Annotated in this window: 196 protein-coding genes, 10 tRNA genes, 1 other RNA gene, 3 pseudogenes, 1 riboswitch and 2 other annotated features (1 of these 213 only partly in view); of the genes and pseudogenes, 74 read left to right on the top strand and 136 right to left on the bottom strand. The window is 59.2% G+C overall.

The genetic code is table 11. From position 1 onward, the window contains the following. Positions 1–261: pseudogene (locus C4N24_RS15525) on the top strand (macrolide ABC transporter permease/ATP-binding protein MacB); the annotation flags it as partial. Next, a complete protein-coding gene (locus C4N24_RS05030) occupies positions 233–610 on the top strand; it encodes a hypothetical protein (RefSeq protein WP_112090545.1) in 378 nt (125 codons plus the stop codon). The pseudogene C4N24_RS15525 and the gene C4N24_RS05030, both read left to right, overlap by 29 nt. A 90-nt stretch (positions 611–700) precedes the next feature. Here the strand turns inward: C4N24_RS05030 and C4N24_RS05025 are convergent, their stop codons facing one another. Both C4N24_RS05025 and C4N24_RS05020 read right to left on the bottom strand, forming a co-directional pair. Then, complete coding sequence (locus tag C4N24_RS05025; RefSeq protein ID WP_112090544.1) at positions 701–982, bottom strand: DUF6061 family protein; 282 nt, start codon at positions 980–982, stop codon at positions 701–703. Between the two features lie 88 nt (positions 983–1070). Continuing rightward, positions 1071–1385: pseudogene (locus tag C4N24_RS05020) on the bottom strand (toprim domain-containing protein); the annotation flags it as partial. Between the two features lie 84 nt (positions 1386–1469). On the opposite strand from C4N24_RS05020, the gene C4N24_RS05015 reads away from it, so the two are divergent. Then, positions 1470–2195 (top strand): hypothetical protein, encoded by a 726-nt coding sequence (locus tag C4N24_RS05015; RefSeq protein WP_112090542.1) that lies wholly within the window; start codon positions 1470–1472, stop codon positions 2193–2195. A 41-nt stretch (positions 2196–2236) separates the two neighbouring features. Here the strand turns inward: C4N24_RS05015 and C4N24_RS05010 are convergent, their stop codons facing one another. The 8 genes from C4N24_RS05010 to C4N24_RS04975 are packed head-to-tail and all read right to left on the bottom strand — an operon-like array spanning position 2237 to position 9908. Beyond that, positions 2237–2899: a DUF4366 domain-containing protein gene (locus tag C4N24_RS05010; RefSeq protein WP_112090541.1), complete on the bottom strand. Its 663-nt coding sequence runs from the start codon at positions 2897–2899 to the stop codon at positions 2237–2239. After that, the gene (locus C4N24_RS05005) at positions 2889–3179 is read right to left on the bottom strand and encodes a DUF4315 family protein (RefSeq protein WP_112090540.1); all 291 of its coding nucleotides are present in this window, start codon (positions 3177–3179) and stop codon (positions 2889–2891) included. The genes C4N24_RS05010 and C4N24_RS05005 overlap by 11 nt, the downstream gene beginning before the upstream one ends. Next, on the bottom strand, positions 3166–3906 hold the full coding sequence (locus C4N24_RS05000) for a phosphoadenosine phosphosulfate reductase family protein (RefSeq protein WP_112090539.1): 741 nt from the start codon (positions 3904–3906) through the stop codon (positions 3166–3168). The genes C4N24_RS05005 and C4N24_RS05000 overlap by 14 nt, the downstream gene beginning before the upstream one ends. A gap of 15 nt (positions 3907–3921) precedes the next feature. Next, positions 3922–5811: a C40 family peptidase gene (locus tag C4N24_RS04995; RefSeq protein WP_242983185.1), complete on the bottom strand. Its 1890-nt coding sequence runs from the start codon at positions 5809–5811 to the stop codon at positions 3922–3924. After that, the gene (locus C4N24_RS04990) at positions 5808–6833 is read right to left on the bottom strand and encodes a DNA cytosine methyltransferase (RefSeq protein WP_112090538.1); all 1026 of its coding nucleotides are present in this window, start codon (positions 6831–6833) and stop codon (positions 5808–5810) included. The genes C4N24_RS04995 and C4N24_RS04990 overlap by 4 nt, the downstream gene beginning before the upstream one ends. Continuing rightward, the gene (locus tag C4N24_RS04985) at positions 6826–7149 is read right to left on the bottom strand and encodes a hypothetical protein (protein ID WP_112090537.1); all 324 of its coding nucleotides are present in this window, start codon (positions 7147–7149) and stop codon (positions 6826–6828) included. The genes C4N24_RS04990 and C4N24_RS04985 overlap by 8 nt, the downstream gene beginning before the upstream one ends. A 4-nt stretch (positions 7150–7153) precedes the next feature. Then, the gene (locus C4N24_RS04980; protein WP_112090536.1) at positions 7154–9556 is read right to left on the bottom strand and encodes a VirB4-like conjugal transfer ATPase, CD1110 family; all 2403 of its coding nucleotides are present in this window, start codon (positions 9554–9556) and stop codon (positions 7154–7156) included. After that, complete coding sequence (locus C4N24_RS04975; protein ID WP_112090535.1) at positions 9522–9908, bottom strand: PrgI family protein; 387 nt, start codon at positions 9906–9908, stop codon at positions 9522–9524. Before C4N24_RS04975 ends, C4N24_RS04980 begins: the two co-directional genes overlap by 35 nt. 122 nt (positions 9909–10030) lie before the next feature. On the opposite strand from C4N24_RS04975, the gene C4N24_RS04970 reads away from it, so the two are divergent. Continuing rightward, a complete protein-coding gene (locus C4N24_RS04970; RefSeq protein WP_207657268.1) occupies positions 10031–10213 on the top strand; it encodes a YjzC family protein in 183 nt (60 codons plus the stop codon). Positions 10214–10266: 53 nt separating this feature from the next. Here the strand turns inward: C4N24_RS04970 and C4N24_RS15600 are convergent, their stop codons facing one another. The 3 genes and pseudogenes from C4N24_RS15600 to C4N24_RS04940 all read right to left on the bottom strand — a co-directional run bounded on the left by C4N24_RS15600 (position 10267) and on the right by C4N24_RS04940 (position 13112). Further along, positions 10267–11286, bottom strand: coding sequence for a VirB6/TrbL-like conjugal transfer protein, CD1112 family (locus C4N24_RS15600; protein WP_242983184.1), 1020 nt, complete (start codon positions 11284–11286; stop codon positions 10267–10269). Then, positions 11243–12103: pseudogene (locus C4N24_RS04955) on the bottom strand (AAA family ATPase). Before C4N24_RS04955 ends, C4N24_RS15600 begins: the two are co-directional and overlap by 44 nt. Positions 12104–12371: 268 nt before the next feature. Beyond that, on the bottom strand, positions 12372–13112 hold the full coding sequence (locus C4N24_RS04940; RefSeq protein WP_112090532.1) for an alpha/beta fold hydrolase: 741 nt from the start codon (positions 13110–13112) through the stop codon (positions 12372–12374). Between the two features lie 146 nt (positions 13113–13258). Here C4N24_RS04940 and C4N24_RS04935 point away from each other — a divergent pair, with 146 nt between their 5' ends. Then, entirely contained in the window at positions 13259–13942 is a 684-nt protein-coding gene (locus C4N24_RS04935; protein WP_242983183.1) for a sigma-70 family RNA polymerase sigma factor, read from the top strand. Positions 13943–13946: 4 nt separating this feature from the next. Here C4N24_RS04935 and C4N24_RS04930 read toward each other — a convergent pair whose 3' ends face one another. The 7 genes from C4N24_RS04930 to C4N24_RS04895 all read right to left on the bottom strand — a co-directional run bounded on the left by C4N24_RS04930 (position 13947) and on the right by C4N24_RS04895 (position 22571). Continuing rightward, positions 13947–14561: a toprim domain-containing protein gene (locus C4N24_RS04930; RefSeq protein ID WP_112090530.1), complete on the bottom strand. Its 615-nt coding sequence runs from the start codon at positions 14559–14561 to the stop codon at positions 13947–13949. Further along, on the bottom strand, positions 14558–15586 hold the full coding sequence (gene holA, locus C4N24_RS04925) for a DNA polymerase III subunit delta (protein ID WP_112090529.1): 1029 nt from the start codon (positions 15584–15586) through the stop codon (positions 14558–14560). The genes C4N24_RS04930 and holA overlap by 4 nt, the downstream gene beginning before the upstream one ends. A gap of 68 nt (positions 15587–15654) precedes the next feature. After that, a complete protein-coding gene (locus C4N24_RS04920; RefSeq protein WP_242983182.1) occupies positions 15655–17694 on the bottom strand; it encodes a ComEC/Rec2 family competence protein in 2040 nt (679 codons plus the stop codon). Positions 17695–17784: 90 nt separating this feature from the next. Then, on the bottom strand, positions 17785–18324 hold the full coding sequence (locus C4N24_RS04915) for a phosphoribosyltransferase family protein (RefSeq protein WP_005921321.1): 540 nt from the start codon (positions 18322–18324) through the stop codon (positions 17785–17787). A 27-nt stretch (positions 18325–18351) separates the two neighbouring features. Further along, positions 18352–18684 carry a histidine triad nucleotide-binding protein gene (locus C4N24_RS04910; RefSeq protein ID WP_112090527.1) on the bottom strand — a complete coding sequence of 111 codons (333 nt, stop codon included), beginning with the start codon at positions 18682–18684 and terminating at the stop codon, positions 18352–18354. A gap of 80 nt (positions 18685–18764) precedes the next feature. Continuing rightward, entirely contained in the window at positions 18765–21425 is a 2661-nt protein-coding gene (gene alaS / locus C4N24_RS04905) for an alanine--tRNA ligase (protein ID WP_112090526.1), read from the bottom strand. Between the two features lie 426 nt (positions 21426–21851). Beyond that, a complete protein-coding gene (locus tag C4N24_RS04895) occupies positions 21852–22571 on the bottom strand; it encodes a hypothetical protein (protein WP_242983181.1) in 720 nt (239 codons plus the stop codon). A 110-nt stretch (positions 22572–22681) separates the two neighbouring features. On the opposite strand from C4N24_RS04895, the gene C4N24_RS04890 reads away from it, so the two are divergent. Next, positions 22682–23632 (top strand): RluA family pseudouridine synthase, encoded by a 951-nt coding sequence (locus tag C4N24_RS04890; RefSeq protein ID WP_097782507.1) that lies wholly within the window; start codon positions 22682–22684, stop codon positions 23630–23632. A 55-nt stretch (positions 23633–23687) separates the two neighbouring features. Here the strand turns inward: C4N24_RS04890 and C4N24_RS04885 are convergent, their stop codons facing one another. After that, positions 23688–24707 (bottom strand): alpha-hydroxy-acid oxidizing protein, encoded by a 1020-nt coding sequence (locus tag C4N24_RS04885; protein WP_112090524.1) that lies wholly within the window; start codon positions 24705–24707, stop codon positions 23688–23690. Between the two features lie 262 nt (positions 24708–24969). On the opposite strand from C4N24_RS04885, the gene C4N24_RS04880 reads away from it, so the two are divergent. Both C4N24_RS04880 and C4N24_RS04875 read left to right on the top strand, forming a co-directional pair. Then, positions 24970–25061: transfer RNA gene (locus C4N24_RS04880), tRNA-Ser, on the top strand. A gap of 121 nt (positions 25062–25182) precedes the next feature. Then, the gene (locus tag C4N24_RS04875; RefSeq protein WP_112090523.1) at positions 25183–26073 is read left to right on the top strand and encodes a hypothetical protein; all 891 of its coding nucleotides are present in this window, start codon (positions 25183–25185) and stop codon (positions 26071–26073) included. Between the two features lie 71 nt (positions 26074–26144). Here the strand turns inward: C4N24_RS04875 and C4N24_RS04870 are convergent, their stop codons facing one another. Beyond that, positions 26145–26984 carry an RICIN domain-containing protein gene (locus C4N24_RS04870; RefSeq protein WP_112090522.1) on the bottom strand — a complete coding sequence of 280 codons (840 nt, stop codon included), beginning with the start codon at positions 26982–26984 and terminating at the stop codon, positions 26145–26147. Between the two features lie 280 nt (positions 26985–27264). Here C4N24_RS04870 and C4N24_RS04865 point away from each other — a divergent pair, with 280 nt between their 5' ends. The 6 genes from C4N24_RS04865 to C4N24_RS04840 all read left to right on the top strand — a co-directional run bounded on the left by C4N24_RS04865 (position 27265) and on the right by C4N24_RS04840 (position 34921). Further along, complete coding sequence (locus tag C4N24_RS04865; RefSeq protein WP_112090521.1) at positions 27265–28653, top strand: MATE family efflux transporter; 1389 nt, start codon at positions 27265–27267, stop codon at positions 28651–28653. Positions 28654–28775: 122 nt separating this feature from the next. Continuing rightward, positions 28776–30404: a DUF5046 domain-containing protein gene (locus tag C4N24_RS04860; protein WP_112090520.1), complete on the top strand. Its 1629-nt coding sequence runs from the start codon at positions 28776–28778 to the stop codon at positions 30402–30404. Positions 30405–30421: 17 nt separating this feature from the next. Further along, positions 30422–31426 (top strand): substrate-binding domain-containing protein, encoded by a 1005-nt coding sequence (locus C4N24_RS04855; protein ID WP_112090519.1) that lies wholly within the window; start codon positions 30422–30424, stop codon positions 31424–31426. An 87-nt stretch (positions 31427–31513) separates the two neighbouring features. Then, positions 31514–32044, top strand: coding sequence for a transporter (locus C4N24_RS04850; RefSeq protein WP_112090518.1), 531 nt, complete (start codon positions 31514–31516; stop codon positions 32042–32044). A gap of 45 nt (positions 32045–32089) precedes the next feature. Next, entirely contained in the window at positions 32090–34225 is a 2136-nt protein-coding gene (locus tag C4N24_RS04845; RefSeq protein WP_242983180.1) for a peptidoglycan-binding domain-containing protein, read from the top strand. Between the two features lie 3 nt (positions 34226–34228). Further along, entirely contained in the window at positions 34229–34921 is a 693-nt protein-coding gene (locus C4N24_RS04840; protein ID WP_097785850.1) for a peptidoglycan-binding domain-containing protein, read from the top strand. A 59-nt stretch (positions 34922–34980) separates the two neighbouring features. Here C4N24_RS04840 and bilS read toward each other — a convergent pair whose 3' ends face one another. The 4 genes from bilS to C4N24_RS04820 all read right to left on the bottom strand — a co-directional run bounded on the left by bilS (position 34981) and on the right by C4N24_RS04820 (position 37987). After that, positions 34981–35472: a flavodoxin family protein BilS gene (gene bilS / locus C4N24_RS04835; protein WP_112090517.1), complete on the bottom strand. Its 492-nt coding sequence runs from the start codon at positions 35470–35472 to the stop codon at positions 34981–34983. Between the two features lie 81 nt (positions 35473–35553). Beyond that, a complete protein-coding gene (locus C4N24_RS04830; protein ID WP_112090516.1) occupies positions 35554–36516 on the bottom strand; it encodes a D-2-hydroxyacid dehydrogenase in 963 nt (320 codons plus the stop codon). Positions 36517–36544: 28 nt separating this feature from the next. Beyond that, positions 36545–37174 carry a hypothetical protein gene (locus C4N24_RS04825; protein ID WP_112090515.1) on the bottom strand — a complete coding sequence of 210 codons (630 nt, stop codon included), beginning with the start codon at positions 37172–37174 and terminating at the stop codon, positions 36545–36547. 90 nt (positions 37175–37264) lie between these two features. Beyond that, positions 37265–37987 carry an NAD-dependent protein deacylase gene (locus tag C4N24_RS04820; RefSeq protein ID WP_005922053.1) on the bottom strand — a complete coding sequence of 241 codons (723 nt, stop codon included), beginning with the start codon at positions 37985–37987 and terminating at the stop codon, positions 37265–37267. 87 nt (positions 37988–38074) lie between these two features. Here C4N24_RS04820 and C4N24_RS04815 point away from each other — a divergent pair, with 87 nt between their 5' ends. Continuing rightward, a complete protein-coding gene (locus C4N24_RS04815) occupies positions 38075–38545 on the top strand; it encodes a methylated-DNA--[protein]-cysteine S-methyltransferase (RefSeq protein WP_112090514.1) in 471 nt (156 codons plus the stop codon). 155 nt (positions 38546–38700) lie between these two features. Here the strand turns inward: C4N24_RS04815 and C4N24_RS04810 are convergent, their stop codons facing one another. The 11 genes from C4N24_RS04810 to C4N24_RS04755 all read right to left on the bottom strand — a co-directional run bounded on the left by C4N24_RS04810 (position 38701) and on the right by C4N24_RS04755 (position 48253). Continuing rightward, positions 38701–39546, bottom strand: a complete 846-nt coding sequence (locus tag C4N24_RS04810) for a response regulator (RefSeq protein WP_097785844.1) — start codon at positions 39544–39546, stop codon at positions 38701–38703. A 304-nt stretch (positions 39547–39850) separates the two neighbouring features. Then, positions 39851–40051: a PTS ascorbate transporter subunit IIC gene (locus C4N24_RS04805; protein ID WP_112090513.1), complete on the bottom strand. Its 201-nt coding sequence runs from the start codon at positions 40049–40051 to the stop codon at positions 39851–39853. Then, complete coding sequence (locus C4N24_RS04800) at positions 40051–41088, bottom strand: SPFH domain-containing protein (protein WP_112090512.1); 1038 nt, start codon at positions 41086–41088, stop codon at positions 40051–40053. Before C4N24_RS04800 ends, C4N24_RS04805 begins: the two co-directional genes overlap by 1 nt. Before the next feature lie 174 nt (positions 41089–41262). Continuing rightward, positions 41263–41670 carry an ATP synthase F1 subunit epsilon gene (gene atpC / locus C4N24_RS04795; protein ID WP_005922235.1) on the bottom strand — a complete coding sequence of 136 codons (408 nt, stop codon included), beginning with the start codon at positions 41668–41670 and terminating at the stop codon, positions 41263–41265. After that, the gene (atpD, locus tag C4N24_RS04790) at positions 41670–43082 is read right to left on the bottom strand and encodes a F0F1 ATP synthase subunit beta (RefSeq protein ID WP_005922238.1); all 1413 of its coding nucleotides are present in this window, start codon (positions 43080–43082) and stop codon (positions 41670–41672) included. Before atpD ends, atpC begins: the two co-directional genes overlap by 1 nt. A gap of 81 nt (positions 43083–43163) precedes the next feature. After that, the gene (gene atpG / locus C4N24_RS04785; RefSeq protein ID WP_015538222.1) at positions 43164–44042 is read right to left on the bottom strand and encodes an ATP synthase F1 subunit gamma; all 879 of its coding nucleotides are present in this window, start codon (positions 44040–44042) and stop codon (positions 43164–43166) included. After that, positions 44029–45783, bottom strand: a complete 1755-nt coding sequence (atpA, locus tag C4N24_RS04780; RefSeq protein ID WP_005922243.1) for a F0F1 ATP synthase subunit alpha — start codon at positions 45781–45783, stop codon at positions 44029–44031. Before atpA ends, atpG begins: the two co-directional genes overlap by 14 nt. Next, the gene (locus C4N24_RS04775; RefSeq protein WP_005922244.1) at positions 45773–46264 is read right to left on the bottom strand and encodes an ATP synthase F0 subunit B; all 492 of its coding nucleotides are present in this window, start codon (positions 46262–46264) and stop codon (positions 45773–45775) included. The genes atpA and C4N24_RS04775 overlap by 11 nt, the downstream gene beginning before the upstream one ends. A gap of 15 nt (positions 46265–46279) precedes the next feature. After that, the gene (atpE, locus tag C4N24_RS04770; RefSeq protein ID WP_005922245.1) at positions 46280–46507 is read right to left on the bottom strand and encodes an ATP synthase F0 subunit C; all 228 of its coding nucleotides are present in this window, start codon (positions 46505–46507) and stop codon (positions 46280–46282) included. Positions 46508–46548: 41 nt separating this feature from the next. Continuing rightward, complete coding sequence (locus C4N24_RS04765; RefSeq protein ID WP_015538221.1) at positions 46549–47232, bottom strand: F0F1 ATP synthase subunit A; 684 nt, start codon at positions 47230–47232, stop codon at positions 46549–46551. A 556-nt stretch (positions 47233–47788) separates the two neighbouring features. Continuing rightward, a complete protein-coding gene (locus tag C4N24_RS04755) occupies positions 47789–48253 on the bottom strand; it encodes a DUF2798 domain-containing protein (protein ID WP_112090510.1) in 465 nt (154 codons plus the stop codon). A gap of 1071 nt (positions 48254–49324) precedes the next feature. Between C4N24_RS04755 and C4N24_RS04750 the strand changes: the two genes are divergently transcribed. The 4 genes from C4N24_RS04750 to C4N24_RS04735 all read left to right on the top strand — a co-directional run bounded on the left by C4N24_RS04750 (position 49325) and on the right by C4N24_RS04735 (position 50586). After that, entirely contained in the window at positions 49325–49642 is a 318-nt protein-coding gene (locus C4N24_RS04750) for a hypothetical protein (RefSeq protein WP_112090509.1), read from the top strand. Between the two features lie 25 nt (positions 49643–49667). Beyond that, positions 49668–49979, top strand: coding sequence for a hypothetical protein (locus C4N24_RS04745; RefSeq protein ID WP_112090508.1), 312 nt, complete (start codon positions 49668–49670; stop codon positions 49977–49979). A gap of 9 nt (positions 49980–49988) precedes the next feature. Then, positions 49989–50210 (top strand): hypothetical protein, encoded by a 222-nt coding sequence (locus C4N24_RS04740; RefSeq protein WP_112090507.1) that lies wholly within the window; start codon positions 49989–49991, stop codon positions 50208–50210. Between the two features lie 73 nt (positions 50211–50283). After that, positions 50284–50586, top strand: a complete 303-nt coding sequence (locus C4N24_RS04735) for a Dabb family protein (protein WP_112090506.1) — start codon at positions 50284–50286, stop codon at positions 50584–50586. A 111-nt stretch (positions 50587–50697) separates the two neighbouring features. Here C4N24_RS04735 and C4N24_RS04730 read toward each other — a convergent pair whose 3' ends face one another. The 9 genes from C4N24_RS04730 to C4N24_RS04690 all read right to left on the bottom strand — a co-directional run bounded on the left by C4N24_RS04730 (position 50698) and on the right by C4N24_RS04690 (position 60971). Next, positions 50698–50931: a hypothetical protein gene (locus C4N24_RS04730; RefSeq protein ID WP_005922262.1), complete on the bottom strand. Its 234-nt coding sequence runs from the start codon at positions 50929–50931 to the stop codon at positions 50698–50700. Positions 50932–51020: 89 nt separating this feature from the next. Further along, on the bottom strand, positions 51021–51836 hold the full coding sequence (locus C4N24_RS04725; protein WP_112090505.1) for a TatD family hydrolase: 816 nt from the start codon (positions 51834–51836) through the stop codon (positions 51021–51023). Beyond that, positions 51833–52792, bottom strand: coding sequence for a DMT family transporter (locus C4N24_RS04720; RefSeq protein WP_097779975.1), 960 nt, complete (start codon positions 52790–52792; stop codon positions 51833–51835). The genes C4N24_RS04725 and C4N24_RS04720 overlap by 4 nt, the downstream gene beginning before the upstream one ends. A 12-nt stretch (positions 52793–52804) precedes the next feature. Further along, the gene (metG, locus tag C4N24_RS04715; protein ID WP_112090504.1) at positions 52805–54802 is read right to left on the bottom strand and encodes a methionine--tRNA ligase; all 1998 of its coding nucleotides are present in this window, start codon (positions 54800–54802) and stop codon (positions 52805–52807) included. A gap of 497 nt (positions 54803–55299) precedes the next feature. Then, positions 55300–55707: a NusG domain II-containing protein gene (locus C4N24_RS04710; protein WP_112090503.1), complete on the bottom strand. Its 408-nt coding sequence runs from the start codon at positions 55705–55707 to the stop codon at positions 55300–55302. Next, positions 55704–57620, bottom strand: coding sequence for a flavocytochrome c (locus tag C4N24_RS04705; protein ID WP_112090502.1), 1917 nt, complete (start codon positions 57618–57620; stop codon positions 55704–55706). Before C4N24_RS04705 ends, C4N24_RS04710 begins: the two co-directional genes overlap by 4 nt. 109 nt (positions 57621–57729) lie before the next feature. After that, positions 57730–58728 carry a GGGtGRT protein gene (locus tag C4N24_RS04700; RefSeq protein ID WP_005935035.1) on the bottom strand — a complete coding sequence of 333 codons (999 nt, stop codon included), beginning with the start codon at positions 58726–58728 and terminating at the stop codon, positions 57730–57732. A gap of 18 nt (positions 58729–58746) precedes the next feature. Then, positions 58747–59448: an iron-sulfur cluster assembly scaffold protein gene (locus tag C4N24_RS04695; protein WP_015537775.1), complete on the bottom strand. Its 702-nt coding sequence runs from the start codon at positions 59446–59448 to the stop codon at positions 58747–58749. Between the two features lie 329 nt (positions 59449–59777). Beyond that, entirely contained in the window at positions 59778–60971 is a 1194-nt protein-coding gene (locus tag C4N24_RS04690) for an MFS transporter (RefSeq protein ID WP_112090501.1), read from the bottom strand. A gap of 162 nt (positions 60972–61133) precedes the next feature. Between C4N24_RS04690 and hisS the strand changes: the two genes are divergently transcribed. Further along, positions 61134–62375 carry a histidine--tRNA ligase gene (gene hisS / locus C4N24_RS04685; protein ID WP_112090500.1) on the top strand — a complete coding sequence of 414 codons (1242 nt, stop codon included), beginning with the start codon at positions 61134–61136 and terminating at the stop codon, positions 62373–62375. A 142-nt stretch (positions 62376–62517) separates the two neighbouring features. Here the strand turns inward: hisS and C4N24_RS04680 are convergent, their stop codons facing one another. From C4N24_RS04680 to C4N24_RS04655, 6 genes are all read right to left on the bottom strand, one after another. Beyond that, positions 62518–63939 carry a glycine--tRNA ligase gene (locus C4N24_RS04680; protein ID WP_112090499.1) on the bottom strand — a complete coding sequence of 474 codons (1422 nt, stop codon included), beginning with the start codon at positions 63937–63939 and terminating at the stop codon, positions 62518–62520. A gap of 155 nt (positions 63940–64094) precedes the next feature. Beyond that, positions 64095–66299, bottom strand: a complete 2205-nt coding sequence (locus C4N24_RS04675) for an ATP-binding protein (RefSeq protein ID WP_112090498.1) — start codon at positions 66297–66299, stop codon at positions 64095–64097. Continuing rightward, the gene (locus C4N24_RS04670; RefSeq protein ID WP_112090497.1) at positions 66292–67128 is read right to left on the bottom strand and encodes a substrate-binding periplasmic protein; all 837 of its coding nucleotides are present in this window, start codon (positions 67126–67128) and stop codon (positions 66292–66294) included. The genes C4N24_RS04675 and C4N24_RS04670 overlap by 8 nt, the downstream gene beginning before the upstream one ends. A 177-nt stretch (positions 67129–67305) precedes the next feature. Then, the gene (gene rlmH / locus C4N24_RS04665) at positions 67306–67791 is read right to left on the bottom strand and encodes a 23S rRNA (pseudouridine(1915)-N(3))-methyltransferase RlmH (protein WP_112090496.1); all 486 of its coding nucleotides are present in this window, start codon (positions 67789–67791) and stop codon (positions 67306–67308) included. A gap of 265 nt (positions 67792–68056) precedes the next feature. Next, complete coding sequence (locus C4N24_RS04660; protein WP_112090495.1) at positions 68057–70306, bottom strand: DNA gyrase subunit A; 2250 nt, start codon at positions 70304–70306, stop codon at positions 68057–68059. Between the two features lie 200 nt (positions 70307–70506). Beyond that, entirely contained in the window at positions 70507–72498 is a 1992-nt protein-coding gene (locus C4N24_RS04655; RefSeq protein ID WP_112090494.1) for a DNA gyrase/topoisomerase IV subunit B, read from the bottom strand. Positions 72499–72833: 335 nt separating this feature from the next. Here C4N24_RS04655 and C4N24_RS04650 point away from each other — a divergent pair. The 5 genes from C4N24_RS04650 to C4N24_RS04630 all read left to right on the top strand — a co-directional run bounded on the left by C4N24_RS04650 (position 72834) and on the right by C4N24_RS04630 (position 73459). Beyond that, positions 72834–72909 (top strand) — tRNA-Phe (locus C4N24_RS04650). A gap of 31 nt (positions 72910–72940) precedes the next feature. Further along, a tRNA-Gly gene (locus tag C4N24_RS04645) sits at positions 72941–73016 on the top strand. A gap of 29 nt (positions 73017–73045) precedes the next feature. Next, positions 73046–73119, top strand: a tRNA-Asp gene (locus C4N24_RS04640). Positions 73120–73280: 161 nt separating this feature from the next. Beyond that, a tRNA-Gly gene (locus C4N24_RS04635) sits at positions 73281–73356 on the top strand. Positions 73357–73384: 28 nt separating this feature from the next. Further along, positions 73385–73459, top strand: a tRNA-Cys gene (locus tag C4N24_RS04630). 283 nt (positions 73460–73742) lie between these two features. On the opposite strand, the gene C4N24_RS04625 is transcribed toward C4N24_RS04630, so the two are convergent. Continuing rightward, positions 73743–74225 carry a GNAT family N-acetyltransferase gene (locus C4N24_RS04625; RefSeq protein WP_112090493.1) on the bottom strand — a complete coding sequence of 161 codons (483 nt, stop codon included), beginning with the start codon at positions 74223–74225 and terminating at the stop codon, positions 73743–73745. Between the two features lie 126 nt (positions 74226–74351). Between C4N24_RS04625 and recG the strand changes: the two genes are divergently transcribed. Beyond that, the gene (recG, locus tag C4N24_RS04620) at positions 74352–76412 is read left to right on the top strand and encodes an ATP-dependent DNA helicase RecG (RefSeq protein WP_112090492.1); all 2061 of its coding nucleotides are present in this window, start codon (positions 74352–74354) and stop codon (positions 76410–76412) included. 43 nt (positions 76413–76455) lie between these two features. Here the strand turns inward: recG and C4N24_RS04615 are convergent, their stop codons facing one another. The 3 genes from C4N24_RS04615 to C4N24_RS04605 are packed head-to-tail and all read right to left on the bottom strand — an operon-like array spanning position 76456 to position 79319. Next, positions 76456–77568 carry an acyltransferase gene (locus C4N24_RS04615; RefSeq protein ID WP_112090491.1) on the bottom strand — a complete coding sequence of 371 codons (1113 nt, stop codon included), beginning with the start codon at positions 77566–77568 and terminating at the stop codon, positions 76456–76458. A 15-nt stretch (positions 77569–77583) separates the two neighbouring features. Continuing rightward, entirely contained in the window at positions 77584–78618 is a 1035-nt protein-coding gene (locus C4N24_RS04610) for a glycosyltransferase (RefSeq protein ID WP_112090490.1), read from the bottom strand. A gap of 11 nt (positions 78619–78629) precedes the next feature. Continuing rightward, on the bottom strand, positions 78630–79319 hold the full coding sequence (locus C4N24_RS04605; protein WP_112090489.1) for a metallophosphoesterase: 690 nt from the start codon (positions 79317–79319) through the stop codon (positions 78630–78632). A gap of 180 nt (positions 79320–79499) precedes the next feature. Between C4N24_RS04605 and C4N24_RS04600 the strand changes: the two genes are divergently transcribed. Further along, on the top strand, positions 79500–80843 hold the full coding sequence (locus C4N24_RS04600; RefSeq protein ID WP_112090488.1) for a D-alanyl-D-alanine carboxypeptidase family protein: 1344 nt from the start codon (positions 79500–79502) through the stop codon (positions 80841–80843). 47 nt (positions 80844–80890) lie between these two features. Here the strand turns inward: C4N24_RS04600 and C4N24_RS04595 are convergent. Then, positions 80891–80964, bottom strand: a tRNA-Gln gene (locus tag C4N24_RS04595). A 408-nt stretch (positions 80965–81372) separates the two neighbouring features. Between C4N24_RS04595 and C4N24_RS15755 the strand changes: the two genes are divergently transcribed. The 8 genes from C4N24_RS15755 to C4N24_RS04555 all read left to right on the top strand — a co-directional run bounded on the left by C4N24_RS15755 (position 81373) and on the right by C4N24_RS04555 (position 92618). Continuing rightward, positions 81373–81831 carry an InlB B-repeat-containing protein gene (locus C4N24_RS15755; protein ID WP_112090487.1) on the top strand — a complete coding sequence of 153 codons (459 nt, stop codon included), beginning with the start codon at positions 81373–81375 and terminating at the stop codon, positions 81829–81831. Positions 81832–81878: 47 nt separating this feature from the next. Further along, positions 81879–82112, top strand: coding sequence for a hypothetical protein (locus tag C4N24_RS04585; RefSeq protein WP_242983179.1), 234 nt, complete (start codon positions 81879–81881; stop codon positions 82110–82112). Positions 82113–82536: 424 nt separating this feature from the next. Further along, a complete protein-coding gene (locus C4N24_RS04580) occupies positions 82537–83022 on the top strand; it encodes a hypothetical protein (RefSeq protein ID WP_112090486.1) in 486 nt (161 codons plus the stop codon). Then, positions 83019–83609, top strand: coding sequence for a signal peptidase I (gene lepB, locus C4N24_RS04575; protein ID WP_112090485.1), 591 nt, complete (start codon positions 83019–83021; stop codon positions 83607–83609). Before C4N24_RS04580 ends, lepB begins: the two co-directional genes overlap by 4 nt. A 24-nt stretch (positions 83610–83633) precedes the next feature. After that, a complete protein-coding gene (locus C4N24_RS04570; RefSeq protein ID WP_112090484.1) occupies positions 83634–89216 on the top strand; it encodes a SpaA isopeptide-forming pilin-related protein in 5583 nt (1860 codons plus the stop codon). 153 nt (positions 89217–89369) lie between these two features. Beyond that, positions 89370–90884 carry an isopeptide-forming domain-containing fimbrial protein gene (locus C4N24_RS04565; RefSeq protein WP_207657267.1) on the top strand — a complete coding sequence of 505 codons (1515 nt, stop codon included), beginning with the start codon at positions 89370–89372 and terminating at the stop codon, positions 90882–90884. An 80-nt stretch (positions 90885–90964) separates the two neighbouring features. Further along, on the top strand, positions 90965–91810 hold the full coding sequence (locus C4N24_RS04560; protein ID WP_112090483.1) for a class C sortase: 846 nt from the start codon (positions 90965–90967) through the stop codon (positions 91808–91810). Then, complete coding sequence (locus tag C4N24_RS04555; protein WP_112090482.1) at positions 91797–92618, top strand: SpaA isopeptide-forming pilin-related protein; 822 nt, start codon at positions 91797–91799, stop codon at positions 92616–92618. Before C4N24_RS04560 ends, C4N24_RS04555 begins: the two co-directional genes overlap by 14 nt. A 486-nt stretch (positions 92619–93104) precedes the next feature. Here C4N24_RS04555 and C4N24_RS04550 read toward each other — a convergent pair whose 3' ends face one another. The 3 genes from C4N24_RS04550 to C4N24_RS04540 all read right to left on the bottom strand — a co-directional run bounded on the left by C4N24_RS04550 (position 93105) and on the right by C4N24_RS04540 (position 96704). Next, on the bottom strand, positions 93105–95246 hold the full coding sequence (locus tag C4N24_RS04550) for a polyribonucleotide nucleotidyltransferase (protein WP_112090481.1): 2142 nt from the start codon (positions 95244–95246) through the stop codon (positions 93105–93107). 210 nt (positions 95247–95456) lie between these two features. Then, entirely contained in the window at positions 95457–95711 is a 255-nt protein-coding gene (gene rpsO / locus C4N24_RS04545) for a 30S ribosomal protein S15 (RefSeq protein WP_005925047.1), read from the bottom strand. A 156-nt stretch (positions 95712–95867) separates the two neighbouring features. Beyond that, positions 95868–96704, bottom strand: a complete 837-nt coding sequence (locus tag C4N24_RS04540; RefSeq protein ID WP_112090480.1) for a CPBP family intramembrane glutamic endopeptidase — start codon at positions 96702–96704, stop codon at positions 95868–95870. Between the two features lie 265 nt (positions 96705–96969). Between C4N24_RS04540 and secA the strand changes: the two genes are divergently transcribed. Next, positions 96970–99810: a preprotein translocase subunit SecA gene (gene secA / locus C4N24_RS04535; protein WP_112090479.1), complete on the top strand. Its 2841-nt coding sequence runs from the start codon at positions 96970–96972 to the stop codon at positions 99808–99810. Positions 99811–99882: 72 nt separating this feature from the next. Continuing rightward, a complete protein-coding gene (locus tag C4N24_RS04530; RefSeq protein WP_112090478.1) occupies positions 99883–101100 on the top strand; it encodes a M20 metallopeptidase family protein in 1218 nt (405 codons plus the stop codon). 49 nt (positions 101101–101149) lie between these two features. Here the strand turns inward: C4N24_RS04530 and C4N24_RS04525 are convergent, their stop codons facing one another. The 4 genes from C4N24_RS04525 to C4N24_RS04510 all read right to left on the bottom strand — a co-directional run bounded on the left by C4N24_RS04525 (position 101150) and on the right by C4N24_RS04510 (position 106074). After that, the gene (locus tag C4N24_RS04525) at positions 101150–102064 is read right to left on the bottom strand and encodes a CinA family protein (RefSeq protein ID WP_112090477.1); all 915 of its coding nucleotides are present in this window, start codon (positions 102062–102064) and stop codon (positions 101150–101152) included. 33 nt (positions 102065–102097) lie between these two features. After that, positions 102098–103417, bottom strand: a complete 1320-nt coding sequence (locus tag C4N24_RS04520; RefSeq protein ID WP_112090550.1) for a competence/damage-inducible protein A — start codon at positions 103415–103417, stop codon at positions 102098–102100. Between the two features lie 7 nt (positions 103418–103424). After that, positions 103425–104624, bottom strand: coding sequence for a tRNA uracil 4-sulfurtransferase ThiI (gene thiI / locus C4N24_RS04515; protein ID WP_112090476.1), 1200 nt, complete (start codon positions 104622–104624; stop codon positions 103425–103427). 298 nt (positions 104625–104922) lie between these two features. Continuing rightward, a complete protein-coding gene (locus C4N24_RS04510) occupies positions 104923–106074 on the bottom strand; it encodes a cysteine desulfurase family protein (RefSeq protein ID WP_112090475.1) in 1152 nt (383 codons plus the stop codon). A gap of 158 nt (positions 106075–106232) precedes the next feature. Next, a riboswitch (ZMP/ZTP riboswitch) is annotated at positions 106233–106319 on the top strand. A 51-nt stretch (positions 106320–106370) separates the two neighbouring features. Between C4N24_RS04510 and C4N24_RS04505 the strand changes: the two genes are divergently transcribed. Next, positions 106371–108032 carry a formate--tetrahydrofolate ligase gene (locus C4N24_RS04505; protein ID WP_181573049.1) on the top strand — a complete coding sequence of 554 codons (1662 nt, stop codon included), beginning with the start codon at positions 106371–106373 and terminating at the stop codon, positions 108030–108032. Between the two features lie 62 nt (positions 108033–108094). On the opposite strand, the gene C4N24_RS04500 is transcribed toward C4N24_RS04505, so the two are convergent. Further along, positions 108095–108994 (bottom strand): GDSL-type esterase/lipase family protein, encoded by a 900-nt coding sequence (locus tag C4N24_RS04500; protein WP_112090473.1) that lies wholly within the window; start codon positions 108992–108994, stop codon positions 108095–108097. Between the two features lie 221 nt (positions 108995–109215). Here C4N24_RS04500 and C4N24_RS04495 point away from each other — a divergent pair, with 221 nt between their 5' ends. Continuing rightward, positions 109216–109503 carry a hypothetical protein gene (locus C4N24_RS04495; RefSeq protein ID WP_005928286.1) on the top strand — a complete coding sequence of 96 codons (288 nt, stop codon included), beginning with the start codon at positions 109216–109218 and terminating at the stop codon, positions 109501–109503. Between the two features lie 245 nt (positions 109504–109748). On the opposite strand, the gene C4N24_RS04485 is transcribed toward C4N24_RS04495, so the two are convergent. From C4N24_RS04485 to C4N24_RS04365, 25 genes are all read right to left on the bottom strand, one after another. Further along, entirely contained in the window at positions 109749–110324 is a 576-nt protein-coding gene (locus tag C4N24_RS04485) for a CD1247 N-terminal domain-containing protein (RefSeq protein WP_112090471.1), read from the bottom strand. A gap of 73 nt (positions 110325–110397) precedes the next feature. Then, on the bottom strand, positions 110398–110955 hold the full coding sequence (gene efp / locus C4N24_RS04480) for an elongation factor P (protein ID WP_005928281.1): 558 nt from the start codon (positions 110953–110955) through the stop codon (positions 110398–110400). A gap of 119 nt (positions 110956–111074) precedes the next feature. Then, the gene (locus C4N24_RS04475) at positions 111075–111944 is read right to left on the bottom strand and encodes a TIM barrel protein (RefSeq protein WP_112090470.1); all 870 of its coding nucleotides are present in this window, start codon (positions 111942–111944) and stop codon (positions 111075–111077) included. Beyond that, positions 111941–112444: a YqeG family HAD IIIA-type phosphatase gene (locus C4N24_RS04470; RefSeq protein ID WP_005928274.1), complete on the bottom strand. Its 504-nt coding sequence runs from the start codon at positions 112442–112444 to the stop codon at positions 111941–111943. Before C4N24_RS04470 ends, C4N24_RS04475 begins: the two co-directional genes overlap by 4 nt. A gap of 136 nt (positions 112445–112580) precedes the next feature. Next, the gene (gene rpsU / locus C4N24_RS04465; protein ID WP_005928271.1) at positions 112581–112757 is read right to left on the bottom strand and encodes a 30S ribosomal protein S21; all 177 of its coding nucleotides are present in this window, start codon (positions 112755–112757) and stop codon (positions 112581–112583) included. 221 nt (positions 112758–112978) lie between these two features. Then, positions 112979–115528, bottom strand: coding sequence for a leucine--tRNA ligase (gene leuS / locus C4N24_RS04460; RefSeq protein ID WP_097782370.1), 2550 nt, complete (start codon positions 115526–115528; stop codon positions 112979–112981). Positions 115529–115726: 198 nt separating this feature from the next. Continuing rightward, positions 115727–116110 (bottom strand): ribosome silencing factor, encoded by a 384-nt coding sequence (rsfS, locus tag C4N24_RS04455; RefSeq protein WP_015536738.1) that lies wholly within the window; start codon positions 116108–116110, stop codon positions 115727–115729. 60 nt (positions 116111–116170) lie between these two features. Next, a complete protein-coding gene (locus C4N24_RS04450) occupies positions 116171–117544 on the bottom strand; it encodes an LCP family protein (protein ID WP_242963085.1) in 1374 nt (457 codons plus the stop codon). A gap of 146 nt (positions 117545–117690) precedes the next feature. After that, a complete protein-coding gene (gene yqeK / locus C4N24_RS04445; protein WP_112090469.1) occupies positions 117691–118269 on the bottom strand; it encodes a bis(5'-nucleosyl)-tetraphosphatase (symmetrical) YqeK in 579 nt (192 codons plus the stop codon). Beyond that, a complete protein-coding gene (gene nadD, locus C4N24_RS04440; protein WP_112090468.1) occupies positions 118270–118908 on the bottom strand; it encodes a nicotinate (nicotinamide) nucleotide adenylyltransferase in 639 nt (212 codons plus the stop codon). A gap of 1 nt (position 118909) precedes the next feature. Beyond that, positions 118910–119206, bottom strand: a complete 297-nt coding sequence (locus tag C4N24_RS04435) for a YhbY family RNA-binding protein (protein ID WP_097778714.1) — start codon at positions 119204–119206, stop codon at positions 118910–118912. 233 nt (positions 119207–119439) lie between these two features. After that, the gene (gene rdgB, locus C4N24_RS04430) at positions 119440–120132 is read right to left on the bottom strand and encodes an RdgB/HAM1 family non-canonical purine NTP pyrophosphatase (RefSeq protein ID WP_242983178.1); all 693 of its coding nucleotides are present in this window, start codon (positions 120130–120132) and stop codon (positions 119440–119442) included. A gap of 13 nt (positions 120133–120145) precedes the next feature. After that, positions 120146–121084, bottom strand: a complete 939-nt coding sequence (gene ftsY, locus C4N24_RS04425) for a signal recognition particle-docking protein FtsY (protein ID WP_112090467.1) — start codon at positions 121082–121084, stop codon at positions 120146–120148. Positions 121085–121119: 35 nt separating this feature from the next. Beyond that, positions 121120–124677: a chromosome segregation protein SMC gene (smc, locus tag C4N24_RS04420; RefSeq protein WP_112090466.1), complete on the bottom strand. Its 3558-nt coding sequence runs from the start codon at positions 124675–124677 to the stop codon at positions 121120–121122. After that, the gene (rnc, locus tag C4N24_RS04415; RefSeq protein WP_055185866.1) at positions 124678–125352 is read right to left on the bottom strand and encodes a ribonuclease III; all 675 of its coding nucleotides are present in this window, start codon (positions 125350–125352) and stop codon (positions 124678–124680) included. Between the two features lie 18 nt (positions 125353–125370). Continuing rightward, the gene (gene plsX / locus C4N24_RS04410; RefSeq protein ID WP_112090465.1) at positions 125371–126387 is read right to left on the bottom strand and encodes a phosphate acyltransferase PlsX; all 1017 of its coding nucleotides are present in this window, start codon (positions 126385–126387) and stop codon (positions 125371–125373) included. Positions 126388–126416: 29 nt separating this feature from the next. Then, the gene (trmFO, locus tag C4N24_RS04405) at positions 126417–127793 is read right to left on the bottom strand and encodes a methylenetetrahydrofolate--tRNA-(uracil(54)-C(5))-methyltransferase (FADH(2)-oxidizing) TrmFO (RefSeq protein ID WP_112090464.1); all 1377 of its coding nucleotides are present in this window, start codon (positions 127791–127793) and stop codon (positions 126417–126419) included. A gap of 291 nt (positions 127794–128084) precedes the next feature. After that, positions 128085–130169 carry a type I DNA topoisomerase gene (topA, locus tag C4N24_RS04400; protein WP_112090463.1) on the bottom strand — a complete coding sequence of 695 codons (2085 nt, stop codon included), beginning with the start codon at positions 130167–130169 and terminating at the stop codon, positions 128085–128087. Between the two features lie 112 nt (positions 130170–130281). After that, positions 130282–131409 (bottom strand): DNA-processing protein DprA, encoded by a 1128-nt coding sequence (dprA, locus tag C4N24_RS04395; RefSeq protein ID WP_112090462.1) that lies wholly within the window; start codon positions 131407–131409, stop codon positions 130282–130284. After that, positions 131406–132188 (bottom strand): TrmH family RNA methyltransferase, encoded by a 783-nt coding sequence (locus tag C4N24_RS04390; RefSeq protein WP_112090461.1) that lies wholly within the window; start codon positions 132186–132188, stop codon positions 131406–131408. Before C4N24_RS04390 ends, dprA begins: the two co-directional genes overlap by 4 nt. A gap of 277 nt (positions 132189–132465) precedes the next feature. Then, on the bottom strand, positions 132466–132816 hold the full coding sequence (rplT, locus tag C4N24_RS04385) for a 50S ribosomal protein L20 (protein ID WP_005935552.1): 351 nt from the start codon (positions 132814–132816) through the stop codon (positions 132466–132468). A gap of 55 nt (positions 132817–132871) precedes the next feature. Further along, positions 132872–133075 carry a 50S ribosomal protein L35 gene (rpmI, locus tag C4N24_RS04380; RefSeq protein ID WP_005928215.1) on the bottom strand — a complete coding sequence of 68 codons (204 nt, stop codon included), beginning with the start codon at positions 133073–133075 and terminating at the stop codon, positions 132872–132874. An 18-nt stretch (positions 133076–133093) separates the two neighbouring features. After that, positions 133094–133672 carry a translation initiation factor IF-3 gene (infC, locus tag C4N24_RS04375; RefSeq protein WP_055185860.1) on the bottom strand — a complete coding sequence of 193 codons (579 nt, stop codon included), beginning with the start codon at positions 133670–133672 and terminating at the stop codon, positions 133094–133096. 308 nt (positions 133673–133980) lie between these two features. Then, entirely contained in the window at positions 133981–137667 is a 3687-nt protein-coding gene (locus tag C4N24_RS04370; RefSeq protein ID WP_112090460.1) for a UvrD-helicase domain-containing protein, read from the bottom strand. Further along, positions 137664–141026 carry a PD-(D/E)XK nuclease family protein gene (locus C4N24_RS04365; RefSeq protein WP_112090459.1) on the bottom strand — a complete coding sequence of 1121 codons (3363 nt, stop codon included), beginning with the start codon at positions 141024–141026 and terminating at the stop codon, positions 137664–137666. The genes C4N24_RS04370 and C4N24_RS04365 overlap by 4 nt, the downstream gene beginning before the upstream one ends. A gap of 138 nt (positions 141027–141164) precedes the next feature. Here C4N24_RS04365 and ruvX point away from each other — a divergent pair, with 138 nt between their 5' ends. Then, entirely contained in the window at positions 141165–141596 is a 432-nt protein-coding gene (ruvX, locus tag C4N24_RS04360; RefSeq protein ID WP_015536729.1) for a Holliday junction resolvase RuvX, read from the top strand. Between the two features lie 48 nt (positions 141597–141644). Here the strand turns inward: ruvX and C4N24_RS04355 are convergent, their stop codons facing one another. Further along, on the bottom strand, positions 141645–142367 hold the full coding sequence (locus C4N24_RS04355) for a peptidylprolyl isomerase (protein WP_112090458.1): 723 nt from the start codon (positions 142365–142367) through the stop codon (positions 141645–141647). Positions 142368–142614: 247 nt separating this feature from the next. Between C4N24_RS04355 and C4N24_RS04350 the strand changes: the two genes are divergently transcribed. The 3 genes from C4N24_RS04350 to C4N24_RS04340 all read left to right on the top strand — a co-directional run bounded on the left by C4N24_RS04350 (position 142615) and on the right by C4N24_RS04340 (position 143897). Next, the gene (locus C4N24_RS04350) at positions 142615–142929 is read left to right on the top strand and encodes a DUF1292 domain-containing protein (protein WP_005928201.1); all 315 of its coding nucleotides are present in this window, start codon (positions 142615–142617) and stop codon (positions 142927–142929) included. 26 nt (positions 142930–142955) lie between these two features. After that, positions 142956–143160: non-coding RNA, 6S RNA (gene ssrS, locus C4N24_RS04345), on the top strand. Between the two features lie 92 nt (positions 143161–143252). After that, a complete protein-coding gene (locus tag C4N24_RS04340; protein ID WP_112090457.1) occupies positions 143253–143897 on the top strand; it encodes an AhpC/TSA family protein in 645 nt (214 codons plus the stop codon). Positions 143898–144024: 127 nt separating this feature from the next. Here the strand turns inward: C4N24_RS04340 and C4N24_RS04335 are convergent, their stop codons facing one another. Genes C4N24_RS04335 through C4N24_RS04320 form a run of 4 tightly spaced genes read right to left on the bottom strand, consistent with a single transcriptional unit; the run spans position 144025 to position 146847 of the window. Continuing rightward, on the bottom strand, positions 144025–144228 hold the full coding sequence (locus tag C4N24_RS04335) for a DUF378 domain-containing protein (RefSeq protein WP_112090456.1): 204 nt from the start codon (positions 144226–144228) through the stop codon (positions 144025–144027). A gap of 58 nt (positions 144229–144286) precedes the next feature. Next, positions 144287–145171, bottom strand: a complete 885-nt coding sequence (gene ispE / locus C4N24_RS04330; RefSeq protein ID WP_112090455.1) for a 4-(cytidine 5'-diphospho)-2-C-methyl-D-erythritol kinase — start codon at positions 145169–145171, stop codon at positions 144287–144289. A gap of 12 nt (positions 145172–145183) precedes the next feature. Continuing rightward, complete coding sequence (locus C4N24_RS04325; protein ID WP_097784963.1) at positions 145184–146368, bottom strand: pyridoxal phosphate-dependent aminotransferase; 1185 nt, start codon at positions 146366–146368, stop codon at positions 145184–145186. Continuing rightward, a complete protein-coding gene (locus C4N24_RS04320) occupies positions 146368–146847 on the bottom strand; it encodes an Lrp/AsnC family transcriptional regulator (protein WP_015536725.1) in 480 nt (159 codons plus the stop codon). The genes C4N24_RS04325 and C4N24_RS04320 overlap by 1 nt, the downstream gene beginning before the upstream one ends. Positions 146848–147085: 238 nt before the next feature. Here C4N24_RS04320 and C4N24_RS04310 point away from each other — a divergent pair, with 238 nt between their 5' ends. From C4N24_RS04310 to C4N24_RS04270, 9 genes are all read left to right on the top strand, one after another. Continuing rightward, a complete protein-coding gene (locus tag C4N24_RS04310) occupies positions 147086–147355 on the top strand; it encodes an ACT domain-containing protein (protein ID WP_005928182.1) in 270 nt (89 codons plus the stop codon). A 30-nt stretch (positions 147356–147385) separates the two neighbouring features. Continuing rightward, positions 147386–148747: a PFL family protein gene (locus C4N24_RS04305; RefSeq protein WP_044960914.1), complete on the top strand. Its 1362-nt coding sequence runs from the start codon at positions 147386–147388 to the stop codon at positions 148745–148747. Positions 148748–148863: 116 nt separating this feature from the next. Then, the gene (locus C4N24_RS04300; protein WP_112090453.1) at positions 148864–149499 is read left to right on the top strand and encodes a stage II sporulation protein R; all 636 of its coding nucleotides are present in this window, start codon (positions 148864–148866) and stop codon (positions 149497–149499) included. A 49-nt stretch (positions 149500–149548) separates the two neighbouring features. Continuing rightward, the gene (locus C4N24_RS04295; protein WP_112090452.1) at positions 149549–150019 is read left to right on the top strand and encodes a peptidoglycan-binding domain-containing protein; all 471 of its coding nucleotides are present in this window, start codon (positions 149549–149551) and stop codon (positions 150017–150019) included. Between the two features lie 296 nt (positions 150020–150315). Next, complete coding sequence (locus C4N24_RS04290) at positions 150316–151458, top strand: exonuclease SbcCD subunit D (RefSeq protein WP_112090451.1); 1143 nt, start codon at positions 150316–150318, stop codon at positions 151456–151458. Continuing rightward, positions 151455–154259 carry an AAA family ATPase gene (locus C4N24_RS04285; RefSeq protein ID WP_112090450.1) on the top strand — a complete coding sequence of 935 codons (2805 nt, stop codon included), beginning with the start codon at positions 151455–151457 and terminating at the stop codon, positions 154257–154259. The genes C4N24_RS04290 and C4N24_RS04285 overlap by 4 nt, the downstream gene beginning before the upstream one ends. A 41-nt stretch (positions 154260–154300) precedes the next feature. Continuing rightward, positions 154301–154702, top strand: a complete 402-nt coding sequence (locus C4N24_RS04280) for a hypothetical protein (RefSeq protein WP_112090449.1) — start codon at positions 154301–154303, stop codon at positions 154700–154702. A 101-nt stretch (positions 154703–154803) separates the two neighbouring features. Continuing rightward, complete coding sequence (locus tag C4N24_RS04275) at positions 154804–155025, top strand: YdbC family protein (RefSeq protein ID WP_112090448.1); 222 nt, start codon at positions 154804–154806, stop codon at positions 155023–155025. After that, the gene (locus C4N24_RS04270) at positions 155022–155609 is read left to right on the top strand and encodes a hydrolase (RefSeq protein ID WP_112090447.1); all 588 of its coding nucleotides are present in this window, start codon (positions 155022–155024) and stop codon (positions 155607–155609) included. Before C4N24_RS04275 ends, C4N24_RS04270 begins: the two co-directional genes overlap by 4 nt. A gap of 43 nt (positions 155610–155652) precedes the next feature. Here C4N24_RS04270 and C4N24_RS04265 read toward each other — a convergent pair whose 3' ends face one another. From C4N24_RS04265 to C4N24_RS04245, 5 genes are all read right to left on the bottom strand, one after another. Further along, positions 155653–158016 (bottom strand): diguanylate cyclase, encoded by a 2364-nt coding sequence (locus C4N24_RS04265; RefSeq protein ID WP_112090446.1) that lies wholly within the window; start codon positions 158014–158016, stop codon positions 155653–155655. A gap of 450 nt (positions 158017–158466) precedes the next feature. Further along, positions 158467–159024, bottom strand: coding sequence for a hypothetical protein (locus C4N24_RS04260; RefSeq protein WP_112090445.1), 558 nt, complete (start codon positions 159022–159024; stop codon positions 158467–158469). A 79-nt stretch (positions 159025–159103) separates the two neighbouring features. After that, entirely contained in the window at positions 159104–160279 is a 1176-nt protein-coding gene (gene ftsZ, locus C4N24_RS04255; protein ID WP_112090444.1) for a cell division protein FtsZ, read from the bottom strand. Between the two features lie 86 nt (positions 160280–160365). Continuing rightward, positions 160366–161697, bottom strand: coding sequence for a UDP-N-acetylglucosamine 1-carboxyvinyltransferase (locus C4N24_RS04250; protein ID WP_112090443.1), 1332 nt, complete (start codon positions 161695–161697; stop codon positions 160366–160368). 179 nt (positions 161698–161876) lie between these two features. Further along, complete coding sequence (locus C4N24_RS04245) at positions 161877–162959, bottom strand: FtsW/RodA/SpoVE family cell cycle protein (protein ID WP_112090549.1); 1083 nt, start codon at positions 162957–162959, stop codon at positions 161877–161879. Positions 162960–163108: 149 nt separating this feature from the next. Between C4N24_RS04245 and C4N24_RS04240 the strand changes: the two genes are divergently transcribed. Further along, entirely contained in the window at positions 163109–164992 is a 1884-nt protein-coding gene (locus C4N24_RS04240) for a peptidoglycan D,D-transpeptidase FtsI family protein (protein WP_112090442.1), read from the top strand. Positions 164993–165532: 540 nt separating this feature from the next. On the opposite strand, the gene C4N24_RS04230 is transcribed toward C4N24_RS04240, so the two are convergent. Continuing rightward, positions 165533–166126: a xanthine phosphoribosyltransferase gene (locus C4N24_RS04230; protein WP_005920489.1), complete on the bottom strand. Its 594-nt coding sequence runs from the start codon at positions 166124–166126 to the stop codon at positions 165533–165535. 365 nt (positions 166127–166491) lie between these two features. Between C4N24_RS04230 and C4N24_RS04225 the strand changes: the two genes are divergently transcribed. Next, positions 166492–167361 (top strand): patatin-like phospholipase family protein, encoded by an 870-nt coding sequence (locus C4N24_RS04225; protein ID WP_112090440.1) that lies wholly within the window; start codon positions 166492–166494, stop codon positions 167359–167361. Positions 167362–167593: 232 nt separating this feature from the next. On the opposite strand, the gene rplL is transcribed toward C4N24_RS04225, so the two are convergent. The 7 genes from rplL to rpmG all read right to left on the bottom strand — a co-directional run bounded on the left by rplL (position 167594) and on the right by rpmG (position 171141). Beyond that, a complete protein-coding gene (gene rplL / locus C4N24_RS04220; protein ID WP_005920491.1) occupies positions 167594–167968 on the bottom strand; it encodes a 50S ribosomal protein L7/L12 in 375 nt (124 codons plus the stop codon). 70 nt (positions 167969–168038) lie between these two features. Next, positions 168039–168554, bottom strand: a complete 516-nt coding sequence (gene rplJ / locus C4N24_RS04215; protein ID WP_112090439.1) for a 50S ribosomal protein L10 — start codon at positions 168552–168554, stop codon at positions 168039–168041. A 274-nt stretch (positions 168555–168828) separates the two neighbouring features. Then, positions 168829–169521, bottom strand: coding sequence for a 50S ribosomal protein L1 (rplA, locus tag C4N24_RS04210; RefSeq protein WP_005920494.1), 693 nt, complete (start codon positions 169519–169521; stop codon positions 168829–168831). A 57-nt stretch (positions 169522–169578) separates the two neighbouring features. After that, the gene (rplK, locus tag C4N24_RS04205) at positions 169579–170004 is read right to left on the bottom strand and encodes a 50S ribosomal protein L11 (protein WP_005920496.1); all 426 of its coding nucleotides are present in this window, start codon (positions 170002–170004) and stop codon (positions 169579–169581) included. Between the two features lie 136 nt (positions 170005–170140). After that, complete coding sequence (gene nusG, locus C4N24_RS04200) at positions 170141–170692, bottom strand: transcription termination/antitermination protein NusG (protein WP_005920497.1); 552 nt, start codon at positions 170690–170692, stop codon at positions 170141–170143. A 30-nt stretch (positions 170693–170722) separates the two neighbouring features. Beyond that, positions 170723–170974 carry a preprotein translocase subunit SecE gene (gene secE / locus C4N24_RS04195; RefSeq protein ID WP_005920499.1) on the bottom strand — a complete coding sequence of 84 codons (252 nt, stop codon included), beginning with the start codon at positions 170972–170974 and terminating at the stop codon, positions 170723–170725. A 17-nt stretch (positions 170975–170991) separates the two neighbouring features. Further along, complete coding sequence (rpmG, locus tag C4N24_RS04190; RefSeq protein ID WP_005920501.1) at positions 170992–171141, bottom strand: 50S ribosomal protein L33; 150 nt, start codon at positions 171139–171141, stop codon at positions 170992–170994. Between the two features lie 309 nt (positions 171142–171450). Between rpmG and C4N24_RS04185 the strand changes: the two genes are divergently transcribed. The 5 genes from C4N24_RS04185 to dusB all read left to right on the top strand — a co-directional run bounded on the left by C4N24_RS04185 (position 171451) and on the right by dusB (position 176957). Continuing rightward, complete coding sequence (locus C4N24_RS04185) at positions 171451–172545, top strand: D-alanine--D-alanine ligase family protein (RefSeq protein WP_055187012.1); 1095 nt, start codon at positions 171451–171453, stop codon at positions 172543–172545. Beyond that, positions 172538–173362: a glutamate racemase gene (gene murI / locus C4N24_RS04180; protein ID WP_055187013.1), complete on the top strand. Its 825-nt coding sequence runs from the start codon at positions 172538–172540 to the stop codon at positions 173360–173362. The genes C4N24_RS04185 and murI overlap by 8 nt, the downstream gene beginning before the upstream one ends. Positions 173363–173376: 14 nt before the next feature. After that, positions 173377–173853, top strand: a complete 477-nt coding sequence (locus C4N24_RS04175) for a DUF1934 domain-containing protein (protein ID WP_236131825.1) — start codon at positions 173377–173379, stop codon at positions 173851–173853. A gap of 35 nt (positions 173854–173888) precedes the next feature. Next, positions 173889–175703 (top strand): arginine--tRNA ligase, encoded by a 1815-nt coding sequence (argS, locus tag C4N24_RS04170; protein WP_112090437.1) that lies wholly within the window; start codon positions 173889–173891, stop codon positions 175701–175703. A gap of 234 nt (positions 175704–175937) precedes the next feature. After that, positions 175938–176957 (top strand): tRNA dihydrouridine synthase DusB, encoded by a 1020-nt coding sequence (gene dusB / locus C4N24_RS04165; RefSeq protein ID WP_112090436.1) that lies wholly within the window; start codon positions 175938–175940, stop codon positions 176955–176957. Between the two features lie 265 nt (positions 176958–177222). Here the strand turns inward: dusB and asnB are convergent, their stop codons facing one another. Together asnB and C4N24_RS04155 are read right to left on the bottom strand one after the other, a co-directional pair. Next, entirely contained in the window at positions 177223–178809 is a 1587-nt protein-coding gene (asnB, locus tag C4N24_RS04160; protein WP_207657266.1) for an asparagine synthase B, read from the bottom strand. 62 nt (positions 178810–178871) lie between these two features. Next, positions 178872–179135: a binding site (T-box leader), on the bottom strand. A gap of 13 nt (positions 179136–179148) precedes the next feature. Further along, the gene (locus C4N24_RS04155) at positions 179149–179634 is read right to left on the bottom strand and encodes a Fur family transcriptional regulator (protein WP_112090434.1); all 486 of its coding nucleotides are present in this window, start codon (positions 179632–179634) and stop codon (positions 179149–179151) included. A 376-nt stretch (positions 179635–180010) separates the two neighbouring features. Here C4N24_RS04155 and C4N24_RS04150 point away from each other — a divergent pair, with 376 nt between their 5' ends. Next, positions 180011–180670, top strand: a complete 660-nt coding sequence (locus C4N24_RS04150) for a GntR family transcriptional regulator (protein ID WP_097783214.1) — start codon at positions 180011–180013, stop codon at positions 180668–180670. Positions 180671–180723: 53 nt separating this feature from the next. On the opposite strand, the gene C4N24_RS04145 is transcribed toward C4N24_RS04150, so the two are convergent. The 4 genes from C4N24_RS04145 to C4N24_RS04130 form a co-directional block, all read right to left on the bottom strand. Further along, on the bottom strand, positions 180724–181536 hold the full coding sequence (locus tag C4N24_RS04145) for an ABC transporter ATP-binding protein (RefSeq protein WP_305146330.1): 813 nt from the start codon (positions 181534–181536) through the stop codon (positions 180724–180726). A 7-nt stretch (positions 181537–181543) separates the two neighbouring features. Beyond that, entirely contained in the window at positions 181544–182488 is a 945-nt protein-coding gene (locus tag C4N24_RS04140; protein WP_112090432.1) for an ABC transporter permease, read from the bottom strand. Between the two features lie 305 nt (positions 182489–182793). Next, on the bottom strand, positions 182794–183894 hold the full coding sequence (locus C4N24_RS04135) for an ABC transporter substrate-binding protein (protein ID WP_112090431.1): 1101 nt from the start codon (positions 183892–183894) through the stop codon (positions 182794–182796). Between the two features lie 426 nt (positions 183895–184320). Then, positions 184321–186723, bottom strand: coding sequence for a YfhO family protein (locus tag C4N24_RS04130; protein WP_112090430.1), 2403 nt, complete (start codon positions 186721–186723; stop codon positions 184321–184323). A 138-nt stretch (positions 186724–186861) separates the two neighbouring features. Between C4N24_RS04130 and yfbR the strand changes: the two genes are divergently transcribed. Continuing rightward, the gene (gene yfbR, locus C4N24_RS04125) at positions 186862–187449 is read left to right on the top strand and encodes a 5'-deoxynucleotidase (RefSeq protein WP_112090429.1); all 588 of its coding nucleotides are present in this window, start codon (positions 186862–186864) and stop codon (positions 187447–187449) included. Positions 187450–187564: 115 nt separating this feature from the next. Here yfbR and leuB read toward each other — a convergent pair whose 3' ends face one another. The 4 genes from leuB to C4N24_RS04100 all read right to left on the bottom strand — a co-directional run bounded on the left by leuB (position 187565) and on the right by C4N24_RS04100 (position 192522). Next, complete coding sequence (leuB, locus tag C4N24_RS04120; protein WP_112090428.1) at positions 187565–188638, bottom strand: 3-isopropylmalate dehydrogenase; 1074 nt, start codon at positions 188636–188638, stop codon at positions 187565–187567. Between the two features lie 287 nt (positions 188639–188925). Next, a complete protein-coding gene (leuD, locus tag C4N24_RS04110; RefSeq protein ID WP_015536899.1) occupies positions 188926–189408 on the bottom strand; it encodes a 3-isopropylmalate dehydratase small subunit in 483 nt (160 codons plus the stop codon). An 18-nt stretch (positions 189409–189426) separates the two neighbouring features. Further along, positions 189427–190686, bottom strand: coding sequence for a 3-isopropylmalate dehydratase large subunit (gene leuC / locus C4N24_RS04105; RefSeq protein ID WP_112090427.1), 1260 nt, complete (start codon positions 190684–190686; stop codon positions 189427–189429). Between the two features lie 183 nt (positions 190687–190869). Continuing rightward, positions 190870–192522, bottom strand: a complete 1653-nt coding sequence (locus tag C4N24_RS04100; protein WP_112090426.1) for a 2-isopropylmalate synthase — start codon at positions 192520–192522, stop codon at positions 190870–190872. A 215-nt stretch (positions 192523–192737) separates the two neighbouring features. Next, positions 192738–193004: a binding site (T-box leader), on the bottom strand. A gap of 250 nt (positions 193005–193254) precedes the next feature. Between C4N24_RS04100 and ftsH the strand changes: the two genes are divergently transcribed. After that, positions 193255–195105 (top strand): ATP-dependent zinc metalloprotease FtsH, encoded by a 1851-nt coding sequence (gene ftsH, locus C4N24_RS04090; protein WP_112090424.1) that lies wholly within the window; start codon positions 193255–193257, stop codon positions 195103–195105. A 173-nt stretch (positions 195106–195278) separates the two neighbouring features. Beyond that, positions 195279–195893, top strand: coding sequence for a transcriptional regulator, IclR family protein (locus tag C4N24_RS04085; protein ID WP_112090423.1), 615 nt, complete (start codon positions 195279–195281; stop codon positions 195891–195893). Between the two features lie 176 nt (positions 195894–196069). On the opposite strand, the gene C4N24_RS04080 is transcribed toward C4N24_RS04085, so the two are convergent. The 6 genes from C4N24_RS04080 to C4N24_RS04055 all read right to left on the bottom strand — a co-directional run bounded on the left by C4N24_RS04080 (position 196070) and on the right by C4N24_RS04055 (position 206990). After that, on the bottom strand, positions 196070–197359 hold the full coding sequence (locus tag C4N24_RS04080) for an O-acetylhomoserine aminocarboxypropyltransferase/cysteine synthase family protein (protein WP_015536893.1): 1290 nt from the start codon (positions 197357–197359) through the stop codon (positions 196070–196072). A 676-nt stretch (positions 197360–198035) separates the two neighbouring features. Beyond that, positions 198036–201314: an ABC transporter permease gene (locus C4N24_RS04075; protein ID WP_112090422.1), complete on the bottom strand. Its 3279-nt coding sequence runs from the start codon at positions 201312–201314 to the stop codon at positions 198036–198038. Beyond that, complete coding sequence (locus C4N24_RS04070; RefSeq protein ID WP_112090421.1) at positions 201308–202012, bottom strand: ABC transporter ATP-binding protein; 705 nt, start codon at positions 202010–202012, stop codon at positions 201308–201310. The genes C4N24_RS04075 and C4N24_RS04070 overlap by 7 nt, the downstream gene beginning before the upstream one ends. A gap of 196 nt (positions 202013–202208) precedes the next feature. Then, complete coding sequence (locus tag C4N24_RS04065) at positions 202209–204116, bottom strand: alpha/beta hydrolase family esterase (protein ID WP_112090420.1); 1908 nt, start codon at positions 204114–204116, stop codon at positions 202209–202211. Between the two features lie 335 nt (positions 204117–204451). After that, positions 204452–205594 carry a ribose-phosphate pyrophosphokinase gene (locus C4N24_RS04060; RefSeq protein WP_097782688.1) on the bottom strand — a complete coding sequence of 381 codons (1143 nt, stop codon included), beginning with the start codon at positions 205592–205594 and terminating at the stop codon, positions 204452–204454. 295 nt (positions 205595–205889) lie between these two features. After that, positions 205890–206990, bottom strand: coding sequence for a response regulator (locus C4N24_RS04055; RefSeq protein ID WP_181573048.1), 1101 nt, complete (start codon positions 206988–206990; stop codon positions 205890–205892). Between the two features lie 299 nt (positions 206991–207289). On the opposite strand from C4N24_RS04055, the gene C4N24_RS04050 reads away from it, so the two are divergent. Next, positions 207290–207373 (top strand) — tRNA-Leu (locus C4N24_RS04050). A 551-nt stretch (positions 207374–207924) separates the two neighbouring features. Continuing rightward, positions 207925–208215 carry a DUF6465 family protein gene (locus C4N24_RS04045; RefSeq protein ID WP_112090418.1) on the top strand — a complete coding sequence of 97 codons (291 nt, stop codon included), beginning with the start codon at positions 207925–207927 and terminating at the stop codon, positions 208213–208215. Positions 208216–208342: 127 nt separating this feature from the next. Here the strand turns inward: C4N24_RS04045 and C4N24_RS04040 are convergent, their stop codons facing one another. Both C4N24_RS04040 and C4N24_RS04035 read right to left on the bottom strand, forming a co-directional pair. Next, positions 208343–209008: a metallophosphoesterase family protein gene (locus tag C4N24_RS04040; RefSeq protein ID WP_112090417.1), complete on the bottom strand. Its 666-nt coding sequence runs from the start codon at positions 209006–209008 to the stop codon at positions 208343–208345. Between the two features lie 21 nt (positions 209009–209029). Next, positions 209030–210961 carry a BMP family ABC transporter substrate-binding protein gene (locus C4N24_RS04035; protein WP_112090416.1) on the bottom strand — a complete coding sequence of 644 codons (1932 nt, stop codon included), beginning with the start codon at positions 210959–210961 and terminating at the stop codon, positions 209030–209032. Between the two features lie 179 nt (positions 210962–211140). On the opposite strand from C4N24_RS04035, the gene C4N24_RS04030 reads away from it, so the two are divergent. The 4 genes from C4N24_RS04030 (at position 211141) to C4N24_RS04015 (ending at position 212595) form a co-directional block, all read left to right on the top strand. Beyond that, positions 211141–211704: a DUF1643 domain-containing protein gene (locus C4N24_RS04030; RefSeq protein ID WP_112090415.1), complete on the top strand. Its 564-nt coding sequence runs from the start codon at positions 211141–211143 to the stop codon at positions 211702–211704. Between the two features lie 28 nt (positions 211705–211732). Continuing rightward, on the top strand, positions 211733–212269 hold the full coding sequence (locus C4N24_RS04025) for a phosphatase PAP2 family protein (RefSeq protein ID WP_112090414.1): 537 nt from the start codon (positions 211733–211735) through the stop codon (positions 212267–212269). A gap of 167 nt (positions 212270–212436) precedes the next feature. Next, positions 212437–212510: transfer RNA gene (locus C4N24_RS04020), tRNA-Arg, on the top strand. Between the two features lie 8 nt (positions 212511–212518). Beyond that, a tRNA-His gene (locus C4N24_RS04015) sits at positions 212519–212595 on the top strand. A 444-nt stretch (positions 212596–213039) separates the two neighbouring features. Here C4N24_RS04015 and C4N24_RS04010 read toward each other — a convergent pair. From C4N24_RS04010 to C4N24_RS03965, 10 genes are all read right to left on the bottom strand, one after another. Then, positions 213040–214383, bottom strand: coding sequence for a cell envelope biogenesis protein TolA (locus C4N24_RS04010; protein ID WP_112090413.1), 1344 nt, complete (start codon positions 214381–214383; stop codon positions 213040–213042). A gap of 18 nt (positions 214384–214401) precedes the next feature. Then, complete coding sequence (locus tag C4N24_RS04005) at positions 214402–214587, bottom strand: hypothetical protein (protein WP_112090412.1); 186 nt, start codon at positions 214585–214587, stop codon at positions 214402–214404. After that, complete coding sequence (locus C4N24_RS04000; RefSeq protein ID WP_112090411.1) at positions 214575–216455, bottom strand: hypothetical protein; 1881 nt, start codon at positions 216453–216455, stop codon at positions 214575–214577. The genes C4N24_RS04005 and C4N24_RS04000 overlap by 13 nt, the downstream gene beginning before the upstream one ends. A gap of 12 nt (positions 216456–216467) precedes the next feature. After that, positions 216468–216851, bottom strand: a complete 384-nt coding sequence (locus tag C4N24_RS03995) for a hypothetical protein (protein WP_112090410.1) — start codon at positions 216849–216851, stop codon at positions 216468–216470. A gap of 75 nt (positions 216852–216926) precedes the next feature. Next, entirely contained in the window at positions 216927–217139 is a 213-nt protein-coding gene (locus C4N24_RS03990) for a hypothetical protein (RefSeq protein WP_005927203.1), read from the bottom strand. 10 nt (positions 217140–217149) lie between these two features. Beyond that, positions 217150–218148 (bottom strand): N4-gp56 family major capsid protein, encoded by a 999-nt coding sequence (locus C4N24_RS03985; protein WP_015536641.1) that lies wholly within the window; start codon positions 218146–218148, stop codon positions 217150–217152. 23 nt (positions 218149–218171) lie between these two features. After that, positions 218172–219098 carry a ribosomal-processing cysteine protease Prp gene (locus C4N24_RS03980; protein ID WP_112090409.1) on the bottom strand — a complete coding sequence of 309 codons (927 nt, stop codon included), beginning with the start codon at positions 219096–219098 and terminating at the stop codon, positions 218172–218174. A gap of 1 nt (position 219099) precedes the next feature. After that, positions 219100–220884 carry a portal protein gene (locus C4N24_RS03975; protein ID WP_112090408.1) on the bottom strand — a complete coding sequence of 595 codons (1785 nt, stop codon included), beginning with the start codon at positions 220882–220884 and terminating at the stop codon, positions 219100–219102. A 24-nt stretch (positions 220885–220908) separates the two neighbouring features. Next, on the bottom strand, positions 220909–222354 hold the full coding sequence (locus C4N24_RS03970) for a terminase large subunit domain-containing protein (RefSeq protein WP_112090407.1): 1446 nt from the start codon (positions 222352–222354) through the stop codon (positions 220909–220911). Continuing rightward, entirely contained in the window at positions 222351–222638 is a 288-nt protein-coding gene (locus tag C4N24_RS03965) for a chemotaxis protein (protein WP_112090406.1), read from the bottom strand. The genes C4N24_RS03970 and C4N24_RS03965 overlap by 4 nt, the downstream gene beginning before the upstream one ends. 735 nt (positions 222639–223373) lie before the next feature. On the opposite strand from C4N24_RS03965, the gene C4N24_RS03960 reads away from it, so the two are divergent. The 5 genes from C4N24_RS03960 to C4N24_RS03940 form a co-directional block, all read left to right on the top strand. After that, positions 223374–224426, top strand: coding sequence for a substrate-binding domain-containing protein (locus C4N24_RS03960; RefSeq protein ID WP_112090405.1), 1053 nt, complete (start codon positions 223374–223376; stop codon positions 224424–224426). A 155-nt stretch (positions 224427–224581) separates the two neighbouring features. Continuing rightward, positions 224582–226123 carry a sugar ABC transporter ATP-binding protein gene (locus tag C4N24_RS03955; RefSeq protein ID WP_112090404.1) on the top strand — a complete coding sequence of 514 codons (1542 nt, stop codon included), beginning with the start codon at positions 224582–224584 and terminating at the stop codon, positions 226121–226123. Positions 226124–226141: 18 nt separating this feature from the next. Further along, entirely contained in the window at positions 226142–227140 is a 999-nt protein-coding gene (locus tag C4N24_RS03950; protein ID WP_097778562.1) for an ABC transporter permease subunit, read from the top strand. A gap of 113 nt (positions 227141–227253) precedes the next feature. Then, the gene (locus tag C4N24_RS03945; RefSeq protein WP_055185601.1) at positions 227254–227565 is read left to right on the top strand and encodes a hypothetical protein; all 312 of its coding nucleotides are present in this window, start codon (positions 227254–227256) and stop codon (positions 227563–227565) included. A gap of 48 nt (positions 227566–227613) precedes the next feature. Beyond that, a protein-coding gene (locus C4N24_RS03940; RefSeq protein ID WP_112090403.1) for an insulinase family protein crosses the window boundary here: on the top strand, positions 227614–228215 show its 5' portion. The gene runs 2152 nt beyond the window's last position; 602 of the gene's 2754 nt are visible here — the first part of the coding sequence; the start codon lies at positions 227614–227616; its stop codon lies beyond the right edge, outside the window.

The following is a 228215-nucleotide window of genomic DNA, read 5'->3' as shown; positions in this document are numbered from 1 at the left end:
CGTGTGGCGATCGCTCGTGCGCTCATCGCAAAGCCCCGCATCGTTTTTGCAGACGAGCCTACCGGAAATCTGGATACACGGACGGGTGAGGATACGATGCGGCTGCTGATGGAATGCGCTGCGGAGTTTGGACAAACGCTTATCGTTGTTACCCACAACCCGGAAATTGCGCAGAAGGCGCAGCAAGTCATTCGGATCGAGGATGGGCAGATTCTGAGAGGAGAACTGCAACATGAAAAAGGGAATTTGGATACGCAATAAAATCATCCCCTACTACTTAAAAGGAGCAAAGTTTGCATTGGCCATGTTGCTAACTGAAAAAACATTGTCGGCATCCCAGATTGCAACAGCTATTTCGGAAAAAGGAATAAAATGTGACCGAAAAGAACTTGGAAAGATGCTGGCAAGTCTGGAACGGATGGGTGTAGTCACCTTAACAGATGGAGCTTATTCGTGTAGCACCAAGAAACTGAAAAACTGTCCGGTTGCATATTCTGAGGATCAGCTGATCGATTTAATTGGCATGACGCAGGGCACCGTAAACGGCAAAGCTTTTTATAGTGCAACACCGCCAATGAGCGTTAGCTCTCGTGGAAATAGTGGCGTATAATAAAGGATACTGGAGTATAGCTATAGCCCTCTATTTGCGAGAACTGCAAGTAGAGGGCTGATGGTTTGTTTGGAATATTTTAATTAAAGGTCAATCTTCTAATCTGCCATGGTCACAGCCGAGCGAGAGATAATGCTCAATCTCACTACCCAGCACAAGCTGGGCATACTCCAAGGGCTTGTTGTAGAGTAGCCAATCTAGCTCTGCTCGCTGCGTAGGGGTGTTGCCGTATTCGTCCTCAACGGCGATACAGTCGATGGAAAGAATAGTTCCATCATTAAATTGGGCTTCCAGCCGGTTGGTGTTCATGTTGTAGCGGCAGGAAAGCACTTTTTGAGGGGGATTATGGTCAGAATTCTGATTTCGTTTCATTTGAATTACTCCTTTAATGATCATAAAATTTAATTTTCAACGAGATGAGGTCTCTTTTTTCTTTCTCTTAAGTCACCTAACCGCACTACCCTGCATCACAGGCGTTGACCAGTTCCGCCACATCGGGGCGTTCCATCAGGGAACGGAGAATGCAGAACTGGGCGGCCTTTTCCTCGGACACCACATAGCGGAAGGGGTTGGGCAGGATGGGAAGGTCCTCATACCGCCACTTCTTGTAGCGGTCATCGTAGACGGCCGCATCTGCCAGCCCCACCAGATGCCCGATGCACCAGGAAATGAGCCAGCCGCCGCCCTCAAAATAGCCATCGGCCCTGGATGCGACACCCAGAGCCGACGCGATACTCTTTGCTACACTCGGTTTTTCACAGCTTACAAGTTTCATAGTTTAACTCCTGTATTAAGTAGTGAATTGCTATTAGTAAGAGGAAGGGGTATAATTAAAAAAATCTGTTTAGGAGTATCACAAATGACATTTACTAATTGGACTCTTGCTATAGGCACAGAAGATGACCAAAAATATATGCGTCCATTATTTGAGTTCCTTCTGCTGCAATTCGTTGAAATTTTTGGTGAAACAATATTGGGCGCTGAACAATGCATAGCCTATAATGATTCAACAGCCCCTTGCCCGATGCTTATTACCAATCGCACTCCCATTCAACTCCGGACATGTTCAAAATCTCTCCGGTATTGGGCACAGTATATTTACCAGACATCTCACGAACTAACACACTATGTTATTCGTCAGTATAAAGAAGATAAAGACGCCATTGTCCGATGGTTTGAAGAAACTCTCTGCGAAGCAATGTCGTTATATATTTTAAAATCATCTAGCTTGCGGTGGCATGAGTGTGCGCTGTCACACATCAATTCAAACTATGGCACATCTCTGATGGATTATTTTAAGAGCACCTACGATGAAACTGGTCCTAGTTCGCTTAAGGCGTGTCGTTCACTTGATGATTTGAAAAATGTTGAAAGTACCTGCCAGACGCAAAGGATTTCTCGCACTATCGAAAGAAATTATCTGGTTGATGCATTTTGTGAGCATCCTGAAAGTATTTCTGCCTTTGTCTATTATCCGCTGTATATGCGCGGGGATCTTCAGATTGATTTTGAAAAATGGAAAGAGAGCGATTCGACGCCTTTGGTCTCTAAGTTGGAATCTATACAACCTAATCTTGCATCATAATTGGGTGCCTCCAATACGAGGCACCCAATTATTTTACCGCTTTAGGTTTTCGTGTTTTGTGAATTATCATCCTCGTTTTCGTATTCCTCGTCCTCGAACTCATAGTCGTCCGGGTCGGCGCTGACCTTTGCGCCCTGCCTGGGCTTGATGAACTTGATGTAGGCGAAGGCTCCGCCGCCGCCCAGGGCCGCCAGAAGCAGGATCAGCACCAGGGCGCCGCCGCTGCCGGACTCTTTCTCCGGCTCCGGTTCGGGCTCCGGCTCCACCTCCGGCGCTTTTCCGGCGCACTCGCTCATATTCACCGCACCGGCCTGGCATTTTTTGCCGCAGGTACAGACCGCAGGGGGTTCCTTCGTCTGCCCATCCTCCAGTAGCGCCATCAGGTCGGCTTCATCCACCTGGTTCAAGAAGTGAACGGCGGTCTCCTTGTCCTCGTTTGCCCGGTCGATCAGGATGTAAAAATAGTTGCCCGCTTTCGTGGTCACGGTGATAAGCTGCTTGTCGCCGTAATAGTCGTCCACCAGCGTGGCGTTGCCCTCCGGGGTAAGGGGCTGACCCTCCGGCTCCATGCTCCCGGTGGCGGGTTCCCCGGTGTAGTAGTCGCCATCCCCGCCGCCCGCAAATGCGGTGACGGAGAAGGCGGTCATGCACAGGACCACCGCCGTCAGGGACGCCAAAAGGCGGAAAACTCTGTTACGCTTCATCTTCGCCGTCCTCCATTCCTTCCATATCCGCATCGTCGGGGTCCGGCGCCGCCTCCGCCTCCATCATCCCGTCGGGCAGGGTGATCAAGCCGCTGGCGTAGGCCTTCAGGAAGGCGGTCAGCTCCTTGTTGTCCATGCACACCGCCTTGACCATGCGGACGATCTCCAGGTTTTCTTCCTCGGTGAGCTGCGCCTCCAGCTCCCGAAGTCGCTTCTGCTGGGCGGAGATCTTCTCCTTCGTCTTTTCGATGTCTTTGCGAATCTTCTCAACCGTTGCCATGTGTGCAAAACTCCTTTCCAAATCGTTCTCTCCAGGAATAGTTTCGCCCCAGGCCCTTGACCGTTTTCAGGTTTTTCCGGGCGTTGTCCTCCAGCGCCAGGGCGCGGCGGAACAAATCGGGATGCTGCTCCCGCAGGGCGGTGATCTCGTCGGGTTTCATGCTGGGGCAGAAAAAACAGGACGATTTTCCCGGCTGGGGCAGCCCTGCCGCCTCGATCTGCCGGATGCAATCGTCCCGCGTCCATCCCCATTCCATCAGGGGATACCACTTGCTGTATTTTCGGTCGGCCAGGTCTCCCAGCAGCACCTTGTCGCTGCGGTAGCCCTCGCCTGCGTCGTAGCCGATGAACTTGACCACCCGTTTGCCCGCCGCCCACGCCTTTTGACACGGCGGGTAATGGCTGCAGAACTTTTCCTGCGGCCCGATCTTGTGTTTTAGGGAACACCGCTTGAAGCCGTAGGCGATGGACGGAAGGCTGCAACTTTGCAGACATTCATCCTCCAGCGTCAGCCGTTTCCCGTCACAGGTGGTCTTATACACTCTGGTAATGGGAGGCATCCCGTGGTCCTTCAGCCAGCGGTTCATCACATCCAGATAGGCGTAGGTGTGGGGATGCTCTGCCCCCGTATCCGCAAAGAGAATCAGGTTCACCGGGATACGGCGCTGGTGCAGCCCGATCAAAAGAGCGGTGCTGTTGGCGCCGCCCCCATAGGAAACCATATTGATGCTTCATCACCTCCATCAGTTGTACGGCGGTCTGCCGTATGCGTAGAAATGGGACCGCCAGTAGCTCGTGTTCAGGTTGGAATACTGGATGGGGTCGCCGCAATGCAGCATCATCCCGTCGCCCACATAGATGCCCATATGGGACACACCGCTGGTGTCATAGGTTCCCACGAAGAACACCAGATCGCCGGGCTGGGGATCGGATACCGGGGCGGAAATGTTGTAGAGCCCCTGGGCGCCCAACCGCCCGGTGTTGCACAGGCCGCTGTTGGTCAGCACATAACTGACGAAGCCGCTGCAATCGAAAGAAGTGCTGGGGCTGCTGCCACCCCACACATAGGGATAGCCCAGATACTTTTCCGCCTCGGTGATAAGGGTGTTGAACCGCTCGTCCGTCAGGTATTCAGCGGGAATCTCCCAGGCGGTGGGCGGGTTGTCGATGTACTTGTTCACATACCCAGAGGACGGGAACAGGTCGGGGCGATTGCCCAGAGTGGACATATAGGTGGCATACAAGGAAAGCTGTTCCTCGCCCATCATGTAGACCGGCACATGGGAGAGGTCGAAGTTTTCCAGTGTGACGGTGCAAATGGTCCAGGTATAGGGCACCCGAACCGTATAGGTGTTGCCCTCGCTGTCTGTCCTTGTTTCCGTCCGATAGCGGGTCTCCGTGGTCACGGTTTCGGTGAGAATGTATTGCTTGTCAAAGAGGGTTTGAAGGTTCCCCTGTACCTGGTCGATGGTGAACGCCCCTTCATGAAGTGCCGACAGAATGGAGACCAGCACATAGGGGTCATGTTCGATCTCGTCCAGGTCGAAGTGATACTCGTCATAGTCGTGGGTGGCCTCGTAGGTATCCAGGTATTCCCGCAATTCGTTCTCTTTGGCGCAGTAGGCTTCTTCCGCCGCCAGCATATCGGAGTCCTCGGACAGATAGGAGGACGCCATGATGTTGGACACCCCGCCGCCGAACATGGAGGAACAGGATTGCAGGGAGCCCAGCAGCATCACCAGCAGAAGGCCGATGCCGCCCACGATCAGCGCGCCCTTCCAATGCCGTTTCAGGAAAAGGGCGGTGCGCTTGGACTCCTGGGCGGTTTTCTTGGATGCCTTTGCCGTAGCCTCCGCTGTTTTTCCGGCCTGGGCGGTCTTGCCCGCCGCCCGGTATGCCGCTGCATATTGCTTTTGCAGTTTCCGTTTCTGCCACAGGCGGGAGATGGGATTGGATGCAAGCTGGGGGTTATCCGCCACGGCTTTCCGATAGTAGAAATCCGCATTGGCCTTGACTGCCGCCTGTTTCGCTTTTGCCGAGTCCCGCCAGGGTTTCAGCTTGCGTTCCGCCCGCCAGTTCTGGACACGGCGGTTTCCGTAGCCCACAGCCTTCTCAAAGCTGCGTTCCCCCAGGTGGCCCGACTGGACGCCGGAATTTTCCTGCTCCACCTCCCGGACCTTGCCGTGGATGGCGGCGCCTGCCTCTTGAATGGGGCGGGACAGCGGATTGGCATGCTGGGGGGATGGCGGTTTGGACGGAACAGCAACCTTTGCCGCGTCCAACCGGTCCGCCGCCTTGTCCGACTTGCGGATGGCTCCTTGCAGCTCCGGTTTGGCCTGGTCTGCCTCGGAAAACTGCAATCGGGAGGATGGACGGCCCGCTGCCGCCTCGCCCTCCCGATAAGCCCTGCGCCGTTTCCGGCGTTGCTTCTTTTCCGATCTTCGTTCATGGTGCAACTCCACACGATCCACCGCTTTTCCAGCGGCGCCCGCCGTGTCGCTGGATACGGAATGGTCCTGCTCCGGCGCCCGGTCAGAGGGATAGGTCGTCTCGCCCGTAACCAGATTGACGGATACCGCCCCGTCACGGGTCATCTTCTGCGCCTCCTTTTCGGGGGCTTTCCATTCTTTCAAGGTGCGTCACCTCCTATTCCATAAGGGCAGATGTTGACACATGCCCCGGTTTCGATCATGGCGATGTACTGGAAAATGGGATAGGCCTGGGGCGGGCAGACCGCGTTCCCCAAGGTTTTCAGCCGCAGCGCTCGGTTGTCGGTATCCTCGGTCATGCGGGGGACTCCTTCGGGCTCGGCACGCCATAGGATGCGTCCGTCCATTTCGTGGGGAATCCCATAAGCCATTCCACCCAGTCCGGGTTCAGCGCCGCTTTCTCGGAAAGGGGCTGCTCCTGCCGAATCACCTGAGCCGACAGGTTGGAGGACGGGGATTTGTCCCGGAAGACCGCGGGTTTCAGGGTGGTACGGTAGCCCTCCGACGCTGCCGGGGTCAGGTAGAACACCGCCGCCGACAGGGACAGACTCCAGATCGAACCGTCCTTGTTCCGCTTGCGGAGTATCCCCCCCTCCGACAGGAACACATCCAGGCTGGCAGCATCCCGCCCCGTGGATTTGTCGGAGGCAAGGGGCGTGGGAAACATCAGCCGCAACGATAAAAGTTCGCTGGCGCTCATGCCATGCGCCGACGCCGCAAGCCGGAAATACGAATGGGAGAACAGCGTATCCCGCTTTTGCCAGGTCAAAAATCGTTTTGTCGAGCCCCATATTGATGAATCCAGCAACATTTTCCCCAAGCACCCAACGGGGCCGCAGTTCGGCAATAACGCGGCACATTTCCGGCCACAGGTAGCGTTCATCCGCAAAGCCCCGCCGCTTTCCTGCGGTGGAGAAGGGCTGGCACGGGAATCCGCCGGAGAGGATGGTGATAGTTTCAAGTCCTGTTTTCTCAAAAAACGCCTCCTTCGTGAATGTGGTGATGTCCCGGAACTTCGGCACATCCGGCCAATGCTTTTGCAGGATGGAATAGGGGTAATCCGCCCACTCGCATTGACAGACCGTTTCAAAGCCCGCCGCCTCTGCCGCAAGGTCCAGCCCGCCGATGCCGGAAAACAGGCTGACATGGGTGAGGCGGTCAGGCATGGGGCTGGTCCTCGTCGTCCTCACAGTCCACATAGAAGGCGTCCAGCTCGCACAGCTCCAGGGCCTTCAGCCGGGCAAGGTCGGCCTTGTCGCCGAACACCAGGTAGCGGCCGGGGATGCTCCAGCGGTCAAACATCTGGTCGGCGATCTCACCATACCGCCGGGCGGTGTCAATCAGGTTCTCCATGTCCTGGCGGTCCTTGGTCTTCCCGGCAAGGAAAGCCAGCTGGTGCAGAAGCCCATAGAGATGGACTTCCTCGTCGATGTGGGCCTCGTAGGTCTTTTCCTCAATGACATACAGCTTTTCCTGTCCCATTTCCTTATCCCATCCTTTCCTCATGTTCCATCTCGCTGGGCTTGGTGGTAAGCAATTTATAGAGCTCGGTATCCTTCGTGAAGTCATCCGCAAAAGGCAGGATGACATTGTTGAAGAACAGCAGCCCGTGGCCCGGCTCGGAATTGGTCACATAGGCAAGCTGTTCAGAAGAAATGTTCAGCCGCTCCGCCAGTATCTTCCGGTCGCCTGCCGCCTGGTTGAGCATATAGATGAAGTCGCTGTTTTCCAGAATGTTTTCGATCTCCGGGGAGGAAATCAGGTCTTTGGGGTTCTGGGTCGCCCCGGTGGGGATACCGCCCCATTTTCTGAACCGTTTCCAAATCTCGGCGCTGTACGCCGCAGTCTGTTCCTCCTTCAGCAGAAGGTGGAACTCGTCCACGAAGTACCAGGTAAACCGGCCAATGGCTCGGTTGATGGTAACGGTGTTCCACACCGCGTCCTGAACAATGAGCATCCCGGGCTTTTTCAGGTTCTTGCCCAGGCCCTTGATGTCAAAGCAGACAAGACGGTTGGAGATGTCCACAGTGGTGCGGTGGTTGAAGAAGTTCAGCGAACCGTTTACATACAGGTCCAACGCCTGGGCCACCCGGTCGGCCTCCGGGATGTGCTGGGACAGCAGGGCGTTCATCAGGTCGCCCAAAATCAGCATATTCTCTGGCCGGGGATTGGCAAAGTAAGGCTGGTAGATCATCTGCACCGCCCGGTCGATAACCGTTTTCTCGATGGCCTCCAGCCCCGTCTTGCTGCCCATGATGAGCTCACAGAAGGACAGCACGAAGTCGCTTTTCAGCGCCAGCGGGTTTTCTTCCTCGGAGTAGTTGAGGTTGATGTCTAGGGGGTTCACATAGTCGGTGCTGGACGGGGACAGCCGGATTACCTGACCGCTCAGCCGCTTCACCAGGGGCGAATACTCGTCCTCCGGGTCGCAGATGATGACGTTGTCCTGGGTCATCAGCATGATAAAGGTGATCTCCCGTTTGCAGCTCATGGATTTTCCGCTGCCGGGCGTGCCGAATACAAGGCCGTTGGGACAGCGGGATTGCTTGCGGTCCAGCAGAATCATGTTGTTGGAGATGGCATTGAGGCCATAGTACATGGCGTCGCCGCCCATGAACACCTCCTGGGTGACAAAGGGGACGAACACCGCCAGGGCCGAAGTGGTCAGGCTCCGTTCGATCTTGATGCGCTTGAGCCCCAGGGGCAAAGAGGACATCAGCCCGTCCTCCTGCTGGAAATCCAGACGGGTCAGAAAGCAGTTGTAGGTCTGGGCGACGCTGGCCGCCTGGGATACGGCAATCTCCAGCTTTTGCCGGGTCTCCGCCGTGTGCAGCACCAGGAAGGTCATGTTGAACATTCTCTCGTTGCGGGATTGCAGGTCGGTGAGAAGATTCTTCGCCGCACCGCCGTAGGTGGAGAGGTCCGAAGGAAGGATGTCCATATCGTAGCCGCTGCGTACCGCCCGTTTCTGCTCCTGTATCTTCATGGCGTCCAGGTCGGTAATCTTCCGCTTGACCATTTTGATGGCCTCGTTCTGGTTGATGCCCCGGATGTGCATGGTCACCATGATATTCCCGTCCGCCTCCATGAAGTCGGTGAGGATGCGGTCGTGCATCTCCGGCGCCAGGATTTGCAGAAAGGACACCGCCCCGTACCGCCTGCCGATGCGGAAGGTGCGGGTCTCCCCGAAGTGGAAGGAGGACGGCGAAATGAAGTCCTTCACCGAAAGGCCGCTGGCCGGGAGCCAGTCCCATTCAAAGGCGAACTGCCCACCCTCCGGGTGGAGGATGTTGTAAAGCAGCTCCAGCCGTTCCTTTCCGTCCAGCACATGAGCGGCCGCCCCCATGACCTTGAAGCGGTTGAGGGTGTCGGTCTCAATGCGGGCAAACCGCGCCCGGGCCGCAGGGAGGTTCTCCGCCTCGATGGTCAGGGTCACATACCTGGTTTTCACATAGCCGTTGTTGCCCCGCTTGTACTGCATCCGCAGGATATCCACCGCCTCGTCCCGGATGGGGTCCAGGTCGTTGCCCTGTCTGCGGATACCAAACATTTCATCGGCGGCGCTGCCTCCGCTGTGGCTGTCCAAAGTGACCTGGACGCCAATAGTGGGATCGTAGCCGTTATAAAAGTCGCAAAGGCTTTCAAAGATGCTCCGCTGATCCTCCGGCCCAGCCAGGCGGTAATTCACATCCTCAAAGGCGATGGTCTTGGAGAAGGTGCCGCCCTCCAGCCTGCACAGGCCGTCGGGAAACATATTCTGAAACGGGATGCTGTCCTGCACCGTATGGTTTTTCCCGTCGCCCTTCGCCTGCCGGATCACCGCCTCGATCTGCTTGCGCTCGGCACGGGTGATCTTACGCTTTGCCGGTTTTTCTGCCTTTTCTCGCAATCTGCTTCACCTCCTGTTCTAGCTCAGATTGCCGCACCAGGGCGGAATAGAGATTGTTGGTCTGGTAGATACGTACCTTCGGCCGGATGAATTTGTTCTGAATCAGATGACCCAGGAACACCTCCAGCGGCTGCCCGTTCTTCTCGTACATGGCGAACGGGAAAAAGGGCAACATCACCAGAATCATGCAAAGCGCCGCCGTGGTGGTCCCCAGGCTCGCCTTTGCCAAAAAGAAAAGCGGCACGCCTACCAGTGCCGCCGCTCCGAAACAGATCACTTGTCGTTTGGTCAGCCCGAACAGGACCTTGCTCTGTATCCGGCTCAGGTCCTTCGGGATCGTTACATAAGCCAATGTTTGCGCCTCCAATCACAATATATTGTGGTTTGTCCTATTGACAATTTCAAAATTTAGTATTACACTGATTTAGCACTCGCATTCATAAAGTACTAAATCGCCAAGAAAGGAGGATGTCTATGGGACTGAAACCCGGTCAGAAGGCGCCTGCCTCCGGTCAGTACGGCGTTGTTGGTCCTCGCGGCGGTAAAATCAACCATGAAGTTACCGTCGTGAAGGGTGAGCCAATGCCTCCGACCAAGAAACCTGGTCAGACTTATGTGATGAATGACCCCACGAAAAACAAGTCTGGCCGTCCCTAAAACTGAATACTTCTAACCAGCTGAGCCATCTCGTAAGAGGTGGCTTTGCTCATTTAGTGGGCACCGAACAGAGATTTTGCCAGGCTACCGGTCTTGAACAGGGTGTAGCACAGCAGGACCGTATACCCCATGCACCCCCAGATGGCCGCGGATATGTTGTCGCCGGATGTGGAGATGCCCTCCACCAGCACCGCATAGATGCCCATGCAGATCATAATGAGGAATGCTTGGAAGCCCAGGGCCAGCAGGGAGCGAAGGTAGTTCTGCCCCGTGGAGCCCCACTCCCGGTTGACCATCGTGGCAAAGGGGATGGGGCCTATGGAGGTCACCAGATACACCTCGATCATTCTGCCGTAGATCACCAGGAAGATACAGATGGAAAGTATCTGCGTACACAGCCCCACGAACACGCTCTGGAACCATAGCCCCAGCAGGGCGCCCACACTCCAGTCGGCAAGCTGAGTTTCCAGATCGCCCACCACGCCGGAAATGTCGATATCCAGCAGTTCCGGGATAAGGTTGGTCAAGCGGATGAAACGGCGAATAGTATCTTTACTTACCCCAGCATCATCGCCAACTTTTTCGACGGACAACTTCTGCGCAACTTGCGTAGAAGTCAAATCTGACCTAGCACCTTGATTTTTTATTGCGTCCAGCTTCATTTTGTAGGCAAAAGCCCTCTCACTGGGCAGGATGTGTTCACGTTGGAGATTGCTGTCCACCATCAATATCACAGTACCATCGTCCGACATCTGCCGGACAATGACCGGCAGGGTATCCAGCCCGGCAAGTTTAGCTGCATACTGGCGGCGGTGCCCGGAGATGATCTCATATCCGCCTTCCGGGCGGGGCCTTGCAATCAGCGGAGCCAGTACGCCGTACTGTGCCACGCTTTCCACCGTACGCTGCATAGCCTCATCGTCCAGCACCTTGAATGGATGCTCCTTGAAGGGAAACAGCTCCTCGATGGGAATCTGCTGCACTTGCTCCCGTTTTTGTTCCTGCCGGGATTCTTCGGTGGAAAACATCTCATCGAGACCTTTCAGCGCCAAGTTTGCGTTGCTTTTCGGCATCGGCCAGCACCTCCCTCGTCAAAGATTGATAGGCCGCTGCCACCTTGCCTTTGGGGTCATGGGCAAAGATGCTCCTGCCCCCGCGCTGATTTCCGCCGCACGGACAGAGTGCGGAATGGGCTGCTCAAACACCCGGATTTTGCTGCCGTACACCTGCCGAATCAGTGCATCGATTTCCCTGCCGTAATTGGTGCGGCTGTCCGTCATGGTCATCAGGATACCCTCGATTTTCAGCTTCGGGTTGATTTGCCGGCGCACTTTCTGAATGGTCTGCAGCAGCTGCTCCAGTCCCTTTGCCGAAAGGTACTGCGCCTGCACCGGAATCAGAGTGGTATCCGCTGCGGCCAGTGCATTGATGGCGGTATCTCCACAGGAGATAATTATAAATTCGCACATAGTGCGTACCGCTAGCCATAGAAGCGGAGCGACTACGGTCAGCATTCCCAAAGACGGCGTACAATCCAGCAGGATATAATCGTATTCCCGCCGGGCGCTGTCCAACACCTGTTTGAGCATCTTTTCCCGGCTCATACTGTTGACAAGGGCCACTTCCAGCCCTGCCAGTTCGATGTTAGCCGGAATCAGGTCAACGCCTTCCGCATGGTGCAGGATGCCCTCATCGGGCGGGATGCACTGGTCGTTCATGGCTTTTGCCATCAGGGCAGAAAGCGTAACAGGCAGTTCATCGGGCTGCTGCCAGCCCATGCTGATGGCAATGTCTGCGCAGCCCAGTGCATCCATCACTTCCTGCACAGGAAAAATGATATACACTCTCCCCCTGCCCGTCTAACCATCCGTTTTTAGCGGATAGTCCCATGCGGTCCAGCAAGATGCTGTACAGGGTCTTTGCATCGGTGTTCAGTCAACTAGCGCGGGAAATCATTGGTCACTTTGCATCTGTTGAAAATGCACAAATTTTAAAGCAATATATTGTGCTGCCAAAAGCAGCGGCAAAAGATGAGATATTTTTCGGTTTCACTTGGCGCTTTTGTCTTTTTTCAGATTTCAGCGTATAAAAAGCGGACAACCGTTTTGGGGTTGTCCGCAGAAGGATGTATTGTTTTCGTCACTCGATAAATGGGAATTTAACGAACTAATCTCTTTACTCTTTCAACATAATCATCTGCATGATTTATGCTAATATCTCCGTGATAATATCCTTGTAATACTTCAAGTTCACTATTTGGTATTAAATGAACAATTTTAGTTGCTGATTTTTTCATAATAGGTCTTTCTTTACTTCCAACTAATACGAGGGTCTTTGCTTTAGTATGCGATAAAGTGTTTTTTACTTCATAATTAGAATTCGACTTCATAAAAGCAATTAAATTATCTTTTGTAATTTTACAAGTATCTTCATAATATAGAGCAAACAAGCTTTTTTTAAGTTTTAAACTTTTAAATTGTAGTTTTGAAAACCACTTTTTACTTATCAAACAATATGATAAATTAAATATTGGCTCTATCATTTTATAGGTAAAGTCCATTGGCATTACCAAAGCACTTTCAATAATAGCGCATTCACATATATTAGGATTTTTAGATAATATTTCCAATAAAATTTGTCCGCCTAATGATAACCCTCCAATTAGTTTTACTTTTCCATTATAATTTTTATTTATAAAATTTATTATTTCTAGAGCATTGCTTTCAATAGAAGTAAAATTTGTATCACTTCCTGAATGTCCATCTAATATAGGAATAACTATGTGAAATTCATTTTCAAGCAAGGATATTTCATCTATATAATTCCACCAAGAAAGACCTCCACCGTGTAATAAAATTACAATATCATTATTCTTTGAGCCATATTCTTTATATTCCATCTTACACCTCTAAATTCCGAGTTATCCCCCTCAATATACCACGCTTTTTTCCTGCGGAAAAGATACCGCGCACAAAAGGCTTCTCCGGCAACTATCCGCGCCCCGGCTCATACAATCTAACAACTATGTACCGGGAGGGATATCGTGTGCTGCTGACCTTACTGCAATTTTTCGCCACAAAATTTCTGTTTCTGGCGCTCCATCTGGAAAGCGGCTGCTTTCCGCGTCCGCTCACAGCCCGGGAAGAAGCCGCCGCTTTCAGCGCCCTGCGCGCCGGGGACGCCGCCGCCCGGGAAAAGCTGATCCGGCACAATCTGCGGCTGGTGGCGCACATCGTAAAAAAATATTACGCCCTGCCGGGCGATCAGGAGGATCTTGTTTCCATCGGCACCATCGGGCTGATGAAAGCGGTAGATACCTTTGATGCCACACGCAAGGCGCGTTTTTCCACTTATGCAAGCCGCTGCATTGAAAACGAGATCCGTATGCAGTTCCGGCGGGAGCGCAAGAACGGGCAGACCGTCTCCCTGCAGGAAGCTTTGGAGGCAGACGGAGACTCGGCTCTGACCTTAGCAGACGTGATACAGGACGGCTTTTGCATGGAGGACAGCTGTGAGCGGCAGGAGGATGTCCGGCGGCTGCGGCAGCTGCTGGACACTCTGCCCGCCCGGGAGCGGCAGATCTTACTGCTGCGGTACGGGCTGGCCGGACAGCCACCCCTGACCCAGCTGGAGACCGCCGGGCTGCTGGGCATCAGCCGCAGCTACGTTTCCCGGCTGGAGACCCACGCGCTGGAACTGCTGCGGCAGGCGTGGGGTAAAAACGGCTAGGTTTTTACTCCTGTAAAATTTTCAACTGCAACTCGTCCAGTTGTTCAAAAGTATATAGGCGGTTAAAGGCCTCCACCAGTTCCTTTTTGGAAAGGCGCAGCGGCAGGCCCAGCGCGTTCAAGAGTCTGGCCTTGCGCTCGGCGCTGCCGGGCTTGCCGGAAAGCCCCCACTCGTACAGATCGGTGTAGGTGATCTGCCGCCCTGCCGGGCGCACCGGCGCGGCACCGGCTTCCGCACCCAAGGCGTCCAGCAGAGCCTGCCGCACAAGGGCATCGTCCACGCCCTCTACCCCCAGCAAGCCCTCCTTGCCGGGCTGCGCCTTGCGTTTTTCCTTGCCGTGGATGGCGGGCACATAGGCCTGCACCACGTTCTGCGCACCCACCATGTTGGTGATGTAATTGCGGATGCGGAAGCCTGCCGCGTCCGAATCCGTGAGTAAGATCAGGCCGTTTTTCTGCGCCAGCGCCCGGAACAGCTGCTGGCGCTGTTTGTCTTTATAAATGCCAAAACCATCCGTCAGCAGGATCATGGCATCGGTCAGGTGCGCCAGACGGACGGCGTCGTATTTGCCCTCCACGATCAGCACGCGGTCGGTATGGATCATCTCGTTTTGCATCATCTTCCGCTCCCCGCCAGCGCCAGACGGCACAGTGCTGTTTCCAGCAGTGTCTGCGCCGCCACAGGCTGGCTTTTCAGGCTCTGATCCAGCTCCAGCAGCACCTGCAAGCAGGCTTCCAGCTGGGGCAGGGTGTAGTGGGCGGCAGTCTCTGCCGAGCGCTTCAGCCGGTAGTCGCTGCCCTTATAGCCAAAATCCTTGTGCACCGCACTGTAATTTTTCCGCTTTGCCGCCCCAAGCTTTACCCGGTACAGATCCACATAACTGCCGATCATGGCGGCTGTAATGGCGATAGGCTCCTGCTGCAGCCGCAGCAGGGTCTGCAGCTTTTTGCAGGCTCCGGTGGCGTTTTTGGCGGTGATCATGCGGATCATCTCGAACACGTCTGCATCAAGGCTTACCGTGCCCATCTCTGCCACCATGGAGGCGCTCACGGTCTGGTAGCCGGACAGGGCACAGAGCTTGTCCACCTCGTTTTCCAGCAGAAACGGGTCCTCGCCGCAGCGCTCCAGCAATGCGGTGGCTGCGCCGTCCGGCAGGGCTGTGCCCTGCGCCTTTGCGCGCTCCATCATCAAATTTTTCAGTTCAAAGGGGCGGGGCTTTGCCAGTTCTTCCGTGTAGCCAATGGCCTTGCACTGGGCTTGCAGCTTTTGCGCCTGCTTGCCCAGCTTGAGCTTGCTGCGCTCCAGCGGGAACACACTGCCCAGCACTGCCACAGCGTTTTCCAAGCTGGAAAGGGTGCTGCACAGCTCATCCAAGTCCTTGCTGCCGTAGGCAGCGGGGTCTATTTCCGGCAGCACCACCACGCGCCGGGTACCGAAAAATGAGATGGTGCCCGCCGCCATGATGAGCTGTTCCAGCTCCGGGGCAGCGCCGTCCAGTATAGTGGCGTCCTCGTCGCTGTCTGCCGACAGCACCCGCACCGCCGCCGCTACCGCCTGCCGCACCAGATACCGCTCGCTGGAATAAAAATAGTAGACCGGGCAGCCCTTGTCGGCCAGCTGCCGGAGTTTTGCTTCCGTGGCCATGCAAATGCCCCTTTCCTGTTATAAAATGCTCTTTGTATTGTACCACACTCGGCCCGGATTGCAAAGCGCTACCCTAGCCTTTCGCCGCCGGTGCGGCGCAGGCTGAGGGAGGCGGTGTACTGCGTTTCCGGTGCCATCCAGCTGTAACGGCGCAGCGCCAGCAGTTTTTGGTACCGCACCGTCTCCGGCTTTTTCGGCGTAGCGATCAGCCACTCCGTTTGCAGCGGCTGCGCCAGCTCTGCCCTGCCGCTTAAAGTTACAAACTGCCGGTTGCCGATGCTCAGCCGTACCAGACACCCTTCCCGGGTGCGCAGCAGCTCCACCGCCGCCGGAGTGCAGCGCAGTTTGCGTGCTGTGTTCACCGGCAGACGCTCTGCCCGGATGCCCTGCTGTGCGGGCAGGGTGCAGGCGGTTTTTGCATTCATGCGCAGGTCTGCCACCAGTTCCACGGTGCGCACGCCCCGCCGCGCCAGCTGGTTTTCCACCGCACGCTGGGCGGCGCTGCCGCCCCGGAACAGCACCACTGCCCGGTCGTTCTGGGCAACCACTACCGCAGGTGCCTGTGCACTGCCCACAAGGTCGATGTGCACCACGTCCCGGCTGAGGGCGTTGCCCAGCCCGATGCCCACCGCTGCTGCCAGCAGGATGCCCGGCAGAGCCACCCGCAGACGCACCCGCCAGCGGAAAGCCAGCACCCCAAGCCCGCACAGCAGCAGACAGACCAGCGCCGCGTAGGCGGTATCAAAGTAGATGGACGCCCCGGGCTTTGTGCAGAGCCAGACCGCCCAGCCGTTCAATAGGCCGGTGAGCAGGTCTGCCGCCCGGGAGAGCGCCCCGTGCACCGGTGCCAGCCACGGCACCAGCCCCGCAAAAGCCACTGCCAGCCCCAGCAAAAGCAGCGGCTGCACCATCCACAGCACCGCAATGCTGGAGACCATCGCCCACGCACTGACGCTCAGGCCCCGCAGCACCAGCACCGGGAAGGTAGCCGCCGAGGCGCAGGCAGCAATACAGGCGCTCTCTGCAAGACCCTGCAAACGCTCCGGCAGCCTGTTGAACCACGGGCGCCTGACCGGCTTTTGCAGATTCTCCCCGGCTTTGATCCAAAAGCGTCTGTCGTGGGCATCCCGCATCCGGCGGATGCAGGCAGAACCCGCCACCGTGCCCGCCACTGCTGCAAAGGAAAGCTCAAAACCGATATCCCACACCGCATAGCTGTTGACGGCGGTCATCAGGATGCCTGCCGCCGCCAGCGAGGTGAGAGTATCCGCCGGGCCCCATACCCACACACCCAAGGCGCTGACCCACACCGCCACGGCGGCGCGGCGCACCGAGGGTGTAAAGCCAGTCACACCCATCAGCACCAGCGCCAGCAGACTTTTCCAGACCGTGCGCCGTCTGCGGCGGCGGTAGCTCTGCTCCCAGCGATAGGGCAGCAGCACGCTCAGGATATCCCCGCACAGGATGGAAACGTGCATTCCGCTGACCACCAGCACATGGGAAAGCCCCGCGCCCCGGTAGGCGCTGCGCAGCTGCGCCGAAAGCCCGCTGCGGTCGCCCACCGTCATGGCAGCCAGCACGCCGCCGGTGTCCCGGTGCATCTCCCGGCGCAGGCTCTCGCTCAGTTTTTGCTGCAAGCGGTGGGTGCGGGCACGGAAACTGCCGCTCTCGCCCAGCACGGTAAGCTGCGGCTTTTCTGCCAACGGCTCTGCCTGCAGCGCGATGCCGTCCGCGTACTGCGCCATCCGTTCTTCCATGTCCGGTTGTTGCAGCGTGAACCAGCCCTGCACCCGCTGCCCTGCCGCGCAGGCGGGTAGCTCTGCACAGGCTATGCGGAAGCCCGCACGTCTGCCGTTCACACTTTCCACCCACAGGGTCGCGTCCACGGTGTCCGAAAAATAGGTGCTGTCCGCGCGCTCCACCTCGGCAGTCAGCAGCACGGTGCGCCCGGCGTAATTTGCCCGGGCACGCTCCAGCCGGGCGTTTGTAGTGTACACCGCGCAAAGCCCTGCCAGTGCACCCAACAGCAGGCAGACCGCCAGCTTGCGGCTGCGGCGTGGGATGCAAAGCAGCAGCAAAAAGGCAACAAAAAATGCCGCAAACGGCATAAAAAACTCCGTTTGCGGCAAAAAAGTCCACAGGAAACTAAGGCCCATCATTCCGGCGCAGAACGCGCAGAGCGGGCGGCGCATCCCGGCTTAGTGGAAGAACAGGGGCAGCGGCTCAAGGAAGATGATATCCTTGCGCTCGGAAGCATCGCCCTCGGCCAGAACAGCGGCCTGACCCACGATGGTGCACTGGGTCTTTTCAGCCAGCGCGTCCAGCGCCTTCAGAGAGCCGCCGGTGGAGATGACATCGTCCACCACCAGCACCCGCTTGCCGTTCATCTTTTCCAGCTCTTTGCGGTCGATGACCAGCTTCTGCTTACCGGCAGTGGTAATGGACTGGTCCTCCACCACAACGGGGTCCGGCATATACAGCTTGACACCCTTACGGGCGCAGATATAGGGCTTGCCGCTCTGGCGGCTCATCTCGTGTGCCAGCGGGATGCCCTTGGCCTCGGCGGTGAGCAGGATATCAAAATCCGGGCACTTCTTCAGCAGCTCCGCAGCGGCGGCCACGGTCAGCTCGGCATCACCCAGCATGATGAAAGCGGCAATGTCCATGTGGTCGTTCACCTTGCAGATGGTCAGCTCACGGGTCAGGCCTGCAACGTGCAGGGTATAAGTTTCAGCCATAATCAAAATCTCCCTTTCGTGTTGGAATCAGACAGGCAGTTTTTCGCCGCCCAGAACATGGAAATGCAGATGCTTCACGGTCTGGCCTGCGTCCTCGCCCACGTTGGAGATGATGCGGTAGCCGTTTTCCAGCCCCTGCTCCTTGGCCAGCTTTGCGATAACGGTAAAGATGTGACCCAGCAGAGCGGCATCCTCTTCAGTCAGCACAGCGGCAGAGGAGATGTGCTTGCGGGGGACCACAAGGAAATGCACCTTTGCCTGCGGGTTGATGTCGTAGAATGCCACCACCTGGTCATCCTCGTACAGCTTTTTAGAGGGGATCTTGCCCTCTGCGATCATGCAAAACAGACAATCTTCCATGGGGGAACACTCCTTCCTGCTTCTACAAAAGCCCGCCGCCCCGGCGCGCATCCGGCACCGGGCGGGGACATGGATCCTTTTTAGCCCAGAGCCTTCTTGACGATGGCGCTCACAGCAGCCAGTGCTTCATCGATCTTGGTCTCGTCCTTCAGACCTGCCATTGCAAAGTCCGGCTTGCCGCCGCCCTTGCCGCCTGCGATAGCGGACAGCTCCTTGACCAGCACACCGGCTTTGAGACCCTTTTCCTGTGCCAGCTTATTCACGGTAACGGCCATGGTGATCTTATCCTCGGCCTTGCCCACCAGAACAGCCACCACGGGGTTCACGGCCTTGTCGCGGATGCTGTCGCACATACCGCGCAGGGTGTCGCCGGTGGTACCGGTAAAGTATGCAGAAGCGATCTTCACGCCGTCTGCTTCCTCGGCATTGTCGAACAGGCTGTCCACCTTGGAAGCGGCGATCTTTGCCTTCATCTCCTCCAGCTCGCGGCTCATGGCCTTGTTCTCGGCCATCACAGCCTCGGCACGGGCGGGCAGAGAAGCCACGTTGTTGGCCTTGAGGGTGTTCGCCACATCATGCAGCATAGCTTCCTGCAGGTTTGCACGGATCAGCAGGTTGCGGCCGGTGACAGCCTCGATACGGCGGATGCCGGCAGCCACAGAGGACTCGCTGACGATCTTGAAGCCGCCAATCTGGGCGGTGTTCTTGACATGGGTGCCGCCGCAGAACTCGGTAGACCAGCCCTCGATGTCCACCACGCGGACCACCTTACCGTACTTTTCGCCAAACAGAGCCATTGCGCCCAGCTTCTTGGCTTCCTCCACCGGCATCTCCTGCACGGTGACGTTCATGGAGTCAAAGATCTTATCGTTGACGATCTTCTGCACCCGTGCCAGTTCCTCGGGGGTCACGGCGCTGAAGTGGGTAAAGTCGAAGTGGGTGATGGAGGCATCCTGATAGGAACCAGCCTGATGCACATGGTCGCCCAGCACCTCACGCAGGGCAGCCTGCAGCAGGTGGGTAGCGGTGTGGTTGCGGGCAATGGCCATGCGGTAGCCCTTGTCCACCTGTGCGGTCAGCACATCGCCCACCTTCACAATGCCGCTTTCCAGCACGCAGGTGTGAACGTAGTAGCCCTTGGGGGTCTTTTTCACATCCAGCACGCGCAGGCTGCACTCGGTGCCGTTCAGCACGCCGTGGTCTGCAGCCTGACCGCCCATCTCAGCGTAGAAGGGGGTCTTATCCAGCACCACCAGCACGCCGTCCTTTGCCTCCTCGTCGGTGGCAATGGCATCGGTCAGGGTCTCTTCATCGCTCAGCGCCACAACGGTGCCCTTGTCGGTCAGGGTGTCGTAGCCGGTAAAGACGGTGGGCTCAGCTTCCAGTGCGCCGAACAGATCCTCGCTCCAGCCGGAGATGTTCTTCTTCAGACGCTCGGCGCGGGCGCGCTCCTTCTGCTTCTTCATCTCTGCATGGAAGCCGTCCTCGTCGATCTCCAGACCCTGCTCGGCGGCGATCTCCTTGGTCAGATCCAGCGGGAAGCCGAAGGTATCGTTCAGCTTGAAGGCGTCCATGCCGCTCAGCAGCTTCTGGTGTGCCTTCTCCAGACGGTCGATCATGTTGTTCAGGATGTTCATGCCGGCATCGATGGTGCGGGCAAAGTTTGCTTCCTCGGTGCCGATGACCTTCTTGATATAGGCGTCATGCTCGCGCAGCTCGGGGTAAGCGGACTCGCTGGACTGGATGACAGTCTCCACCAGATCCACGAGGAAGGGGTGGTCGATACCCAGCATCCGGCCGTGGCGGGCAGCGCGGCGCAGCAGACGGCGCAGCACATAGCCGCGGCCCTCGTTGGAGGGCAGGATGCCGTCAGACACCATAAAGGTGCAGCTGCGGATATGGTCGGTGATGACGCGGATGGAGATATCGGTCTTGGGGTCCTGCTTGTAGGTCTTGCCTGCAATGTGCTCCACATGGTGCAGCACGCTCTGCACGGTATCCACCTCGAACAGGTTGCCCACGTTCTGCATCACGCAGGCCAGACGCTCCAAGCCCATGCCGGTATCAATGTTGGGGCGTGCCAGACGCTCGTAGTGGCCCTTGCCGTCGGCATCGAACTGGCTGAACACGAGGTTCCAGATCTCCATATAGCGGTCACAGTCGCAGCCCACGCCGCAGGTCGGCTTGCCGCAGCCGTACTCGGGGCCGCGGTCAAAGTAGATCTCGGAGCAGGGGCCGCACGGGCCGGAGCCGTGCTCCCAGAAGTTGTCCTCCTTGCCCAGACGCACCATGTGGTCCGGGGCAATGCCAACCTTCTTGGTCCAGATATCGTAGGCCTCGTCGTCCTCCTCGTACACAGAGATGTGCAGACGGTCCTTGGGAATCGCCATCCACTCATCGCTGGTCAGGAACTCCCAAGCCCAAGGAATGACCTCGTCCTTGAAGTAATCCTGGAAGGAGAAGTTACCCAGCATCTCAAAGAAGGTGCCATGGCGGGCAGTGATGCCCACGCGCTCGATATCCGGGGTGCGGATGCACTTCTGGCAGGTGGTCACGCGATGACGGGGCGGCTCTTCCTGTGCCAGAAACCACTTCTTCATGGGAGCCATGCCGCTGTTGATCAGCAGCAGGCTGGGGTCGTTCTTGGGTACCAGGGGGAAGCTGTCCAGACGCAGATGACCCTTGCTTTCAAAGAAGCTCAGGTACTTTTCGCGCAGTTCATTCAAACCGGTCCATTGCATAGATCTTTCTCTCCTCAATCGTTTTTGGCGCTCAGGCGCCGTTTTTATGCTGTTATGGCAGAGGGGCGGCACGGAGAAAAAACAAAAAACAGCCCTCATCCCAAAAGGGACGAAGGCTGCTTGTGCATCAAACTCCGTGGTACCACCCAAATTGCAAAGGATCACTTGTCCCCTGCCGCTTTCGGCGCATTAACGCTGCGCAGCGTCCGGTTTACATTCGCCGGAAGCTCCGGGGTGGCGCGAAATGATCCCGACCGGAGCACCTTACAGCCATGGGCACTCTCTCTGGACGGTGGTGTGTGCATTTCTGACCCCATCATTGCCATCTGTCATAATTTTACATTCCGCAAAGCAGACACAACGCCCCTTTGCGTACAGCTAAATTATAGCATACGCAAAACGTTTGTCAACGGTTTTGAGCAAAATTTACGGTACCCAGATGCGGTCTGCACGGGTTATCTCGCCGTTTTGGATGGTCACGGTCGTGTTTCCTGCATTCCACCCATAAGCATCTTCTTCATTGCTCATTGCATCACAAACCGCCCGATCTCCCTTTACGATCACTGGGTCGGCTTCAAAGTCTGCTGCACCGTCCGATAGTTCGATATCGTCTGCCATAACAAGTTGCTTAACCACTCCAACTTCATAATAAGCGGGAAAATCATCCCATGTCAGAGTCCGGTAGTGGTCATCCTCTTTGCATAAGTCAATACCACCTTCTTCTATTCCACCGTTGATGGTCACATAGTTGTTTTCTCTCTCAACGCTTTCCACTGTTAGGGCTGTAATTTCCTCTGTCCCGTTTAGATGTGTTATAATGGTATCTCCTTCGCTCAATGCTTCAATATCTGCGGCTGTGTACCGGTCATAGTCGTATACAACAGCATTGTTGATGGTATTCTTGCGTTCACCGACCCATACTTTATCGCTTTCAAAGCTGATGTGATAAGTGCCATCCGAAAGTGGGTCACTCAGTAAAACACCTTGCATTGGGTGTACTTCCGTTTTTTGCGCCTCCGAAGATGTCGTGCTTGCCGCGGAAGCCGCTGTGCTTCCAGCCGTGGAACTGGACGCCCCACAGCCCACCATTGTTATTCCAATAGCCAAAAGCACAGTAAGTGTCACTATTTTATGGTTCCATCTCATACGAAAACCTTCTTTCTCTTGCTTGACGGAACGTTTCCGTTCCGCTACAATAAAAACGAATCAACAACCCATTCTATTGCAACTGATTTTAAGATAGAGAGGAATTTCCCGTGAAAATTTTAAAAGTAAAATGTCTTGCCCCCACCCGGCTGGACAATTATCTGACCCAGCAGTACCCCGCCCTGACCCCCGGGCGTCTGAACAAGGCGCTGCGGGAGAACAAGATCAAGCTGAACGGCAAAAAGCAGCCGCTTTCCACCCGCGTGATGGCGGGCGATGAGATCAAGCTGTTCATTCTGGACGACGTGCTAGACGCCGACCGCCGGGTGGAAGGCCCCGCGTGGAAGAACGCCCGCACCCCGGCACAGGTTGTGTACGACTGCCCGCAGATCCTGATCGTGAACAAGCCCGCCGGCGTTGCGGTGGACGGCCCGGAGGACGATACTCTGCTGAACCGCGCGCTGCTGTACCTGAACAAGCAGGGCGAGTACAAAGAGAACGACCTGTACACCCCCGCCTTGTGCCACCGGCTGGACACCGGCACCAGCGGCCTTGTGATCATTGCCAAGACCCCGGAGGCTGAGGAGCTGTTCCTTTCTGCCATCAAGAACCGCGAGGTGCAAAAGACCTACCTCTGCGTCACCTTTGGCCGTCCCATGCCGCCGGACGCCACCTTGGGCGGCTATCTGCTGAAGGACGCTGACCGCGGCATCGTGAAGATCGTGGAGGACAAGCAGCCCGGTGCCAAGGAGGTGGAGACCCGGTACGAGACCATCGCCGTCTCCGGCCGTCTGGCCCTGCTGAAGGTGCAGCTGATCACCGGCCGCACCCACCAGATCCGCGCCCACATGGCAAGCATCGGCTGCCCCATCCTTGGCGACAGCAAGTACGGCAACAACAGCGCCAACCGGGAGCTGAAGCTGAAGTATCAGGCGCTGTGCGCATGGGAACTGACCATGCCCCGCTTCACCCAGCCGGACTTTGCCTTCCTCAGCGGCAAGACCTTCCACGCCCCGAAGCCGTGGTATTACCAGCAGGTGCTGGATGGCACTTTGAAGTAACAAAAAAGGAGATGTCCTGCCGGGCATCTCCTTTTTGTTACTTATAATAGAAACCTCAGACCCGCACCATGTCCGGAGTGATCTCGGCCAGCGTATGGGCACCGCACATCTGCATGGTGTCGGCCAGCTCTCCAGCCAGCTTATCGATGTAGCACTTTACGCCCTCTGCGCCGCCGCCGTAGACAGCAGTCACGAAGGGGCGGCAGATCAAAACGCCGTCTGCTCCCAGCGCCAGCGCCTTGAACACATCCACACCGGTGCGGATACCTCCGTCCACCAGCACCTTCACGCCGGTGCCCTTGAGGGCTGCGGCGATCTCCGGCAGCACCTCGGCGGTGGCAGGGCACTGGTCCAGCACACGGCCGCCGTGGTTGGACACCACGATAGCAGCGGCACCGGCCTGCTTTGCCTTCAGTGCGCCCTTAACGGTCATCACACCCTTGACGATGAAGGGACGCTCTGCCAGCTGCACGATCTCGGCCAGTTCCTCCACGCTCTTGCTGCCGGCGGGCGGGGTCATGTTCTTCAGGAAAGGCAGACCCGCTGCATCCACGTCCATGGCCACGGCAAAACAGCCGCTGGCCTTGGCCTGTGCCATTTTCTCGCGGATAGTGTCGATGTTCCACGGCTTGATGGTGGGCACACCGCAGCCACCCGCAGCGCCGATGGCGCGAGTTGCCATCTCCATCACGGTGGGGTTGGTGCCGTCGCCGGTAAAGGCCGCAATGCCGTTTTCGGCACAGGCGCGCACCAGCACATCGTTATAGGTCATGTCGGTGTAGGTATCGGAGTAGTGCAGGTTCACTGCGCCCACAGGGCCTGCAAAGAAGGGATAGCGGAAGCTTTTGCCGAACAGCTCCAGCGTAGTGTCCGGTGCACCGCCGGGGCACAGGGTATCCATGTTCACCCGGATATCGGCCCACTTATTATAATTGCGGATCGCGGTATCGCCCACGCCCTTGGCACCCGGGCCGGGGATCTGGTTTTTACAGGCCACGCCGTTGCACACCGGGCAGGCCTTGCAGTATTGACCAATGCAGGTACGGGCATTGGCAAGCACTTCAGGATAAGTCATAAAAGCATCCTCCTTATATTTCCCGCCGCTGCGGCACAAAATGACCCGCCGCAGCGCTCTTTGCCCTCAATATAGACCTATTTTAAAGGTGCGTCAAGGGCTTTATGTGCTTTCCGTCCATGCGGCAGAACGTCTTTTCGCGTTTTTTCGTCTTTTTTAAAAAAGTCTGATTTTTTTCAAAAAAATCCTTGACAAAAAGCCTGCTTTCAGGTATTATAGTGGAGCGCCAAGGGCACCCGCCCAAAGGCAGAACAAAAGATGTGGAAAGATGGCTGAGTTGGTCTAAGGCGCACGACTGGAAATCGTGTAACGTGTCAAAAGCGTTCTGGGGTTCGAATCCCCATCTTTCCGCCAGAAACCTGAAACAGAAATGTTTCAGGTTTTTTGTTTTGTCCGCAGTTTGCGGCGCTTGACATTTGCGGGCAGTTCCGTTATGCTGAAACAAATACGTTTTACCGGAAGGAGAGGTTTTTCCATGGCATCTTCCCACAAAAAGCGCACCGGTCTGCGGGCGGCGCTGATCGTTCTGCTGTGTCTGGTTTTGGTGTGCGCGGTGGCTGCGGCAGTGCTGTACAGCTTCGTCAGCCGCAAAATCAAGGCATTCCAGAGCGGTGCCAGCTTTGCGCTGGACTACACCATCACCTCCACCGAGGCCGAGCCCCCTGCTCTTTACGCCCTGCTGGACAAGTTCGGCGGCACCACCGGCAGTCTGACCGGCCAGTACACCCCCCGGGCGGTGCAGCTGGCGCTGTACCCAACGGGCACCAGCACCGTCAACGATGCCCCTCTGACCCGGATGTACATCAGCGAGGAAGAGACCCTGTACGACGCCGGACAGCTGTACAACAAGCTGCGCAGCACGGTTGTAGCCGAGTATCCACTGGCAAGCCTGCTGCTGCCGGGCTGGTCGCTGGGCAGCTATATCTCTCAGGACCAGCTGGCTACCCTGCTGGGGGTAGACCCCGCCGCCACCGCACTGCAGCAGGTGAACGACTTTCAGCTGGATCTCAAACAGCTCAAAACCGTTCAGCCCGCCAACGCCAAGGAAGGCTACCTCTACCTTCAGCTGCCGAACCTCACTGCCGGGGAGGGCGCGCCGCAGCTGATTCTGGGCATTGAAAAGCAGGGTCTGCTCAAGACCCTGTCCCCCAAGGTGCACATCCTGCTGGACGTGCCCGCCCACCACATCCATGCAGAGCTGACCGGCACGGTGACTGCCGCCCAGACCGTGGTGACCGCTCCCACCTCCCGGATGCAGGACTCTGACGTGGAAAGCCTTGTGCAGCTGCGCAAGACCATCGAAAGCATCGTGCAGTTCGTGCAGACCGCCGCCCAGAGCGATGATGCTGCCGCCCCTGCTGCATAAAAAAGCTTCTATAAACGCAAAAAAATCGGACAGACTGCGGTCTGTCCGATTTTTTTGCGTTTTATGATCTCTTACTTCTTTACGGTCTTTTTGCAGGGTGCACGTTTTGCCTTGGGCTTTGCGGCGGCGGGGGCAGTCTTAGCTTCCGCAGCAGATGCAGCCTTAGTTGTAGGAGCAGTAGTCTCAGCCTTGGTCTCCACAACGGGCGCAGCCTTCACCTCTGCGGCGGGGGCAGCAGGCTCAGCCTTTGCCTTAGCAGCCTTCTTCACGGCGGGCTTTTCTGCCTTGACCGGCTCTGCGGCCTTTGCAGCGGACTTCTCCTCCACCTTCTTGGTGGTGCGGGGCTTGCGGGCTGCGGGCTTTTTGGCGGGAGCGGCTTCCTTGACCGGTGCTGCCGTAGTCTCAGCAGCGGGTGCGGGTGCTTCCTCGACCTTAGCAGCACGCTTTACGCGGTCCTTTACCTCAGAGATGACCCACAGCTGGTCACCACCGCCGGGCACTTCCTGCCAGATCTGCAGCACAGCGCCCACCGCGGCACCGATGCCTACGGTGTCCACGCACTTGCCGCCTGCCCAAGAAGAACGCAGACGCACGGTTCCCTCCGGGGTGTGCTCTACCTTCCACATCTGGGACGTGCCGCCCACGTCCTCCCACAGATGCAGCCATGTACCGTTGGCAGTGCCGGTCATGGTCAGATCCAGCAGCTTGCCGGAAGCACGGTTGCGGATGCGGTACACGCCATCGCCCTCGCGGACAAAGCTCCACTCCTGTTCGGGCTTGTGGTCATACTTGCCCAGACGGACAGTGCCGCCGTCCTTGCTGCCTTCCACTGCCTGAATGACGTTGCCGGTGTGAGCGGCAATGGTATAAAAGCGGTCGGCTTCGATCACAGTTTGTGCTACGGATTTCATGTACAAATCCCTCCCAATCATAAAATGCACAGATTTTTCCAATTCCTTCTTATAAAGAATACCACATATCGTGATTTTTCACAAGCAATTCGACAATTCTTTAGCATTTTATATAGAAAGCACCCTGTTTTCACCTGCTTTTTCGCCCCTTCGCAGGGGAGAAAGGGCCGTTTTTCTCCCTCTCGACATTTTGCCGCAACTGCGTTATACTGTTTTTACAAAGCTTATCTGCCGCTCTGGAAGGGGCGGCTTTCTCGTTTTTGAAGGAGGATATTTGCCCATGACCCAGCAGGACCGCACTGCGGTGCAGTATCACAAAATGACCGAGACCCCTATCCCCCGGCTGATCCTCAGTCTGGCCGCGCCCACCATTTTAAGTATGCTGATCACCAGCATCTACAATCTGGCCGATACCTTTTTTGTGGGGCGCATCTCCACCAGCGCTTCCGGTGCGGTGGGCGTCGTTTCCAGCCTGATGGCTATCATACAGGCGCTGGGCTTTATGCTGGGGCACGGCTCCGGCACCATCATCAGCCGCCGCCTGGGCAGTCAGGATACCCACGCCGCCACCCGTTTTGCTTCCACCAGCTTTTTTACGGCGCTGGCCTTTGGCGTAGTGCTGGCGGTGGCCGGCCTTGCCACCCTGCCGGACTTTATGATGCTGCTGGGCAGCACCGAGACCATTCTGCCCCACGCCTGCGCCTACGCCCGCCCCATCCTGCTTGCCGCACCGCTGATGATTTCCAGTCTGGTGATGAACAACATTCTGCGGTATGAGGGCAAGGCGAACCTTGCCATGGTCGGGCTGGTCACTGGCGGGCTGCTGAACATTGCGCTGGACCCGCTGTTCATGTTCGGGCTTGGGCTGGGCACTGCCGGTGCCGGCATTGCCACCGCCCTCAGTCAGACCATCAGCTTTGGCATTCTGCTGTATATGTTCCTGCGGGGTAAAACGGTCAGCCAGTTCCGGCTTTCTGCCGTCACCCGGGAGCCGCGCGAGTTTTTGCAGATCCTTGCAGGCGGCGCGCCCAGCTTTGGCCGTCAGGGTCTGAACAGCATCGGCGGGATGCTGCTGAACATTGCCGCCCGCAGCTACGGCGACGCCGCCGTGGCGGGCATGAGCATCGTGTCCCGTATTTTTATGTTCATCCTCTCGGTGGCCATCGGCGTGGGACAGGGCTTGCAGCCGGTGGCGTCCTTCAACTACGGTGCCCGCAAGTACCGCCGGGTACGGCAGGCCGCCGTCTTTACCCTGAAAGCCGCCTTTGCGCTGCTGGTGGTGCTGATCGCGGTGTGCTGGTGGAACGATGAATCTTTGATCCGTCTGTTCCGGGACGACCCGGAAGTCACCGCCGTGGCGCTGCCTGCCTTCCGCTACCAGTGCTTTGCCGTCCTTTTGCAGCCGGTGATCGTAGTGGCCAACATGACCTTCCAGAGCGTTGGCAAGGCCGGGCGCGCCACCTTTCTGGCCTGTTGCCGACAGGGCGTGTGCTTTATCCCGCTGATCCTTGTACTTCCCCGGGTGCTGGGTCTTGTGGGTGTGGAGCTCTGCCAGCCCATTGCGGATGCGCTCACCTTCTTCATCTCGCTGCCCTTTTTGCTGGCCTTTCTGCGGCAGCTGGAGCAGATGGACAAGGCAGAAGCGTCCCATGCCCCGGCGCAGCTGTAATGCAATTGTAACCATTTTTAGCCGCATTTTTCTGCAAGCTCTGCAATGAAAAATGCGGCTGTTTCGTATTCTGAGTGAACGGAAAAATTTTCCTCCCTGTTTTTTGCAAAGGAGTGGTTTTTATGAAGCGTGTTGTCTTGCGTATCGGCTGCGGGGCGGTCTGCGCAGCCCTTGCCCTTACCTTGGGCTGCGGCTGTGCCCTGCTGCCGCCCGCCACCGGCGTGCCGGGCGCTGCAAGCTCTGCCGTTTCCGTGCCCACGGACGACAGCGGCAAGCCCCTGTACGACCCCGCCGTGCTGAACGATGACCGTCTGCGGGTATTGTACTGCTATGACCGCGCGGGGAGCAGCACCACCATCCTGTGCGGCAGCACCCCGCTGCATCAGGCTGCCCGCAGCGAGAACGTCTCGCTGGTGGAGGACAGTGCCACCGGCATCGCGGACTACTGGCTGCGCAGCTGGTCCGACCCCACCGGCCGGGGCGGACGCCGCACCGCCCTGTACGACAAGACCGGCACTGAGGTGATGTCCTTTGAGGGCGAGCAGAACGCTACCCTGCAAAACGGCCTGCTGGTGCTGCAGGAGAGCCGCCTTGTCGATGGCGGCTACGTCCCGGAGTCCGGCTACGGCACCTGTCAGGTCATCGACCTTGCCACCGGCGCAGCGCTGCCGGTGCCGGAGGGCGCATACAGCTGCACCCTATGCGGCGATAAGCTGGTGTTCAGCTGCTACGCCCGCCCGGAAGGGCTGGACGATTACGACTGGGATATGGATTACCAACAGAACCGCTGGGTAGTTGTGCAGGAAAAGGACGGCACCCCCGTCTACCGCGCCGATGCCGCCTCGGCATACCGCCTTTTCTACGACAGCGATACCCTGAGCGACTGGGTGGAGCTGGACGTTGCCACCGGAGCCGAGACCACCGACCAGATTTTGTATAACACCCAGACCGGCGAGCAGTACACGGGCTTTTTGCAGGTCTACCCGGGCGGTCTTGCCAGCTTTTCCACCGGCGATGGCCGGTACGAACTGCGGGATATGACCACAGAGGACCGCGGACTGATTGCCGTCTTTGACGAGCAGCCCAGCCAATATTTCCCGGGCTATGTGGTAACATGGCACAGCGGCGAGGATCATGGCTACGAGCTCTATGATCTGGAAACCGGCACCAAGACCCCGCTATACGATGTGAACACCACCGATAACACCATAGCCGTCTACGCGCTGGACGGCAGCCTGCGGGTGTACAGCAAGGACAACGGCAAGCTGCTGACCGACACCACCGTAGAGCCGGTGGAGCACCAGCAGCGGGTACGGATGAGCAACTACGGCAGCGGCTACGTCTGGCTGAAATTGCAGGACAACGACCGCTACGAGACCACCGCCACCCGGCTGTACGGCCCGCAGGGGCTTGTCAGCGACCTGACCGCCCTGCAGGGCAAATACAGTTACGTCAACTACCTGACCACCGACCCCGACGGCAGACCCATGTTCTACGGCAGCCGCAGCGCTGTGGGCAGCGCCTACGGCAACGTATGCGATGTGCTGGACGCAGACGGCAAGGTAGTATTACAGGGGCTTGCCAGCTGCGCCGGGTACTATTCTAACAGCCTGAACGCCCTGCCCGACCATGTGTTTGCTGCACAACGGGGCTTCTATGTGGGCTGGATGGACACAAGCGGCAACTGGCTGTACTGCCAGAGTATTTTCTCGTCTGCCACTGCGGACGATGAACCGAGTTACGGCTATTGAGTTAGGAGGGCTTTCTTATGAAAAACGCTAAAATTTCCCGCCGCAGCTTTCTGCTGGGGCTGGCTGCCTGCTCCGCTGCCGGGGTACTGACCGCCTGCAAGGGCACGGATGCGCCCTCCGGCAGCACCGCCTCCTCTGTGGTAGAACAGCCTGCATCCTCTGCTGCTTCCTCTGCTGTGCAGCAGGCAGCGCCGTTTTTGACCGTGGAGGATTTTCCCCCGCTGGACGGCAGCACCGCCTGCATCCCGCTGATGGCGCAGATGCTGGCCGATACCACCGGTATGGACTTGGAAGAAGCCCGCAGCAGCATCACGGTGAGCACCACCGCCTACGCATGGGAAAACTTTGGCTTGTACGACACCACCACCCGGATGCTGGTGGTATACGAAGCGCCGGACTATGTAAAGGAAGAGCTGCAAGAGGCCAACGTGGAGCTGGAGCAGAAGCCCATTGGAGTGGACGCGCTGGTGTTCATCGTCAACGAGGACAACCCCGTGCAGGCGCTTACCCAGCAGCAGCTGCGGGACATCTACGCCGGAAAGATCACCAACTGGAAAGACGTAGGCGGCAAGGATCAGGAAATCGTTGCCTTCCAGCGCGGCGAGGACTCCGGCAGCCAGACCCTGTTCAAAAAACTGCTCATTCAGGGCGGTGAGCTGATGACCCCGCCCTCTGAGCTGGCTCCCGCCGCCATGGGTGAGCTGGTGGACAGCATTGCCGATTACAACAACAGTGCCAACGCCATCGGCTTCTCGGTGTATTATTACATCGACCAGATGTACTCCAAACCCGGGCTGCGGCTGCTGGCGGTGGACGATGTAGCCCCCAGCAACGACACCCTTGCCGACGGCAGCTACCCCCTGTGCAACGATTTCTACGCCGTCATCCACCCGGATGCTGCTGCCGACAGCCCGGAGCGCCGTCTGTACGACTGGCTGGACACCGACGCCGGGCAGGACTGCATCAAAAAGTCCGGCTATGTGGCCGTCGGCCCGCAGACCACCGTCACCATCGTGGATTGAAATTGACAGACCTTCTCTCGTCTGCTACAATAAAGGCAGGATTTTGTCGATCTTTATGCAGCAGAATGCCGAAAGGAAGGTCTTACTATGGAACATCCCTCTCACCCGGTAGAAAGCCACTGGCGCACTTCCCTGCGCAACCGCATTATTCAGGCTTCCAGTCTGCTGGAGGTGCTGTTGTCCGGGCTGGTGCTGATCGGTCTGCTGCTCAGCGTTGTGCCCCTCATCCGCTGGATGCCCGGCCTGCTGTTCGATGGCAACGAAGCAGAGATCCGCACCTTTCTGGAGCGCAGTCTGGATATTGTGATCGGCATCGAGTTCATCAAGATGCTGGCTAAGCACAGCCCCGGCAGCAGCCTTGAGGTGCTGCTTTACGCCATTGCACGCCATCTGGTGGTGGGGCACGATTCCGCCGTGGAGAACCTGCTCAGCGTTGGCGCGATCGCACTGATTTTCATCGTGCGCAAGTTCTTTTTTGTCCCTGCCTTCGGTGCGCACCTGCCGGACGGTCACCCCGCGCCGGATCTTACCCCTGCCCAGAGCGGCATCCCCGCCGACTGGTTCCGTCGGCGGCATTCCGAAGCAAAGCCCGAGGAAGAGCCCGAAACGGAAGCGTAAGCGTTTCATCAGCTCCCCAAAAAAGCGGCTGCTGCACAGCATTTTGTGCAGCAGCCGCTTTTTATACGCCGCAAAATACACGATGCAGCATTTATTTCGTCCGTTGGTTTATGGTGTTCCCCGTGGCCGGAGCAGGCACTGCGGGCAAACATTCACTGCCAGATCTCGCTGGCGCTGAACCGTATCTACACCGAGTGGTACCCCAGCAAGGGCTATACCTTCAACATCACCAACTCCACCAGCTACGACCAGTACTACGTCCATGGGCGCACTGTGTTCGAGGTGATGGTGCGCATCACGGACGATATCTTCAACACCTACCTGCGCAAAAGCGGCACGGTGAACCCTTATTATTCCGAGTATTGCGATGGCAAGTCGGTCACCTGCCCGGGGCTCAAGCAGTGGGGTACGGTGACGCTGGCCAACAACGGGCGCAGCGCTTTGCAGATCTTGCGCTATTACTACGGCAGCAGCATCGAGATCGTGCGCACCAAAAACATCCGCTCCATCCCGCAGAGCTACCCCGGCACACCACTGCGGCAGGGCAGCCGCGGCGCGGCGGTGTTCACCCTGCAAAGGCAGCTGAACCGCATTACCAAGGACTATCCCTTCCTTGGAAAGCTGACGGTAGACGGCGTATTCGGTAGCCGGATGGCCGCCACGGTGCGGGCGTTCCAGAAGCAGTTCAACCTGACCGCCGACGGCGTAGTGGGGCGGCAGACATGGTACAAGATCAGCTATATCTATGTATCGGTAAAAGATCTCGCCGAGCTGACCAGCGAGGGCGAGACTTCCACCGGCACCCTGTCCAACGGCACATGGAACGGTACGGTGCTGAGCACCGGTGCTTCCGGCAGCGCGGTGGAGCAGGTACAGTTCTGGCTGAACACGCTGGCGCAGTACGACAGCGCCATCCCCGCCGTAAAGGTAGACGGCGTATACGGCACTGCCACCGCCAATGCGGTGCGTGCTTTCCAGCGCAAATACGGCCTTACCGTAGACGGCATAGTGGGGCAGACCACTTGGAAGGAGCTGTACGACGAGTTTTTGAGCATCCAGTCCGACAACGGCACCCCCAACGCCTACCCCGGCACGCCGCTGCGGGAGGGGTCTGCCGGGCAGAATGTGCGGCTGGTGCAGTTCTGGCTGAAGATCGCCCGCACGGTATACACAAGCCTTGAAAGCGTGACCGTGGACGGAAAATTCGGCGCGGGCACGGCATCGGCGGTGCGGCGGTTCCAGCGCTACTTCGGGCTGACGGCAGACGGCGTGGTGGGGCAAACCACATGGCAAAAGCTGTACGAGGTGTACAACGATATCGCCAACCGGCTGCTCTCCTCTTCCCTGCGCCCCGGCGAGTACCCGGGCGTGCTGCGCACCGGCTCTGCCGGCACGGCGGTGCGGGAACTGCAATTTTACCTCTACCTCATGAGCGCCTACGAAAGCAGCATCCCGCCGGTAAGCATTGACGGAAAGTTTGGCACGGATACCGAGCGGGCGGTGCGGGCGTACCAGCGGTTTGCGGGGCTTACCGTGGACGGCGTGGTGGGGCGCACCACATGGAACTCTCTCTATGGCCGCGCCAGCCAGCTGCGCTCCTCCGGCCCGGTGGTCACCTTAAAGCGTTTGCCCTACCCCGGCACCCCGCTGACGGTGGGCAGCAGCGGTGATACCGTGCTGTACTACAATCTGCTTTTGCAGCGCATCGCCTATTATTTTTCCAGCGTGGAAGCTCCGCCCCTTACTGACCGTTATACCGATGAGACTGCCGCCGCCACCCGCAGCGCCCAGCAGCTGCTGGGGCTGGAGCAGACCGGCATTGCCGATGCCGACACATGGACGGCGGTGGAAGCGCTGAGCTTGCAGCTGGCTGCTCACGCCCCGAACCCCGATAGAGACACGCCACCCGGCACCGCTTACCCGGGGCGCGCCATCGCCGAGGGCAGCGCCGGGCAGGAGGTGGGGCAGGTGGAGCGCTGGCTCAACCGCCGGGCACAGCTTTCCTGCGGCGAGGACTATGTGGCCGACAACAACCGCTTTGGCGCGGCAGACGCCGCCGCGGTGCGGGCTGTCCAGCAGCAGGCGGGGCTGCAGCCGGTAAACGGCATCGTGTACCGGGAAACATGGCACGCTCTGCAAGCCCAGTGCACCGACCCCTGCGGCTGCGAGAAGGAGGAATGAGGGATGGCACGCCTTTTGATCTATGACGCCTACGAAAACAAGGTGTACACCTACGCAAACCTGAACGAGAACGACCCCATGCCTTACAGCACCCTGACCACCCTGCGGCTGCGGGAGTTCCGGGGCAAATCGTCCAGCCCTACCCTGTGGACCACCATTGCCGCCATGGAAGCGTGGAACCTGACCCGCCGCAAATACGGCAGGGGCATCCCGGTGGGGTACGCTTTCCGCCGCATCTGGGAGGGCGGTCACGGCACCCGCAGCCAGCACTACGCGGGGGTAGCGTTCGATGTGGGGCAAAGCCTTGACCAGCGCCAGCGCACCGCAATTTACAACGCCGCCCGCGCTACCGGCGCGTGGGGCTATGTGGAGCCGCTGAGCCAGACCCCCACATGGGTGCACTTTGACCGCCGCTACGGCACCCCGGCCTGCAGCGGCACCACCGCCGGTTACCCCACCCTGCGCCGGGGCAGCCGGGGCTGCTATGTCATGGTTTTGCAGGACGCACTTTCCACCCTTGGCTACCAGACCGGCAGCCGCATCGACGGTATCTTTGGTGCCCGCACCGAGCAGGCTCTGCGCGGCTACCAGAAGCGCACCAGTCTGCGGGTGGACGGCGTGTGCGGCTGCGACAGCTGGAAAAAGATCTCCACCGCCGTCATCGGCATCGGGCGCACCAAAACCACCATCGACTAGCGTTTGTCCCATACAGAAAAAGCGGCCGCACAAAACCATGTGCGGTCGCTCTTTTTTACTCACTTTACAGCCTGTTTCAGCTGCTTGAGATCTGCGGCATCCGGGTGGGAGAGCGCCTTATCGAAGTTTTCGATCAGGGCGTCCAGATTGGGGATGTGCAAAGGCTTTGCCTTCATGGCCTCGTACCGCTGCCGGACGGACACCGGCATTTTGCCCTGACACATAAAGCTGCCGATGACGGTATTGCTGCCGTCCAGCGCCTTCCGGGTGGCGGCAAGGATCTTTTCAAAGTAGGGCGCACTGCCGCCAAAGCCTGCCGTGCCAAACAGGAATACCCGCTTGCCGCGCAGCTGTTTCAAAAAATCCAGCGTGTCGGCGTCGGCCTTGCCCTTGTCCGTCCAAAAGCCCACATATAGGGTATCTGCTGCCAGCGCGGCAGTGTCCGGTGCGCCGAAATAGCAGCAGTCTGCCTGCGGCAGCTGCTCCTGCAGGGTCTGTGCCAGCAGTGCGGTGTTGCCGGTTTTGCTGCTGAATACGATAGCGTAACTCATTTTTACCTCCCTCAGAGCAGCGGCAAAGCTGCCGGCTGCTCTTGTGCATACGTTATTTTACGGCAGTTTCTTCTGCCAAAATCAAGAGTTGACGATATTCTCGCCCTTACCGGCCAGAAAGCTGCGCAGGTTGCCGGTGGTAATATCCATCAGCCGCTGCAAGGCTTCCTTGGTGGTCCATGCAATGTGCGGGGTGAGCACCGCGCCCGGCAGGCCGCGCAGGCGGCTTTGGGGCGGCAGCGGCTCGGTGGCAAAGGCGTCTGCGCCGTAAAAGGCAAGCTTGCCGCTTTCCAGTGCATCGGCTACGGCTTCCTCGTCCACCAGTGCGCCCCGGGCAGTGTTCAGCAGAATGGCACCGGGCTTCATTTGGGCAAGGGCTTCCCGGCTGACCAACCCGCGGGTTTCCGGGGTGGCCGGGCAGTGCAGGCTGAGCACATCGCTGCGGGTAAGCAGGGTGTCAAAGTCCACGAACTCCACCCCGTCGGCGGCGTACTCCGGGCGCACCGTGCGGGTGCACACCAGCACCTCCATGCCAAAGGCCTTTGCAATGCGTGCGGTCTGACGGCCGATGCTGCCGTAGCCGTAGATGCCAAAGGTCTTGCCCAGCAGCTCCACCTGCGGCAGCAGACCGTACTCTGCCGGGATGCCCAGCTGCCAGTACCCGGCCTTTACCGCCCGGTCGTACCGCTGGGCGCACTGGCAGATGGCCAGCAGCAGGCTGAAGGTCATCTGCGCCACGCTGTAAGTAGAATAGCCCGGCACGTTGGCCACTGCCACCCCATGGCGGCGGCAGGCTTCAAGGTCGATATTATCTGTGCCGGTGGCGATGATGCCCACCCATTTAAGGTTCGGGCACTGTGCCAATACTGCTTCGTCAATGCGGCATTTGTTGATGAGCACCAGCTCTGCATCCCCGATGCGGGGCGCAATGTCGGCGTAGTCGGTGTGCACATAGCTGGTGGTGTCCGGCACCAGTGCCTTTACCCCGGACCAGTCCAAGTCTCCTTCTTCCATCACATAGCTTTCAAGGATCACTGCCTTCATAGCTTTCTCATTCCCTCTCTGGTTTACGTTATTCCGTTTCTTTCAGCGGATAAAGCGCCAGCGCAAGGCTGCCGCCGTAGGGGCGGCTGTCCAGCGCGGCATAGCCTTTTGCCAGCAGCAATGCCAGCTGTACCCTATCTTCCAGCGGCACCCACACCGGCGCAGTGCGGGCGGGCACGCAGCCGGTGCGCAGCAAAAAACAGGGCGCAAGGCTTTCCAGCGGGCGCAGCGCCCGCAGCCCGAAGCCCTGCCGGAAATACAGCGGCAACAGCGCTGCCGCCGTTTCGGTGCACTCCACCACTGCCCATGCCGTGCCCTTGCGGCGCAGCCGGTCTGCCCGGGCGGCGGCAATTTCCACCAGCCGGGCGGGCAGCTCTGTACCGGTACTCACCGGCGGTGTAAGCAGACAACCGCCTTCCAGCTGCCTACGTCCCAGCCAGCTGCGCAGTGCCGCTGCGGCGGCAGTATCGGCGGCGAGGGGCAGCACCAGCAGCGCCGCCCCGGCTGTGCCCCACGCCTCGCCTACGGTCAGCATCCGCAGCACCTCGGAGCAGGGACGGTAAAACCCCGCCCCGCCGCAGCGCACCAATGTAAAAAATTCCTCGGCGGAAAGCCGCCGTACCTGCCGCTGACGCGGCAGGTCGCATACCTGGATCATTTGCAGTTCCTCCGTTCTGTTGTTCTGTCAAACAGCATACGGAAAACTGCGTGCGAACCGGCGCGAAACAGCGCGCCTGAAGCGCAAAAATCAGTCCAGCGAGATGTCCTCGCTCAGCACCTGCCCGATGGGCTTTGCAATGCACAAGTCGGCGGATGCATCAGCCCCGGTGGGCTGCATATTGATGACCACCAGGTTATCGCCCCGGAAGTACCGGATGAGCCCGGCGGCGGGATACACCACCAGACTGGTACCGCCGATGATAAGGGTATCGGCATGGCGGATGGCATCCACCGCGCCGGACAGCACCTCCTCGTCCAAGCCCTCCTCGTAGAGCACCACGTCCGGCTTTACGATACCGCCGCACTCGGTGCAGCGGGGCACGCCGGTGCTGTTTGCGATAAAATCCACATCGTAGAACTTGCCGCAGCGGGTGCAGTAGTTGCGCAGGGTGCTGCCGTGCAGTTCGTACACGGTTTTGCTGCCCGCCGCCTGATGCAGACCGTCAATGTTCTGGGTGACCACCGCCCGCAGCTTGCCCTGCTGCTCCAGCTTTGCCAGCCGCAGATGGGCGGCATTGGGCTTTGCACCCTTTACAATCAGCTTATCGCGGTAAAAACGGTAGAACTCCTCCGGGTTTTCCTCCCAGAAGGTATGGCTGAGGATGGTTTCGGGCGGGTAGTCGTATTTCTGGTGGTACAGCCCGTCCACGCTGCGGAAATCCGGGATGCCACTTTCTGTAGAAACACCCGCGCCGCCGAAAAAGACAATGCTGCTGCTTTTTGCAATGATGTCTTCCAGTGCCTTGACCATAGTTGAAACGCCCCTTTCCTCACGGAAGCTTTTGTGTTAAGATAGTACCAGTATAGCACATTCTTGCAGGAAAGGAAGAGGCCGGTTTTGAACGTCTGGTACATCAACAGCATCCTTGGAGCCATCTGCTTGGAGGAGGAGAACGACGCGCTGTGCGGGGTACATTTCTGCCCGGACGGTGCGCCGGAGCTGGAACCGCTGCCCCGCAGGGTGGTGGAAACGCCCCTGTTACAGGAGGCCGAGGAGCAGCTGAACGAATATTTTGCCGGGGTGCGCCGGGAGTTCGACCTGCCGCTGGCGGCAAAAGGCACGGCCTTTCAGCAGGCGGTATGGGCGCAGCTGCGCAAAATTCCCTACGGGGAGGTACGCACCTACGGACAGCTGGCGGCGGCGCTGGGCAACCCCAAGGCAAGCCGCGCCGTAGGCAGCGCCTGCCACCGCAACCCGCTGTGCATCGTGGTGCCCTGCCACCGGGTCATTGGCGCAGATGGCAGCCTGACCGGCTACGCCGAGGGGCTGGATATCAAGGAATATCTGCTGGAACTGGAAAGGTTTTGAAAAATTTATTTCGGGATGACGGAACGCCTGCGGGCGTTCCGTTATCCCATTTTCACAGAAAGAGACGCATATTTTCCCGGCCTGCAAGTTATAAAGTCAGTCAAAAAAGGCTGCTGCGCAACAATGCACAGCAGCCTTTGGTGTTTTATGCAGTTTTAAAAGCCCGTGGGCGGGACGTAATAGCTTGGGATAGACCCGCTTTTGGGCGTAGCTGCGGCCTGCTGGCGCAGCGCCGAACGGGTGACCTCTGCCCAAGAATACTGGGTCATATACTCGCCCCGGTAGGAATTGAACGCCGAGCGGTCTCCCCGCAGGAAATTATAATAATCGCAGTCCACCTTGCTGGTATCCAGCGCCAATGTGCTGCGGCCGCGTACCAGCAGCCCGTTGACCCCTGCATCCTCCAGCGTATGGCTGAGGTCGAAGATCAAATTGCGCAGGTGGCTGTGCAGCGAAGCGGTATCGGGCTTATCCTCCCACAGGACAGCCAGCATCTCGCCGTTGGTGCAGGTGGCACCGTTGCGGTCCACAAGGTAAGCCAGCAGCTCCTTGCTCTTGCTGCGCTTGAAGGAGAGCGGACGTCCGCCCACAAAGATCTCGAAGTTGCCGAAGCACTGGATCTTGATGCCCACAGGCGCCGTTTCCGGCGGGTAGCGCAGATTTTCCAGCACATTGCGCACATCGGACTCGTTGGCGGGCTTGAGCAGAAAGCCGCTGACAAAGATCTGCAATGCTTCCAGCGCATACTCCGGGTGCTCGGTGACCACGATGAGGTTGCAGCGGGGTTGCAGCTTCTGGATCATACGGGCAAGGGCAAGGCCGTTCATCCCCGGCATTTCCAAGTTCAGAAAGGCTGCATCCATCGGTCCCTGCCGCATCCACGTCAAAGCATCGTCGGTCGTCATGGCACTGATATAGTCACAGTCCGGCGCGACCCGGCACAGGATGCGGATCAGCGAATTGATCGCAAGCTGACCGTCATCCACGACCAGTATTTTCATAGCTTCACCCCCTGTCTGCTTACGTAAAGCATTTCCCCGCTGTTAGTTTAGCACGCCGCAAACTTTTAGGCAAGTTATTTTCTGGAAAAATCCAAAAAAGAAGCGTTTTCGCCAAAATTCCAGTTCATCGATTGCTTTTTCGACGAAATACCGGAGCATTATGCAACAAATTGGTATATCAATTCTCTCTTCGTTTGTCCTCTCTGCTCCTTGGAAAGCGCAGCTTTCTCATAACAAACAAAAGGCCGCTGCACCGGTCTTGTGCAGCAGCCTGTTTTAATAATTTGCGTTTGTCACGGGTGCTTCAATGGAGATCCAGTTCCGGCGGGACGTCCAACTGGTCTGAGATATATTTCCCGTTCTTTTTGCGCTGACGCACACACTCGGTAAGCAGATATTCGATCTGTCCGTTCACCGAGCGGAAGTCATCCTCTGCCCAAGCGGCAAGGGCATCGTAGAGTTTGGCGTTCAGGCGCAGGGGCACCTGTTTTTTCGGCTCGGCCATCAGTACAGGCTGCCGCTGTTCACGATGGGCTGGGCATCCCGGTTGCCGCACAGCACCACCAGCAGATTGGACACCATTGCCGCCTTGCGTTCATCGTCCAGCTCCACTACCTTGTTCTCGTTCAGACGATCCAGCGCCATTTCCACCATGCCCACAGCGCCGTCCACGATCATCTTGCGGGCGTCAATGATGGCACTGGCCTGCTGGCGCTGCAGCATGACCGCTGCGATTTCCGGCGCATAGGCCAGATAGGTAATGCGGGCCTCCACTACCTCGATGCCTGCCTCGGCCACATTCTTCTGGATCTCGTCCCGGATGCGGGCAGCCACCACCTCAGAGGAGCCGCGCAGACTGCCCTCGTCGGCTACGCCGTCGCCGGTGGTGTCCACGTTGGGAGAAACATCATAGGGGTACACCCGCACCACGTTGCGCAGGGCGCTGTCGCATTGCAGGGAGAGATATTCCTTGTAGTTATCCACATTGAACACAGCCTTGGCGGTATCGGTCACGCGCCAGATGACCGCAATGCCGATCTCCACCGGGTTGCCCAGACAATCGTTGATCTTCTGGCGGGAGTTGTTCAGGGTCATCATCTTGAGCGAGATCTTCTTGCTCATGGACTCGATGCTCATCTGAGCATTCTGGCCGTTATTGCCAAACAGCGCAGCCACGCTGTTTTCCTTGCTGTTCACGTCTCCGCTCTGGCTCAGGCGGGTACCGGCGGCGGGGTTGACGGCGGTACAGAAGGGGTTTACCCAGTAAAAGCCCTGTCCCTTCAGGGTGCCGATGTAATCACCAAACAGGGTGAGTACCAGCGCCTCCTGCGGCTTTAACACTTTAAGGCCACAGAACAGGAAAATGCCCGCAATCCAATACGCAATGGACAAAATCAGCAGCGGCACGCCCAGAAGCATCCGGTCTGCATTCAGCAGGGTGATGCTGTAAATGAACAGGGCGATGGATGCCACATAGCCCAGCAAGGTGAGCAGCAGCATGGCCATACCGTTTTTGCGGGTATTCAAAATTTTCTCTTCCATAACAAGTCCCTCCTTATCAGGGTCGGAAGCATTTCTTTCTGATATCAAAATCATATCACTTTAAAAAGAAGCTGTCAAGTGCTTCCAACAAAAAAATCCCCGCCTGCCCGGGCACTGCTGCCACGGGCAAACGGGGGATTTTTTCCTATCCTATAAGGTAAAAGGGATACTGCCTTAGCGCTTATACTTTGCAGCGGTCTGCAAACGCTGCATGGCACGATCCAGTGCGATCTTGCTCTGGTAATACTCGTGCATACTCTGCTTATGCTGCAAGCGTTCCTCGGCGCGGATGCGGGCGGCTTCGGCACGATTCTTGTCGATGTCCTCCGGGTTCTCGGCGCTGTCCACCAGCACCATCACATAGGCGGGGGTCACCTCGGCAATGCCGTCACCCACCAGCACATCCCGGGCTTTGCCGTCCACCACAAAGTGGAGGATGCCCATGTGCAGCGCCACCAGCACCGGGTTATGCCCGGCCTGTACGCCGTAGATGCCATCGCTGATGGGCAGGGTCAGATCCTCGCAGTCCCCCTGATAGAACTCGCCGCTGGACGCTGTGATGCTCAGCATGAACTTGTTCATCAGACGGCACCGCCCTTTTCCTCAGCCAGCTTCTTTTCTGCCTTTTCGCGCGCTTCCTCCAGCGTACCTACGTTGAAGAATGCCCACTCCGGCAGGTCATCGGCCTTGCCGTCCACAATGGCGGCAAAGCTGCGCACGGTATCCTTCAGGGGCACATACTTGCCCTTGAGGCCGGTAAAGTTCTCGGCCACAGCAAAGGGCTGGGACAGGAACTTCTGCAGCTTGCGGGCGCGCATGACGGTCAGCTTGTCGTTTTCGTCCAGCTCATCCATGCCCAGAATGGCAATGATGTCCTGCAGCTCCTGATAGCGCTGCAGAATGGACTGCACCTTGCGGGCCACGCGGTAGTGCTCCTCGCCCACGATGTCTGCTTCCAGAATGCGGGAGGTGGAAGCCAGCGGGTCCACAGCCGGGTAGATGCCCTGCTCCACGATCTTACGGGACAGCACGGTGGTGGCGTCCAGATGGGCAAAAGTGGTGGCAGGGGCGGGGTCGGTCAGGTCGTCGGCAGGCACATAGACGGCCTGCACCGAGGTGATGGAGCCGTCCTTGGTGGAGGTGATGCGCTCCTGCAGAGCGCCCAGCTCGTTGGCCAGCGTGGGCTGGTAGCCCACGGCAGAGGGCATACGGCCCATCAGGGCAGAGACCTCACTGCCGGCCTGCACGAAACGGAAGATGTTATCAATGAACAGCAGCACGTCCTTGTGGGTTTCCTCACGGAAGTACTCTGCCATGGTCAGGCCGGTCTCGGCCACGCGCATACGGGCTCCCGGGGGCTCGTTCATCTGGCCAAAGACCAGTGCGGTCTTGTCCAGCACGCCGGAGGCGTTCATTTCGCCCCACAGGTCGCAGCCCTCGCGGGAGCGCTCGCCTACGCCGGTGAAGATGGAGTAGCCGCCGTGCTCGGTGGCCACGTTATGGATCAGTTCCTGGATCAGCACGGTCTTGCCCACACCGGCACCGCCGAACAGGCCGATCTTGCCGCCCTTTGCGTAAGGTGCCAGCAGGTCGATGACCTTGATGCCGGTCTCCAGAATCTCAGTTGCGGGCTTCTGCTCTGCAAAGCCGGGTGCCTTGCGGTGGATGGGCCAGTGCGGCAGCTCGTCCACAGCACCCTTGCCGTCAATGGGGCGGCCCAGCGGGTCGAACATACGGCCCAGTGTGCCCTCGCCCACAGGGGCGGTCAGGCCGTGGCCGGTAGCTTCCACCGGCATTCCCTTGCCCAGACCCTCGCTGGCAGAAAGCATGATGCAGCGCACCGTGGTCTCGTTGACGTGCTGCGTCACCTCCATGGTGCGCTCGGTGCCCTCTGCGGTCACGGTAAGCGCCTCCTGCAGGGCAGGCAGCCTGCCGGCGGTGAACTGCACATCCACCACGGGGCCTGCTACGCGAATAATAGTTCCCTGTATCATTTGGATTGCCTCTTGTCAAATCTTGTTTATCCAACGAACCCTCTTAGCCATCGCTGCGCGATGCCAGAGAAAGTTCCTTTATTATGTCCGATCCTGCACGGCAGCCGCGCCGCCGATGATCTCGGTGATCTCCTGTGTAATGGAGCCCTGACGGGTGCGGTTGTATTCCAGCTGCAGATCCCGGATCATGTCATTGGCGCTCTTGGTAGCAGAATCCATGGCGGTCATGCGGGCGCTCTGCTCGGCGCAGAAGCTCTCGGTCATGGCACCAAAGATCATGCCGTGCATATAGATGGGTGCGATCTGCTCGAACACCGTCCATGCGTCCGGCACCAGTTCCACCTCGCCCTTGGGGTCGCCCAGACCCTTGGGAGCAGGCTGCAAAAACCGCCGATCCAGCGGCAGCAGACGCTCCATGACAGGCTCGCTGGTAAGGGCGTTCTGGATCTTGGTGTAAACGATGTAGATCTCGTCCAGCTTGCCGGACTTGAAGTCATCAATGGCGTCCACCGTGATGTCGCGGGCACGCTGCAGGGTAGGTGCGGTAGCGCTGTAACGGAACTCCTCCACAAGGCGGGGGTCCCGGTGGCGCAGAGCGCGGTAGCCCACCTGACCGATGACATAAAAGCGGTCGTTGGGGTCTGCGTGCTCCCGCAAAAACTTGAGCAGGTTCTGGTTATAAGCACCTGCCATGCCCTTATCGGCAGTAAGCACCAGATACGCCCGCCGGGGGTTTTCCAGATTCCGCTCGTGGAAGAAGGGGTGCTCCGGCTCCTCCGGCAGATGCGGCACAACACGGGAGATGGTATCCCGCATACGGTTAAAGTAAGGGGACACATTCTGGTAGTTCTGCCGTGCCTTGCGCAGCTTGGACGAAGAGATCAGGTACATGGCATTGGTGATCTTCATGGTATCCTGAATGCTCTCGATGCGCTCCTTCAGCAGCTTACTGGACGACATGGTCATTGCCTCCCGCATAAGCTTTCCAAGCGTTCAGGATGGCGTCCACCCGGTCGGGCTCCAGCTTGCCGTCGGCATCGATCTTCTGCATGGTGCCGGAGACGTCTGCACGGAACTGCCGCACAAAGGCAGCGGTCTTTTCCCGCTGCTCTGCGGTGGGCAGAGTGTCCAGCAGGCCATGAGAGGCCAGCACCAGAATGACCACCTGCTCGGCATCAGACTTGGGCTGGCACAGCGGCTGCTTGAGCATTTCCATCAGTGCCTTGCCGTGCTCCAGCTGGCGGCGGGTCTCAGCGTCCAGATCGGAGCTGAACTGTGCAAAGGATTCCATCTCCTTATACTGCGCCAGCTCGATACGCAGGTTTGCGTTGGCCTTTTTCATAGCCTTGGTCTGGGCAGCGCCACCCACACGGGAAACCGACAGACCCACGTTGACAGCCGGGCGGTTGCCGGCGTTGAACAGGGCGCTCTCCAGGAAGATCTGACCATCGGTGATGGAGATGACGTTGGTGGGGATGTAAGCCGAAACATCGCCGGCCTGCGTCTCTACGATGGGCAGTGCGGTGATAGAGCCGCCGCCCAGATCATCCCGCATACGGCAGGAGCGCTCCAGCAGACGGGAGTGCAGATAGAACACATCGCCGGGGTAAGCTTCACGACCCGGAGAGCGGCGCAGCAGCAGCGAGATGGCACGGTAGGCCACCGCGTGCTTGGACAGGTCATCGTAAACGATGAGCACGCTCTTGCCCTTGGCCATGAAGTACTCGGCCAGTGCAGTGCCTGCATAGGGGGCAATGTACTGCAGCGGGGCAGAATCCGACGCAGTAGCTGCCACGATGGTGGTATAGCTCATAGCGCCATGCTTTTTCAGATCCTCTGCCACGCGGGCGATGGAGGAAGCCTTCTGACCGATGGCAACATAGATGCACAGCACATCCTTGTCCTTCTGGTTCAGGATGGCATCAGTGGCAATAGAAGTCTTACCGGTCTGGCGGTCGCCGATGATCAGCTCACGCTGACCGCGGCCGATGGGGAACATAGAGTCGATGGCCAGAATACCGGTGTGCAGCGGGGTGTCCACGCTCTGGCGCTCCAGAATACTGGGTGCCTGCTTCTCAATGGGGTTGTAGCCCTCGGCCTCGATGGGGCCTTTGCCGTCGATGGGCTCGCCCAGCGGGCTGATGACACGCCCCAGAAAAGCATCACCCACCGGGATACCGGCGCGCTTGCCGCTGCGGGTGACCATGGTGCCCACACCAACAGTCTCGGCACCATCGAACAGCATAACGCCCAGCTGCTCGGGCTCCACGCTTTCCACCATGCCCTTGGCACCGTTTTCAAAGGTGACGATCTCGCCGTACACAGCGCGGTTCATGCCGTCAATGTGCACGATGCCATCGGCAGAGGAGATGACCACGCCGCCCTCTGCAGAGGTCTCGGCGGGCTTGTAGTCCTCGATGCGGGTCTTGAGGGTAGCCAGCGAGGGCTTGCCCTCCATCATTTTGTCCAGCTGATGACGGCCGGAATTGTCGAACACGCGGTCGCCCACCTGCAGGACATAGCCGGAAAGCAGGCTCTCGTCCACGGTGATGTTCAGGATGACTTCCGTGGCGTCATACAGCTTTTTGATCTCCGACTTGATGCGGTCCAGATCTTTTTCGCGGAGTTTATGGGCGCAGCGCAGGCTGGCCTTGACGATGCGGTTATCCGCAAAAAATTCACGACTGAATTCAGTTGCCATTGCCTGCACCTGCTTTCTGCAGCAGATCGTCCAGCAGCTGATCATCATCCTGGGCGGTCAAATTATGTTTCAAAAGCTTTTCGCACATGGAGCGTGCCAGTGCCGTAGCCTGTGCATCTGCTTCCCGCAGCTTGTTCTGGCGCTCGATCTCCACAGCAGCCTTACCGGCAGCCACGATCTCGTCGGCCTGCTTCTGCGCATCGGCCAGCAGCTGCTGCTTCTCCACCTCGGCCTGCTTTTCGTAGGCTTCGCGGCGGGCTGCGGCTTCGTTGTCCACATTACGCAGCTTGTCCTGCGCAGTCGTAAGTGCTGCGGCGGCCTCGGTCTTGGAGGTCTGTGCCGCTGCAATGTCTGCCTCGATCGTCTTCTGGCGCTGATCCAGCACGTTCTGGATGGGCTTGAACAAAAACTTGCGCAGCAGCACATACAGGATCAGGACATCCACCACGGTCCACAGCAGGTTCAAATCCAACTTCAGCATTCGTCCACGCCTCCGTTACTGGCCCAGGAACAGGATGATCAGCAGTGCAACGACGAAGCCGAAAATTGCGGTACCTTCTGCCAGAGCAGCGCCCAGCAGCAGGTTCGTCTGGATCTTACCGGAAGCTTCCGGCTGGCGGGAGATAGCCTCCGTTGCCTTACCCGTTGCAATACCAATGCCAATACCGCCGCCAATGCCGGTCAGCGCTGCAATGCCAGCGCCCAGAGCTACCAAACCACTCATAGTTCTATCTCCTTTGTAATTACAGTTTTAAAATTTGTTGTTTATTCCTCGCCGCCGATGCTCTCTTTCATGAACAGTGCGGTCAGGAACACGAAAACATAGGTCTGGATCAGACCATCGAACAGGTCAAAATACAAGCTGAACACCGCCGGGACGAACACCGGCACCACCAGCTTGAGCAGTTCCATAATAACGAACGCGCCCAGCACGTTGCCGAACAGTCGCATACACAGACTGGTGGGGCGAATGGCGATCTCGAGGATGTTCATAGGGGTCATGATGGGGGTAGGGGCTGCAAGGCTCTTGAGAAAGCCCGCGCCGCCCCGGGCGCGAACGCCTGCATACTCGATGAGCACGATGCTCATCAGCGCCAGCGCAGCGGTCACGTCCAGATCCTTTGTGGGGGGCTTTACGCCGAACACACCGATCACGTTGGAGCAGGCAATGTACAGCGCCACGGTCATCAGGTAGGGCACATAGCGGCTGCCCTCCTTGCCCAGCAACCCTTCAAAGAAGTTTTTGCCAAGGGAGTACAGCGCTTCCAGTGCTGCCTGACGCTTGCTGATGTGATCCACCTTCAGGTTGCGGGTAAGCAGGATGGAGCCCACCACCAGCAGCAACATGATCACCCAGCTGATGACCACCGATTCCGGGATCTGCAGCGAGCCGACCTTGACATACTCCACGGTAAGCTCTTCCATCAGAGCCTGCGTCAATTTATTCATTTGCTTTTCCTCCTTCCTGCAGGGATAGGGGCTTGCGGGCGGGAGCCGGGTCTGCGGCAGTCCCACGGTCAAGGATCTGCCGCACACCTTTGCTCCGCGCCCCTTCACACCTTCTTATCGCGCGAAGAAAAGACTGTGCACCGTGAAAAAAGCAAGGAAGGCGCTGCCTGAATGCTGTCTGCGCCCTCCCCTTTCTTTGTCGGTTTCGTCTTTTTTCGTTGTGTATAATAGTACGATTGCACAAAATTGGCAAGGGTATTTGTGCACATTCTACATTTTACCCGGTAGCATTGCACCGACAAAACAAAACTGTTGTACAGGGTGCACAATTGCAAGTTAAAAAAGCATATAATCTGTACAACTTTCTTGGATCTTTCCAGTGCTTTGCAGGCGCATTCTGCCGGTTTTTGGAAATATTTCCGCAAAAATAGCCGTACCGTATAGCTTTTATATATCAGGTATATAAAAAACGTATAGGTATCTTCCCCGGTATGTTTGGGCAGCATCTTATGTATATTCCTTATACATATTTATTATAGAATCGCAGGCAACCACCTTACGCGGTCTGCTTTTCCCCGTGGCGGAACACCAGCCGGAAGATGGCACGGGCAAGCGGGCCGCAGTATAGCATCTGCCAGCACAGCGCCATGGGCATATTGCAGCCCCAAGTATGTACCCACATCCCAAAGCTCGGCTCTTTGAACAGCAGCGTTGCGACCAGGCTCATCACCGGGCACATGATGCACACGATCATCAGCGAGATGGCGTAGGTGATGAACTGCGGGCGGTCTGTGGGGCGCATAAACAGGAATGCCAGCTTTGTGGCCAGCTTTTCCACCACAAAAAATTCCAGCACAAAGGCCACCGGCACCATGATCGGCATTTCGTGCAGAGCCATAACAAAAGTAGCATTGGTCACGCCGTTTGTGTTCAACGCCACATTGTAGACGATCATGCCATAGACCATGATAGCGGCCATGACAATGGTAAAGAAGATGCGTTCCGGTAAAGTTTTAGGCATTTTGATTGATTCTCCGTTTCTTTTTTATGCAAATTTTTGCCGCAAAAAAGCCGCCCCGCGAAACTTTCATCTCGCGGGGCGGCGGCGACTACCATTCATTGACGCTATTTTAGCACAAATAGAACTGGTGCATAATACCTTGCGGGCACTTTCTCCCCTTTTGTGAAAAATCCTTCACGAACGGCCCGGAACTTCTGGGCAATTTTTCCGCACCGCTGCAGGTTTTAACATTGCACAAAAACAAAATCTTTTCTTTGTGCGGTCTGCCAATAGACAAAACGTGCATCTTCCTGTATAATTAAGCCAGAAACCAGAGAAGTACAGCAGAAGCTCAAAAGAGAGTTACTCCCGCTGACTTTAAGAAGAAAGGAGCGAAGACCGATGGTTGATATGGAACCCGCACAGCAGGGACAGGCTGTCGGGGTTCGCTGAGAAGCAAAATAGAGGCTCACCACAAACGGGATGTTTCCCCCGTATAAAAACACAAAAACAGAGCCGGTCTTGAGCATCAATAATGCGATAACACGACAACCTGTCGATTCAATTCTTCCCCAGAGCGTTCAGATAGATCCGCTGGAGATGATTCTTATGAAAGTATCAATGATCCGGAGAACCTTATTTGAATAGCTGAAAAGGAGTTCTACCAATGTACTAAGTAAGACGCTTCCCTTGCAAATCTAACTCGAAAGAATGTGGTAATATGAAATTCATCCTCATGAACCGTTTGCCGCAGTCCAACAGTTGAGAAAAGGGTCAGTCCAATGTACAGTTGATTTTCATCCCCTTGTAAAGCACCTAAATTCTGAAGAAACGTTTCTAAGGAGAGTCACCCTATGAAACCCGTATTCCGAAAATGAGGTCACCAAGGAGAAGAGGCTTATGACTCCGAAGAAGTAAGTATCCAGCCGGACGAGGGCTTGCAACCGCCTCGTCCGGCTGGTTTTATTTTATGTTGTTTCAACAAATAGTTGATGCGCAATTTATGCAAAATTTGCGCAGGAAGGTTGAATAGCGTCCTTGTGTTTTCGTCCCCCTATGTTATAATATGGTAAAAGATGGGAGGTGCATTTTATGCAGCTGGCGTTTGGCTGGTACAACATTATCGAGCTTTTGTTCTGCCTTGTGGCACTGTGGATGGGCATCCGCGACTTGCAGGGCAAAGACCCGCTGATCCACACCTTTTTCAACCAATATGACCGCGACCCGGAATACCGCGCCATGTGGCAGAAGAAAAACGGCGTGTGGGAGATCTTCAACGCAATGGTTCTTGCTTCTTCGCAGTTTCTGGGCAACTTCCCTACCCTGAGCAACGGGGTACGCACCATTACAGTCATCGTTGATGTGATCTACCTGATCCTGTATGAAATCTGGGAGCACAGCGCGGATTGAGCCGCCGGGAGGCAAGTACAACTATATGAACCTGAACCTTTCCACTTCAGCCTGGCTGAACGCAGCACTGGGCGTATTGTTTTTATACCGCGGCATCCGGGACCTTTACAATGGCACCGGCACTGGCTGGAGCAGTGAGGACGAAAAGAACCACTTCCACAGACCCTTCGGCATCCTGTCGCTCCTTTGCGGTGCACTCTATCTGGTCAACATTTTTCTACCTAGAGTAGAGCCGCTACGCTCTATTTTGATGGTGGCGGCGCTCGTGTTCAGTGCTGCTCTGCTGATCTCACATCTGTGCTATACCCTGAGCAGGGACGACAAAAACAAAAAGTGAGGGTTTTCCATGGAAGTCATCTTATCGATCTTGGTCGCGCTTTTCGGCATCGGGTTCGGTATTTTTATGGCGCTGCAGCCGGAGGATGCCATTGCCTTGCGTTCCCGTGGGCGGTATACGCAGGTGCCCGAACCTACGGAGGAGTACATCCGGCTGACCCGGTTGGAGGGCATCGTAGTTTCAGTGCTCTGTGCTGTGCTTTTGGTGGTGCTGCTGTTCGCGCCCACATAAGACTTTCCTGTTTCCTCTTGCGGATTCTTTCTCGCCCTGTTACAATGAGAAAAAACGCAGGAGGTTTTTTGTTATGGTCAAGCACGTTATTCTCTGGCAGCTGAAGGACGAGCTGTCCGCCGAGGAAAAATCCGCCGTCAAGGCTGGCATCAAAGAGGGGCTGGAAAACCTTTCCGGCAAGATTCCGGGGCTTGTGGACATCCATGTCAACATTGATGCGCTCCCCTCCTCCAACGCCGACCTGATGCTGGATACCACCTTTGAGAGCGCCGAGGCGCTCAAGGGCTACTCCACCCACCCGGCGCATGTGGCAGTGGCAAACAGCAAGGTGCGCCCCTACTACAAAAACCGCGTCTGTCTGGACTACGAGGTTTAATACGGGACGTCTGCGGACGCTCCGGTATGCTATTTTATGGGATGAACTTACGCAAAAAGGGTCATTGCACGGTTTGTGCAATGACCCTTTTACTATCAGGCAATACTGAACTTACTGAACGAACTCCACGGTGTACTCAAAGCCGTACTCTTCCTGCAGCTTCTTGACCTCGGGCTCGCAGTCCTCGATGAAGGTGGGAGCGTAAACAGAAGCGCCGTTGTGTGCCTTCTTGTAGTCCTCCACGATCTGCTGCAGCTTTGCCCAGCCCTCGTTGGCCTTGTTCTGGTCGATGCTGTCAGGGAAGTTGATGATGAACTCGCGGTGTTTGGGAATGCGTGCCTTCATAATAGTGATCTCCTTATTCTTATCGGTTTAAAAATATCAGCTTTTTATTCAGAAGCGGAGCGCTTTGCCCCGCGACCTGCGGAAAACAGTTACAGCCCGAACACCCGGCGGGCGTTTGCGGCGGTGGTGCGGAACACCTCTTCCGGCTCCAGCGCCTTGCGCTGGGCGATGTATGCACCCACATAGCGGATGAGGGAGCTGTCGCAGCGGGTGCCGCGCACCGGCTCCGGTGCCATGTAGGGGCAGTCGGTCTCCAGCACGATGGCGTCCAGCGGCAGGGCTTCGATGGCCTTGGCTGCGCGCTTGGCACCATTGAAGGTGCAGGCACCGCCAAAGCCGATATACAGCCCCTGCGCCGCCAGCTGCACAGCATCCTCGGCGCTGCCGGAATAGCAGTGTACGATGCCCTTGGGACGGTACTTTTTGAGCAGCGCGTAGACGTCTGCGTGCGCCTGCCGGTCGTGCACGATGATGGGCTTATCCAGTTCCAGCGCCAGCCGGATCTCGGCTTCAAACAGCGCCAGCTGGGCGTCCTTGGGCACAGGCCAGTGGTAGTCCAGCCCGCACTCCCCTACCGCCACCACCTTGGGGTCGTTGTAGTAGGGCATCAGCGCCTGCATCTCAGCAGCCCAATCGCCGCCGTACACCGACACCGTGGGCGCGGGGCCGTCCTCGCCGCAATCGGCAGCGGGCAGCAGGCTTTCCGGGTGGATGCCAATGGCTGCCACCACCCACGGGTAGCGGTGTGCCAGCTCCAGCACCCGGGGCGCATCCCCGGAGTGGGTGGCCTGCTCGCACACACCTACCACACCTTTGCCGGGCAGGCTGTCTAGCAGAGCAAAGCGGTCGGCGTCAAAGGCGCGGGAACTGTAATGAGCGTGGGTGTCAAAAATAGGTCCGGTCATACCTTCTCCTTTTGGGCAGGGGCTTTATTCACCAGCCAGATGCCCACGCACACGAACACCAGCGCCGCCAGATACTGCCAGCGGAACAGCGGCTCGCCGTTGAGCACGGCGCTCAGCAGCACGTTGACCACCGGGTTGACAAAACCAAAGATGGCGATGCGGCTGACCGGGTTGTTTTTCATCAGCAGTGCCCACAGGATATAGCCTGCACCGCAGATGAAGGCCAGATACAGCATGACCACCGCAGCCAGAGCGCTTTGCACATGGAGACGCCCGCCCATAACGGTACCCAGCACAAACAGCGCCAACCCGCCCACAAACAGGTTCAGAAAGCAGACGGCAAAGCTGTCGGCCTTTTTGGTGACCGACTTGTTCCACGGGCCGGACAGAGTGAAGATGACGGTCGCCGCCATCATGCAGAACACGCCCCAGCCGCTGCCGCTGCCGTGGTTGCCAAGGGTGCCGATGAGCACACCCGCAAAGCCCACAGCACAGCCCAGCGTTTTTGCCGGGGTCATGCGGTCCGCATTGCCATAAATAAAGTGGGCAAAGATGACGCCCAGAAAGCTCTGGGTGCTGTTCAGAATGCCGCCAAACGCGCCGGTGAGCATGGCCACGGCGATATAGTAGAACGCATACTGCGCCGTGGTCTGCCACAGACCCAGCGCGCAGCACTCGGCTGCCACCCTGCCCCGGGGCAGGCGGGGTGCTTTTCCCTGCAGCAGGATGCTGCCCAGCAGCACCAGCACGCTGCCCAGCATGAACCGCACCCCTGCAAAGCAGAAGATGGAGGCCGTGTTGCCGGAGTCGATGGAGAACAGGCGGTAGCCCAGCTTGATGAACGGAAAGGCCGAGCCCCACAGGACATTGCAGAAAATAGCCAGCAGCACGGCACACACCGGCGTACCGAAGATCTTATCCAGCTTTGCCGCACGGACGGCTGTATTATCAGACATGGTGCTCCTCACTTAATGGATGCGGCTGCCCACGGGGGTATCGTCGCCGTAGAAGGCAATGGAGCAGCCACCGTCGGCGGTGTCGGCAGCAAAGATCATGCCCTCGCTGACGTACTTGCCCTTGAGCATGGGACGGGGTGCCAGATTGCACACGATGCCCAGCTTTTTGCCAATGAGATCCTCCGGCTTAAACCACTTGGCAATGCCGGACAGGATGCAGCGCTCCCGCTCACCGTCAAAGACGGTGAGGTGCAGCAGCTTCTTGCTCTCCTTCAGGTTCTCGCAGGCGCGCACCTCAGCCACACGCAGTTCCACCTTGCAGAAGGTGTCAAAGTCGATCTCTTCCTCGTGGGTAAAGTCCACGGTGCTCTCCTCTGCGGGGGCGGCAGCCTTCTTCTCGGCTTCCTCCTTGGCCTTGTTGGCAGCAGCGGCAGCGGCCTTGCGCTTCTCGTCCTCTTCTTTCAGGTGGGCGATCTCCTTAGCCACGTCAATGCGGGGGAACAGTGCCTCGCCCTTGTGCACGGTGTAGGTCTGCTGTGCGCCGTAGGTGGTCTTGGTCAGATCCAGTGCGGAAGCATCCAGACCCAGCTGCTCCATCATCTTGGGGGCGGTGGTGGGCAGGTAGGCGTTCAGCAGGATGCCGCACACGCGCAGTGCCTCGCACAGGTGGTACAGCACGCTCTCCAGACGCTGCTTGTTGGCTTCGTCCTTTGCCAGTGCCCAGGGTGCGGTCTCATCGATATACTTGTTGGCGCGCTGGATGACCGCAAAGATCTCCATCAGCGCCTGCGGGATGGTCAGGTCATCCATATCGGCAGTGACCTTGGCGGTCAGCGCGCTGACCATGGTCTCCAGCTCGGTGTCGATGGCCTCGGTACCGGCCACGTTATGCACAGTGCCGCCGAAGTACTTTTCGCACATGGCCACGGTACGGCTGAGCAGGTTGCCCAAGTCGTTGGCCAGATCGCTGTTGATGCGGTTGATCAGTGCCTCGTTGGTGAACATACCGTCGTTGCCGAAGGGAATCTCGCGCAGCAGGAAGTAGCGGATGGCGTCCACGCCGTAGCGGTCGCACAGGATGACGGGATCCACCACGTTGCCCACAGACTTGGACATCTTGCCGCCGTTCATCAGCAGCCAACCGTGGCCGAACACCCGCTTAGGCAGGGGCAGATCCAGTGCCATCAGCATGGCAGGCCACAAGATGGTGTGGAAGCGCAGGATTTCCTTGCCCACCATGTGCAGGTCGGCCGGCCAGAACTTATCGTAATCATGATAAGTCTCGTTGCCGTAGCCCAGTGCGGAGATATAGTTGCTCAGAGCATCGACCCAGACGTACATGGTGTGCTTGGGGTCGAAGGGCACGGGGATGCCCCACTTGACCGAGGTACGGGATACGCAGGTGTCCTGCAGGCCCTGCTTGATAAAGGCGATCATCTCATTCTTGCGGCTCTCGGGCTGGATGAACTGGGGGTTCTCCTCATAGAGCTTCAGCAGGCGGTCAGCGTACTTACTGGTCTTGAAGAAGTAGGCCTCCTCGTGGGCATCGTAGACCTCGCGGCCGCAGTCCGGGCACTTGCCGTCCACCAACTGGCTGTCGGTCCAGAAGCTCTCACAGGGCTTGCAGTAGTGGCCGATGTACTCGCCCTTGTAGATATCGCCCTGCTCGTACAGCTTGGTGAAGATCTTCTGGCAGCTTTCCATGTGGTAGTCGTCGGTGGTACGGATAAAGCGATCGTAGCTGACGTCCAGCAGCTTCCACAGATCCTTGACGGTAGCAACGATCTTGTCCACATACTCCTTGGGGGTGACGCCGGCATCGGCGGCCTTATCCTGGATCTTCTGGCCGTGCTCATCGGTGCCGGTCAGGAACATGACGTCGTAGCCCTGCATCCGCTTAAAGCGGGCCAGCGCATCGCAGGCCACGGTGGTGTAGCTGTGGCCGATATGCAGCTTATCGCTGGGGTAATAGATAGGGGTGGTGATATAAAATGTTTTGTGTTCGCTCATGGGGTTCTATCTTCCTTTCTTTTGGTTCTGCAAGCAAAAAGCGCTCCCGCCCTGCCGGGTATAACCGGACAAGGACGAGAGCGCTGAACCTTCGTGGTACCACCTTGCTTCGCTGTGCCCTTGCGGACGCAGCCTTTAGCCGGCAAAAACCGGCCTTTGCGCGGTAACGGGCGCACCCCGTCGCAGGCTCATTGTTCACCTGCGCAGCTCCAAGACCATCTTCGGCACCGCGCGGCCTGCCCGGTTCCATCCTTCGGGCTTTCTGTCAGGCGCAGACGGTGCGTACTCTTCTCTTCACAGCCAATTTGACACAATTTTCAGTGTTGCTTCTATCATACGCAAAAAGTGCGGGTTTGTCAACAAAAAGATGCAGAATCGCGCAGGCAAAGCATCGTCTGCCCGCATTTTGGTGCGCGGGCAACACCTGTTTCCGTAAAACAAAATGGATGTCTCCCCTTTGTATTCAGGGAGACATCCATCATGGAAGCCTGATCACTTCATTTTGAATCTGCGTCTGCGGTGGGCTCTACCACCACATACACGCCTGCGGGCACACAGGCGGCCCATGCGCCGTCCTTATCCAGCCAGCCGAATTGCTCACAGACATGGTCCGGGCACTGACTGTCCAAAAACGCGATGACACCATCCTTCACCTGCAGGTGCACAACGTAGTCTCCTACCTCGTACAGATAATCGTGATCCTGCGCAAGGGTCAAAGTCTCGGTAACGCCGTCACCGAAATCTACAACGGCCTGCAGGCCGCTGCCCTTGGCGGGATGCTGCGCCCGCACCGCAAGAAAAACACCTGCGGCCAGCGCCAGCACCACCAGTGCAAAGATCACATTTTTCTTCCACGCGCTGCCCTTGGGGGCGGCGGTGTCAGAGTTTTTTTGCTTTATGCTCATGCAGCATACTTGCTGGCAGCTGCACCGGCAATGCGGCCAAAGACGGTAAAGTCGGCCACAGCGTTGCCGCCCAGACGGTTTGCACCGTGCACACCGCCGGTCACCTCACCTGCCGCGAACAGGCCGGGGATCACAGAACCGTCAGCCTTCAGCACCTCGGTGTTGGTGTTGATCTTCAGGCCGCCCATGGTGTGGTGCACACCTGCGGTGACCTTGATGGCGTAGTAGGGAGCAGTATCCAGAGCCTTTGCAAAGCTGGTACGGCCAAAGTCGGGATCGTTCTTGGCCTCAACGTAGCCGTTCCAGGTCTTCATGGTCTCGGCAAAAGCAGCCTCGTCCACGCCCATAGCCTTTGCCAGTTCCTCGTAGGTCTGGCCGGTCACGGTGTAGCCCTTCTTGATGTAGCCCTGAATGACGCTGGAAGCATCGACCATAGCCTGATCCACCACCAGCCAGCTGTAGCTGCCGGTCTGAGCGATCTCGGCAGCGGAAACCACGTCACGGGTGCCCACTTCGTCGATAAAGCGCTTGCCCTCGGCATTGATCAGCACAGCGCCGTCGCCGCGCAGACCCTCGGTGATCAGAGCGGCGGTGTTAGCCTCCACGGTGGGGTGGATCTGGATCTGATCCATGTCCACAGTGTCAGCGCCCACAGCGGTAGCCATCTCAATGCCCTGACCCTGTGCGCCTGCGGCGTTGGTGGTCATAAAGCCCTTCAGCTCGGGCTTGTACTCGGTGACCATGTCCAGATTTGCGCCGAAGCCGCCGGTGGTCAGCACCACAGACTTGGCATTCACGGTGATGGTCTCACCGGTGGAGCCGGTAGCCTTCACGCCCACAACGGCACCGTTTGCATCGGTCAGCAGCTCGGTAGCGGTGGTGTTCAGCAGGGTCTGCACGCCGGCCTTGTCGCAGTTCTCCTGCAGCAGGGGGATCATGTAGGAGCCCACAGAAAGGGTCTTGCCCTCAGCATCCACGGGGCGGTGGATACGCTTGACGGATGCGCCGCCGAAGCTGGAAACGCTGTGCAGGGTGATGCCGTGCTCGTCCAGCCAGTCGATGGCGTCAGCGCTGTTAGAGCACAGAGTCTCCACCAGAGCGGGGTCGTTGATGCCCTTGCCGCCGATCATGGTGTCCAGCTCCATCAGCTCCACAGAGTCGAAGTAGCCCTTGGGGTCTGCCTGATAAGCTGCCCACTGCTCAGAGACGGTCTTAGCCAGAGCGGTGATGGTAGCGTTGTCAGCGTACTTTTCAGCAGCGGTCTTCAGGGTCTTTTCCACGCCTGCGGACTCGCCGAACTCGTTCTCGTCCTGATACACGGTGTCACCAGCGTTCATGCCGCCGGTAGCGCGCACAGAGTTGCCGCCCACCATGGGCTGGCTCTCCAGAATGACCACGCTCTTGCCCTCGGCAGCAGCTGTGATGGCAGCAGTCATACCTGCACCGCCTGCACCCACGATGGCAATGTCTGCGTCAATGGTGGAGTCCTCGGCCTTGTTCTCCTCAGCCTTGACCTCGGTCTTGTAGTCGTCAGCGTTCAGGCCGGCTGCGACCAGAGCGGCAGCAGCAGCTTCCTTGATGGCGTCAGAGGTGATGGTTGCGGTGGCCACACCGTCCACGGCAATGCTGCCGCTCTCGGCAATCGCGCCGGGCAGCTGCTCCAGAGCCATAGTGCCGATGCCGGGGGTCTCGTCCTTGCCCTCGGCGGTGCAGCCGGTGATCTTGCCATCGGTCAAAGTCAGAGTGACGGTAACATCGCCGCCCATACCCTTGGCGGTGCCGGTGAACTCGCCGGACACGCCTGCGGTGGAGGAGGCAGGCTTGCTGCCGCAGCCGTAGCCCAGCAGGCTGACGCTTACAACAGCCGCCATGGCCAGCGCAGCCACGCTCTTGCGGATCTGATTCTTTTTCATTGTTTCATCCTTCTTATTTTGGGTTGCTTGTGTTCGGATATCTATCAGCAAAAAAGGGGGAGCTGCTCATTCGGAGAGCAGCTTCCCCTCGCTGAAACTTAGGAAAAGATTAGGCGTTAGCCTGAGCTGCAGCAACAGCGCAGGCAACGGTAGCGCCGACCATGGGGTTGTTGCCCATGCCGATCAGACCCATCATCTCAACGTGTGCGGGCACAGAAGAGGAGCCTGCGAACTGAGCATCGCCGTGCACGCGGCCCAGAGAGTCGGTCAGGCCGTAGCTTGCGGGGCCTGCAGCCACGTTATCGGGGTGCAGGGTACGGCCGGTGCCGCCGCCGGAAGCAACGGAGAAGTACTTCTTGCCGTTCTCGATAGCCCACTTCTTGTAGGTACCGGCAACCAGATGCTGGAAGCGGACGGGGTTGGTGGAGTTGCCGGTGATGGAGCACTGCACGTCCTCCTTCTTCATGATGGCAACGCCTTCCATAACGTCGTTAGCGCCGTAGCACTTAACGGCTGCGCGCTCACCCTCGGAGAAGGGGATCTCCTTGACCACAGTCAGGGTCTGGGTGGGGATGTCGTACTCGGTCTGCACATAGGTGAAGCCGTTGATACGGGAAATGATGTAAGCTGCGTCCTTGCCCAGACCGTTCAGGATGACGCGCAGGGGGGTCTTGCGGACCTTGTTTGCGGTGCGGGCGATGCCGATAGCACCCTCAGCAGCAGCAAAGGACTCGTGGCCTGCCAGGAAAGCGAAGCAGGTGGTGTCCTCGCTCAGCAGACGAGCGCCCAGGTTGCCGTGACCCAGACCGACCTGACGCTGCTCAGCAACAGAGCCGGGGATGGTGAAAGCTTCCAGACCCTCACCGATAGCAGCTGCGCACTCGGCAGCGTCGGTCAGGCCGCGCTTCACAGCGATAGCGGTGCCCAAAGTGTAAGCCCAGACAGCGTTATCAAAGCAGATGGGCTGCACGCCGCGGACGATCTTGTCGCAGTCGATGCCCTTAGCGAGGAGCATCTCGTTGCAAGCGTCCAGAGACTCCAGACCGTTAGCCTTCAGGCATGCCTCGATTTTAGGCATACGGCGATCCATAGATTCAAAAGTTGCCATTGAGTTGTTCCTCCTCTCTTATTCCTCACGCGGGTCGATGTACTTCACAGCGCCCTGCTCCTTGCTGAAGCGGCCGTAAGTACCCACGTTCTTCTCGTAAGCCTCGTTGGGGGTCTTGCCGTGACGGATATCCTCCATCATCTTGCCCAGCTTGACGAACTGATAGCCGATGACCTCATCGTTAGCGTCCACTGCCAGCTTGTTGATGTAGCCCTCGGTCAGCTCCAGATAGCGCACGCCCTTCTCCTTGGTGGAGAAAATGGTGCCGGTCATGGAGCGCAGACCCTTGCCCAAATCATCCAGACCTGCGCCGATGGGCAGACCGTCCTCAGAGAAAGCGGTCTGGCTGCGGCCGTAGACGATCTGCAGGAACAGCTCGCGCATAGCCACGTTGATGGCGTCGCACACCAGGTCGGTGTTCAGAGCTTCCAGAATGGTCTTGCCGGGCAGGATCTCGCCTGCCATAGCAGCAGAGTGGGTCATGCCGGAGCAGCCGATGGTCTCCACCAGAGCCTCTTCGATGACGCCGTTCTTGATGTTCAGGGACAGCTTGCAGGTGCCCTGCTGGGGTGCACACCAGCCCACACCATGGGTGTAGCCGCTGATGTCCTTGATCTCATAGGCCTTGACCCATGCACCCTCTTCGGGGATGGGAGCCGGACCATGCTTAGGACCTTTGGTGATCGGGCACATATTCTGTACTTGCTGCGAATAGGTCATAATCATACTCTCCTTTTGACAAATGTCGCTTTGGCAGCATAAAACCGCCGCCGCGCCCTGCCGGCACAGCTGCTGCTCCATACTGCTTGCATCCGAACCGGGTGCGCTGCTCTCTTTCAGCGCCTGCACCGGTACTACCACGCATGGTTTTATTATAGAGAAAACGGACGAATTTTGCAAGTCATTTCCTGCAAAAAGTACAGCCGGGTTTTACGGTCATCCATCGCTAACTGTCATTTCCACCGCTTTATACAAAACAATCGTCAAGTTTTTGTCAATTCTGCCGTAAGCACCGGCAAACTTTTTGCAGCCTTTACTTTTTGCGCGTTTCAGCGCGGGTCTTTCTGCACCGGATGCAGCGCCCAGATGGCCGCAAAGCCCGCCGCCGCACCGGCCATAGCAAGCAGGTGCCGCCCGTTTTCCAGCGCCAGCAGATTGGCTGCAAAGGGGAACGCAAGGCTGCCCACGCTCTGCCCCAAGGCCAGAAAGCCGTAGTTCACCCCCGCATGGGGCAGACCGAACAGGTCGGTGGAAAGGGCAGGCAGCACCGCCGCCAACGCCGAGTAGCAGAAGGTGAGCCCGGCGTAGCACACCACCACCCACCAGCCTTGCGCTGCCCAGAACGCCGCCGACAGCGCAAGCGAAGCTGCAAACAGTCCAAGGTCGGTGGCGCGGCGGCCAATGTGGTCGCTGAGCATGGGCATCAGCATCCGTCCCGCAGCGCTGCCCACGCTGCCCAGTACGATGCTCCACAGCGCAGCAGTCTCGTCCAACCCGCGCTCCATGCCCAGCTTTAGGATGATGGGGCTGAACAGCAGCACCGCCGGTGTTGAAAAGCACACCGCGCCCGCACACAGCCAGTACTGCTTTGTGCGCAGCATCTGCCCCGGGGAAAGGTCGAGGGTGTTTTTGCCGCTTGGCTGCTGCTTTTTCTGCGGTGGGTCGCTGAGTACCGCACTGCCCGCAAGGCACACCGGCAGGGTGAGCGCCCCCAGCGCCCAGAACGCACCCCGGATGCCCTGCACCGGGCCAAAGCCCCGCAGCGCCGCCCGGACGAACAGGGTAAGGAACGCGCCGGAAAGTCCCACTGCACCGCCGATGACCCCGGTCGCCAGTCCCTTGCGCCCTGCGTACCACTTTTGGGCGCAGGACTGGATAGAGGGGTACAAAAAGGCCGTGCCCAGCCCCGCCGGGATGCTGAAAGCCAGAAAGAACCCCCACCCTGCCCTGCCCGGCAGAAAGGCCGCTGCAAAAAAGCCGCCGCAGAGCAGGGCTGTGCCCCACAACGCCGCGCAGCGCGGACCCTTTTTATCCTGTAAAAAGCCGCCCAGCACACACCCCACCCCAAAGGCGGCGATGAGCAGGGCAAAGGCGTAGCCCGCCCCCTGCTCCGAAAGGCCGTATTCCTCCATGACCGGCTTCTGAAAGACGCCCCACGCCGCCGGTAAGCCGGTAAGCACCTGAATGGCTGCCCCCGCAGCCAGAATGCTCCACGGGTGTTTTGCTGCAAACTGCTGTTTCATACCTTCACCTCAAAGATTTGTGCAATTTGCGATAGTGTGCCCATTTGGATTGACAATCCGGCATTATCCTTTATAATGGTAAAGTACTGAGTTAAAAACGCTCCCGCCCCTTTTCAGGCATCGAGGGCGGGTACAATTTACAGATAGAGAGGAATTACTGTTATGAAAACACAGGCTTTGAAGGGTATGCGGGATCTGCTGCCCGCCGAACAGACCCTGCGCGACTACATTCAGGGCAAGATTCTGGAGACCTACCGCTCTGCCGGTTTCGAGCGTATCTCCACCCCCATGCTGGAGGATATGGAAAATCTGGACAAGTCCGAGGGCGGCGACAACCTGAACCTGATCTTCAAGGTGCTCAAGCGCGGCGACAAGCTGACCGCTGCCCTGAACACCGGTGACCCCAAGCAGCTGTCCGACATGGGTCTGCGCTACGACCTCACCCTGCCGCTGAGCCGCTACTACGCTGCCAACAAGGATAAGCTGCCCAGCCCCTTCAAGGTCATCCAGACCGACCGGGTGTTCCGCGCCGAGCGCCCGCAGAAGGGCCGTCTGCGTGAGTTTGTACAGTGTGATATCGACATTCTGGGCGATGCTTCCCCCAACGCCGAGGTGGAGCTGATCGATGTGACCACCCGCGCCTTGCTGAACATCGGCTTTACCGGCTTTACCGTCAACATCAACGACCGCCGCATCCTGCGCGGGATGCTGGAGAGCATGGGCTTTGCCGCCGACACGCTGGACTCCGTCTGCATCACCTTTGACAAGATGGACAAGATCGGTGCCGAGGGCGTGAAGGCTGAGCTGACCGAGAAGCAGCTGCCGGAAAGCGCCATCCACGCACTGGCAGACTTCATTGCCGCCGGGGACGTGACGCTGGACGCCGTAGCTGCCCGCTGCGCCGACCCCGCCATCGCCGATGACCTGAAGTATGTGCTGGCCACCGCCAACACGCTGGCTGCAGGCCGTTATCAGGTAGCCTACTGCCCCAGTCTGGTACGCGGTCAGGGCTACTACACCGGCATGGTGTTCGAGGTGACCTGCCCGCAGTTCAGCGGTGCTGTGGCCGGCGGTGGACGCTACGACAACATGGTGGGCAAGTTCCTTGGCGTGCAGGTGCCCGCCGTGGGCTTCTCCATCGGCTTCGAGCGGGTGTGCGGCATTCTGCTGGAGCAGGGCTACCAGATCCCCGGCGCAAAGCAGAAGATCGCCCTGCTGTACGGCAAGGACACCGACTTCCCTGCCGTGCTGCGCAAGGCTGCCGCGCTACGCGAGCAGTACAACGTCACCGTACTGCCGCAGGGCAAAAAGCTGGGCAAGCAGCTGGGTCAGCTGGAAGCCGCAGGCTTTGCAGGCGCAGCCTTTATGGACAAGGACGAGGTAAAGATCTTCGCCCAGCAGTAAGCTGCCCGCCTGACGATTTTTAATTTTGTGGCTCAGAAACGTCTGCGGATGTTTCCGGGCCACTTTTTTCAGGCGTCACAACGCAAAAAAGCAGCCCCGCCGGTGCTCCGGCGGGGCTGCTTTTTGCGTAACAGTGTATTTTTTAGAACTCGATCTTGCTCTCGATGTAGCTCTTCAGCTCGCTGATGGGCATACGCACCTGCTCCATGGTGTCGCGGTCACGGACGGTGACGCAGTTGTCGGCAGCAATGCCCTTGGCCTCGTCGCCCACAGTGTCAAAGTCCACAGTGACGCAGAACGGAGTGCCGATCTCGTCCTCGCGGCGGTAACGCTTGCCGATAGAACCGGTATCGTCGTAATCCACCATGAAGTACTTGCTCAGCTCGTTGCGGATCTCCATGGCCTTCTCGCCCAATTTCTTGCTCAGGGGCAGCACGGCGCACTTGTAGGGAGCCAGAGCAGGATGCAGACGCAGCACGGTGCGGACATCCTCCTTGCCCTTGCTGTCGGTCAGGTGCTCCTCGTCGTAGGCCTCGCACAGGAAGGCCAGCGCCACGCGGTCGCAGCCCAGAGAAGGCTCGATGACGTAGGGGATGTAGTGCTCGTTGGTCTCGCTGTCGAAGTACTCCAGACTCTTGCCGGAAGCCTCCTGATGGCGGGTCAGGTCGTAGTTGGTACGGTCTGCAATGCCCCACAGCTCGCCCCAGTCGGTGAACGGGAAGGCATACTCGATATCAGTGGTAGCACGGCTGTAGAAGGCCAGCTCTGCAGGCTCGTGGTCACGCAGGCGCAGGTGCTCCTTCTTGATGCCAAGGCTCAGCAGCCAGTTCTCGCAGTAGTCCTTCCAGTAAGCGAACCAGTCCAGATCGGTGCCGGGCTTGCAGAAGAACTCACACTCCATCTGCTCGAATTCGCGGGTGCGGAAGGTGAAGTTGCCCGGGGTGATCTCGTTGCGGAAGGCCTTGCCCACCTGACACACACCGAAGGGCAGCTTGCGGCGGGTGGTGCGCTGGATGTTGGCAAAGTTGACAAAGATGCCCTGTGCGGTCTCGGGACGCAGATAGCAGGTGGAAGAGCTATCCTCGGTCACACCGATAGCGGTCTTGAACATCAGGTTGAACTTGCGGATGGGGGTAAAATCGTGCTTGCCGCACACGGGGCAGACGATATCCTCGTGCTCTGCGATGAAAGCGTCCATCTCGTCAAAGCTCATGGCATCCACATTCACCTCGGGGTGCTCTTCCCCGATCAGCTTGTCGGCGCGGTGGCGTGCCTTGCAGGCGCGGCAGTCCAGCAGGGGGTCCGAGAAGCTGGACACATGGCCGGTGGTCACCCATGTCTGGGGGTTCATGATGATGGCAGCATCCAAACCCACGTTATAGGGGCTTTCCTGCACAAACTTTTTCAGCCATGCCTTTTTGACGTTGTTCTTGAACTCCACACCAAGGGGGCCGTAGTCCCAGCTGTTGGCCAGACCGCCGTAGATCTCGGAACCGGGGAACACATAACCACGGTTCTTGCAGAGATTGACGATCATGTCAAGGGTCTTTTCGCTCTGTTCCATTGTAGTACATCCTTTCCGTCCGCGGCTGGTTTGCCGTGTCGTATCGTGTTGTGTTCCGGCGGCTTTCCCCACCGCCGGGCGTGCTTGCGGCTTGCGCAAGCACAGTATATTTACTGTACCATGTTTTGCCCCGCTTGTAAAGCCCGGCAAACAGTTCAGCCGCGCTCTGTCAGGTATTTTACCAGCAGGCGGTACAGGGCATCCGGGTCGATTGGTTTAGGCAGGTGCTCGTTCATGCCGGATTCCAGCGCCTTGCGGCGGTCCTCTGTAAAGGCGTTTGCCGTCATGGCAAAAATGGGGATGGTCTTTGCGTCCGGGCGGTCCATGGCGCGGATAGCGCGGGTAGCCTCGTGGCCGTCCCGCACCGGCATCATCACGTCCATCAGGATGGCGTCAAAGCCGCCCACCGGCGAGGCTGCAAAGGCTTCCACCGCCTGCTGTCCGTCGGCGGCTTTGGTCACCTTTATGCCCACCTCGTTCAGCAAAAACTCCATGATCTCCATGTTCAGGGCGTTGTCCTCGGCCAGCAGCACCCGCTGTCCCTGCAGCACGGCAAGGTCTGTCTGCTGCTGCTCCGGCTCTGCGGCTTCGGTGCTGTCGATGACAAAGGGCAGGGTGATGGTGTAGGTGGTGCCCACGCCCTGCCGGCTTTCCACCCCGATGGTGCCGCCCATTTTATCCACAAGGCTTTTGGTAATGGACATTCCAAGGCCGGTGCCGCCGTATACCGAACGCGCCCCGGCATTCTCCTGCGTGAAGGGTTCGAACATCCGCTTCTGGAACTCTTCGCTCATGCCGATGCCGGTGTCCGCGCAGACAAAGCAGATCTGCACCTTGTCCCCGGTGCAGCTCAACTCAAAGCAGTCCAGCATCACACGACCCTTGTCCCGGTTATACTTGATGGCGTTGCTGAGCACATTCATCAGCAGCCGCTTGACGTGCAGCGGGCTGCCCACCAGCCGGGGATGCGGCAGCTTTCCGTATTCCCGGTGCAGCACGATGCCGCGCTCTGCCGCCTGTTTTTCCAGCACGTCCGTGATCTCGTGCATCAGCTCGGGCAGATCAAAGGGCACGCTTTCCAGCACCACCTCGCCGGACTCCAGCTTGCCCATGTCCAGCACCTCGTTCACCAGCTCCAGCAGCAGGGTGGATGCCTCCCAGATCTTTTTGCGGCAGTCGGCCTGCCGTGCCATATCCTCCGGGCAGCGGTCACCGATCTCCACCATGCCCCGGATGCCGTTGATGGGGGTGCGGATATCGTGGCTCATGCGCTGCAAAAACTCGGTCTTGGCAAGGTTTGCGCTCTCCGCCTTCAGCGCAGCCGCCTTGAGGGTCTTTTGGTACTCCTGCTCCTGGCGCAGCTGCTGCTCCCGGTAGCGCTGGTCGGTCTTGCCGCGCAGCAATTGCAGCAAAAACAGGAGAACCATGTAGGTAAAGGCAGCCATGCTCACATTGCGCATGGTGGAAACATATACTTCTCGCTCCGGGCGGTAGACATAGATGTAAAAACTGCGCCCCTGCCCCACGATGCCGTAAGCGTACTGCTGCCCGGTGGTGCTGTGCACATGGATCATGCCGCCGTCGGTGCTGCGCGCTTTTAAGGCAGAAAGGGTGGGGTTATCGTCCACGGTGGTATCCAGCAAAGAGGTGTCGTTGCTGGCCACGATGCGGTCGCCCCGGGTCACCACGATGGTGCCGTCCACGGCGGGGTTATAGCCCTGCACGCAGTTCTGGTAGGAAAGGTTGTAATTGCGTACATATTCTGCCGTGGTGCGGTAGTACACCACAAGCACCCCGTCCCCGTCCTTCCGGGCGCAGGCTGCGGTGTCTACATAGGAGCCATCCTCATTTTCCGACCGCCCGGCGTAGACCTGCTCCGGGTGGTCGGCCACCTTCAGCACGATAGAACCGGCCAGCTGCGCTTCCATCTGTTCCCGGACCTGCAGGTCAGCCGTCCGGCCATCCTGTGAGGCTGCGCACAAAATTTTGCCCTCTGTTGAAAGCACCAGTGCGCCGCTGAGGGTATAGTCCCGCAGATATTCCACCATAGCGGCATCGTCCAGTACCCGCGCGGGGTCATCCTGCCGGTCGTGCGCGATCTCTCTGCACAGATGCTGGGCGTTTTCCATCATCCGCATCAGGCTTTTGGTCTCCGTGGCAAGGTTCAGGTTGTCGTAACCGGTGCACTGCTCCTTAACATAGCTGATGGTATCCTCAAACTGCTTTTCTGCATTTTGCAGGTCGCTGTGCGCCGAGACCCCCAGCACGCCGCCCAGCAGCAACAGTCCCGCAAGTGCACACACCATGATGAACTGCTTCCGGTTGAAAATACTCTGGCTCTTTTCCATTCCGTCATGCATGGGTACTGTCCTCCAGTCCATCCAGATAGTGCTCGGGGTCGTCCAGATAGCGGCTCACGATCTGCCGGACGGTGCCATCTGTCAGCATCTCCTGAAAAACCTCCGTCAGCTGCTGCGGCAGGTCATCGCCGCGCTCTTTGGCAAAGGCAACGCCCAGCCGCGCCGTCATCAACGGCTCGTCCAGAATGCGGTATTCAACGCTGTAATCCTTCATGAACTGCCGGATGGCGCTTTCGTGGGCGGCTAAGGCGTCCGCGTAGCCTTTGAGCAGGGTGGTGTAGAGCAGATCCCGGTTCTGCAGGGAATACAGCCTGCGCAGCCGGGGCAGACCATTCTGCTCCGCATTCAAAAACAGTTCCTCCGGCTTTGTGGTGGACTGCACCGCCACCACCTTACCGGCCAGATCCTGCAGGGTGCGGATGTCGCTATCGGAGCGCACCGCCACCACCTGACGGCTGTGCAGATACGGCCCTGCCCATTGGTATTCTTCCTCGCGGCCATCCATGGAAAAGCTGCCCCAGATGCAGTCGATGGTGTCGTTTTCCACCAGTTCCTTCTTCTTTTCCCAGTCGATGGTCACAAATTTTGCCCGGTAGCCCAGCCGCCCGAACGCCTCGGTGGCCAGTTCCACGTCAATGCCGGTGGGCGCACCGTCCGTGCCCATATAGTTGAAGGGCGGGTAGTTATCGCTGCCCACCACAATGACCGGCATTGCAGCCGTATAGTCATCCGTTTTTTCGGTACGCCCGCAGCTGCAAAGCAGCGCCACGCACATCGCCAGCGTCAGCAAACAGGCCGCCAGCCGCAGTCCTCTTCTGTGTTTTTTCATGGTTCTTCCATCCTGTGTTTTTTGCTGCTTTTTGTAATAGAATGCTCCACGCTATCAGTATAATAAAAACTGTTCCAAAAGAAAAGAAGAAAATTACTTTTCCGGCAGATTCTACACTTTTCCGCAAAAAGGGCTCCCGGAGCGCCTGCGAACGCTCCGGGAGCCGAAAAAGCCATTTTACTTGTGGTACTTCATGCCCGCATTGATGGTGCAGGCGCGGTAGATCTGCTCCGTGAGCACCAGTCGCGCCAGCTGATGGGGCATGGTGATGCGCCCCATGCTGAACTTGAGGGCAGCGGCCTTTTTCACCTCTTCGGACAGGCCATGGGACGAGCCGATAACAAAGGCCACGTCCCCTGCCCCGCTGCCGGCACGCTGTGCCAGAAACTGCGCCAGCTCGTCGGAGGAGATCTGTTTGCCCTCGATGCACATGGCTACAATGGCAGCCCCCTTGCGCACATTGGAAAGGATGGCTTTTCCCTCCTTATCCAACGCCTTTTTTACCACCGCGTCCGAGGCGTTTTTCTCCTCGATCTTTTCCTCCGGCAGTTCAATGATGCGAAAGGCGGCAAAAGCCGCCAGACGCTTCTGGTACTCTGCCACGCCCTCGGCAAAATATTTGGCGTTCAGCTTGCCCACACAGATCAGGTCGATATTTTGCATAACAGCTTCCTCTTTTCAGGCTTAAACGATTTAAACTTGTCTCCGCTTCGCTCTGACAATAACAGCGGAAAATTTTTTATAATTTGTAACTCCGAAACGACTGCGGTCGTTTCGGAGTTACTTTTTCATGGGAGAGGACTTTTCGGAAAGGCGGCGGGGAGTTTCCTGCGCAAATTCCGGCGAAGTGGGGCCCCGGTGCGCAGCACTGGGGCGGAACAGGGGGTTCCGGACTCATTTGCGAAGGAAAGCTCTCCGCCGCCTGCCATCACAGCAGGCTCATCTGCTCGCCCTCGTCCTCGGCGCGGATCAGCGCACCGGTGGCGGGCAGGCTGCGCACGCGGTAGCGGTGGGGATTTGCCAGCTCCAAGGTATCTGCCGGCACCACCGAGGCGATGGTCTGGTTCTTTTTCAGGGTGACCACTGCCACGCCCTGACTGTCGCGGGTGGTCTTGGCGGCGATTTGCGCCGTGCCCACCAGCAGCATCCGGCTGGCGCTGGTGCGGATGGCAAGTTCGGTCTCCTCCGGCAGGTAGAGCATCAAGGCAAGCGGTTCCTTATCGCTGTAAGCCTTCAGCAGCTTGCGGCGGTTCTGCTTGGTGGCGTAGGAGCTGAGGGGGATCTTTGCGCACTTACCGCTGGCAAAGAAGAACAGCATAAAACCGCTGTAATCGCCGGTAATGACCATGCTCAGCACGTTTTCGCCCTCGTCCATGCCCAGCCGTCCCGGGATGAAGATGCCCATCTGCGCTACCTTGCCGTCCTCCAATTCTGCCAGACGCACCTTGTACACCTGCTGCTTGTCGGTGAAGAACAGCGCTTCTACGTTGTTTCGGGTCTCCAGCTGCTGGATGATCTCGTCACCCTCCTTCAGCTTGTGCGCACCGGCGGTGCGCAGGCTCTGGGGCGGGATCTTTTTAAAGTAGCCCTCCCGGGTAAAGAACACGGTCACCGGGTAGTCCGGCACAGCTTCTTCCTCGGCGGCAGCGTCCTCCTCGGGCAGGTCGTACAAGATCTCACTGCAGCGGGGCTTGCCGTATTTTTTCGCTACATCGTTCAGTTCATTGATGATGATGCGGCGGATGCGGGCAGGTTTTGCCAGCACATCGTTCAGGTCGGCAATATCCTTTTCCAGCTGCTCGATCTCACCGGTGCGCTTGAGGATGTATTCCCGGTTCAAATGGCGCAGTTTGATTTCTGCCACATAGTCTGCCTGCACTTCATCAATGCCAAAGCCGATCATCAGGTTGGGCACCACCTCGGTCTCCTCCTCGGTAGTGCGGATGATGCGGATGGCCTTGTCGATATCCAGCAAAATGGCGGCAAGACCCTGCAGCAGGTGCAGCCGCTTTTCCTTGCCGTGCAGATCATAGTAGGTGCGGCGGCGCACGCACTCAACGCGGAAGGCCGTCCACTCCTTCAAAATCTCCCGCACGCCCATGACCCGGGGCTGACCGGACACCAGAATGTTGAAGTTGCAGCTGAAGCTGTCCTCCAGCGGGGTGGCCTTGAACAGCTTTGCCATCAGCTTGTCGGCATCCACGCCGCGCTTGAGATCCAGCGTCAGCTTCAGGCCGTTCAGGTCGGTCTCATCGCGCATATCGCTGATCTCCTTGACCTTGCCGGTCTTGACCAGCTCTGCGATCTTGTCCATGATGGCTTCCACCGTGGTGGTGGGCGGGATCTGGGTGACCTCGATCATATTTTCGCCCGGCACTGCATTGTAGCGGGCGCGCACCTTTACGCTGCCGCGGCCGTTCTCGTAAATTTCACGCATCTGCGCTTCATCATACAAAATCTGGCCGCCGCCCACAAAGTCCGGGGCGGGCATGGTGGTGCCGATATCGTGGTGCTCGTCCTTCATCAGCGCCACGGTGGTGGCGCACAGCTCTGCCAGATTGAAGGAACAGATATTGCAGGCCATGCCCACCGCGATGCCCAGCGTATTGTTTGCCAGAATGGTGGGGAAAGTGACCGGCAGCAGGGTGGGTTCGGTGGTGGTGCTGTCGTAGTTGGGCACAAAGTCCACGGTTTCTTTGTCGATATCCCGGAACAGCTCCTCGCACACGCCTTCCAGCTTTGCTTCGGTGTAACGGGCAGCAGCGCAGGACATATCGCGGCTGTACGCCTTGCCAAAGTTGCCCTTGCTGTCCACAAAGGGCACCAGCAGGCTCTCGTTGCCGCGGCCCATGCGCACCATAGTGTCGTAGATGGCGGCATCGCCGTGGGGGTTCAGGTGCATGGTGCTGCCCACGATGTTGGCGGACTTTGTGCGTGCGCCCTTGAGCAGACCCATCTCGTACATGGTGTACAGCAGCTTGCGGTGCGCCGGCTTGAAGCCGTCGATCTCCGGCAGCGCGCGGCTGACGATGACGCTCATGGCATAGGGCATATAGTTGGTTTCCAGCGTGCGGGTAATGGGATCTTCCAGCACACTGCCTGCATTTAAAATTTCAACGCCGTCGCCCAGCTGCGGGCGCACCGGCTTTAAGGTTTTCTTGGTCGATTTTTTTGCCATTACAGTTCCTCTTGTTTATTACGCCTGTTCTTTTTCGGCAAACAAGCTCGCCCTCTCAGCCTCGCTTTGCTCGGCAGCTCCCCCAAAGGGGGAGCCCTTGGCAGTCCACGCAAAGTTCATCTTTTTGCCAAGGCCTCTCCCTTTGGGAGAGGTGGATGCGAACAAAGTGAGCAGACGGAGAGGGCGAGGCCGTCGATCTCTCAGCTCACGTCCAGATCATCCAGATACTCTGCGCCGTGCTGAGCGATATGCTCCTTGCGGCCTGCCAGATTGTCGCCCAGCAGGATATCGAACACCTGCGCGGTCTGCATCACATCGGTGGGCATTACTTTGATAAGACGGCGGCTTTCCGGGTTCATGGTGGTCAGCCACATCATCTCGGGGTCGTTCTCGCCCAAGCCTTTGGAGCGCTGGATGGTGTATTTTTTGTCCCCGATCTTTTCCAGAAAAGCGGCCTTTTCCGGCTCGGTATAAGCAAAATAAGTGCGGTCCTTCGTGGTGATCTCGTACAAAGGCGACTCCGCGATATACACATAGCCCTTATTGATCAGGGTGGGGGTAAGGCGGTAGAGCATGGTCAGCACAAGGGTGCGGATCTGGTAGCCGTCCACATCGGCATCGGTACAGATGACGATCTTGTTGAACCGCAGGTTTTCGAGGTTAAAGGTAGCCAGTTCCTTGTTGTGCTTGCCGCCCAGCTCCACGCCGCAGCCCATCACCTTGATCAGGTCTACGATGACGTCCGACTTGAAGATGCGGGCATAATCCGCCTTCAGGCAGTTCAAAATCTTGCCGCGGATAGGCATGATGGCCTGATATTCACTGTCCCGGCTGGACTTGACCGCGCCCATAGCCGAGTCGCCCTCCACGATATACAGCTCGCGGCGGGCGGCGTCCCGGGTGCGGCAGTCCACAAACTTCTGCACGCGGTTGGCTAAGTCGATTTGCGTAGAGAGCGTCTTTTTGATGCTCTGACGCGTTTTTTCCGCGTGCTCGCGGCTCTGCTTGTTCACCAGCACCTGCTGGCAGATCTTCTGGGCTTCCTCCGGCTTTTCCAGAAAATACACTTCCAGATAATGCTTGAGGAAGTCGGTCATGGCCTGCGAGACAAATTTATTGGTGATGGCCTTTTTTGTCTGGTTCTCGTAGCTGGTGCGGGTGGAAAAGCTGGAGGATACATACACCAGACAGTCCTGCACGTCCTGAAAGCTGATGGCGCTCTCGCCCTTTTTGTACAGATTCTTTTCCTTCAGGTACTTGTTGATCTGGTAGACAAAGGCGGTGCGCACCGCGTGTTCCGGGCTGCCGCCGTGCTCCAGCCACGAGGAGTTGTGGTAGTATTCCAGCAGCTGTACCTTATTAGAGAAGCAAAAAGCCGCACCCATGCGCACCTTGTAGTCCGGCTGATCCTCGCGGTCGCGGCCCACGGCCTCGCTCTCGCAGCTGAACACCGGGGTCAGGGTGTCCTCCCCTGCTACTTCTGCCACATAGTCCGCAATGCCGTTCTGGTAGCACCAGCTCTCGTGCCACGGCTTGCCGGTGGCGGGGTCTTTTTCCTTTTCATCGGTAAAGTTGAGGGTAAGCCCGGCGTTGACCACAGCCTGACGGCGCAGCACATCCTTATAGTAGCTGCCGGGCACATCGATATCGGTAAACACCTCATCGTCCGGCTTCCAGTGGATGATACTGCCGGTGCGGCGTCCCTTGTAGGGCTCCTTTTGCAGGCCGCCTACGTTCTCGCCCTTTTTAAAGTCCAGATGGTAGTGGTAACTGTCGCGGTAGATGTCGGCTGTCATCCACGCCGATGCATACTGGGTAGCGCACAGACCCAGACCGTTCAGGCCAAGGCTGAACTCGTAGTTATCCTCGCCCTCGCCGTACTTGCCGCCCGCGTACATCTCGCAGAACAGCAGCTCCCAGTTGAAGCGACCTTCGCCGTTGTTCCAGTCCACGGGCATACCGCGGCCAAAATCCTCCACGATGACGCTGCCGTCCTTGCAGCGGGTCACGTTGATGGTATCGCCGTGGCCGTCGCGGGCTTCATCAATGGAGTTGGACACGATCTCAAAGATCGAGTGGGCACAGCCCTCCACGCCGTCCGAGCCAAAGATGACCGCCGGGCGCTTGCGCACACGGTCGGCACCCTTTAACGAGGTAATGCTCTCGTTGCCATATTCCTGTTTTTTTGCCATGCTGCTCCTCCCGTCCCGCCGCAGCTGTGCTGGGCAGGCCGTTCTGTAATCAAAGCAAGCGCCTGCCCTTGCTATTATATAAGAAATATAATAGCATCTCTGCGGACATAAGCGCCTGTGTTCTTTTCTTTTATTAAACCATAGGTTGTAAAACTTGTCAAATGTTCTTTCTATCTTTCCCGCGCAGCGCTCCGGTACGAAAACCGCGAAAAAAGTCGTTCTTATTTTGTGCGCAGGGACGCTGGAAAACAAAAACTTTTCAATTTTTTCAAAAAAGTTTGCATTTACCCCTTTACAAAATCGAAATTTCAGGTATAATAATCATCGTCCGGTGCGCCTCTGTAGCTCAGTCGGTAGAGCAGGGGACTGAAAATCCCCGTGTCATTGGTTCGATTCCGATCGGAGGCACCAGCAAAGGAAACCCATTCGGGTTTCCCAATATGCGGCCGTAGCTCATCTGGTAGAGCGCCACCTTGCCAAGGTGGAGGTAGCGAGTTCGAGCCTCGTCGGCCGCTCCATTAAGGAGCAGCAACAGTTGCTCCGGTATGGCCCGGTAGCTCAGTTGGTTAGAGCACCAGCCTGTCACGCTGGGGGTCGTCGGTTCGAGCCCGATCCGGGTCGCTTCGTCGAAAGTCCTGCTGTTCATCGTGCAGTCTTGCAAGCAAGACTGCTGTGATGAACGCCAGACTTTCTCCTCTTCCCCACAAAACTTTGCTTCGCAAATTTTTGCGGGGACCCCGTTAAAAAGAACGGGAGGGTGCAGGGATAAATGCACCGAATATGCGGCCGTAGCTCATCTGGTAGAGCGCCACCTTGCCAAGGTGGAGGTAGCGAGTTCGAGCCTCGTCGGCCGCTCCATTGGAGTGGTATTCATCACTCCCTATATGGTGACGTGGCCAAGTGGTAAGGCAAGGGTCTGCAAAACCCTCATCCACCAGTTCAAATCTGGTCGTCACCTCCAAAAGATTCCCGGAAGCTTCGGCTTCCGGGATTTTTTGTTTTTCACTGTCCCCTGCCGGCGTCCTCGCCTTCTCAGTCAGCTGCGGTGACTGATTCCCCTTTTTGTCGCTACGCGACATCTTCCCCCGGCCGGGGGAAGTCTTTCCTCAAAGGGAGAGCCTCTGGCGAAACCGGTCACTTTGCGGTTAAACCAAAAAGTCTGCCGCAGCACCCCCTCCCGTGAAAATGCAATGCCGGAGCGTCCGCAGACGCTCCGGCATTGCTATAATAAAAGTAACGCTACCTCAGAACCGCAGCCGCATCTGATACCACACCACCCCGCCGTGGGTGGAAGCGGAAACACCCTCGTTCACAAAGCCGAACTTTGCGTAATAGCGCAAAAGCTTCTCCTTGCAGGTCAGCACCAGCCCCTTGCGCCCCTGTGCGCGGGCATCTGCGATAGCTCTTTGCAGCAGCAGCCCGGCATAGCCACGGCGGCGGCAGCCCGGGAGGGTGTTCACCCCAAAGATCATCTGCCATGCGCCGTTTTCATCATGCAGGGCGGCGTCCGCGTACATCTCATCGGTCAGGTCGGGCGTGTCGGTGCAAAAGCCGTCCACAAAGGCCACCAGTTTCCCATGCTCAAACAACAGCCAGAAATGACTGGCATAGTGTGCCAGCCGTCCGGCAAATTCCTCGGCCGTGGCAGCCTCTGCTGCCGGAAAACAGGCTGCCTCCACGGCGGCAATAGCGTGCAGATCCTCTGTAGTTGCGTTGCGTATCTCCATGGTATCTCCCCCTTCTCTTTTTTCTATTCAGTGTACCACAGCTGCCGCGCAAAGGCAAAGTGTTTGCATCTGTTCTCCGTCCGTGTTACAATGGCTATACTACGCTTGGAAGGGAGTTGAAACGCCATGCCCACCGAAAACCGCACCACCTTAACGCCGGACACCCCGGTGCGCTACCTGAAAGGGGTGGGTCCCAAGACCGCAGAACGGTTCGAGAAGCTGGGCATCGTAACGCTGGCAGATCTGCTGTGCCACTACCCCCGGCGGTATATCGACTTTTCCAAGCCCTACTCCATCGCAGAAGCCCCCGCCGACACCGAATGTGTGGTGAAGGCCGAGGTATTCGCAAAGCCCGGCGGACGCATCCTGCCAGGCGGGCGGCGGATGGAGCGCATCACCGCCGGGGACGCTGTAGCCAGTCTGGAGATCACATGGTTCAATAACCCCTACGCCACCCAGAAATTGCAGCTGGGGCAGGAATACTATTTTCAGGGCATCGTCACCGGCGGAATGCTGCGCCGTCAGATGGTCAACCCGCAGGTGCGCACCGCCGAGCAGATACAAGCCGCGCCCTTTGAAGCCGTTTACCCCCAGACGGAGGGGCTTACCAGCAGCGCCATCTCCCGCTGCATCCGGCAGCTTTTGCCCCATGCAGAGCTGCTGCCAGATCCGCTGCCGCCGGAGATGCTGCAAAAATACCGTCTGCTCCCCAAGGCCGAAGCGGTGTGCGCCATCCACTGCCCTGCCACCGAGGAGCAGGCTGCAGCGGCGCGGCGGCGGCTCATTTACGAGGAATTGCTGGTGCTGCAATTGGGTATCGGGCGGATGCGCAGCCGTGGCGCTGCGGCCACCGGCGCACCCATGCGCCGCGCCGACCCAGCTCCTTTCTGGCAGAGTCTGCCCTTTGCCCCCACCGGGGCGCAGCGCCGCGCAGTGGAGGAAATTTTAAACGATATGGCGGGCGATACCGCCATGAACCGCCTGTTGCAGGGCGATGTGGGCAGCGGCAAAACGCTGGTAGCTGCTGCCGCCATCTGGGCGTGCATCCGGGCGGGGTATCAGGCTGCGCTGCTGGCCCCTACCGAAATTCTGGCCGCGCAGCACGCCGAGGGGCTCAACCGGCTGCTTGCCCCCTTCGGGATGCGGGTCGCCCTGCTGACCGGCGGCATGAAAGCCGCTGCCCGCCGCACCACGCTGGCCGCTATCCGCAGTGACGAAGCCGACCTTGTGGTGGGCACCCACGCCCTGATGAGCGAAGGGGTGGAGTTTGCCCGGCTGGGTCTGGCGGTCATTGACGAGCAGCACCGCTTTGGGGTGCGTCAGCGCGGCGCGCTGGCCGAAAAGGCCGCAAACCCGCACCTGCTGGTCATGAGCGCCACCCCCATCCCCCGCACGCTGGGGCTTTTGATCTACGGTGATTTGGACATCTCCATTCTGGACGAGCTGCCCCCCGGACGCACCCCGGTCAAGACCCGGTGCATCACCGGCAAGCGGCGGCAGGACTTGTACCGCTTTCTGGACAGCGAGATCGACAAAGGGCGGCAGGTGTATCTGGTCTGCCCCGCCATCGAGGATGTGCCGGACGGCGGGCTGAACGCCGTCAAGACCTACTACGAGGACATTGCCAAGGCGCTGCTGCCCGACCGCCGGGTGGGGCTGATGCACGGCAAGCTGAAACCCAAGGAAAAAGCCGCCGTCATGGAGGATTTCAAGGCCGGGCGGCTGGATGCATTGGTGTCCACCACCGTCATTGAGGTGGGCGTGGACGTGCCCAACGCCAGCGTGATGGTGATCGAAAACGCCGAGCGCTACGGTCTGAGTGCCCTGCACCAGCTGCGCGGCCGTGTAGGACGCGGTGCCGCCGAGAGCTGGTGCTTTCTTGTCAGCGACAACACCAGCGAAGCCGTGCAGAAGCGGCTGAAATTCCTCTGTTCCACCACCGATGGCTTTGCCGTGGCGCAGTACGACTTGGAGACCCGCGGCCCCGGCGACTTTTTCGGCAGCCGCCAGCACGGCCTGCCCACCTTACAGATCGCCGATTTGATGAACGACACCCGCACCCTGCACGCCGCCCAGAGCGAAGCCGCCGCCCTGCTGGCCGCCGACCCGCTGCTGGAAAGCCCTGCGCACGCTTTGCTGGCTGCGCAGGTGCAGCAGATGTTCGACAAGGCCGGGCCGATGAACTAAAAAAGCGCTGTCACACGAAAAACTCGTGCGACAGCGCTTTTCTTTACGTTTCCTTGCTCCCGACAATCCTTTGCAGGATGCGGGCGGTCAGCGCGTCCACCTTTTCCTCCAGTGCGGACAGACGCAGCAGGCGGTAGAGCCGCTGATACACGGCATCCACCGCGTAGCCCGCAGCGGCAACCAGCAGCACCGCACCGGTCAGGTAAGCCAGTGAGGGCAGCAGTGCCCCGCCGAACCGGGGCAGGTCGACCAGCTGCCACAGCAGCGCCCGGGTAAAATCGCTGTCGTGCAGCAGATACACCCCAAAGGACAGCGGTGCCAGCCGAAAGACCCAGCGCCGCCAGTAGTCTGAGCGGATACGGATATTCTGGAACAGCAGAAATATCGCTGCCGAAGCGATAACCGTAGCCAGTGCCTGATAGCCGTTGACGGTATTTACAAAGCCGTTTAGGTGCAGAGCGTTTTCCACCCGCAGTGCCAGCATCCGGTTGAAAAGCCCCGCCGCCGAAGCCGCCAGATACGCCACTAGGCACAGCCCGCTGGACACGGTCACCCGGTATTTGCGGAAATAGGCAGCCATAAAATACAAGGTATAGAACCAGATAAAGCTGTATCCGTTATTCACAAAGGTCGCATCCGTTGCCCAGTAGAACAGCGTGCCCCACACGCTTTGCAGCAACAGCGCCACCAGCAGCAGTGTTTTGTACTGCCGCCTGTCAAGGCTTTGCACCACCGCGTTCAGCACCGGCACCGAGAGGTACATCAGAAAATAAGCCGAGGCGAACCAGTAGCCGTTGGAGGTAAGAGGTAAAAGTGCCCGGAGCAGTGCAACAGCCGAAAGTGGGACCGCCCCCGCTTTCACCGCAACACAGAAAGTTAGCATGGAATAAAACCACACCTGTGCCCCAATGCGGAACAGCCGCCCGGCATGAACAGGCCCCTTGCGCTCCGACAGGTAATAGCCGGAAAGCATTACAAAACAGTTGGTGGATACACGCGCCAGAATAAACAGCAGCCAGTATATCCAGAATGCCGCTGTCCCCTGCGGTGCCGCACTGCCCAGCCCGCCGTGCCCGATGCCGTGCATCAGCACGATCATCACCATACTGAGGATACGCATCGTCTCAAAGCCGCTGTGCCGTTTCTGCTCTTCCATACCCCGTTTTCCCCCTTATCTCTCCCCTGTTTCCAGCTGCCGCAAGGCCTGCCGCACCTGCTGCTCCGGCCGCAGCCATGCTTGATAGTACGCCGCATTGTGCTGCGCCATAGCCAAGATCGCCGCCGGGTCTGTCAGCAGCTGCCGCAGCTGCGTCTCACACTCCGCCGGGGAGGTATACATTTTATAGTTTTTGCCTTCTTCAAAGCCGCCCGGCAGGGTGTACCGCAGCGGCTCGGTGACGATAGCGCGCCCCGCCGCCACATACTCGGCCAGCTTCCAGCCGGTAGAGCCGTGCAGTCCGGTAGAAGCTACACAAATTTCCGTGTGCTGCATCCGGTGCAGATACGCCCGCTTGCCGGTCAGCTTGTCCGGCACGATCAGCTCCGGGCACAGCTGCCGGGCACAGGCGTTGTCGGATACGCCGCCGGTGAACTGCTCCGGGAAGGCGCTTTGCAGCCGGTGCAGCAGCTCAATGCGGTCGGCGTTCACCTGCCGCCACTCTGCCTGCAGTTCCGGGTATTGCTGCACCGCCGGCTCCTCCGGGTCCCACAGACGGGTCAGAAAGAGGATGCGCGGCTTTTTGCGCACCCGGGTCAGGCAGGCTTCAAAGTCCTGCGGGTAGCAGCGGGTGGAAAGCGCCCACTGCTTCAGGCGGCTCTTTGCGCTGCGCTCCGCTTCCAGCGGCGAGCCCGGGCAGGTAACGTAGTAGTTCAGCCCCAATGGCCGCAGCTTTGCGGGAATACCGCCCGGGAACTGCCGGTTCTTCTCCGCCGAAAAGCTGCGTTTGAACACCACATCTGCCCGGCGGAACAGCGCCAGCACCGCCGCAGGGTCGTTGTAGAAGTAGCCGTCCATCAGGTCAAACACCACCGTGCGGCCGTCAATTTCCGTTTCCAGCAGCGCCTCCCGTGCAATGGGACTGCCCTGCCGCTCGTCCTGTACCCGCAAAGTCAGTTCCCCGCGCTTTGCCAGCAGGGTAAAGCCCGCCAGAATGCCGCTGACGTGCGCCGCACCCTCCCGGGTGGCAAGTTTTACCGCAACTTCCATACTCCCTCCTGTCAGCGGAACAGCCTGGTGCGCCGCTCGCCCATAGGGATGACATCACAGAACACACACCGGCTCTTGGTGGAAAGCTGCACATCCTTGTGGTAGCAGCCGAAAAACCATTTTTCGTAGGTCAGCTTGAGCAATATTTCGTCCAGAAACAGGTGCAGACGGTTGCTCGCGCCAAGGGCAAGGGCGGTAAAATCCAAAAATCTGCTTGGTGCATCGTGGGTCAGCACATAATCTACCTTGTAGTCTATTTTCTCTAAGTTGCGGCGGCAGGTGTCGTACTCCTCGTCACTGGGCATCTCCTGCTTCCACCAGTTCACGCCCGGCTCCCGGTCGTCCTTATCCTGACTTTCCGCGCCGCCGAAGCAGAGATAGGTCTTGCCCTCCAGCTCCAGCACGCTGCCCCGGCACACATGGTACACGTTGCCGCCAAGGCTCTGCACCCTGCCGCCGAACAGCTCGGTCTCCGGGTACTGTGCCAGCAGGTCGTAGTTTTCGTGGCTGCCGTCCAGAAACAGCACCGTGTAAGGGCGCTTGCGCAGCCAGTCCAGCCGCTTGCGCTCTGCGGCGCTGCCGTCCCATACAAAGCCAAAATCCCCCAGCACCACCACGGTGTCCTTTTTGCCCAGCCAGCGCAGTTTGCCCTGCTTGAAGCGCTGGATATCGCCGTGGGTGTCCCCTGTAAGATATACCATTCCTGCCCTCCCTGCCGGAGCGAAAGAACGGTGTAAAACACCGCAAGGCTCTTGTAACACCCCGGCAAACCTGTTATTATTATAGAACACAGCACTTTTGCTGCAAAATTGATCCTCCGGCGCGCTGCACCGCGCAGCCTTATTTAGTATATTTTATCGCTTTTTAAAGGAATTGTCCACATGAAACGTATTTTTGCACTGGTTCTCTCGCTTGTATTTCTGCTCAGCTGCCTTGTGCTGCCCGCCGGGGCCATGTTCGACCCCAGCCCGGTGTATCAGGTGCAGGCTGCAAGCGCCTACATCGTGAACACCGATACCAACATCATCGTCTACGATAAAGACAGCACGAAGCAGGTGTCTGCCGGCGGTCTGACCAAATATATGACCCTTGCCGTGCTGCTGACCAACTACGCCGACCAGCTGGACAACACCTTCCAGATGCCCTTTGCCATCTCGGACTATGTTTATAATACCAATAACGCAGATATGCGCTCCAACGAGACTTTCACCTACCGCGAAGCCATGTACGCCATGCTTACCCGCAACGCCAACGAGGCCGCCATGGGTGTGGCATACGCCCTTTCCGGCGGCGATCTGGACGGCTGGGTGGCGCAGATGAACACCTTATCCAAGCGCATCGGCACCACCGCCAGCAGCTGGACGGACGCCTGCGGCATCGACAGCGGCAACACTACCTGCGCGGTGGATATGTACCTGATTCTGCGCTACCTGATGAGCTTTGACGCCTTTGTAGAGGTGTCCGGTGCGCCCAGCTTTACCATGCCCGCCAAGGAGAAGCACCGCTCCTCCTCGGTGCTGGTCAGCCAGAATGCCGCACTGAGCAAAGCCAGCGGCGGCAGCTACTACCGCAGCGCCATGCAGGGCGGTATGTGCAATGTGACCGCCTTTAAAAATGATACCGGCACCCAGAGCTATGTTTCGTGGGGCAACAAGGACGGTGCCACCTATATCTTCTGCGTGATGGACAGCCCCGACAGCTGCGATACCCTTGGCTACGCCAACCGCCGCCCTGCCCTGTTCGAGACAGTCAAACTGATGGACTGGGTGTTCGACAGCTTTTCCATTCAGGCTGCGCTGGACACCGACCTGACCATTGCGGAGATCCCGGTAAAGTATTCTTCCGACACCGACACCTTGCAGCTGTACCCCAACGACAGCATGATGACCCTGCTGCCCTCCACCAGCGACGGCACCGTCACCCAGAAATACTTCCACCTGCCGGACTATATCTGCGCCCCCATCCAGCAGGGCGATGTGGTGGGCACGGTGGAGCTGAAGCTGGCGGGCGAGACCATCGGCGTGGTGGATCTGATCGCCGGGCAGGACGTAGCCCGCAACCCGCTGCTGTTCGGGGTGGACAAGGTGAAGGAGTTCTTCACCAGCCTGTACCTGAAGGTGGTGCTGGTGCTCAGCCTGATCGCCGCCCTGATCTACGGGCTGTGGCTGCTGTGTGCCAACTGGAACCGCCGCAAGCCCACTAAAAAGATCCACCGCCGCTATTGAACAGACGCAAAAATGCCCCGGCAGCCGCAAAGGCCGCCGGGGCATTCTGGTTGCGCCAGCAGGAGTCGAACCTACGATGGGGGAGTCAAAGTCCCCTGCCTTACCGCTTGGCGATGGCGCATCATGCAGCTAAGTATAGCATATTTTCTGCCGTTCCACAAGAGGGACGCTGCATTTTTGCAGCCTTTTCCCCGCAGTACCCAGAGCGTTTGCGGCGTTTTTTGTCATTTTTTGGGCTTTTAGACGCTGTTTTTATGCTTTCCATTTCCTGCCATGTTTTTACGAAAGACAAGTTTTAAAGGATGCAATTTTCAAAAAATGCGGTCTATCTGGGCATAAAATTCATCTTGCAAGGGTAAAAATCATTTTTTCATAATTTTTATTATTTTTTCAGCCAAAAGCTGTATTTTTTGTTGCGGTTCTGGTACACTGGATGTGATAAATATAGATTGAAGAAACTTCTCCGCTGTCCGGGCTGCGCCCGGGTGGGGCAGGGTCTCCATCTTTGTAAAGGAAAGCGAGGGATCTCATGAAAAAATTCCTGAAAACGCTGGTGGTCGGGATCTGCCTGTTCACCCTGCTGTGCTGTGCGCTGCCGGCTGCGTTTGCTGCCGGCAACACTTCAGGGAGCAAAAAGGAACAGAACGTGTACGCCATTGGTATGGATGCCCAAGGCGGCATCTGCTCTACTGTGGTAACCTACACGAACCTGTCCGGCAAACTGGAGAGCACGCCCGAGCAGCCTACCATGACGGGCTACACCTTTGACGGCTGGTACACCGAGCCGGTAGGCGGCAGCAAGGTGACCACTTCCACCGTGTTCACCTCCGACGCTACCATCTACGCGCACTGGATCGCCAAGGCCGGTGCTTCCACCGTGCCGCAGCCCGCCACCCAGCCCGCCGCGATTCAGTGGCAGAAGTATGTAGGGCCCGCACTGGTAGCCGGTGCCCTGCTTACCACCCTGCTGGTCTCCACCATGTTCTGAACAACGTTGTAAAACGCATTGATACCAATGAAGAAAGGGATCTTACCATGACTACTTCTACCATGAAACTGCCCGCCAGCTACGCCGTGATCGACGCCGAGGAGATGACCTATCTGGACGGCGGTGCAAGCAGCGCCTACCAGTCCTTCCTGGACGTTGGCAAGGTGTTCAACTACATCGCCCGCATCTTCTCCGGTACAAGCTCCATCATCAACAACGTCAACGTCATCTACCAGTCCTTTGTCTCGCTGAACAGCCTGCTGACCAGCTTTGGCAAGTAAAAGGCTGACCCCAAAGTCTGCATACGGGAGCCGCGCTTTTTTTCGAAAAAGTGCGGCTCCCGTTTTTTCGTGCGCGCAGCAGTTCAGTACAGTAGTGTACAAAACTTCACATCTCAAAATTATGAACAAACTTTTTAAGTTTTTGGGGTCTTTCAGTCGTTTTTGGGGAAAAATACACACAAAATATAAAAAAATGCGATATTTTTTCGGCGTTATCTCTTGATTTTGTGTCTGTTTTGTTATATTGTTGTTACATGGGATGTGGTAAAATAAGGTAGCTTGTAAAGGAGCGCTTCCGCACCCTTTACACCCCGCAAATCCTATGGCGGCAAGCGCATTTTAAGCCGTTTTCGTTAAGTATTTTCGTAGTTTACGAAAACCTTTTCGTTGGCTTGTACTTTATAGTTTGGGAGTTTGGACATACATGGCAGATCGTGAACTGCGGCGGATGCACCGCGCTGAACTGATAGAGATTATTTATGCATTGAAGCAGAGCGAGGATCAGCTCAAGGCGCAGAACGCCGCGCTTACCGCGCAGCTGCAGGACCGGCAGCTCCGGCTGGAAAAGGCCGGCTCCATCGCGCAGGCTGCGCTGGAGCTGAACAACGTGTTCGCCGCCGCGCAGGCCGCCGCCGATGACTATCTGCACTCGGTGCAGGCCAACCTTGCAGACACCGACGCCGCCGCTGCCAACACCCTTTCGCAGGCGCGCAGCGAGGCCAAACGCATTCTGGAGCAGGCACAGGCAGACGCCGACAGCCTGAAGGCGCAGACCCGGCAGGAATGCAGCGCCATGGTAGAGCAGGCCGAGCAGGAGGTGCAGCAGCGCTGGCAGACATTTGACCGCAAGGCCAACGCGCTGCTGGACCAGTACCGCAGCGCCGACAGCCAGCCTTCGGAGGAAACATGAAAAAACGCGATATCCGGTTTGCTTCCATCCCCTCCACCGAGGAAGTGGCCGCAGAACGTGAACGTCTTGCGTACCAGAACCGCTACCAGCGGGTGCTGCGCAGTACGGTCTATATATTGGTGGTGGTGGCCGCAGCGGCCGTGCTGCTGGCTACGCTGTTTTTACCGGTGCTTCAGGTCTCCGGCGACAGCATGAACCCTACATTAAAGGATAAGGACATTATTCTGCTGGTAAAATCCAACCACATTGAAAACGGTGAGTTATGCGGCTTTTACTGGCAGAACAAGCTTTTGCTCAAGCGCATCATCGGGCAGCCCGGTGATGTGATCGATATGGACGTGAACGGCGTGGTCTCGGTAAACGGCGAGGTGCTGGACGAGCCCTATGTGGACGCGCTGACCGTGGGCGAATGCGACATCCGGTTCCCCTATCAGGTGCCGGAAAACCGCTACTTCGTGCTGGGCGACCACCGCTCCACATCCATCGACAGCCGCAGCAGCGTGATAGGCTGCGTGGAAAAAAGTCAGATCATTGGCAGGGTGTTTTTAAGGGTATGGCCCCTGTCCAGTTTCTCGTTGATCCATTGAGCCCGGGAGGAGGTACTCTAAGTTATGAACGACATCCTTAAAACCTACAAGGAGCAGTTCCGCGAAAACCGGCACACGCTGCGGCGCTACACCGCATTTGTGCTGGCGCTTGCCATGATCACCACCCTGTTCGTCAACTGGCAGCTGCACGGCGTTGGCATCTCTATGACCGCGCAGTACCAGTGCGGCGAGGTGGAGCACGCCCACACGGCGGATTGCTACGACAAGGTGCTGATCTGCGGCTACACGGAAGGCCAGCTTGAAAATGCGGACGAAGTTGCCGCTGCCGAAGCTGCCGCCGCCAGTGCTGCCCAGAGCAGCGCCGAGGAAGAGATCATGCCGCTGGAGCTGGAGCCGCAGATCGAGTTTGTGCCCCACGAGCACACCGATGACTGCTATACCGAAGTGCAGACCCTGACCTGCATGGAGGAAGAGCACGTCCACGATGATGACTGCTACGACCCCGAGGACGGCACCCTGATCTGTGAAAAATTTGAGCATACCCACGATGAAAGCTGCTACACCACCGAGTACGAGCTGACCTGCGGCCTGGAAGAGGGCGAGCTTGTGGAGCAGGTGGTAGAGCCCACCCAGAGCGCCGAGCTGGTGGCCATGGCGGTGGCAGAGCCTGTGGCGCTGGAGCCGGTGGTGGACACTGTGGAGCCCATCTACCACCACCATACCGACGCCTGCTACGAGGAAGTGCTGGTGTGCCCCCTGCCGGAGCATCACCACACCGTAAGCTGCCTGAGCGATACCTCTGCCGACCTTGAGACCCCCGAGGAGTGGCAGGCCGCCAACGCCGATGCCGTGATCACCGGCGAGTGGAACGAGGATCTGCTCAGCGTGGCAAAGACCCAGTTGGGCTACGAGCAGAGCGAGAAAAACTTCGAGATCGACCCGGCGGACGGCGTGACCCTGCGCTACTACTCCCGCTACGGTCAGTCCTATGGCAATGCCTACGGCGAGTGGGACGTGATGTTCCTTGCCTACTGCCTGAAGTACGCCGAGATTCCCCAAAGCGCCATCCCGCAGGAGGCCAGCGTGCTTGCCCTGCGCAGCTCCATGAGCGGCATGGACTGGCTGCTGGAAGAGGACGGCAGCGCCGCCCAGCCCGGCGACATCGTTATTTATAATAAGTACGTCACCCGCACCGTGGCTGTGGACAGCAGCGCCGACAGTGCAGAGCCGGATCTGGACGACCTGTTCAGCGTGGATACAGAGTTTGAAAACAGCGCAGAGCTTGAGGACTCCGGCGTTTCTGCGCTGGATGCAGCCCCCAGTGCTGACGACAGCACCGGCGCACAGGATACCGCAGCCACCTCCGGCACGCAGGACACTGTGCTTACCCCCGAGCCCGTTGACCCGCAGCCGGAGCAGCCCGCCGAAAAGCCGGTGGACAGCGCTGACACCGCTGCACCCAGCACCGTGACCTCTGTGTCCGGCGCGGACACCCTTGCCCCCAGCGTGGTATCCCCCGCTGCTGAGCCGCAGACCACCACCGTGACCGACGCTTTGCCCGTGGAGACCGTGGGCATCGTGAGCAGTGTTGACAAGGATGCCGACACGCTGACCGTTATTTCCGGCGACGTGGACGGCAAGGTGGCTGAGGTAACACTGTTCAACACCGAGGTCGTGGGTGTGGTGGATGTTGCCGCTGCTCAGTACGCCGACACATACGGCGGCCAGCTGCCCACCATCTCCACCAGCCGCCCGAACCGTGCGCCCGCATTGGCGGCGGGAGCATCGGCTGATCTGAGTGATGACTGGATCACCAAAATCATTGCTACCGTCGATGGCACTTCGCATACAGTAAAAGATAAAGATGATTCCACTGCTTTCCCCGACCTTACGGTCAAGAATGGCGGAAGTGTTAATCTTACCTATCACTTCACGATTCCTCATGATAGCAGCCTGCCTACGGGCACTACAACGCTGACTTACCAGCTGCCGGCCGGCTTTAAACTGGATACTGCTATTACTAATGTTGAAATGCAGGATAACTCCTTTAATAAAATCGGCACGATAACAGTTGATACGGACGGCAAGGTCACCCTTACCTTTGATAAAACTCTGGACCGCAAGCAGACCACCGGTCACTTCTATGTTGACTGCAAGGTCGACAAGAATACTGCCACCAGCCAAGAGGAAATCACTTTCCCCGGCACTGGCACTACTATCAAGTTCCAGAAAGAAACCGACCTTACTGTGGGAAAAACGGGTGTGCATAGTGGCCGGACGGAGGACGGCAAATACAAAATGCACTACACCGTCACAGCCAGTTCTGATAATGGCAGCGGCAAACCCATTGTGCTGAGTGACTATCTGAATCTGGGCAGTTCCTTTAAGAATGCAAGCTATGAAAAAAATACTGTCACAGTCAAAAAAGTAACACAAACCGGAGAACAACCGCTAACCAAAGATACGGATTTCATCGTTCAGGACGACACCAGCAGCGGTTTAGGCAGCGATGGCGTTGCTGATGGAAACCCGGGCATCAAGATCACTGCTACAGACGGTGTTTCTGGTCTGCCCGAACTGGGCAAGAATGAGAGCTATGTCCTTGAATACGATGTAGTTGTAGATCATGACGGCTTGAATGCTGAAAACCTGTCCAACCGCGCCTATGCCAATGGCGAAAAGGGTAACTGCGATATCTATTTCCAAAATGAGCTGAACAAGAACGGCCGTTATGACCCTGATACGGGCGAGATTACATGGGAAATCAAAATCAAACCCAACGGTGCGTCCATATACAACTTTGTGCTCAAGGATACCCTGCCTACCGGCCACACGATGACCGGTTACTTCAAGGTTTCCGGCGGCTCCTCTGGTACGATCTTGGAAGAAACCAATAAATTTAAGGACGCTACCGAATTCACCTATAAGTTCGATGACGCAAAGTTCAATACCAGTAATCCCGATTATGAGTATACCGTCACCTACAAGACCAAAGCTCCGGCAGACTTCACGATCGGCAACAGCGTTACCAATAGCGCTTCTTTGGAGCTGGATGGTCACAAAAAGTGGGAGACTTCCGGCGAAGCTACCTACGATGACCGTGATCAGATCCATGAGAAGAAAGCGCTGGACGATACCACCCTCAAAAAAGACGATGCCGTCAATAATGTCTTCAAGATGCATTGGAGTCTGAAGGTCACTCCACCCATTGTTTGGGGCGAAAAAGACGGTGTGCGGGATAACCGCCTTGAGATCAAGGACTACATCGATGATCCTTGGGTTTCTTCTGGCAAGAATGAAAGCAACGATCACTATGCTATCCTGAAAGACCTGCAGGCAGAGATCATAGATAGCCTTGTTGTTACGCTTCAAAGTGGTAAAGAAATCCAGTATAAAGATCTCGCAAGCAATGGTCTGCGGCTTGAGGTACGGTACTATACCGGCAGAAACGTTGACACAAATACCAAGCTCGGTCATACGTTAAGAACCGATAACTCCAGCACTGAAACTGTTCCGGCTGAGTACGCAGATAAGAAGATCAAGTCCTTCAAATTGGTGTTCCATAAGGTGAGCTTTGACAACAGGGATCCGGTAGAATCTGTTGAAATCAGAAAGTACACCACACTGGGCGATGCCAGCGGACTTGGCGCAGGACAGACCATCTACTTCAAGAACGAATCCAAACGCAGTTCCGATCAGTACGAGTACACCATCCCGGGCAACTCTACCAAAGAACTGATCAAGATGTCCTCTGGTACTGAGCCTGCCCGCAACGGAGCCGGTGACTTTAAGACCGGCAGCACTACCGTCTACTCGGGCAACGGCGCAGATGGCGAGACCTATATCTACTACCAGCTCAAACTGGTCACGCATAACACCGCCGTCAGCTTCCCCATTAGCGTTACCGATAAGCTGCCCGACTACGTGACCTATGTTCCCGATTCGGCTTATCTGGTAGCTGCACGCGGCACTGACAGTCAAATTTATGAACACCACACTTCAGCTCAGTTCCAATTCCCTGCGGGTGAAGGAGGATATCAACCCAGCGTTGATCTGAGCAGCAGCGATCTTTTCGAATGCACCTTGGATGATACAACAAATACGCTTACTTTTAAATTAAAAGACAGGCTTCAATATCTCCACTATCCAAGCGCAAGTGAAATCAACGCTTTCTACATCCGCTATGCGGTCAAGGTGGATAAGAGCAACTGGATACCGAGCCTTACTACCCAGCACAAGGTGTTCTCCAACTTCGCAAAGTGGGAGGGCGTAGGCGATTCCAAAACTGATACTACAGTGGAATACAACACTGCCCTGCTGAAAAAGAGTGCTGATTACAACAAGAGTGGCAATAAGGTCAACTACTCCATTATTATCAACCCCGACAAGCTGAAGCTTGGCGATGCCGAAATGATCAAACTGACCGACACAATGGTCATCAATGGTGCTTCTACAGATAGCGCAGCGCTGGTTGAATCTACGGTCAAGCTGTATTCTTATAATGCAGCCACCGGCCAAAAGGGTACAGAGCTTCCCTCCGATTCCTATCGGGTGGACTATGCAGAAACCAGCAGCAATCCGCACACCTACACTCTTACCGTTGAAGTGCCGAACGGCTTTGCGTATGTGCTGGAATACCAGTATGCAAATACCAGCAATACCGATTATTCCATGGAAAATAAGGCTCAGCTTTCCTCCTACGTCACCAAAACTATTACAACTCAGGTTCAGCATAATAGTGCAGGCGGCAGTGCTCACACAGACAGTCTGACCATCCACAAGGTGGATAGTCAGAACTCCGTCAAAGCCTTGCCCGGCGCAGAGTTCAAGCTGTGTTGGTTTGATCCTTCTGATGGCCAGTATAAGGACATTCAGACCGAAACGACCGATGATCATGGCAATATCGAACTGACCTTCTCTGAAGCTCCCGGTTTAAAACCCGGCACTGATTCGAACGGTAAGATCATCCGTCCTTACAATTATCTCTACAAGCTGGTGGAAACCAAGGCGCCCGATGGCTACGCACTGGACGAAACGCCCTACTACTTCATCTGGACAACGGATTCGGCCAGTGCCGCAACCGCATACAGTAATGCAGTAGGCGACAAAGCCAGCATGATTGGTGTTGACACAAACAAGATCAACTACTATTACCACAACGAAAGCATTACCCTGCGTGTAAAGAACACAAGCAATCGCCTTACCATCCAGAAGCTGTGGTACGACAAGGACGGCAACGCCATTGACGAAACCACCAAGCTGCCAGATCACATTACAGTGGAGCTTTACAGGCGTACCGACACGAACAGTGTAGGCGAGTATGTAGACACCTACACGCTTAACGCTGGTAATGGCTGGAAGTGCTCCTACGATGTTCCTCTTGCATACCTTGAATGCTACTTCTATGTGAAGGAGACCTCCACCGGCGCGAACTATGATGTGATCTACACCAACAACAATGTAAAGGGCACCGGCACCATCCTTGTGACCAACAAGGAAAAGGAAAACGCCGACTACGAACTCCCCTCTACCGGCGGGTCCGGTACACTCCCGTACACAGCCGTGGGCGGCACAATGATGCTGTCTGCGCTGGCATATAGCTTTATCCACCGCAAGCGCAGACGCGAAGGGAGGGCAGATGACTAAACTGCACTTCCCTGCCGGACGCCCGGAGCTTAAACCCCGCCCGCCCAGCGCAAAGTTTACGCGATAATCCGAACAAGACCACACCCCTACCCCCCCCCCCTGCACAAAATGCAGGGGGCGGCAAGGGGCAGAAAAAAAAAAGGGGCTTTTTCCATGAAAAAAGCAATGAAGAAACTCATGGCTGCGCTGCTGGCAGTTGCTATGGTTTGCGCCATGGCGATCCCGGCGTTTGCAGATGGCAGCAGCTCTACCAGCACTGCTGCTGTTACCCGGTACACGATCACCGCACCTAAAAACGGTCACACCTACGAGATCTACCAGATCTTTACCGGTGATTATGATGCATCCCAACCGTCCATGCTCGCCAACATCAAGTGGGGCAAAAACGGCACTGGTACGGCTGGTGATGCTGTTGAGCAGACTGTTCTGGACGCACTTTCCAAGGTTGCTTCCTACACAAGCGACAATGATAAGCTTACCGTTATCGAAAAATATATTGATTTGAGCACCGCTCCTCTAGTGACTATTACAAATGGCGGTACTGCTAATGATGTTGTTGGCGGTTACTACCTGATCAAGGACCAGGATGGTACTGTGCCTTCCTCTGAGACTTATACTCCTTACATCGTTTCCGTTGTTTGCGATATTACCATCAAGCCGAAGAGCAATGAGGTTCCTAAATTTACCAAAAAGCTGAAGGACACCAACGATACTACCGGCGCTATTTCCGGCTGGCAGGATTCTGCCGACTATGATATCGGCGATGACATCCCCTTCCGCCTGCAGGGCACTGTTTCCAAGGACTTTGATTCCTATAAGACGTATTACTACGCTTTCCACGATGTGGAAGAAAAGGGTCTGACCTTTGACCCCAGCTCTGTGAAAGTTTTTGTTGGCGATGAAGAGACCGGTACTAAGATTGATGCTAGCAATTATACTGTCGATACCAGCCCGGCCGATGGCTGCACCTTTGAGATCGTATTTGATGATCTGAAAAAAGTTTCCGGTGTTACTGCTAATTCTATCATTACCGTTACCTACAAGTCTCAGCTGAACGGGAACGCTGTTCTGGGCGAACACGGCAACGTCAACAAGGCACAGTTGGAGTACTCCAACAACCCGCGCGGTGACGGCAAGGGCGAAACTCCTTGGGATAACGTCATCGTCTTTACCTATAAGGTGGTTGTGAACAAGATCGATCAGGCTGGTGATCCTCTGGAAGGTGCACAGTTCACTCTGACCAAAAAGACCAAGAACGGCACGGATGTTGTCAAGACTATGGACGTTAACACTACCTTGACTCAGTTTACGCTGTCCGGTCTGGATGACGGCGAGTACACGCTGACCGAGACTGTAACCCCCGCCCACTATAACACCATCAGCCCCATCACCTTTACTGTCACCGCTGATCATAAAATTGATTGGGATTCTATTTCCACTCGTGATAATGTTCTGACCTCTTTGAGCGGCGAGAAGAAGGTTGGCGAAATCACCTTTAATGTTGATAAAAAAGCTGGCACTCTGACTACAGATGTCGTCAATAATATCGGCACTACCCTGCCCGGCACCGGCGGCATCGGCACCACCATCTTCTACGTGATCGGCGGCGGCCTGATGGTTGCTGCAGCCATCCTGCTCATCACCAAAAAGCGCATGGAGAACCGCTAACTTCTCCTTTTCCCCTGCACAGAGCGGGGCTGTAAAGCCCCCTGCTCTGGTCCTGAAACTATAACGTTAGGGAGTAGCCCATGAAAAAGAACAAAAGCACCATTATATTGATCCTCGTCTTTTTCGTGGGTCTATCCGTGATGTTATACCCCACCATCAGCGATTACGTCAACCAGCGCAACCAGTCCCGCGCGGTGGCAAGCTACGCGCAGGACGTGGACAACATGACCGATGCGGATTACAGCGGATACTTTGACGCCGCCGATGCCTTTAACGCACAGGTAGCCGCCAACGAGTACGCGCTCTACCGCCCGGATCAGCTTACTGGCTACGCCGACACGCTGGATATTACCGGCACGGGCATTATGGGTTACATCACCATCTCCAAAATAGGCGTGGAGCTGCCCATCTACCACGGCACCAGCGACAGCGTATTGCAGATCGCCGCAGGCCATTTGGAGGGCACCAGCCTGCCGGTGGGCGGCGCGTCCACCCACGCGGTCATCTCGGCGCACCGCGGCCTGCCCAGCGCAAAGCTGTTTACCAACCTTGACCAGCTGGAAGTGGGCGATACCTTTACCATCACCGTGCTGGACCGGGTGCTCACCTACGAGGTGGACAAAATTTCCATCGTGCTGCCCACCGAGACCGACGAGCTGAAGATCGCCGAAGGCAAGGATTACGTCACCCTGATGACCTGCACCCCCTACGGCATCAACACCCACCGCCTGCTGGTACGCGGTCACCGCGTGGAGACCCCGGATCAGTACAAGCACATCCGTGTTACTGCCGAAGCGCTCAAGATAGAGCCTATCATCGTTGCGCCCGTCATGGCGCTGCCCATGCTGCTGATCCTGCTGATCGGTATGCTGCTTTCCACACGCAAACGCAAGAAAACAAGAGGTGAAGAACATGAAAAGCATTGATCTGCGTCATCGTCTGGCAGCTGTGCTGCTGGCTGTGTGCCTTGTGGTATGCTGCGCCCTGCCGGCGTTTGCCACCAGTGCCAGCCTTGTGTCCGGGCGGCTGGGCTCGCTCCACGTCCGTCTGTACGACACCCACAACGATGTGCCCCTGCGCGGCGGCGAGCTGACCTTGTATCAGGTTGCCGCCGTCAAGCGCACCGGCGGCAGCCTGTCCTACGCCTATACCGGCGATTTTACGGGCTGCGGCGTGCCGCTGGGCGATCTTTCCGACAGCACGCTGGCTGACCAACTGGCAAAGTATCTGCCCACCGTGCCCGCCGTTGCCGCCCAGCAGAACGTTGACGAGGAAGGCTACGCCGACTTTACCAAGCTGCCGCAGGGGCTGTATCTGGTCATGCAGACCGAGGCTTCCCACGGCTACGAAGCCATCAAGCCCTTCCTTGTGTCCATTCCCCTGCCGGATGGCGACAGCTGGATCTACGATGTGGACGCCACCCCCAAGGTAGGCGCTACCATCCCGGATACGCCGGAGACCCCGCCGGACACCCCCGATCTTCCGGAGCAGCCGGACACCCCGGATACGCCGGTGAGCCCCGGCACACCGGATAACCCGGTAAGTCCCGGCAACCCGGACAATCCCGTAAGCCCCGAGAACCCGGATAACCCGGTCTCCCCTTCCAACCCGGATAAGCCTGTTCTGCCCCAGACCGGTCAGCTGAACTGGCCTGTGCCGGTGCTGGCCTGCAGCGGTGTGCTGCTGTTTGCCGTCGGCTGGGTGCTGAACCGTCAGGGCAAAAAGGAACACTGAACCCTACTCCCTTCCAGCACGGCGCGCCGTGCCCTCTCCCCCGCAAGGGGGAGTTTTTTTGTACCCTCTTCCCTGCCGGGCACGGCACGATTTAAAATGCGCTCCGCGTTGCTCTGCGCATCATCAGCGGAAATATATTTTTAAATTTGCAATGCTGGAAAATCTGCGGATTTTCCAGCATTGCCTTTTCACGGGAGGGGGTGTTGCCGCAAGGCTGTACCACAGCACAAAGCGAGCTCGCCCTCTCAGGCGCTAACGCGCCAGCTCCCCCAAAGGGGGAGCCCTTGGCAAAACCAGAAACTTTACCGTACTGCCAAGGCCTCTCCCTTTGGGAGAGGTGGCATCGCGCAGCGATGACGGAGAGGGCGAGCCCGTTCCCGGCATGGCTGGCAAACCCGCAGGGTTTGACTGAGGGAGTTCTCCACGCAAAAGAGCCGCTGTACAAAAAGTACAGCGGCTCTTGATTTATGCAGTCCGTATTATGTTTTACTGCTGCTGGGCAGCCTTTTTGGCTTCCAGTGCCAGAATGGCATCGCGGCGGCTCAGGTTGATGCGGCCCTGCTGGTCGATGTCGGTCACCTTGACCACGATGGCATCGCCCACGGCAACCACGTCCTCTACCCGCTCCACGCGCTTGGTGTCCAGCTTGGAGATATGCACAAGGCCTTCCTTGCCCGGAGCGATTTCCACAAAGGCACCAAAGTTCATCAGGCGGGTCACCTTGCCCTTGTAGATGGCACCGATCTCGGGGTCCTCCACAATGGTCTTGATGGTAAAGATGGCGCGCTTTGCGTCCTCCTGATCCACGGCGGAGACGAACACATGGCCATCCTCCTGCACGTCGATCTTGCAGTTGCAGGTGGCGCAGATGTCCTGAATGACCTTGCCGCCCTTACCGATGACGTCCTTGATCTTGTCGGTGGGGATCATCATGCTGAACATCTTGGGTGCCCAGCGGCTCAGCTCCTGACGGGGCTGGGCGATCACGGGCTTGATGATCTCGTCCAGAATATACAGCCGACCCTTGCGGCACTTCTCGAAGGCCTCGGCAATGATGTCGTAGGTCAGGCCGTCGATCTTGATGTCCATCTGGATGGCGGTAATGCCCTTGCGGGTGCCACCGACCTTAAAGTCCATATCGCCGTGGAAGTCCTCCACGCCCTGAATGTCCAGCATGGTCATCCAGCGCTCGCCCTCGGTGATCAGGCCGCAGGAAATGCCCGCAACCGGAGCCTTGATGGGCACGCCTGCGTCCATCAGTGCCAGCGTAGAGCCGCAGATGGAAGCCTGAGAGGTGGAGCCGTTAGAGCTGAGCACCTCGGACACGCAGCGGATGGTGTAGGGGAACTCCTCCAGAGAGGGCAGCACCGGCACCAGAGCACGCTCGGCCAGTGCACCGTGACCGATCTCGCGGCGGCCGGGGCTGCGCGGTGCGCGTGCCTCGCCCACGGAATACGGCGGGAAGTTATAGTGGTGGATATAGCGCTTGGTCTGCTCGTCGGTCAGATCGTCCATCAGCTGGTTGTCCTTGGTGCCGCCCAGCGTGCAGGTGGTAAGCACCTGCGTCTGGCCACGGGTGAACATACCGGAGCCGTGCACGCGGGGCAGAATGCCCACCTCTGCGGCCAGCGGGCGGATCTCGTTGATGCCGCGGCCGTCCACGCGCTTGCCCTCATCCAGCAGCCAGCGGCGCACCACAAACTTCTGCATCTTGTAGCTTACCAGATCCAGATCGGCAGCGGACAGGTCGGGGTATTCCTCGGCGATCTTGTCCATGATGGGCAGCAGGGCTGCGTCACGCACGTTCTTGTCGTCGGTGTCCATAGCGGCCTTGAAGTCGTCCAAGTACTTATTCTGGATGGCGTGGAACACGTCCATGTCCAGACCCACAACCTGGAAGTCGATCTTCGGCTTGCCGCGCTCGGCCACGATCTTGTTGATGAACTCGATGATCTTCTTGATCTCAACGTGTGCGGTCTTGATGGCGGTCAGCATAGTGTCCTCGTCCACCTCGTTGGCGCCGGCCTCGATCATCACGATCTTGTCCATGGTGGCGGCAACGGTCAGAGCAAGGTCGCTCACCTTGCGCTGCTCCTGCGTGGGGTTCAGCACGATCTCGCCGTCAACCAAGCCCACCTGCACGCCGCCGATGGGGCCGTTCCACGGGATATCGGACACGGCGGTCACCAGAGAAGCGCCGATCATGCCGGCGATCTCGGGGCTGCAATCTGGGTCAAGGCTCATGACGGTCATGGTGATGCACACGTCGTTGCGCATCTCCTTGGGGAACAGCGGGCGCATGGGGCGGTCCACCACGCGGCTGGTCAGGATGGCGCGCTCGCCGGGGCGGCCCTCACGGCGCATAAAGCTGCCGGGAATGCGGCCTGCGGCGTAGAGCTTTTCCTCGTACTCCACGTTCAGCGGGAAGAAATCCACGCCCTCGCGGGGCTTGGGGCTCATGACCACGTTGCACATCACGCAGGTCTCGCCGTAGCGGATCAGTGCGCTGGCATTGGACAGGCCACACATCTTGCCCATTTCAACCTTGAACGGGCGGCCGGCCAGCATGGTTTCGTAGACCTTGAAGTTGTCAAAGGTCTCTTTGCGGGAACCAAATTCGATTGCCATTGTTTCTGCCTCCTTGTTTTTCGGATCGTTCTATCCAAAAAGCCGTGGCGTGCGCATTATAGCAATAAATCCAGCGTCCCTGCCCGCAGGCACGGGCGTTCGATTTACTGCTGCAATACGCTGCCACCGCTATTTTGTGCGCATGGGATACATGGAGCTATACATAAAGCAAAGGGCAGGTACCATTGCGGTACCTGCCCTCCGTTAAAATTACTTACGCAGACCCAGAGTTGCGATCAGAGCACGGTAACGCTCGATGTCCTTCTTCTGGAGATAAGCCAGCAGATTGCGGCGACGGCCAACCATCTTCAGCAGACCGCGGCGGCTGTGGTGATCGTTAGGGTTCTTCTTCAGGTGCTCGTTCAGCTCGTTGATGTGAGCGGTCAGCAGAGCGACCTGAACCTCGGGGGAGCCAGTGTCCTTCTCGGTCAGAGCGACTTTGGCCATAACTTCCTGCTTATTCATAATACAGTACCTCTTTCAAGTAATTTATCTGCCTATGGCACAGCGGCGGGAAACGGTTCTCCCAAAAGCGGGCATACTCCCAGCCCCGTACCACGGTAACAGATACAGTATACCAGATTGCACAGCAGATTGCAAGAAGATTTTTGTCCGTAAGCCTTAATTTTTTACAATGCCGCCCCAGTACAGCTGCACCTCCGGCAGCTTCTTTTTGCGCAGCAGAAACACGGTAGGGATCAGGTACACCGCCACCGACAGCAGCCGCGAAGCATCGTAGCCGCTTACGCTCTCGGCCACGCTGGTGGTGCCGTACAACCCGCCGATGAGCATGGCGGCAATGTCCATGGCGCTGTGCAGGAACACCGTCACCCACAAATTGCCGGTGCGGAAGTAGATGGCGGCCAGCATCACGCCCAGCGAAGCCGCAAACACGCACTGCATCAGCACGCCAAAAGGTGCCGAGCCGAGCAGGTTGCTCAGGTGCGCCGCGCCGAACAGCACGCCGGACACAAGGCAGGCTTTCCACACCCCGGCGCGGGCGGTGCCGTAGCGCTCCAGCAGGGTCTGGGCAATGATGCCCCGGAACACCAGCTCCTCGGCCACGCCCACAAGGATCATGTTCAGCAAAAAGGTCAGGATGCGGGGCAGCGGCAGCAGCGGCGTGTCCGGGCGGCCAAAGGCCAGCGTCCCAAAGGCCGTGTACCCGATGAAGAACAGCGGGTACATCCCCACCAGCAGCCCGTTCAGAAAGCCGCAGCCGCGCCGGCGCAGCAGATCCAGCCTGCCGGTGCGGGTCAGCAGCAAAAGTGCCACCGCCAGCCCGACAGCTTCCTGCACAGAGCCAAACAGATAGCCGTCCATGGTGTCAAAGTCCGCGCCTGCCGCTGCCAGCACGATAGTAGCCAGCAGGCTGAACACGACCATGCTGCCAAGGAACAGCACCTCGGACAGGATACAATAAAGAATGGGGTGCGCGGTGCGCAGCCGTTTGAGCATAAGTACAGCCCTCCCTATCAATGATAGCCCTATTCTACCACGATTCCCCCAAAAGCGATAGGGCGAAAATAAAGCGTACTGCCGGGGTATCGGGGAACTGTGAACGGCCTGCAGCATCTTTTTACAGAAAGTTCATGTAAAAGCGGGCTAAAATAGCCTTGCAGGTTTGACGTGTCTGCCGCTTTGGTGTATCATATACTTGTATTGTTATGCGCGATCCCGGGCGCATCACAGCCCGATTTTTAAGATTTATGAGGTGTGACCTATGTCCCTTGTTGAAAAACTTTTTGGCAGCTTCTCTGACCGGGAGCTGAAAAAGGTAAATCCCATCACCAAACAGGTGCTGGCGCTGGAGCCCAAGTATCAGGCCATGTCCGATGCCGATTTGCAGGCGCAGACTGCCGCCTTTAAGCAGCAGCTGGCCGAGGGCAAAACGCTGGATGACATCCTGCCGGATGCCTTTGCCGTCTGCCGCGAAGCCGCATGGCGCGTGCTGGGCATGAAGCATTTCCCCGTGCAGGTGACCGGCGGCATTGCCCTGCACCGCGGCGATATTGCCGAGATGCAGACCGGTGAGGGCAAGACCCTTGTGGCTACCCTGCCCGCCTACCTGAACGCCCTGACCGGCGAAGGGGTGCACATCGTTACCGTCAACGACTATCTGGCCAAGCGCGACAGCGAGTGGATGGGCAAGCTCTACCGCTGGCTGGGGCTGACCGTCGGTCTGATCGTGCAGGGCATGGACGGCGACGCCCGCCGGGCCGCCTACAACGCCGATATCACCTACGGCACCAACAACGAGTTCGGCTTTGACTACCTGCGCGACAACATGGTGACCTATAAGGCCAACATGGTGCAGCGCGGCCACGCCTACGCCATCGTGGACGAGGTGGACTCCATCCTGATCGATGAGGCCCGCACTCCTCTGATCATCTCCGGCCGCGGCGAGGATTCTTCCAGCCTGTACACACAGGTGGACCGCTTTGTGCGCACCCTGCACAAGAGCGTGGTGGTGGAACTGGAGGATAAGGTCTCCACCGACGAACAGGCCGATGGTGATTACGTTGTGGACGAAAAGCACAAGACCTGCACCCTGACCGCTACCGGCATCAAAAAGGCTGAAGCCTATTTTAAGGTAGAGAACCTTGCCGCCGCCGAGAACATGACCCTTGCCCACCACATTGATCAGGCTATCAAGGCCTACGGCGTGATGCAGCGGGACATTGACTATGTGGTCAAGGACGGTCAGGTCATCATCGTGGACGAGTTCACCGGACGTTTGATGATCGGCCGCCGGTACAACGAGGGTCTGCATCAGGCCATCGAAGCCAAGGAGGGCGTGAAGATCGCCGCCGAGAGCAAGACGCTGGCCACCATCACCTTCCAGAACTACTTCCGTATGTACAAAAAGCTGTCCGGTATGACCGGTACTGCCCGCACCGAAGCCACCGAGTTCACCGAGATCTACGGCCTGAACATCGTCAGTGTGCCCACCAACCGCCCGGTGCAGCGCAAGGACTACCCGGACGCCATCTACAAGACCGTGGAGGGCAAATACCGCGCCGTCATCGAGCAGGTGATGGAGTGCCACAAAAACGGTCAGCCCGTGCTGGTGGGTACTGTCAGCGTGGAAAAGAGCGAAACGCTCGCCAAAATGCTGCAGCGCCACACCCGGGATTTCAACGTGCTGAACGCCAAGAACCACGAGCGTGAAGCCGAGATCGTAGCGCAGGCCGGTAAAAAGGGTGCCATCACCATCGCCACCAACATGGCAGGCCGCGGTACCGATATCATGCTGGGCGGCAACGCCGAGTTCATGGCAAAGGCCCAGATGCGCAAGGAGCACTTCTGCGAGAACCTGCTCAGCCCCGAGACCCCGCAGGACGCCGACCCGGCAGCCGTGGAGCTGCTGCTGACCGAAGCCAACGGCCACGGCGAGACCACCGATGCCAACATTCTGGCGGCACGTCAGCGTTTTGACCAGCTGTACGCCCAGTACAAGCCCGCCATCGACGCCGAAGCCGACGAGGTGCGCGCCGCAGGCGGCCTGTTCATCATCGGTACCGAGCGCCACGAGAGCCGCCGTATCGACAACCAGCTGCGCGGCCGTGCCGGCCGTCAGGGCGACCCGGGCGCTTCCCGCTTCTACCTGAGCCTTGAGGACGACCTGATGCGCCTGTTCGGCGGCGACCGGGTGTCCGGCCTGATGAACACCCTGAAGATCGACGAGGACACCCCCATCGAGAACCGCATGATCACCAATACGCTGGAAAGCGCCCAGAAGAAGCTGGAGGGCCGCAACTTCGAGATCCGTAAAAACGTGCTGAAGTACGATGATGTGATGAACCAGCAGCGCGAGATCATCTACGGGCAGCGCCGCAAGGTGCTGGACGGCGAGGACATCAGCACCGAGATGCACAAGATGCTGCGGGAGAACATTGATTCCAGCTGCGCCCAGTTCCTTTCCGGCGATGTGAAGGACGAGTGGGATTTTGGTGCGCTGCGCCGCCACTATCAGGGCTGGCTGACCACCGATGCCGACTTCCACTACACTGTGGCGGACTTTGACAACCTCTCCCAGCAGGGCATTGCCGATATGCTGTACGACCGCGGGATGCAGATCCTGCAAGCCAAGGAAGTGCGCTACGGAGCACCCGTTATGCGCGAGCTGGAGCGCATCTGCCTGCTCAAGTGCGTAGACCGCCAGTGGATGGACCACATCGACAACATGGACCAGCTGCGGCAGGGCATCGCGCTGCGCGGCTACGGCCAGAAGGACCCGGTGGTGGAATACCGCATCGAGGGCTTTGATATGTTCGACCAGATGGTGGATTCCATCCGGGAGTCCAGCGTCAAGATGCTGCTGACCATCGAACTGCGCGCCGCCGGTTCCGCTCCCAAGCGGGAGCAGGTGGCAAAACCCACCGGCGAAGGCTTTGTGCCCGGCAACGGTGCACCCGGCGTCAAGGGCAGCCCCAAGGGTCAGCCGGTGCGTGTGGTCAAGATTGGCCGCAACGACCCCTGCCCCTGCGGCAGCGGCCTGAAGTTCAAAAAGTGCACCTGCGCCCAGTATCACCCCAATGGCAATAACGGCGGGGAAGAATAACTGTAAGGCAAAGCCCTCCCTGCCGTGGCCGAGAGGGTTTTCCGCATAAATTCAGAGGGAGTTGATTTTACAATGATCGCACCGGAAAAACTGTTGGAAGCCGCCAAGGCGCTGGAGCCCCAGCTGCAGGAGTGGCGGCGCACGCTGCACCGTCACCCGGAGGTGGGCTTTGACCTGCCCCAGACCAAGGCACTGGTCAAAAAGGCGCTGACCGAGATGGGCTACACCCCGCAGGACTGCGGCAAGTGCGGCGTGGTGGCGCTTGCAGGGGGCAAGCGCCCCGGCAAGGTGATCCTGCTGCGGGGCGATATGGACGCTTTGCCCCTGCAGGAGGAATCCGGCGAGGAATTCTCTTCTGAGCTGCCCGGCAAGATGCACGGCTGCGGCCACGATATGCACACCGCCATGGTGCTGGGTGCGGCCAAGCTGCTCAAGGAGCACGAGGACGAGATCGAAGGCACGGTAAAGCTGGAGTTCCAGCCCGCAGAGGAGATCTTTCAGGGCTCGCTGGATATGATAAACAGCGGCCTGCTGGAAAATCCCAAAGTGGACGCAGCGGTCATGTTCCATGTGCTGGCCGGGATGCCCCTGCCCGCCGGTATGGTGCTGGTGCCGGGCGGCGGCATCACCATGGCCAGCTGCGAGCAGTACCACATCGTTGTGCACGGCAAGGGCGGGCATGGCTCCATGCCCAACGCCTGCATCGACCCCATCACCGCAGCGGCGCACATCCACATTGCCCTGCAGGAGATCAACAGCCGCGAGCTGGACCCCGCCGGGTTCGGTGTATTCACCACCGGCCGGTTCGAGGCCGGCAAGGCTTCCAACGTCATCCCGGATACTGCCGATATGTGGGGTACTATCCGCACCGTAGACCCGGAGCAGAAGGTCAGCGCCCTTATCCACCAGCGCATGACCGAAATTGCGCAGGGCGTGGCCACCGCCTACCGCTGCACCGCCGAGGTGGAGTTCAGCGATTACTGCCCCTGCATGGTAGTAGACACCCCGCTGGCAGGCAATGCCCTGACCTATATGACCGAGCTGCTGGGTAAGGGCGCTATGGACATGACCCCGCTCACCGGCGGCAAACCCGGCGGCGGCAGTGAGGATTTTGCCTTTGTCAGCCATGAAGTGCCCACCGTGAGTATGTTCTTAGCCGCAGGCAACGCCAAGGAGGGCTACACCTACGGCCAGCACCACCCCAAAGTGCGCTTTGACGACAGCATCCTGTACCGCGGCACAGCAGCCTACACCTATATGGCGCTGCGCTGGCTGGCAGATCACCAGTAAACAGCAAAAGTGCCGGAAACGACCTTGATCGTTTCCGGCACTTTTTTTGTTATATCAGCCTTGCCCCGGCGTGGGGCAGGCTTTCTGCACCAAGGCTTTGCAGCTTTTGGGGTAGGGCGGCAAGGTCGCCGCCGGTATAGTACCAGCCCGCAGCCAGTGCTGCCAGTGCCAGCAGCAAAAGCACTGCCAGCGCCTTGCCCAACCTGCGGCGCTTCGGGCGCGGCGGCACGAGCGGTACAGCCGTGAGGGCGGCAGGCATCAGAGCTGTATCCGGTACTGCTTTACCGTAGGGCTGCCAGCTTGTGCCCCCTGCCTGCGGCAGACCGCAGGCAGCGCGGCGCAGCATATCCAGCAGCCACAGCCCGGGGTTCTCATCCGGCGATACGCACCGCAGCCAGCAGCCCTTTTTGCCGCCCACCAGCAACAGCCGACTGTGGGGCAGTTCCACACAGCCCACCGCCAGCGCGGCACCGGTCAGCCGCTGCATGGCCTGCACCCGCGCCAGTGTGCGGGCAGGCTCTGCCTGCGGTGCTTTGCGCATCTTGCGGCTGAGTCGGGCGTTGCGTGCGGCATTGGCATAGCTCATAGCACCAAAATCGAACACTTTTTCTGCGTCGGGAAGATTTTCCAGCCGGGTCTCCAGCAGCGCCCCGGCGGCAGCATCGCTGCACACCAGCAGCTTGCGGTGCTGTTCCAGTGCCTGCACTGCGGCGGCGGCAAGGGTCTGCTCTCCTTCCCCGTACAGCGCCGGGGCAAAGCTTGTCCGCAGCAGCTGTACCGCCCGGTGCAGCTGCTGCGGGGTGCTGCTTTGCAGCGCCACCAGTGTTTCCGCGCCCCGGGTGCGGCAGTGCACCGTGCCCTGCCAAGTGTCCGGCAGGGCTGCCACAGCCTTTTGCACGGTCTGCTCCGGTGCACCGAACAGCCGCAGCACGCAGCCTGCCGGGCGCTCTTCCTTATTTGTCATGACGCATCCCCCCTGCGGCCGCAGGGGCCGCTCTCACTCTGCCCGCAGGGTCTCGTCCAAGGCGGTCAGGGCGGCGGGGTCATGCTGTGCGCTTTCGGCCAGCACCTGCGTACCGGCCGGGGTCTTGCCCTGTGCCAGACGCAGCGCCAGTTCCAGCGCAGTCTGTGCGGCGCGGGCGCGGATGAGCGCACGGTCCGGGCGGGAGACGAACAGTTTTTTCACATACACCTTGTCTCCCCGGGCAGCACCCAGATACACCGTGCCCACAGGCCGGACGGCATCGCCGCCGCCGGGGCCCGCCAGACCGGTAACGCTGACCGCGATATCCGCACCGGCGGCTTTTGCCGCGCCCAGCGCCATCTGCGCCGCCACGGGAGCCGACACCACATTATATTGCGCAATGACCGCCGGGTCCACCCCGACAAGCTTCGCCTTGGCCTGCTCCCAGTAGGTCACAAAGCCGTAGCCAAACACCTCGCTTGCGCCGGACACACTGGTCAGGCGCTGGGCGATCATGCCGCCGGTGCAGCTTTCGGCGGTGGCAATGGTCAGGCCGTTGGCCTGCAGCGTGTGCACCACCGTCTCTTCTAACCCGGCGACATCCTCATCATACACCGCATCACCCAGCAGATCATAGAACTTTTTGGCGTAGGCGCGGCACATCGTCTGCGCCTCGGCGTCATTCTGCGCCCGGGCGGTGATGCGGATCTCGCACTCGCCGGTCTTGCAGTAGATGGCGGCGGTTGGGTTCTGGTTTTCCAGCAGCGCACGCACCCGGTATTCCAGATTGCTCTCGCCGCCCAGCACCCGTAGCGTCAGGCTGTGCAGGGCACAACTCTGCCGCGCCAGCAGCAGCGGGCGCACACTTTCCTCCCACATGGCCTTCATCTCATGGGGAACACCGGGCATCAGCACGGCACAGTGACCGTCCTGCTCGAACCATGCGCCCGGCGCGGTGCCGTGGTGGTTGACCACCTTATGCCCGTGCACCGGCACCATGGCCTGCTTGCGGTTGTTGGGGGTGGTCTCGCGCCCGGTGCGGGTAAAGAAGTCCACGATCTTCTGCCACTCGTCCGGGTCAAAGGTAAGGGTGTCGCCAAAGCAGGCGGCCACCGTCTCCTTGGTCAGGTCGTCTGCCGTGGGGCCCAGCCCGCCGGTGAACACCAGCAGATCGCACCGCTGTTTTGCTTCGTTGACAAAATCCGCCAGACGGCCATGGTTATCGCCGATGGTGCTCTGCCGCCGGACGGTGATGCCCAGCGCGGCCAGCTCCCGGCTGAGGTACTGGGCATTGGTGTTAAGAATATTGCCGAGCAGCAGCTCGGTACCCACACTGATGATCTCTGCTGTCATGGACAAATCAACCCTCGAATTCTACCTGATCGGTGATGCGCACCCGGATGCGCTCGGTCTGCTCTGCGGCTTCGGCTTCCAGCGCGGCAAGGCCGGGCATGGCGGCTTCGGCGGCAAGGATCTCCTCCAGCTCGGGGCGGATCTTCGGGTGCGGCGGGGTGAAGATGGTGCAGCAGTCCTCGTAGGGCAGGATGCTGGTCTCAAAGGTATTGATATGGCGGGAGGTCTCGATGATCTCGGTCTTGTCCATACCGATGAGCGGGCGCAGGATGGGCAGATCCTGTGCGGCATCGGTGCACTGCAAAGCCTTGACGGTCTGGCTTGCCACCTGTGCCAGACTTTCGCCGGTGACCAACGCTTCGCACCCCTGCTTTTTGGCGATCACGTTTGCAATGCGCATCATGCTGCGGCGCATCAGCACCGTGAACAGCACATCCGGGGCGTTGTCCCGAATGTATTCCTGCGGCTTGGTGTAGGGCACCACGAACAGGTTGGCACTGCCGGTATACACGGTGATAAGCTGCGCCAGAGCCTTTACCTTCAGTTTTGCGCGCTCAGAAGTATACGGAGGGGACGCAAAATGGATGTGATCCAGTGCCAGACCGCGCTTTGCCATACGATAGGCTGCCACCGGACTGTCGATGCCGCCGGAGAGCATATTCAGAGCACGGCCGCTGGTGCCCACGGGCAGACCGCCCTCACCCGGTATTTTCGGGCCGTGAATATACGCACCGTAATCACGAATCTCCACAATGACCTTAAACTGCGGGTTATGCACATCCACCTTCAGGTAGTTGTGCTTACCCAGCAGGTAAGCACCCAGCTCCCGCATCAGCTCCGGGCTGGTCATGGGGTAGGTCTTATCGGCGCGCCGGGCTTCTACCTTGAAGGTGCGGATGCCGTGCAGCGCACTGCCCAGATAGTCCTCGGCGGTCTGGCAAATGGTATCGAAATCCTTTTCGCACACCACGGCGCGGCTGAGCGCGGCAAGGCCGAACACCTTGCTGACCCGCCCAAAGGCAAGGTCCATATCCACGTCCTCTTCCTCGGGCTCCATATAAAAGGTGGACTGGGTGCAGTACACCTTGAACTTGCCCACCGTCTTAAGGCGGTAGCGCAGGATCTTCATCATGGCTGCTTCGAACTGGTTGCGGTTGAGGCCTTTCAGGGACATCTCGCCCTGATAGCCCATAATAATTTCCTTCATAAATGTTGCATCTCCTGATGTGGGATTTATAATGGCCTCCGCTTTCGCTCTGGCCATATTCAGCGGATGAATTATTTTTATTTGTGAATGGAAAATGACTGCGGTCATTTTCCATTCACTCTTTCACAAATCGGGGTCGTGCAGGTAAGCTGCATCTTCCCATAGAACGGCTGACAGTTTCTCTGAGGACCGTCCGCTGGGGTGGGACCCTGTTGCCCGCAGGGCAATAGGGCGGGCGATGGAATGGCCCGATTCGTGTCCGAAGAGAAAGCTGTCAGCCGTTCTGCGGCTTCAGTTTTTACTTTCTGATCTTCTGCAAATGCTTCATGCCGTCCTCGAAGCGGTTGAGGAAGGCATCCACATCCTCCGGGGTGTTATCGGCACAGAAGGACACCCGGATGGCAGTGTCGATGGCAAGCGGGTCGCGCCCCATGGCCGCCAGCGTGTGGCTGGGCTGACCGCGCCCGCAGGCACTGGCCGAGGAAACGTAGATCTGCTCCTCGGCCAGAAAAGCCAGCATGGTCTCGCTCTTGATGCACATCTCGCTGAAGTTCAGCACCTCGGGCACAGCGTTCTCCGGGCTGTTGATGACCACCTCCGGGAAGGCTTTCAGCCCCTCCCGCAGCTGCCGGTTCAGCGCACGCATGGCGGTGTCCCGGCTCTTCATGGTCTTTGCCAGGCGGGTGGCCGCTGCGGCCAGACCCATGGCGTAGGGCAGGTTTTCAGTGCCGGGGCGCATCTGCCGCTCCTGCTCGCCGCCCAGATAAGGCGGCTGGAAGGCCTGCACCAGCCGGTCGGAAAGGTAGAGCGCACCAATGCCCTTGGGGGCATGGATCTTGTGGCCGCTTACCGAGAGTGTATCGATGTTGTCCAGTTTGATGGGCACACGCATCCACGCCTGCACCGCGTCCACATGGACGATGGTGCGGCTGTTGCGGCGCTTCACCTCGGCGGCAAGGCGCTCCACATCGTTGCGGGTGCCGATCTCGTTGTTCACCATCATGCAGGCCACAAGGATGGTGTTTTTGTCCACCCGCTCCAGCATGGCGGCAATGTCCAGCGTGCCGTCTGCCCGGGGGGCTACCACGGTAACGTCGTAGCCCTGCTTTGCCAGCCGCTCCAGCGGACGCTGCACACTGGGGTGCTCGAAGCCGGACACCACGATGCCCTTGCCAAAGGTGCGGGTCTGCACCGCGCCCAGCAGCGCCAGATTGTTGCTCTCGCTGCCGCAGGAGGTAAAATACAGCTCCCGGCTTTTGCAGCCCAGCGTGCGCGCTACGGCGGCGCGGGCGGCATTCAAAGCCTCCTCACTGCGCGCGCCCGGGCCGTATAAGCTGGAAGGGTTTGCCCAGTGCTCCCGCATGGCCTTGTTTATGACGTCCGCCACCTCCGGCGCTACGATGGTGGTGGCCGCGTTGTCCAGATAATGTAACTGAGGGTTTTGCAGCATAAACGGATTTCCTGCTTTCTGTCGTTGTTTTCATAATAACCCAGAATAAGTATAGCACAAACCCTTGGATAACGCAAAAAATTTTATGCATTTATGGGTGATTTTTGTAACTGTACCTCCTTGACAAACACCCCGGTGGTGTGCTATCTTTACAGCATAGACCGCATCCCTGCTGACGGAACCTTGTGGAGCACCACAGTGCAGGGGTGCTGGGGATGTCAATGCCGACCGTCTGGGCAGCCTTGCGCAATTGCTGCGCAAAGCTGTCCTTTTTTGCTATCAAGGAGGATGTCTGTATGAAGACCGATATCGAGATCGCGCAGGAAGCCAAAATGAAGCCTATTACCCAGATCGCAGCTCAGCTGGGCCTGGAGGACGAAAGTGTGATCCCCTATGGCCGCTATAAGGCCAAGATCGACCACCGGCTGATCCACAACGCCAAAAAGCAGGGCAAGCTGATCCTTGTCACTGCCATCAGCCCCACCCCTGCCGGTGAAGGCAAAACCACCACCAGCGTAGGTCTGGCCGATGCCATGAACGCACTGGGCAAAAAGACCATGCTCTGCCTGCGCGAGCCCAGCCTTGGCCCCGTGTTCGGCGTGAAGGGCGGCGCTGCCGGCGGCGGTTACGCACAGGTGGTGCCCATGGAGGATATCAACCTGCACTTTACCGGCGACCTGCACGCCATTGGCACCGCCAACAACCTGCTGGCTGCCATGATCGACAACAGCATCCAGCAGGGCAACCCGCTGAACATCGACCCTCGCCGCATCACCTGGAAGCGCTGCATGGACATGAATGACCGTCAGCTGCGGTTCATCGTGGACGGTCTGGGCGGCAAGGTGAATGGCACCCCCCGCGAGGACGGCTTTGACATCACCGTGGCCAGTGAGGTCATGGCCATCTTCTGCCTTGCCACCAGCATCTCCGATTTGAAGGAGCGGCTGTCCCGCATCGTATGCGCCTATACCTACGACGGCAAGCCGGTGACTGCCGGTGAGATCGGCGCAGCCGGTGCCATGACCGCCCTGCTGAAGGACGCACTGGATCCGAACCTTGTGCAGACGCTGGAGAATAACCCCGCCATCATCCACGGCGGCCCCTTTGCCAACATTGCCCACGGCTGCAACAGCGTGCTGGCCACCAAGCTCAGCCTTTCGCTGGCAGACTACACCATCACCGAAGCCGGTTTCGGTGCCGATCTGGGCGCGGAGAAATTCTTGGATATCAAGTGCCGCTATGCCGGTATTGCCCCCTCTGCCTGTGTGCTGGTGGCTACCGTACGCGCTCTCAAGAGCCACGGCGGCGTAGCCAAGGCAGACCTGAACCAGCCCAACCTCGAAGCTGTCAAGGCCGGTGCTTCCAACCTGATCCGTCACATCGACAACCTGAAGAACGGCTTCGGTCTGCCGGTAGTGGTTGCCATCAACGCCTTCCCCACCGATACCGCCGAGGAGCAGGCTTATGTTGAGCAGGTCTGCGCCGAGCAGGGCGTGCCCTGCGTGCTAAGCGAGGTGTTCGCCAAGGGCGGCGAGGGCGGCAAGGCACTGGCTGAGAAGGTGCTGGAGATCCTGGAGGATCGTCCCATCCAGTACACCTACCCGCTGGAGATGCCCCTGAAGGACAAGATCAACGCCATTGCCACCAAGATCTACCGCGCCGATGGCGTGAACTACAGCGCCGCCGCCAGCAAGACGCTGGCCGAGCTGACCGAGATGGGCTACGGCGACCTGCCCGTCTGCATTGCCAAGACCCAGTACAGCTTTAGCGACAACGCCAAGCTGACCGGTGCGCCCACCGGCTTTACCATGGAGGTGCGCGAGGTGCGTCTGGCAGCCGGTGCAGGCTTCGTGGTCGTCATCTGCGGCAACATCATGACCATGCCCGGTCTGCCCAAAAAGCCCGCCGCCGTGAACATCGACGTAGACGCCGATGGCAAAATCACCGGCCTGTTCTGATAAAAAATCCTAATAAAACACAAAAGGCGCTGTCCGCAAGGACAGCGCCTTTTACGTTCTTTTTACTCCATGGTGTGGCTGCAAAGGTAGTCCACCCATGCGGCATAGCCCTCCGGCTTGATGTGGTAACCGTCCGGCTGGGCGTAGCTTTCGATCAGGTCGCCGTTTTCGTCTGCCAGCACCTCCCACAGGTTGAGGAAATAGCAGTCCTTTTCCAGCGCAATGGCAGCCAGCTCGTTGTTGATGCGGCACAGGCGGTCACGGTTCAGCCCTGCGTGGTTTTCCTGTGCGCTCACCTCCGGCCTTACCGGCGTGATGGACTGCACATAAATTTTTGCATCCGGCAGCGCCTGACTGATCATGTCCAGCATCAGACGGTAGTAGGTCAGGAAACTGGTGTAATCGGTGTCCCGTCCCAGCACATTGCTGCCCAGCAGCACATAGACGGCCTTGGGCTGCTGGGCGGTCAAAGCGTCCAGCGGGATCTCTGTCACGCCGTCTGCCCGCTTACAGCTGGTGCCGTTGACAAAGGCGTTGGGGCCTACCCCCTTATAAGCGCAGAACTGCGCCCCGGGCAGACCGGTATCGTAGATCTGCAAGCCCTGTGTCAGGCTGTCGCCCACAAAACTGACCTGCGCAAACCAGCTTTTTTCCACCGGAGCGCTGGCCGGCAGCGCCGCCATGCGGAAGTCCAGCGCGGTCTCGGTGCTTCCCTCCAGCGTCTGCACCCGGAGCTGCCGCGCCAACGGGTAGTTGACCGTGTTCCATGTATTATCCGTGGTCACCTGCCGCAGAATGGTGTTCTGGCTCAGGGCGGTATCCACGCGCTCCCGGTGCAGCACCTTCCACAGAATGCCGATAGCGCTCAGCAGCGCCACCAGCGCCAGAAGGGCGACGATGATAAATACCCTGCGCCAGCGCCGGTGCAGGATGCGCCGCCGGTATTCCTGATAATCTGCCATTGTCGTTCCCTCACTTCCGGCCCGGAATGCGGGCTGTTCTATTTATAGTATAGCATAACTGCACCCAACAGCAAACCCCATTTGCCAAAAATGTGCTGCCGGTTTTGCACGGTACGGGGCTGTTTTGGTGCAAAACTGACAGAGCACTGCCGCAAACGCTTGCATCCCATAGGCAGAATGTGTTATACTAAGATGAATCAAACGACAGGGAGGCTTTCACGATGGCATATACACCGAAACTGACTTATAAAGGCAAGCCCCTCGTCCGCAAGGACAACGAGCTGTATTACGGCAGCATGACCGACCCCTATGTGCTGTATCTGCAGATCCTGACCACCACCCCGGTGGGCGAGCAGCAGGTAGCCGACAAGGTACACCTGATGCTGCTTTCTACCGATACCACCAAGGCACCGCAGGAGCGCGTAGCGCGCCAGACCACCAAGCACGGCTTGTACAACGCGCTGGATATTGGCGGCATCTGGCTGCAGAAGGCCAACGAGACCCGCTGAATCAAATTAAAATGAACAATGCCGGACAGTCTGCGGACTGCCCGGCATTGCGTTTTTACAGGGACAATTTGGAATGGCCTCCGCGTGCGCTTTGGCCATATTCATAGGAATTTCTTTTTTGATTACAATTTTGGAAAATCTGCGGATTTTCCAAAATTGCCTTTTCACGAGCGGGGTCGTAAAGGAAAACAGCAGCAAAAAGCGCTATTTTCTGGATCCCATTTTCACAGGAATAAGAGAAAATCTTACTCCTCGGTCACCTCAAAGTCCAGCGGCTCGCCGCAGTTGGGGCACTTGGGTGCGCCGTCCAGCAGCTCATCCTCCTCAAATACGGCGGTCTTTCCGCAGGCGGGGCAGGTCACCTCGTACTGCACAGGGGCGTCCTTAGCTTCGTCCTCCTCGCCTTCCAGCGCGACCTCAAAGGTCACACCGCAGTGGGCGCAGTTGGCTTCGCCTGCATCCAGATCATCCTCGCTGACGTAGACAGTCTCGCCGCAGGCGGGGCAGGCTACCTCGTAGAAGGGCTCGCTGGCGATGTCGTCATCTCCCGCATCCTCATCCTCGTCGGCTGCGTCGTCGTCCTCGTCCTCGGCATCCTCGTCCTCGTACAGGTCGGCTTCCAGATCCTCCAGCTCCTCGCTCAGATCGTTGATCTGGTCGTAGGCGTGGGTCAGATCCTCGTCCATGGCGGCAATGGCATCGGCCATCTCGCCCAGCAGAGCGGCCATGGCCTTGATGATCTTACCCTCTTTGGTGCTCTCATCCACGCCCAGACCGTCCACTAAGCCCTGCAGGTAGGCTGCTTTCTTGTTCAGTTCCATCTGAAATGCCCTCCTTGTTTGTAATACAAAAACCGGGCAAACGGTTGCCCGCTGCCCGGTATGCGACAAATGATCAGACGCGCTCCATATACTCGCCGGTGCGGGTATCGATGCGGATGTGATCGCCCTCGTTGATGAACAGAGGCACACGAATCTCGGCGCCGGTCTCAACGGTAGCGGGCTTCAGGGTGTTGGTAGCAGTGTTGCCCTTGACACCCGGCTCGGTCTGGGTGACTTCCAGCTCGATGAAGTTGGGGATCTCGACGCTGAACACCTTGCCCTTGTAGCTCAGCAGCTTGCACAGCTCGTTCTCCTTGCAGAACTTGAAGTTATCGGGCACGTCGGCTGCGTTGACGGGGATGTCATCGTAGGTCTCGTTGTCCATGAAGTGGTACAGATCGCCGTCCTCGTAGCTGTAAGTCACGTCCTTACGCTCGATGAAAGCCTGCGGGAACTTTGCGGTGGGGTTGTAGCTGGTCTCGACCACAGAGCCGGTGATGACGTTCTTGGTCTTGGTGCGGACAAAGGCAGCGCCCTTGCCGGGCTTGACGTGCTGGAACTCAACGACCTGAAGAACCTGGCCGTCCTGCTCAAAGGTCACGCCATTGCGAAACTCGCCTGCAGAAATCATAGGAATTCCTCCATAAATTTAATCTCAGATGCTTAACGCATATCTCTATTTATTTTACCCAATCTGCCCCTGTTTGGCAAGGGGTTTGGGCAAAAAAGACGATAAAAACACAAAATCTTTTACGCATTCCGCGCTGCGCGGTACATTTGCTGCATCGTCTGCGCGTCCTCGGCCTGTGTGCCCGCACTCTCGCAGATGACCACCGGGGTCAGCTGGCGCTGTGCCAGCAGCTCCATCAGGGGCTGGGGCTCCGGGCCGAACTGGGTATCGGCAAAGGTCCAGTGGCGCTTTTCGCCGCCCGCCGAGTATTCAATGCGGGAAAAGTGCACATGGAACTGCCGGGCGCGGTCATCGCCCAGCACCTCGGCCATGCGGTCCAGAATGGCGGCATAGTCCGCCTTGGTCTGGATGCCGCCCAGCGTGCGGGCGTTCAGGTGGCCGAAGTCGATGCAGGGGGTGATGCGGCTGTCCACGCCGCACAGCGCCAGCACCTCGTCCAGCGTGCCCAACTGCCCTACCTTGCCCATGGTCTCCGGGCACAGGGTCATATCCTCAAAGCCAGCCTCGTCCAGCGCAGCCACGGCGCGGCGCATGGTATCCAGCGCCTTTTCCAGCGCCGCCTCCCGGCTCTGCTTGCCGCAGCTGCCGGAGTGGAAGATGATGCGTCTGCCGCCCAGCGCCCGGCACACCGCCGCGCTTTGCAGCAGGTACTGGATGCTGTTCAGCCGCTTGTCCTCTTCCAGACTGGACATACTGATATAATAAGGTGCATGGACGCTGAACAGGATGTCCCGCTCTGCGGCAAGGGCAGCCATGCGGGCGGCCTTATCCAGCCCCAGACGCACCCCGCGCCCGCACTGGTACTCAAAGGCGTTCAGCCCCATTTTGGCGGTGTACTCCGGCACGTCCAAGCTGCTTTTGTAGCCTTGGGCGGCAAAGCTGTCGCTGGTGCCTGCAGTGCCGAACCGGATGTTCCAAGCTTCACTCATAGGGTCTTACCTCCCCGGTCGTAGTACTTCTGCCAGTGTTTCTTTTCCCACTTGCGCTTGAGGATGACCTGTGCGCCCAAGTCCGGCCCGCGGGGGATGACCATCAGCCCGGGGATGCCGTACAGCGCCGCCACCATGCGGTCGGCGTAGAGCTGGTCGCCCACCATGGCCATCTGGCGGTGCTTCACGCCCATGCGGTGCTGCGCCACCATCAGCGCAAAGGGCAGGGGTTTGGCTGCGCGGTACAAGTAGGCAAGCCCCAGCTTTTCAGCAAAGGGGCGCACCCGCTTTTCTGCACCGTTGGAAACGATGGTCAGCTTTACCCCGGCTTTGCGCATGGCGGCAAGCCACGCGGCCACCTCCTCCGGCAGCTCCTGACTGCGGTCTGCGGTCAGGGTGTTGTCGATATCCAGCACCAGAGCCGTGATGCCCTTAGCGGCAAGCCATTCCGGCGTGATATGGGTAACGTCCTTAAAAACATATTCGGGGGTAATGAGCATAAATAGACCCTCTCAGTCTGCCCTGCGCAAAGCAGCTTTAAAATGAAAATAGGGGAACCTGCATAAACAGGCTCCCCTACATCGGCGTTAGCAACGCGTTTAAAATCTAAAGCAACGTGCGATTCCAAGCAAGTGATTACTTGAACTTGCGCTTGCGGGCTGCTTCGGACTTCTTCTTGCGCTTAACAGACGGCTTCTCGTAAGCCTCGCGCTTACGAACCTCTGCGAGCACACCGCTGCGAGCAGTGCTGCGCTTGAAGCGACGCAGTGCGCTTTCCAGCGACTCGCCCTCTTTAACACGAATTTCCGACATCTTATTCCCTCCCTTGGACCGTGAGGCAGGAATTTCGTTGTTACATGGTAACTAACAGTAGACAGTATAGCGCATTTTATCCGGTTCGTCAACCTTTTTTTGAAAGTTTTTACTCAAAACTTTTGAAAGATTTTTGAACAGACGCTGCCGGGTGTTTCCTGCGCTAAATCCGCCTCTGCGGGTGATGATATGTTCACGCTTATTCAGCGGAGCAGCAAAACTCAGCCCTTGGCAGCCAGATTGACCAGACGGCCCTTGACGTAGATTTCCTTGACCAGCTGCTTGCCTTCCAGCGCAGCAGCCACAGCGGGGTCTGCCTTGGCGGCGGCAATGGCGTCCTCGGCGGTGATGTCTGCGGGCACCTTCAGGCGTGCCTTCACCTTGCCGTTCACCTGCACGGCGATCTCCACAGCAGCTTCCACGCACTTGGCTTCCTCGTAGGCAGGCCACGGATAGTAGGCCAGCTGCTCATCGTGGCTGTGACCCAGCTTCTCCCACAGCTCCTCGGTCATGTGGGGAGCGAAGGGGTTCAGCAGCTGCACCAGCGTCTCAAACTCGGCCTTGGTGGCGCCGCCGTTGTCGTACAGGGCGTTGACCAGCGTCATCAGCTGGGCAATGGCGGTGTTCATCTTCAGACCCTCAATATCTGCGCTGACCTTCTTGATGGTCTGGTGCATCAGGGTCTCCATGGCGGGGCGGTAGCCCTCGCCCTCCACCAGCTTGTCGCTCAGTGCCCACACGCGGTCAAGGAAGCGGTTGCAGCCCGCAATGGCAGAGGTCTGCCACGGTGCAGCCTGCTCAAAGTCGCCCATGAACATCTCGTACAGACGCATGGTGTCGGCACCGTACTGATCCACCACCTCGTCGGGGTTGATGACGTTGCCAAGGCTCTTGGACATCTTCACGATGGGATGGCGCGCCATCTCGCCGTACTTCTCTTCCAGTGCCTTCTCGGCGGCCTTCTGGCTGCCGTACTCCTTGAGCAGCTTCTCCTGCTCCTCAGCGGGCAGGTTGACAAAGCTGTGGGGGTTCAGGCCAAGGATCATGCCGTGGGCGGTACGCTTCTGGTAGGGCTCCGCCGTGGGCACCACACCGATATCGTACAGGAACTTATGCCAGAAGCGGCTGTACAGCAGATGCAGGGTGGTGTGCTCCATGCCGCCGTTGTACCAGTCCACCGGAGACCAGTATTCCAGCGCTTCCTTGGAGGCCAGAGCATCCTTGCAGTGGGGGTCCATATAGCGCAGGAAGTACCAGGAGGAACCGGCCCACTGGGGCATGGTGTCGGTCTCGCGGGTAGCGGGGCCGCCGCAGCAGGGGCAGGTGGTCTTGACCCAGTCCTTGTGGCGTGCCAGCGGGGATTCGCCGTCCGGGCCCGGCTCAAAGTCGGTGATGTCCGGCAAAGTCAGCGGCAGGCTGCTCTCGGGCAGGGGCTGCCAGCCGCACTTGTCGCAGTGCACCATGGGGATGGGCTCGCCCCAGTAACGCTGACGGCTGAACACCCAGTCGCGCAGCTTGTAGTTGACCTTATCGCGGCCCTTGCCGTTCTCCTCCAGCCAAGTGATCATCTTCTTTTTGGCATCGACCACGGACAGGCCGTTCAGGAAGCCGGAGTTGACCAGCGTACCGGTAGCCACATCGGTAAAGGCAGCCTCGTCCAGATTGGACGGGGTGCTGCCCTTGACCACCTCGATGATGGGCAGGCCAAACTTCTTGGCAAACTCCCAGTCGCGGGTATCGTGGGCGGGCACAGCCATGATGGCACCGGTGCCGTAGGTGGACAGAACGTAGTCGGAGATGAAGATGGGGATCTCGGTCTCGTTGACCGGGTTGATGCCCATCACACCGTCCAGCTGCACGCCGGTCTTTTCCTTGTTCAGCTCGCTGCGCTCAAAGTCGCTCTTGCGGGCAGCTTCGGCCTGATAAGCCTTGACGGCATCGGCGTTCTTGATGATGCCCTTTTCCAGCCATGTCTTGAGCAGGGCGTGCTCCGGGGAGATGACCATGTAGGTAGCACCGAACAGGGTATCGCAGCGGGTGGTGTACACGGTCAGGGTGTCCCCGGCGGTGGTGCCGAAGTTCACTTCTGCACCGTGGCTGCGGCCGATCCAGTTCTTCTGCTGGGTGGCCACGCGCTCGATGTAATCCAGGCCGTCCAAGCCGTCGATCAGCTTATCGGCATAAGCGGTGATCTTGAGCATCCACTGGCTCTTGACGCGGTGCACCACCTCGCTGCCGCAGCGCTCGCACACGCCGTTGACAACTTCCTCGTTTGCCAGCACGCACTTGCAGCCGGTACACCAGTTGACGTTCATTTCCTTCTTGTAAGCCAGACCGTGCTTGTACAGCTGCAGGAAGATCCACTGGGTCCACTTGTAGTACTCGGGGTCGGTGGTGTTGATCTCGCGATCCCAGTCAAAGGAGAAGCCCAGCGCCTTGAGCTGGCTGCGGAAATGGTCCACATTGCTCTTGGTGACGATGGCGGGGTGGATGTGGTTCTTCATGGCGAAGTTCTCGGTGGGCAGACCGAAGGCATCCCAGCCCATGGGGTACAGCACATTGTAGCCGTTTTTACGGCGCTTGCGGCTTACCACGTCCAGCGCGGTGTAGCTGCGGGGATGGCCGACGTGCAGGCCCGCACCCGAAGGATACGGGAACTCCACAAGGGCATAGAACTTGGGTTTTTTGTGGTCGATCTCAACATGGAAGGTCTTTTCGTCCTCCCACACCTTCTGCCACTTGGCTTCAACAGCCTTGTAATCATACTTCATGTTTGTAATCAGCTCCAGACTTTAACCAAAATACCGTTGCTTGGGGGCGTATGCTTTTAAGGTACTTCCGGTACAAACCCTCTCAGTCAGGGCATTCTCCCTGCCAGCTCCCCCGAGGGGGGAGCTTTTCTGCCAACTTTCCCTATTGCGCCGCAATAACGGAGCGGGTCCTGCCAGAAGCAAACCTTTTTGCCTTAATTATTCAATGCTGCTATCCGGGGTCAGGTACTCCGAGATGTCCACCGGCTCGCCGTCTGCCCACAGGTGCTCCAGATCATAGTAAGCGCGGCTGTTGGGCACAAAGACGTGCACGATGACGTTGGAGTAATCCAGCAGCACCCAGTTCTTGGTGTCGTGACCCTCGGTGCTGTAGGGTTCCAGACCCTTCTGCGAAAGCTCGTACTCCACCTCGTCTGCCAGAGACGCCACCTGTGTGGTGGAGGTACCGGAGGCGATGACGAAATAATCGGTCAGGACGGTCAGGCTTTCCACCTTGAGCACCCGCACATCCTGTGCCTTCTTCTTGTCCAAAATCTTGGCGATCTCAATGGCAAGCGCCTTGCTGTCGTTGAAATTATCCATGTGTTTCTCCCTTCTGTCGGAACATCCCCGCACCCGGTGTGCAGGGCATTGTTTTTGTTGTTACTGTCCGGTGCCCGCTGCCTGACCATCGGTGGTCACAGCGCCGGAAAGGTCGGTATCGCCGCTGAGGATGGCGTCGTCGGATTCCTTATCGATGCGTCCCATATACTGCACGTTGGCATCGGTGGATGCGCTGCCGTGGGGCCACTGGTCGGTGACCATGTGCAGCTCGCTTACCTCCACCGGGCCGGTGTAGGTGCAGAAATACTGGTTGAGCAGGTTTGCGATGGAACCGGCATCCGGCACCACGCAGGAGTAGCCGGCAAAGGAGTCGGTCTTGCCCACGTTGGGCACGCCCATGAACACCGGCGTCTGCGCCAGAATGATATTGGAGCTGTCGATCTTGAGGAAGGACGCCAGCAGCTTTGCGATGGTGGTGATATCCATATCCGTGTGGATATAGTCCTTGAATATCAGCGGCAGCTGGTTCAGGATATCGGTAATGCCCATAGCGCGGGCGCGCTTGAACAGACCTGCGTAGAAGTAGCGCTGCATATTCAAGCGGTCGATATCAGAGTTTGCGTAGCCGTCACCGTGGCGGCAGCGCACAAAGAACTCCGCCGAAGCACCGTCCAGATTGCGGTAGCCTTTCAGCAGCTTGCTGCCGCCGTAGGACATATCCCGGGGGATATACACCTCGATGCCGCCGAAGTTATCCACCATTTCCACCAGCGCCTGCATATCGATGGTAACATAGTAGTCGATGGGCAGGTGGTACTGGTCGTAAATGACATCTGCCAGCGCGGCAATGCTGCCGCCGTTGGAAAGCGCCACCGAGTTGATCTGGTAGTTGGAAACGGCATAGGTCTTGCCGTTGGAAAGGGTAAGCTTGCGGTTCTGGGTGGTCACCAGCGTGTTGCGGGGGATCTGCAGCATCCGCAGCGCACCGCCCTTGATATCAAACTGGCAGTACAGGATCATATCCGTCATGCCGTCGTTGGAGCTGGTGTCGCTGTAAGAGCGTCCCTCTTCAAAGTCGATGCCGCAGACCAGAATGTTGACCACATCGCCCTTGTACTCCTCGGCGGTCTGGATCTCCTCCACGATGGAGGGGGCACTTTCTGCCGGGCGGATGCTGTCCTCCACCTTGTTCACAAGGCTCACACCGTACACCACCACACCGGAGATCACGGCAATCACGCCCATCACGATGGCAAAGGGCAGCCACAACGGGGTCTTTTTCTTTTTTTTGCGGCGGCGCGGTGCATCGTCCCCGCCCAGATCGGGCTGTGCTGCATAGCGGGGCGGCGCGGCGTGCTGCGCCCCGGCAGTGCTGCGGGTGTTCTGCTCCGGGGCAGCCTGCGGGGCACGCGCCGCCTGATCCGGGCGGCTGAGCGAGCGGTCTGTATTGATATGGCGTGGCGTCTGGCTCATGCTTTTATATCCTCCAGCTTTTCACTGCTCTGCAGAGTTTTTTACCTGCAGACCTGTCATATCCTTCAGTATAGCATGGTACGGCAAAATCTGCAATTGTTTTATCCGGGGATGGCCGAAACCATTTTTAATCGGTGCCCGGCTTTTCACCCTTCATTCTGCCCGCTGTGCGCTAAGATATCCTCGTAGGCGGCCTTGCTCTCGGGGTCTAGGGGCTTGCCCTCGGACAGCACAAAGCCGTTGGTCTGCTTGAGCGCCGCCAGCATGGCCGCGTCCAAATCCTTCATTTCCAGCTTGCGCAGCTTTTCCACCCCGGGCCAGTCCCGTTCGGCACTGGTCATATCGGCCAGATACAAGATCTTGTCCAGCTGGGTCATGCCCGCCTTGCCTGCGGTATGGCAGGCGATGGCGCTGAGCACGGCTTCGTCTGTGACGCCCCACTCCGTACGCGCCAGAATGGCGGCGCAGATGCCGTGCCATACCGGCGTGGGGCGTGCTTCGCCGCCCTGCGCATACTGCGGGTATGCCTGCATGATAGCGCGCATCTCGTCCTTGGGCAATTCCTTGGCGGCATCGTGCAAAAGCGCCGCCAGTGCGGCCTGCTCCGGGTCGGTGCCGTAGTGCTTGGCCAGTTTGACGGCCATTTTTTTCACGTTGATGGTATGCTCGTAGCGCTTATCGCTCAAGCGGCCGCGCACAAGTTCCTTTGCCTGTTTCAGCTCCATTTATCTGCTACTTCCTTCTGTGTTCCGGTATAGTCCCTCCCGCCGGATGACGGTGCGCACCGCTTCCGGCAGTTCGGCTTCGCATTCCTCTCCGGCGGCAAGCCGGGCCCGCAGCTGGCTGCTGGCCATAGGCAGCGCCTGCACGGGGGCAAACAGGATGCGTCCGCCCGACGGGTCCAGCTGCTTTGCCTTTGCGTGCAGCGCCGGGGCATCGCCGATATCCCGGCTGGTGACCACCACCCGCGCAATGCGCAGGATATCCTGCCAGCGGTGCCAGCCCTCAAAGCTGAGCAGCATATCGCTGCCAATAGCAAGATACAGTATAGCGCCGGGGTTTTCCCGCGCCAGCATTTCCAGCGTGAGCACGGTATAATTGCGGCTGCCCGCTGCGGCCTGCGCCACCTCCCAGCCGCTTACTTCCAGCGGCGGCATACCCGGCTCCTGCGCCAGTGCCGCAAAGCACCGGCACATTTCCAGCCGCAGCGCACCGGAGGCATTTGTCCCCTCCTTAAAGGGGGAAGTACCTGCCGGCATCACCACGATCTTATCCGGGCGCACGCGGTCTGCCGCTGCACGCAGGTTATTCAGGTGGCCGTTATGGGGCGGGTCAAAGCTGCCGCCATAGAGAAGGATCTTCATCTTACTTCAGCAGGGCAGCGTAGGCGCTGTCCTTTTTCTTCTGCAGATACAGCACGAACTTGGAGCCGATGACCTGCACGCAGTCTGCGCCGGTGGCCTCTGCCAGCTTGGTAGCGGCCTCACGGGCGTTGTACATACTGTTTTCCAGCACCTTGAGCTTGATGAGTTCCCGAGCGTCCAGACAGTCCTTCACGCCCTGGATCAGGGTCTCGTCGATCTCGCCCTTACCCACGATGTAAACGGGGTCCATGGTATTTGCCTTGCCGCGCAGAATGGCGCGCTGTTTGCTTGTCAGCATAGTTTTTCTCCTTTATTTTGAGGTTGATATTTCGGATTTTTCAATTTTACTTTTTCACGGGATGGGGCGTATCTGTCAGCGACCTCGCCCTCTCAGGCGCTTTCGCGCCAGCTCTCCCAAAGGGAGAGCCTCTGGCGAGGAGATAAAGTTTGTGGTTTTGCCAAGGCCTCTCCCTTTGGGAGAGGTGCCGAACAAGGTGAGGCGGAGAGGGCGAGCCATCTTCGGACTTACGATCATTTCAGCTTGATCTCTACTTTTCCAGACACCTGTGCGATAACGCCTTCTTCCGTGACTGCACTCAGAAAGCTGGGCAGCTGCTTTTCCAGCGCTGCCAGCGCGTTGCCGCGGTGGCTGATGGCGTCCTTTTCGTCCGGGGTCAGCTGGGCGTAGCTGCGGTTCTCGGTGTTGGGACGCTTGTCCGTTTTGCCCACACCGCAGTCTGCGGGGATGAACAGCGGGTCGTAGCCAAAGCCGTAGTCGCCGCACAGCCGCGTAAAGGCAATGCTGCCCGGGCACTCGCCCATGCAGGTCAGGTGCCGGCCGTCCGGCAGGATGAAGCACACTGCCGAGACGAACTTTGCGCCCCGCTGCCCGGCAGGCACCGCCTGCATGGCAGCCAAAAGCTTATCGTTGTTGGCTTCATCGTCGCCGTGGTGGCCGCAGTAGCGGGCGCTGTACACGCCGGGTGCGCCGTCCAGCGCATCCACACACAGGCCGGAGTCATCGGCGATGGTGGGCAGGCCGCTGGCCTTGCAGATGGTCTCGGCCTTGATGAGAGCGTTTTCCTCAAAGGTGGTGCCGGTCTCCTCCGGCTCGATGGTGATGCCCAGCTCTTTCTGGCTGACCACCTCATGTCCCTGCGCTTCCAGAATGCGGCGCAGCTCGCGGAGCTTACCGGCGTTGCCGGTGGCTGCACAAATTTTCATTTTCCGCGCCCCCTTAGTGCTTCCATTCCCGGGGGAGCAGCTCTTCCACAAAGCCCTCCGGGGTAAAGGGCAGCAGGTCATCGATGCCCTCGCCCACGCCGATAAAGCGCACCGGCAGGCCCAGACGCTGCTTGACCGCCACAACGCAGCCGCCCTTGGCGGTGCCGTCCAGCTTGGTCAGGATGATGCCGGTGGCATCTGCAGCCTTGCAGAACTCCTTGGCCTGACTGATGGCGTTCTGCCCGGTGATGGCATCCAGCACCAGCAGAGTCTCAAGGCTGGCTTCCGGGCTTGCCTTTTTGACGCTGCGGCTGATCTTGGAAAGCTCTGCCATCAGGTTTGATTTGTTGTGCAGACGGCCTGCGGTGTCCGCAATGACCATATCATAGCCGCGTGCAGTAGCAGACTTGACCGTATCAAAGATGACGGCGGCGGGGTCTGCGCCCTCGCCCGCGCTGACGATGGGCACACCGGCGCGGCTTGCCCAGATCTCCAGCTGCTCGCTGGCAGCAGCGCGGAAGGTGTCGCCGGCAGCCAGCATGACCCGCTTGCCCTGCCGGGTGTAGTAATCAGCCAGCTTTGCAATGCTGGTAGTCTTGCCCACGCCGTTGACGCCGATGACCAGAATGACGGCGGGCTTGCCGTCCAGCGCCATCTCAGCTTCCGGGGTCATCTCCTCGGCAATGATGTCGCGCAGGGCATCTGCGGCCTGTTCGCCGGTTTTCAGCCCCTTGTCGCGCACACGGTCGCGGAGCTTGTCCACCAGATGCACCGCTACCTCGCCGCCTACGTCGGCAAGGATCAGCTTTTCTTCCAGATCATCGTACATCTCATCGTCGATGACGCTGCCGGTCAGGGTATTCATGATGCTGCCCCAGAAGCCGGTGCGGGTCTTTTCCAGACCCGTTTTCATTTTATCTTTTTCTTTTTTTCCAAATCCGAAGAACGCCATAGTGGTCCTCCTATCTATTTTCTGTTTATTTTATATCAGGAAACCAGCGTTGCGTCAACCTGTTCCAGATCCAGCTTGAGCAGTTTGGACACGCCGTCCTCCTGCATGGTAACGCCATACAGCACGTTGGCGGCCTCCATGGTGCCGCGGCGGTGGGTGATGACGATGAACTGGGTCTTGTCGCTGATGCGGCGCAGATACTGGGCAAACCGCACCACGTTGGCATCGTCCAAGGCGGCTTCGATCTCGTCCAGAATGCAGAAGGGCGCGGGGTTCACCGCCAGAATGGCAAAGTAGATGCTGATAGCCACCAGCGCCTGCTCGCCGCCGGAAAGGGCTTCCAGATTTTTGATCACCTTGCCCGGCGGGGCTACCCGGATGCCGATGCCGCAGGCCAGCACATCGCTTTCGTCCTCCAGCACAAGGCTGGCTTCGCCGCCGCCGAACAGCTCGGTGAATACGCGGCTGAAGTTTTCGTTGATGGCGCGGAAGCTGTCGGTAAAGATCTCCCGCATCTGGGCGGAAAGCTTTGCGATCATGCGGCTCAGCTCGTTGCGGCTCTCCTCCACGTCGGTCACCTGACGGGACAGCTCATCGTAACGGGCTTTGACCTCCTTGTATTCCTCGATGGCGCTCACGTTCACGCTGCCAAGGGCGCGGATCTTGCCGCGCAGGTCAGCCACCTGTGCCCGCAGAGCGGTCAGGCTGTCGAACTCCACGCACAGCTCCTCGGCCTGACTGACCGAGAGCTGGTACTCGTCCCACAGCTTTGCCACGGTCTGGTCGTACTCGGTCTCGGCAGCAGCCTTGCGCTCGGCAAGGCGTGCCATCTCCCGGCCCATCTCCTCGCGGCTGTCGGAGGCGGTGCGGGCTTTTGCCAGTGCTTCCGTTTCCTTCTGCTGGCAGACAAGCCGCTTTTCGGTAGCTTCGCGGATGGCCTGCTCCTTTTGGGTAATGGCAGTCTGGCTGTCGGTCTTGGCCTTGCGGATGGCGGCGATCTCGGTGCGGCAGGCTTCGCTGCGGGCAGCAAGGGCGGCAAGGCTTTCTTCCAGCGCGGTGCGGCGGGCAGCGGCGTCCTTGGCACGCTGTTCCAGCGCAGCAATCTGGCTGTAAGCCAGTTCCGCGTCCTTGCGGCGGGTCACCTGTTCCAGCCGCTTGGCGCTGAGCGCCTGTGCCAGCTGGTTCTGCTGGGTCAGAAAACTGTCGCTGCCCTGCGCGATGCGGCTCAGTTCGGCAGTCAGCTGCTCGATCTGCGCCGTCAGCTCTGCCTGCTGCAAGGCAGCGGTATCCGCCTTGGTGCGGCTGTCGTTCAAGGCAGCCTGCAAGGCGTCCATCTGCTGCTGCGCATTCTGCACGGCAGTTTCCAACTGGGCAGCGGCGGCTTCCAGCCGCTTCTGCTCGGCTTCTGCACGCACGCGGTCGTTGGCAGCGGTGATCTGCTCGCTGGCGGTGGCGGTCAGCTCTGCCTGCAAGGCATCTGCCTGTTCTTTGCACTGGTCGGTCTTTTCCTGTGCGGCAATGCAGTCCTTTTGCAGCTTCGCCGCCTTCAGGCGCAGCTCCTCCATCTCCTGCTTGCGGGTGAACAGACCGGCGCTGCGCTGCACGCTGCCGCCGGTAAAGCTGCCACCTGCATTGATCACCTGTCCGTCCATGGTGACCACCTTGTTGTGGTAACCGTTGTCCCGCGCCACACGGGAGGCTTCGTTGATATCCTCCACCACGATGATGCGCCCCAGCAGGTTCGAGACGATATTCTCGTACCGGGGGTCGGCCTGCACCAGTGCAGAGGCCAGCCGTGCCGTGCCGGACAGCCGTCCTCGGAACGCGCCGGGCTGCACGGTATCCAGCGGCAGAAAGGTGGCGCGGCCTGCATGGTCGTTGCGCAGCAGGGCGATAGCGGCTTTCGCGGCGGCTTCGTTTTCCACTACGATGTTCTGCAGCGCGCCGCCCAGCGCGGTCTCGATGGCAACCTCGCACCCGGACTCCACTTTCAGGATGGTGGACACCGGCCCCAGAACGCCCCGCAGGCGGCGGGCTCCGGCGGCGCGCATGACCGCACGCACCGAGTTCTGGTAGCCATCCATGTTCTTTTCCAGCTCCCGCAGCACCGAAAGGCGCTGCCGGGCGGCATCCAGTTCCCTGCCCAGCCGCTGCTCGGCGGCATCGGCTTCGTCCAGCGCGGCCTTGCGGCTGCGCAGCTTGAGCTCCAGACCGGAGCGGATGTTGCCCAGCTGCTTTTCGTTTTCCTCCAGCGTCTGGCGGTACTTTACGGTATCAGCCAGATCCTGCTTGGTCTCTTCCAGCTGTGCGGCGGCATCCCGGGCGCTCTGTTCCAGCGCGGGCAGACGCTGCCGGGCGGTATCTCCGGCGGCTTCGGCGGCTGCCTGTGCCACCTGTGCTTCGGTGCGCTTTGCAGTGCAGTCGGCAAGCTCTGTCCGCAGACTGTCCTTGCGGGCACCGCTGGCGGTACTGGCATCTGCCAGCCGGGCAAGCTCGGTGTTCAGCGCTTCGATCTCTGCCGCAAGCTTTTCGCCCGCCGCCTCCATGGTCTTTGCCACGGCACGGTGGCGCTGCAACGCGGCATCCGCTTCGGCAGTATCCTGCTGCCCGGCGGCGATCTCCTGCTGCAGGGAAGCCGCACTCTCGTCGTTGCGCAGAATATCGTTTTCCAGCACGGCGATGCGGCTTTCGGAGCCGCTGATCTGCTGGGTGATGCTGCGGATATCCCCATTCAGGCGCTCGACGGCAACCGTCAGCTGCTGTGCCTGCATACGGATCTCCTCAGCCTCCTGTTCGGCGGCCTTGGTCTCCCGGTCAAAACGCTCGTAGTCGGTCTGGGCGGTCTCGTAGTCCCGCACCTGCTGGCGCACGGCTTCCCGGGCACGGTGCACCCCGTCGGTCCACAGAGTCACTTCCAGCGTTTTGCGCTGGGCGCTCAGTTCCAGAAACTTCTGTGCCTTGGCGCTTTCTTTTTCCAGCGGGCCAACCCGGCTTTCCAGCTCGCCAAGGATATCCCGCAGGCGCTCCAGATTCTCGCCCGCCGCAGCCAGACGGCGCTCGGCTTCGGTCTTGCGGTAGCGGTACTTGGCAATGCCGCAGGCTTCCTCAAAGATCTCGCGGCGCTCACTGCTTTTTGCTGCCACGATCTCCGCAATGCGTCCCTGCCCGATGACCGAATAGCCGTCCCTGCCGATGCCGGTATCCAGCAGCAGCTCGTACACGTCCCGCAGACGGCATACCTGCCCGTTGATGGTGTACTCGCTGTCGCCGGAGCGGTAATATTTGCGGCCGATGGTCACCTCGTCCGCGTCCACATCCAGCGTGTGGGCGGTGTTGTCCAGCGTCAGCCGCACCTGCGCAAAGCCCATAGGGCTGCGCTTGCGGGTGCCGCCGAAGATGACGTCCTCCATCTTGCCGGCAGCGCGCAGCTGGCGGGAGCTGGTCTCGCCCAGCACCCAGCGCACTGCGTCCGAAAGGTTGGACTTGCCGGAGCCGTTGGGCCCCACCACGCCGGTAACGCCGGTATCAAAGCTGATCTTTACTTTATCGGGAAAACTTTTAAAGCCCTGGATCTCCAGTTCCTTGAATACCATTTACTTTTCCTTTATCACGCCCAGCAGCTTGAGCGCTTCCTTGGCGGCGCACTGCTCGGCGGCCTTTTTGCTGCGTCCCTCGCCCCGCGCCACACGGTCGGAGTTAAAGCGCACCGCCACCACAAAGTGCTTGTCGTGATCCGGGCCGGACTCGCTTTCTACCACATAGCTCAGGCGCTCTTCCGGGTTCTGCTGCACGATCTCCTGCAAACGGGTCTTGTAGTCCGCTTCGGCGTGCTTGCCCTCGGTGATGAAGGGCAGAATGAACTTGCGCGCTACCTCCATGCCGCCGTCCAGATACAAGGCGGCAATAACGGCCTCGAAGGCGTCCGACACCACGCTGGGGCGGGTGCGGCCGCCGCAGCGCTCCTCGCCGCGGCCAAGGCGCAGATACTCGCCAAGGTCGATCTCCTGTGCGAACTGGAACAGCGCACCCTCGCTGACAAGGCTGGCGCGGATGCGGGTCAGATCGCCCTCCGGGCGGTCGGCGTAGGCGTGGAACAGGTAGTCTGCGGATACGATCTGCAATACGCTGTCGCCCAGAAACTCCAGCCGCTCGTTATGCTTGACCGGGGTGCGGCTCTCGTTGGCGTAGCTGGTGTGGGTAAGCGCGGTCTCCAGCAGCTCCGGATTTTTGAATTTGTAACCGATGATAGTTTCCAACTGATGGCTCATGGTCGTTTTTACTCCCTTTTATTCCTCAGTTTTCTGTGCTGCGGCCAGCTCGTCCAGTGCGGACTGCATGGTGCCGCACAGATCGTTCTCCACGCAGATCTTTGCCTGCCGGATGGCGTTTTTGATGCCCTTTGCCTTGGAGGAGCCGTGTGCCTTGATGACCGGCTGCTTTGCGCCAAGGAAGGGTGCGCCGCCGTATTCCTCGCTGTCCATCTGGTGCTTCAGGTCAGTAACGCCGCCCTTGAGCAGCAGATACGCCAGCTTGCCGCCAAGGTTTGCGAGGAACATTTGTTTTAACATTCCCAGCAGCATCTTAGCCACGCCCTCGGTCAGCTTGAGGATGACATTGCCGGTAAAGCCGTCGCAGACCACCACGTCCACCTCGCCGTTGGGCACATCCCGGGGCTCGATATTGCCCACAAAGCGGATGCCCGGGGTAGTCTTGAGCAGCTGGTGGGCGTCCCGCAGCACGGGGGTGCCCTTGCTCTCCTCGGCGCCGTTGTTGGCAAGCGCCACGCTGGGGCTCTTGCGGCCCTCCACCTTGTTCACATAGCAGCTGCCCATGACCGCAAAAGCGGCCAGCATCTCCGGGCGGCACTCCACGTTGGCACCGCAGTCCAGCAGCAGATAAGCCTGCTGCTTTGCGGGCACCATGGTAGCCAGTGCCGGGCGCTTGACGCCCCGCAGAGTGCGCACGATAAGGCTTGCGCCAACGTGCAGCGCACCGGTGCTGCCGGCAGAGACAAAGGCATCGCCTTTGCCCTCCTTGAGCAGGTTCAGACCCACCACGATGGAGGAATCCTTCTTCTGGCGGATGGCGCGGGCGGGTTCGTCGCACATCTCGATGGTCTCGGTGCAGTTTACCAGCTCAATGCCGTCCAGCGGAATGTTGTGCTCGGCGGCGGTCTTGCGCACCAGCGCCTCGTTACCCACGCCGATCAGCTGCACGCCGTACTCCTTGACGGCCTGTGCAGCGCCTTCCAGAACAGCCAGCGGGGCGTTGTCGCCGCCCATCATGTCCACAATGATCTTCATACCTGTTTTCTCCTTTCAGGTGGTTTGCCTTACAGAGCAGTTTCCTCCAGCCAGTGCTGGAAGCTGGCAACAGCGCGCTCGGCCTGTGCCATGTAACGCAGCCGCTTGTCCCGGGGACGGGTCTCGGCGGGCAGCGGCGGCAGAATGCCCATGTTTGCGCCCATGGGCTGGAAGTTCTTGTTCTCGGTGGTCAGATACTGCACCAGCGCGCCGCACATGGTATCGGCGGGCGGCGGGGGCAGCTGTTTGCCCTCCAGGCGGGCGTAGAGATTGCGTGCTGCCAGCAGACCGCAGGCGGCGCTTTCCATATAGCCCTCAAAACCGGTGATCTGCCCGGCAAAAAACACGTTGGGGTGCGCTTTCAGGCACAGTTGGGCGCTGAGCACCCGGGGCGCATCCAGAAAGGTGTTGCGGTGCATCACGCCGTAGCGCACAAACTCCGCATTTTCCAGCCCGGGGATCATGCTGAACACCCGCTTCTGCTCACCCCACTTGAGGTTTGTCTGGAAGCCCACGATGTTATACAGGGTGCGCTCCTTATTTTCTGCGCGCAGCTGCACGTTTGCCCAAGGACGGTGGCCGGTGTTCGGGTCTACCAGACCCACCGGACGCAGCGGGCCGAACCGCATGGTGTCGGCACCCCGGGCAGCCATGATCTCAATGGGCATACAGCCCTCGTACACGGTGACGGTATCGGCCTTTTTGCCGTGGGCGTCCGGGTCTGGCTTTGCGCTCTGCTCGGCACCGGTGTCAAAATCGTGCAAAGGGGCACGCTCCGCAGCAGCAAGCGCGGCGTGGAAAGCCTCGTACTCTGCCTTGTTGAAGGGGCAGTTCAGGTAGTCGGCTTCGCCCCGGTCGTAGCGGGAAGCGGCAAACACCTTGCCGTAGTCCAGACTTTCGGCGGTGACGATGGGCGCAACGGCATCATAGAAGTGCAGCCGCTCGTCCCCGGTCAGGCGTCCGATCTCATCGGCCAGTGCACCGTCGGTCAGGGGGCCGGTGGCCACCAGAATGGGAGCGCTCTCGTTGATGGTTTCCACCTGTTCCCGATGGACGGTGATATTTTCACACTGCTCCACCATGCGGGTAACGGCGGCGCTGAAGGCATCGCGATCCACCGCCAGCGCACCGCCGGCAGCCACGCGGGTCTCCTCGGCGGCGGTCAGCAGCCGGCTGCCCATGCGGCGCATCTCTTCCTTCAGCAGACCGGAGGCAGAGTCCAGCCGCTCAGCCTTCAGGCTGTTGGAGCAGATCAGCTCCGCAAAGCCCTCACTTTTGTGGGCGGGAGAAAAGTGGACGGGCTTCTGCTCGTACAGCTCTACCTGCACGCCCTTGCCCGCCAGCCAGAGAGCCGCTTCGCAGCCCGCCAGACCCGCGCCCAGAATGGTTACTTTGTATTCGTTCATTTAGTCTTTCCTTTGGGTTTTAGAAAATCGTCGAATTTATGTTGCAGTTTTGCTCTAGCAGGCTCGCCCTCTCCGTCTGCTCACTTTGTTCGCATCCACCTCTCCCAAAGGGAGAGGCCTTGGCAAAGAGATGAACTTTGCGTGGATTGCCAAGGGCTCCCACTTTGAGGGCCGACGTCCCCCGGCCGGGGGAAGATGTCGCGCAGCGACAAAAGGGGGAATCTGGCAAAGCCGACAGGCTTTGACTGAGAGGGCGAGGATGCTGACCATGTGCGTCATCCTCGGTTTTTGTCAGTCCTTTTTGGGCACCGGCATCTCAAAGCCGCAGCCCTCCTTGGCACAGTACAGCTTGCCGCCCTTGCGGAACAGGGTGCTGCCGCACTTTTCGCACTTGGTAGCCACCGGCATATCCCATGTCATAAAATCGCAGTCCGGGTAACGCTCGCAGCCGTAGTAGATACGCCCCTTGGAGCTCTTGCGTTCCAGCAGACGTCCCTTGCCGCACTTGGGGCAGATGCCGCCGGTATCCTTGACAAGGCGCTTGGTGCCCCGGCACTCCGGGAAGCCGCTGCAAGCGAGGAACTTGCCGTACTTGCCCACCTTGATGACCATAGGGCGTCCGCACAGATCGCACACCTCGCTGGAGGGCTCGTCCGGCACCTTGACCTTTTTGCCCTCCATGTTCTTTTCAGCCTGTTCCAAACTGGCTTCAAAGCCCTGATAGAAGTCATCCACGGTCTTGCGCCAGTCGGCCTTGCCGCTTTCCACCTTATCCAGATTCTTCTCCATCTGGGCGGAGAAATCCACGTCCACGATGTGAGGGAACTGTTCCAGCATCAACCCGTCCACAGCCCGGCCCAGCAGGGTGGGCTTGAGCTTTTTCTGGTCGCGCTCCACATAGCCGCGGTCGATGATGGTGGTAATGATGGGCGCATAGGTGGAGGGACGGCCGATGCCGTTTTCTTCCAGCGCCTTGATGAGGGTAGCTTCGGTATAGCGGGCGGGCGGCTGGGTGAACTTCTGCTCGCTCTTCAACTCCCGCAGCTTGAGCACCTGTCCCTGCTCCAGCGGGGGGAGGTTCGTTTCCTTCTTTTCCTTTTCGTCGGTGGCTTCCTCGTACAGGGCGGTAAAGCCGTCAAAGGTCACGGTGTAGCCGCTGGCCTTGAAGTGGTAATCCGCCGCGCTGACGGTGACCGACACGGTGTCCTGCTGGCAGTCTGCCATCTGGCTGGCCATAAAGCGGCTCCAGATCATGCGGTACAGCTTTGCGGTGTCGCCGCTGATGCTCTTGTCCACCTCGTCCGGGGTCAGGGAGGGCACAGAGGGACGGATGGCTTCGTGGGCGTCCTGTGCTGCCGTGGCGCTCTTGGTCTTCCATGTGCGCTTATAGGGGCAGATATATGCCTCGCCGTAAGCACCGGCGATATACTCCTTGGCGGCGGCCACAGCCTCGTCCGAGATACGCAGACTGTCGGTACGCATATAGGTGATCAGACCCATCATGCCGTGCCCGGCAATGTCCACGCCTTCGTACAACGTCTGGGCGGCACGCATAGTGCGGGTGGCCGTAAAGCCCAAGCGGCGGGATGCCTCCTGCTGCAGGGTACTGGTGATAAAGGCCGGGGTGGGCTGCTTTGCGCGCTTGCCGCGCTTGAGCTCGCTCACCACATAGCTTGCGCCCTCCAAACCCTTCTCGATGGCGCGTGCTTCAGTCTCGCTTTTGGGCAGCAGCTTTTTGCCGTTGGCGTCCGTGGCAAGGCGTGCCACAAAACTCTTGTGCCCGGCACCTAAGGTGGCGTCCACGTTCCAGTATTCATCGGGCTTGAAGTTTTCGATCTCCTTTTCCCGGTCGTCGATCAGCCGCACCGCCACGCTCTGCACACGGCCTGCGGACAGACCGCGGCGCACCTTGCGCCACAGAAACGGACTGAGCTTGTAGCCCACCAGACGATCCAGCACGCGGCGTGCCTGCTGGGCGTTGAACAGATCTTCATCAATGGCACGGGGATGGGACATACCCTCCTTCACGCCTTTTTTGGTGATCTCGTCAAAGGTGACGCGGTTGGGCTCGTGGGGGTCCAGCCCCAGAATGTTTGCCAGATGCCAGCTGATGGCTTCGCCCTCGCGGTCCGGGTCGGTCGCCAGCAGCACGCCGTCGGCGTGTTTGGCCTTGCTCTTCAGCTCTTTGATGAGCTTTTCCTTGCCCTTGATGCTGATGTATTGCGGGGTATAGCCATGCTCCACATCGATGCCCAGCTGAGATGCGGGCAGATCGCGGATATGGCCCATGCTGGCGGTGACCTCGTAGTCATCGCCCAGATATTTGCCGATGGTTTTCGCCTTTGCAGGCGACTCCACGATAACCAGTTTCGCCATTTCTTCTTTTCTCCTCTATCTGCAACGTGCGCCCAAAGGGATGCACGGTCATTTGCTCATATTATTGTACCACAGCTGTTGTGTGCTTTACCAGCGGAAATATTCCACAATTTTACCGCAGCACATACCGCTGCCCGGGCTGCTTGTACACCCGGCCGGTGAGTTCCAGCTTCATCAGGGTGCCCAGCAGTGCGGACATGGGCAGGCCGGTGCTCACGCACAGCTCCTCGATACCCACAGGCTTTGGTCCGATGCCCGCCAGCACTCGGCGCTCGGTATCGCTCAGGGGTGCAGGCTGCTTTGCAGCCGCCGGTGCTGCCTGCCGGGTGTGCAGGCCCAGCGCCGCCAGCAGGTCGGCGGCACCGGCCACGGCCCGGGCGCGTCCGTCCCGCAGCAGGCCGTTTGTGCCCGCCGAGTTGGGGGAGTAGATGCTGCCCGGCACCGCGTACACCGGCTTGCCGTAGCGCTCGGCGTGGGCAACGGTGGACATGGTGCCGCTTTTTTCCCGCGCTTCCACCACCAGTACCGCCGAGGAAAGCGCCGCGATAAGCCGGTTGCGCTGCAAAAAGCAGGTAGGACCAATATATTCACTGTATGGCGGGTACTCGCTGATGACGCAGCCCTTTTGCTCGATCTTCTGCCGCAGAGCGGCATTGGCTGCCGGATAGGTACGGTCGATGGGTACGCCCATCACCGCGATGGTGGGGCAGTCGTTCATCACCGCCGCCCGGTGTCCGGCGCTGTCCAGCCCATCGGCCAGACCGCTGACGATAATGGCTCCGTTTTTTGCCAGTTCCCCGCCGATATCCGCCGCCGCGTTCAGGCCGTATTCCGTGGGCTTGCGGCTGCCCACGATGCCTACCGCCCCGGGCTCGTTGAGCCAGCGGGGGTCGCCGGTGCAGTAGAGCACCAGCGGCATATCCGGGATGCGGGAAAACGCCAGCGGGTAGTCCGGGTCGTCAAAAGGCAGAATGCGCACCCGCAGGGCATCGCACTGCATCACCAGCGTGTGGAAGCTTTCTGCATCCAGCTGTGCTGCCCGCTTAAAGGCCGTATCCCCTGCCGCCTGCCGGAACTCCTCGGTCTCCTGCGCTTCCCACGCCTCCTGTGCGCCGCCAAAGGCGTCCAGCACCTTTCCGGCGTGGAGACTGGCAGGCCCCAGCACCTGCGACAGCCACAGCCAGCACAGCAGCGGGTCGGGTGCAGGCTCCGGCGGGAACAGGCTGGTCTGCCCGGTCACAAGCTCTCCTCCCGGAAGTGCCACAGCAGGATGCTGCCCGCGATGCCGGCGTTCAGGCTTTCCACCCGGTCGGTCATGGGGATGCGCACCGTGCTGTTACAGGCGGCGATGGTCTCATCGGTCAGGCCCTGCCCCTCGCTGCCGATGACCACGCAGACGCCGCCGGGATACCCGGCCTTTGCCGCGCTGAGCGGCTGGGACTGGTACAGCGCCGCCGCAAGGCAGGTGATGCCTTTTTCCCGCAGCAGGGCAATGGCCTGCGGCATGGCACCGGTCTCAATGACCGGGATGCGCACCGCCGCGCCCATGGAAGCGCGCAGGGTCTTGGGGGCGTAGACGCCGGCGCAGCCCTCGCTGAGGATGACGCCGTCAAAGCCAAAGGCGGCAGCGCTGCGCAGCAAGGTACCCACGTTGCCGGGGTCCTGCACCCGTTCCAGCGCCAGATACCGCCCGCCGGGGCGCACCTCTTCCAAGGTGTGCACCGGGGTGCGGAACACCCCGAACACACCCTGATGGGTGCCCACGTCTGCCAGCTTGTCCGCCACATGATCCTCTACCAGATAATGCTCGCCCGGCAAAGCGGCAAGCTCCGGGCACTTTTCCAGCGCATTTTCGGTATAAAACAGGGTCTCCAGCTCTGCGCCCCGGCAAAGCTCCGGGCACAGCTTGCGCCCTTCGGCCAGAAAGCGCCCCTCGGTGCGGCGGAATGCTGCGCTGGAAGCAAGGCGGCAGGCATATTTTACTTTTGCGTTTTCCCGGCTGGTGATCTTTTCGTCCATGCGTTCCTCCTGAACAGGTGTGTCTGCTTTTGCTTTATCGCAAGTCAAGAAATCAATGCGGTATCCAAACAGCATATTTGCGATATGCAATTCAACGCTGTTGCCGTCGCATTATAAAGTTGAATTGCTATGGATACAATAGAAAAAGGGCAGCGTCTGCCGCAGGTTTCTGCGGCAGGGCGCTGCCCCGTTGCCTTGTTTCCCTGGCCGCAAAAAATGCCCGGATACAAAACGGACGCCCGCGTATACGCGCGGGCGTCACGATGCAAGGTCTTTATCAGGCGTTCTTCACGGTCTCGACCAGAGCGGCAAAGCTCTGAGGATCGTTGATGGCCATCTCGGACAGCATCTTGCGGTTCAGCTCGATGCCTGCCTTCTTCAGGCCAGCCATAAAGGTGGAGTAGTTCATACCCAGAGGACGAACTGCGTTGTTGATGCGGCAGATCCACAGGTTGCGGAACTGACGCTTCTTCATGCGGCGGCCAGCCAGAGCGTAGTTGCCGCTCTTCATGACCTGCTGCTTGGCCATCTTAAAGTGCTTGCTCTTGCAGCCGTAGAAGCCCTTGGCCAGCTTCAGCATCTTCTTACGACGTTTGTGGGTCATGGTTGCGCCTTTGATACGTGCCATTTTTTATATCTCCTTTAGTATCTCGTAGAAAGTTTTGTGTACCTGCGGCTCGCTCTTAGGCGTAGGGCAGCATGCTCTTGATGGTAGCAGCGTTGGTCTTATCAACGTAGCTGGGCTGACGGTAGCCACGGGTCAGCTTGGTGGTCTTCTTGGTCAGGATGTGGCTGCGGAATGCATGACCGCGCTTGATCTTGCCGTTCTTGGTCAGCTTAAAGCGCTTCTTAGCGCCGGAGTGCGTCTTCAGTTTCATCTTAGCCATTTTAGTTTCCTCCTAAAATTAGTCCTTATTGGGTTTCGGGATCAGCAGAATGGACATCGTGCGGCCCTCGAGCACGGGCGGCTTATCGGTGGATGCCTGAGGCAGCGCCTCGGCAAACCGCTTCAGCACGTCTGCGCCCAAAGCACTGTGCGCCATTTCGCGGCCGCGGAAACGGATCGAAACCTTTACCTTGTGTCCGGCTGCCAGAAACTTGGCAGTCTGGTTGAGCTTGGTGTTGAAGTCGTTGGTGTCAATATTGAGCGAAAGGCGGGTCTCCTTGACCTCGACAACCTTCTGGTTCTTCTTGGCTTCCTTCTCCTTCTTCTGCTGTTCAAAACGGTATTTGCCGTAGTCCAGCACCTTGCACACAGGCGGCACAGCCTGCGGTGCGATCTTTACCAGATCGAGCCCGGCTTCTTCTGCAGCGCGCATGGCCACCTGAATGGACACAACGCCCTTCTGCTCGCCGTCAGCACCGATCAGGCGAACCTCACGATCACGGATCTGGCCGTTGATCTCCAGTTCCTTCGACTTTCCAGCGGTAGCGATAATGAATGCACCTCCAAACAAAATCCATAGTGTTGCAATATTTGGCATAGAAAACGCGGCCGCCCATATTCTGGACAGCCGCGCGAAATTTCACACAAAGCCGCAGCATTCTCAAAGGAATAAGCTGCTGTTTCGGGTATAGCCCGGGGACGTTTTCCCGCAAGGCGAGCGCGGCACAGGCCGTAGCTGCTTTCTTTACTCGGCTATTTTACCACGCTTCACCTGCCCTGTCAAGCACTTTTTATGCGCTGCCCGGAAAAATTATGACTTTTCGGCCAACGGGACGCACAAGCTGCCATTTTACCCCTTCCGTCATCGCCTGCGCGTGAAACGAGCAGACTGAAGTGGTATTCCCCTTATGCTTCGATCAGCTTGCCCAGCGCAAAGGAGTAGATGCCCTTATAGGTCACCTTTTTAGGCGCAAAGCGCTTTTCGATGGCAATGGCGTAAAGGTTCAGCTGGGCGCGGTAGGCGCGCAGGAAATCGCTCTCGGCTTTGCGGCGGTCGGTCTTGTAGTCCAGCAGTTCCAGATGATCCGGGTACACCAGCACAAGGTCGGCGATGCCCTGCACCAGCACCTGCGCGTCTGCGGCAGCAGGCAGCGCTTCGTGCCCCTGCGCCGCCAGTACCGCACCGGCGGGCAGCGCCGTGATGAAGGGCAGTTCCCGCAGCACCTGCCCGGCGGCGCAGATTTTTGCAAAAGCCTCGCTTTCCACAAAGCGGCGGATGCACACCGCGTCCAGCTTTTCCGCGATCTCCGGGGCGGTCAGCTGCACCGCCACCTGACGATCCCGCTCTGCCGGGATGGCTTCGTCCAGCGTGCCCGCAGCCTTGGCCGCAGCCAGCCGGGCAAAGTCTGCGTGCTCCAGAAAAGCGTGCAGAGCCGTGCCCATCTCGGCGGCGGTCAGACCGTCCTTGGAAAGGAAGCCCGGGCGCTCCAGCGTGGTCTGTTCGGCCTTGTGCACGATGCTGGTCACGCTGACCTTGGCGGGCACCTGTGCAAGCGCTGCCGCCGGGTACTGCCACGCAAAGCCCTGCCGCAGCCTCTCCACCAGTGCCGGGTCGGTCTCCGGTGCTTCGTCCGGCGTGGCTGCATCCGGTTCCTCGGACAGCTGCACGGCATCGTCACACACCTCGATATCCATCACGCTTTCAGTCTGTACAAACAGCAGCTCCCGGTTGCCGGAAAGCTGCCGCAGCACCCCGCCGTCCGGGTGCACCAGCAGCGCCGCCCGCAGCCAGTCGGCAAAGCTGTTGGCCTGCTGGTGCAGCGTAGCCCCCGCCCCGGCAGCCAGAAAAGCCGCTGCCTTGGCAAAGGGCTTTGCAGTCTTACCGCTGCTCAGGGGCACAGTGAGGATGAGCTTATCCTGTGCGCGAGTGAGCGCCACATACAAAAGGCGCATCTGCTCGCTGCGCAGTTCCTTGGCATGGACAGCAGCCAGCGCGGTGTAGGCTGCGGTCTTGTAAGCGCCCTCGCCGTTTTCCGGGCGCAGCCGCAGCCCCGCGCCGAAAGTGCGGTGCACCAGCACCGGCTGACGGATATCCGAAGCGTTGAACTTGCGGGCTGTATCCCCCACGAACACCACCGGGAACTGCAAGCCCTTGGAGCGGTGGATGGTCATAATGGACACGCACCCCGAGTGCACCCCGCTGGGCACGGTGTCCTGTCCGGTGCTGCCTGCCTGTGCGGCGGCATCAATAGCGCGCACCAGCGCCGAGATACCGCCTGTACCGGAAGTAGCACAGAAGGAGGCAAAGCGGCGGGCATCCTCCCGGCGGCGGGCACCGTTTTCCAAAACGCCCAGCGCCGCCAGATAGCCGGTGGAAGCAAAAATTTCTTCCAGCAGCTGCTCTGCCGGAGCGCTGCGCGCCATCTGCCGCAGGGCGGTGAGGTGAGCGTAGAAATCCTTCACCTTCTCGGTAAAGGGATCGTCTGCCGGGTCCTCCAGCGCCAGCAGCAGCGCGCCGTACAGGCTGATGCGGGCGGGCTTTTTGTCCGGCTCGGCCTGCACCTGACGGCTGCGGGCGCGCAGCCGCACAAGGTCGTCCTCGGTAAAGCCGAACATGGGGCCCAGCATGGCGGCGGCCAGATAGATGTCCTGCGAGGGGTCGTCGATGACCTTGAGCAGGGCGATGAGGGGACGGATGTGGGGTGCAAGCATCAGGTTCTCCCGGGCGTCGGCGTATACCGGGATGCCCCGGGCAGTCAGCGCCTCCACATACACCGGGAAATCCGTGCGCGCCGCCAGCAGCACGCAGCAGTCCTCGTACCGCACCGGGCGGGTGGTGCTGCCCTCCCGCACCGGTTCCCCGGCAGAAACCAGCTGCTCGATACGTTCCGCGATCCATCTCGCATCGGTTTCCGTCTCATCGTCCGGCAAAAACTGCACCTCCACGCTGCCCTGATATTCCCCGGGCGCACCGCAGACCAGACGCTGCCCGTTGCCGTAGGCGGTATCGCCCAGCTCCGGGGTCATGAGCTGCTCAAAGAGGTAGTTGATGCCCGCCACCACCTGCGGTGCGGAGCGGAAGTTTGCATCCAGCGCCAGCAGAGCGTCCGTGCCCGGGGTGCCCTCCGGCGGGCGGGGACGGGCTTTTGCGCCCGGCAGCAGCGGCCAGCTGTCCAGCTTTTGCCGGAAGATACCCGGCTCTGCCTGCCGGAAGCGGTAGATGCTCTGCTTTAAGTCGCCCACAAGGAAAAGGTTATCTCCCGCCGGGGCGGCAAGGCAGCGGTAAAGCGCATCCTGCAAGGCGTTCGTGTCCTGATATTCGTCCACCATCACGGCGGCGTAGTCCTGACGGATGTTCTCACACAAGGGGGTGGGCGTGCCCTCCGGGGTGCGCAGCAGCCGCAGGGCAAGGTGCTCAAAATCGCTGAATTCCAGCAGCTTGCGCTCCCGTTTTCTGGCTGTGAACCGGGCATCGAAGTCCCGCACGGCGGCAAACAGCGCCCGCAGCCGGGGCAGGGTGATCTGCCGGTCGGTCTCGGCTTCGGCTTCGGAACAGCAGATGAGCTGGGTCATCTGCTCAAACAGAGCGGCGGCTTCGTCTGAGCGGGTCTTGATCTCCGCCTTGTGGTCGCCGCCCAGACGCTTTTTCATGCCCTTCAGGCCGGGGGCTTCCTCCATGCCCAGCACATAGGGGGTGAGCAGGTCGTATAGCGGGTCCCACTGTCCGGCAGCTGCCAGCTGCTCTGCCTGCGCAAAGAGGGCGGCGGCTTTTTCCAGCCTTGTACCGGCTTCCTCGTATTTTTCTGCCACCGCAAGCTGTGCCTTTGCCCGGGCGGAAGGAGTCTTTTTTTCCTCAGCAGCTGCCTGCTCCTGTGCAAAATCCGCCCGGCAGTCGGCCAGTGCTGCCGTCAGCAGTTCCCGCGCAGCCTTGGCGCAGCGGGCAGCTTCGGCCAGCAGCAGGTCGTGCCAACAGGTGGCGGCAAAGCCGTTCTCCTGCTCGTAAGGGGCAAGAAACTCATCCAGCTTGCGGTCGTAATCCGGCAGTGCCCGCAGAAAATCGTAGATCTGCAAAATGGCATCGCCCGCCGGTTTATCCGTGCGTCCTTTGCCGTACAGGTCTGCAAAGGCGCAGAAATCCGGGTCGCGGTAGGCGTTTTCCAGCGTTTCGGCCAGTGCCGCCCCCCGCAGCAGCTGCACGGTACCGGGGTCTGCCGGGGCAAAATCCGGCGGGATATCCAGCGCCTGAAAGTGCTTGTGCAGCAGGTTCAGGCAAAAAGCATCAATGGTGCAGATGGGCGCGCGCTGCAATAGCATCCGCTGGCGGCGCAGCATGGCATTGCCGGGCTGCAGCTGGCTGCGGTGCAGCAGCGCCTGCCCGATGCGGGCGCGCAGCTCTGCCGCCGCCGCGTTGGTAAAGGTGACGATGAGCAGCCGGTCGGCGTTTACCGGGTGCTCCGGGTCGGTGATCAGCTGCACCGCCCGCTCGGTCAGCACGGCGGTCTTGCCGCTGCCTGCGGCTGCGCTTACCAGCAGCGCACCGCCCCGGTCGGCAATGGCAGCCTGCTGCGCCGGGGTCCATTTGGGTCCGCTCACAGCTGTTCCTCCTTTTCTTCGGGTTCTTCCTCGGGTTCAAAGGGCTTTGCAGGGGCTTCCAGCGCACGCTCGTGCACCCCGGTCTCGTGGCAGCAGATAAAGCTGTAATCGCACCAAGTACAGGGGCTTTTGCTGCTGCTCACCACCAGCGGCTCGGCGTCGATCTGCCCGCCGTAAAGCTGCTCGCCCATCTGGGTGACAAGGTCGTCCAGATGCAGCTGGATACGGCTGAGCTTGGCACTGTCGGCTCGTTTCTCCTTCTGGTAGGGGCTGGGTGCGCCGTTGCGGTAGCCAAAGGGCAGGTACTTGCCTGTTTCGTCCGCGTCCATGGCGTCAAAGATCTTCTGCTCGTCCCGCACAAGGCCGTCCAGCTGGTACTCCACTGCCCGGGCGGCCTGCCCGCGGGGCAGGGTCTGGGGGGCGGGGTCGGCCAGCAGATACAAAACGCCCGCCGGCTGTGCGCCGGTAAAGCGCCCGCCCGCATCCCGGGTCAGGCTGAACAAATACAGCAGCATCTGGCAGTCCAGCCCGCAGTAGACCTCCTTCAAGTCCAGCTTTTTGCTGCCGGTCTTGTAGTCCACCACCCGCACCCAGCGGGTGCCGTCATCCTCGATCCACTCGTCCGCGCGGTCCACCGTACCCACCAGCTGCACCGTGCGCCCATCTGACAGGCGGTACACCTGCCCGGGCACGGCATCCTCACCTCGGCCTATTTTCAGCTCACAGGCCACGGGCTTGAATTGGGACTGGTTCTGCTCGTCCCGCAGATAGCACAACAGGCTGGTCATGCTCTTTTTCAGCCGGGAGAGCAGATAGGCAAAGCGTGCAGTATCCTCCGGCAGATAACGCCGCGCATACTCATCCACCAGCGCGGCGGCAAGGTCCGCCATGGCGGTGTCGTCCAGTTCCAAAAAAGGGCGCAGCCCGGCGCAGGGATTGTCCGCCCCGGGGTGGGGATCCAGTGCCATCTGCAGCACCCAGTGCATCAGGGTGCCGCTCTGGTCAGCCGAAAGCTCCGCACGGCGGCGGGGCTTGAGCCCCAGCACATACTGCAAAAAGTAGCCGTAGCGGCAGGTATAGTATTTTTCCAGCTGGCTGGGCGAGATGTGCAGCCGCCTGCCCAGCAGCATTTCCAGCGTGGGCAGATCCTGCACCTGCCGGGGCGGGTCCTGCTCCATGCGCTGTAACAGTGCCAGCCCCCGGGGTGCCTGTACCCCTTCGCCGGGGCTGCGCAGCGCCTTGGTCAGGCTGGCGCGTTCCAGTTCGGTCATCGGCCAGCCGCCGCCCAGCACGTCCAGACCGTCTGCGGGAGTGGCGGCAAGGTCAATGAGTTCCAGCTGCGGTGCGGCGGGCTGCAACGCCTCCACGATGGGCTCCAGCGCGGCGCACAGGGTCTGCCCCTGTCCTTTCGGCCAGCTCATCCACAGCCCCTTTGCCGGGGCGGTGAGGGCTTTGTAAAAACAGACCTGCTCACGCACCACCCGGTTCTCAAAGCAGTCCGGCAGGTCGATCTGTTTTGCCATCAGCAGATCGCGGTCGGCATGGGTCAGCAGGCCGCTCTCTGCGGGAGTACAGGGAAATTCGCCCTCTGCCAGCCCCAGCACAAATACATAATCCGGTGCATCCAGACGCATTTTGCCGGCACTTGCCAGCACCACCGCGTCCAAGGTCTGCGGGATGTGCCCAAGGTCAGAGGAGCGCAGCAGCAGGCTGAAAAGATCCTCGTACTCCGGCACGGTGATGCCCTGACTGCCCAGCAGCCGCGCCATCTCGTCCAGCAGCTGCATCACCACGTTCCACTCGCGGGCGGCTTCCTCTGCCGCCGGGATGCCCCGGGCAGTGCGGATATCCTCCACCTGCGCAGCCTGCTGTCCCTCTGCGCCCAGCTCCTTCAGGCAGAAATACAGCGCCCGGCTGATCTGCTCGGCGTTGGCGCTGCGCACCTTGCCGCGCAGGGTATCCACCGCCGTCACCAGCTTTTTGCGGGCGTTCTCGGCACGGGTCAGGTTCTGGGTGTCCTCCTCAGTCAGTTCGGCATCGCCGAAGCCCCGGGGGCTTTTGGTAAATTCTGCCCGCCACGCCGCAGCATTGGGCGACCACGTGTAGGCGTAGTTTTCCAGTGCACAGACTTCCGGCTCAGTCAGGTCGCACAGGCCGGTCTTTGCCAGTACGGTCAGCTGCTCGGTCATGTCCGCGCCCCGCAGCAGTGCCAGCAGCGCCCGCACCGCCGTGGCGGGGGCGCTGAACTCCGGGGTGGTGGGCTCGTCGCAGTACAGAGGGATCTCTGCCATGCGGAACTCGTACCGCACCGCAGCCCGGTACAGACTGATATCGCGGCAGACCACCGCGATCTTTCCGCAGCGCACGCCCTGCCGCATCAGGCGGCGGATGGCGGCAGCAGCGCAGCGGGCTTCCTCCTCCCGGCTGGCGGCGGCAAACAGCCGCAGCTCCGGGGCGCTTTCCGGCGGGGTGCAGCTGCCGGTCTCCAGCAGCTCGGTCAAGGCGGCAAGCCCCGGCGCATCCTTATGGCGCAGGTCCCGCCGCAGCAGTTCCGGCGCGGCCACCTGTGCGCCGTTTTTGCGCGCCAGCTGGCGCAGCTGCGCCGCCACCTGCTTTGCACCGGAGAACAGTTCCAAGTCCCCGGGCTGCATGGGTGCGCCGTCCTCACACAGCGCCACCGTCACGGCGGGCAGCGCGGCCAGCATGGCACCCATCAGCCGCTTTTTGGGCGCGTTGAAGGTGTCGAACTCGTCAATGAACACCTCGCGCTCGCGCAAAAAGTCCGGCAGTTCATCCCGGGCAAGCGCAGCTTCCAGACGGTCGGCAGCCAGCTCCAGACGGTCGGCGGGATCCATGCCGGTGCCCGCCAGCAGGCTTTCGTAGCCCTGAAAAATGAGTGCCAGTTCGCCCAGCTTTGCGCTCTCGGAGCCGCAGTCCCGGGCAAGCTCCTGCAATTGCTGCCCGGAAAGCCCGGCACTTTTCAGCTCGTCGATGGTCTCGGCAGCCATCTGGCAAAAGGCCGCGCTGCGCCGGTGGCGGTAGTAGTAGTGCACGTTATCCTGCAATTCCTCCAGCGCACGGCGCACCAGCACCGCCCGCCCGGCATCGGTCAGGGTCTGCACCGCCGCGCCGCCAAGAGCCGCAAGGATATGCTCGGCCAGACTGGTAAAGGAATAGCTTTCCACCATGCCGGAAAGGGCATCTCCAAGCTCCCGGTAGATGCGCGCTTCGGTGCTGGAAGTAAACTGCTCCGGCACCAGCAGGATGCTGCGCTTTCCCGCCTCGGCGCGGGCACGGATGCGGGCATACAGCAGGGTGGTCTTGCCGCTGCCGGAAGCGCCCAGAACCAGTTTCAGCATTTCGGTTTCCTCCCGCTCGTTGATTTTTGCCTTTATTGTAACACGAAACCGGTGATAAAACCACAGCTTTTCTTTGCAATCCCCTGCCAGCTGTGGTACACTGAAAAAAACAGCCTGCACACCGGAAAGGGACTTTATATGAAGATTTTAGCCGTTGACTACGGGGACAGCCGCACCGGCCTTGCCACCTGCGACCGCACCGAATTTCTTACCACCGCCATCACGCCCCAGATCACTTTAAAAGCCCGCAATAAGGTAGCCGCCCGGGTATGCGAGGTGGCCAAGGAGATCGAAGCCGAGATGATTTTGATCGGTCTGCCGCTGAATATGGACGGTACCGAGGGCGAACGCGCCGCCAAGAGCCGCAAGCTGGCAAAGACCGTAGAGCTTTGGAGCGGCCTGCCGGTGCGGATGTGGGACGAGCGCCAGACCACCTGCGCCGCCGCCGACCTTCTGGACGAAAGCGGCACCTACGGCAGCCGCCGCAAGGAGATTCTGGATTCGGTCAGTGCCACAGTGATTTTAGAGGACTACCTTGCATGGCGCAAGGAGCACCCCGGGGAGATATAAAAATGATGCCTGTGCTCACGCACAGGCATCATTTTTTGACTTTACTATTTATCCCTGATAGGTCTCGATGCTCACGCTGTTGATGGTGATATCGGCGGTGGGCTTCTGGTTTTCGTCCACGGCGGTCTGGGCGATGGTGTCCACGATGTCCATGCCCTCGTACACCTGCCCGAACACGGTATCGGTGTAGTCCAGATAAGGCGCACCGCCCGCCGTCTGGTAAGCGGATACCACCTCGGCGCGGTAACCGGCAGCATTCATCTGATCCACCAGTTCCTGCGTTATCGACTGCTCTCCCGGCAGCGATTCCACCACGTAGAACACGCTGGCGCACTCGCCGGAGGCGTCCACGCCCATGCACAGCGCCCCGGCGTAGTGGTGCAGGCTGTCCGATGTCTCCACCGGGTAGCGGCTGCCCTTCCAGATGGTAGAGCCCTTGCCGTCTGCGCCCTGCCCGGCTTCCACCACGAACTGATTCTCCACCCGGCTTACGGTAAGGCCGTTGTAGTAGCCCTGCTGCACAAGGCCGATAAAGTTATCGCAGGCCTGCGGAGCCTTTTCCGGGAAGAGCACCGCCCGGAAAACACCCGCCGAGGTATCGAACACCGCAACCGTGTCCCCTGCTGCCGGGTGGGTGAACTGCAGCTCGGCGGATTCCACCGCCGGGCGGCTGATGCTCTGGACTTTGCTGCCGTTTTCCTGCGGCCGCAGCGTGCAGCCGGTAAGCAGCAGCACCGCCGCAAAACAGACTGCCCCGAATTTTTTCAACATATTCCCGCTCCCTGTTCCATATACTGTACTGCACGCTGCACGGTGCAGCGCAAAAGATTCAACCAGTAGTATACCATATTCTGCGCGGCAGTGCGAGAGGAAAATGCGTGAAAATTTATCCAATGATTTCTGTGCGAAAAAGCATCTTGACGAACTGCACAAAACACGCTACACTATAAGCAGACCAAGCGGGGTGCAGCCCGCAGCATCAACTGCTTTTTGTGATAAAGCAATACAGGAGCGTATTATGTCTGACGAGATCAAGAACCCTAATACTGAGGAAGAATATCAGCCCGACCTGATGACCCTTGAGGACGAGGACGGCAACGAGGTCACCTTTGAGGTGATCGACGCGCTGGACCACAAGGGTGTGCATTATCTGGCTGTTGTGGAATACGCCGAAAACGAAGAAGACCTGAACGAGGACGCCCAGCTGGTGATCCTGAGTGTCGGGGAGGACGATGAAGGCGAATATCTGGACGTTGTAGAGGATGACGAGGTGCTGATGGAAGTCAGCAAGCTGTTCGAGCAGCGTCTGAGCGAGGACTACGATATCGAGTAAGTCCTTTGACGGATTGACCCGTGCAAGACTTCCTGCCCGGCTCGATTTGTTGCGGTTTGTATGATCCTACTAATCATTCAACGGGAGCCCGGAGTTCTCCGGTGGATTGCAGACCTCCCCGCCATGGGTCGACCATGGAGGCTCGATGAGGAAGCGTGATTCCGGAGACAGGGCACCCACCTGTCCGTAAGGGTAGGTTTGATTGACCGCAGACGACCGGGCGGGATCTTTATAGTAATCCAATCCACCGCTTGTGCCCCTGCAAACACAGGGCACGGCTGTGGATTTTTTTATCACCACTTGAAAGGATGTGCAATTGCGGCATGAGTTCTGAGCATCTGGTTGGTACTTCCATTCCCCGGTTCACCTTTGACACCCCCACCACCCCGGGCAACGATTTTTACGCCCTGTGTGCGGGCACCGAGCCCCTGTGCATGATCTTTCTGCCCGGGTTCGACCACCCGGTCACCCGGGAATACCTGACCCGCTACTTAAAGACCCTGCCGCGGCTGCGGGGTGTGCGGCTGGCGTGTGTGGTGCGCTCAGCGCCCCGCGCGGTGGCCGAGGCTACACAGGGGAAGGAGTTTCCCTTTCCCATCATCTGCGATGCGCCGGGTGTGCTGTACAGCTATCTGGGGGTGGAGCAGGCGCGCGGGCTTTTGAGCTGGAGCTTTTCTGCCCAGCGCATCTACAAAAGTGCCCGGGATGCTGGCTATCATTACGACCGCAATGCCCCGCAGATCCTGCCCATGACCCTGATCGTAGGGCACGAGGGAAAAATTTTATTCACCCACTCCGGCCGCAGCCAGACCGACCTGCCGGAGGACTGCGTTGCCATCCGGGAGCTCGCTCGCGAGGTGGTGCACACCAAGGCCGCCGACCAGCGCCGCACAAGCCATCACTGCTCGGACGAAACGCTGACCCTGCCCGACCTTATCGGCTGGGATGATGTGGATAACGACAAGTAATCCACGCAGAAAACGTTTTTTATTTTCAGGTCTGGAAAATCCAAGGATTTTCCAGACCTGCTTTTTTACCGGAAGCGCTGCAATGCGCAAACGGCTGCCGCACGCAAAAGTGCAGCAGCCGTTTTTGTTATTCTTCCGGTTCCTCGCTGAACAGATTCGGAATGCAGCCAAGAGCAGCCAAGCCCACCAGCGCAAACACGATGCGGGACCACACCGAGGTGCTGCCGCCCAGCAGCCAGCCCACAAGGTCGAACTGGAACAAGCCCACAAGCCCCCAGTTCACACCGCCCACGATGAGCAGCAGCAGGCAGATTTTGTAAAAGGTCTGCACTAAAAAGACCTCCTTCCTTTGGGGTCAGTATGCCCTGCGGGAAGGAGGTTTATGCTTTTTAGCGGATCACCCGGGCACCGCCGCGGTCGGGCTGCGCCACATACACCTGCGGCCACTGCCGCTTTGCCGCCGCTGCGGCGGCTCTGGCGGCAGCTTCGTCCCGGAACACGCCGAACACTGCCGCGCCGCTGCCGGTCATCAGCGCGGTGACAGCGCCGTGCGCCCGGAGCAGAGCCTTGATTGCTTCGTTATCCTTTGCGCCGCTGCACTCTTCCAGCGCATTGCCGGCGGCAGCACATACGGCGTCCAGATCTCCGGCGCGGATGGCTGCTTCCTGCGCTTCACAGTCCGGGTGGGTGCTGCTGCCCACGGTATCGTAGGCGGCAAAGGCCTCCGGGGTGGACACGCCGTAGTCCGGCATCACCACCGTGAACCAGCAGTCCGGCACGGGCGGCAGCGCCTTGATCACATCGCCCACACCCTGCACCCGGCAGGTGCCGCCCATCAGGGCAAAGGGCACGTCCGCACCAATGCCCGCGCCCAGCGCACACAGCTCGCTCATGGAAAGCTTTGCGCCGTACAAGGCGTTCAGTCCCACCAGCACGGCGGCGGCGTCCGCGCTGCCGCCGGCCATACCAGCCCGCACCGGGGTGTTTTTGTGGATGATGATATCCACCCCCGCCAGCAGCCCGGTGTAGTGAAAAAACGCCAGCGCTGCCTTGATGGCGGTGTTTTTATCGTTGGGCTGCACAGGGCTGCCCGGCAGCTGCAGGCTGAGCCCGGCGCTGCGGCGCAGCACCACACGCTCGTATAGAGTGATGGTCTGCATAGTCATATCCAGCGCATGGTAGCCGTTTGGCAGCAGCCCTACCACGTCCAGTGCCAGATTGAGCTTGGCCGGGGCCAGCACCGTCACTGCATTTCTCCGCTCTCGCCGTTCCATCTGTGTTCCTCCTCAGTTGCCGTGGTAAATGTTGTTTTCCACCAGAAATTCCCGGATGCGCTTCAGCGCTTCGGTCAGGTGCTCCACGCTGTACGCGTAGGAAACGCGGCAGTAGCCCTCACCGGAAGCGCCAAAGGCATCGCCGGGGATGATGGCAACGTGCTTTTGCTCCAAAAGCTTTGTGCAGAACTCCTGACTGCTCATGCCAGTGCTCTTGATGCAGGGGAAGGCGTAGAATGCACCCCGGGGCTCAAAGCAGGTCAAGCCCATGTCGTTGAAACTGCGCACCACCAAGCGGCGGCGCATATTGTACTCGTCCCGCATCCGGTCGATCTCGCCGTCACACTCCTTCAGGGCGGTGATGGCGGCGTACTGGCTGGTGGTGGGAGCGCTCATGATGGCGCTCTGGTGGATCTTGGTCATGATTTTAATGACCGCCTCCGGGCCGCAGGCGTAGCCCAGCCGCCAGCCGGTCATGGCGTAGCTCTTGGAAAAGCCGTTCACCACGATGGTGCGCTCTGCCATGCCGGGCAGGGTGGCAATGGAAACGTGCGGCCGCAGGCCGTAGTTCAGCTCGGCGTAGATCTCGTCGGACAGCACCATGATATCGGTGCCGCGCAGCACCTCGGCCACCGCTTCCAGATCTTCCCGCTCCATCACCGCACCGGTGGGGTTGTTGGGGAAGGGCATGATGACCAGCTTGGTCTTGGGGGTGATGGCAGCCTTCAGCGCATCGGCACGCAGACGGAACTCGTCCTCCTGACGGCAGGCAACGTGCACCGGCACGCCGCCGGACAGGGTGGTAATGGGCTCGTAGCACACAAAGCAGGGCTCCGGGATGATCACCTCGTCCCCGGGCTTGACCAGCGTGCGGATGCACATATCAATGGCTTCGCTGCCGCCTACGGTCACTAAGATCTGCCGCATGGGGTCGTAGCGCAGACCCATGCGCCGCTCCAGATACCGGCTGATCTCGGCGCGCAGCTCCTTTAAGCCGGCGTTGGAGGTATAGCGGGTGCGGCCGTGCTCAAGGCTGTCGATGCCGGCTTCGCGCACAGCCCATGGGGTCTTGAAGTCCGGCTCGCCCACGCCAAGGCTGATGCACTCGGGCATTTCGGCAGCCAGATCGAAAAATTTGCGGATGCCGGAGGGGCGCATGGCCTTGGCGGCAGGCGCGATCAGTTTATCATAATCCATCACAGCACCGTGCACTCTCTTTCATCAATTTCTTCATCCTGATACAGCCGCCCCTCTTTTTTGTAGGTGCGCAGCACAAAATGGGTGGCGGTGGACAGCACATCGTCCAGCGGCGAGAGCCGCTTTGCCACAAACAGGGCGATCTCCTGGAAGGTCTGACCCTTGATCACCAGCTGCAGGTCGTACCCGCCGCTCATCAGCAGCACGCTCTCCACCTCGTCAAAGGCGGCAATGGTGGCAGCGATCTCGTCAAAGCCGCGGCTCTTTTTGGGGCTGACGTTCAGCTCGATGACCGCCTCCACGCGGTTCACCTTGGCCTTTTCCCAGTCCACAAGGGTCTTGTAGCCCTTGATGATGCCCTGTGCCCGGGCAAGGTCCATCATCGCCGCCACCTCGGCGGGGGATTTGTTCAGCATGGTGGCAATGTCCTCCACGGGCAGCCGGGCGTTGTTTTCCAGAATCTTCAAAAGCTGTTCCATTGTCATATACTCCTTATCAACCCTCTACACGGAAATCCACGGGAAATTATGTATAAGTATAGCACAAGCCCCGGCAGATTGCACTTGATTTTTATATAGAATGTCTTTTACCCCTGTATTCTGCTCTTTTTTACAAAAAGTGTGTTCAAAATTTGCTAAATCTGCTATACTGGAAGGGTAAGCGTGTGCCGGGTCTTTGGCGGCACCAATCACTATAAGGAAAACGAGGGTGGAAACCATGAAAGCTTTCATTACCGTCATTGGACACGATACCGTGGGCGTTGTCGCAAAGGTGGCCGGTCTGTGCACCGAGTTGAACATCAATATCGAGGATGTGACCCAGAGCATCCTGCAGGGGATGTTTGCCATGATCATGCTGGTGGACCTTTCCAACTGCAATGTTGACCACGACCAGCTGCACAAGCGCACCGATGCGCTTGCCGCCGAGATGGGGATGCAGATCAACGTGACCCGTCAGGAAGTTTTTGACGCCATGCACACCATCTGAGCCGGAAAGGAGCCCGCAACCGCTATGAGTATGTTTAACACCGGGGATATCCTGGAGACCATCGAGATGTTCACGCAGGACAATCTGGACGTGCGCACCGTGACCATGGGCATCAGCCTGCTGGACTGCATCGACCCGGACCCCAAAAAGGCCTGCGAGAACATCTACAACAAGATCACCACCAAGGCTGCGAATCTTGTCTCCACCGTGGAGCACATCAGCGCCGAGTACGGTATTCCCATTATCAACAAGCGCATCAGCGTCACCCCTATTGCCATGCTGCTGGGTGCCTGCCCGGAGGCAGACCCCGTGGACTTTGCAAAAACGCTGGACGCCGCCGGCAAAAAGGTGGGCGTCAACTTTGTGGGCGGTTACAGCGCACTGGTGCACAAGGGCTTTTCTGCCGGTGACCGCCGCCTGATCGAGTCCATCCCACGCGCACTGGCCGAGACCGACATCGTGTGCAGCTCGGTGAACATCGGCGCCACCAAGGCCGGTCTGAACATGGACGCCATCAAGCTGATGGGCGAAGCCGTGAAGAAGGCCAGCGAGCTGACCGCCGACCGTCAGTGCATCGGCGCTGCCAAGCTGGTGGTGTTCTGCAACGCACCGGAGGATAACCCCTTCATGGCCGGTGCTTTCCACGGCCCCGGCGAGCCGGACTGCGAGATCCATGTGGGCGTTTCCGGCCCGGGTGCTGTGCGTGCCGCGCTGGCACGCCTGCCCAAGGATGCCCCCATCGACGAGGTGGCAGAACTGGTCAAGCGCACCGCCTTCAAGATCACCCGCGTAGGTCAGCTGGTGGCAAACCTTGCCTCCAAGGCACTGGGCGTGCCCGCCGGTATCATCGACCTTTCGCTGGCTCCCACTCCGGCCATCGGCGACAGCGTGGCCAACATTCTGGAGGAGATGGGTCTGGAGACTTGCGGCTGCTGCGGCACCACCGCCTGCCTTGCCCTGCTGAACGATGCCGTGAAGAAGGGCGGCGTGATGGCCTCCAACCACGTTGGCGGCCTGTCCGGTGCCTTTATCCCGGTCAGCGAGGATGCCGGTATGATCCACGCTGCCGAGATCGGCTGCCTGACCATTGAAAAGCTGGAAGCCATGACCGCCGTCTGCTCTGTGGGCATCGATATGGTCATCATCCCCGGCGACACCACCCCTGCCGTCATCAGTGCTCTGATCGCGGACGAAGCCGCAATCGGCATGGTGAACAGCAAGACCACCGCCGTGCGCGTGATCCCCGCCATCGGCCGCAAGGCCGGTGAGGTGCTGGACTTCGGCGGTCTGCTGGGCTACGGTCCCATCATGCCGGTGAACAGCCACGACCCCTCGGTGTTCATCAACCGCGGCGGCCGCCTGCCCGCTCCCATGCAGTCGTTGAAGAACTGATACGAACCCTCTCAGTCATTGCCCAGCAATGACTGAGAGGGTTTATTTTTCTGTATAATTCCGCCGCAGCAGACCCATCCTCTGGTTATCATTTCCAGAAGAAGGGTCTGTTTTTTATGGTTCGCTGGTTTTCAAAACCGCTTTCTGTCCGGCAGATGCGGCTGCTGTGCGCCAGCTTGCTGGCGGGCTTTGTGCTGTGCGGCGCTTTGCAGGGGCTGTACTGGGGGCGCACCCAGCTGGATGCCGGGGCAGCGCTGTGCGCCGACACCCTGCGGCTGCACATCCGGGCAGCCAGCGATGCCGTGGCTGACCAGAGCGCCAAGCTCCGGGTGCGGGACGCGGTGCTTTCCGTGATGCAGCAGTGCCCGGCGCAAAGTGCACCGGAGGCGCGGGCGTGGGTTGCAGGGCAGCTTTTGCAGTTTCAGCTGGCGGCGCAGCGGGCGCTGGCCGCGCAGGGCATCCGCGCCCCGGTGCGGGTGTATCTCGTGAATATGTACTTTCCCGCCCGGCGCTACCCCACCGGTCAGCTGCCTGCCGGGCGGTACGATGCGGTGCGCATCGACATCGGCAGCGGCGGCGGGCGCAACTGGTGGTGTGTGCTGTACCCGGGGCTGTGCAGCTTTGCGCAGGGCGGCTACGCCCTGCCTGCGGAAAACGATCTTGTCTGCGGGCAGTACATTCTGCGGTTCCGGCTGGTGGACTGGGCGCACCGGCTGACCGCCCGGCGGCAGACGGTGCTGCTGGCGGGGTGACGCCGCATCCCGCCGGAGCATAGCATGGAGGGAAAGGAGGGATCCCTCTATGGCGATTCCCGGTTATTATTCCCTGCTCCAGCGCGGCTCCTCCGGGCCGGACGTGGCACTTGTACAGACGTGGCTCAACGGCGTACGCGATGAGTGCACATGGTACGATGCGCTGAAGGCGGACGGTAAATTCGGCGTCGGCACCCAGCGTGCCGTGCAGGAGTTCCAGTTGAAGAACAAGATGAACATGGACGGCAAAGTGGGGCAGAACACATGGAACGTGCTCTACACCCGCTACACCGCAAAGCACGGGCTGAAGGTTCCATATCCCGGCATCGTGCTGCACACCGGCGCTTCCGGCGGTACGGTGCGTCTGGTGCAGCAAAAGCTCAACTCTCTGGGCGAGCGGCTGAAGGATGACGGAAAATACGGTGCAGCCACCGCTGCCGCCGTGCAGCGGTTCCAGCGGCGCAACGGTCTGACGGCAGACGGCAGCGTGGGCTACGCCACTTGGGAAAAGATGTTCTGATTGCTTGGCAAGGTCAGCGTCCTCGCCCTCTCAGTCATCGCTACGCGATGCCAGCTCCCCCAAAGTGGGAGCCCTTGGCAATCCACGCAAAGTTCATCTCTTTGCCAAGGCCTCTCCCTTTGGGAGAGGTGGATGCGAACGCAGTGAGCAGACGGAGAGGGCGAGCCCGCTAAAGGCAAGAGCACCTGCATTGTTTCCAGACATTGCAGGTGCTTTTTCTGTTTTGCGCCGTTGCGCCCGCAGCGGCGGCTGCGTTATAATAGGGCAAAGCGTTTTTTGAAAGGCGGTGTTCCTGTTTGCGTTTTCTGCATTTGTCCGACCTGCATCTGGGCAAGCGGGTGTGCGAGTTTTCCATGCTGGAAGATCAGCGGTATATTCTGGAACAAATTCTAGCCCTGCTAGATGAGACCCCTGTGGACGGCGTGCTGCTGGCAGGCGACCTTTACGACAAGCCCGTTCCCCCTGCCGAAGCGGTGCGGCTGCTGGACTGGTTTTTAACCCAGCTGGCAGCGCGGAAGCTGCCGGTGTTCGCCATCAGCGGCAACCACGATTCTGCCGACCGGGTGGCCTTTGGCTCTGCCCTGCTGGCCGACAGCCGGGTCTACGTCAGCCCGGTGTTCACCGGTGCGCCGCAGCCCATCCCCCTGCAGGATGCCCACGGCACGGTGGATGTGTACTTACTGCCCTTTTTGAAGCCCGCCATGGTGCGGCACGTCTGGCCGGACGAGCCTATTGAAAGCTACAATGATGCCCTTGCCTGTGTGCTGCGGCACTGCACCCCGGACCCCGGCCACCGCAGCGTGCTGGTGGCGCACCAGTTCGTGGCGGGTGCTGCCGCCTGCGAGAGCGAGGAGCCCTCGGTGGGCGGGGTGGACAGCGTGGACGCCGCCCTGTTTGATGCCTTTGACTATGTGGCGCTGGGGCATCTGCACAGCCCGCAGAAGGTGGGGCGGGAGGCCTTGCGCTACTGCGGCACGCCGCTGAAATATTCCTTCTCGGAGGCGGGGCAGCACAAAAGCGCCACCTTTGTGGAGCTGGGCGTAAAGAGCGAGGTGCACATCACCACCGCGCCCCTGACCCCCCGGCACGACCTGCGCGGGCTGCGGGGCAGCTACATGGAACTGACCGACCGCAGCCGCTACGAGGGCACCGCCGTGGACGATTACCTGCACATCACCCTGACCGACGAGCAGGATGTGCCGGATGCGCTGGCGCGGCTGCGGGTCATCTACCCCAACCTGATGCAGCTGGACTACGATAACCAGCGCACCCGCCAGCAGCAGGAGATCAGCGCCCCGGAGCGCACCGAGAGCATTTCCCCGCTGGAGCATCTGGCAGCCTTCTACCAGCTGCAGAATAACCAGCCCCTGACCGCCGAGCAGACGGCGTTCTGCCAAGCGCTGATCGAGGAGATCTGGAAGGAGGGCGACACTGTATGAGACCGCTGCGACTGACCCTTTCGGCCTTTGGCCCCTATGCCGCCCAGACTACCCTTGACCTTGAAAAGCTGGGCAAAGGCGGGCTGTACCTCATTACCGGCGACACCGGTGCGGGCAAGACCACCCTTTTTGACGCCATCACCTATGCGCTGTACGATCATTCCAGCAGCGGCATCCGGGAGGGCTCCATGCTGCGCTGCAAGTACGCGGATGACAAAACCCCCACCTTTGTGGAGCTGGAATTTGAGGTGCACGGCGTGCGCTACATGGTGCGCCGCAACCCGGAGTACCAGCGCCCCAAGGCCCGGGGCGAGGGCATGACCACCGAAAAGGCGGATGCCACCCTGACCTACCCGGACGACCGCCCGCCGGTGACCAAGGCAAAGGACGTGACCGCCGCCGTGCAGGAGATCATTGGGCTGGACTACAACCAGTTTTCCCAGATCGTGCTCATCGCGCAGGGGCAGTTCACAAAGCTGCTCAACGCTTCTACGGAGGAGCGCAGCCGCATCTTCCGCAAGCTGTTCCGCACCCAGCGCTATGCCCAACTGCAGGAGCGTTTGCAGGCAGAAGCCGCCGCGCTGAACCAGCAGCGCACCGCCCAGAACGCCAAGCTGGACAGCCTGCTGGGCGGGCTGCAATTTGCTCCAGACGACCCGGATGCCGAAGCGCTGCGCGTCCTGTGCGCCCAGACCGTGCCGGAAACGGCGCTTACTTTACTGGACGCCCTGACCGCACGGCAGGCGGCAGCGCTGGAAGAAGCCGGCACCGCCCTGCAAACCACCGAAGCACAGCTGGACACGGTGCAGCGGCAGCTGGGTGCAGCCGCACAGGCACAGCGGCTGGCGCAGCAGCTGACCGCCCGGCAGGCAGAGCTTGCCGCCGCAAGGCCCGCACTGGACGCCGCCCGCGCCGAAGCCGACCGCCACGCCGGGGACGCTGCGCAGCTGGATGCCCTCACCGCGCAGGTGACGCAGGCGCAGAGCGCCCTTGCGGCCTATGACGCGCTGGACGCCCTCTGCCGCCAGCAGACCGAAGCGCGGGACGCCGCCCGGCTGGCGGCAGCACAGGCGCACAAGCGGCGCACCCAGCTGGACAGCCTGAACGCTGCCCTTGCCGCCGCTGAGACTGAACTTTCCGCACTGGCAGACGCGGACACCCGGCTGCTGGCGCTGCAAACCCGCAGCACCCAGCTGGCACAGCGCGGCGAAGCGCTGGCAAAGCTGGAACAGCGCCTTGCGGAATGCCAGCATCAGGCCAAACGCGCCCACAAGGCGCAGGAGAGCTACCGCGCCGCTGCCGCCGCACAGGATGAAGCCCGCACCCGGCAGAATACGCTGGAACGGGCATTCTTGGACGCACAGGCCGGACTGCTGGCCGAGAGCCTGACCGAGGGCGCACCCTGCCCGGTGTGCGGCAGTACCCATCACCCTGCCCGCGCCCTGCTGCCCCATACCGCGCCCACGCAGGCGCAGGTGGAAGCTGCACGGCAGGCTGCTGCCGCGGCTGACCGGCAGGCACAGACTGCCAGCGCTGCCGCCCAGAGCGCCCTTGCCGCTGCCAACGAAGCAAAAATCTCTCTCCGGCGGGACGCCGAGACCCTGCTGCCGGAGCGCTTTACCGCCCCGGAGGGCACGGTGCCCCTCACCTTTGCCCTGATGACCAACGTTCTGGCCGAGGAAACCGCCGCTTTGCAGACGGCACAGGCCGACTGCGCCACACAGTGCCGACAGGCCGAAGCTGACTGCCGCCGCAAGGCGCAGCTGGAAGCTGACCGGCAAAACAAGACCCGCCAGCGCCCGGCGCTGGAACAGGCCGCTGCCGAAGCTGACCGCAGCGCCGCCGCCCAGAATGCCAGCGCAGACGCATTGGAAGGGCAGATCGCAGAGCGGCGCGCCGCCCTGCCCTACCCCCGGCGCGCGGACGCGCAGGCGGCACTGGACAAGCTGGAAGCCGACCGCAGTGCCCTGCGCACCGGCATGGACACGGCACAGCGCCGCCTGAAGCAGGCCGAGCAGGCCGTTGCCGCCGCCGAGGCCGCTGTGGAGGCACTGACCGCACAGCAAACCGCCGCCCAAAAGGAGCTGCCCGCCCGCAGCGCCGAGGAACTTACCGCACAGCAGACCGCGCTGACCGCCGCGCGGGAGACTTTGCGCAGCCGGGAAAAGCAGCTTTCGGCACAATTGCTGCCCAACCGCAAAACGGCGGCGCAGTACCGCGCTGCCGCCGAAGCGCGGCAGACGCTGGAAAGCCGGTGGCAGTGGGTCAGCGCGCTGGCTGCCACAGCGGGCGGCACTTTGACCAGCAAGCAAAAGATCAAACTGGAAGCCTACATCCAGATGAACTATCTGGACCGCATTCTGCGCTACGCCAACACCCGGCTGATGCAGATGACCGCCGGGCAGTACGAGCTGGAGCGCATCGGTGCAGAGAACCAGCGCAGCCAGTCCGGGCTGGACCTTGGCGTTATCGACCACTACAACGGCACCCGCCGCAGCGTAAAGACCCTTTCCGGCGGCGAGAGCTTCAAGGCTTCGCTGGCGCTGGCGCTTGGCCTTTCGGACGAGGTACAGAGCAGCGCCGGGGGCATCCGGCTGGATACTTTGTTCCTGGACGAGGGCTTCGGCTCGCTGGACGAGGAATCGCTGGAGCTTGCCATCCGGGTGCTTTCCGGCCTGACCGAGGGCGACCGGCTGGTGGGCATCATCTCCCATGTGGGGGCGCTGAAGGACCGCATCGACCGGCAGGTGGTGGTGCACAAAGCCCGCACCGGCGGCTCCACCGTAGAGCTGCGGGTGTAAAACGCTTCTGGCGGGGCACACTAGGGGCGGAGGTGATTTTGATGAACTCTCTGGAGCCCTTCATCCGACACGAACTGGAAAACCAGCCCGGCACCGCTGCCGCCCCGCAGGCAAACAGCACCCGCAATGCCCCGCCGCTGGGCAGTATGCCCCTGCAGCCCCCGGCTGCGCCGGACGCACCCGGCACCCAGCTGCCCCCGCCGGAACTGCCGCAGCCGGAAAAGCCCGGCGTCCCCATGACAGACGGCACCCCCGTGGCCTGCCGCCAGAAAAACGCCGCCGCCTTTCTGGCCGGGGACGTGCAGACCAGCGTGATGGCGCACTACGCGCCCGGGCTGTTCAGTACAAAGCAAAAGCTGCACAGCCGTCACCCTGCCCCGGACGAGAACACCGCCGCCGTTTTGGAGCTGGTGGAATGGCGCGAGGATGCCCCTTACGGTTGAGCGTAACAAAAATTTTTTAAAATATTTCAGTTTACCTGTTGAAATCTCGCCGCACTTCCCTTATTATGGTAGCATACAAACATAAAGGCAGGTTTTGCAATATGGCAGAGATCAAATACGAAGTTGTCCAGCGTGTAGCCGTGCTGAGCCAGCGCCCCCGCAGCTGGGAGCGTCAGCTGAACCTTATCAGCTGGAACGACGGCGAGCCCAAGTACGACATCCGCGACTGGTCCCCGGACGGCACCCGCATGGGCAAGGGTATCTCCCTGAGCCACGACGAGCTGGCCATCCTCAAGGGCATTCTGGAGGATATGGAGCTGTGAGCGGGGGCGACCGCGCAGAGTTTCTGGACATCTGGCAGCAGCACGTCACCCGTCCGGGCAGCGAAAAGCTGCTGGACTGGCTGGACAAAAAGACGGATTTTTTCACCGCACCGGCATCCACCCGTTTTCACGGGGCCTGTGAGGGCGGGCTGTGTATGCACAGCCTGAACGTCTACCATGCGCTGCACGACAGCTTTTTTACCGAGGGTGAAAGCGAGGAGAGCTACGCCATCTGTGCCCTGCTGCACGATCTGTGCAAGGCCAACTACTACAAGCTGGGCACCCGCAACGTGAAGAATGAAGCCACCGGACAGTGGGAGAAAGCGCCTTTTTACAGTGTGGACGACCTTTTCCCCTACGGTCACGGCGAAAAGAGCGTGTTCCTCATCGAGCGGTTCATGAAGCTGAAGGTGGAAGAAGCAGTTGCCATCCGCTGGCACATGGGCGGCTTTGATGATGCTGCCCGGGGCGGCTGCTTTGCCATCTCGGAAGCCTACGACAAGTACCCGCTGGCGGTCAAGCTGCACATCGCAGACCTGCAGGCTACCTACCTGATGGAGCATCGCACCAGTAATATGCGCTAGAGAACAAAAAAGCGTTGCACAGTGTTTTGTGCAACGCTTTTTGTTATCCGTTTTCTTTATTGCGGTACATCCGGACGTCCGCCTGACGGATGGCTTCGGTCAGGGGCTGCACGTCGCATACCCCGCCAATGCTTACCGAAAGCCGGAGCTCCGGGTGGCTGGGCACCCGTGCCGCCTGCACAGCGTTCTGCACCCGCCGGATAACGCTTTCTACGCCGTCAGGGCAGTTCTGGGGCATCAGCAGCAAAAATTCATCGCCGCCGTAGCGGATCAGGATATCGGTCTGGCGCAGGCAGTTCTGCATGGCTTCCGCCACCGTTTTCAGTGCTTCATCTCCCACCAGATGCCCAAAGCTGTCGTTGACCGCCTTGAACTGATCCACGTCGATCATCGCCACGCCGCCGCTCATCTCGCCGCTGGCAAGGAACTTATCAAAATAGCGGCGGGTGTAGGCCCCGGTCAGAGGGTCTACGAAGGCGCTGCGCTCCATTCCGTCGCAGCGGTCCAGCAGCAGCCGGTGGCCGCCCATGTCCAGCCAGCGGCCGTCCGTCAGCCGGGTGACCATTTCCAGCATACAGCCCCTGCCGCCTACCTCGATGTACTTGGAGATGACAAAGTAGGCTTCCTCGTCCTTGAACTCGATCTTATTCAGGATGGTCTTGCGGGCGTATGCTTTGGCCGAGATGCAGTTCTCGCACCGGGTATCCCGGTTCCATACCATGTGGCAGTGGCCGGGCTTTTCAGTCAGGATGCCGTCACTGTCCAGCGTAAGCACCTTGCGGTGCCCCGGGTCTACCAGACGCACCACGTCAAAGATGCCCTGCAGCCGCCGCAGGAAGTGGGCAGGGTCCTCTTCCGGGTCAAGTGCGGTCAGCAGTTCGGCCTGATGCTCCACGCGGTGCTGCTCGTCGGTGAGCTGACCCAGCACGTTCACGCAGCGGCGCACCCCGGCACCGCTCCAGATAGTATGCAGCGCCATCCGGTGCAGGTGCGGCTTCCCATCCCGCTGCACCATGACCGGCAGCACCACGTCCGGCGCTTCCGGCGTGGCGCGGCTTATGGCCTTGGAAAGCTTGCGCCGATCCTGCTCGTTCAAAAAGCCAAGTCCCCTGCCCTGTGCAAAATCCGTTACCGTTTTTTGCTGCATCGGCTCGGCGTGGTAGTCATACACCGTCACGCTGCCAGCCAGCAGGTCGTAGTCGAACCGGATGCCGCCGCACTGGGCGGCGTAGAAATCCGTGCGTTCCTTTTCCTGTTCCAGCAGCAGCTGGGAGTGGTTCTCCCGGGGCAGCGCCTCCCGGTGCAGGATCTCCTCGGAAAGGCGGTGGCTCTCCTGCCGGAAGCCCCGGTCCCACTCCGAGAGGTTCAGCTCGGCACGCAGCTGCTCCGAGGACTCCTGCAGGCAATCCAGCAGCAGCGGGTTGAAGGCACCGCACTCGCCGTTCAATATCATGCGCAGCGCGGTGTCGTGGTCGTAAGCGTGCTTATAGCAGCGCTCGCTGGTCAGGGCGTCGTACACGTCTGCCAGCGCCACCACCTGCGCCGCAATAGGGATCTCGTCCCCTTTCAGCCGGTCGGGGTAGCCATTGCCGTCCCAGCGCTCGTGGTGCCAGCGGCAGATAGCGTGCGCCACCTGCAAAAGCGGCTCGTCCTGCGCAATAGCCTGTCCCAGATCCTGCAGCATCTGCGCACCCGCCACAGTATGGTTCTTGATGATGGCAAACTCTTCGGCGGTCAGGCGTCCGGGCTTGTTCAGGATCTCCTCCGGGATGACGATCTTGCCGATATCATGCAGCGCCGAGGCCGTGCTGATGCGGGCGATATCGCTTTCGTCCAGCTGATAGCGGTCGGTCTTTTGCACCAGCCGGTGCAAAAGCAGGTCGGTCAGGGTACGGATGTGCAGGACATGAAGCCCGCTTTCGCTGTTGCGGAACTCCACCACATGGCTCAGGATGCTGATCATCAGCACGCTGTTGTGCTCTTTTTCGTACACCTGATCAGTGACAAGGCGGGTGAGCCGCTTTTGCTTAGCGTACAGCATGAGAACATTCTTCACCCGGCGCAGCACCATGATCCGCTCGAAGGGACGGCGGATATAATCCGTTACGCCCAGATCGTAGGCGCGCTCGATGTTGGCGGTGTCCTCTGTCGCCGAAATGACGATGACCGGGATCTCGTCCAGCCATGCGTGGTACTTCATCACCCGCAGCACGTCAAAGCCGTCCATGCCCGGCATCATCAGATCCAGCAGCAGCAGAGAGATATCCGTGCGCTGCCGCATCAGCTCCACTGCCGCTGCGCCGTCCTCGGCTTCCAGATAGTCATAGCCATCGCCCAGTATCTCCTTGAGCAGGGCACGGTTGATCTCGGAATCATCCGTGATCAGGATCTTCGGTTTCTCGTTCATGGCCATGTCTCTCCTTTTGCGGTGCATCCTTCTGCCCCGGCTTTGTTCCGGGTACGCTGCTTGCACTGACCGGATGCAGCGGACTTACGCCCGGCATCCGCTTTTTTTACATTCATTTATACTTTACTGGATTTTACAGCAAAATGCAAGGCTGCGTGCAACATTTCTGCCATTTTCCGGTATTTTCTGCAAACGTTCTCATTCCCGGCTGTATAAATGCAATCCAATTTTTACAGTACCCTTTGCAAACGTTGTTCGAAAGCAAGCCGTTTGTCGTTACAGCCCTTCCTGTGAAAATGCGGTTGCCGCGCTCCGCAGAGCGCGGCAACCGCGAAATATAAACCTTATTTCCGCTGATGATGCGCAAAGCAAAGCGGAGCGCATTTTAAATCGTTCCACTCTGAAAGAAAAAGGACTGCTGCGCAAAACACGCAACAGTCCTTTCTAGGTTCACTCTTGGGGCATCATGGCATCGAACCAACCCATCAGCTCCGCGGCCATCTGCTCCAGCCGAGTCTCCGGCTGCCATGCAGACTGTGCTGGCTCCGGGGGCAGTGCCTGTTCCGGGGCGCAGAGCAGTGCTTCCGTTTCCGGCGCAGGCTGTTCCTCCACCGCTTCGCACTGCGGCACAGTCTCGGGGATTGTGTCCGGCTGTGCGGGTGTTTCCGGGGCAGTCTGCTGTATGGCTGCAAGGGCAGCTTCGGCTCTGCGGCAGGCGGCTTCAGCCTTTTCTGCCCGGGCGTTGGCCAGCTCCAGCTGCTCCCATGCCTGCTCGCAGGCGGTCTCCAGCTCTGCATTATCGTGCTTGAGGGCAAGCAGAGTGCGCTCAAAGGCGAACATCCGGGTCTGATACCGGCGCACCTCGGCGCGTGCCGCAGCCAGCTTGCGGCTCAGCTGCTCTGCCTGCGCCCGAGCGCTTTCCGCCTGAGCTGCGGCAGATGCCTGTACAGTGACCTGCCGGGCAAATTGTCCGCGCAAGGCACCGGTCTCCCGCTCTGTCTGCACCATGATGCCCTCCCATGCACACCTTACATGGAACCGGCGCTGACCGCATGGGCGCAGCTGCCAGCCCCATTGTAGCCTGTAATTACTTTCGCTTGTTCAGGATGGCCAGCAGCTCGTCGTAGTAACGGTTGTCGCTGCTTTCCTCCTCCACGGCCTTCTTTTCAGCCGGAGCAGCAGCCGGGGCGGTATTGCCTGCCGGGGCTGCGGCTGCACCGGTGTCGCTGCTGAACACCGCAGACGGCACAGACTGTGCACCGCCCATGGCGTTGTTGATGCTGTTGCGCAGGTCGCTGGCGCTCTTGTTGTCGAAACCGGTGGCCACAACGGTCACGCGCATCTCATCGGACAGGTTCTCATCAAATGCAGTACCCCAGATGATGTTTGCATCGGGATGTGCGCTCTGGGTGATAAGACCTGCGGCGGTCTCCACGTCCTCCAGACCGATGTCCGGGCTGGAAGTGATGTTGATGATAACGCCGTGTGCACCGGCAATGCTGGTCTCCAGCAGCGGGCTGGAGATTGCAGCCTTGGCGGCGTTCTCGGCCTTGCCGGCACCCTTGGCGCTGCCCACGCCCATGTGGGCGTAGCCGGCATCCTTCATGATGGAGCGCACGTCGGCAAAGTCCAGATTGATGAAGGCGGGCACATTGATCAGGGCAGAGATGGACTCAACGCCCTGACGCAGCACGTTATCGGCGGCCTGGAAGGCGTTCATCAGGGTGATCTTTTCCTGGCTGATCATCTTCAGGCGCTCGTTGGGGATGACGATCAGGCTGTCAACGTGCATCAACAGGTTGGCAATGCCCTGCTCGGCCAGACCCATCTTGCGCTTGCCCTCAAAGGAGAAGGGCTTGGTAACGATGCCAACAGTCAGGATGCCCAAGTCGTGTGCCACCTCGGCCACAACGGGTGCTGCACCGGTGCCGGTGCCGCCGCCCATACCGGCGGTGATAAAGACCATCTGGGAGCCCTTGAGGGCATTGGCGATCTCGTCCTTGCTTTCTTCAGCGGCGCGCTGGCCGATCTCCGGGTCTGCACCCGCACCGCGTCCCTTGGTCAGCTTGGAACCCAGCTGCACCTTGACCGAGGCATGGTTCTTGGCCAGTGCCTGCTGGTCGGTATTCATGGCGATGAACTCCACGCCCTGCAGGCCGTCGCTCACCATGCGGTTCACGGCGTTGCCGCCGCCGCCGCCTACACCGATCACTTTGATCGTCGTAACGTTTTCGTCCAGTTCTTCGTCGAGCATCAATGCCATAACTTTGTCCTCCATCGGATTTTTATGTGGAACTGCGCAAATGCCGCACAGAAATTATCATACGATATTTATATAACTGTATCGTATCATTTTTTTGCACCGATTGCAAGACAAAATTGCTTTTTCGTGGGTGTTTTTTTCGCAAGCCCACTCCGGGCGGGTATTTCCTGCCAAATCTGTGCGCCCAGCCCCGCCAAAAGCCGGTCAAGCTCCGCATAGCCGCGCCGGACAAGCTCCACCCCGTCAAGGCGGCTGCTGCCCCGGGCAGCCAGCGCTGCAACCACCAGCGCCGCCCCGCCCCGCAGGTCCGGTGCGGTCAGCTTTGCCCCGTGCAGCGCCCCGGCAGGCTGCACATACAACGTGCGCTCTGCCACCCGGACGTTAGCCCCCAGCGCCGCAAAGCCCCCGGCACAGGCAAAACGGTTTTCAAACACCCTGTCCTGCAGGCTGCTTTCGCCCTGTGCGCAGAGCATCACCGCCGCCAGCAGCGGGGCGGCGTCCGTGGCAAGACCGGGATAGGGTGCGGTGTGCACATTTCCCGCGCCGCGCAGCGCCCCGAACCGTGAAATGGCGGCAGCATCGTGTGCCCGCTCTACGGTGCAGCCCATTTGTTCCAGAATTTCCAGCAGCGGCGCATACAGCCCGGGCGCACAGCCTGCCAGCTCCACCCGCCCTCCGGCTGCCGCCGCCGCACAGGCCAGCGTAGAGGCGATGATGCGGTCTGCCATCGGCGCAAAGGTGCAGCCCGCAAGGCAGCGCCTTCCCTGCACCCGGATGGTGTCGGTGCCCGCACCCTCCACGCAGCCGCCGCAGGCGTTGAGGAAGGCGGCAAGATCCACGATCTCCGGTTCCTTTGCGGCACCATGCAGCACGGTCTGCCCCTGCGCCGTAGCAGCGGCCAGCAGCAGCGTTTCGGTTGCGCCCACGCTGGGGAAAGCTAGACAGATCTCCGCGCCCCGCAGCCCCGCCGGGGCGTAAAGCGTAAGCTGTCCGGGCGCTGCGGGCAGCTGCCGCACGCCCATCTGCGCCAGCCCCTGCAAATGCAGATCGATGGGCCTTGCCCCGATGCGGCAGCCCCCGGGCAGTACAGTGTTCACCCGCCCCAGCCGCGCCAGCAGCGGGGCGCAGAACAGGATAGACGCCCGCATCCGGCCTGCGGCCTCCGGTGCAAGGTCGGTGCGCATGGGCTGCCCCTGCACCGCCAGCGCTGCGCCCTGCCAGCCTGCTGTGCAGCCCACGCCCCGCAGCAGGGCAAGACAGTCCTCCACGTCGGTCAGGCGCGGCACATTTTGCAGCCGCACCGGCCCGCTGCACAGCAGTGCTGCTGCCAGCAACGGCAGCACACTGTTTTTGGCCGCAGGCACTTCCACCCTGCCCTGCAAAGGCCGTCCGCCCGTAATGATCCAATCCCCAGCCATGCCAAGACCCCCGTTCTGCAAAAGATACCCCATGGTATGCAAAACGAGGGTCTTTGGTCAAAGAAATGCACCGGAAACGGCTTTCCCGCTGTCTGCGGGATTTGTCCGGTCATTTGTCCGCTTTTTTCGGCTTTCCTGCACCGATATTTCCCCTTTACGGCTGGAAATGCCGGTCTATATCAGCTTTCGCCCCGGGAGACGGAGAGCACGATGCCCATCTCGCCCAGAAGCATCATCAGGCTGGTGCCGCCGGAGGAGAAAAAGGGCAGGCTGATGCCGGTGTTTGGGATGGTGTTAGTAACTACCGCAATATTCAGCACCGCCTGCAGCGCCACCTGCACCACAAAACCCACCACCAGCAGTGCCCCGAAGCGGTCCGGCGCGTGCGCCGCCAGCGTGATGCCCCGCCACAGCAGCGCACTGAACAGCAGAATGACCGCACACGCGCCCAGAAAGCCCAGTTCCTCGCAGAGGATGGAAAAGATGAAGTCGTTCTGCGGCTCGGGCACGAACAGATGTTTCTGACGGCTGTTGCCCAGCCCCAGCCCTGCCGCCCCGCCGGAGCCGATGGCATATAGGCTCTGGATGGTCTGGTGTCCATCGCCCAGCGGGTCGGCAAAGGGGTCGAGCCAAGAGTTGAGCCGGTCGGCGGCATAGGGCACCAGCTCCGGCATGAGCACGATGGCTGTGCCAATGGCGGCAGCGCCGCCCGCCCCCGCCAGCATGAACCACCGCAGCCCGGTGCCGCCCACGAACATGAGCACCGCGCCGATACTCAAGATCAGCACCGTGCCGGAAAGGTGGGGTTCCAGCAGCATGAGTACCGCCACCACCCCCAGCACCAGCGCAAAGGGTACTACCCCCACCGCAAAGCTGCCCATGCGGTCGTGGTTCAGGGCGATGATATGGGCAAATACCAGCACCACCGCAAATTTGGCGATCTCGCTGGGCTGTAATGTGCCCAGCCCCGGCAGCACCAGCCAGCGCTTACAGCCGTTATACTCCGGCATGAACAGCACCGCCGTCAGCAGCACCAGCGAGAGCGCCAGCAGCGGCCACGCCAGTTTGTGATAGATGTGGTAGTCCACCCGGCTGGCCATCCACATCGCCGCCAGACCCATGGCGGCGTACAGCAGCTGCGGCCGCACATAGGCAAAGGCGTCCTGCCGCCGGTACAGTGCCACCGCGCTGCTGGCGCTGCACAGCATCACCAGCCCAAAGGCTACCAGCGTGAGCACCAGCACCAGAAAGGGCAGGTCCATGGGCGGCAGCGGCCGCAGCAGCCCTTTGCGGGCAGCAGTTCTGTGCAATCCCGGTCACCTCCGTTTCTGTTATTGTACGCGGGTGCGGGGGCGGTTAGTCATACACGCTGCTGCCGGGCGCATAAACTGCCCGCAAAGGGGGTGCTGCCATGCGCGGCTCAAAACCCACGGACGCCCTGCGCACTTTACCGGAGCGGGCGTTCCGTCTGCGGGCACGGCTCATTGCGGTGGGGCTGTGCGCCGTCTGCTTTGCAGGGCTCATTGGGCGGTTGTTCTGGCTGCAATTATGCACCGGCGGCTGGTACACCCAGCGGGCGCTGGGACAGCAGCTGCGGGACACCGTTGTGCCCGCTGACCGGGGCAAAATATACAGCGCCGATGGTGCGCTGCTTGCCGCCAACAGCAGCTGCTGGACCCTGCGCGCCAGCCCCCGGGAGATGCCGGAGGAGAAGCTTGCCCTCGCTGCCAAAGGGCTTGCGGAGATACTGGAATTGGACGAAACAAAACTGCTGGAAAAGTTCAGCGACCGGCGCTCCAACGATTGCCTTCTGCGTTACCGGGTGGAGCGGGAAACCGCCGATGCAGTGCGGGATTTCTGCGCGGCGAACGGCATTACCGGCGTGCGCATCAATCAGGATTCCAAACGCTGGTACCCACAGGGGGAGCTGCTGGCCTCGGTGCTTGGGTTTACCAATGTGGACAACGCCGGGGTCAGCGGGCTGGAGCTGAAATATAACGACACCCTTACCGGGCAGAATGGGGTGGTGCTGACTGCGGTGAATGCTTGGGGCTACACGCTGGCGCAGAGCTACGAGACGGAACTTACGCCCGTGGAGGGCAGCGGGCTGCGGCTGACCATCGATGCAAATATTCAACATTACCTTGAAAATGCGTTGAATTATGCGGTGCAGGAGCATCATGTGGCCGCCCGCAGCGTGGGCATCGTGATGGAGGTGAACACCGGGGCAGTACTGGCCATGGCCACCACCCCGGCCTACGACCCCAACCAGCCCCGGGTGATTGCCAACAAGGCCGCGCGCGCCGCCGTGGACGCTCTTTCCGGTAAAGAACGCGCCGCTGCTTTGCAGCTGGCGCAGCAGACCCAGTGGCGCAACAAGGCGGTGAGCGACTTATACGAGCCGGGCAGTGTGTTCAAACTCATCACTTGTGCGGCGGCGCTGGATGCCGGTGCCATCACCCGGCACTCCACCTTTTACTGCGGAGACTCCATCTCAGTGGCGGGCACGCGGTTCCACTGCGCCAACCACAAACGCCACGGCAGCCAGACCGTGACCCAAGCGCTGGAAAACTCCTGCAATCAGAGCTTCATCCAGATCGGGGCGCGGCTGGGCAAGCAGGCTTTCTGCGATTATTTTGCCGCTTTCGGCCTACGGGAGCCCACCGGCATCGACCTGCCCGCCGAGCCGAAAAAGAGCCTGTACTACACCGCCGACCGCATGGGGCCGGTAGAGCTGGCGTCCTGTGCCTTCGGGCAGAGCAGCAAAATTTCCTATCTGGAAATGGCTGCTGCCGTCTGCGCGGTGGTAAACGGCGGGCGTCTGATGCAGCCGTATCTGGTATCGGACATCCTTGCGCCGGACGGCAGCGTTTTGCAGCACAATGCCCCGGTGTGCAAGCGGCAGGTGATCCAGCCCGCCACCTCCGCCGCCATGCGGGAGATGATGGAGGCGGTGGTGCTGTACGGCGGCGGACGCAACGCACAGATCGCGGGCTACCGGGTGGGCGGCAAAAGCGGCACCAGCCAGAAGCTGGACAGCGCCGACGAGAAAGCCCGCATCGCCAGCTTTGTGGCAGTAGCGCCCATTGATGATCCGCAGTTTTTGTGTCTGGTCTGTCTGGATGAGCCACACAGCTGGACCACCGCCGGCGGCAGTCTTTCAGCACCGGTCTGCGCCGAAGTGCTGGAGCAGACGCTGGTGTACAAGGGCGTCCCCCGGGCAGCGGACACCGGCAGCGCAGACGCGCAAGCCGCTGCCCTGCCCGCCGATGGGGACAGCTTTGATGGGGCGTGACGATTTGGAATGCGCGCCGCGTTCGCTTTGCGCATAAACAGCGGAAGAATGATTTTTAATTTGCAATTCTGGAAAATCTGCGGATTTTCCAGAATTGCCTTTTCACGGGAGGGGGCGTGGCGGGAAACGGTAGTTGCAGCGCCGCTTTCTGCGAAAGCGCGGCGCTGCGGGCGAGCGCTTGCTCCCCCTCGGGGGAGCTGTCGCGCAGCGACTGAGGGGCTATAAATGGAGAAGCGAAAAAAGCGTTAAAGCGATAGCGCCGACTGGCGCAGCGCTAGCTTTTTTGTGCTTCGACTTCTGTTTTAGGATTGTCAAGGGCGAGCAACCCTTGGCGACGGGTTGCGGGGTGGGTGGAGTCCAGAGGTAGGGAGGGGGGACTCGGAACACCCCTCCCTGCCTCTGGCCCAGCGGAGCGTCTTTGCACGCTTGCGGCAAGCAGATACCTTTACCCGCAGCGCCGCTGCAAATGCTGCTATTCAGCCGCAAAAAAATAACGGAACGTCCGCAGACATTCCGTTACGCTGAGATGTATAATGATTTTTAGTTCTGGTTCGGCTGGGGGCGGAAAGTGATCTCGCCGGTGGTGCTGTCCATGGCGTCCACGATGGCAAGGCTTTCCAGCTGGATGCCCTTGCTGCGGATCAGCTCGCCGCCCTGCTGGAAGCCCTTTTCCACGGCGATGCCGATGCCCTCTACGGTGGCACCGGCTTCCTCGGCCAGTTCCAGCAGACCCATCAGGGCGCAGCCGTTGGCCAGAAAATCGTCGATGATCAGCACATGATCCTCCGGGGTGAGGAACTTTTTAGAGACGATGACGTTGTAGATCTTTTTGTGGGTGAAGGACTGGATCTGAGTCTTGTAATTATCGTAGTCCAGATTGATGCTCATGGATTTTTTTGCAAACACCACCGGCACGTTCAGCTCGCTGGCCACCACAGCCGCAATGCCGATGCCGCTGGCTTCGATGGTGAGCACCTTGTTGATGGGCTTGCCCGCAAACAGGCGCTTCCACTCCCGTGCCATCTCGCGGAACAGCGGGATGTCCATCTGGTGGTTGATAAAGCTGTCCACCTTGAGCACGTTGCCTTCGCGCACAATGCCGTCCTTGCGGATACGATCTTCCAGCATCTTCATAAAGTATATCCTCCAACCCTTGCAGGTGCGTTTTCTGTCTCCGGCTCGCCCGCCGCGAAAAGCGCCCGCCTGTTTTCCATTCCCGGGCGCGCGCCACACGCGCCCATGATATAATGTTTCACCTAGTATACCGGAAGCATCCCGCTTTGACAAGGGGTTTTCTTGCCAAAATTCGTAAAAATACGGCACCAAACCTCTTCGTTTTTTCTAAAAGTATGACCTTGTCCAAAAATACCGAAACTTCGCGAGGTTGTCAGGTCATTTTTGGCTTATCCTCCCTTGTTCTTTCGCGGTTTTCGAGTATACTATTCTTGTAGGAGAAGGGTAATATCCGGGATTTTTGACCGGACGAGGAGGAAAATGGTATGAAAACAGGACTTGTGCTGGAAGGCGGCGCCATGCGTGGAATGTTCACCGCTGGCGTACTGGATGTGCTGATGGAGCATAACATCCAGTTGGACGGTGCCATTGGTGTGTCGGCGGGGGCAGTGTTCGGCTGCAACTACAAGTCGCACCAGATCGGGCGCACCATCCGCTACAACACGGAATACTGCAATGACAAGCGCTACGCCGGCTTTGGCAATCTGCTGCGCACCGGCAACCTGTACAGCGAGCAGTTTTGCTACCATACCGTGCCGGAAAAGCTGGACCCCTTTGATACCAAGGCTTTCCGGGAGAACCCCATGGACTTTTTTGTGGTGTGCACCGACGTGCGTACCGGCGAGCCCATCTACCACAAGTGCCGCACCGGCGACGCCGAGGATATCCGGTGGATGCAGGCATCGGCATCCATGCCGCTGGCGGCAAAGATCGTAAAAATCGGCCACTATCAGCTGCTGGACGGCGGTGTGGCCGATTCCATTCCCGTGCGCTTTTTCGAGTCCATCGGCTACAAGCGCAATCTGATCATCCTGACCCAGCCCAAGGGTTTTGTAAAGCAGAAAAACAAGATGCTGCCCCTTATCCGGGCAAGGTATGTGCGCTATCCCGCTTTTGTGGAGGCCGTGGCAGACCGGCACCAGCGCTACAATGAGACGCTGGCCTATATTTCCATGCTGGAGCAGTCCGGCCGGGCCTTCGTCATTCGCCCGCCCATCCCGCTGGAAATTCCCTCTATGGAGCGCGACCCCGCCCAGCTGCGCCGCGTTTACGAGACCGGCCGTGCCGTGGCACAGATCCAGATCGACAAGATTGCAACCTATGTGGAGGAGTGCAAGGCTGCACCGGAAGAATAACACGAAAGGCTGCTGCACAGGTTTGTGCGGCAGCCTTTTTTGATAAGAGAACGATCGGGAATGTGCTCCGCTTTGCTTTGGGCATATTCAGCGGAAAAATATTTTTATTGAGCAATCCCGGAAAGTCTGCGGACTTTCCGGGATTGCATTTTCACGAGATAAAAAAGAGGCCTGCACCTTGCGGTGCAGACCTCTTGATGTTCAAGAAAGAACGGTAAGAGAAGGGGTTAAATTACTTAACCTCAACCTTAGCGCCAGCCTCTTCCAGCTTCTTCTTGATGTCGTCAGCCTCAGCCTGGGAGACCTTCTCCTTGACAGCCTTGGGAGCGCCATCAACGATAGCCTTAGCCTCCTTCAGGCCCAGACCGGTGATCTCCTTAACAACCTTGATGACCTGCATCTTGGTAGCGCCAGCCTCAGCCAGGATGACGTCGAACTCGGTCTTCTCTTCCTCAGCGGCAGCAGCAGCGCCAGCAGCAGCGGGAGCAGCAGCAGCAACAGCAGAAACACCGAACTCCTCGCAGTAGGTGTCGATCAGTTCCTTCAGCTCCAGAACGGTCAGGCCCTTGACGGACTCGATGATGGCAGTAATCTTCTCAGAAGCCATGGTAATAACCCTCCAATATCAATGGTTTTAGTTTGTTTCAGTTTTTTGTTAAGCGGCGGTCACGCAGCCATTAGGCAGCGGGCTCCTCCTGCTTGTCGGCATAAGCCTGCATTGCAACGGCCAGACCAGACAGGGTGCTGGTGAGGGCGCCTGCAAACATGGACAGCATACCTTCGCGGTTGGGCAGCTTTGCGATGGCGTTGGTCTCGGCGGCGTTCATAGCCTTGCCTTCCATGAAGCCAGCCTTCACGACGAACTTCTTGGACTTATCGCCATCCTGATACTTGCACAGGATGCGGGCAGCAGCCATGGGATCCTCTTCGTGAGCAAAAGCGACAGCGGTGTCGCCCTTGAAGTTCTCAGCCAGACCCTCCAGAGCGGTACCCTTAACTGCCAGACGCAGCATGGTGTTCTTCACGACCATGTAATCAACGCCTGCCTCACGCAGCTCCTTACGGAGCTTGGTGTCGTTCTCGACGTTAATGCCGCCGTAAGCGACGACGCAGCCGGAAACCGCACTCTCAAACTTTGCCTTCAGATCAGCGACGTAAGCCTGCTTTTCAGAAAGAATCTTTGCACTGGGCATTCGGTTTCACCTCGTTTCAAAAACTTGTATCAAAAGCCGGAGCAATGAAAAAAGCCTCTCTCCCGCGCACTGCGCCGAGAGAGAGGCATAAAGCAACTTTACGCACGTTTCTCGGCAGGCGGTCAAACTTTACACTGGACTCCAGCGCCTGCTGTCTTAAAAACAGCATGATTATAATACCGCAAACGTGCGGCGTTGTCAAGTACTTTTTTCAATTTCCGACAAAATTTTTCTGCCATTCCGCAGAACGGCAGAAAAACATCAGAAATTCAAATTAGACACCGTACTTCAGGGTGTTCAGACGGATGCCAGGGCCCATGGTGGTGGCGATGGTAGCGCTCTTAAAGTAGGTACCCTTTGCTGCAGCGGGCTTTGCCTTGGCAATAGCCTCCATCACAGTGTCCAGGTTGGTGTACAGCTTCTCTGCACCGAAAGAAGCCTTGCCCACGGGCACATGGATGATGTTCTGCTTGTCCAGACGGTACTCGATCTTACCAGCCTTAGCCTCGCTGACAGCCTTGCCCAGATCGGGAGCCACAGTGCCGGCCTTGGGGTTGGGCATCAGGCCACGGGGGCCCAGAACCTTACCCAGACGACCAACGCGGCCCATCATATCGGGGGTAGTCACGACGACGTCAAAATCCATGAAGCCGCCGGCGATCTTTGCGATCAGCTCGTCATCGCCAACGATATCAGCGCCAGCAGCCTCGGCAGCAGCAGCTGCGGGGCCCTTAGCAATAGCGCAGACGCGGACGGTCTTGCCGGTGCCGTTGGGCAGAACGACAGCGCCGCGGACCTGCTGGTCAGCGTGACGGCCATCAACGCCCAGACGGACGTGCAGCTCGACAGTCTCGTCGAACTTGGCGGAAGCGGTCTTGCAAGCCAGCTCCAGAGCCTCGTTCACATCGTATGCCTTAGTAGAATCGACCAGCTTTGCAGCGTCGACATAGTGCTTGCCATGTTTCATTGTATATCCTCCTGTGTGGTCATGCGGGCAGTGTTATGCCCTCCCACTGTTTATGTCTCAGCCCTCGACGGTGACGCCCATGGAACGGCAGGTGCCGCGAACCATGCTGCAGGCAGCTTCCAGAGAAGCAGCGTTCAGGTCGGGCATCTTGGTCTTGGCGATCTCCTCCACCTGAGCGGCGGTCAGAGAAGCAACCTTTTCCTTGTTGGGCTTGCCGGAAGCGGTGTTGATGCCAGCGGCCTTCTTGATCAGAACAGCTGCCGGAGGAGTCTTGGTGATGAAGCTGAAGGAGCGGTCAGCGTACACGGTGATGACGACGGGGATCACATAACCCATCTGGTTCTTGGTACGCTCGTTGAACTCCTTGGTGAACGCCATGATGTTGACGCCCTTCTGACCCAGAGCAGGGCCAACAGGGGGAGCCGGAGTCGCCTTGCCGGCCTCGATCTGCAGCTTAATGTAGCCAGTAACTTTCTGTGCCATGATAAATGCACCTCCAAAAATCTGTGGTGAGTTGCGGCGCAGTGTCTCTGCGCCTCCCACGAGCGCGTGCACGCTGCACACGCTCTATAAGAACCGCACTGCGGTCTTACCTTGGTAAACGGAACTTGCCGGTTGGTTACGGCAGCTCGACCTGACCGATCTCCACCTCTGCGGGGGTCTCGCGGCCGAACATATTGACCTTGAGCTTCACCTTGAAGTTCTCGGTATCAATGGCCTCCACAAGGCCCATAAAGCCTTCCAGAGGACCGGCGGTGATCTGCACGGTATCGCCGACAGCAAAATCGACGCTCAGCGGTGCAGCCTTCTCCACGCCCATCTTCTCCACTTCCTCAGCGGTCAGCGGAACAGGCTTGGAGGCGGGGCCGACGAAGCCGGTGCAGCCGCGCGTATTGCGCACGACATACCAAGTATCGTCGTTCATCACCATTTTGACCAGAACGTAGCCGGGGAACAACTTGTGCTCCACCATTTTCTGCTTACCGTTCTTGTCGATCTCAGGAACCATCTCGACGGGAACCTTGATATCGCAGATCAGCTCCTGCAGGTGGCGGTTCTCCACCATGGTCTGCAGGTCGTTAGCGACCTTGTTCTCGTAACCGGAATAGGTATGCACAACATACCAAAGAGCCTCAGTGGACTCATCTACCAGCTTGGTTGATTCTTCCATTTTGGTTGACCCTCCGTTTCAAGATGATTCTCAGGCGCCGATGATCAGGCCCAGAATACCACCAAAGATGGCATCCAGCAGGATCATCACAACCGCTGCGATCGCGACGGTCACAAGCACGACGATGGTGTTGGTCTTGACGTCCTGCTTGGACGGCCAGACCACCTTCTTCAGCTCGCTCTTGGTATCGCGGAAGAACTTTGCGACCCGTGCGCAGAAGCCCTTCACAGCGGCTTTAGCTTTGGCCACAAAGCCCGGCTTTTTCTCGGTTTTGTCTGCCATTATGCTCCGCCTTTCTTTTACTTGGTTTCGCGATGAACGGTGTGCTTCTTGCAGAAACGGCAATACTTCTTCATCTCGAGACGATCGGGGTTGTTCTTCTTGTTCTTCGTGGTGTTGTAGTTGCGCTGCTTGCACTCGGTGCAGGCCAGAGTGATTTTAACGGTCATTTGTTGACACCTCCATTATAACGGTTGTTTTGAACCTCCCTCGGGTGCGGGTGGCAGCTGTAAAAACAGGCGCACTTAATAACCCCGCAAAAGAGGTGATATCATTGTACCACGCGTTTTTCAATCCGTCAAGCAGAAAAAAGCGATTTTGAGAAACTTTTTTTGCAGCCTGTGTCTTTTTGTCCCAAAGCGGCTTTTTTGCATTCTGCTTGCATCGCGGGCGTAGATATTGTATAATGAATCGAAACGGCATTTTACCGGTTTGAAGCCGCCCCTTTACCGGGGCTTTATAAATAGGAGTGAGATATCATGCAGTCTGCAAATAAAATGTGCGTGGCGCTGTTGTTTGGCGGTATGTCCAGCGAACATGAGGTCAGCTGTGTCTCTGTGGGCAACTTTGTCCGCAATATCGACCGCAGCAAATACGAGGTGCTCACCGTGGGCATCACCAAGGAGGGCCGCTGGCTCTACACCGAAGCCACGGCAGAGCAGATGGCCGACGGCAGCTGGGAAGAGCTGCCCGGCAATATGCCCTGCGTGATCAGCCCGGACCGCGCCGACCACGGCATGATCCTGTTCACCCCGGACGGCCGGGTGGAAAAGATGCACCTTGACGTGGTGATCCCGGTGCTCCACGGCCTGTGGGGCGAGGACGGCACCGTGCAGGGCCTGCTGGAGCTGGCAGGCATCGCCTATGTGGGCTGCGGCGTGCTGGCAAGCTCCGTGTGCATGGACAAAGCTGTGGCCAACGCCCTGTTTGAAGCCAACGGTGTGCCCCACACCAAGTGGGTAGCCGCCAACCGCTGGGAGATCGAGAAGGATCTGGAGGGCGTTTGCGCCGGTGTAGAACAAAAACTGGGCTGGCCGGTATTCGTCAAGCCCGCCAACGCAGGCTCCAGTGTGGGCATCTCCAAGGTGTCCAGTCAGGAGGAGCTGAAGGCTGCCATCGCCCTTGCGCTGGAAAACGACCGCAAGGTGGTATTTGAAGCCTTTGTGGACGGACAGGAAGTGGAGTGCGCCGTCATCGGCTCTGATCCCGCTGTTGCCACCCGTCCCGGTGAGATCCTTGCCGGTGCAGAGTTCTACACCTATGATGATAAGTACAAGAACGGCGTGAGCCAGACCGTCATCCCGGCACATCTGCCGGAAGCCAAGCTGGACGAGGTAAAGACCTACGCCGCCATGGCCTACACCGCACTGAACTGCGAAGGTCTGGCACGGTGCGATTTCTTTGTGGAAAAGAACACCGGCCGGGTGCTCATCAACGAGATCAACACCTTCCCCGGCTTTACCGCTATCAGTATGTACCCCAAGCTCATGGAGCACGAGGGTCTGCCGGTGCCGCAGCTCATCGACCGCCTGATCGCACTGGCGGTGGAAAGGACGGAAAAGCAGCATGGATAATCGCCCCATCGGTGTGTTCGACAGCGGTCTGGGCGGTCTGACCGGTGTGCGGGAGCTGCGCAAGCGCCTGCCCCATGAGGATATCATCTACTTCGGCGATACCGGCCGGGTGCCCTACGGCAGCCGCAGCCCGGAGACCATTCTGCAGTACGCCCGGCAGGACGTGGCCTTTCTGCTTTCCAAAAACGTCAAGTGCATCATGGCGGCCTGCGGTACGGTGAGCAGCACCTACCCGGCTGCGGAAGCAGCCCAGCTGCCGGTGCCCTACCTTGGCGTAGTGGACGCCGCCGCCCGGGAAGCAGCCTTTGTCACCCGCAACCGCCGCATCGGCGTCATTGGCACAGCCGCCACCATCCGCTCCCGCAGCTACGAAAAGCTACTGCGGCAGCTGGTGCCCGGGGTGGAGATCACTGCCCGCCCCTGCCCGCTGTTCGTACCGCTGGTGGAGGCCGGGTATGTGGATCACAGCGAAGCCGGAAAGCAGCAGATCACAAAGCTCGTCATTGCCCAGTACCTGACCGAGGTGCGCGAAGCCGGGGTGGATACCCTGATCTTGGGCTGCACCCACTACCCGCTGCTGAAAAGCATGATCGGGGAGTTTATGGGGCCGGGCGTCACGCTGGTGGACCCCGCCATGACCGCCGCCCACCATCTGGAGCGGATGCTTGCCGAGCGCGGACTGCGCGCCAGCCACGAGAACGGGCAGGCGCACTTTTACGTCAGCGATGTGCCGGACAGCTTTGTGCAGACGGCAGACCTGTTCCTGGGCGAGTACAAGGGCGGCCCGGTGGAGCAGATCGCCATTGATAAATATTGATAAGGAAAAACAACGTGAGCAAGCCACTGAAGGAAGACTATATCATCCGCATCAAAAGCCGCATTGAGCAGCGGCTGGACGAACCGGCTGCGGAGGAAGAAAAAGAAGAATTTGTGGAGCTGATGACCCGGGGCAGCTTTGTGCTGAAGGGCGGCAGCTACTATGTGACCTACCGCGAGACCGAGACCACCGGCTACGAAGGCTGCACCACCACCCTGAAGATCGCCGCAGACGGCAGCCGGGTGGCGATGCTGCGGTTCGGCAAAGGCGGCGGGGCAGGCACCCAGCTTCTGATCGAAAAAGGCCGCCGCAACCTGTGCCACTACGAGACCGGCTTCGGCTCCATGACCTTGGGCGTGACCGCGGACGAGATCGACTGTCAGCTGACCGAAAAGGGCGGCACCGCCCGGTTTGCCTACCTGCTGGATGCCGACAGCGCCGAGCTGGTAAGCCGCAACCGTCTGGAAGTTACCGTGACCCATGTGAATTGATGAAGTTCCCTGAGACTGTGAAAGGAATCCGACCCATGACTGATTTTGAAAAGACCTACCAGAACTACAACCCCCGGCAGGCTGCGCTGGACGAGGCACGCGCTCTGCTGACCGCAGCCGCCAAGGCTGCCATGGCAGACGGCACCCTGCCCGCGGCAGAGCTGCCCGCCTTTATCGTGGAGATCCCCGCCGACGTAAAAAACGGCGACATCGCCTCTAACCTCGCCATGGCCGGTGCCCGCACCTGGCGCAAGGCTCCCAAGATGATCGCAGACGCCCTGCTGGCACATTTGCCCTCCATCGAAAACAGTGTGTTCTCCAAGGTGGAGGTTGCCGGTCCCGGCTTCATCAACCTGTTCCTAGCCCAGAGCTTCTGGGCAGGCGTGGTGCTGGGTGCCTGCGCCAACAAGGAGTATGGCCGCACCGACCACGGCAAGGGCGCAAAGTACAACGTGGAGTTCGTTTCCGCCAACCCCACCGGCCCCATGCACATGGGCAACGCCCGCGGCGGCGCACTGGGCGACTGTCTGGCCGCTGTGCTGGACTGGTCCGGCTACGATGTGACCCGCGAGTTCTATATCAACGATGCCGGCAACCAGATCCAGAAGTTCGGCAAAAGTCTGGCGGTGCGCTACCTGCAGCAGTTCTGCGGCGAGGATGCCTATCCCCTGCCCAAGGAGTGCTATCAGGGCGGCGATATCAAGGTGCTGGCCGGTGAGTTCGCTGAGCTGAACGGCGACAAGTACGTTGCCGCCTGCTCCGGGCTGAGCGAGGAAGCTCTGTTTGAGAGCGAGGCCTTTGCCGCTTTGAAGGACGCACTGGTGGCCTACGCCCTGCCCAAGAACATCGCTGCCCTGAAGCGTGACCTCGGCAAGTACCGCATCGACTACGACGTGTGGTTCCATGAGAGCACCCTGCACGAGTCCGGCGCAGTTCTGGCTGTGGTGGACAAGCTGCTGGAACTGGGTGCCTGCTACAAGGCCGAGGACGGCGCCATCATGTACCGCAGCGCCCAGTACGCTGCCAAGTATGGCACCGTGAACAAGAAAAAGACCGAGGACGGCACCGAGGAAGAAGCCAAGGACGAGGTGCTCGTCCGCGCCAACGGCATCCCCACCTACTTTGCCGCCGATATCGCCTACCACTACAACAAGCTGGCCACTCGCGGCTTTGCCAAGGCCATTGATGTGTGGGGCGCAGACCACCACGGCCATGTGGCACGCATGAAGGGCGCGATGGACGCCATCGGCCTGAACGGCGAGGATCTGGACGTTGTGCTGATGCAGATGGTCAACCTGATGCGGGACGGTCAGCCTGTTCGTATGTCCAAGCGCACCGGCAACGCCATCACCCTGACCGACCTGCTGGAAGAGGTGCCCATCGACAGCGCACGCTTCCTGTTCAATATGCACGACGCAGGCAGCGGCATCGACTTTGATCTGGATCAGGCCGTCAAGACCGACAACGATAACCCCGTATACTATGTGCAGTACGCCCACGCCCGCATCTGCTCCATCCTGAAGAAGATGGAGAGCGAGGGTGTGCAGTTTGCCGGTGCAGAGAACATTGATGCCACCCTGCTCACCGAGCCTTCCGAGATGGATCTGATCCGTATGCTGGCAGCCTTCCCGCAGGAGATCGTGATGGCTGCTGAGAAATATGACCCCAGCCGCATCAACCGCTTTGTCATCGATCTGGCCAGCGCCTTCCACCGCTTCTACGGCAACTGCCGCATTCAGGGCGCAGACCCTGCCGTGCAGCAGGCACGTCTGGCCCTGTGCATCGGCGTGAAGAACGCCATCTTCAACGTGCTCACCATGTTCAAGATCAATGTGCCTGAGAAGATGTAACATAAAACCACAGGGGCTGTTGCACAGCATTTGGCGCAACAGCCCCTTTTTACGGTATATAGCAGGAAAGCAGCTGCCGCTTCCGTCACGACCCCTCCCGTGAAAATGCGTTTGGAGCGCTCCGCAGAGCGCGACAAACGCGAAATTAAAAATAATTTTTTCCGCTGAATATGCCCAAAGTGAAACGGAGGGCATTCCAAATCGTCTACCCCAAAACAGATACAAGGAGAACCCATGGAACCTTTGAAGATCGGCAATATCACCCTGCCCCACCGGGCGGTGTTCGGCCCTATGGCGGGCTTTACGGATGCCCCCTGCCGCCGCCTGATGGCACAGCACGGCGCGGGCTTTACGGTCAGCGAGATGGTGTCCAGCCGGGCGCTGGTGTACGGCGACCATAAGACCGTCAGTCTGCTGAAAGCAGAGCCCAACGGCGCACCCTATGGGGTGCAGATCTTTGGCGAGGTGCCGGAGATCATGGGCGAAGCCACCGCCGCCATCGAGCAGTACGAATTTGACTTTGTGGACATCAACATGGGCTGTCCTGCCCCTAAGATCGTTTCCGGCGGGGCGGGCAGCAAGCTGATGCTGGACCCCGACCGCTGCGGGCGCATCGTGGAGCAGGTAGTGGCGCACACCAAGCGCCCGGTCACCGTAAAAATGCGCAAGGGCTGGGATGCCGACCATATCACCGCCGTGGAATGCGCCAAAGCCTGCGAGCAGGCGGGCGCGGCGCTGGTGGCGGTGCACGCCCGCACCCGGGAGCAGATGTACACCCCGGGCATCGACCCGGAGATCATCGCCCGGGTAAAGGATGCGGTAAAAGTGCCGGTGCTGGGCAACGGCGATATCCACTGCGCCGAGGACGCGCTGCGCATGGTGCGCCAGACGCACTGCGACGGCGTGATGATCGCCCGGGGCGCACTTGGCGACCCGTGGCTTTTTGAGCGGGTGAACGCCGCGCTGGAGGGCCTGCCCGCCCCCAAGGAGCCGAACCTGCAGGCACGGATGAACGCGCTGCGCCGTCAGGTGGAGGAAATGGTGGAGCAGAAGGGCGAGTTTGTGGCCATGCCGCAGGCACGCGCCCAGACCATGCACTACATGAAGGGGCTGAAGGGCGCAGCCGCCCTGCGCCGCTACTGCTGCACCCTGACCCACTTGGAGGACTTGGACGAGCTGATCGCCGCCGTATTTGAAGAGCAGCGCAAGGCCGGGCTGGACCCCGATGATGTGCGGGAAGTACCGTTCCCGTAAGCCCACAGGCTGAACAACGATTTATAATTCCGGAATACCGGAGCGTCTGCGGACGCTCCGGTATTCCATTTTCACGGGAGGAGTCGTGATGGCAAACGGCAGTTGCCGCGCTCGTTTCCTGCGGAAACAGTCGCGCTGCGGGGCAGATTTTTGTTGCTCTCAGCAGGCTGAACCCTCTCGCGAAAAAGTAAACCGGAAAAATCCGCAGATCTTCCCGGTTTACAAAAGATAGAATATTTCTTCCGCTGTATAAAACGGTCTGGCGTTACACGCCGGAAGCACCATAGTTTGCCAGCACGCGGGCAGAGGGGTCGTTAACGTTGCAGCCCGGCCATGCCTTGTTGGGCATCCAGAAGCCCACGATGGTGCGGCTCTGGTCGTGGTAGTACTTTTCAAAAATTTCGCGGTAGAACAAGCTCTCCTTGGTAAAGGGCATACAATGTGCCGAGTAGTTTGCCCGGCGCATCTGGAACTCCTCGTCGGTGTACAGGCTCTCGGCGTACTCCTTGATGTCGTCCACCATGCTGTGGCCTACGGCGTCCGAGAAAGCGGCCTTTTCGCGCCACAGGATCTCCGGCGGCAGCCAGTCGCCCTCAAAGGCTTTGCGCAGCAGGTACTTGCCCTTGCCGTAGCGGTTCAGCTTCTTTTCCGGGTCGATGGCCATGACGTAGCGCACAAAATCCAAGTCGCCAAAGGGCACGCGCGCCTCGATGCTGTTGGAGGAGATGCAGCGGTCTGCCCGCAGCACATCGTACATATACAGCTCACGGATGCGCTTCTGGCTCTCCTGCTGGAAGGCATCGGCGGTGGGGGCGTAGTCGGTGTATTTGTAGCCAAACAGCTCGTCCGAGATCTCGCCGGTCAGCAGCACACGCACATCGGTCTGCTCATGGATGGCCTTGCACAGCAGGTACATTCCCATGCTGGCGCGGATAGTGGTGATATCCCATGTGCCCAGTAGGCGGATGACTTCTTCCAAGCTGCTGAGCACCATCTCGCGGTTGATGATGATCTCGTGGTGCTCGCTGCCCAGATAGTCCGCAGTCTGGCGGGCGTATTTCAGGTCGATGGCATCGGTGTCCATGCCGATGGCAAAGGTGCGGATGGGCTTACCCAGCTTCTTGGCGGCAATGGAGCACACCAAGGAGGAGTCGAGCCCGCCGGAGAGCAGAAAGCCCACGGGTGCATCGGCATCCAGCCGCTTTTCCACACCAGCGATCAGCTTCTCGCGGATGTTCTGCAGGATGGTGGGCATATCGTCCTGCATGGGGGCGGGCACATCGGCAATGTCCTCGTAGCGTACAAAGCGGCCGTCGCAGTAGTAGCTGCCGATGGGGAAGGGACGGATGTCATCGCACCAGCCGATGAGGTTGCGCATCTCGGAGGAGAAGGCGATCTTGTGGCTGGACTTGGAGTAGCCGTAGAACAGCGGACGGATGCCGATGGGGTCGCGGGCGGCGATAAGCCGATCCTTGCGGGAATCGTACATGATCAGCGCAAACTCCGCGTCCATGTGGCGGAACATATCCAGCCCGTACTCGTAGTACAGCGGCAGCAGGATCTCGCAGTCGCAGTCGGAGCAGAACTTGTAGCCCCGGCGCTTTAAGATCTCCTTTTCGAACCGGAAGCCGTACAGCTCGCCGTTGCACACCACGCAGTCAGCGCCCCGGTAAAAGGGCTGCATCCCCTCCGGGGTCAGTCCCATGATGGCAAGCCGCCCAAAGCCCATCAGGCCGTAGGGACCCTCCACCACTCGCTGGTCGTCCGGCCCGCGGTCCACGGTGCGCAGCAGATACTCTTTGAATTTTTCGGCGGGCAAATCATGCCCCGTATAACCCATAACACAACACATACTTCTTACCCCTCTTGTAAAAACGATAAAAATAAAAATACGGCAGCACATTCATCCCATAGTCCTAGGACGAATATGCTGCCGTATCCGTGGTGCCACCTAAATTACCGGCATACGCAATACGCCGGTCACTTTTGTGCGCTCTCCCCGTTGAAAGCACTGCCGCGATAACGAGCGGCGCACGTCTGCCCCTACTGCTGCACACCACAGGTTCAGGGAGCGGCTCACGGGTGTTCTTCGGGCTTCGTTTTCTGCGCGGTTTCCAGCATCCCGCACTCTCTGTAAGAAAAGGGTGAAACCTTACTTTTCCCGGTCAACGCTTTTATTGTCTGCATTGTATCACGGGTTTTTGTCTGTGTCAACACAGCAGGCGCATTTTTTTGCAGACTGTTCTTCTGCTGCGGACGGTGCCGCGTTCTGCGCGCAATGACGGCACAGCCCGTACAGCACGCTGCCCTCGCATTGCAGGGTAAAACCGTGCTCTGCCATCAGGTGGGCGCGCACCTCGTCCATAAAATGGCAGTCCAGATGATAGATGCGTCCGCACTGCACGCACTTGAGGTGCAGGTGCTCCCGGCAGTGGCGACCCTCGTCCACATACTGGAACACTGCCCGTTCGCCCTTGTCGGCCACATATTTCATAATGCGCTGCTCGCCCGCAAGCTTATCCAGATAGCGGTACACGGTGGTGGGATTGGGGCTTGCGCCCTGCTCCTCCAGATGCTCCAGAATGTTGGAAGCGCTTACTGCGTGCTGGCGGTTGTTGATGAGGTAATCCAAGATGAGCTGCCGGGTGCGGGTGTTGTAGCCATCGCTTCGTGCCATGAGAGATACGGTCCTTTCCGGTGTAGATGTGTTGTTTTTCAGCCCTATTGTAGCACAGTTTGCGCTTGGATGCAAAAGAAGAGGGCAAAAAGTCGGTCTGTTTGGCGACAAGCACAAAAAGCATTGTAAAAAGTAGCAAAACCGGGGCGTAATCTTTGTATAAAACGGAAAACACGCCAAAGTTAAGCGAAAAGTCTTGTAAAAAACGCCCTAATGTGAAATAATATACTAGATAAAGTGGTTGGATTGCAGCCGGGATACAAGCTGGCTGAACATGAAGAAGAAGCGAACTGGCAGCGGTGGGTTTGCGCTGCCGGTTCGGACGTTTTGGAACGTTTTTGGAGAAGAAGACAAAGAAGAATAGGAGAATGTGCTTATGAAAGAGCAGGACGCACAGGCAAAGCTTAGCCTGAAGCTGCAGGCGTACCAGTACCTCAAAACCAAGATCCTGAACTGCGAATACCGCCCCAACGAGTTTCTGAACGAGCAGAAGCTCTGCGCCGAGATGGGCAACATCAGCCGCACCCCTATGCGGGATGCGCTGGGGCGTCTGGAGCAGGAGGGGCTGATCACCATTCTGCCCAAAAAGGGGCTGATGGTCTCCGGCATCACCGAAGAGGACGTGCACAGTATGTTTGAAATGCGTCTGCTGGTGGAGCCATACGCTCTGCGTACTTACGGCAATGCCATCCCCCGCGAGCAGCTGGAAGCCTATGCCGAGCTGATGCACCACAGCGAGCGCATCGAGGACTTCTGCGAGTCGGACGACGATTTCCACGAGCTGCTGATGAGCACCCTGCCCAACAAGTATCTGCGCTCTGCCTACGACCGTATCACCGGCCTGAACACCCGTTTCCGCATCATGACCGGCAAGGTAAGCATGATCAATCAGGAGCAGACCTGCGAGGAGCATCTGCAGATTCTGGACGCTGCCCTGTCTGACAACTGGGACGGTGCAGCCATGGCGCTGCAGCACCATCTGGAGCTGGCCCGCGATAAGGCCGAGGGCGTCATCAAGGTCATTCGCCTGTGGTAAAGAAATAAAAGTAAAAAGGTCTGCTGCACCGGTATGATGCAGCAGGCCTTTTCTTATTTCTCCACCTTGCTCAGCAGGATACGGTCGTTATCAAGGTTTTTGCCCGCGTTCTCGCGGAACTTTTCCAGCAGGTCGTCCACGGTCATCTTGCTGCGCGCGGCGCCCTTTACGTCAAACACGATGCGCCCAGCGTCCATCATCAGGGTGCGGTTGCCCAGTTCCAGCGCCTGATGCATATTGTGGGTCACCATCAGGCAGGTGATCTTTTTCTCGGCCACGATGCTCTTGGTCAGCGCCAGCACCTTTTCGGCGGTGGCAGGGTCCAGCGCAGCGGTGTGCTCGTCCAGCAGCAGCAGCTTGGGGGTGACAAGGGTAGCCATGAGCAGGGTAAGCGCCTGCCGCTGTCCGCCGGAGAGCAGCCCCACCGGCTGCTTCATGCGGTCCTCCAGACCCATGTCCAGCAAAGCAAGCTTTTCGCGGAAGAGCGCCTTGTCCTTGCGGGAGATGCGGGAGAAGATGGCGTTGGGCGCAGTGCCTGCCCGCAGGTAAGCCAGCGCCAGATTTTCCTCGATGGTCATGTTGGGCGCGGTGCCCTTGAGCGGGTCCTGGAACAGATGCCCGATGACCTTGCTGCGCTGGTGCTCCGGCGCAAAGGTGATGTCCTGCCCGCCCAGCAGAATGCTGCCCTCGTCGGCGATAAAGCCGCCGGTAATGGCATTGAACAGGGTGGATTTGCCCGCGCCGTTGGAGCCCACAATAGTGGCAAAATCTCCGGCTTCCATCTGCAGGCTCACTCCGGCAAGCGCCACCTTTTCGTTGACGGTGCCGGGGTTAAAGGTCTTGTGCAGGTCGTTCAGCTGCAGCATTTCCATGTTACTGTCCCTCCCTGTTGGTCACGGTGCGGCGGGCACGGGCGGCGTGCCGGCGCTTTTCAAAGGCGAAGTGCTCCCGGATGGCGGGCATGGAGATGGCCACTGCCACAATGATGGCAGAAACCAGCTTCATGGCCGCGGCGGGCACGTTGAACCGCAGCGCCACGGCCACGATAAAGCGGTACAAACAGCTGCCGAACACCACGCCAAGGATGCGGCGCAGCATGGTGCGCTTGCCCACCAGCGTCTCGCCGATGATGAGGGAAGCCAGTGCAATGGTCACCATACCGGTGCCCACATTGATATCGCAGCTTTTCTGGTACTGTGCCAGCAGCCCGCCGGACAGCGCACACAGCGCACCGGACACGCACAGACCCACCGTGATGGTAAAGGCAGGGTTGATGCTGGAAGCCCGCACCATGGCGGCGTTATCGCCGGTAGCACGGATGGAAAGACCCAGCCGCGTGCCCAGAAAGCCCAGCATCGCCGCGCAGGCTACAGCAATGATGCCTGCCGCCAGTGCCAGCTTGTACCAGCTGCCCAGAAAGCCCAGCGAAGTTTTTGCCATGGAGAAGATGGTAGGGGTCTTGACCAGCGACATGGTGGAGGAGAAGCCCATCACTGCCAGATTGATGGTGTATAGGCCGGTGTTGACAATGATACCGGCCATAATGCTTTCCACCCCGAGCCTTGTCTGCAAAAAGGCGGTGACAAAGCCGGAGCACACCCCCGCAGCCATGGCTGCCGCCAGTGCAAGGATGGGGTGACCGGTCAGCGCCACCTGACAGGCCACGGCGCAGCCCAGCGTAAAGCAGCCGTCGGTGGAAAGGTCGGCAATATTCAGGATGGAGTAGCTCAGAAACAGTGCCAACGCCACCAGTCCGTAGATGCAGCCCAGCTCCAGCGCTGTCTGCAAAACGTTGAGGGAAAAAATACTCGCCAGCATGGTGTATGCTCCTTTTATGTTTTTTTGAATCCCCTTTTCACGGGAGGGGTCGTAAAGGTAAACGGGCTCGCCCTCTCAGTCAAATCCTACGGATTTGCCAGCTCCCCCAAAGTGGGAGCCCTTGGCAGTCCACGCAAAGTTCATCTCTTTGCCAAGGCCTCTCCCTTTGGGAGAGGTGGCACCGCAGGTGACGGAGAGGGCGAGGATGCTGCCCTTGCGCAGCAGAACCTTTCCCCCAGAACTGCCAAAAGCTCTCCCTTGCGGGAGAGCCGGAAAAGCCGTCAGGCTTTGACAGAGCGGGGCGTTCAGGAGAAGTTCTCGGCGGTGGTCACCTCGCAGATCTCGGTGCAGTAGGGCTTGAAGGCTTCCTTCAGGGTAGCCAGATCCAGACCCAGCGCTTCGGCGGTCTCGGTGTTGATGGTGACGATGCCGTTATCAAAGGTCTGGTAGGGCAGGTCTGCGGGGGTCTTGCCATCGCACAGCAGCTGGCTGACCATATCGGCGGTGGCTTCGCCCAGCTGGACGTAGTCCACGCCGTAGCCCACCAGTGCGCCGTTCAGCGCAAAGCTGTCGGCACCGGTGTAGTGCTGCACACCGGCCTCGATGAAGCTCTCATAGATGGAAAGCTCGGCGGTCATGATGGTGTTGTCGGTGGGGGTGAACACGGCCTTGACCCCAGCGGCGACCAGTGCTTCGGCAGCCATCTGCACCTCGGCGGTGGTGGTGCCGTTCTTTTCCACCACCTTGATGCCGTTCTTCTCGCAGAAGGCCTTGGCGTCCGCAATGGCCTGCGTGGAGGAATCCTGACTCAGGTCGTACAACAGACCGATGGTATCAATGCCGGGGTTTGCCGCCACGATCAGGTTCATGATGGCGTCGGTGTTCAGGGCATCGGAGGTGCCGGTGATGTTCTCCTCCCCGTCAAACCCGGCGGCGGCGGGGTCAGTCACGGCAGAGTAGACCACCGGGATGTCGGTGTCCTCCACAGCGGCCAGCATGGTAGCGGCGGTGGGGGTGGCCACAGCCACGATCACGTCCACGCCGTCAGCCACAAGGTCTGCACCGATCTGGTTCAGGTTGGACTGGTCGGCCTGTGCGTTGGCATAGTAATCGGCGTAGTCAAAGGCGACACCCTTCTCCTTGCCGATGGCGTCCAGACGGCTCTCCACAGATTCTACGATTTGGTTGAGGGAGGCGTGGTCCACATAGTTGACGATGCCCACCTTGAAGGTCTCGCCAGCGGCGGCAGTACTGCCGGAAGCAGCTGCAGAGGAGGAGACCGCTGCACTGGAGGCGGTGCTGGAAGCAGCACTGCCGCAGCCGGTCAGTGCCATGGCAGAAACAGCAGAAGCGGCCAGAGCGGCCTTCAGGAAGCTGCGGCGGGAGATCATGTTCAGGTTTTTCATAGTGGTAACTCCTTTCCCGGAGCGGGCGGCAAATCAAAAGACCCGCTCCCTTTGCGGGACGGGTCTTAAAACAAAACAACCCTGTCCCTGTGTGTTATCCACAAGGACAGGATCGGTAAATTACGATTCTGCGGTGCCACCTTGCTTGCTCTGCATCCAATACAGCAGAGCCACTCACGGAGAGCCAACACTCCCCTGTCCTATAACGGAGACTTCCGTCCAAAGCTACTAGGGCTTCTGCCCGTTTGCCCGGCCCTCGGCGGCCCACGAATCTCTGCCCCGCTTTCGCCCGTTTGCACTGTCCGGGCTCACTGCAGATGCGCTGTGCAGGTTCTCTTCCGCCTCATCGGTTTGATTGCATTATACACTTTATCTTCGTAAAGTCAAGAGGAAATTTAAAATTTTTATTTTTCTGCCCGGTCAAAGTCATTCTTCTGCCGGGGTGCCGGTGCTGCGGCGCTTGCGGCGCACAAAGCAGGCAACGTACACCACCCACACCGGAATTGCCACGGCGGTGACCACCCGGCTGGCGGAAAGCCCGGCGGCCTGATACACAAAGTCGATGCTGCTTGCACCCGCCGGGCAGAGCACTGCCATCAGTCCCTCGTCCACCTGAAGGATATCGGCCTTTTCGCCGTTGACGTAGGCGGTAAAGCCGTCGTCGTAGGGCACGGAGAAAAAGACGAGGTTTGCCTTGTCCAGCGTAATCTCGGCATGGAAACCGGCATTATTCATCTGGAACACCGAGCAGCTGTGGGCGCGGCGGTCGGCGCAGTCCTGCGTGTAGCTGTCGTAGTGCAGGTCATCCAGCATGGCGTCCGGCAGCTCGGTCAGGTACTGGCCGTACTGCGCCACATCCTCGTCCTCCAGCACCAGCGCCCGCATCAGCAGGTTGGAGCGCAGGGCCTTGACCGAAGCTTCGTAGGTAGCTTTGGTCACATAGTAGTCGTAGGTAAAGCCCATGGGCACATAGTTGTCGTTGTGGTACAGCGCGTAGCCGTCCACATCGGCAAGGTAGGTCCAGCCCGCGTCTGCTTCGTCCTCAAAGCTCTCGCGCTTTTCCGGAGTGGTGATGAGGTACTCCACGCTCAAAAGGCCGCGCAACGCGTAGTTTGCGATCTCCGGCTCGCTGCGCACGTCCCGTTTGACCCCCAGACCCGGGTAGAAGCTGAGGATGCTGGGGGCAGCCGTGCTGCCGAAGTATTGCAGGCAGCTTTTATCCAGCCACATCCCAATGTTGTCGTGGATCTTGTAGGTGTCTATCCGGTAGTCGCCCTCCGGCAGGTCGTTTTTCAACAGCAAGGCGTTGGTGTCCTGCTCCACAAGGTCGCTGTCGGTGTACCACTGCCCGAACTTGCCGATGCCGATGTGTACCATGGTAAACACGCAGGCAAATACCAGCACCGCCGCCGTCATGCGCTGGGCAAAGCGGCTGTCCTGCCGCCACTTGCTGCAAAGAACGCGGTACAGCATAAGCCCCAGCAGTCCGAAGCCCAGCACGACAAAGAACTGTCCCGGGTTTTTCAGCACGCCCAGCGACCATGTCTCGGTGGTATCGTCCCGCACGGGCACCACCGCAAAAACAAGCGTAGCCAGCATGATCCAGCCGATGCCCCGGGCGGGTGCATCCAGATCAACGTCCGGGTCCTCCAGCGCGTTCACGGTCATGGCAGCAAGGATGAGGGTGGGCATATAGTACCAGCGGGCGTAGTAGCTGGAATTCAGAGCATAGAAGGCACTGTTCAGCACCGGCACCAGTGCGCATACGGCGCATACCGCCACGATGCGCTTTTTGCTGTCTGCCTTCCGGCTGCGCCAGTAGGCCATGGCACCGGCCAGACTGCACAGCGGCAGATAGGCCGTCATGCTCGTCCACTTGATGACGCCCTCCGACCAGACCGAGGTAAGATAAGGGGAGTCCGGCGGTAGGATCCAGCTGAGCAGGATGGCCAGATACTGCTGCACCTTGGAGTAGGTCAGGAAGCCCCACCCGGAGGAAAGGTCGATGGTGCGCGGGTTCTGCAGCAGACTGAGCACCGCCGGGAACAGCAGCAGACAGCCCATGGCTACGCCCAGCACGCTTTCCCACAACAGATGGCCGAACTTGCGCCCGGTCAGCCGGAAGTCCCGCGCCGAAAGCTTGCACACAAAGTAGATGCACAAAAAGAGCACCTGTCCCACAAAGAAGAAGTAGTTATTGAGCAGGTTCACCGCCACCCAGAAGGCGAACAGGCCGTGACGATCCTCATAAATGGCTTCGTCCAGCGCCCAGAGCAGGTATGGAAACAGCGCCACCACATCCACAAAGTGGTTGAAGAACACGTTGTACACCGCAAAGCCGGAAAGCGCGTACAGGCAGGCACCCAGCACGGCGTAATTTGCGTTTTTAACGTAGCGACGCAGGTACAGGTACGCGCCGCCGCCCGCCACGCCGAACTTGAACACCAGCAGCGGTACCATCATATAGGGCAGCCAGCTTTGCGGCAGCAGCACCGACAGCCAGAAAAACGGCGAGCCGTACAGGTAGAAGGAGTAGGCGTTCATCACCCCGCTGCCAAGGTCAGTCGCCCACGAAAAGGTATTGCGCGGCGCACCGGCAAAGGCGCTGTCCGGGTAGCCCGCGCCCTTGACGAAGCCGTTCATATACCGGTAAAAGCTGATCTGCTGGCTGTTGAAATCGCCGGCATAGTGGAAAAAACCACCGTCAAGGAGGTAGAAGGGTAAAAAGAAGATGGCCGCCGTCAGGGCGCACAGCCCCGCCGCCTGCCAGAATTTTTTATGGCTCTGCCCGATTGGTGTGAGCAGCCGTGGCTTTATAAACTTTTCCATAGCGTTCCTCTTTCTCCGCGCACCGGCGCGGAAGTGGATTTGATGACACCTTGTAGTATAGCACGGCGGCGTACAAGAAAAAAGGGCTTGACAACCAAGCGCCCGGCGGGTATGGTGAAGAAAAGGAGGCGTATTGTTATGCTGTATCCCTTCAGCGCCTTACTGGCGCGCATGAAGTACATTACCCGGTGGAGCCTGATGCATTCCACCCGGGCGGAATCCCTCAGCGAGCATACCTGCGACACCGCGCTGCTGGCGCACCTGCTGTGCCTGATTGCCAAACACTACACCGGCACGCCCTGCCGCCCCGAGGTGGTGGCGGTGGCGGCGCTGTACCACGACGCACCGGAGATCATTACCGGGGATATGCCCACGCCGGTCAAGTACCACTCCGCGGCGCTGCGGGACGCCTACAAGGCGCTGGAGACCGAGAGCGTGCGTTCCATGGCAGCCCTGCTGCCCGCAGAACTGGCCGCAGAATTGACCCCCTGCATGGACGGCAGCGCCCTGACGGCAGAGGAGCACCGGCTGCTCAAAGCCGCCGACCGGCTGAGTGCGCTGATCAAATGCACCGAGGAGCAGCGCAGCGGCAACCACGAATTTGACGCCGCACTCACGCAGCAGCGCACTGCGCTGCAGGCCATGCACTGCCCGGAAGCCGACTGGTTTCTGGAGCACTGCCTGCCCTGCTACACCCAGAATCTGGACGAGCTGACGAAGCCATAAAAAGCAATGCCGGACAGCCTGTTGGCTGTCCGGCATTGCTCTGATAAAAATATGTTTTCCGCTATCTATGCGCAAAGCGAAGCGGAGCGCATTTCAAATCGTCCCGCGCTGCGGCTTAAAGCTCTGCCAGAATGGCATCGCCCATGGCAGTGCAGCCAAGGCAGGTGCAGCCGTCGCTCATATTGTCGGCAGTGCGCAGACCCTTGTCCAGCACACGGCTCACGGCGTTCTCAATGGCATCGGCTTCTGCTGCCATGCCAAAGGAGTACCGCAGCATCATGGCGGCAGAAAGGATACAGGCGGTGGGGTTTACGATGTCCTTGCCCGCAATGTCCGGAGCAGAGCCGTGGATGGGCTCGTACAGACCCCGGGTGCCGTCACCAAGGCTGGAGGACGGGATCATGCCGATAGAGCCGGTGATCATGGAAGCTTCGTCCGACAGGATATCGCCGAACATATTCTCGGTAACGATGACGTCAAACTGGGCGGGGTTCTTCACGATCTGCATGGCGCAGTTGTCCACGAACATCTCGCTGTACTCCACGTCCGGGTACTCGGCCTGCAGCCGGTGCATCACGGTGCGCCACAGACGGCTGGTGTCCAGCACGTTGGCCTTGTCCACGCAGCACAGCTTTTTGCGGCGCTTGCGGGCGGTCTCAAAGCCGATGCGGCCAATGCGCTCGATCTCGTGCTCTGCATAGGGCATGGTATCCACGGCCTGCTTTTCGCCGTTTTCCAGCGTGTGGGTCTCGTGATTGCCGAAGTACACGCCGCCGATCAGTTCCCGCACGATGATAAAATCAATGCCCTGTGCCACGATCTCGGGCTTCAGGGGGCTGGCAGGCGCCAGCTGCGGCCAGATCTTCGCCGGGCGGTTGTTGGCGTACAGCCCCATCCCGGCACGCAGCCGCAGCAGACCTTTTTCCGGCCGCTGCTCCCCGGGCAGATCCTCCCACTTGGGGCCGCCTACCGCGCCCAGCAGCACGCTGTCGGCGGCAAGGCACTTATCCAGCTCGTGCTGGGGCAGCGGGTCGCCGTATTTATCAATGGCTTCGCCGCCCATGGCGGCAGCGGTATAGTGGAAGGTGTGGCCGTACTTTTCGGCCACCTTATCCAGCACCCGGAGGGTCTGCTTTACGATCTCCGGGCTGGAGCAATCGCCCCAGATGACAGCAATATTTTTTTCCATGAGGCACTCCTTCTATGCTCAAAACGCCCCTGATAGCCCCACTCTCTCAAAGCCTTACGCCCTCTTTGGGGGATGGACGATTTAAAATGCGCTCCGCGTTGCTCTGCGCATAATCAGCGGAATTTTTATTTATATTTCGTGTTTGTCGCGGCCTGCGGAGCTTGTCAGGGCGAAGGCCCTTCCATCTGCTAACGCAGACCGCTCTGCCGCTTAAAAGCCCCACTGGGGCTTTCATTGCTGCGCAAACGCGGGTCGCTCCAAACACATTTTCACGGATGGGGATGGGGTTATTTCTGGATGGCCTTCATCAGACCACCGGCGGAGATGATGTTCTGGATAAAGGGCGGGAAAGGCTCGGCGTGGAACACTTTGCCGTTGGTCTCGTCGGTGATGACGCCGGTGTCAAAGTCCACCTGAACGGTGTCCCCTGCTTCAATGGCGTCTACAGCCTCCGGGCACTCCATGATGGGCAGGCCGATGTTGATGCTGTTGCGGTAGAAGATGCGGGCAAAGCTTTTGGCAATGACCACAGCGATACCGGCGGTCTTGATGCACAGGGGCGCGTGCTCGCGGGAAGAGCCGCAGCCAAAGTTCCAGCCGCCCACCATGATATCACCGGGCTGCACCCGGTTCACAAAGTCCTTGTCGATATCCTCCATGCAGTGGCTGGCAAGTTCCTTGGCATCCTGCGTGTTCAGGTGGCGTGCCGGAATGATGACGTCGGTATCCACGTTATCCGGGTATTTGAAAACAGAACCTCTTGCGTTCATGCTCATGCTCCTTTCGGGTCAGACCGTGCGCGGGTCGGTGATGCAGCCGGTCAGGGCGCTGGCGGCGGCGGTGGCGGGAGAGGCCAGATAGACCTCGCTGTCCACATGACCCATGCGTCCCACAAAGTTGCGGTTGGTGGTGGAAACGCAGCGCTCGCCCGCTGCCAGAATGCCCATGTAGCCGCCCAGACAGGGGCCGCAGGTGGGGGTGGATACGATGCAGCCTGCGTCGATAAAGGCGGTGGTCCAGCCCCGCAGGATGCACTCCTTATAGACTGCCATGGTGGCGGGAATGATGATGCCGCGCACGCCCTTGGCGATGTGCTTGCCCTTGAGGATGTTGTAGGCGGCTTCCATGTCCTCCAGACGGCCGTTGGTACAGCTGCCGATGACCACCTGATCGATCTTGATGTCCTTGCCCTCGCTGGCAACATGGGTGTTCTCGGGCAGATGGGGGTAGCTGACGGTGGGCTCCAGTGCGCCGAGGTCGATCTCGATGGTCTTTTCGTACACGGCATCAGGGTCGGCTTCGTAGAACACCGGCGGGCGCTGGCTGCGGCCTGCAAGATAAGCCTTGGTCACCTCATCTACCGGGAAGATGCCGTTCTTGGCACCGGCTTCAATCGCCATGTTGCAGATGCACAGGCGGTCGTCCATGGTAAGGCTTTCCACGCCCGGGCCGGTGAACTCCATGGATTTATACAGTGCGCCGTCCACACCGATCATGCCGATGATGTGCAAAATCAGGTCCTTGCCGGACACCCGGGGATTGAATTTGCCGGTGAGCACGAACTTGATGGCAGAGGGCACCTTGAACCATGCCATGCCGGTGGCCATGCCTGCGGCCATATCGGTAGAGCCTACGCCGGTGGAGAAGGCACCCAGTGCACCATAGGTGCAGGTGTGGCTGTCCGCGCCGATCACGCAGTCGCCGGCGGTGACGATGCCTTTTTCCGGCAGCAGGGCGTGCTCAATGCCCATCTGGCCTACATCGTAGAAGTTGAGGATATCGTATTTATTGGCAAATTCCCGGCACTGCTTGGACTGGGTAGCGCTCTTGATATCCTTATTGGGCACAAAGTGATCCAGCACGATGGCGATATGCTCTTTATCAAACACGCGGTCAAAACCGGCGCGCTCAAACTCGTTGATGGCCACCGGGGTGGTGATATCGTTGCCCAGCACAATGTCCAACTTTGCGTTGATCAGCTGGCCTGCCTTGACCTCCGGCAGTCCGGCGTGTGCGGCAAGGATCTTCTGCGTCAGGGTCATTCCCATGGTAGTTTTCTCCTTTTTACTTTCAAAACATGAGTACGCTGTCCAAACTCCCTCAGTCAGCACCTGACGGTGCTGCCAGCTCCCTCGGTGAGGGAGCCTCTGGCGAGAAGGAAAACTTTCTGGTTTTGCCAAAGGCCCCATCCCAGAGGGGGCTGTCTGCGTAGCAGACTGGGGGAGTTTTCCTTATCGATTATTGATCGCGCTGACAAGGGCACGGATACCGGCCACAATGATGTCGGTGTCGGTACCGGCACCCCATGTGACCGTGTTGTCGCCCCAGACAAGGCCCACATAGGAGGCTGCGCGGGAGGTAGAGCCCTCGTCCAGACTGTGCTCAGAGTAATTTTCCAGATGGAAGTCCATGCCGGTGGCGCTCTGGATGGCGTTGGCTACAGCATCCAGACGGCCGTTGCCCACCGAGGTGACCACCTTGCGCTGGCCGTTCAGTTCCAGCGTGACCGTGGCGGTAATGCCGTTTACCTGTGCAAAGTGGGCTTCCACCACGTTCAGCGGCTTTGCGCGGTTGAGGTAGGTATCCTCGAAGATGTGCAGCACCTCGGCGGCGCTCAGCTCCTTGTGGCTGTGGTCGGACACACTCTTGACCTTGTAGCCCAGTGCCTCCCGCATCTTGGGGGGCAGATTGTAGCCGTAGTTCTGTTCCAGCACAAAGCCGATGCCGCCCTTGCCGCTCTGGCTGTTGATGCGGATGACGTCGGCGTCGTAGGTGCGGCCGATGTCGTGGGGATCCACCGGGATATAGGGGCAGGTCCAGCGGTGCTCGCCGGTCTGCTTGCGGTACGCCATACCCTTGGCAATGGCATCCTGATGGCTGCCGGAAAAGGCGGCAAATACCAGCTGCCCGGCGTAGGGGGTGCGCTCGTAGATGTGCATCCGGGTCACCCGCTCGTAGGTGGCGCAGATGGCGGGCATATCCGAGAAGTCCAGCTTGGGGTCTACGCCGTGGCTATACATATTCATGGCCAGCGTTACGGCGTCCACATTGCCGGTGCGCTCGCCGTTGCCGAACAGGCAGCACTCCACGCGCTGTGCACCCGCCAGCACTGCCAGCTCGGCACAGGCTACGCCGGTGCCGCGATCGTTGTGGGGGTGGGTAGAGATGATCACGCTGTCGCGGTACTTCAGGTGCTTGTCGCAATACTCGATCTGGTTGGCGTACACATGGGGCATACTCATCTCCACGGTCACCGGCAGATTGATGATCATGGGGCGCTCCGGGGTGGGCTGCATGATATCCAGCACGGCGTTGCACACCTCTACGGCGTAGTCCACCTCGGTGCCGGTAAAGCTTTCGGGGCTGTACTCAAACAGGAAATTGCCCTCGTACTCCTCGCTGAGCTGCTTTACCAGCTTTGCGCCGTCCACAGCGATCTGCTTGATCTCCTCCTTGGACTTGTGGAACACCTGTTCCCGCTGCGCCACGGAAGTGGAGTTGTAGAAGTGGATCACCGCCCGGGGTGCGCCCTTGACTGCCTCGAAGGTGCGGCGGATGATGTGGTCGCGGCACTGGGTCAGCACCTGCACCGTGACATCGGCGGGGATCATATCCTTTTCGATCAGGGTGCGCAGGAACTCGTACTCGGTCTCACTGGCGGCGGGGAAGCCCACCTCGATCTCCTTGAAACCGATCTTCACCAGCATCTGGAAGAACTCCAGCTTTTCTGCAAGGCTCATGGGCACGATCAGCGCCTGATTGCCGTCCCGCAGATCCACGCTGCACCATGCGGGAGCCTTTTCAATATGGTCCTTTTTTACCCAGCTGTCATAACCGGCGGGTACCGGGTAGTACCCCGGTGCGTACTTGGTAGCGTCCATCATCCTGTTGTCCTCCTGATGTTGTGGTGCATAAAAATGCACCCCTTCCGTCTGCTCGTTTCACTGGCATCCACCTTCCCCAAGGGGACGGCTTTCCGGAATGCGGTAAAGTTTGCGGCACTGCCCAAAGGCGCCCCCTTGGGGGAGCTGGCATCGCGTAGCGATGCCTGAAGGGATATCCGCATACAAAAAGGCTCCCGTCTTTCAAGGCGAAAACCTTGAGAGACGAGAGCCTGTAAATTGCTTTTACAGGGCACCCGTGGTACCACTCTCCTTGCTGTACGGTCAGGTACAGCCACTTTGCACGATCGGCCAAAACGGCGAATCGCTGCCCCTGTAACGGTGGGCGTCCGTCAGAACCTACTTGTCCGTTCAGTTCTGCCGCTCGGAGGCCAGTATCCGAAGTTCTCTGCACCCGCCTTGCACCACCCGGCGGCTCTCTGCACGCAGAAAAAAGATCGTTTTATCCCCGTCAACGCATTTGCACTTTTTTGAAAGTGAGATAATTTTAGCACGCCCGCCAGAAAGTGTCAAGAAGTTTCGTTCAGGATAAAGATGAAAGCATTTCATAATATCATAGGGTAAATCATGCAGAATTGGGGATTCTCCCCTCTTTGTTAAGAAACTGCTAAGTTTTTGCAAAGTTGCCCTCGCTGCGCTGTTGCCGGGCGGCAGGATGTGGTATACTGGACGCAGCAAACGGGTGGAAGCCCACCTTATAAGGAGGAACATCCCATGAAAGAAGTCAAGCCATCCAGAAAGCCGTTGGCCATCTACTATGCCATCGTGCTGCTGGTGCTGCTGGTCATCAACCTTGTGGTCATGCCGTGGCTGGCCGAGCGTCAGGTGCAGGAGGTAGACTACGGCACCTTTATGAGCATGACCGAGCAGGAAAACATCGGCAAGGTGGATATCCAGTCCAACCAGATCATTTTTACGGATAAGGACAACAAGCAGATCTACAAGACCGGCCTGATGAACGACCCCGGCCTGACCGAGCGCCTGTACGACGCGGGCGCGCAGTTCTCCAGCGAGATCGTGGAGCAGGGTTCGCCGGTGCTCAGCTTTCTGCTGTGGTTCGTGCTGCCCATCCTGCTGTTCAGCTTCATCGGCAACCAGATGAACAAAAAGCTGATGGAAAAGGCAGGCGGCGGCCCGGGTGCCATGATGTTCGGCGGCGCGGGCAAATCCAACGCAAAGGTCTATGTGCAGTCCACCCACGGCATCCGCTTTGCGGACGTTGCCGGTGAGGACGAGGCCAAGGAGAACCTGCAGGAGATCGTCAATTATTTGCACGACCCCAAGAAGTATGAAGAGATCGGCGCTTCCATGCCCAAGGGCATTCTGCTGGTAGGCCCTCCGGGCACCGGCAAGACCATGCTGGCCAAGGCCGTGGCAGGCGAATCCAACGTTCCCTTCTTCTCCATCTCCGGTTCGGAGTTCGTGGAGATGTTCGTGGGCATGGGTGCTTCCAAGGTGCGCGACCTGTTTAAGCAGGCCAAGGAAAAAGCGCCCTGCATCGTATTCATTGATGAGATCGACGCCATTGGTCAGAAGCGCAACAGCGGCCAGTTTGGCGGCAACGATGAGCGCGAGCAGACCCTGAACCAGCTGCTTACCGAGATGGACGGCTTTGAGGGCAACACCGGCGTCATCATTCTGGCGGCTACCAACCGCCCGGATTCCCTCGACCCTGCTCTGACCCGTCCCGGCCGGTTCGACCGCCGTGTGCCCGTGGAGCTGCCCGACCTGAAGGGTCGCGAGGAGATCTTGAAAGTACACGCCAAAAAAGTGAAGATCGCCCCGGGTGTAGACTTCAACACCGTGGCGCGCATGGCCTCCGGTGCCTCCGGCGCAGAGCTGGCCAACATTGTAAACGAAGCCGCCCTGCGTGCCGTGCGGGCGGGCCGCAAGAGCGTGACCCAGGCCGACCTTGAGGAGAGCATTGAGGTGGTCATTGCCGGCTACCAGAAGAAGAATTCCATCCTGACCGATCACGAAAAATGCATCGTAGCCTACCACGAGATCGGCCACGCCCTTGTGGCAGCCAAGCAGTCCAACTCTGCCCCGGTGCAGAAGATCACCATCATCCCCCGCACCTCCGGCGCACTGGGCTACACCATGCAGGTGGACGAGGGCAACCACTACCTGATGAACAAGGCCGAGCTGGAAAACAAGATCGCCACCCTGACCGGCGGCCGCGCTGCCGAGGAGGTGGCCTTCAACTCCATCACCACCGGCGCGTCCAATGATATCGAGCAGGCTACAAAGCTTGCCCGTGCCATGCTGACCCGCTACGGCATGAGTGATGAATTTGACATGGTGGCACTGGAAACCGTGAACAACCAGTATCTGGGCGGCGATACCTCGCTGGCCTGCAGTGCCCAGACCCAGTGCGAGATCGATCAGAAGGTGGTAGAGCTGGTCAAGACCCAGCACGAAAAGGCCATCCGCATCCTGACCGAGAACCGCGCAAAGCTGGACGAGCTGGCACAGTATCTGTACCAGAAGGAGACCATCACCGGCGAGGAATTCATGGATATCCTCAACCGCGATGATGCAGAAAACAAACCGGAAAATCCCTGAAAATAAAAATTTTTGAATCTTTTGCAATAATCCGGCCGCCGTATCCGTTTACAAAGCAGATACGGCGGTTTTCCATTGTGGATGCGCCGCAGCTGAACCATGGTTTAAAAAACGATTATGATGCAAAAAACAAAGGCAGTCCCTGCGGCTGCCGTTTTCAGGAGGTATTTCCTATGAAGATGCTGAACAAAAAGTTTGTCCGTACCCTGAGCTGTGCCGCTGTGGCGGTGTGTGCCGCCGCCATGCTGAGCGTAGGTGCATTTGCCGCCGAGGTGGATTCTACCTGCGTGGAGGGCTATCTGCCCCCGCAGGAGCAGATGGTGCAGGGTGACATTGCACTGCACAGTGCCGACGTTGCCGTGGGGGAAAAGGACCCCAGCTACGGCGGCTACGGTGCCCCGGAGGGCAACCCCGTTCAGGGCAACATTATGCTGATCTCCGGTGACGAGCTGGCTGACACCGCAAAGACCGAAGCGCGCTACACCGTCAAGGGTCTGCTGGGCAAGCAGCTGCTGTACACCGCCCGCCAGAAGGACGGCGTGCTGACGCTGGACGTGCCCGCCGAAGTGGCTACCTTCCGCACCACCATCGAGGATATGCAGGCGCTGCAGGCCAGCGGCGTGAAAACGCTGGTGCTGGTGACCGAGAAGAACACCACCACCCTGAACCTCTCGCTGCTGTGCGAGGGACAGAAGTCCGGTACCCGCGTCACCCTGCGGCATCTGGGCAGCAGCGCCACCCTCTCTGTGGGTCTGCGCTGCCGCCGCGACCTGCTGATCGGCCGCTAATCGGAAAAACGGCAATATAATTTGTGGTTCAGAAACGCCCACAGACGTTTCTGAACCACTTTTTTTATGATGACAAGACCCCCGGCGGGCGCCGGGGGTCTTGTCGTACGCTTATGGAGGCTTGGACAGGAATAAAAGGAAGATCACACTCCCCTTGCGGGAAAGAGAATCGCTAGTTACTTGCCGCGGACGGCTGCGAAACCGGCTTCCAGATCGGCAAGGATGTCATCAATATGCTCGGTGCCGATGGACAGGCGGATGGTGTTCTGGTAGATCTGCTGCTCGGCCAGCTCGGCGTCGGTCAGCTGGCTGTGGGTGGTAGAGGCCGGGTGGATAACAAGGCTCTTCACGTCCGCCACGTTGGCCAGCAGAGAGAAAATCTTCAGGTTGTCGATGAAGGTAAAGGCTTCCTCGCGGCCGCCCTTGATGTTAAAGGTAAAGATGGATGCGCCGCCGTTGGGAAAATACTTCTGGTACAGAGCGTGATCCGGGTGATCCGGCAGCGAGGGGTGGTTCACCTTTTCCACCTGCGGGTGGTTAGCAAGGAACTCCACCACCTTTTTGGTGTTCTCCACATGACGCTCGATGCGCAGACTCAACGTCTCGGTGCCCTGCAGCAGCAGGAAGGCGTTGAAGGGGGAGATGGTAGCGCCGGTATCACGCAGCAGGATGGCGCGGATGTAGGTGACGAAAGCGGCAGGGCCTGCGGCATCTGCAAAGGAGACGCCGTGGTAGCTGGGGTTGGGGGCAGCAATGTTGGGGTAACGGCCGCTGGCCTTCCAGTCGAAGTTGCCGCTGTCCACGATGATGCCGCCCAGCGTGGTGCCATGACCGCCGATAAACTTGGTGGCAGAGTGCACCACGATGTCTGCGCCGTGCTCGATGGGACGAATGAGGTACGGGGTGCCGAAGGTGTTATCAATGACCAGCGGCAGGCCGTGCTTGTGGGCGATGGCTGCAATGGCGTCGATATCCGGGATGTCGCTGTTGGGGTTGCCCAGCGTTTCCAGATACACAGCCTTGGTATTGGGCTGGATGGCTGCTTCCACCTGTGCAAGGTCGTGGGCATCCACGAAGGTGGTGTTGACGCCGAACTGGGTCAGGGTGTGTGCCAGCAGGTTGTAGCTGCCGCCGTAGATGGTCTTTTGTGCCACGATGTGGTCACCGGCCTGTGCCAGTGCCTGAATGGTGTAGGTGATGGCAGCTGCACCGGAAGCGGTAGCCAGTGCTGCCACGCCGCCCTCCAGCGCTGCAATGCGCTTTTCGAACACATCCTGCGTGGAGTTGGTCAGACGGCCGTAGATGTTGCCTGCATCGGCCAGACCAAAGCGGTCTGCGGCGTGCTGGCTGTTGCGGAATACATAAGACGTGGTCTGGTAGATGGGCACCGCACGGGCATCGGTGGCGGGGTCGGCCTGCTCCTGACCGACATGAAGCTGCAGGGTCTCAAATTTATATTCAGACATTGTTATTTACCTCTATTTATATACTAATAGTATTATTATTGTGTGTAAAAAATCCCGATGCGTTTTCAAAGGCGCACCGGGCAGTGTGGTCTACCGGAGCTGCTGTCACATTCGGGTACACATTCGCGCAGCCGAGGGCAACATACAGTACACATCCGATGCCGGTGCCCGGTGGGTATGCATTCGCCCACAGCGATAATTCGCGTGCAGCAGTTCTTTCCAGATCAGCTTCATCTTTGTGCCCTCCTTCCGGTAAAACTTTTCCATCCCTCTATGGTCTCCGCCCGCCGGGGAACCTCTGTTTCATTTCCCTACAAGACTGGTGGATTGGATGTTTGCATTATATCCCGTTCTACCTAGTTTGTCAATAGGTTAATTCCACTTTTTTCAAGGATGTATTTTTTGCATGATATATCCGCCTGTGCTGCCCGTATTTTTTGCACAGTTTGGCAAAAACGATCTCCTCTGCCGGTGCACTGCAGACGTATCCTACACACAAAAGACCGCGTCTCATCTGCTGGTTCAGACAAGGCGCGGCCTTTTGCGGTATTTGGTTTGGGGTATAGGAGGAATCATGTCCCTGAGAGGGAGCTTGCGGCTTTCCCCCTCCCGGTGATTTTATGATACCCGAAAAATCATACGAAATTATGCTTATTTTATGAATGCGCTGTAAACATTACTCCGGGGCCTTCATGCTTTCCACCATGCTGATGCGCCGGACGTGCCGCCGCATCACAAAGCAGACCACCACGGTAAACACCATGGTCAGCGCCACCGCCAGCAGGTAGCTGCGGGGAGCAATGGTGCGGATGAACATGAGTTGATCCATCTCCACGGTCAACACAATGAACTTGTGCAGCGGCACACCCAGCGCCAGACCCACGCCGGAGCCGATAAGCGCCAACAGCTCGATCTCGCGGAAGATGTAGCGGTACACCTCCTGATCGTAGAAGCCCAGCACCTTGATGGTCGCCAGCTCCTTTTTGCGCTCGCCAAGGTTGACGCTGATCAGGTTATACAGCACCACAGCCGCCAGCGCCGCCGCACAGATGATGATCAGCACCACCACATAGCCCAGACTGACGATGAGGTTATCGAACAGTTCGGTGGTGTCCTCGGTAAAGCTGATGCTGCTGACGTAGTTGCAGTCCAGCAGGTCGGTGCGCAGGGCGTTATACCCGGCAGCATCGGTGCAACTTGTCTGACCGTAGACCGTGTTCCACGGGATCTCCGCCGTGCCCAGCAGGCTTTCCAGCTGTGCGCGGGGGAGGTACAGCCGGGTGAACATATAGTTCTCCGTGATGCCGGTCAGGGTCAGTTCCACCCGGGTGCCCTCGGCGTTTTCCACCCAGAAGGTATCGCCGGTGTGCAGACCCAGATTCTCGGCGGTCTTTTCGGTCAGGATGGCGCTGCCGCTGTCAAAGCTGATGGCCTTGTGTCCCTTGCGGGTGCGGAAGGTAACGTAGCGGGTCAGGTCGCTGTCCTTGGCGGCAGCCACGATACTCACGCTGGCGCTCTCGCCTTCGGCATTGTAGATGGTGGTGGATTTGGTATACACCGCGCCCCAGTTCTGCACAGCGCTGTTGCCGTCCAGCTCCTCTGCCAGCCCCTGCTCCATGGTCAGGGCTTTGGGGTCGCTGAGGGTGATGGACATATCGTTGTGGGTCAGCTCGGTGGACTGCTTTGTGACGATGGGCAGCAGAGAATCCTGAATGCCAAAGCCGATGAGCAGCAGCGCGGTGCAGCCCGCCACGCCCAGCACGGTCATGAAGAACCGCTTTTTATACCGGAACAGGTTGCGGGCGGTGGTCTTTTGGGAGAAGGACATCCGGGACCACAGCGGGGTGATGCGCTCCATCAGGATGCGTTTGCCCGCCACGGGAGCCCGGGGCAGCAGCAGGGCTGCGGTCTTTTCGGCCAGACTGGAACGGCAGGCGTACCATGTGGCAAAGCCGATGACGGCGGCGCTGATGCCCACGCTGGCAGCTGCCATACCCGGGTAGAAGCGCAGGGTGAAGGTGGGCAGGGTGAACACCAGCTGATAGGCGTTCCAGATAATGATGGGAAATACCACAAAGCCCACCACCATGCCGATAATGCTGCCCAGAATGGTGGCCAGCATCGCGTAAAACAAATACTTGCCCGCGATGCTGAAATTGGAGTAGCCCAGCGCCTTTAAGGTGCCCATCTGCAGGCGGTTCTCGTCCACCATGCGGGTCATGGTGGTGGTAGCCACCAGCGCCGCCACAAGGAAAAAGAACACCGGGAACACCCGGGCAATGGCGTCCATGCGGTCGGCGTACTGGGCAAAGGTGACGCAGCTCATGGTGGAGGTGCGGTCCAGCACATACCACTCGCCCTTTTTGATCTGGCTCACCTGCTCCTCGGCATCGTTCAGCTGGGCAAGGCCGTCTGCCAGTTTCTGCTGTGCATCGGCTTTCTGGCTCTCGTACTCGGTGCGGGAAGCTTCCAGCTGGGTCTGCCCGGCGTTATACTCTGCCCAGCCCTCTTCCAGCTGCTTTTGTGCGGCATCGAACTGGGTGTAGGCGCTGGCTGTTCCGGTGGTCAGCTGCAACTGTCCCTGCAAAAGCTGCAATTTCATCTTGCGCAGCGCAGCCTTGGCTTCGGTCACCAGCTGGTCGTTGGAAAGGTTCGGCGAGGAGATGAGCCCCTGCTTGTACATCTGCCGCTTGCCCGCGTCCAGCTGCTGCTGATAGCCCTGCAGCTGGTTATAGATGTTGTCGTAAGCGGCCTGCGCCTTGGCCAGCGCATCCCGCAGTTCAATGTAATCCTCGTCCTCCGGCTCGGCTTCGTCCAGCGCCTTTTCGGCATTGCGCAGGGCGGCTTCCGCGTAGGTCAGCAAGGGGTCGGCCACCTTTTTCAGGTTGACCAGCAGTTCTATCTGCTGTAACTGTTCCTCAAACTCCAACACCTGCGCTTCGCTGCTCACCAGCTGGTCGGCACCGCTCTGCATGGTGTCCGGCAGGGCAGCCTTCTGGGCGGCAAGCTCCTTTTCCCCGGCTTCCAGCTGCGCCTTGGCGGCATCCAGCTGCTGCTGCGCATCTGCCAGCTTTGTCTCGGCTTCGGCAAACTGGCGCTCGGCTTCTGCCTTCTGGCTGTCGTACTCCGCGCGCGCTTCGGTCAGCTTGTCGTTGGCGGTGTCCATCAGCTCTTCCCGCCGGGCGGTGCACTGCACGCTCTGGATAGCCTTGAGCTTTTCCGCTACGGCATCCACTGCGGCCTGATATTCATCCGAATAATTATCATACAGCCCGGCGTTTTCCGCCTTGATATAGCACACCGTATAATAATCTGCGGTCAAAGTGCCCTCCGGCACAAACAGGATGCAGTCCAGCTGGCCATCGCCCACGGTGCTGCTCTCGGAATCGGTGGAAAAATGCAGCGGGTCCTGCACCGTGCCCACCACCGTGAACACCTGCCCGCTGACCCCTTCGGTCTCTTCCGGCAGGGTCAGCTGGGTGCCCAGCTCCACCGGGCTGCCATGACCCATCACGTGCACCACGCACTCCCCGGCAGCTTCCGGCATCCGGCCGGACAGCAGCACCAAGCGGTTCATATTCTCCGGCGTATCGGCCTGCGGGTCGGCAGGCAGCTGATACAGCCGCGCCACCGTGGTCTGCTCGTCCCCTGTCCAGTGTCCTTCCACGTCCTGATACTTTACCGCCTGCACGGCGTCCACGCCGTCCACAGCGGCAATGGCGCTGATATCGCCCTGACTAAGGCCAAGGGTGGACAGCACCCGCAGGTCGAACACATTCTGCTGCACATAGTACTTCTGGGCCGCGGTGCGCATATCGGGAGCAATGCACATCAGGCCGGTAAGCATCATCACCCCCAGCGCCACGATGCCAAACAGGGACACCACCCGGCTGATGCTGCTTTTCATCTCGCGCAGGATATTTTTGCGGTAACTTTTCTGCACAGTTCTCACCACTCGATCTGTTCCACCGGCACCGGGTGCTCGTTGACCTGATTGGACACGATGCGGCCGCTGCGCACCTGAATGATGCGGTCAGCCATACCGGTCAGTGCCGTGTTGTGGGTAATAACGATGACGGTGCGTCCGGTCTTGCGGCAGGTATCCTGCAAAAGACCCAGCACCTGCTTGCCGGTGCGGTAGTCCAGCGCACCGGTGGGCTCGTCGCAGAGCAGCAGCTTTGGGTTTTTGGCCAGTGCGCGGGCAATGGACACCCGCTGCTGCTCGCCGCCGGAAAGCTGCGCCGGGAAGTTGTTCAGCCGCTCGCCCAGCCCCACGCTGCGCAAGGTCTCGGCGGGGTCCAGCGGGTCGCGGCAGATCTCGCTGGCAAGCTCCACGTTTTCCAGCGCGGTCAGGTTCTGCACCAAGTTGTAGAACTGGAACACAAAGCCCACATCGTACCGGCGGTAGGTGGTCAGTTCCCGGGCAGAAAAACGGCTCACGTTGCGGCCGTCCAGCCAGACGTTGCCCTCGTCGCAGCTGTCCATGCCGCCCAGAATGTTCAGCAATGTGGTCTTGCCCGCGCCGGAGGGGCCCACGATGATGCAGAACTCGCCCTTGTCCACATAGAAATTCAGGTGGTCTGCGGCAGCGATCTTCACACTGCCGGTCTGGTAATATTTACAGACATCTTCAAACTCCACAAAATGCTCCATGGCGTTTTTCCTTTCTGTCAGAATGCAAAATATTTCAATTTAAATATAGCATAAATCCACCGGAATTTGCAAAGCCCCCGGCACGAATTTTCAAAAACTTAACACAAGCCGCCGCAAAACATAAAAAGGGACACCGGAGCGTCCGCAGACGTTCCGGTGTCCCGAGATATAAAGCCGCGCGGCGGGCATTGTCAGCTTATTTTGCAGCGTACCAGTTTGCGCTGGGCTGGTACTGACCAGCGTTTACGGCATTGCCCTGATAGTACAGGGTGCCGTCCGCACCGCGGCTGTAACGGGAGAAGAACTCGTTCCAGATGGCAACGCTCTCCTCCTGCAGGTAAACGTGGGGGGTATCCTTGACCACGGTGTACTTCACCAGCGGTGCGTTGCCGCCCATAAAGCTCTTGGTCACAAAAGCGCCGTTGTAGGAGGAGCTTTCTGCAACAGCTGCCTCGTTGGTGGCGTTGTGGGCATTCCAGCCTTGCAGCGCCTTCACTGTGCCGTTATCCTCCACCAGCTCTGCCACGCCTGCCGAGTCGTACTCACCAAGGAAAGCCCATGCCGGCAGCAGAACAGCGGGGTCAAGCTCCGGCAGCGGGGTAAACATATAGCCGACCGGAGCAATAGCAGCAAACCGGCTTGCATAGCGGCAGGCGGTAGCCCAAGTCATCAGGCTGCCGTTGGAGTGACCGGTGGCATACACGCGGGTGGTATCGATGCGGTAATCCTGCTCCATGCGGTCCAGCAAGCTGTTGATGAACTCCAGATCCACGCTGGGGTCGGTATCCTTACCGGCCATTGCGGCAAAGGGACCTGCCAGCCACATGGCGGTGGGAATGTTGCCCATCAGGTCTGCGGGGCGCACCAGACCCTGCGCGAAGACCACGATAAAGCCGTTCTGCTCTGCCACATCGTACCAGCGGGACTCCTCTGCAATGGCATACATGGAGGCGGTATAACCGTGCATCACCAGCACCAGCGGCACCTTTTCGTTGCCAGTATAGGTGGACGGCACATAGACCATCCAGCGGCGCAACTCGCCGTTGACCCACTCCTCGTGAATATCAAAGCCACGCCGAGTAAAGTCCTCTGCCTTTGCCACGCGGCCCGGCAGCTGCAGCGCCATAAAGCGCTTGAACTGACCGGAGAACTTTTCCCAGATGGCTGCCGGGCACTGTGCCTTTTCGGTGACCCACACCTCGGCTGCAGAACCTGCACGGCCGCTGACATAAACACCGTCGCCCTTTGCCACAGCCTGGTTGGCTTTCAGGTAGAACTCCAGCACTGCCTTATTGGTAGAATCAGCATTGGAGCGGACGAGCCAAACGGGGGTATCCACCGTCTTTGCGGCAATGGCTTCCTCCTGCACGCCGCGGGTGGAGTCGCCGGGGAATGGCAGCACATACTGACCGCCCACTGCCTCCAGAGAGACTGCTGGTACCTCGGCTGCATCCACAGCGCAGATGGAACTGAAATCACTTGCCCAGCGAGCACCGAACAGCAGGGCAGCTGCGCCGCCCTCCTTGTAGCCCACCAGTGCAGTGTGGGACTTATCCATAGAGAATGCGCCGGACAGTTTAACGCTCTTCTTGCGCATCAGCTGGTACAGTGCATCCAGCGCTGCTGCATCATCGCGACCGGCAGCGCTCAGGGAAAGGTTCCAGCTGCCGCCGTTTTCGGGACCGAAAAATGCAACTGCGATCTTATTTTTGCACGCTACCGTACGCCACATACGACCGGTGACCGTGCCGGAGAACGCCTTTGCGGTGGTGTCATCCGGGGTCAGCACGATAACTGCCGGCGCCCAAGGATCCATGCCATCGGGCAGGTAATAGGTAGCAGTGCCAACATTCTGACCGCCCACTGTTACCTGCGCATCATGGAACAGGCCCACATTCACGTTCAGGTACGGTTTTTCCGGGTCATAAGCAAAGGTCTTGCCATCGCCCAGACCCATGGCTGCAGTCTTGCGGTCTACTGTAGTGTGCAGATCTCCGTTGGTCTGGTTCAGCTCTGTTGCAGCCAGAGCCGAGGGTGCCATGGCGGCTACAGTAGCGCCCAGCGCGGTAGCGGCGGAAAGCTTCATAAAATCGCGGCGTTTCATATTGTTTTCTCCTTCTTGTTCTTGTAAGTGTCTGCGTACTTTTTTATGCCCAGCTTTGAAGGCCGGACTCGCTTGCTTTTTCTCGGACTTTTTCCTCACAGCAGGTGCCTTTCTGCTTCAATGTTGTACAAATAATACCATTTACATCAAGATTTGTAAATAGTATTTAGTGTTTTTTTGTTACAATTAACATATTAGTATATTATTTTTTGTAAAAAGAGCTGATCAGCGAAAGTTCCCTATAACGCTGCTGTTTCTCATGATACACTTCCTTTTCTCTATGAAAACGCAAAAAGCCCCCGCACGCAGGGTGCAGGGGCTTTGGAAAGGTTTCCTTACTTGCGGTTTGCCAGCAGGTTCTCGATCTTCTTCAGGGGGTCGATGATGCTGGAAACGGACATATCGTGGTTCAGTGCCACCACAAAGTAGGCAGCGTACTTGGAAACATCCACGTCCACATACCAGTCGCGGGTCAGCAGCTCGGGCATACGGTAGGTCAGGTTGGTGCCCACAACGTAGGTCAGGGTGCCGTCTGCCACAGCCTTGTCGAACTTCTCCAGACCGCTGGTGAACAGGGGGAAGGTGGCGTTGGCGATGATGTTGGCAGCGCCGCGCTCCTTCAGGTTGCTGGCGACCTCCAGCATACTCTCGCCGGAAGCAATGATATCGTCCGCGATAAAGACGGTCTTGCCCTCCACGCTCTCGCCCAGATACTCATGAGCAACGATGGGGTTGCGGCCGTTCACCACGCGGGTGTAGTCGCGGCGCTTGTAGAACATACCCAGATTGCAGCCCAGCACGCTGGAGAAGTACATATTGCGGTTCATAGCACCCTCGTCCGGGCTGACCACGGTGAACTTCTCCTTGTCGAAGGACAGGGTGGGATCCTTTTTCAGCAGGCTCTTCAGCACCTGATAGGTGGGCATGGCGTTATCAAAGCTCATCAGGGGCACTGCGTTCTGCACGCGGGGATCGTGTGCGTCAAAGGTGATGATGTTGCGCACGCCCATGGTCTGCAGCTCCTGCAGCGCCACAGCGCAGTCCAGACTCTCGCGCACCACGCGGCGGTGCTGACGGCCGCCGTACAGGCTGGGCATAATAACGGAAACACGGTGTGCCTTACCGGCCACAGCCTGGATCAGGCGCTTCAGGTTTGCAAAGTGGTCGTCCGGGGACATATGGTTCTCGTAGTTGAACAGCTTGTAGGTGACGCTGTAGTTGCCCGGGTCTACCACGATAAAGATATCGTCGCCGCGGACAGACTCCTTGACCAGACCCTTGGCATCACCGCTCTGGAAGCGGGGGCAGTCGCAGGAAATAATGAAGGTGTCTTTTTCAATTCCGGCAGCCTTTGCCCAACGGACAAGGTGCTTGTCGATCAGGCCGGTCAGCTCCTCTGCACCGGGGCAGGCGATCAGCCGCATATCCGCCACACTGGGCTGCTCAAAGAAGGACTTAGGGGAAATTTCAATAGACATAGTCACATAACTCCTTATTGCTGTTTACCATCCGTACCATGCACACAAGCGCGCATATCTGGTTTTATTTTATCACATTTTGTCGATTGTTCCATATCAATTTGTTTCATGTATGGATTTTCTGCGCCTTGCACAGCTGTTTTTCCTTTTCCTTAAAGAGAATGTGAGTTTCTTACAAAAAACCGACCAAATCTTTACCGTTTCGCAAATTTTATCTGATTTTTGAGGAAAAGTAATACTTTTTCATCGCAGCAGCAAACGCCTTGGAGCATCCCCGCGCACCTTATTATAATGTTTATTTTTCCGGTGCACGGAGTGCTTCTGCCAGCCTGTCGCCGATCTCCTGCAGGCATTCCAGCAGCAGCGGGCTGAACTGGCTGCTTTGGGCGGTACAAAGCAGATACACCGCCGCCTTGTGGGGGTAAGGACGCCCGTTTTCGCCGCCGGCCAGTGCATCGTAAGCATCTGCCAGCCCCACCACCTGCGCTTCCAGCGGGATCTGTTCTCCCACCAGCCCGTCAGGATAGCCGGAGCCATCATATCGTTCGTGGTGCCAGCGGCAGATCTGTGCCGCCGTCTGCACAAAAGCCGCTTCCTGCCGGGTACTGTTTTCTTCCAGCATCTGTGCACCCAGCGTTGTATGCTGCCGCAGCAGTGTCTCTTCCTCCGCAGTCGGGGCGGTATTGCATAGCAGCCGGTTTTCCAGCTCTATTTTGCCGATATCGTGCAGCGCCGCCGCCAATGTGATGCGGCGGCGCACAGAGCCCGTAAGCCAGTGCTGCCCGTTTTTCTGCGCCAGCTGTGCCAGCAGCAGTGCGGTAATGATCTGGATACGCCGCACATGGTTCCGGCTCTCGCCGTTGCGCTTTTCCATTACCCGGTTCAGCAGCGCAAGCATGATCCGGCTGTTCTGATCCGCTTCCCGGATCTGTTTTTCCACCGCAGCGCAGAGCCGCCGCTGTTTCGCGTACAGCCGCATGGTATTGCCAATGCGCTGGCACACCACCCGGGCGTCAAAGGGACGGCTGATGTAATCCGACGCGCCCAGATCAAAAGCGCGGCGCATGGCGTCCACCTTGTCCTCACTGGAGATCATGATGACCGGGATATCCTCCAGCATTTTCTGCCGGTCCATCTCCTCCAGCACCGCAAAGCCATCCATTCCTTCCATGTGGATGTCCAGCAGCACAATGGAAATACCGTCTCTGTTTTCCTCCAGCAGGTGCAGACACTCTTCCCCGCTGGTGGCCTCGGCGGTATCAAAGCGTCCGCCCAGTATCTCGGTGAGCATCCTGCGGTTCATGGCAGAATCGTCCACGATCAACACGCTCTGACGGCATTCCTGCCAGTCGTCTGTGTTCAACTGCTCCAGCATTCTGTTGCGTTCGTCTGCCATTTTCCTACCTCCTGCGGGCATTCTTCTGCTGCAAAGCTCCTGTTTTAGCCTGATTATACCCCGCCCTTTTCGGTCTCGTCAACGGAAGCAAAGCAATACCTCGCTCTGTTGTTTATTCAAAATCCTTCGTATTTCGGTTGTTTTATCGCAGTTTTTGCAAAGTCTGTTTTTCTTCCGCGCACAAAACGACACATAAACAGGAGTGTAACGGTTTGTTTTATGCTGCATTTTCCGTAAAAACTCCCTCTTGATTTTACCTGTCAAATCCGGTATAATAAAAACCGCTCACAAAATGATACGCCGGTGTGTCGGAATGGCAGACGAGGGGGACTCAAAATCCCTTGTGCTAATAACACGTGTGGGTTCGACCCCCACCACCGGCATAAAAAGGAAGCCCTCCAGCTTGTCTGGGGGGCTTTCTTTTTATCTGCGGCGTGTGCGGCGCGAACAGCACTGCACACTCTCCCAAAAGAAGCGTCCCGATTTTGTCGGGACGTTTCTTTTTTATATGCGGTGCATCCTGCGTGCGCCGGCAGTTCTGTTCCGCCTTATTCCGCCCTTGCAGGGAGTGTTTTTTGCCGCCCGTATTTATAGCCGCAGTGCCGCCCGGCATTTCCGGAAACGACCGCCTGTTTTGCCGAAAGGTCGTACTATACCCGAGAAAAAAGCATCAAAACCCCGCTCCGACCATTTATTCCACCGTTTCTTACCGATTTTACAATGTTTTTTATGAAAAAGGCTTTACAAATGAATTTCAAAAATATATTATATAATTATAAATTCAGCTTCTTTATGCAAACGTTTTCATATCGGTTCGTATGGGGCAGACAGGCGTGCGCTTTCCGCACCGCTTCTGCCTTACGATAGATCCATTGGAGCCCGCCGGTGCAGCCCTGCTGCACCATGATCAAATACAGAAGGAAGGTTATGCATCATGCCTGAAAAGAAAGTTTCTGCTCCCGCAGCCGATGCTCCGGCTGCCGAGGGCAAGACCCGCAAATCCGCCAAGGCTCCCGCCCGCCGCGGCCGCCCGCCGCTGGCACCCGAGCTGTACGTGGAGATGGGCGGTGAGCAGTACAACATCACCGACATCATCGACCGTGCCAAGGCAGACTACCGCACCACCCACAAGGTCGGCGTGCAGTCCTGCAAGGTGTACGTCAAGCCCGAGGAGGGCGCAGCCTACTACGTTATCAACAAATTCTCTGGCAAACTGGAACTGTAATTTTTTCCACAGGGCCGCAGGCTGTACCGCACTGCTGCCGCGCCCGCCATTCCCACAATAAGGCTCCATAAACAAAAAAGACACCGCACAGCTGTGCGGTGTCTTTTTTTGCATAGGCAGCAGTCACTCAGAACCCCAGCATCCGCCAGAGGGTCTTACGCTCTTCTGCCGGGTCCGGATCCGGGATCTCGAACACATAGCGCTCGGTGGCGTTGATGACGGTGGTGTTGCCGCGGGTGCATACCCGGGGCAGCTTTGCATCATAATTCAGGTGTATGTGCCCGTGGATGAACCACTTCGGCTGGTACTCATCCAAAATCTCGTTGAAGCACTCAAAACCCCTGTGGGCACAGTCGTCCCCATCGTTCAGCCCTTTTGCCGGGGCGTGGGTCAGCAGCAGGTCGATGCCGCCCTTTTTGTGCGCCTGATGCTCCAGCTTGTGCGCACGGCGGCGCATGGCCTTTTCGGTGTACTGGTAGGTGTCCTCTTTATTATAGCGCTGACAGCCCCCCAGCCCCATGATGCGCAGCCCCTTCCATGTGTACACCTGATCGTCCACGCAGATGCAGCCGCCGGGCTCGCCCTCGGTCTGGTAGCTGCCGTCGTGGTTGCCGTGCACATACAGGATAGGTGCAGCGGTAAAGTTTGTGAGATATTCCAGATACTTCTTGGGCAGATCCCCGCAGGAGAGGATCAGGTCGATGCCTTCCAGCCGGGCACGGGTGTCATAGTCCCACAGCGCCTTGGACGGGACATCTGAGATGGCAAGAATTTTCACGTTCGTATGCTCCATTCTGTCTCCGGTCAGGCCGGCTCATTTTTCCAGACCCTTTACGTTGTCCAGTCCGTTGATCGCCAGCACGGTACGGGTCTTGACGTCCAGTTCATCGTAATGGGGCAGCTTGCCGTGTACGCAGGCATCCAGCCAGTCCATCTCCATCAGCTCTTTGGGGCTGTAAATTTTGTTTTCCGGGGAGTGCAGGTTGTCCTCGTTATCATACAGCTTTTCCGGGAAGATGTGCACATTATCCGAGCCCTGCAGCGTTTCCAGCAGATCCAGCAGCTGCCGCGTACCGCTGGGCAGCGATTCCTGATACTCCAGATCCTCTGCGCCGCTGCGCAGACCCCACCAGTAGTTCACCGCGCGGGTTGTGGCTGCATTGTCCCAGCTACCGTCAAAGATAGAGCGCACGATCTCCACATAGAAGGTATCCCACCGCCAGATCGGCAGCCCCAGCGGCTGCAAACTGCCGTCCGGCAGCTTGCGGCACAGGCCATAGTCCCGGTTGGTATCGGCGGGCTCCCGGCTGTCCCGGGCGTAGACCATGTCGATCTCCGGGCAGTCGGCAAAATCCAGCGGGTGGGCTGCATCGGTCTGGCAAGCCCAGCGCAGCCAGATACGGCCCGCCGGGCGCACGCTCTTCAGCCCCTGTGCAAAGGCGTTGATCGCAGCGGGCACGCCGTACACAGGATTTGCCGCCACATAGCCGATATGCCCGGTCTTGGTCATAATACCGGCCAGCATCCCCAGCAGATAGGTCACCTCATAGGTGCGGGGATAGTAGGTGCGCACCAGTGGGTGCGGCGCGTTCAGCGAGCAGTTCAGGATGCGGGTCTTGGGGTGCTGCGCCGCCACCTTCAGGCAGGCGTTGTACATCCGTACGCTGGTGGTGAACACCACGTCTGCATTGTTGTGGGCTATCTCCTCCAGCACCTGCTCCGCGTCCACCTCCGGGTTCACGTCCTCGTAGCTGCTGATATACACCTTGTCCGGGAAAACCTTAGCCAGCGCTTCGCGCCCCTCGTCATGCGCACGCACCCATGCGCTGATCTTGGCGTTGTACTCGTGAAGAAACACCACCCGCAGCTCACTGGGCTGTTTGCTGGGGCTGAAGATATTCAGCTTGGACAAAAGCGGCTCTGCGGGGCTCTTGGGCGGGTCCAGCGAAAGTTCCACACCGTGGGGCTCGGTAAGCACCTTTACCTCGTTCCACAGCTTTTCTAGGTTCTGCCGCACCTGCGCAGGGGTGGCGTCGTAGGTGTCGGAGTAGCGGTACACCGACAGGTACACCAGCAGCGCATCGCCGGTAGTCAGCCCCATGGACGTGCCGCCCAAGGCTTCGAATTGCTGATGGAACATGGTGTAAAAAGCTGCAAAGTTCAGCCGGTCATCCTCCGACCATGTCTCGCCGCTGGCCTTGCACACCAGCGTCTGCAGCTTGCTATAGCCGCCCAGCTTGGAGAAATGCACATAGTTCACCTTGGACAGCTTATAGAAATCCAGAAACTCGTAGTAGATCTTATTCTCCAGCTCGTCGGTGCGGGCGGGGATGAGCCGGGTGACCGTGCCCGGGATCTTGACGGCACCGTAATACTTGAGCACCGAGACCCGCTTGTTGCCCTCCTGCACATAGAACTGGTTCATGTACTCAAAGGCGATGATGGGGGTATGGATGCCCTCTTCCAGATGCGCGTCGCACAGGTTCGACCACTTGACAGCAAACTCGGTATCCGGCTCCAGCAAGGGCATAAAGTCATACGAAAAGGCAGTGTGCCGTCCGCTGGTCTTGGTGCCCACAAGACTGTCCGATGGGATCTCCACCAGCCCCAGCGGCTCCTGCGCCACGATATCCACGCCCTTGAGCACATCGTCCAGAACAGCCAGATAGGGCGACTGGCCGCGGGATATGCGGGCACGATAGGCGCGCTGCCCTGCGCGCAGTGCACTTTTATAATCTTCCAGCATAAGAACTCCTTTTTTCTGTAAGCGAAGCGCGGTGCCGCAGTCCCCCTGCCGCACCGGAACACCCCCAGTATACCACAAAAACAGAAATAAGGCAGTATTTTGGGGCTAAAACTGTTGATTTTCCCGGTAGATTCAGGTACGATAATAACGACATTCAAAACCGACAGGAGTTTACTATCATGCAGACCGTTTCTCTGCCCGTGCTTGAGGCGGGCGAATACGCCGGCGGCGTATGGTATTACGAGCCCCACACCTACCAAAACTACCGTTATGTTCTGGGGCGGGTGGGCAAGCACCCGCTGGTGTGCATCGGCATCAACCCCAGCACCGCCCAGCCCGGCGCGCTGGACCCCACCTTAAAAAGTGTGGAGCGTCTGGCCGCCGCCAACGGCTTTGACAGCTGGATCATGTTCAACGTCTACCCCCAGCGCGCCACCGACCCCAACGATATGGATAAGACCCCCGACCGCGCCCTGTGCGATGAAAACCTGCGCTGGCTGCAGGCCGTGCTGGCGCAGACCGAGCCTACCATGTGGGCGGCATGGGGCACCCTGATCGAAAAGCGGGACTACCTGCCCGGTCTGATGCGGGAGATGGTAGCCCTGACGCGGGAGCGGGAGATCCCGTGGGTCACCTTTGGCAAGCGCAGCAAAAAGGGACACCCGCACCACCCGCTGTACCTGCGCAAGGATTCCACCCCGGAGCCCTTTGATGTGGAAAACTATCTGGACACCTGCTTCTGATGTCCGACCCGACAGGAGGAGAGCTGCTTTGACCGCCGAACAGTATAAGCCCATCTATCACTGGTTCAACACCCACCCGGCTGTAAAGCGGCTGGTCGTTTTTCTGGATCGGTGGCTGCCGCTGGTACCCTTTGTGTGCTATCCGGTGCTGCTGTGCCTGCTGAACGTCCGGCTCTCGCGGCTGTTCCTCACCCAGAAGCAGGCCGCGCTGGACTTTATGGTGCTCATCGCCCGTTCCGTCTTTGTGCCGGGGCTGGTGTTCTGGGGCGGCACGCTGCTGCGCAGCCGGCTGCACTTCCCCCGCCCCTACGAGCAGCCCGGCTTTACCCCGCTGGTGGCAAAGGAGAGCCGTGGGCACTCCATGCCCTCCCGCCACGCGCTGAGCGCCGCCGTGCTGGCGGCGGTGTGGCTGTATTTCTACCCCGCTGCGGGCTGCGTGATGGTGGGCATTGCCCTGCTCATCTGCTGTCTGCGGGTGCTCACCGGGGTACATCATGTACGGGACGTGGTGTGCGGCTTTGTGCTGGGCTTTGTGCTGGGCTTTGCCGGAATGTGGCTGCTGTAAGGCCGTTTTGTGCACGCCGGAGCGTCTGTTTTTGCCCACAGCGCAAAAAAGTTGAAACTTTTTTCAGATTTTCCTTGACAGAATGCGATGGGTATGGTATTATTTCTCTCGCAGCCTGTGCCGACACAGAACTGCCGCCATAATGGAACCCATTGGGATAACAACGTGCGCCCGTAGCTCAGGTGGATAGAGCAACTGCCTTCTAAGCAGTGGGCCGGGGGTTCGAGTCCCTTCGGGCGCATCTATGTGGTGCCCATAGCGTAGTCGGTTAACGCGCCAGATTGTGGATCTGGAGACCGTGGGTTCGAGTCCCACTGGGCACCCCACCAAAAAATCCGCTGTTGCATTGCAACGGCGGATTTTTTTATTTGGTGGGGTGCCCAGTGGGACTCGAACAGGGCGGCGGCGCAATGCGACGCAATCAAAGCCCCAGTGGGGCTTTGATCAGCCCGCGGGTCCCAATCTTCAGGAATGTCTACCGGGGTGACTACTGTCCGCTGTTTTCACGGCGGATTTTTTTATTTGGTGGGGTGCCCAGTGGGACTCGAACAGGGCGGCGCTGACGCGCCAGCGGCAGCGTAAGCAATCAGCCCAGTGGGCTGTTGCTTAGCCCGCGGGTCCCAATCTTCAGGAATGTCTACCGGGGTGACTACTGTCCGCTGTTTTCACAGCGGATTTTTTTATTTGGTGGGGTGTCCAGTGGGCTCAAAATATACCATAAAGGTAAATCTCCCCGGCAAAGTAGCTGCTTTGCCGGGGAGATTTTTATTTTATTGATTCATCTCCTGCAGGATCTTTGCGATCTGGGCGGGGGTGTAGCCCTCCTGCCGCAGGGCAGAGGTGATGGCTACCTCGCTCTTGCCCTGACTGCGCAGCAGCGCTGCCGTGTAGGGCACCCCGGCGCTGACGGTGCTGCGGCTGCCGCCGGAAGCAGAGCCGCTGCTGCCGGTGGCCTTTCCGCCGCTGCCGGAGCTGCCGGACTTTGTGCCCGCAGCCGCCGCCTTACCGGCAGCCTGTGCGGCCTTCTGCTGGGCATTCGCCTGCTTCAGCGCCCACTCGCCCTTGGCGATGTTCAGCTTCTGGCTGGTCACGTTATTGTTGAAGGCCTGCTGCTTCAGCGCGTCCTGATAGGCACGCTCGCTGGCGGTGTTGTCGTACTGCTGCTGGGTCAGTGCGTCCTGACGCTGCTTCTCCTGCATCTGCTGGCTCCACTGGGTGTCGGCGCGCTCGGCCTCGTAGGCGCGGTTGCCGGAGTAGATGTTGTACCCGGTGTTCAGCAGACTGCCCGCTAAGCTGCCCAGGCCGGTGGTGCCGCTGATGGCCAGTTGCACCACATCCCCGATGACGCCCAGCACGGTCATAACATTATTAAAAGCCTGCTGACGCTGGCTGATCTGCGCCTGCTCCTGCGCGGTGTAGTAGCCGTGCAGGGTGTCCAGCCGGTTCAGGTGCTCCTGATACTGACCGTAGTCCTTGGCGTAGGCGTCGTTGTAGGCATCGCCCTTCTGCTGCAATTGGGTGTAGTAGTCCTGCAGCTGCCGGTCATATAAGCTCTGGGCGTTCTGTTCCTGTCCGTTCAGCTGCTCCAGCCGGGTCACCAGCTCCTCGCCGCCGCTCTGGTAGGTATCCAGCGCCAGACTGTACAAGGTGGGGATGGCGCTTGCCAGCCCGCCGATCTGCTGCTGATAGGCCTGCTGCGCCGCACTGGTGGCATAGCTGGAACCATAGCCGCCGGTCAGAGCAGCCGCCTGCGCCGCCGCGTCCGCGCTGGCATTGTGGGCGTTCAGGGTATACAGCTGCTCATACTGGCGGTAGAGCGGGTCACGGGTGTAGCTGTACTGAAAATTCTCCCGTTCCAGCAGCTGCCCCAGCAGCTCGTTGATTCTGTCCTGATAGCCGCTCTGGTAGTCTGCGGGGCGGTTCTGCTGCCACTGCTTCAGGGCGTTGGCTGCATCGGTCACCTGCTGGCTGGGGCGGTAGCTGGCGTTTGCCATAGCCTTTTCCACTTCGGCGCGGCTGTCCAGCCCCTCGGTGCTGTAAGTGGACTGCGCAGCAGGCTGTGCCTGCGTTTGCACGTCCGGCTGCAGCAGTTCCTCCTTCTTTTTGGATGCCATAAAATTCTCCTTTCGTACTTATAATCCCTGCAGCTTGCTGCGCAGGGTGTCGGACATATTTTCCGTATCCAGATTGGTCAGTACATACTGCAGCTGCTCCTGCATCTGGTACAGATAGCTGCGCAGTGCCCGGGCATCCTCCGGGTCCATGTTATCACTGAGCTTGGGCAGACCCAGCTTGCTCAGGCCGTTCATGCTTGCCATGAGGTATCCTCCTCCCATAATTTTCCCTTTGCCGGGGCGATGGTGCGCACAAGACTGCGCAGGGTGATCTGTCCTTTGCCACGAAGCCGCAGCCGCAGCGACCCGCACCGCCGGGGCACAAAAGGCAGGTCATAGCTGCGGCGGCGGCCTTGGGCGGCAAGGGTGGCCACCGTCTCCCACGCGCCGCCGTCATAGCTTACTGCCACCTCCACCGTGCTGGTGCGTTCGGCGTCCAGACGCAAGGTCAGCCGGGAGAGGTACCGCTGCTCGGTGCCGTCCAGTCCCACATCGCCTGTGACCAGTTCAAAGGGGATGTCCGTCTCCACGCTATCGGTGCTCTGCCAGTCCGGCTCGCGGGTGGGGTCTGCTGCCCACAGCGCCTGCCCGTCCCACAGATAAAGCTGCCCGCCGGTGCTGGTCATATCGCAGGAGCAGACGTCCTCCTCGCTCCACAGCCCTTTCTCGGTATCGTAGACCAGCAGACGCGCGCTCTCCCGGGAGATGTGCAGATAGTACCGGCCATCCAGCGCACCGCCCACGGCGCTTTGCACGTTGGCAAGCTTTGCGGCGTCCAGCGCACCGGACACCTTGGTGGGCAGACTGCCGTCCCACGCCATGACCCCGTCCGGCGAGAGATAATACAGCGTCTCGTTCAGCACGCACAGGCTGCGGGCGGCGTTTTTTGCCACGCCCCGGCAGCGCAGGCTGGAAAGCTGAAAATCCGAAGGCTTGGAGCCGTACAGCTTGTGCAGGGTATTCTCTTTAAAAAACAGCGCATAGCCCATGCAGGAAGCCGCCCCGGTAAAGGCGCCGTCGCTGCCCACAGTGACGGCGTAGCTGTCTGCAGCGATGCCCCGGTAGCTGAACCAGTTGGTGGGGTCGCCCAGCTTGCAGCCGTAGATAACGTTCTCCCTGCTGTTGCAGCCCCACACCCGGTTGTCGCACTCGGTCACAAAATCCAGTTCCGGCACCCGGCGCTCCATGGATACCGTCTGTGCGGCATCCACACTGCGGTGCTGCTTGCCGTCCATACTCTGCCACTGCGCGGCGGCGGCGTTCTGCACCAGTGTGCCGTAAAAATACTCGCCCTGCGGGGTGCAGCGCACCCGCAGCCAGTCCTCGCCCATGTCATACACGATCTGATCTCCGTTCAGCTCCGGGCTCTGCCCCGCAGTCTCGGCGGCTGCGCCCTGCACGGTCACGGTGTCCCACTGCCGGAACAGCTTGCCCAGCCCTGCCGCCGTGATGCGGCAGTATTCCAGCGGGATGGCCGCCCAGCTGCCGGAGTTTTTGCTGTACATTTCCAGCGTGCTGTCGTACCGCCACGGATGGTCGGCATCCTCCACCCTTAAAAACAGCTGTCCGTCTGCCGGATCGGCGGGCTCGTCCGGGCCAAAGGCTTCCACCTGATAGGTCTTGCCTGCGGCATCGCAGGGGGCAAAGGTCACGCTTTTGTCCGCCGCCGTCCACAGCGCCCCCAGTGCGGTCACGCTGCCGTCTGCCGTATCAAAAGCCAGCTTATCCGGGAAGATCAGGATCTTTGTGCCGATGCCCACCAGCGCCTTGCGGCCATCGGTCACGGCGTCCGCCTTCGTCACCGCCGGGGCTGCGGCATCGTCCGGGGTATAGGTGATATCCCGCCCGCAGACCGTCAGCAGACCGTTCAGGTGGTACATCCCGTTCAGCCCGGTCAGCGCCCGCAGTTTGCGGCGCGGGGTGCGGGTGCTCAGGGCTGGGAAATCCCGGGCAGAAAAGTTTACTCCGGCGCTGTACTCTGCTTCCGAGCAGCCGTAGGTCTCGTTCAGGCCGCCAAAGGCCCGCAGCAGCTGCCGGGTGTTGCCAAGCCGCATTCTGTCTGCCAGTACCATCGCCTCACCTCCTTACCAGCGCCACTGCGCCCGGCTGCGGGGCGGGTAGTTCTGCCGCAGCCAGACCGCCAGTTCCGCATACAGGGCGTTGTACTGTGCCTGCTCTCCGGCGTAGCGGTCGGTCTCGCCTAAGGCGGCGTCCATCTGCGCACACAACAGGTGCGGGTACAGCGCATCAAAGGGCGGCGGCGCCAGCAGCGGCTGGTCGTCCTGCACCGGCTGCTCCCACGGACGGTCTGCACCCACCGCGTCAAACGCCCCGGCGGCGCTGCGGTCAAACAGCTTTGTGCGCAGCAGGGCGTCCGTCTCCCGCAGCCATTGCAGCCGGGTCTCGGTTTCAATGCGGCAGTTCGGGCGCAGCTGCTCGGCACGCTCCAAAGCTTCTCCTACTGTCATCTTCATCACATCCTTTTTATAAAAAGCCCGGCCGGGGGCATTTCTCCCAGCCGGGCAGCGTTGATTTTACAGATTTTACTGTGCTGCGTTCTCCGCAGCGGCAATGCGGGCAGCGGTCAGCTCGTCCTGACGCTGGCTGTGTTCCAGCACCTCGGCCACAGCGGGCGGCACCTCCACCTCCACGCCCCGGCGGATCTTGTAATTCACACCGTTGACGCTGACGAACAGATCGCCCTTGTAGCGGCTGTTGTCCTTGAACAGCCGGATGCGCACGTTCTTTTCAGCCATGGGCACCTCCTTAGTTGGCGGCAGCGGTGGCAGAGTAGCTGGACACGCTCTCGATGCGCACCATGTACTGCTCCACCAGACGCTCGGCGGCACGCATCCCCTTCCAGCCCACAGAGGCGCGCTGGTTCAGCGGGTCGTCGCCGTAGCCCAGCTGCTTGACGATGTGCTCAAGGCCGCCGCCCTCCAGCTCGGTCACGCCGTAGGCGTGGGCGCCCAGCACCAGCGTGCCGAACACTGCAAGACCCGCCGGGCAGGTATCGTCCTTCCAGATCTTGGCCTCGCTGGTCTCGATAAAGCGGATGTTGCCCAGCTTGCCGATCTCACCGCGGAACATGGTGTCGGGGTCGGCGTACTTGTGCACCTCCATGAACTCCTTGCAGGTCTTGAGGTCGTAGGCCGCATAGGGGTGGATGATGGCAACGTAGCTGTCGCCGATGGGGTCAGCGTTCATCGCGCCCAGCTGCGCCGCCGCCTGAAAGAACAGCTTCGGGGTCAGGGTGCAGCTCTTGTCCAGTGCCTTGCGGCTGGTAACGGCGGTCTCGGCACCGTCTGCGCCAAGCTTGGGGGCGTAAATGACATTGGTGCCGCCCGCCAGCACATCGCGGGTGATGCTGTCCATGGTGCGGCCGGCCTGACTTGCCAGCACGCGGGTGGCCTGCACCACGTTGTTGTCGATGGCGGTCATCTGCAGCACATCGGTCAGCGGGGTCCAGCCGCCGTACTGGTGCAGGTCGCTGGTGATGCTGGTCACGTTCAGCGCCTGACCGTTGGGGGTAACGCCCTCGGTCAGCGGGGTGCTGGCCTTGGGCAGGCTGTCGTACTTGCGGAACTCGATGGTCTTGCCGCCGTTCTGGGGCACGGGGTAGTAATCCGCAAACTGGTCGTGCACAAGGCGCGGCTCTGCCTGATCGATCAGGCGCTTCTCGTAAAAGGTTTTCATCTCCACCGACATGGTGCCGGTGGTGTTGGTCTGCGCGTCCGCAAACAGCTGGATGTTGAAATTCATCATGTTTTTTCCTTTCTCCTGTCAGGTTAAAGTTCGATCTGTGCACCGTGCAGCACACGGCGCTCCAAGGCTTCCCGCTGGGCGCGGGTCATAGCGGCTACGTCCGGCCGTACCGAAACCGCAGCACCGGGGCGCAGGCCGTTTTCCAGCGGACGCGCGGCGCGCTGCTGCACCCGTTCCACCACCCCCTGCTCCACGGTCTGTGCCGTGGTGCGCAGGGCATCCTCGTAGTGGGCAAGGCGGTAGGCGTCCTGCACCCGCATACCGGGCAGCTGCATCAGACGGCGCATCTCCGGGTTCTTCAGCTCTGCTTTCAGGTCAAAGCCCGGCTGGCTGCGGCGCATGGCGGCTTCCTCTGCCGCCCAGCGGGCGTGCAAGCCGCGCACCGTGTTCTGCACCGGCAGCGGCAGGGGCGGCAGCACCGGACGCTCCGGCTGTGCGGGTGTTTCCGGCTGCTTTTCCGGCTCTGCCGGGGTCTGCCGGGGCACTTCCGGCTGCGCGGCGGGGGCTTCCGGCTTCAGGGTGCCCGCAGCCACTGCCTGCCGGGTCTGTTCCGGGCTCAACGCGGGGGCGGCTTCACCTTCCGCAAACAGCTGCAGGTCCATCATGCTCTGCTGTCCGCTGCGGCTCACATCCGCAAAGCGCAGGTTGTCCGGGTAGCGCTCTGCCAGCAGGGTAAAGCCCGCCTTGGCCAGTTCAAACGCGCCCTGCACCCACGGCGCTACCGGTGCCTGCGCTGCCACAGCAAGGCGCGGGCCTTCCGGCTCGTCCCATGCATCGCTGCGGGCGTTTTCCTCCCCTGCCAGCAGGTACACCAGTGCCTGCATCAGGGTGCTTGCGCCAGCGCATACGATGTCCTGCCCGGCGGGCGCATAGCCCGCGTGACCGGCGGCTTCCAGCCGCAGGCTCAGCCCCTCGGGGCCGTCCAGCTCGCTGTAACATACCTTGATCATCTCACTTCACCTCCTTTCCGTTCCAATTCATGGCGCGGGCAGCCGCCGCCACCGGCAGCTGTGCCGTCAGACCGGCAGTGTCCTGCGCCGCTTGGGTGCCGCCGGGCTGCTGCGCAAGAGCGGCAGACAGTCTTGCCATCTGCCCTTGCAGCTGTACCAGCTGCTGCGCCAGCGTGCCGTTCTGCCGCACCCGGGCGCGCACCTTTTCCACCCCTTCAAAGTCCATCATTTCCAGCGCCGCAAGGGCAGCGTCCGCGTTGGCGGGGTCAAAGAAGCCCAGCTTATAGCACTCCTTGGCGGTCTCGTTCTGGGACAGGCGGCTGAAGGTGCTCTTTTTGGCGGCGCTGACCACGATGTCAAAGACAGGCTCCCGGCTGCCCAGCTCCACCCCGCCCACGGCGGGCATGGGCTTTGCGCGCAGCCCCTGCGCCGAGAAGGGCACGAATTCGCTCTCACCGCGCTGCCCGGTGATGCGGAACACCCGCTGCTCGTCGTAGAACTGCCGCATCAGCTCAATAATGAGGTAGCACTGCTTTGCAAAGGCGCGGTAGGCGCTCTTGAGCATATCCCGGCTCAGCTTGCTGCCCGCTTCCTGCAAGGCGGCGATGGCACTGGCGGCGGTCACGCCGCCAGTGGTGCCGCCCTGCGTCAGGTCGCGGTTGCCGCTGATCTCCTTCAGCTCCTCAATGCGGCTGTTGCGATAGCTCAGGCTGTTGCCCTGCAGGCCCGCCGTCTGCAGCGGACGGAAGGAATCTTCGTTCAGGCGTCCCACAACGTGCACGATGTCCCGGCTCAGGTCGGCCAGTTCTTCCTCGTTCACCCCGGCGGTATCGCTGAGCACATACCGCTGGCGGGAGGCCAGCAGCACATTCTCGTCCATGGCGTGGTTCATCCGGTCAATGGCGTTCTGGCAGTCCTTCATCACGTCGATGTAGCCGAACCCGGCGGGAGAATCCTCCTCCACGAACAGCGGGTCGAACACAAAGGGGTACTTGCCGTGGTCGTACAGCCCGCGCGCCGCCAGCGCCGGGTCGTTCTGGCTGGCATACAGCACCACGCCGTTGCACAGCTTGCAGTAGTGCAGCCGCAATTTGCCGCTCTCGTCCGGGCGCTTATAGTACCAGTCCACCACCACGCTCTTGTTGGCGGTGGTCTGACCGTCCTCGTGGATGTACCGGGGCACGTCCACCACACCGGCGGCGTGCCCTGCCAGCTGCGGATACTGCGCGGTCAGCCGGGCGGTGTCCTCAAGGCTGAGGTGGAACAAGTCCGGCGAGTCCTGAATATCCTGCACGCCCGGCTCCCAGTAGAGCATGAGCAGGTTGACGCTGCGCACCGCAATGTCACCCAGCCCGCCGCGCGCCGCCGGGTCCCAGAAGATGCCGGTAACCCCGGTGCCCTGCTTGAGCTTGCGCCACCAGACATCGCTGTACACCTGCTCGTAATCCGCCTGTTCCAGCACCACCGGCAGCACGCTGGAAAGCGCCTGCGCCGTGGCCTGATCGTCTGCCGCCCGGGGCAGTACCATGGGCTCGGGGTAGTTGTCCATGGCGTCGGCGTGCTTATTGGCGATGCTGTTGAACAGCCACCCGCTGGAGGGCTGCGCCTTGCCGGGCATCAGCGGGTCGCGGTAGTTTTTCCAGTGTCCCATGCGGAACCACAGCTCGTTGTCGATCAGGCGCTTGTCCAGCGCCGCCTTGCCCGCCTTGTAGCGCTGCAGCGTCTGCAATGCAGCCGCCGCCTCTGCCGCGCCGATGGGCAGGGCTTCTGCTCTTGTATCTTCCATAATCTTTCCTTTCTGTCCTGTTTTTCAGATGCGGTAGAACCGCGCCTGCCGGTGCAGCTCCAGCGGGTCGTCCGGCCTTGGCGGCGCGGCAGAAGCTTCGGGCGGGCTGATGGGATGCTCCATCAGCACATAGCGGCACTCGTCGTAGATGTGATCCTCCTGCCGGGTGTCGATATCCTCCACATTGCTCTCGTCGTACACAAGGTTTGGCAGGGTGCGGATGAAGTGCTTGCAGCTGCTGAACACCTGCAGCATCGGCCGTCCGTCCGGCGCAAACCGCAGCCGGTAGTGGAACTGCATCTTGCCCGCCAGCCGGGTGTGGTCCCCGGGCTGCCAGCGCAGAAAATGCGGGCTGCGCTCCATCATGGCTGCAATGCTCTCGCCCTGACTCTCGTTGAAGATGGCGGGGTCTGCCACTCCGTGGATCACCCTGCCCCGCAGCAGCGGGTCGTTCTGCTCGGCTTCCCGGATGCGCTTTGCCTGCTCCACCGGGTCGATGCGCAGCCCCTCGTTGGGACGTCCGGTGCAGCCGTACAGTTCCTTGATGCGGTACAGCCGCCCTTCCTCGTCCACTGCATACCACCCCACCGAAAAGGGCTTGGAAAAGCCGAAGTCGTACCCGCGCCAGATGGGCCAGTGCTTGGGGATGGCAAAGGGTGCGATGACATGGGTCCAGCGCTGATCCTGATAATGCGCCGGGTCGTTGCGCCATTCGGTGAACACCTGCCCGGAAAAGCTGTCCCAGCTGCCGTAGAGCAGCGCCTGCTTTTCCGCTTCCGGCAGGCTGGCAAGGCTTGCCAGATACCCGGGGTCGTTGGCCAGCAGGGCAGGGTTATCAAACACGCTGGACGGGATGAACACCCGCGCCCGCTCCATCTGCTGGTCGGTGCCGTCCGGCAGGCGCACCGTGACCGTTTCCACAATGGGCGTGCCGGGCGGGGCGGGGGTGATGAACCGCGCCTTCACCCAGCCGTGGCCGATGCCGCCGGGGTTGGTGGTGGCACGCATATACACCCGGGTGCCCGGCCCGGTGGGACGGTTGCGGCTCATCATGTAACTGTACTCGTCCCACTCAAAGTGGGTCAGCTCGTCAAAGCCGATAAAATCGTAGGCTTTGCCCTGATAGTTGGTGCGGTCCTTGGTGTACTGCATAGAGCCGAACCAGATCTTCGCCCCGCTGGGAAAGACCCATACATGGGAGGTAGCGTTGTACTGCGCCTCCGGGAAAGCCCGGCGGTAATACATTTGGCTCTTATCCACAAGGTCGGAAAGCTGCGGGTAGGTCTTGCGCAGGATCAGCGCCCGGTAATGCGGGATGTGCACCTGCCGCAGCGCTTCGATCAGCAGTGCATCGCTCTTGCCGCCGCCCGCCGCACCGCCGTACAGCGCTTCCGGTTCCGGTCTGCGCATAAATTCCAGCTGCCGGGGCTGCGGCTTCCACACGATGACTGCACGCTCCGTCCTGCTCATGCCTTTTCCTCCTGTTCCACCGGCGGCAGCAGCACCACGCCGCACTCTGTCCCTTCCAGTTCTGTGCCCTGATCGTTCAGGGTCTTTACCACGCCCGCCAGATCCTTGAGCACAGCGGTGGCTTCCTTCAGCCCCTTCATCATCCCGGGGTCGGGGGTGTTTTCCCGCCGGGCGGCCTTCTGACGCTCGTTCAGCTCCTTTACCTCCTGCGCCAGCAGGGTGCTCAGGGTGTCGGCGGCGCGGTTCAGGCTCTTCAGCCCGGCGGCGGGCTTTGTCTGCCCCATGATGTTCTTCCTCCTTTCGTCCGGTGTCCCGGGCTCTGTACACAGGATATCACCCGCCTGCCGTGCCCGACAGTGTGCACTTTTGCGGGGTCATCGGGTATTTTCATGCAAGTATTATCCAAATAGTATATTTTATATTTTCAAGGCACAACGCAGCTGCGTCAGATTTATTTTCCCAGCTGGTGCGGCACGCAAAAAACGTCCGCTTGTATTTCGGACACCTCCCACAAAAACGTTCGCTGCGTCCCGCACGTCCTATCACTATAAAGGTACAGCGGCGCCGTACCCCAAGGTCGCAGCACCACCCCCACCCGGGGAGCAGAGCTTTTCTCGACCTGTGTTGTTTTTCTCGCTAGGCAAGGCTGTATAAAAGGCATTTTCTTTCCGCTGCGTAGTATCCCTGAAAATATCTTTCAAAAAATGTATCGCTCCTTTTCGCGGTTTTTTAGCAGTTATGCAACATTCAGTCATGTTCAAGCATATTTTTTTACATACCTGCATCATATTTGTATGTTGGTTGCATCGGCATGAAAAATTGTGATAATTCGCGAAAAGATTTTGTAACCTTTGGTCCGCTTTTGTAGAAACGTAACAAATCATTTGCACCAATATTGTGAACTTATTCTCTTGCGGAACACCCCCATACAAGGGTATAATACTGTCAGGGATTACGGACGTATGCGACAAATGCGTCTGTGAATATGCTGTGACACACAAATGAAGGAGATTACTATTATGAAAATGATTTCTCGTCGCGACTTCCTGAAGGCTTCCGCTGTTGTGGGCGCTACCGCTGCTATGACCGCTTGCGGCGGCTCTTCCTCCACCAGCACCGCTGCTTCCAGCGTTGCTTCTTCCACCGCTGCTTCTGCCGCTGCTACCAACGGCTCCGCCAACATCGGCGTCTGCATCTATCAGTTTGCTGATAACTTCATGACCCTGTACCGCTCCGATCTGGAAGGCTACCTGAAGGATATGGGCTACTCCGTCACCATCATGGACGGCAAGAACGACCAGAACACCCAGACCGAGCAGATCAACACCTTCCTGCAGCAGGGCGTGGACGTGCTGGTCATCAACCCCGTCCAGACCACTTCCGCTCAGACCATCGTTGACACCGTTTCTCCCTCCGGCACCCCCATCGTGTTCATTAACCGTGAGCCCGAGGAGAGCGTGCTGGATTCCTACAAGGGCAAGTGCTGCTACGTTGGTGCTGACGCACGTCAGTCCGGTACTTATCAGGGCGAGCTGATCCTGGAGACCGAGACTCAGGGCGATATCAACGGCGACGGCAAGATCACCTACATCATGTGCAAGGGCGACCCCGAGAACATCGACGCTCAGTACCGCACCGAGTACTCCATCAAGGCTCTGACCGATAAAGGCAAGGAAGTCGAGTGCCTGTACGAGTACCTGGACAACTGGGATCAGACCACCGCTCAGCAGGACGTTGCAAACGCTCTGTCTCAGTACGGCGATAAGATCGAAGTCGTCTTCTGCAACAACGATGCAATGGCACTGGGCGCTCTGCAGTCCATCCAGCAGGCAAACCGCACCGTCGGCAAGGACATCTATCTGGTCGGCGTCGATGCTCTGGTAGAGGCTGTCCAGAACGTTGTGGACGGCAACATGACCGGTACCGTTCTGAACGACGACGTGGGCCAGGCTACCAAGGCTGCCGAGGCTACCAAGCTGTTCGTCGATGGCAAGGATGTCGAGAAGTACTACTGGGTCGACTACGTCAAGGTCACCAAGGACAACGCTTCTCAGTACCTGAAGGAAGACTAAAGTTTCCCGGAACCAATGCAAGGTGCGCAGCAGGCCTTAACGGCTTGAATGTAAGCTAAAAAGCGCGTGCGTGCGAGAAAACGTCTCCACGCACGCGCCTTATTTTAGGAAAAAACTGCCCGCCTGTAAACAACCAAAAAGGAGGCTTTTGCGGAATGTCAGAATACCGTCTGGTAATGAAAGGCGTGGTCAAGACCTTCCCCGGTGTCAAAGCCCTGGATCATGCACAGCTGGAACTCCGTCCCGGCAAAGTCATGGCTCTGATGGGCGAAAACGGCGCCGGTAAGTCCACTCTGATGAAATGTATGTTCGGCATTTACAAGATGGACGAGGGCGAGATCGAATACGAGGGGCAGAAGGTAACCATCCCCACCCCGCTGGATGCACTGGACCGTGGCATCGCCATGGTGCATCAGGAACTGCAGCCCATTCCGGCCCGTACCGTGGCCGAGAATATCTGGCTGGGACGCTACCCCACCAAGAAATACGGCATCGTCACTGTTGTGGACCATGCCAAAATGTACAAAGATACCGATGAACTGCTGAAGAAACTGAAGCTGGACATCGACCCCCATGCAAAGCTGGGCTCTTTGAGCATCGCCCAGATGCAGATGGTGGAAATCGCTAAGGCCGTTTCCGCCAACTGTAAGGTGCTGATTTTGGACGAGCCCACCTCTTCTCTGACCGCGAACGAGGTCGAGAGCCTGTTCCGCATCATGCGGGATCTGAAGGAGCAGGGCGTTGCTCTGGTCTATATCAGCCACAAGATGGACGAGATCAAGGTGATCGCGGACGAAGTCACCATCATGCGCGATGGCCAGTACATCGGCAAGTGGGACGTTGCCAACATGACCAAGGAAGAGATCATTGCAAAGATGGTCGGCCGTGAGCTGTCCAACCTGTTCCCCCCGCTGGAGAACGTGCCCTCGGACGAGGTCATGATGAAGGTGGAGGACTTCACCTCCATCCATCCCCGTTCCTTCCGCCATTGCAGCTTTGAGCTGAAAAAGGGCGAAATTCTGGGCGTCGCCGGTCTGGTGGGCGCACAGCGTACCGAGCTGATGGAAGGCATCTTCGGCCTGCGTGCCCATACCTCTGGTAAGGTGTGGATCAAGGGCGAGGAAGTTACCATCAAGCAGCCCCGCGATGCCATCCGCAAGAGCGTTGCTCTGCTGACTGAGGATCGCCGTGCTACCGGCATTCTGGGTGTGCTGAGCGTTGCCGATAATATCTCCATCGCTTCTCTGGACGCCCTGCGCAAGGGCCCCATCATGCTGGACAACAAAAAGATCCTCGATCTGGTGGCTACCAACAAGGAAAAGATGGCCATCAAGGTGCCCAGCCCCAAGACCCAGATCAAGAGCCTTTCCGGCGGCAACCAGCAGAAGGTGCTGATCGCCCGCTGGCTTGCCAACAACCCCGATGTGCTCATTCTGGACGAGCCTACCCGCGGCATCGACGTCGGTGCAAAGTATGAAATTTACTGCATCATCGCCGATCTGGCCAAGCAGGGCAAGAGCATTATCATGATCTCCTCTGAAATGAGCGAGATCATCGGTATGTCCAACCGTGTCATGGTCATGTGCGATGGCCGTATCACCGGCTTTATCAACGGTAAGGATGCCACGCAGGAGAACATCATGGCGCTGGCTACCCAGTTCGAGACCGCACCTGACACAGCTGCGGCAAATCAGTAATTAAGGAGGCTGTCTATCGTGGAAGCTACCAAAAAATTGAATGGCAAGGCTGTGGGCAAGTGGCTCAGCAACAACGCCATTATCATGATGATGCTGGCCATCACTCTGATCGTTGGCATCATTCACCCCAACTTCTTCTCCGGCACCAACATGATCAACCTGTTCAAGAACGTGTCCATCCGCTACATCATCGCGCTGGGCATTTCCGGCTGCCTGATCACCACCGGTAACGACCTGTCCGCTGGCCGTCTGGCTGGTTTTGCCGCCTGCCTTGCCTGCATTTTTGCGCAGACCGAAGGCGCTTCCGGCAAGTTCTACCCCAATATGCCCACCCTGTCCACCCCCGTGGTGTTCATTCTGGTCATTGCCATCTGCGCCATCGTGGGTCTGTGCAACGGACTGGTGGTCAGCTACCTGAAGGTGCAGCCCTTCATTGCTACCTTGGGTATGCAGCAGGTGGTCTACGGTATCTGCCTTGTGTACACCGGCGGTACCCCCATCGGCTCTTTGAACAAAAACTTCACCTCTCTGGCCTCCAACACCATCCTGAAGGTCCCCGTGCTGATCTGGATCGCCCTGATCGTGGCTGTCTGCTTCTGGTTCCTGTACAACAAGACCCGTCACGGCAAGTATATGTACGCCATCGGCGGCAACGAAGCTGCTGCTGAGGTTGCCGGTGTCAACGTGCACGCTACCAAGATCCGCATCTACATCCTGGCCTCCTGTATGTTCGGTCTGGCAGGCTGCCTGCTGGCTGCAAAGTCCGGCGGCGCATCCGTCAACACTGCAATGGGCTATGAGCTGGACGCCATCGCAGCCTGCACCATCGGCGGTGTTTCCACCACCGGCGGCGTTGGTACTGTTCCCGGCGTTCTGGTCGGCGTTCTGGTCTTTGAGCTGATGAAGGTCGCTCTGCAGTTCATGAACGTCAACTCCTCCTACACCTACATCGTTCAGGGCCTTGTCATTATCGTGGCTGTCGCCATTGATATCCGCAAGTATCTGGCTAAGAAGTAATCTCCTCATCATCCCCCTTTGCACCCGCAGTCTTTGCACTGCGGGTGCTTTTTTTGTCCACATTTTTGTGGTATCATAAGGAAAACATCTTATGCTTACAGGAGGGACTTTCCATGGCACAGCCCACCCCGGATACCCAGACCGAGCTTGAACGCCGCGAGGCCGCACTGGCCGCCCGCGAGGCAGAACTTGCCCGCCAGCAGGCTGAATTGCAGGCGCAGAAGGCTGATTTTGAGCAGGGCAAAAAGCGCCTGCTGGACAACGGCAACAAGGATTTTGTAAACCCCAAGGAAAAGCTTTACGATAAATTTCCGCTCACGGTGCACCAGATGGACATCATCATCGGCGTGCTGTTCGCCCTGATTGCTCTTTTTCTTGTGCTGGGCGTGACCCACACCAGCTTTTTCGGCCTGTTCGGCGGCTGAGCCGCAGGTGTATCCTCTGTGAAAAATATCCCGTAAAGGAGAATAAAAATGGCACACTATCCCGGTTATACCGTCCTGCGCACCGAGGACTGCCCCGAGCAGCACGGTACTTTGACCCTGCTCACCCATGACGTCAGCGGCGCAGCCGTGCTGCTGGTGGAGAACGAGGACGTCAACAAGGCCTTCGGCATCGGCTTCGGCACCTTCCCCTCCGATGACACTGGCGTGTTCCACATTCTGGAGCACTCCGTGCTGGCGGGCAGCGAAAAATACCCGGTCAGTTCCCCCTTTGTGCAGCTGCTCAAAAGCAGCATGGCATCCTTCCTCAATGCAATGACCTTCCCGGACAAAACGGTCTACCCCTTTGCCACCCCCAACGAGACCGATTTCTGCAACCTGATGGATGTCTACCTGAACGCTGTGTTCTGCCCGCTGGCTATGGTGGACTCTGCCGTGTTCGAGCAGGAGGGCTGGCACCGGGACGCGGACGGCACGGTCAGCGGTGTGGTCTACAATGAAATGCAGGGTGCACTGGCTTCCCCGGATGCTCAGTTGCAAAACGCCCTGCAACGGGCGATGTTCCCGGATACCGCCTACGGCTTTGTGTCCGGCGGCGACCCGGCGTCCATCCCCGCCCTGACCTACGAGAA

Origin of the sequence: Faecalibacterium prausnitzii (assembly GCF_003287405.1) — a bacterium.
Taxonomy (GTDB): domain Bacteria; phylum Bacillota; class Clostridia; order Oscillospirales; family Ruminococcaceae; genus Faecalibacterium; species Faecalibacterium intestinale.
The sequence above is the reverse complement of the archived record's forward strand: the minus strand, read 5'-3'. Positions and strand labels throughout refer to the sequence as shown.

Excerpts from the sequence above, each read along its gene's own strand:
- C4N24_RS04525 (WP_112090477.1), bottom strand. The coding sequence starts at position 102,064 with ATGACAAATAAGGAAGAGCGCCCGGCAGGCTGCGTGCTGCGGCTGTTC.
- ftsZ (WP_112090444.1), bottom strand. The coding sequence starts at position 160,279 with ATGGCATTGATGCTCGACGAAGAACTGGACGAAAACGTTACGACGATC.
- C4N24_RS03995 (WP_112090410.1), bottom strand. The coding sequence starts at position 216,851 with ATGACAGTAGGAGAAGCTTTGGAGCGTGCCGAGCAGCTGCGCCCGAAC.
- C4N24_RS04870 (WP_112090522.1), bottom strand. The coding sequence starts at position 26,984 with ATGAAATCCGTAGCACAAACTGTGATCGAAGCCGACCGCTTTTATACC.
- C4N24_RS04805 (WP_112090513.1), bottom strand. The coding sequence starts at position 40,051 with ATGGCCGAGCCGAAAAAACAGGTGCCCCTGCGCCTGAACGCCAAACTC.
- C4N24_RS04700 (WP_005935035.1), bottom strand. The coding sequence starts at position 58,728 with ATGGCAACTTTTGAATCTATGGATCGCCGTATGCCTAAAATCGAGGCA.
- C4N24_RS04570 (WP_112090484.1), top strand. The coding sequence starts at position 83,634 with ATGAACGACATCCTTAAAACCTACAAGGAGCAGTTCCGCGAAAACCGG.
- C4N24_RS04830 (WP_112090516.1), bottom strand. The coding sequence starts at position 36,516 with ATGAAGGCAGTGATCCTTGAAAGCTATGTGATGGAAGAAGGAGACTTG.
- C4N24_RS04085 (WP_112090423.1), top strand. The coding sequence starts at position 195,279 with ATGAAGATGCTGAACAAAAAGTTTGTCCGTACCCTGAGCTGTGCCGCT.
- trmFO (WP_112090464.1), bottom strand. The coding sequence starts at position 127,793 with ATGAACGAATACAAAGTAACCATTCTGGGCGCGGGTCTGGCGGGCTGC.
- C4N24_RS05015 (WP_112090542.1), top strand. The coding sequence starts at position 1,470 with ATGACATTTACTAATTGGACTCTTGCTATAGGCACAGAAGATGACCAA.
- C4N24_RS04915 (WP_005921321.1), bottom strand. The coding sequence starts at position 18,324 with ATGGCTGAAACTTATACCCTGCACGTTGCAGGCCTGACCCGTGAGCTG.
- C4N24_RS04450 (WP_242963085.1), bottom strand. The coding sequence starts at position 117,544 with ATGAGCCAGACGCCACGCCATATCAATACAGACCGCTCGCTCAGCCGC.
- C4N24_RS04285 (WP_112090450.1), top strand. The coding sequence starts at position 151,455 with ATGAGACCGCTGCGACTGACCCTTTCGGCCTTTGGCCCCTATGCCGCC.
- C4N24_RS04265 (WP_112090446.1), bottom strand. The coding sequence starts at position 158,016 with ATGAACGAGAAACCGAAGATCCTGATCACGGATGATTCCGAGATCAAC.
- secA (WP_112090479.1), top strand. The coding sequence starts at position 96,970 with ATGTCCCTTGTTGAAAAACTTTTTGGCAGCTTCTCTGACCGGGAGCTG.
- C4N24_RS04155 (WP_112090434.1), bottom strand. The coding sequence starts at position 179,634 with ATGGCACGAAGCGATGGCTACAACACCCGCACCCGGCAGCTCATCTTG.
- C4N24_RS04250 (WP_112090443.1), bottom strand. The coding sequence starts at position 161,697 with ATGGCTGGGGATTGGATCATTACGGGCGGACGGCCTTTGCAGGGCAGG.
- thiI (WP_112090476.1), bottom strand. The coding sequence starts at position 104,624 with ATGAAGGAAATTATTATGGGCTATCAGGGCGAGATGTCCCTGAAAGGC.
- rlmH (WP_112090496.1), bottom strand. The coding sequence starts at position 67,791 with ATGCAAAATATCGACCTGATCTGTGTGGGCAAGCTGAACGCCAAATAT.
- C4N24_RS04765 (WP_015538221.1), bottom strand. The coding sequence starts at position 47,232 with ATGAATAAATTGACGCAGGCTCTGATGGAAGAGCTTACCGTGGAGTAT.
- rplJ (WP_112090439.1), bottom strand. The coding sequence starts at position 168,554 with ATGCCCAGTGCAAAGATTCTTTCTGAAAAGCAGGCTTACGTCGCTGAT.
- C4N24_RS04070 (WP_112090421.1), bottom strand. The coding sequence starts at position 202,012 with ATGGAGCATTTTGTGGAGTTTGAAGATGTCTGTAAATATTACCAGACC.
- rpsU (WP_005928271.1), bottom strand. The coding sequence starts at position 112,757 with ATGTCGGAAATTCGTGTTAAAGAGGGCGAGTCGCTGGAAAGCGCACTG.
- C4N24_RS04305 (WP_044960914.1), top strand. The coding sequence starts at position 147,386 with ATGTTTAACACCGGGGATATCCTGGAGACCATCGAGATGTTCACGCAG.
- C4N24_RS04300 (WP_112090453.1), top strand. The coding sequence starts at position 148,864 with ATGGTTCGCTGGTTTTCAAAACCGCTTTCTGTCCGGCAGATGCGGCTG.
- C4N24_RS04610 (WP_112090490.1), bottom strand. The coding sequence starts at position 78,618 with ATGGAAGTTGCGGTAAAACTTGCCACCCGGGAGGGTGCGGCGCACGTC.
- C4N24_RS03965 (WP_112090406.1), bottom strand. The coding sequence starts at position 222,638 with ATGGGGCAGACAAAGCCCGCCGCCGGGCTGAAGAGCCTGAACCGCGCC.
- C4N24_RS04540 (WP_112090480.1), bottom strand. The coding sequence starts at position 96,704 with ATGCTCAAACGGCTGCGCACCGCGCACCCCATTCTTTATTGTATCCTG.
- C4N24_RS04755 (WP_112090510.1), bottom strand. The coding sequence starts at position 48,253 with ATGCCTAAAACTTTACCGGAACGCATCTTCTTTACCATTGTCATGGCC.
- C4N24_RS04725 (WP_112090505.1), bottom strand. The coding sequence starts at position 51,836 with ATGACCGGACCTATTTTTGACACCCACGCTCATTACAGTTCCCGCGCC.
- metG (WP_112090504.1), bottom strand. The coding sequence starts at position 54,802 with ATGAGCGAACACAAAACATTTTATATCACCACCCCTATCTATTACCCC.
- C4N24_RS04550 (WP_112090481.1), bottom strand. The coding sequence starts at position 95,246 with ATGGCAATCGAATTTGGTTCCCGCAAAGAGACCTTTGACAACTTCAAG.
- lepB (WP_112090485.1), top strand. The coding sequence starts at position 83,019 with ATGAAAAAACGCGATATCCGGTTTGCTTCCATCCCCTCCACCGAGGAA.
- smc (WP_112090466.1), bottom strand. The coding sequence starts at position 124,677 with ATGGTATTCAAGGAACTGGAGATCCAGGGCTTTAAAAGTTTTCCCGAT.
- atpE (WP_005922245.1), bottom strand. The coding sequence starts at position 46,507 with ATGAGTGGTTTGGTAGCTCTGGGCGCTGGCATTGCAGCGCTGACCGGC.
- C4N24_RS04280 (WP_112090449.1), top strand. The coding sequence starts at position 154,301 with ATGAACTCTCTGGAGCCCTTCATCCGACACGAACTGGAAAACCAGCCC.
- C4N24_RS04745 (WP_112090508.1), top strand. The coding sequence starts at position 49,668 with ATGAACCTGAACCTTTCCACTTCAGCCTGGCTGAACGCAGCACTGGGC.
- C4N24_RS04985 (WP_112090537.1), bottom strand. The coding sequence starts at position 7,149 with ATGGGACAGGAAAAGCTGTATGTCATTGAGGAAAAGACCTACGAGGCC.
- C4N24_RS04940 (WP_112090532.1), bottom strand. The coding sequence starts at position 13,112 with ATGGAATATAAAGAATATGGCTCAAAGAATAATGATATTGTAATTTTA.
- C4N24_RS04530 (WP_112090478.1), top strand. The coding sequence starts at position 99,883 with ATGATCGCACCGGAAAAACTGTTGGAAGCCGCCAAGGCGCTGGAGCCC.
- rplT (WP_005935552.1), bottom strand. The coding sequence starts at position 132,816 with ATGGCACGTATCAAAGGCGCAACCATGACCCACAAACGTCGTAAGAAG.
- C4N24_RS04245 (WP_112090549.1), bottom strand. The coding sequence starts at position 162,959 with ATGGACCTGCCCTTTCTGGTGCTGGTGCTCACGCTGGTAGCCTTTGGG.
- atpC (WP_005922235.1), bottom strand. The coding sequence starts at position 41,670 with ATGAACAAGTTCATGCTGAGCATCACAGCGTCCAGCGGCGAGTTCTAT.
- alaS (WP_112090526.1), bottom strand. The coding sequence starts at position 21,425 with ATGCAATGGACCGGTTTGAATGAACTGCGCGAAAAGTACCTGAGCTTC.
- rplL (WP_005920491.1), bottom strand. The coding sequence starts at position 167,968 with ATGGCTTCTGAGAAGATTACTGCCATCATCGAGTCCGTCAAGGGCCTG.
- C4N24_RS04860 (WP_112090520.1), top strand. The coding sequence starts at position 28,776 with ATGAAGCGTGTTGTCTTGCGTATCGGCTGCGGGGCGGTCTGCGCAGCC.
- C4N24_RS04520 (WP_112090550.1), bottom strand. The coding sequence starts at position 103,417 with ATGACAGCAGAGATCATCAGTGTGGGTACCGAGCTGCTGCTCGGCAAT.
- C4N24_RS04055 (WP_181573048.1), bottom strand. The coding sequence starts at position 206,990 with ATGGCAGACGAACGCAACAGAATGCTGGAGCAGTTGAACACAGACGAC.
- ruvX (WP_015536729.1), top strand. The coding sequence starts at position 141,165 with ATGAAGATTTTAGCCGTTGACTACGGGGACAGCCGCACCGGCCTTGCC.
- leuC (WP_112090427.1), bottom strand. The coding sequence starts at position 190,686 with ATGGGAATGACCCTGACGCAGAAGATCCTTGCCGCACACGCCGGACTG.
- C4N24_RS04390 (WP_112090461.1), bottom strand. The coding sequence starts at position 132,188 with ATGGACGAAAAGATCACCAGCCGGGAAAACGCAAAAGTAAAATATGCC.
- C4N24_RS04240 (WP_112090442.1), top strand. The coding sequence starts at position 163,109 with ATGCGCGGCTCAAAACCCACGGACGCCCTGCGCACTTTACCGGAGCGG.
- C4N24_RS04680 (WP_112090499.1), bottom strand. The coding sequence starts at position 63,939 with ATGGAACAGAGCGAAAAGACCCTTGACATGATCGTCAATCTCTGCAAG.
- asnB (WP_207657266.1), bottom strand. The coding sequence starts at position 178,809 with ATGTGTTGTGTTATGGGTTATACGGGGCATGATTTGCCCGCCGAAAAA.
- C4N24_RS04130 (WP_112090430.1), bottom strand. The coding sequence starts at position 186,723 with ATGGAAAAGTTTATAAAGCCACGGCTGCTCACACCAATCGGGCAGAGC.
- C4N24_RS04260 (WP_112090445.1), bottom strand. The coding sequence starts at position 159,024 with ATGGTGCAGACAGAGCGGGAGACCGGTGCCTTGCGCGGACAATTTGCC.
- C4N24_RS04340 (WP_112090457.1), top strand. The coding sequence starts at position 143,253 with ATGAGTTCTGAGCATCTGGTTGGTACTTCCATTCCCCGGTTCACCTTT.
- C4N24_RS04990 (WP_112090538.1), bottom strand. The coding sequence starts at position 6,833 with ATGCCTGACCGCCTCACCCATGTCAGCCTGTTTTCCGGCATCGGCGGG.
- C4N24_RS04565 (WP_207657267.1), top strand. The coding sequence starts at position 89,370 with ATGAAAAAAGCAATGAAGAAACTCATGGCTGCGCTGCTGGCAGTTGCT.
- C4N24_RS04930 (WP_112090530.1), bottom strand. The coding sequence starts at position 14,561 with ATGATGCAAAACGAGATGATCCATACCGACCGCGTGCTGATCGTGGAG.
- C4N24_RS04135 (WP_112090431.1), bottom strand. The coding sequence starts at position 183,894 with ATGAAAAACCTGAACATGATCTCCCGCCGCAGCTTCCTGAAGGCCGCT.
- C4N24_RS04615 (WP_112090491.1), bottom strand. The coding sequence starts at position 77,568 with ATGGAAGAGCAGAAACGGCACAGCGGCTTTGAGACGATGCGTATCCTC.
- dusB (WP_112090436.1), top strand. The coding sequence starts at position 175,938 with ATGGAACCTTTGAAGATCGGCAATATCACCCTGCCCCACCGGGCGGTG.
- C4N24_RS05010 (WP_112090541.1), bottom strand. The coding sequence starts at position 2,899 with ATGAAGCGTAACAGAGTTTTCCGCCTTTTGGCGTCCCTGACGGCGGTG.
- C4N24_RS04045 (WP_112090418.1), top strand. The coding sequence starts at position 207,925 with ATGCCTGAAAAGAAAGTTTCTGCTCCCGCAGCCGATGCTCCGGCTGCC.
- C4N24_RS04820 (WP_005922053.1), bottom strand. The coding sequence starts at position 37,987 with ATGGTCAAGGCACTGGAAGACATCATTGCAAAAAGCAGCAGCATTGTC.
- C4N24_RS05005 (WP_112090540.1), bottom strand. The coding sequence starts at position 3,179 with ATGGCAACGGTTGAGAAGATTCGCAAAGACATCGAAAAGACGAAGGAG.
- C4N24_RS04970 (WP_207657268.1), top strand. The coding sequence starts at position 10,031 with ATGGGACTGAAACCCGGTCAGAAGGCGCCTGCCTCCGGTCAGTACGGC.
- C4N24_RS04495 (WP_005928286.1), top strand. The coding sequence starts at position 109,216 with ATGGCATATACACCGAAACTGACTTATAAAGGCAAGCCCCTCGTCCGC.
- C4N24_RS04325 (WP_097784963.1), bottom strand. The coding sequence starts at position 146,368 with ATGGATTATGATAAACTGATCGCGCCTGCCGCCAAGGCCATGCGCCCC.
- C4N24_RS03990 (WP_005927203.1), bottom strand. The coding sequence starts at position 217,139 with ATGGCTGAAAAGAACGTGCGCATCCGGCTGTTCAAGGACAACAGCCGC.
- ispE (WP_112090455.1), bottom strand. The coding sequence starts at position 145,171 with ATGGAACGGCGAGAGCGGAGAAATGCAGTGACGGTGCTGGCCCCGGCC.
- C4N24_RS05025 (WP_112090544.1), bottom strand. The coding sequence starts at position 982 with ATGAAACGAAATCAGAATTCTGACCATAATCCCCCTCAAAAAGTGCTT.
- C4N24_RS04100 (WP_112090426.1), bottom strand. The coding sequence starts at position 192,522 with ATGATGGACGCTACCAAGTACGCACCGGGGTACTACCCGGTACCCGCC.
- ftsY (WP_112090467.1), bottom strand. The coding sequence starts at position 121,084 with ATGGCGTTCTTCGGATTTGGAAAAAAAGAAAAAGATAAAATGAAAACG.
- argS (WP_112090437.1), top strand. The coding sequence starts at position 173,889 with ATGACTGATTTTGAAAAGACCTACCAGAACTACAACCCCCGGCAGGCT.
- C4N24_RS04230 (WP_005920489.1), bottom strand. The coding sequence starts at position 166,126 with ATGAAGATGCTGGAAGATCGTATCCGCAAGGACGGCATTGTGCGCGAA.
- nusG (WP_005920497.1), bottom strand. The coding sequence starts at position 170,692 with ATGGAAGAATCAACCAAGCTGGTAGATGAGTCCACTGAGGCTCTTTGG.
- C4N24_RS04365 (WP_112090459.1), bottom strand. The coding sequence starts at position 141,026 with ATGCTGAAACTGGTTCTGGGCGCTTCCGGCAGCGGCAAGACCACCCTG.
- C4N24_RS04275 (WP_112090448.1), top strand. The coding sequence starts at position 154,804 with ATGGCAGAGATCAAATACGAAGTTGTCCAGCGTGTAGCCGTGCTGAGC.
- C4N24_RS04010 (WP_112090413.1), bottom strand. The coding sequence starts at position 214,383 with ATGGCATCCAAAAAGAAGGAGGAACTGCTGCAGCCGGACGTGCAAACG.
- C4N24_RS04730 (WP_005922262.1), bottom strand. The coding sequence starts at position 50,931 with ATGAAGGCACGCATTCCCAAACACCGCGAGTTCATCATCAACTTCCCT.
- C4N24_RS04600 (WP_112090488.1), top strand. The coding sequence starts at position 79,500 with ATGAAACGTATTTTTGCACTGGTTCTCTCGCTTGTATTTCTGCTCAGC.
- C4N24_RS04775 (WP_005922244.1), bottom strand. The coding sequence starts at position 46,264 with ATGCTGAAGTTGGATTTGAACCTGCTGTGGACCGTGGTGGATGTCCTG.
- leuB (WP_112090428.1), bottom strand. The coding sequence starts at position 188,638 with ATGGAAAAAAATATTGCTGTCATCTGGGGCGATTGCTCCAGCCCGGAG.
- rnc (WP_055185866.1), bottom strand. The coding sequence starts at position 125,352 with ATGAGCCATCAGTTGGAAACTATCATCGGTTACAAATTCAAAAATCCG.
- plsX (WP_112090465.1), bottom strand. The coding sequence starts at position 126,387 with ATGAAGATCATTGTGGACATGATGGGCGGCGACAACGCCCCGCTGGCT.
- C4N24_RS04625 (WP_112090493.1), bottom strand. The coding sequence starts at position 74,225 with ATGGAGATACGCAACGCAACTACAGAGGATCTGCACGCTATTGCCGCC.
- C4N24_RS04705 (WP_112090502.1), bottom strand. The coding sequence starts at position 57,620 with ATGAAAAAGAATCAGATCCGCAAGAGCGTGGCTGCGCTGGCCATGGCG.
- C4N24_RS04850 (WP_112090518.1), top strand. The coding sequence starts at position 31,514 with ATGGAACATCCCTCTCACCCGGTAGAAAGCCACTGGCGCACTTCCCTG.
- leuD (WP_015536899.1), bottom strand. The coding sequence starts at position 189,408 with ATGAACGCAAGAGGTTCTGTTTTCAAATACCCGGATAACGTGGATACC.
- C4N24_RS04605 (WP_112090489.1), bottom strand. The coding sequence starts at position 79,319 with ATGGTATATCTTACAGGGGACACCCACGGCGATATCCAGCGCTTCAAG.
- C4N24_RS03960 (WP_112090405.1), top strand. The coding sequence starts at position 223,374 with ATGAAAATGATTTCTCGTCGCGACTTCCTGAAGGCTTCCGCTGTTGTG.
- C4N24_RS04505 (WP_181573049.1), top strand. The coding sequence starts at position 106,371 with ATGAAGACCGATATCGAGATCGCGCAGGAAGCCAAAATGAAGCCTATT.
- C4N24_RS03975 (WP_112090408.1), bottom strand. The coding sequence starts at position 220,884 with ATGGAAGATACAAGAGCAGAAGCCCTGCCCATCGGCGCGGCAGAGGCG.
- secE (WP_005920499.1), bottom strand. The coding sequence starts at position 170,974 with ATGGCAGACAAAACCGAGAAAAAGCCGGGCTTTGTGGCCAAAGCTAAA.
- C4N24_RS04185 (WP_055187012.1), top strand. The coding sequence starts at position 171,451 with ATGCAGTCTGCAAATAAAATGTGCGTGGCGCTGTTGTTTGGCGGTATG.
- C4N24_RS04580 (WP_112090486.1), top strand. The coding sequence starts at position 82,537 with ATGGCAGATCGTGAACTGCGGCGGATGCACCGCGCTGAACTGATAGAG.
- rpsO (WP_005925047.1), bottom strand. The coding sequence starts at position 95,711 with ATGAATAAGCAGGAAGTTATGGCCAAAGTCGCTCTGACCGAGAAGGAC.
- rdgB (WP_242983178.1), bottom strand. The coding sequence starts at position 120,132 with ATGAAAATTTGTGCAGCCACCGGCAACGCCGGTAAGCTCCGCGAGCTG.
- C4N24_RS04695 (WP_015537775.1), bottom strand. The coding sequence starts at position 59,448 with ATGACCTATTCGCAGCAAGTACAGAATATGTGCCCGATCACCAAAGGT.
- murI (WP_055187013.1), top strand. The coding sequence starts at position 172,538 with ATGGATAATCGCCCCATCGGTGTGTTCGACAGCGGTCTGGGCGGTCTG.
- C4N24_RS04655 (WP_112090494.1), bottom strand. The coding sequence starts at position 72,498 with ATGGCAAAAAAACAGGAATATGGCAACGAGAGCATTACCTCGTTAAAG.
- C4N24_RS04875 (WP_112090523.1), top strand. The coding sequence starts at position 25,183 with ATGGCATCTTCCCACAAAAAGCGCACCGGTCTGCGGGCGGCGCTGATC.
- C4N24_RS04080 (WP_015536893.1), bottom strand. The coding sequence starts at position 197,359 with ATGTCTGAATATAAATTTGAGACCCTGCAGCTTCATGTCGGTCAGGAG.
- C4N24_RS04810 (WP_097785844.1), bottom strand. The coding sequence starts at position 39,546 with ATGAAAATACTGGTCGTGGATGACGGTCAGCTTGCGATCAATTCGCTG.
- C4N24_RS03980 (WP_112090409.1), bottom strand. The coding sequence starts at position 219,098 with ATGATCAAGGTATGTTACAGCGAGCTGGACGGCCCCGAGGGGCTGAGC.
- C4N24_RS04355 (WP_112090458.1), bottom strand. The coding sequence starts at position 142,367 with ATGTTGAAAAAATTCGGGGCAGTCTGTTTTGCGGCGGTGCTGCTGCTT.
- C4N24_RS04885 (WP_112090524.1), bottom strand. The coding sequence starts at position 24,707 with ATGACTTATCCTGAAGTGCTTGCCAATGCCCGTACCTGCATTGGTCAA.
- C4N24_RS04000 (WP_112090411.1), bottom strand. The coding sequence starts at position 216,455 with ATGGTACTGGCAGACAGAATGCGGCTTGGCAACACCCGGCAGCTGCTG.
- C4N24_RS04295 (WP_112090452.1), top strand. The coding sequence starts at position 149,549 with ATGGCGATTCCCGGTTATTATTCCCTGCTCCAGCGCGGCTCCTCCGGG.
- C4N24_RS04555 (WP_112090482.1), top strand. The coding sequence starts at position 91,797 with ATGAAAAGCATTGATCTGCGTCATCGTCTGGCAGCTGTGCTGCTGGCT.
- C4N24_RS04510 (WP_112090475.1), bottom strand. The coding sequence starts at position 106,074 with ATGCTGCAAAACCCTCAGTTACATTATCTGGACAACGCGGCCACCACC.
- efp (WP_005928281.1), bottom strand. The coding sequence starts at position 110,955 with ATGATTTCTGCAGGCGAGTTTCGCAATGGCGTGACCTTTGAGCAGGAC.
- nadD (WP_112090468.1), bottom strand. The coding sequence starts at position 118,908 with ATGAAGATCCTTCTCTATGGCGGCAGCTTTGACCCGCCCCATAACGGC.
- C4N24_RS04740 (WP_112090507.1), top strand. The coding sequence starts at position 49,989 with ATGGAAGTCATCTTATCGATCTTGGTCGCGCTTTTCGGCATCGGGTTC.
- C4N24_RS04865 (WP_112090521.1), top strand. The coding sequence starts at position 27,265 with ATGACCCAGCAGGACCGCACTGCGGTGCAGTATCACAAAATGACCGAG.
- C4N24_RS04140 (WP_112090432.1), bottom strand. The coding sequence starts at position 182,488 with ATGCTGGCGAGTATTTTTTCCCTCAACGTTTTGCAGACAGCGCTGGAG.
- C4N24_RS04225 (WP_112090440.1), top strand. The coding sequence starts at position 166,492 with ATGAAAACAGGACTTGTGCTGGAAGGCGGCGCCATGCGTGGAATGTTC.
- C4N24_RS04470 (WP_005928274.1), bottom strand. The coding sequence starts at position 112,444 with ATGCTCATTACCCCCGAATATGTTTTTAAGGACGTTACCCATATCACG.
- C4N24_RS04040 (WP_112090417.1), bottom strand. The coding sequence starts at position 209,008 with ATGGAGCATACGAACGTGAAAATTCTTGCCATCTCAGATGTCCCGTCC.
- rpmG (WP_005920501.1), bottom strand. The coding sequence starts at position 171,141 with ATGACCGTTAAAATCACTCTGGCCTGCACCGAGTGCAAGCAGCGCAAC.
- holA (WP_112090529.1), bottom strand. The coding sequence starts at position 15,586 with ATGGCCACGGAAGCAAAACTCCGGCAGCTGGCCGACAAGGGCTGCCCG.
- ftsH (WP_112090424.1), top strand. The coding sequence starts at position 193,255 with ATGAAAGAAGTCAAGCCATCCAGAAAGCCGTTGGCCATCTACTATGCC.
- atpA (WP_005922243.1), bottom strand. The coding sequence starts at position 45,783 with ATGGCAACTGAATTCAGTCGTGAATTTTTTGCGGATAACCGCATCGTC.
- C4N24_RS03970 (WP_112090407.1), bottom strand. The coding sequence starts at position 222,354 with ATGAGCAGGACGGAGCGTGCAGTCATCGTGTGGAAGCCGCAGCCCCGG.
- C4N24_RS04065 (WP_112090420.1), bottom strand. The coding sequence starts at position 204,116 with ATGAAACGCCGCGATTTTATGAAGCTTTCCGCCGCTACCGCGCTGGGC.
- rpmI (WP_005928215.1), bottom strand. The coding sequence starts at position 133,075 with ATGGCTAAGATGAAACTGAAGACGCACTCCGGCGCTAAGAAGCGCTTT.
- infC (WP_055185860.1), bottom strand. The coding sequence starts at position 133,672 with ATGCCAAATATTGCAACACTATGGATTTTGTTTGGAGGTGCATTCATT.
- C4N24_RS15755 (WP_112090487.1), top strand. The coding sequence starts at position 81,373 with ATGAAAAAATTCCTGAAAACGCTGGTGGTCGGGATCTGCCTGTTCACC.
- atpG (WP_015538222.1), bottom strand. The coding sequence starts at position 44,042 with ATGTCGTCCAGTAAGCTGCTGAAGGAGCGCATCGAGAGCATTCAGGAT.
- C4N24_RS04035 (WP_112090416.1), bottom strand. The coding sequence starts at position 210,961 with ATGCTGGAAGATTATAAAAGTGCACTGCGCGCAGGGCAGCGCGCCTAT.
- topA (WP_112090463.1), bottom strand. The coding sequence starts at position 130,169 with ATGGCGAAACTGGTTATCGTGGAGTCGCCTGCAAAGGCGAAAACCATC.
- C4N24_RS04735 (WP_112090506.1), top strand. The coding sequence starts at position 50,284 with ATGGTCAAGCACGTTATTCTCTGGCAGCTGAAGGACGAGCTGTCCGCC.
- C4N24_RS04920 (WP_242983182.1), bottom strand. The coding sequence starts at position 17,694 with ATGCCGTTTGCGGCATTTTTTGTTGCCTTTTTGCTGCTGCTTTGCATC.
- C4N24_RS04670 (WP_112090497.1), bottom strand. The coding sequence starts at position 67,128 with ATGAAAAAACACAGAAGAGGACTGCGGCTGGCGGCCTGTTTGCTGACG.
- C4N24_RS04710 (WP_112090503.1), bottom strand. The coding sequence starts at position 55,707 with ATGAGCATAAAGCAAAAAAACTCTGACACCGCCGCCCCCAAGGGCAGC.
- C4N24_RS15600 (WP_242983184.1), bottom strand. The coding sequence starts at position 11,286 with ATGCCGAAAAGCAACGCAAACTTGGCGCTGAAAGGTCTCGATGAGATG.
- C4N24_RS04145 (WP_305146330.1), bottom strand. The coding sequence starts at position 181,536 with ATGCTGCAGCTGAACGACCTGCACAAGACCTTTAACCCCGGCACCGTC.
- C4N24_RS04350 (WP_005928201.1), top strand. The coding sequence starts at position 142,615 with ATGTCTGACGAGATCAAGAACCCTAATACTGAGGAAGAATATCAGCCC.
- C4N24_RS04005 (WP_112090412.1), bottom strand. The coding sequence starts at position 214,587 with ATGGCAAGCATGAACGGCCTGAGCAAGCTGGGTCTGCCCAAGCTCAGT.
- C4N24_RS04475 (WP_112090470.1), bottom strand. The coding sequence starts at position 111,944 with ATGAGTGAAGCTTGGAACATCCGGTTCGGCACTGCAGGCACCAGCGAC.
- leuS (WP_097782370.1), bottom strand. The coding sequence starts at position 115,528 with ATGAAGTATGATTACAAGGCTGTTGAAGCCAAGTGGCAGAAGGTGTGG.
- yfbR (WP_112090429.1), top strand. The coding sequence starts at position 186,862 with ATGCTGTATCCCTTCAGCGCCTTACTGGCGCGCATGAAGTACATTACC.
- C4N24_RS03945 (WP_055185601.1), top strand. The coding sequence starts at position 227,254 with ATGGCACAGCCCACCCCGGATACCCAGACCGAGCTTGAACGCCGCGAG.
- C4N24_RS04895 (WP_242983181.1), bottom strand. The coding sequence starts at position 22,571 with ATGAGATGGAACCATAAAATAGTGACACTTACTGTGCTTTTGGCTATT.
- C4N24_RS04675 (WP_112090498.1), bottom strand. The coding sequence starts at position 66,299 with ATGCATGACGGAATGGAAAAGAGCCAGAGTATTTTCAACCGGAAGCAG.
- C4N24_RS04150 (WP_097783214.1), top strand. The coding sequence starts at position 180,011 with ATGAAAGAGCAGGACGCACAGGCAAAGCTTAGCCTGAAGCTGCAGGCG.
- C4N24_RS04585 (WP_242983179.1), top strand. The coding sequence starts at position 81,879 with ATGACTACTTCTACCATGAAACTGCCCGCCAGCTACGCCGTGATCGAC.
- C4N24_RS03985 (WP_015536641.1), bottom strand. The coding sequence starts at position 218,148 with ATGATGAATTTCAACATCCAGCTGTTTGCGGACGCGCAGACCAACACC.
- C4N24_RS04485 (WP_112090471.1), bottom strand. The coding sequence starts at position 110,324 with ATGGAACTGAACAAGAAAGCAGCCTACCTGCAGGGCTTAGTGGACGGT.
- C4N24_RS03955 (WP_112090404.1), top strand. The coding sequence starts at position 224,582 with ATGTCAGAATACCGTCTGGTAATGAAAGGCGTGGTCAAGACCTTCCCC.
- C4N24_RS04560 (WP_112090483.1), top strand. The coding sequence starts at position 90,965 with ATGAAAAAGAACAAAAGCACCATTATATTGATCCTCGTCTTTTTCGTG.
- rsfS (WP_015536738.1), bottom strand. The coding sequence starts at position 116,110 with ATGGATAATTTCAACGACAGCAAGGCGCTTGCCATTGAGATCGCCAAG.
- C4N24_RS04855 (WP_112090519.1), top strand. The coding sequence starts at position 30,422 with ATGAAAAACGCTAAAATTTCCCGCCGCAGCTTTCTGCTGGGGCTGGCT.
- rplA (WP_005920494.1), bottom strand. The coding sequence starts at position 169,521 with ATGAAACATGGCAAGCACTATGTCGACGCTGCAAAGCTGGTCGATTCT.
- C4N24_RS04750 (WP_112090509.1), top strand. The coding sequence starts at position 49,325 with ATGCAGCTGGCGTTTGGCTGGTACAACATTATCGAGCTTTTGTTCTGC.
- recG (WP_112090492.1), top strand. The coding sequence starts at position 74,352 with ATGCCCACCGAAAACCGCACCACCTTAACGCCGGACACCCCGGTGCGC.
- C4N24_RS04800 (WP_112090512.1), bottom strand. The coding sequence starts at position 41,088 with ATGGAAGAGAAAATTTTGAATACCCGCAAAAACGGTATGGCCATGCTG.
- C4N24_RS04060 (WP_097782688.1), bottom strand. The coding sequence starts at position 205,594 with ATGTCTATTGAAATTTCCCCTAAGTCCTTCTTTGAGCAGCCCAGTGTG.
- C4N24_RS04910 (WP_112090527.1), bottom strand. The coding sequence starts at position 18,684 with ATGGAAGATTGTCTGTTTTGCATGATCGCAGAGGGCAAGATCCCCTCT.
- atpD (WP_005922238.1), bottom strand. The coding sequence starts at position 43,082 with ATGATACAGGGAACTATTATTCGCGTAGCAGGCCCCGTGGTGGATGTG.
- C4N24_RS04500 (WP_112090473.1), bottom strand. The coding sequence starts at position 108,994 with ATGGCAGATTATCAGGAATACCGGCGGCGCATCCTGCACCGGCGCTGG.
- C4N24_RS04310 (WP_005928182.1), top strand. The coding sequence starts at position 147,086 with ATGAAAGCTTTCATTACCGTCATTGGACACGATACCGTGGGCGTTGTC.
- C4N24_RS04320 (WP_015536725.1), bottom strand. The coding sequence starts at position 146,847 with ATGGAACAGCTTTTGAAGATTCTGGAAAACAACGCCCGGCTGCCCGTG.
- C4N24_RS04720 (WP_097779975.1), bottom strand. The coding sequence starts at position 52,792 with ATGTCTGATAATACAGCCGTCCGTGCGGCAAAGCTGGATAAGATCTTC.
- bilS (WP_112090517.1), bottom strand. The coding sequence starts at position 35,472 with ATGAGTTACGCTATCGTATTCAGCAGCAAAACCGGCAACACCGCACTG.
- C4N24_RS04690 (WP_112090501.1), bottom strand. The coding sequence starts at position 60,971 with ATGAAACAGCAGTTTGCAGCAAAACACCCGTGGAGCATTCTGGCTGCG.
- C4N24_RS04840 (WP_097785850.1), top strand. The coding sequence starts at position 34,229 with ATGGCACGCCTTTTGATCTATGACGCCTACGAAAACAAGGTGTACACC.
- C4N24_RS04030 (WP_112090415.1), top strand. The coding sequence starts at position 211,141 with ATGCAGACCGTTTCTCTGCCCGTGCTTGAGGCGGGCGAATACGCCGGC.
- C4N24_RS04825 (WP_112090515.1), bottom strand. The coding sequence starts at position 37,174 with ATGATCCAGGTATGCGACCTGCCGCGTCAGCGGCAGGTACGGCGGCTT.
- hisS (WP_112090500.1), top strand. The coding sequence starts at position 61,134 with ATGAAAACACAGGCTTTGAAGGGTATGCGGGATCTGCTGCCCGCCGAA.
- C4N24_RS04660 (WP_112090495.1), bottom strand. The coding sequence starts at position 70,306 with ATGGCAAAAAAATCGACCAAGAAAACCTTAAAGCCGGTGCGCCCGCAG.
- C4N24_RS04435 (WP_097778714.1), bottom strand. The coding sequence starts at position 119,206 with ATGCTGACAAGCAAACAGCGCGCCATTCTGCGCGGCAAGGCAAATACC.
- rplK (WP_005920496.1), bottom strand. The coding sequence starts at position 170,004 with ATGGCACAGAAAGTTACTGGCTACATTAAGCTGCAGATCGAGGCCGGC.
- C4N24_RS05030 (WP_112090545.1), top strand. The coding sequence starts at position 233 with ATGAAAAAGGGAATTTGGATACGCAATAAAATCATCCCCTACTACTTA.
- yqeK (WP_112090469.1), bottom strand. The coding sequence starts at position 118,269 with ATGGAGCTGAAACAGGCAAAGGAACTTGTGCGCGGCCGCTTGAGCGAT.